Source organism: Stutzerimonas stutzeri (assembly GCF_002890915.1).
Taxonomy (GTDB): domain Bacteria; phylum Pseudomonadota; class Gammaproteobacteria; order Pseudomonadales; family Pseudomonadaceae; genus Stutzerimonas; species Stutzerimonas stutzeri_AF.
In genome coordinates this window covers 280493-503719 of the sequence record NZ_POUT01000001.1, presented here as the reverse complement: position 1 = coordinate 503719, position 223227 = coordinate 280493, and the positions used below count along the sequence as shown (strand labels likewise).

Annotated in this window: 210 protein-coding genes and 2 tRNA genes (2 of these 212 only partly in view); 117 read left to right on the top strand and 95 right to left on the bottom strand. The window is 67.4% G+C overall.

Annotated features, from left to right (window positions below):
- The 3 genes in view from CXK94_RS02390 to CXK94_RS02380 are tightly spaced (at most 13 nt apart) and all read right to left on the bottom strand, a layout consistent with a single transcriptional unit that may run on beyond the window.
- A protein-coding gene (locus tag CXK94_RS02390; RefSeq protein WP_102893145.1) for an NAD(P)(+) transhydrogenase (Re/Si-specific) subunit beta crosses the window boundary here: on the bottom strand, positions 1-457 show its 5' end (the start). Its footprint begins 980 nt before the window's first position; 457 of the gene's 1437 nt are visible here — the first part of the coding sequence; its start codon is at positions 455-457; the stop codon falls past the left edge of the window.
- A gap of 3 nt (positions 458-460) precedes the next feature.
- Positions 461-778: an NAD(P) transhydrogenase subunit alpha gene (locus CXK94_RS02385; RefSeq protein WP_037044213.1), complete on the bottom strand. Its 318-nt coding sequence runs from the start codon at positions 776-778 to the stop codon at positions 461-463.
- Positions 779-791: 13 nt separating this feature from the next.
- Entirely contained in the window at positions 792-1913 is a 1122-nt protein-coding gene (locus CXK94_RS02380) for a Re/Si-specific NAD(P)(+) transhydrogenase subunit alpha (RefSeq protein WP_102893144.1), read from the bottom strand.
- Between CXK94_RS02380 and CXK94_RS22200 the strand changes: the two genes are divergently transcribed.
- The 10 genes from CXK94_RS22200 to CXK94_RS02335 all read left to right on the top strand — a co-directional run bounded on the left by CXK94_RS22200 (position 1906) and on the right by CXK94_RS02335 (position 10186).
- Positions 1906-2238 (top strand): hypothetical protein, encoded by a 333-nt coding sequence (locus CXK94_RS22200; protein WP_128576409.1) that lies wholly within the window; start codon positions 1906-1908, stop codon positions 2236-2238. The genes CXK94_RS02380 and CXK94_RS22200 overlap by 8 nt on opposite strands.
- A gap of 199 nt (positions 2239-2437) precedes the next feature.
- On the top strand, positions 2438-3952 hold the full coding sequence (gene gspE / locus CXK94_RS02375; protein WP_102893143.1) for a type II secretion system ATPase GspE: 1515 nt from the start codon (positions 2438-2440) through the stop codon (positions 3950-3952).
- A 276-nt stretch (positions 3953-4228) separates the two neighbouring features.
- Positions 4229-5443 (top strand): GspF family T2SS innner membrane protein variant XcpS, encoded by a 1215-nt coding sequence (gene xcpS, locus CXK94_RS02370; RefSeq protein ID WP_102893142.1) that lies wholly within the window; start codon positions 4229-4231, stop codon positions 5441-5443.
- Positions 5444-5448: 5 nt separating this feature from the next.
- On the top strand, positions 5449-5889 hold the full coding sequence (gene gspG / locus CXK94_RS02365; protein WP_102893141.1) for a type II secretion system major pseudopilin GspG: 441 nt from the start codon (positions 5449-5451) through the stop codon (positions 5887-5889).
- 3 nt (positions 5890-5892) lie between these two features.
- Positions 5893-6462 (top strand): type II secretion system minor pseudopilin GspH, encoded by a 570-nt coding sequence (gene gspH / locus CXK94_RS02360; RefSeq protein ID WP_102893140.1) that lies wholly within the window; start codon positions 5893-5895, stop codon positions 6460-6462.
- Positions 6459-6860, top strand: a complete 402-nt coding sequence (gene gspI, locus CXK94_RS02355; RefSeq protein WP_102893139.1) for a type II secretion system minor pseudopilin GspI — start codon at positions 6459-6461, stop codon at positions 6858-6860. Before gspH ends, gspI begins: the two co-directional genes overlap by 4 nt.
- Positions 6860-7573: a type II secretion system minor pseudopilin GspJ gene (gene gspJ / locus CXK94_RS02350; protein ID WP_102893138.1), complete on the top strand. Its 714-nt coding sequence runs from the start codon at positions 6860-6862 to the stop codon at positions 7571-7573. Before gspI ends, gspJ begins: the two co-directional genes overlap by 1 nt.
- Complete coding sequence (gspK, locus tag CXK94_RS02345; RefSeq protein WP_102893137.1) at positions 7570-8538, top strand: type II secretion system minor pseudopilin GspK; 969 nt, start codon at positions 7570-7572, stop codon at positions 8536-8538. The genes gspJ and gspK overlap by 4 nt, the downstream gene beginning before the upstream one ends.
- A gap of 2 nt (positions 8539-8540) precedes the next feature.
- Positions 8541-9671 carry a type II secretion system protein GspL gene (gspL, locus tag CXK94_RS02340; protein WP_102893136.1) on the top strand — a complete coding sequence of 377 codons (1131 nt, stop codon included), beginning with the start codon at positions 8541-8543 and terminating at the stop codon, positions 9669-9671.
- Between the two features lie 2 nt (positions 9672-9673).
- The gene (locus CXK94_RS02335) at positions 9674-10186 is read left to right on the top strand and encodes a type II secretion system protein M (RefSeq protein WP_102893135.1); all 513 of its coding nucleotides are present in this window, start codon (positions 9674-9676) and stop codon (positions 10184-10186) included.
- 180 nt (positions 10187-10366) lie between these two features.
- Here CXK94_RS02335 and CXK94_RS02330 read toward each other — a convergent pair whose 3' ends face one another.
- The 3 genes from CXK94_RS02330 to CXK94_RS02320 form a co-directional block, all read right to left on the bottom strand.
- Positions 10367-11770: an aminoacyl-tRNA deacylase and HDOD domain-containing protein gene (locus tag CXK94_RS02330; RefSeq protein ID WP_037044657.1), complete on the bottom strand. Its 1404-nt coding sequence runs from the start codon at positions 11768-11770 to the stop codon at positions 10367-10369.
- Between the two features lie 75 nt (positions 11771-11845).
- The gene (gene recG, locus CXK94_RS02325; RefSeq protein WP_102893134.1) at positions 11846-13918 is read right to left on the bottom strand and encodes an ATP-dependent DNA helicase RecG; all 2073 of its coding nucleotides are present in this window, start codon (positions 13916-13918) and stop codon (positions 11846-11848) included.
- Between the two features lie 4 nt (positions 13919-13922).
- A complete protein-coding gene (locus CXK94_RS02320; protein ID WP_102893133.1) occupies positions 13923-14843 on the bottom strand; it encodes a hydrogen peroxide-inducible genes activator in 921 nt (306 codons plus the stop codon).
- 140 nt (positions 14844-14983) lie between these two features.
- Here CXK94_RS02320 and CXK94_RS02315 point away from each other — a divergent pair, with 140 nt between their 5' ends.
- The 4 genes from CXK94_RS02315 to CXK94_RS02300 all read left to right on the top strand — a co-directional run bounded on the left by CXK94_RS02315 (position 14984) and on the right by CXK94_RS02300 (position 18948).
- Positions 14984-15841 carry an NAD-dependent epimerase/dehydratase family protein gene (locus CXK94_RS02315; protein WP_102893132.1) on the top strand — a complete coding sequence of 286 codons (858 nt, stop codon included), beginning with the start codon at positions 14984-14986 and terminating at the stop codon, positions 15839-15841.
- 328 nt (positions 15842-16169) lie between these two features.
- The gene (locus tag CXK94_RS02310; protein ID WP_102893131.1) at positions 16170-17342 is read left to right on the top strand and encodes a zinc-dependent alcohol dehydrogenase; all 1173 of its coding nucleotides are present in this window, start codon (positions 16170-16172) and stop codon (positions 17340-17342) included.
- 33 nt (positions 17343-17375) lie between these two features.
- Positions 17376-17894 (top strand): transcriptional regulator, encoded by a 519-nt coding sequence (locus tag CXK94_RS02305; protein ID WP_102893130.1) that lies wholly within the window; start codon positions 17376-17378, stop codon positions 17892-17894.
- Between the two features lie 121 nt (positions 17895-18015).
- Positions 18016-18948, top strand: coding sequence for an AEC family transporter (locus CXK94_RS02300; RefSeq protein ID WP_102893129.1), 933 nt, complete (start codon positions 18016-18018; stop codon positions 18946-18948).
- Between the two features lie 113 nt (positions 18949-19061).
- On the opposite strand, the gene CXK94_RS02295 is transcribed toward CXK94_RS02300, so the two are convergent.
- Positions 19062-20009 carry a methyltransferase gene (locus tag CXK94_RS02295; RefSeq protein WP_102893128.1) on the bottom strand — a complete coding sequence of 316 codons (948 nt, stop codon included), beginning with the start codon at positions 20007-20009 and terminating at the stop codon, positions 19062-19064.
- 25 nt (positions 20010-20034) lie between these two features.
- On the bottom strand, positions 20035-21444 hold the full coding sequence (locus tag CXK94_RS02290; RefSeq protein ID WP_037042941.1) for an iron-containing redox enzyme family protein: 1410 nt from the start codon (positions 21442-21444) through the stop codon (positions 20035-20037).
- Positions 21445-21631: 187 nt separating this feature from the next.
- Here CXK94_RS02290 and CXK94_RS02285 point away from each other — a divergent pair, with 187 nt between their 5' ends.
- Complete coding sequence (locus CXK94_RS02285; protein ID WP_037042943.1) at positions 21632-21859, top strand: hypothetical protein; 228 nt, start codon at positions 21632-21634, stop codon at positions 21857-21859.
- 132 nt (positions 21860-21991) lie between these two features.
- Positions 21992-22333: a PilZ domain-containing protein gene (locus CXK94_RS02280; RefSeq protein ID WP_037042945.1), complete on the top strand. Its 342-nt coding sequence runs from the start codon at positions 21992-21994 to the stop codon at positions 22331-22333.
- 21 nt (positions 22334-22354) lie between these two features.
- Here the strand turns inward: CXK94_RS02280 and flhA are convergent, their stop codons facing one another.
- The 7 genes from flhA to CXK94_RS02240 all read right to left on the bottom strand — a co-directional run bounded on the left by flhA (position 22355) and on the right by CXK94_RS02240 (position 29584).
- Positions 22355-24451 carry a flagellar biosynthesis protein FlhA gene (flhA, locus tag CXK94_RS02275; protein ID WP_037042947.1) on the bottom strand — a complete coding sequence of 699 codons (2097 nt, stop codon included), beginning with the start codon at positions 24449-24451 and terminating at the stop codon, positions 22355-22357.
- The gene (gene flhB, locus CXK94_RS02270; protein WP_102893127.1) at positions 24448-25590 is read right to left on the bottom strand and encodes a flagellar type III secretion system protein FlhB; all 1143 of its coding nucleotides are present in this window, start codon (positions 25588-25590) and stop codon (positions 24448-24450) included. The genes flhA and flhB overlap by 4 nt, the downstream gene beginning before the upstream one ends.
- Positions 25583-26362, bottom strand: a complete 780-nt coding sequence (gene fliR, locus CXK94_RS02265; RefSeq protein ID WP_102893126.1) for a flagellar biosynthetic protein FliR — start codon at positions 26360-26362, stop codon at positions 25583-25585. The genes flhB and fliR overlap by 8 nt, the downstream gene beginning before the upstream one ends.
- A gap of 21 nt (positions 26363-26383) precedes the next feature.
- Positions 26384-26656 (bottom strand): flagellar biosynthetic protein FliQ, encoded by a 273-nt coding sequence (locus CXK94_RS02260; RefSeq protein WP_014595416.1) that lies wholly within the window; start codon positions 26654-26656, stop codon positions 26384-26386.
- Between the two features lie 968 nt (positions 26657-27624).
- A complete protein-coding gene (gene fliP / locus CXK94_RS02250; protein ID WP_084902914.1) occupies positions 27625-28380 on the bottom strand; it encodes a flagellar type III secretion system pore protein FliP in 756 nt (251 codons plus the stop codon).
- Entirely contained in the window at positions 28377-28748 is a 372-nt protein-coding gene (gene fliN / locus CXK94_RS02245) for a flagellar motor switch protein FliN (RefSeq protein WP_014595418.1), read from the bottom strand. The genes fliP and fliN overlap by 4 nt, the downstream gene beginning before the upstream one ends.
- Positions 28745-29584, bottom strand: a complete 840-nt coding sequence (locus CXK94_RS02240) for a FliM/FliN family flagellar motor C-terminal domain-containing protein (RefSeq protein ID WP_102893124.1) — start codon at positions 29582-29584, stop codon at positions 28745-28747. The genes fliN and CXK94_RS02240 overlap by 4 nt, the downstream gene beginning before the upstream one ends.
- A 439-nt stretch (positions 29585-30023) precedes the next feature.
- On the opposite strand from CXK94_RS02240, the gene CXK94_RS02235 reads away from it, so the two are divergent.
- From CXK94_RS02235 to CXK94_RS02155, 17 genes are all read left to right on the top strand, one after another.
- Positions 30024-31406 (top strand): sigma-54 dependent transcriptional regulator, encoded by a 1383-nt coding sequence (locus CXK94_RS02235; protein ID WP_102893123.1) that lies wholly within the window; start codon positions 30024-30026, stop codon positions 31404-31406.
- A gap of 20 nt (positions 31407-31426) precedes the next feature.
- Positions 31427-31747, top strand: a complete 321-nt coding sequence (fliE, locus tag CXK94_RS02230) for a flagellar hook-basal body complex protein FliE (protein WP_102893122.1) — start codon at positions 31427-31429, stop codon at positions 31745-31747.
- A 20-nt stretch (positions 31748-31767) separates the two neighbouring features.
- Positions 31768-33447: a flagellar basal-body MS-ring/collar protein FliF gene (gene fliF, locus CXK94_RS02225; protein WP_102893121.1), complete on the top strand. Its 1680-nt coding sequence runs from the start codon at positions 31768-31770 to the stop codon at positions 33445-33447.
- Positions 33419-34486, top strand: a complete 1068-nt coding sequence (locus CXK94_RS02220) for a FliG C-terminal domain-containing protein (protein WP_102893120.1) — start codon at positions 33419-33421, stop codon at positions 34484-34486. The genes fliF and CXK94_RS02220 overlap by 29 nt, the downstream gene beginning before the upstream one ends.
- A 1-nt stretch (position 34487) precedes the next feature.
- Positions 34488-35186: a flagellar assembly protein FliH gene (gene fliH / locus CXK94_RS02215; RefSeq protein WP_102893119.1), complete on the top strand. Its 699-nt coding sequence runs from the start codon at positions 34488-34490 to the stop codon at positions 35184-35186.
- 3 nt (positions 35187-35189) lie between these two features.
- Positions 35190-36524, top strand: a complete 1335-nt coding sequence (gene fliI / locus CXK94_RS02210) for a flagellar protein export ATPase FliI (RefSeq protein ID WP_102893118.1) — start codon at positions 35190-35192, stop codon at positions 36522-36524.
- Positions 36521-36943 (top strand): flagellar FliJ family protein, encoded by a 423-nt coding sequence (locus CXK94_RS02205; RefSeq protein WP_102893117.1) that lies wholly within the window; start codon positions 36521-36523, stop codon positions 36941-36943. The genes fliI and CXK94_RS02205 overlap by 4 nt, the downstream gene beginning before the upstream one ends.
- Before the next feature lie 414 nt (positions 36944-37357).
- Positions 37358-37633, top strand: coding sequence for a flagellar biosynthesis anti-sigma factor FlgM (flgM, locus tag CXK94_RS02200; protein WP_102893116.1), 276 nt, complete (start codon positions 37358-37360; stop codon positions 37631-37633).
- Positions 37630-38070 (top strand): flagellar protein FlgN, encoded by a 441-nt coding sequence (gene flgN, locus CXK94_RS02195; RefSeq protein WP_102893115.1) that lies wholly within the window; start codon positions 37630-37632, stop codon positions 38068-38070. The genes flgM and flgN overlap by 4 nt, the downstream gene beginning before the upstream one ends.
- A gap of 342 nt (positions 38071-38412) precedes the next feature.
- A complete protein-coding gene (fliD, locus tag CXK94_RS02190; RefSeq protein ID WP_102893114.1) occupies positions 38413-39684 on the top strand; it encodes a flagellar filament capping protein FliD in 1272 nt (423 codons plus the stop codon).
- Positions 39681-40076 carry a flagellar export chaperone FliS gene (gene fliS, locus CXK94_RS02185; RefSeq protein ID WP_037042961.1) on the top strand — a complete coding sequence of 132 codons (396 nt, stop codon included), beginning with the start codon at positions 39681-39683 and terminating at the stop codon, positions 40074-40076. The genes fliD and fliS overlap by 4 nt, the downstream gene beginning before the upstream one ends.
- Positions 40060-40383, top strand: coding sequence for a hypothetical protein (locus CXK94_RS02180; RefSeq protein ID WP_037042962.1), 324 nt, complete (start codon positions 40060-40062; stop codon positions 40381-40383). Before fliS ends, CXK94_RS02180 begins: the two co-directional genes overlap by 17 nt.
- On the top strand, positions 40380-41537 hold the full coding sequence (locus tag CXK94_RS02175; protein WP_102893113.1) for a flagellar hook-length control protein FliK: 1158 nt from the start codon (positions 40380-40382) through the stop codon (positions 41535-41537). Before CXK94_RS02180 ends, CXK94_RS02175 begins: the two co-directional genes overlap by 4 nt.
- A gap of 36 nt (positions 41538-41573) precedes the next feature.
- Positions 41574-42035, top strand: coding sequence for a flagellar basal body-associated FliL family protein (locus tag CXK94_RS02170; protein ID WP_102893112.1), 462 nt, complete (start codon positions 41574-41576; stop codon positions 42033-42035).
- An 11-nt stretch (positions 42036-42046) separates the two neighbouring features.
- Positions 42047-42781: a FliA/WhiG family RNA polymerase sigma factor gene (locus tag CXK94_RS02165; protein WP_037042968.1), complete on the top strand. Its 735-nt coding sequence runs from the start codon at positions 42047-42049 to the stop codon at positions 42779-42781.
- 21 nt (positions 42782-42802) lie between these two features.
- Positions 42803-43675, top strand: coding sequence for a flagellar motor stator protein MotA (motA, locus tag CXK94_RS02160; RefSeq protein WP_037042970.1), 873 nt, complete (start codon positions 42803-42805; stop codon positions 43673-43675).
- A complete protein-coding gene (locus CXK94_RS02155; RefSeq protein ID WP_037042972.1) occupies positions 43672-44595 on the top strand; it encodes an OmpA family protein in 924 nt (307 codons plus the stop codon). The genes motA and CXK94_RS02155 overlap by 4 nt, the downstream gene beginning before the upstream one ends.
- A 106-nt stretch (positions 44596-44701) precedes the next feature.
- Here CXK94_RS02155 and CXK94_RS02150 read toward each other — a convergent pair whose 3' ends face one another.
- From CXK94_RS02150 to flgA, 4 genes are all read right to left on the bottom strand, one after another.
- Complete coding sequence (locus tag CXK94_RS02150) at positions 44702-45184, bottom strand: hypothetical protein (protein WP_037042103.1); 483 nt, start codon at positions 45182-45184, stop codon at positions 44702-44704.
- Positions 45181-46005: a winged helix-turn-helix domain-containing protein gene (locus tag CXK94_RS02145; RefSeq protein WP_102893111.1), complete on the bottom strand. Its 825-nt coding sequence runs from the start codon at positions 46003-46005 to the stop codon at positions 45181-45183. The genes CXK94_RS02150 and CXK94_RS02145 overlap by 4 nt, the downstream gene beginning before the upstream one ends.
- 522 nt (positions 46006-46527) lie before the next feature.
- Entirely contained in the window at positions 46528-47376 is an 849-nt protein-coding gene (gene lafA / locus CXK94_RS02140) for a lateral flagellin LafA (protein WP_102893110.1), read from the bottom strand.
- A 481-nt stretch (positions 47377-47857) separates the two neighbouring features.
- Complete coding sequence (flgA, locus tag CXK94_RS02135; protein WP_102893109.1) at positions 47858-48649, bottom strand: flagellar basal body P-ring formation chaperone FlgA; 792 nt, start codon at positions 48647-48649, stop codon at positions 47858-47860.
- Positions 48650-48749: 100 nt separating this feature from the next.
- On the opposite strand from flgA, the gene flgB reads away from it, so the two are divergent.
- Genes flgB through CXK94_RS02075 form a run of 12 tightly spaced genes read left to right on the top strand, consistent with a single transcriptional unit; the run spans position 48750 to position 59158 of the window.
- Positions 48750-49115, top strand: a complete 366-nt coding sequence (gene flgB, locus CXK94_RS02130) for a flagellar basal body rod protein FlgB (RefSeq protein WP_102893108.1) — start codon at positions 48750-48752, stop codon at positions 49113-49115.
- Positions 49115-49543: a flagellar basal body rod protein FlgC gene (gene flgC, locus CXK94_RS02125; RefSeq protein ID WP_014595442.1), complete on the top strand. Its 429-nt coding sequence runs from the start codon at positions 49115-49117 to the stop codon at positions 49541-49543. The genes flgB and flgC overlap by 1 nt, the downstream gene beginning before the upstream one ends.
- Entirely contained in the window at positions 49543-50208 is a 666-nt protein-coding gene (locus CXK94_RS02120) for a flagellar hook capping FlgD N-terminal domain-containing protein (protein ID WP_102893107.1), read from the top strand. The genes flgC and CXK94_RS02120 overlap by 1 nt, the downstream gene beginning before the upstream one ends.
- Positions 50209-50258: 50 nt before the next feature.
- Positions 50259-51449 (top strand): flagellar hook protein FlgE, encoded by a 1191-nt coding sequence (flgE, locus tag CXK94_RS02115; RefSeq protein ID WP_102893106.1) that lies wholly within the window; start codon positions 50259-50261, stop codon positions 51447-51449.
- Positions 51450-51458: 9 nt separating this feature from the next.
- Positions 51459-52187 (top strand): flagellar basal body rod protein FlgF, encoded by a 729-nt coding sequence (locus CXK94_RS02110; protein ID WP_102839273.1) that lies wholly within the window; start codon positions 51459-51461, stop codon positions 52185-52187.
- Between the two features lie 14 nt (positions 52188-52201).
- On the top strand, positions 52202-52987 hold the full coding sequence (flgG, locus tag CXK94_RS02105; protein ID WP_102839274.1) for a flagellar basal-body rod protein FlgG: 786 nt from the start codon (positions 52202-52204) through the stop codon (positions 52985-52987).
- The gene (gene flgH, locus CXK94_RS02100) at positions 52987-53655 is read left to right on the top strand and encodes a flagellar basal body L-ring protein FlgH (protein WP_102893105.1); all 669 of its coding nucleotides are present in this window, start codon (positions 52987-52989) and stop codon (positions 53653-53655) included. Before flgG ends, flgH begins: the two co-directional genes overlap by 1 nt.
- 15 nt (positions 53656-53670) lie before the next feature.
- Complete coding sequence (locus tag CXK94_RS02095; protein ID WP_102893104.1) at positions 53671-54768, top strand: flagellar basal body P-ring protein FlgI; 1098 nt, start codon at positions 53671-53673, stop codon at positions 54766-54768.
- Positions 54769-54776: 8 nt separating this feature from the next.
- The gene (locus tag CXK94_RS02090; protein ID WP_102893103.1) at positions 54777-55796 is read left to right on the top strand and encodes a transglycosylase SLT domain-containing protein; all 1020 of its coding nucleotides are present in this window, start codon (positions 54777-54779) and stop codon (positions 55794-55796) included.
- Entirely contained in the window at positions 55793-57172 is a 1380-nt protein-coding gene (gene flgK / locus CXK94_RS02085) for a flagellar hook-associated protein FlgK (RefSeq protein WP_037042125.1), read from the top strand. Before CXK94_RS02090 ends, flgK begins: the two co-directional genes overlap by 4 nt.
- Positions 57173-57193: 21 nt before the next feature.
- Positions 57194-58102: a flagellar hook-associated protein FlgL gene (flgL, locus tag CXK94_RS02080; RefSeq protein ID WP_102893102.1), complete on the top strand. Its 909-nt coding sequence runs from the start codon at positions 57194-57196 to the stop codon at positions 58100-58102.
- Positions 58103-58117: 15 nt separating this feature from the next.
- Positions 58118-59158: a hypothetical protein gene (locus CXK94_RS02075; RefSeq protein WP_102893101.1), complete on the top strand. Its 1041-nt coding sequence runs from the start codon at positions 58118-58120 to the stop codon at positions 59156-59158.
- Positions 59159-59581: 423 nt separating this feature from the next.
- Here CXK94_RS02075 and CXK94_RS02070 read toward each other — a convergent pair whose 3' ends face one another.
- Genes CXK94_RS02070 through CXK94_RS02055 form a run of 4 tightly spaced genes read right to left on the bottom strand, consistent with a single transcriptional unit; the run spans position 59582 to position 64349 of the window.
- Positions 59582-60739 (bottom strand): lactonase family protein, encoded by a 1158-nt coding sequence (locus tag CXK94_RS02070; RefSeq protein ID WP_102893100.1) that lies wholly within the window; start codon positions 60737-60739, stop codon positions 59582-59584.
- A 27-nt stretch (positions 60740-60766) separates the two neighbouring features.
- Positions 60767-60982, bottom strand: coding sequence for a hypothetical protein (locus tag CXK94_RS02065; RefSeq protein ID WP_102893099.1), 216 nt, complete (start codon positions 60980-60982; stop codon positions 60767-60769).
- Positions 60979-62106: a PepSY-associated TM helix domain-containing protein gene (locus tag CXK94_RS02060; RefSeq protein ID WP_102893098.1), complete on the bottom strand. Its 1128-nt coding sequence runs from the start codon at positions 62104-62106 to the stop codon at positions 60979-60981. The genes CXK94_RS02065 and CXK94_RS02060 overlap by 4 nt, the downstream gene beginning before the upstream one ends.
- The gene (locus CXK94_RS02055; RefSeq protein ID WP_102893097.1) at positions 62106-64349 is read right to left on the bottom strand and encodes a TonB-dependent receptor; all 2244 of its coding nucleotides are present in this window, start codon (positions 64347-64349) and stop codon (positions 62106-62108) included. Before CXK94_RS02055 ends, CXK94_RS02060 begins: the two co-directional genes overlap by 1 nt.
- A gap of 285 nt (positions 64350-64634) precedes the next feature.
- On the opposite strand from CXK94_RS02055, the gene CXK94_RS02050 reads away from it, so the two are divergent.
- The 3 genes from CXK94_RS02050 to CXK94_RS02040 all read left to right on the top strand — a co-directional run bounded on the left by CXK94_RS02050 (position 64635) and on the right by CXK94_RS02040 (position 66774).
- Positions 64635-65099 carry a YybH family protein gene (locus tag CXK94_RS02050; protein ID WP_102893096.1) on the top strand — a complete coding sequence of 155 codons (465 nt, stop codon included), beginning with the start codon at positions 64635-64637 and terminating at the stop codon, positions 65097-65099.
- Between the two features lie 78 nt (positions 65100-65177).
- Positions 65178-65534, top strand: coding sequence for a YciI family protein (locus tag CXK94_RS02045; RefSeq protein WP_037042136.1), 357 nt, complete (start codon positions 65178-65180; stop codon positions 65532-65534).
- 1 nt (position 65535) lies between these two features.
- Entirely contained in the window at positions 65536-66774 is a 1239-nt protein-coding gene (locus tag CXK94_RS02040; protein WP_102893095.1) for an RNA polymerase sigma factor, read from the top strand.
- Positions 66775-67005: 231 nt separating this feature from the next.
- On the opposite strand, the gene CXK94_RS02035 is transcribed toward CXK94_RS02040, so the two are convergent.
- Positions 67006-68349: a sigma-54-dependent transcriptional regulator gene (locus CXK94_RS02035; protein ID WP_102893094.1), complete on the bottom strand. Its 1344-nt coding sequence runs from the start codon at positions 68347-68349 to the stop codon at positions 67006-67008.
- Between the two features lie 34 nt (positions 68350-68383).
- Positions 68384-70138, bottom strand: coding sequence for a sensor histidine kinase (locus CXK94_RS02030; protein ID WP_102893093.1), 1755 nt, complete (start codon positions 70136-70138; stop codon positions 68384-68386).
- Positions 70139-70359: 221 nt separating this feature from the next.
- On the opposite strand from CXK94_RS02030, the gene CXK94_RS02025 reads away from it, so the two are divergent.
- The 3 genes from CXK94_RS02025 to CXK94_RS02015 all read left to right on the top strand — a co-directional run bounded on the left by CXK94_RS02025 (position 70360) and on the right by CXK94_RS02015 (position 74213).
- A complete protein-coding gene (locus CXK94_RS02025) occupies positions 70360-71565 on the top strand; it encodes an HD-GYP domain-containing protein (RefSeq protein WP_102893092.1) in 1206 nt (401 codons plus the stop codon).
- Positions 71566-71860: 295 nt separating this feature from the next.
- On the top strand, positions 71861-73348 hold the full coding sequence (locus tag CXK94_RS02020) for a SulP family inorganic anion transporter (RefSeq protein WP_102893091.1): 1488 nt from the start codon (positions 71861-71863) through the stop codon (positions 73346-73348).
- A gap of 13 nt (positions 73349-73361) precedes the next feature.
- A complete protein-coding gene (locus CXK94_RS02015; protein WP_102893090.1) occupies positions 73362-74213 on the top strand; it encodes a universal stress protein in 852 nt (283 codons plus the stop codon).
- A 35-nt stretch (positions 74214-74248) separates the two neighbouring features.
- On the opposite strand, the gene cfaB is transcribed toward CXK94_RS02015, so the two are convergent.
- Positions 74249-75430 (bottom strand): C17 cyclopropane fatty acid synthase CfaB, encoded by a 1182-nt coding sequence (gene cfaB / locus CXK94_RS02010; protein ID WP_102893089.1) that lies wholly within the window; start codon positions 75428-75430, stop codon positions 74249-74251.
- Between the two features lie 147 nt (positions 75431-75577).
- On the opposite strand from cfaB, the gene CXK94_RS02005 reads away from it, so the two are divergent.
- The gene (locus tag CXK94_RS02005) at positions 75578-75952 is read left to right on the top strand and encodes a DsrE family protein (protein ID WP_102893088.1); all 375 of its coding nucleotides are present in this window, start codon (positions 75578-75580) and stop codon (positions 75950-75952) included.
- Positions 75949-76413 (top strand): glycine cleavage system protein H, encoded by a 465-nt coding sequence (locus CXK94_RS02000; protein WP_102893087.1) that lies wholly within the window; start codon positions 75949-75951, stop codon positions 76411-76413. Before CXK94_RS02005 ends, CXK94_RS02000 begins: the two co-directional genes overlap by 4 nt.
- Positions 76414-76419: 6 nt before the next feature.
- Here CXK94_RS02000 and CXK94_RS01995 read toward each other — a convergent pair.
- Positions 76420-76515: transfer RNA gene (locus CXK94_RS01995), tRNA-Sec, on the bottom strand.
- Between the two features lie 231 nt (positions 76516-76746).
- On the opposite strand from CXK94_RS01995, the gene CXK94_RS01990 reads away from it, so the two are divergent.
- The gene (locus CXK94_RS01990) at positions 76747-77055 is read left to right on the top strand and encodes a hypothetical protein (RefSeq protein WP_102893086.1); all 309 of its coding nucleotides are present in this window, start codon (positions 76747-76749) and stop codon (positions 77053-77055) included.
- 152 nt (positions 77056-77207) lie between these two features.
- Here CXK94_RS01990 and selB read toward each other — a convergent pair whose 3' ends face one another.
- The 7 genes from selB to CXK94_RS01950 all read right to left on the bottom strand — a co-directional run bounded on the left by selB (position 77208) and on the right by CXK94_RS01950 (position 87255).
- Entirely contained in the window at positions 77208-79124 is a 1917-nt protein-coding gene (gene selB, locus CXK94_RS01985; protein WP_102893085.1) for a selenocysteine-specific translation elongation factor, read from the bottom strand.
- Entirely contained in the window at positions 79121-80530 is a 1410-nt protein-coding gene (gene selA, locus CXK94_RS01980; protein WP_102893084.1) for an L-seryl-tRNA(Sec) selenium transferase, read from the bottom strand. Before selA ends, selB begins: the two co-directional genes overlap by 4 nt.
- On the bottom strand, positions 80527-81444 hold the full coding sequence (gene fdhE, locus CXK94_RS01975) for a formate dehydrogenase accessory protein FdhE (protein WP_102893083.1): 918 nt from the start codon (positions 81442-81444) through the stop codon (positions 80527-80529). The genes selA and fdhE overlap by 4 nt, the downstream gene beginning before the upstream one ends.
- Before the next feature lie 121 nt (positions 81445-81565).
- Positions 81566-82192, bottom strand: a complete 627-nt coding sequence (locus tag CXK94_RS01970; RefSeq protein ID WP_102893082.1) for a formate dehydrogenase subunit gamma — start codon at positions 82190-82192, stop codon at positions 81566-81568.
- A gap of 60 nt (positions 82193-82252) precedes the next feature.
- Complete coding sequence (gene fdxH / locus CXK94_RS01965; protein WP_102893081.1) at positions 82253-83188, bottom strand: formate dehydrogenase subunit beta; 936 nt, start codon at positions 83186-83188, stop codon at positions 82253-82255.
- A complete protein-coding gene (gene fdnG / locus CXK94_RS01960; protein ID WP_146032293.1) occupies positions 83188-86262 on the bottom strand; it encodes a formate dehydrogenase-N subunit alpha in 3075 nt (1024 codons plus the stop codon). Before fdnG ends, fdxH begins: the two co-directional genes overlap by 1 nt.
- Before the next feature lie 156 nt (positions 86263-86418).
- Positions 86419-87255 carry an AraC family transcriptional regulator gene (locus tag CXK94_RS01950; protein WP_102893079.1) on the bottom strand — a complete coding sequence of 279 codons (837 nt, stop codon included), beginning with the start codon at positions 87253-87255 and terminating at the stop codon, positions 86419-86421.
- A gap of 118 nt (positions 87256-87373) precedes the next feature.
- On the opposite strand from CXK94_RS01950, the gene CXK94_RS01945 reads away from it, so the two are divergent.
- Together CXK94_RS01945 and CXK94_RS01940 are read left to right on the top strand one after the other, a co-directional pair.
- Positions 87374-87802: an organic hydroperoxide resistance protein gene (locus CXK94_RS01945; RefSeq protein ID WP_102893078.1), complete on the top strand. Its 429-nt coding sequence runs from the start codon at positions 87374-87376 to the stop codon at positions 87800-87802.
- Between the two features lie 38 nt (positions 87803-87840).
- Positions 87841-88791, top strand: coding sequence for an alpha/beta fold hydrolase (locus tag CXK94_RS01940; protein WP_102893077.1), 951 nt, complete (start codon positions 87841-87843; stop codon positions 88789-88791).
- A 160-nt stretch (positions 88792-88951) separates the two neighbouring features.
- Here the strand turns inward: CXK94_RS01940 and CXK94_RS01935 are convergent, their stop codons facing one another.
- The 6 genes from CXK94_RS01935 to CXK94_RS01910 form a co-directional block, all read right to left on the bottom strand.
- The gene (locus CXK94_RS01935; RefSeq protein ID WP_102893076.1) at positions 88952-89788 is read right to left on the bottom strand and encodes a Tim44 domain-containing protein; all 837 of its coding nucleotides are present in this window, start codon (positions 89786-89788) and stop codon (positions 88952-88954) included.
- A gap of 185 nt (positions 89789-89973) precedes the next feature.
- Positions 89974-91077 carry a TRAP transporter substrate-binding protein gene (locus CXK94_RS01930; protein ID WP_102893075.1) on the bottom strand — a complete coding sequence of 368 codons (1104 nt, stop codon included), beginning with the start codon at positions 91075-91077 and terminating at the stop codon, positions 89974-89976.
- Between the two features lie 59 nt (positions 91078-91136).
- Positions 91137-93326: a DNA helicase II gene (gene uvrD, locus CXK94_RS01925; RefSeq protein ID WP_102893074.1), complete on the bottom strand. Its 2190-nt coding sequence runs from the start codon at positions 93324-93326 to the stop codon at positions 91137-91139.
- 89 nt (positions 93327-93415) lie between these two features.
- Entirely contained in the window at positions 93416-94123 is a 708-nt protein-coding gene (locus CXK94_RS01920; protein ID WP_102893073.1) for a fumarylacetoacetate hydrolase family protein, read from the bottom strand.
- 68 nt (positions 94124-94191) lie between these two features.
- Positions 94192-95901, bottom strand: a complete 1710-nt coding sequence (locus CXK94_RS01915) for an IlvD/Edd family dehydratase (RefSeq protein WP_102893337.1) — start codon at positions 95899-95901, stop codon at positions 94192-94194.
- 99 nt (positions 95902-96000) lie between these two features.
- A complete protein-coding gene (locus tag CXK94_RS01910; protein WP_102893336.1) occupies positions 96001-97035 on the bottom strand; it encodes a LacI family DNA-binding transcriptional regulator in 1035 nt (344 codons plus the stop codon).
- A 253-nt stretch (positions 97036-97288) separates the two neighbouring features.
- Here CXK94_RS01910 and CXK94_RS01905 point away from each other — a divergent pair, with 253 nt between their 5' ends.
- The 8 genes from CXK94_RS01905 (at position 97289) to CXK94_RS01870 (ending at position 107823) form a co-directional block, all read left to right on the top strand.
- Entirely contained in the window at positions 97289-98443 is a 1155-nt protein-coding gene (locus CXK94_RS01905) for a mandelate racemase/muconate lactonizing enzyme family protein (RefSeq protein WP_102893072.1), read from the top strand.
- Between the two features lie 138 nt (positions 98444-98581).
- Positions 98582-99550, top strand: coding sequence for a Bug family tripartite tricarboxylate transporter substrate binding protein (locus CXK94_RS01900; protein WP_219726478.1), 969 nt, complete (start codon positions 98582-98584; stop codon positions 99548-99550).
- Positions 99551-99584: 34 nt separating this feature from the next.
- The gene (locus CXK94_RS01895) at positions 99585-100034 is read left to right on the top strand and encodes a tripartite tricarboxylate transporter TctB family protein (protein WP_102893070.1); all 450 of its coding nucleotides are present in this window, start codon (positions 99585-99587) and stop codon (positions 100032-100034) included.
- A 34-nt stretch (positions 100035-100068) separates the two neighbouring features.
- Positions 100069-101577 (top strand): tripartite tricarboxylate transporter permease, encoded by a 1509-nt coding sequence (locus tag CXK94_RS01890; protein ID WP_180984373.1) that lies wholly within the window; start codon positions 100069-100071, stop codon positions 101575-101577.
- Positions 101578-101618: 41 nt separating this feature from the next.
- Positions 101619-102539, top strand: a complete 921-nt coding sequence (locus tag CXK94_RS01885; protein ID WP_102893069.1) for a dihydrodipicolinate synthase family protein — start codon at positions 101619-101621, stop codon at positions 102537-102539.
- Positions 102540-102553: 14 nt separating this feature from the next.
- A complete protein-coding gene (locus CXK94_RS01880; RefSeq protein ID WP_102893068.1) occupies positions 102554-103543 on the top strand; it encodes a 2-hydroxyacid dehydrogenase in 990 nt (329 codons plus the stop codon).
- Positions 103544-103556: 13 nt separating this feature from the next.
- Entirely contained in the window at positions 103557-104726 is a 1170-nt protein-coding gene (locus tag CXK94_RS01875; RefSeq protein ID WP_102893067.1) for an alpha-hydroxy acid oxidase, read from the top strand.
- A gap of 304 nt (positions 104727-105030) precedes the next feature.
- The gene (locus tag CXK94_RS01870) at positions 105031-107823 is read left to right on the top strand and encodes an EAL domain-containing protein (RefSeq protein WP_256046085.1); all 2793 of its coding nucleotides are present in this window, start codon (positions 105031-105033) and stop codon (positions 107821-107823) included.
- A 206-nt stretch (positions 107824-108029) separates the two neighbouring features.
- On the opposite strand, the gene yegQ is transcribed toward CXK94_RS01870, so the two are convergent.
- The 7 genes from yegQ to zwf form a co-directional block, all read right to left on the bottom strand.
- Positions 108030-109388, bottom strand: coding sequence for a tRNA 5-hydroxyuridine modification protein YegQ (gene yegQ / locus CXK94_RS01865; protein ID WP_102893065.1), 1359 nt, complete (start codon positions 109386-109388; stop codon positions 108030-108032).
- A gap of 125 nt (positions 109389-109513) precedes the next feature.
- Positions 109514-110944, bottom strand: a complete 1431-nt coding sequence (locus tag CXK94_RS01860; protein ID WP_102893064.1) for an aspartate kinase — start codon at positions 110942-110944, stop codon at positions 109514-109516.
- A 155-nt stretch (positions 110945-111099) separates the two neighbouring features.
- Positions 111100-112017, bottom strand: a complete 918-nt coding sequence (gene thpD / locus CXK94_RS01855; protein ID WP_256046083.1) for an ectoine hydroxylase — start codon at positions 112015-112017, stop codon at positions 111100-111102.
- A 152-nt stretch (positions 112018-112169) separates the two neighbouring features.
- Positions 112170-112574, bottom strand: coding sequence for an ectoine synthase (locus CXK94_RS01850; RefSeq protein WP_102893063.1), 405 nt, complete (start codon positions 112572-112574; stop codon positions 112170-112172).
- A gap of 11 nt (positions 112575-112585) precedes the next feature.
- On the bottom strand, positions 112586-113866 hold the full coding sequence (gene ectB / locus CXK94_RS01845) for a diaminobutyrate--2-oxoglutarate transaminase (RefSeq protein WP_102893062.1): 1281 nt from the start codon (positions 113864-113866) through the stop codon (positions 112586-112588).
- The gene (gene ectA / locus CXK94_RS01840) at positions 113863-114411 is read right to left on the bottom strand and encodes a diaminobutyrate acetyltransferase (RefSeq protein ID WP_102893061.1); all 549 of its coding nucleotides are present in this window, start codon (positions 114409-114411) and stop codon (positions 113863-113865) included. Before ectA ends, ectB begins: the two co-directional genes overlap by 4 nt.
- Before the next feature lie 590 nt (positions 114412-115001).
- Complete coding sequence (gene zwf / locus CXK94_RS01835; RefSeq protein WP_102893060.1) at positions 115002-116444, bottom strand: glucose-6-phosphate dehydrogenase; 1443 nt, start codon at positions 116442-116444, stop codon at positions 115002-115004.
- 156 nt (positions 116445-116600) lie between these two features.
- Here zwf and hexR point away from each other — a divergent pair, with 156 nt between their 5' ends.
- Both hexR and CXK94_RS01825 read left to right on the top strand, forming a co-directional pair.
- Positions 116601-117467, top strand: coding sequence for a transcriptional regulator HexR (gene hexR / locus CXK94_RS01830; protein WP_037041304.1), 867 nt, complete (start codon positions 116601-116603; stop codon positions 117465-117467).
- Positions 117468-117570: 103 nt separating this feature from the next.
- Positions 117571-117774 (top strand): PA3496 family putative envelope integrity protein, encoded by a 204-nt coding sequence (locus CXK94_RS01825; protein WP_102893059.1) that lies wholly within the window; start codon positions 117571-117573, stop codon positions 117772-117774.
- A 175-nt stretch (positions 117775-117949) separates the two neighbouring features.
- On the opposite strand, the gene cadR is transcribed toward CXK94_RS01825, so the two are convergent.
- Positions 117950-118444, bottom strand: coding sequence for a Cd(II)/Pb(II)-responsive transcriptional regulator (gene cadR, locus CXK94_RS01820; RefSeq protein WP_102893058.1), 495 nt, complete (start codon positions 118442-118444; stop codon positions 117950-117952).
- A gap of 82 nt (positions 118445-118526) precedes the next feature.
- Between cadR and CXK94_RS01815 the strand changes: the two genes are divergently transcribed.
- Positions 118527-120722 carry a heavy metal translocating P-type ATPase gene (locus CXK94_RS01815; protein WP_102893057.1) on the top strand — a complete coding sequence of 732 codons (2196 nt, stop codon included), beginning with the start codon at positions 118527-118529 and terminating at the stop codon, positions 120720-120722.
- Between the two features lie 285 nt (positions 120723-121007).
- On the opposite strand, the gene CXK94_RS01810 is transcribed toward CXK94_RS01815, so the two are convergent.
- Positions 121008-121949, bottom strand: a complete 942-nt coding sequence (locus CXK94_RS01810) for a LysR family transcriptional regulator (protein WP_102893056.1) — start codon at positions 121947-121949, stop codon at positions 121008-121010.
- Positions 121950-122191: 242 nt separating this feature from the next.
- Here CXK94_RS01810 and CXK94_RS01805 point away from each other — a divergent pair, with 242 nt between their 5' ends.
- From CXK94_RS01805 to CXK94_RS01780, 6 genes are all read left to right on the top strand, one after another.
- Positions 122192-123607: an acetyl-CoA carboxylase biotin carboxylase subunit gene (locus CXK94_RS01805; protein WP_102893333.1), complete on the top strand. Its 1416-nt coding sequence runs from the start codon at positions 122192-122194 to the stop codon at positions 123605-123607.
- Positions 123608-123617: 10 nt separating this feature from the next.
- Positions 123618-125423: a sodium-extruding oxaloacetate decarboxylase subunit alpha gene (oadA, locus tag CXK94_RS01800; RefSeq protein WP_102893055.1), complete on the top strand. Its 1806-nt coding sequence runs from the start codon at positions 123618-123620 to the stop codon at positions 125421-125423.
- Between the two features lie 171 nt (positions 125424-125594).
- Complete coding sequence (locus tag CXK94_RS01795) at positions 125595-126536, top strand: sodium-dependent bicarbonate transport family permease (RefSeq protein WP_102893054.1); 942 nt, start codon at positions 125595-125597, stop codon at positions 126534-126536.
- 1 nt (position 126537) lies between these two features.
- Positions 126538-126840 (top strand): P-II family nitrogen regulator, encoded by a 303-nt coding sequence (locus CXK94_RS01790; protein WP_037041411.1) that lies wholly within the window; start codon positions 126538-126540, stop codon positions 126838-126840.
- A 64-nt stretch (positions 126841-126904) separates the two neighbouring features.
- Positions 126905-127813 carry a glutaminase B gene (gene glsB, locus CXK94_RS01785; RefSeq protein ID WP_102893053.1) on the top strand — a complete coding sequence of 303 codons (909 nt, stop codon included), beginning with the start codon at positions 126905-126907 and terminating at the stop codon, positions 127811-127813.
- 42 nt (positions 127814-127855) lie between these two features.
- Positions 127856-128554 carry a carbonic anhydrase gene (locus CXK94_RS01780; protein ID WP_102893052.1) on the top strand — a complete coding sequence of 233 codons (699 nt, stop codon included), beginning with the start codon at positions 127856-127858 and terminating at the stop codon, positions 128552-128554.
- 38 nt (positions 128555-128592) lie between these two features.
- On the opposite strand, the gene CXK94_RS01775 is transcribed toward CXK94_RS01780, so the two are convergent.
- On the bottom strand, positions 128593-129402 hold the full coding sequence (locus CXK94_RS01775) for a substrate-binding periplasmic protein (protein ID WP_102893051.1): 810 nt from the start codon (positions 129400-129402) through the stop codon (positions 128593-128595).
- A 211-nt stretch (positions 129403-129613) separates the two neighbouring features.
- Here CXK94_RS01775 and CXK94_RS01770 point away from each other — a divergent pair, with 211 nt between their 5' ends.
- Complete coding sequence (locus tag CXK94_RS01770; RefSeq protein ID WP_102893050.1) at positions 129614-132109, top strand: sensor histidine kinase; 2496 nt, start codon at positions 129614-129616, stop codon at positions 132107-132109.
- Positions 132110-132116: 7 nt separating this feature from the next.
- On the opposite strand, the gene CXK94_RS01765 is transcribed toward CXK94_RS01770, so the two are convergent.
- Both CXK94_RS01765 and CXK94_RS01760 read right to left on the bottom strand, forming a co-directional pair.
- The gene (locus CXK94_RS01765; RefSeq protein ID WP_037041404.1) at positions 132117-133109 is read right to left on the bottom strand and encodes an asparaginase; all 993 of its coding nucleotides are present in this window, start codon (positions 133107-133109) and stop codon (positions 132117-132119) included.
- A 76-nt stretch (positions 133110-133185) separates the two neighbouring features.
- Entirely contained in the window at positions 133186-134601 is a 1416-nt protein-coding gene (locus tag CXK94_RS01760; RefSeq protein ID WP_102893332.1) for an alanine/glycine:cation symporter family protein, read from the bottom strand.
- Between the two features lie 172 nt (positions 134602-134773).
- Here CXK94_RS01760 and CXK94_RS01755 point away from each other — a divergent pair, with 172 nt between their 5' ends.
- Entirely contained in the window at positions 134774-135592 is an 819-nt protein-coding gene (locus CXK94_RS01755; protein WP_102893049.1) for a helix-turn-helix domain-containing protein, read from the top strand.
- 83 nt (positions 135593-135675) lie between these two features.
- Here the strand turns inward: CXK94_RS01755 and CXK94_RS01750 are convergent, their stop codons facing one another.
- Both CXK94_RS01750 and CXK94_RS01745 read right to left on the bottom strand, forming a co-directional pair.
- Positions 135676-136935: a dicarboxylate/amino acid:cation symporter gene (locus tag CXK94_RS01750; RefSeq protein ID WP_102893048.1), complete on the bottom strand. Its 1260-nt coding sequence runs from the start codon at positions 136933-136935 to the stop codon at positions 135676-135678.
- 88 nt (positions 136936-137023) lie between these two features.
- Positions 137024-138448: an aspartate ammonia-lyase gene (locus CXK94_RS01745; protein WP_102893047.1), complete on the bottom strand. Its 1425-nt coding sequence runs from the start codon at positions 138446-138448 to the stop codon at positions 137024-137026.
- Between the two features lie 177 nt (positions 138449-138625).
- On the opposite strand from CXK94_RS01745, the gene CXK94_RS01740 reads away from it, so the two are divergent.
- Positions 138626-139552, top strand: a complete 927-nt coding sequence (locus tag CXK94_RS01740) for a LysR substrate-binding domain-containing protein (protein ID WP_102893046.1) — start codon at positions 138626-138628, stop codon at positions 139550-139552.
- 21 nt (positions 139553-139573) lie between these two features.
- On the opposite strand, the gene adhP is transcribed toward CXK94_RS01740, so the two are convergent.
- Positions 139574-140602 (bottom strand): alcohol dehydrogenase AdhP, encoded by a 1029-nt coding sequence (gene adhP, locus CXK94_RS01735; RefSeq protein ID WP_102893045.1) that lies wholly within the window; start codon positions 140600-140602, stop codon positions 139574-139576.
- 252 nt (positions 140603-140854) lie between these two features.
- Between adhP and purE the strand changes: the two genes are divergently transcribed.
- The 5 genes from purE to CXK94_RS01710 all read left to right on the top strand — a co-directional run bounded on the left by purE (position 140855) and on the right by CXK94_RS01710 (position 144233).
- Positions 140855-141343, top strand: coding sequence for a 5-(carboxyamino)imidazole ribonucleotide mutase (purE, locus tag CXK94_RS01730; protein WP_037041396.1), 489 nt, complete (start codon positions 140855-140857; stop codon positions 141341-141343).
- A gap of 60 nt (positions 141344-141403) precedes the next feature.
- Entirely contained in the window at positions 141404-142489 is a 1086-nt protein-coding gene (locus CXK94_RS01725) for a 5-(carboxyamino)imidazole ribonucleotide synthase (protein ID WP_102893044.1), read from the top strand.
- Between the two features lie 82 nt (positions 142490-142571).
- A complete protein-coding gene (locus CXK94_RS01720) occupies positions 142572-142823 on the top strand; it encodes a GlsB/YeaQ/YmgE family stress response membrane protein (RefSeq protein ID WP_037041392.1) in 252 nt (83 codons plus the stop codon).
- Between the two features lie 49 nt (positions 142824-142872).
- Complete coding sequence (locus tag CXK94_RS01715; protein ID WP_102893043.1) at positions 142873-143409, top strand: DUF3299 domain-containing protein; 537 nt, start codon at positions 142873-142875, stop codon at positions 143407-143409.
- A 152-nt stretch (positions 143410-143561) separates the two neighbouring features.
- On the top strand, positions 143562-144233 hold the full coding sequence (locus tag CXK94_RS01710; RefSeq protein ID WP_102893042.1) for a uracil-DNA glycosylase family protein: 672 nt from the start codon (positions 143562-143564) through the stop codon (positions 144231-144233).
- On the opposite strand, the gene CXK94_RS01705 is transcribed toward CXK94_RS01710, so the two are convergent.
- Complete coding sequence (locus CXK94_RS01705) at positions 144230-145219, bottom strand: 2-hydroxyacid dehydrogenase (protein ID WP_102893041.1); 990 nt, start codon at positions 145217-145219, stop codon at positions 144230-144232. The two genes, CXK94_RS01710 and CXK94_RS01705, sit on opposite strands and share 4 nt — an antisense overlap.
- A 287-nt stretch (positions 145220-145506) precedes the next feature.
- The gene (locus CXK94_RS01700) at positions 145507-145866 is read right to left on the bottom strand and encodes an antibiotic biosynthesis monooxygenase family protein (RefSeq protein ID WP_102893040.1); all 360 of its coding nucleotides are present in this window, start codon (positions 145864-145866) and stop codon (positions 145507-145509) included.
- Between the two features lie 97 nt (positions 145867-145963).
- Here CXK94_RS01700 and CXK94_RS01695 point away from each other — a divergent pair, with 97 nt between their 5' ends.
- Positions 145964-146665 (top strand): ArsR/SmtB family transcription factor, encoded by a 702-nt coding sequence (locus CXK94_RS01695; RefSeq protein ID WP_102893039.1) that lies wholly within the window; start codon positions 145964-145966, stop codon positions 146663-146665.
- 24 nt (positions 146666-146689) lie between these two features.
- Here the strand turns inward: CXK94_RS01695 and CXK94_RS01690 are convergent, their stop codons facing one another.
- The 5 genes from CXK94_RS01690 to oscA all read right to left on the bottom strand — a co-directional run bounded on the left by CXK94_RS01690 (position 146690) and on the right by oscA (position 150787).
- Positions 146690-147658: a sulfate/molybdate ABC transporter ATP-binding protein gene (locus CXK94_RS01690; RefSeq protein ID WP_102893038.1), complete on the bottom strand. Its 969-nt coding sequence runs from the start codon at positions 147656-147658 to the stop codon at positions 146690-146692.
- Between the two features lie 3 nt (positions 147659-147661).
- A complete protein-coding gene (cysW, locus tag CXK94_RS01685; RefSeq protein WP_102893037.1) occupies positions 147662-148531 on the bottom strand; it encodes a sulfate ABC transporter permease subunit CysW in 870 nt (289 codons plus the stop codon).
- A gap of 10 nt (positions 148532-148541) precedes the next feature.
- Positions 148542-149360 (bottom strand): sulfate ABC transporter permease subunit CysT, encoded by an 819-nt coding sequence (cysT, locus tag CXK94_RS01680; RefSeq protein WP_102893036.1) that lies wholly within the window; start codon positions 149358-149360, stop codon positions 148542-148544.
- Between the two features lie 85 nt (positions 149361-149445).
- Complete coding sequence (locus tag CXK94_RS01675; protein ID WP_102893035.1) at positions 149446-150444, bottom strand: sulfate ABC transporter substrate-binding protein; 999 nt, start codon at positions 150442-150444, stop codon at positions 149446-149448.
- A gap of 163 nt (positions 150445-150607) precedes the next feature.
- Positions 150608-150787 (bottom strand): sulfur starvation response protein OscA, encoded by a 180-nt coding sequence (gene oscA, locus CXK94_RS01670; protein ID WP_102893331.1) that lies wholly within the window; start codon positions 150785-150787, stop codon positions 150608-150610.
- A gap of 248 nt (positions 150788-151035) precedes the next feature.
- Between oscA and CXK94_RS01665 the strand changes: the two genes are divergently transcribed.
- The 8 genes from CXK94_RS01665 to CXK94_RS01630 all read left to right on the top strand — a co-directional run bounded on the left by CXK94_RS01665 (position 151036) and on the right by CXK94_RS01630 (position 157470).
- Positions 151036-151617, top strand: coding sequence for an alpha/beta hydrolase (locus tag CXK94_RS01665; RefSeq protein WP_102893034.1), 582 nt, complete (start codon positions 151036-151038; stop codon positions 151615-151617).
- Positions 151618-151846: 229 nt separating this feature from the next.
- Positions 151847-152485, top strand: coding sequence for a peroxiredoxin (locus CXK94_RS01660; protein ID WP_102893033.1), 639 nt, complete (start codon positions 151847-151849; stop codon positions 152483-152485).
- 16 nt (positions 152486-152501) lie between these two features.
- On the top strand, positions 152502-153095 hold the full coding sequence (ssuE, locus tag CXK94_RS01655) for an NADPH-dependent FMN reductase (protein ID WP_017244243.1): 594 nt from the start codon (positions 152502-152504) through the stop codon (positions 153093-153095).
- A 97-nt stretch (positions 153096-153192) separates the two neighbouring features.
- Positions 153193-154158 (top strand): sulfonate ABC transporter substrate-binding protein, encoded by a 966-nt coding sequence (locus tag CXK94_RS01650; RefSeq protein ID WP_102893032.1) that lies wholly within the window; start codon positions 153193-153195, stop codon positions 154156-154158.
- Between the two features lie 67 nt (positions 154159-154225).
- Complete coding sequence (gene ssuD / locus CXK94_RS01645) at positions 154226-155374, top strand: FMNH2-dependent alkanesulfonate monooxygenase (protein WP_102893031.1); 1149 nt, start codon at positions 154226-154228, stop codon at positions 155372-155374.
- Between the two features lie 271 nt (positions 155375-155645).
- A complete protein-coding gene (gene ssuC, locus CXK94_RS01640) occupies positions 155646-156425 on the top strand; it encodes an aliphatic sulfonate ABC transporter permease SsuC (RefSeq protein WP_102893030.1) in 780 nt (259 codons plus the stop codon).
- Positions 156422-157222, top strand: a complete 801-nt coding sequence (gene ssuB, locus CXK94_RS01635; protein ID WP_102893029.1) for an aliphatic sulfonates ABC transporter ATP-binding protein — start codon at positions 156422-156424, stop codon at positions 157220-157222. The genes ssuC and ssuB overlap by 4 nt, the downstream gene beginning before the upstream one ends.
- A gap of 32 nt (positions 157223-157254) precedes the next feature.
- A complete protein-coding gene (locus CXK94_RS01630) occupies positions 157255-157470 on the top strand; it encodes a TOBE domain-containing protein (RefSeq protein WP_037043407.1) in 216 nt (71 codons plus the stop codon).
- Positions 157471-157538: 68 nt separating this feature from the next.
- On the opposite strand, the gene CXK94_RS01625 is transcribed toward CXK94_RS01630, so the two are convergent.
- A tRNA-Thr gene (locus CXK94_RS01625) sits at positions 157539-157614 on the bottom strand.
- 314 nt (positions 157615-157928) lie between these two features.
- Between CXK94_RS01625 and CXK94_RS01620 the strand changes: the two genes are divergently transcribed.
- The gene (locus CXK94_RS01620; protein WP_102893028.1) at positions 157929-158618 is read left to right on the top strand and encodes a DUF3313 domain-containing protein; all 690 of its coding nucleotides are present in this window, start codon (positions 157929-157931) and stop codon (positions 158616-158618) included.
- 63 nt (positions 158619-158681) lie between these two features.
- Here CXK94_RS01620 and CXK94_RS01615 read toward each other — a convergent pair whose 3' ends face one another.
- The 3 genes from CXK94_RS01615 to CXK94_RS01605 form a co-directional block, all read right to left on the bottom strand.
- Positions 158682-159896 (bottom strand): methyltransferase, encoded by a 1215-nt coding sequence (locus CXK94_RS01615; protein ID WP_102893027.1) that lies wholly within the window; start codon positions 159894-159896, stop codon positions 158682-158684.
- Positions 159897-159988: 92 nt separating this feature from the next.
- Positions 159989-161365, bottom strand: coding sequence for a TRAP transporter large permease (locus CXK94_RS01610; RefSeq protein ID WP_102893026.1), 1377 nt, complete (start codon positions 161363-161365; stop codon positions 159989-159991).
- The gene (locus tag CXK94_RS01605) at positions 161358-161903 is read right to left on the bottom strand and encodes a TRAP transporter small permease subunit (RefSeq protein WP_102893025.1); all 546 of its coding nucleotides are present in this window, start codon (positions 161901-161903) and stop codon (positions 161358-161360) included. Before CXK94_RS01605 ends, CXK94_RS01610 begins: the two co-directional genes overlap by 8 nt.
- A gap of 292 nt (positions 161904-162195) precedes the next feature.
- Between CXK94_RS01605 and CXK94_RS01600 the strand changes: the two genes are divergently transcribed.
- Positions 162196-163302 carry a TRAP transporter substrate-binding protein gene (locus tag CXK94_RS01600; protein WP_037043416.1) on the top strand — a complete coding sequence of 369 codons (1107 nt, stop codon included), beginning with the start codon at positions 162196-162198 and terminating at the stop codon, positions 163300-163302.
- Positions 163303-164319: 1017 nt separating this feature from the next.
- On the opposite strand, the gene CXK94_RS01595 is transcribed toward CXK94_RS01600, so the two are convergent.
- The 4 genes from CXK94_RS01595 to CXK94_RS01580 all read right to left on the bottom strand — a co-directional run bounded on the left by CXK94_RS01595 (position 164320) and on the right by CXK94_RS01580 (position 171623).
- Positions 164320-164745, bottom strand: a complete 426-nt coding sequence (locus CXK94_RS01595; protein WP_037044994.1) for an OsmC family protein — start codon at positions 164743-164745, stop codon at positions 164320-164322.
- 50 nt (positions 164746-164795) lie between these two features.
- The gene (locus CXK94_RS01590) at positions 164796-165104 is read right to left on the bottom strand and encodes a DUF2388 domain-containing protein (protein WP_102893024.1); all 309 of its coding nucleotides are present in this window, start codon (positions 165102-165104) and stop codon (positions 164796-164798) included.
- 66 nt (positions 165105-165170) lie between these two features.
- Positions 165171-169868, bottom strand: coding sequence for a PAS domain S-box protein (locus tag CXK94_RS01585; RefSeq protein ID WP_102893023.1), 4698 nt, complete (start codon positions 169866-169868; stop codon positions 165171-165173).
- Positions 169869-170039: 171 nt separating this feature from the next.
- The gene (locus CXK94_RS01580; protein ID WP_102893022.1) at positions 170040-171623 is read right to left on the bottom strand and encodes a L,D-transpeptidase family protein; all 1584 of its coding nucleotides are present in this window, start codon (positions 171621-171623) and stop codon (positions 170040-170042) included.
- A 229-nt stretch (positions 171624-171852) separates the two neighbouring features.
- Between CXK94_RS01580 and CXK94_RS01575 the strand changes: the two genes are divergently transcribed.
- On the top strand, positions 171853-172563 hold the full coding sequence (locus tag CXK94_RS01575) for a murein L,D-transpeptidase catalytic domain family protein (protein WP_037041960.1): 711 nt from the start codon (positions 171853-171855) through the stop codon (positions 172561-172563).
- A 219-nt stretch (positions 172564-172782) separates the two neighbouring features.
- Here the strand turns inward: CXK94_RS01575 and CXK94_RS01570 are convergent, their stop codons facing one another.
- On the bottom strand, positions 172783-174567 hold the full coding sequence (locus CXK94_RS01570) for a GspE/PulE family protein (RefSeq protein ID WP_102893021.1): 1785 nt from the start codon (positions 174565-174567) through the stop codon (positions 172783-172785).
- 204 nt (positions 174568-174771) lie between these two features.
- Positions 174772-176136, bottom strand: coding sequence for an inorganic triphosphatase (locus tag CXK94_RS01565; protein WP_102893020.1), 1365 nt, complete (start codon positions 176134-176136; stop codon positions 174772-174774).
- Positions 176137-176249: 113 nt separating this feature from the next.
- Between CXK94_RS01565 and CXK94_RS01560 the strand changes: the two genes are divergently transcribed.
- The 4 genes from CXK94_RS01560 to argA all read left to right on the top strand — a co-directional run bounded on the left by CXK94_RS01560 (position 176250) and on the right by argA (position 180859).
- Positions 176250-176927 (top strand): TIGR00153 family protein, encoded by a 678-nt coding sequence (locus CXK94_RS01560; RefSeq protein ID WP_102893019.1) that lies wholly within the window; start codon positions 176250-176252, stop codon positions 176925-176927.
- A 38-nt stretch (positions 176928-176965) separates the two neighbouring features.
- Positions 176966-178231, top strand: a complete 1266-nt coding sequence (locus tag CXK94_RS01555) for an inorganic phosphate transporter (RefSeq protein ID WP_037041945.1) — start codon at positions 176966-176968, stop codon at positions 178229-178231.
- Between the two features lie 132 nt (positions 178232-178363).
- Positions 178364-179521 (top strand): acetylornithine deacetylase, encoded by a 1158-nt coding sequence (gene argE, locus CXK94_RS01550; RefSeq protein ID WP_102893018.1) that lies wholly within the window; start codon positions 178364-178366, stop codon positions 179519-179521.
- Positions 179522-179560: 39 nt separating this feature from the next.
- Positions 179561-180859, top strand: coding sequence for an amino-acid N-acetyltransferase (argA, locus tag CXK94_RS01545; protein ID WP_102893017.1), 1299 nt, complete (start codon positions 179561-179563; stop codon positions 180857-180859).
- A gap of 177 nt (positions 180860-181036) precedes the next feature.
- Here argA and gshA read toward each other — a convergent pair whose 3' ends face one another.
- From gshA to CXK94_RS01530, 3 genes are all read right to left on the bottom strand, one after another.
- Entirely contained in the window at positions 181037-182623 is a 1587-nt protein-coding gene (gene gshA, locus CXK94_RS01540) for a glutamate--cysteine ligase (RefSeq protein ID WP_102893016.1), read from the bottom strand.
- A 79-nt stretch (positions 182624-182702) separates the two neighbouring features.
- Complete coding sequence (locus CXK94_RS01535; RefSeq protein WP_014595543.1) at positions 182703-183092, bottom strand: PaaI family thioesterase; 390 nt, start codon at positions 183090-183092, stop codon at positions 182703-182705.
- A gap of 2 nt (positions 183093-183094) precedes the next feature.
- Entirely contained in the window at positions 183095-185407 is a 2313-nt protein-coding gene (locus CXK94_RS01530; protein WP_102893015.1) for a Tex family protein, read from the bottom strand.
- Positions 185408-185633: 226 nt separating this feature from the next.
- Between CXK94_RS01530 and ompR the strand changes: the two genes are divergently transcribed.
- Together ompR and CXK94_RS01520 are read left to right on the top strand one after the other, a co-directional pair.
- On the top strand, positions 185634-186368 hold the full coding sequence (gene ompR / locus CXK94_RS01525) for a two-component system response regulator OmpR (protein ID WP_102893014.1): 735 nt from the start codon (positions 185634-185636) through the stop codon (positions 186366-186368).
- A gap of 151 nt (positions 186369-186519) precedes the next feature.
- A complete protein-coding gene (locus tag CXK94_RS01520; protein WP_102893013.1) occupies positions 186520-187839 on the top strand; it encodes an ATP-binding protein in 1320 nt (439 codons plus the stop codon).
- Between the two features lie 62 nt (positions 187840-187901).
- Here the strand turns inward: CXK94_RS01520 and rimK are convergent, their stop codons facing one another.
- Both rimK and CXK94_RS01510 read right to left on the bottom strand, forming a co-directional pair.
- Complete coding sequence (gene rimK / locus CXK94_RS01515; protein ID WP_014821965.1) at positions 187902-188807, bottom strand: 30S ribosomal protein S6--L-glutamate ligase; 906 nt, start codon at positions 188805-188807, stop codon at positions 187902-187904.
- Complete coding sequence (locus tag CXK94_RS01510) at positions 188804-189271, bottom strand: ATP-dependent zinc protease (protein ID WP_102893012.1); 468 nt, start codon at positions 189269-189271, stop codon at positions 188804-188806. Before CXK94_RS01510 ends, rimK begins: the two co-directional genes overlap by 4 nt.
- Positions 189272-189371: 100 nt before the next feature.
- On the opposite strand from CXK94_RS01510, the gene CXK94_RS01505 reads away from it, so the two are divergent.
- Positions 189372-189770 (top strand): RNA-binding S4 domain-containing protein, encoded by a 399-nt coding sequence (locus CXK94_RS01505; protein WP_037041931.1) that lies wholly within the window; start codon positions 189372-189374, stop codon positions 189768-189770.
- Here CXK94_RS01505 and CXK94_RS01500 read toward each other — a convergent pair.
- Positions 189767-190558, bottom strand: coding sequence for a phosphatase PAP2 family protein (locus CXK94_RS01500; protein WP_102893011.1), 792 nt, complete (start codon positions 190556-190558; stop codon positions 189767-189769). The genes CXK94_RS01505 and CXK94_RS01500 overlap by 4 nt on opposite strands.
- A gap of 194 nt (positions 190559-190752) precedes the next feature.
- Here CXK94_RS01500 and hslO point away from each other — a divergent pair, with 194 nt between their 5' ends.
- The 3 genes from hslO (at position 190753) to CXK94_RS01485 (ending at position 194299) form a co-directional block, all read left to right on the top strand.
- Positions 190753-191640 (top strand): Hsp33 family molecular chaperone HslO, encoded by an 888-nt coding sequence (gene hslO, locus CXK94_RS01495; RefSeq protein WP_102893010.1) that lies wholly within the window; start codon positions 190753-190755, stop codon positions 191638-191640.
- 207 nt (positions 191641-191847) lie between these two features.
- The gene (locus CXK94_RS01490; protein ID WP_102893009.1) at positions 191848-193392 is read left to right on the top strand and encodes a phosphoenolpyruvate carboxykinase; all 1545 of its coding nucleotides are present in this window, start codon (positions 191848-191850) and stop codon (positions 193390-193392) included.
- Between the two features lie 304 nt (positions 193393-193696).
- On the top strand, positions 193697-194299 hold the full coding sequence (locus CXK94_RS01485) for a nitroreductase family protein (RefSeq protein ID WP_037041917.1): 603 nt from the start codon (positions 193697-193699) through the stop codon (positions 194297-194299).
- A 55-nt stretch (positions 194300-194354) separates the two neighbouring features.
- Here the strand turns inward: CXK94_RS01485 and CXK94_RS01480 are convergent, their stop codons facing one another.
- Together CXK94_RS01480 and CXK94_RS01475 are read right to left on the bottom strand one after the other, a co-directional pair.
- A complete protein-coding gene (locus tag CXK94_RS01480; RefSeq protein ID WP_102893008.1) occupies positions 194355-196376 on the bottom strand; it encodes a methyl-accepting chemotaxis protein in 2022 nt (673 codons plus the stop codon).
- A gap of 207 nt (positions 196377-196583) precedes the next feature.
- Complete coding sequence (locus CXK94_RS01475) at positions 196584-196769, bottom strand: hypothetical protein (RefSeq protein ID WP_102893007.1); 186 nt, start codon at positions 196767-196769, stop codon at positions 196584-196586.
- A 208-nt stretch (positions 196770-196977) separates the two neighbouring features.
- On the opposite strand from CXK94_RS01475, the gene CXK94_RS01470 reads away from it, so the two are divergent.
- Positions 196978-197898, top strand: coding sequence for an aldo/keto reductase (locus CXK94_RS01470; RefSeq protein ID WP_102893006.1), 921 nt, complete (start codon positions 196978-196980; stop codon positions 197896-197898).
- Positions 197899-197941: 43 nt separating this feature from the next.
- Positions 197942-199237: an NTP/NDP exchange transporter gene (locus CXK94_RS01465; RefSeq protein ID WP_102893005.1), complete on the top strand. Its 1296-nt coding sequence runs from the start codon at positions 197942-197944 to the stop codon at positions 199235-199237.
- A 277-nt stretch (positions 199238-199514) separates the two neighbouring features.
- Here the strand turns inward: CXK94_RS01465 and CXK94_RS01460 are convergent, their stop codons facing one another.
- The gene (locus CXK94_RS01460) at positions 199515-200414 is read right to left on the bottom strand and encodes a LysR family transcriptional regulator (RefSeq protein WP_102893004.1); all 900 of its coding nucleotides are present in this window, start codon (positions 200412-200414) and stop codon (positions 199515-199517) included.
- A gap of 104 nt (positions 200415-200518) precedes the next feature.
- On the opposite strand from CXK94_RS01460, the gene CXK94_RS01455 reads away from it, so the two are divergent.
- The 4 genes from CXK94_RS01455 to CXK94_RS01440 all read left to right on the top strand — a co-directional run bounded on the left by CXK94_RS01455 (position 200519) and on the right by CXK94_RS01440 (position 205334).
- The gene (locus tag CXK94_RS01455) at positions 200519-201757 is read left to right on the top strand and encodes a 3-hydroxyacyl-CoA dehydrogenase (RefSeq protein WP_102893003.1); all 1239 of its coding nucleotides are present in this window, start codon (positions 200519-200521) and stop codon (positions 201755-201757) included.
- 2 nt (positions 201758-201759) lie between these two features.
- Positions 201760-203550 carry an acyl-CoA dehydrogenase C-terminal domain-containing protein gene (locus CXK94_RS01450; protein WP_102893002.1) on the top strand — a complete coding sequence of 597 codons (1791 nt, stop codon included), beginning with the start codon at positions 201760-201762 and terminating at the stop codon, positions 203548-203550.
- A 141-nt stretch (positions 203551-203691) separates the two neighbouring features.
- Positions 203692-204855, top strand: coding sequence for an iron-containing alcohol dehydrogenase (locus tag CXK94_RS01445; RefSeq protein WP_102893001.1), 1164 nt, complete (start codon positions 203692-203694; stop codon positions 204853-204855).
- Positions 204856-204902: 47 nt separating this feature from the next.
- Positions 204903-205334: an acyl-CoA thioesterase gene (locus CXK94_RS01440; protein WP_102893000.1), complete on the top strand. Its 432-nt coding sequence runs from the start codon at positions 204903-204905 to the stop codon at positions 205332-205334.
- A gap of 36 nt (positions 205335-205370) precedes the next feature.
- Here the strand turns inward: CXK94_RS01440 and CXK94_RS01435 are convergent, their stop codons facing one another.
- The 3 genes from CXK94_RS01435 to yrfG all read right to left on the bottom strand — a co-directional run bounded on the left by CXK94_RS01435 (position 205371) and on the right by yrfG (position 209425).
- A complete protein-coding gene (locus CXK94_RS01435) occupies positions 205371-205826 on the bottom strand; it encodes a hypothetical protein (protein ID WP_102892999.1) in 456 nt (151 codons plus the stop codon).
- A gap of 188 nt (positions 205827-206014) precedes the next feature.
- Positions 206015-208570: a hybrid sensor histidine kinase/response regulator gene (locus tag CXK94_RS01430; protein ID WP_102892998.1), complete on the bottom strand. Its 2556-nt coding sequence runs from the start codon at positions 208568-208570 to the stop codon at positions 206015-206017.
- Between the two features lie 174 nt (positions 208571-208744).
- Positions 208745-209425, bottom strand: coding sequence for a GMP/IMP nucleotidase (yrfG, locus tag CXK94_RS01425; RefSeq protein ID WP_037043932.1), 681 nt, complete (start codon positions 209423-209425; stop codon positions 208745-208747).
- Positions 209426-209548: 123 nt separating this feature from the next.
- Here yrfG and nudE point away from each other — a divergent pair, with 123 nt between their 5' ends.
- Both nudE and cysQ read left to right on the top strand, forming a co-directional pair.
- Complete coding sequence (gene nudE / locus CXK94_RS01420) at positions 209549-210115, top strand: ADP compounds hydrolase NudE (protein WP_102892997.1); 567 nt, start codon at positions 209549-209551, stop codon at positions 210113-210115.
- Positions 210112-210954, top strand: a complete 843-nt coding sequence (gene cysQ, locus CXK94_RS01415; protein WP_102892996.1) for a 3'(2'),5'-bisphosphate nucleotidase CysQ — start codon at positions 210112-210114, stop codon at positions 210952-210954. Before nudE ends, cysQ begins: the two co-directional genes overlap by 4 nt.
- Before the next feature lie 126 nt (positions 210955-211080).
- On the opposite strand, the gene CXK94_RS01410 is transcribed toward cysQ, so the two are convergent.
- Both CXK94_RS01410 and CXK94_RS01405 read right to left on the bottom strand, forming a co-directional pair.
- Positions 211081-211533 (bottom strand): thioesterase domain-containing protein, encoded by a 453-nt coding sequence (locus CXK94_RS01410; RefSeq protein WP_037043924.1) that lies wholly within the window; start codon positions 211531-211533, stop codon positions 211081-211083.
- A 173-nt stretch (positions 211534-211706) separates the two neighbouring features.
- Positions 211707-212144: a YkgJ family cysteine cluster protein gene (locus tag CXK94_RS01405; protein WP_256046109.1), complete on the bottom strand. Its 438-nt coding sequence runs from the start codon at positions 212142-212144 to the stop codon at positions 211707-211709.
- A 170-nt stretch (positions 212145-212314) separates the two neighbouring features.
- On the opposite strand from CXK94_RS01405, the gene CXK94_RS01400 reads away from it, so the two are divergent.
- The 4 genes from CXK94_RS01400 (at position 212315) to bamE (ending at position 216857) form a co-directional block, all read left to right on the top strand.
- Positions 212315-214765 carry a glycogen/starch/alpha-glucan phosphorylase gene (locus tag CXK94_RS01400; protein ID WP_102892995.1) on the top strand — a complete coding sequence of 817 codons (2451 nt, stop codon included), beginning with the start codon at positions 212315-212317 and terminating at the stop codon, positions 214763-214765.
- A gap of 172 nt (positions 214766-214937) precedes the next feature.
- Positions 214938-215948 (top strand): class 1 fructose-bisphosphatase, encoded by a 1011-nt coding sequence (locus CXK94_RS01395; RefSeq protein ID WP_102892994.1) that lies wholly within the window; start codon positions 214938-214940, stop codon positions 215946-215948.
- 3 nt (positions 215949-215951) lie between these two features.
- Positions 215952-216554: a DUF924 family protein gene (locus CXK94_RS01390; protein ID WP_102893329.1), complete on the top strand. Its 603-nt coding sequence runs from the start codon at positions 215952-215954 to the stop codon at positions 216552-216554.
- A 48-nt stretch (positions 216555-216602) separates the two neighbouring features.
- Positions 216603-216857 (top strand): outer membrane protein assembly factor BamE domain-containing protein, encoded by a 255-nt coding sequence (gene bamE, locus CXK94_RS01385; RefSeq protein WP_037043918.1) that lies wholly within the window; start codon positions 216603-216605, stop codon positions 216855-216857.
- 9 nt (positions 216858-216866) lie between these two features.
- Here the strand turns inward: bamE and CXK94_RS01380 are convergent, their stop codons facing one another.
- On the bottom strand, positions 216867-217301 hold the full coding sequence (locus CXK94_RS01380; protein ID WP_102892993.1) for a hypothetical protein: 435 nt from the start codon (positions 217299-217301) through the stop codon (positions 216867-216869).
- 78 nt (positions 217302-217379) lie between these two features.
- Between CXK94_RS01380 and pip the strand changes: the two genes are divergently transcribed.
- Together pip and dtd are read left to right on the top strand one after the other, a co-directional pair.
- Positions 217380-218351 (top strand): prolyl aminopeptidase, encoded by a 972-nt coding sequence (gene pip, locus CXK94_RS01375; protein WP_102892992.1) that lies wholly within the window; start codon positions 217380-217382, stop codon positions 218349-218351.
- 13 nt (positions 218352-218364) lie between these two features.
- Complete coding sequence (gene dtd, locus CXK94_RS01370) at positions 218365-218802, top strand: D-aminoacyl-tRNA deacylase (RefSeq protein ID WP_102892991.1); 438 nt, start codon at positions 218365-218367, stop codon at positions 218800-218802.
- Between the two features lie 20 nt (positions 218803-218822).
- On the opposite strand, the gene CXK94_RS01365 is transcribed toward dtd, so the two are convergent.
- The 8 genes from CXK94_RS01365 to ubiB all read right to left on the bottom strand — a co-directional run.
- Positions 218823-219242, bottom strand: a complete 420-nt coding sequence (locus CXK94_RS01365; RefSeq protein WP_102892990.1) for a UPF0158 family protein — start codon at positions 219240-219242, stop codon at positions 218823-218825.
- Between the two features lie 122 nt (positions 219243-219364).
- The gene (locus CXK94_RS01360) at positions 219365-220072 is read right to left on the bottom strand and encodes a 16S rRNA (uracil(1498)-N(3))-methyltransferase (protein WP_102892989.1); all 708 of its coding nucleotides are present in this window, start codon (positions 220070-220072) and stop codon (positions 219365-219367) included.
- On the bottom strand, positions 220069-220872 hold the full coding sequence (gene tatC, locus CXK94_RS01355; RefSeq protein WP_102892988.1) for a twin-arginine translocase subunit TatC: 804 nt from the start codon (positions 220870-220872) through the stop codon (positions 220069-220071). The genes CXK94_RS01360 and tatC overlap by 4 nt, the downstream gene beginning before the upstream one ends.
- On the bottom strand, positions 220869-221255 hold the full coding sequence (tatB, locus tag CXK94_RS01350; protein WP_102892987.1) for a Sec-independent protein translocase protein TatB: 387 nt from the start codon (positions 221253-221255) through the stop codon (positions 220869-220871). Before tatB ends, tatC begins: the two co-directional genes overlap by 4 nt.
- Before the next feature lie 93 nt (positions 221256-221348).
- A complete protein-coding gene (tatA, locus tag CXK94_RS01345) occupies positions 221349-221579 on the bottom strand; it encodes a twin-arginine translocase TatA/TatE family subunit (protein ID WP_037043902.1) in 231 nt (76 codons plus the stop codon).
- 19 nt (positions 221580-221598) lie between these two features.
- Entirely contained in the window at positions 221599-221931 is a 333-nt protein-coding gene (locus tag CXK94_RS01340) for a phosphoribosyl-ATP diphosphatase (protein WP_102892986.1), read from the bottom strand.
- A complete protein-coding gene (hisI, locus tag CXK94_RS01335) occupies positions 221924-222319 on the bottom strand; it encodes a phosphoribosyl-AMP cyclohydrolase (RefSeq protein ID WP_037043899.1) in 396 nt (131 codons plus the stop codon). Before hisI ends, CXK94_RS01340 begins: the two co-directional genes overlap by 8 nt.
- Before the next feature lie 49 nt (positions 222320-222368).
- Positions 222369-223227 carry the 3' portion of a ubiquinone biosynthesis regulatory protein kinase UbiB gene (gene ubiB / locus CXK94_RS01330; protein ID WP_102892985.1) on the bottom strand. 752 nt of this gene lie beyond the right edge of the window, so 859 of the gene's 1611 nt are visible here — the last part of the coding sequence; the start codon falls outside the window, past its right edge; it ends in the stop codon at positions 222369-222371.

Genomic DNA, 223227 nt, shown 5'->3' with positions numbered 1-223227 from the left:
TCACCGAACCGGAGAAGGTGATGGCACCGATGGCCGCGCCGAGGAACAGCTCCAGGCGGTTGCCGGTGGGAATCGCGTAGCCCATGTGCTCGACGATGCCCAACGACTGCGGCTCGACGACTGCGGCGATGGCGATGAACACCGCCGCCAGGCCGATCATGCTGTGCATGAAGGCGACCAGCTCGGGCATCTTGGTCATTTCCACGCGCTTGGCCATGACGGTGCCGACGCTGCCGCCGAGCAGCAGGCCGACGATCACGTAGCCGATGCCGGTGCCGGCCAGTTCGCTGCCGAGCTTGAAGATCAGGCCGACCGTGGTCAGCACGGCGATGGCCATGCCGAGCATGCCGAAGACGTTGCCGCGCCGCGAGCTGGTCGGGTGCGACAGGCCCTTGAGCGCCTGGATGAAGCACACCGAGGCGACGAGGTAGAGCAGGGTGATCAGGTTCATGCTCATGGCTTACTTGGCCTCCGCCTTGGCCGCGCTGCGGTCCTTCTTCTTGAACATTTCCAGCATCCGCCGGGTGACCAGGAAGCCACCGAACACGTTGACCGCCGCCAGCGCCACGGCCAGGGTGCCCATGGCCTTGCCCAGCGGGGTGACGGTGAGCGCGGCGGCCAGCATGGCGCCGACGATGACGATCGCCGAGATCGCGTTGGTGACCGCCATCAGCGGCGTGTGCAGCGCCGGGGTGACGTTCCAGACCACGTGGTAGCCGACGTAGATCGCCAGCACGAAGATGATCAGGTTGTAGATGCCGTCGGAAATCAGGTCCATGGTCGCGTCTCCCTTAAGCGTTGCTGCGCACGACCTGGCCGTCGCGGCACATCAGGCACGCGCGGACGATGTCGTCTTCGAGGTTGAGCTGGAACTGGCCGTCCTTGTCGATGACCAGCTTGAGGAAATCCAGCAGGTTGCGGGCGTAGAGCGCCGAGGCATCGGCCGGCACCCAGGTCGCCAGGTTGCTGTAGCCGACCAGGGTCACGCCGTGGTCGACCACTACCTGGTCGACCACCGACAGCGGGCAGTTGCCGCCATGCGAGGCGGCCATGTCGATCACCACCGAGCCCGGTTTCATCTGTCGCACCGTCTCCTCCTGCAGCAGCACCGGCGCCTTGCGGCCCGGGATCAGCGCGGTGGTGATGACGATGTCGGCCTGCAGCGCGCGCTGGTGCACCGCCTGCGCCTGGCGCGCCATCCACGAGGCCGGCATCGGCCGCGCGTAACCGCCGACGCCCTCGGCGCACTCGCGTTCCTCGTCGGTCTCGTAGGGCACGTCGATGAACTTCGCGCCGAGCGACTCGATCTGTTCCTTCACCGCCGGGCGCACGTCCGAGGCTTCGATCACCGCGCCCAGGCGCTTGGCCGTGGCGATGGCCTGCAGCCCGGCGACACCGGCACCGAGGATCAGCACGCGGGCGGCCTTCACCGTACCGGCGGCGGTCATCAGCATCGGCATGAAGCGCGGATAGTGATGGGCGGCGAGCAGCACCGCCTTGTAGCCGGCGATGTTGGCCTGCGAGGAGAGCACGTCCAGGCTCTGCGCACGGGAGGTGCGCGGCGCCGCCTCGAGGGCGAAGGCGGTGATGCCGCGTGCGGCCATGCGTGCGATGCCGGCATCGTCGAACGGCTCGAGCATGCCGAGCAGCACCGCGCCGGGCTGCATCTGCGCCAGCTCGGCCTCGTTCGGCGCGTTGACCTTGAGCACCACCTCGGCGGCCAGCGCTGCGGCGGCGTCGCCGATGGCCGCGCCGACGGCTTCATAGGCGCTGTCCGGCACGCTGGACAGCAAGCCGGCGCCGCTTTGCAGCGTCACCCGATGCCCTTGGCCGATCAGTTTCTTGACGGTTTCCGGGGTCGCGGCAACCCGCGTTTCCCTGGCCTGGGTTTCGAGAGGAACACCGATGTGCATTGTTGTTGTTCTCCTGCATGATCTTGACCAGAGCACGCTGATCCGCGGCTCTGACGAGCGTTTTTCACCCGCGCGCTACTCTGGCGGGCGGGGTTCGAAACGGCGAAGCGACCTTCTTGTAGTGCCGAAAGAAACCGACTACAGCGCGGCATTCTGCAAGCCCGGAAAAAATCAAACAACTGTTTCAATCAAACGATTGTATTTGGTTCGATGGTCGGCGCATGACCACCTGGTTCGCGCATGGCTCTGCAGCCGGCGCATACCTTGGGCTCGCGCCGAGCGAATGGCTTTCGGCAAGTCGTTCATCCGCATGGATCATGAATGACCTGCCATCGATGCGGTATTCGTCAGCGGTGCCGGCCATGTTCGACCTTGGTGCCGGGTGGCCGTGCGCTTGCGCAGAAAAGCGCAACCGTTGAAATGTCATTCAATCCTTGTAGTCCAACTGGGTTGGATATGCCTGTCCGGAGTGTTTCGAGCGTGGTGGCGTCGGGTCGCTGCGCATCGCCCGCTGGAGCTGCACCATGCCCGAGCTTGACGTGAACGAGATGACCGCGCTGCTGGAGCCGCCGGCCCAGCGTCGCCTGCCGTTCGCCTTCGCCCGCCGCCACGGCGTGATCCTGCTGGAGCGCGGCGGCGAGTTGCGCCTGGCCCTGCGCGAGGGCGCGGCACTGACCGCACTGCAGGAAGCCCAGCGCCTCGCCGGCACGTCGCTGCCGTTGCAGTGGCTGCCCCCGGACGAGTTCGACCAGGCGCTCGGCGCGGCCTACCAGCACGACTCGTCGGCGGCGATGCTGATGGTCGAGGGGCTGGGCAACGAGCTGGACCTGGCCAGCCTCGCCGAGCAGATCCAGGAGACCGAGGATCTGCTGGAGCAGGAGGACGACGCGCCGATCATCCGCCTGATCAACGCCATCCTCGGCGAAGCGATCGCCGAGAACGCCTCGGACATCCATATCGAGACCTTCGAGAAGCGCCTGGTGATCCGCTTCCGCGTCGACGGCATCCTCCGCGAGGTGGTGCAGCCCAAGCGCGAGCTGGCGGCGCTCTTGGTGTCGCGGATCAAGGTCATGGCGCGGCTGGACATCGCCGAGAAGCGCGTCCCGCAGGATGGCCGCATCTCGCTGCGGGTCGGCGGGCGCGAGGTGGACATCCGCGTCTCCACCCTGCCTTCGGCCAACGGCGAGCGCGTGGTGCTGCGCCTGCTCGACAAGCAGGCCGGGCGCCTGACCCTGCGCCACCTGGGCATGAGCGAGCACGACCGGCGGCAGCTGGAGCAGGCGGTGAAGAAGCCCCACGGCATCATCCTGGTCACCGGCCCCACCGGCTCGGGCAAGACCACCACGCTCTATGCCGCGCTGACCACCCTCAACGACCGCACGCGCAACATCCTCACCGTCGAGGACCCCATCGAGTATCACCTCGAAGGCATCGGCCAGACCCAGGTCAACACCAAGGTCGACATGACCTTCGCCCGCGGCCTGCGCGCCATCCTGCGCCAGGACCCGGACGTGGTGATGGTCGGCGAGATCCGCGATCAGGAGACCGCCGACATGGCGGTGCAGGCCTCGCTGACCGGCCACCTGGTGCTCTCTACCCTGCACACCAACAGCGCCATCGGCGCGGTCACGCGACTGGTGGACATGGGCGTCGAGCCGTTCCTGATCTCCTCGTCGCTGCTCGGCGTGCTGGCCCAGCGCCTGGTGCGGGTGCTGTGCCACGACTGCAAGCGGGCCTACGTCGCCGACGCCGCCGAATGCGCGTTGTTCGGCGTCAGCCCGGCCGAGGCGCCGACGCTGTACCACGCCGAAGGCTGCGAGCAGTGTCGCGGCCTCGGCTATCGCGGGCGCACCGGCATCTACGAACTGGTGATCTTCGACGACGCCCTGCGCAGCATGGTCCACACCCGCGCCAGCGAGCAGGACATGCTGCGCCATGCCCGCCTGCTCGGCCCGAGCATCCGCGACGACGGCCTGCGCAAGGTCCGCGAGGGCGTGACCACCATCGAGGAAGTGCTGCGGGTGACCCGTGAGGAATGAACTGCGCGGCGGCGGGGCCTGGCACGATGCGCTCGCGCCTGCCTCTCCTCGGCACTGTTGGGCTTCGCCGCAAGCGGCTCAACCCAACCTACCGGCTACCCCGACCATTCATCGCGCCGGCGAGCGCGTAGGGCGGGTGCAACCCGCCGGCTATGCGGGATGCCGGCTCCGTATCGGCGGGTTGCAACCCGCCCTACGACGGCACGGACCCTGTAGGAGCGGCGTTGGCCGCGATCGGGCCACGAGACGTCCATCCCGTGGTGGGGAGCGTGCCTGATGGCCGCCTTCGAATACATCGCCCTCGATCCGCGCGGGCGCCAGCAGAAGGGCCTGATCGAGGCCGACAGCCCGCGCCAGGCGCGCCAGCTGCTGCGCGACCGGCAATGGGCGCCGCTGGAGGTGAAGCAGGCCAAGTCCAAGGAGGATGCCGGCCACGGCGGTTTCGGCTTCGGCCGTGGCCTCTCGGCGCGCGACCTGGCGCTGGTCACCCGGCAGCTGGCGACCCTGGTGCAGGCCGCGCTGCCCATCGAGGAAGCCCTGCGCGCCGCGGCGGCCCAATCCACCTCGGCGAAGATCAAGTCGATGCTGCTGGCGGTGCGCGCACGGGTGATGGAGGGCCACAGCCTGGCGGCGGCGCTGCGCGAGTATCCGTCGGCGTTTCCCGAGCTGTACCGCGCTACCGTGGCGGCCGGCGAGCACGCCGGCCATCTCGGGCTGGTGCTCGACCAGCTCGCCGACTACACCGACCAGCGCCAGCAGTCGCGGCAGAAGATCCAGCTGGCGCTGCTCTATCCGGTGATCCTGCTGGTCGCCTCGCTGGCCATCGTCGTGCTGCTGCTCGGCTACGTGGTGCCCGACGTGGTCAAGGTATTCGTCAACACCGGCCAGGAGCTGCCGGTGCTGACCCGCGGGCTGATCGCCAGCAGCGACCTGGTCAAGGACTGGGGCTGGCTGATCCTGCTCGGCGGCATCGGTGCCGCACTGGCGATGCGCGCAGCGCTGCGCGACGAGACGCTGCGCCTGCGCTGGCATGCCTTCATCCTGCGCCTGCCGCTGATCGGCCGGCTGAGCCGGGCGACCAACACCGCGCGCTTCGCCTCGACCCTGGCGATCCTCACCAAGAGCGGCGTGCCGCTGGTGGAGGCACTGTCCATCGCCGCCGCGGTGATCGCCAACCGACGCATCCGCGAGCGAGTGGTCGAGGCCGCGCAGAAGGTGCGCGAGGGCAGCAGCCTGACCCGTGCGCTGGAGGCCACCGGCGAATTCCCGCCGATGATGCTGCACATGATCGCCAGCGGGGAGAAGTCCGGTGAACTGGATCAGATGCTGGCGCGTACTGCGCGCAACCAGGAGAACGACCTCGCCGCCCAGGTGTCTCTGCTGGTCGGCCTGTTCGAACCGTTCATGCTGGTGTTCATGGGGGCGGTGGTGCTGGTCATCGTGCTGGCGATCCTGATGCCGATCCTCTCTCTCAATCAACTGGTGGGTTAACGACCATGACAACAAGACTGCAACGCCGCACCCAGGGCGGCTTCACCCTTATCGAGATCATGGTGGTGGTGGTCATCCTCGGCATCCTCGCCGCGCTGGTGGTGCCGCAGGTGATGAGCCGCCCGGAGCAGGCCAAGGTCACCGTGGCCAAGGGCGACATCAAGGCCATCGCCGCCGCGCTGGACATGTACAAGCTGGACAATTTCGCCTATCCGAGCACCCAGCAGGGGCTGGATGCGCTGGTCAAGAAGCCCTCCGGCACCCCGCAGCCGAAGAACTGGAACCGCGACGGCTACCTCAAGCGCCTGCCCCAGGACCCCTGGGGCAACGACTACCAGTACCTGTCGCCGGGCACCCAGGGCCAGTTCGACCTGTATTCCTTCGGCGCCGACGGCAAGCCCGGCGGCAGCGAGTTGAACGCGGACATCGGCAACTGGGACCTCTGACCGATGCGGCGCCGCGCCCGCGCCTTCACCCTCATCGAGCTGCTGGTGGTCATCGTCCTGCTGGGCATCCTGGTCAGCGTGGCGGTGCTCAGCGTCGGCGGCTCCAGCACTTCGCGCGAACTACGTGACGAAGCCCGGCGCCTCGCCGCGCTGATCGGCGTGCTCAGCGATGAGGCGGTGCTCGACAGCCACGAATACGGCCTGCTGGTCGACAGCCAAGGCTATCGCGTGCTGCGCTACGACGAGGCTGCGGCGCGCTGGCGGGAGAGCGAGCGGCGCGAGGCGCGCGAGCTGCCGGCGTGGATGCGCCTGGAGCTGGCACTGGACGGTACGCCACTGGTGCTGCTGGCGCCGCCGAAGCGCGCGGACGACCGCGCCGGGCTGTCCGACGACGACGCACGGGCGAAGCGCAGGGGGCCGCGGCTGGAGCCGCAACTGCTGATCCTTTCCAGTGGCGAGCTGTCGCCGTTCAGCCTGCGCCTGTCCGAACGCAAGCCGGGCGGCAGCGTCTGGCTGATCGCCAGCGACGGCTTCCGCCTGCCCGAGGCCGAGCCGCTCGGAGAGCGGCGATGAAAGCACCTATGGCCAGGGCCGACCGCGGCTTCACCCTGCTCGAAGTGCTGGTGGCGCTGGCGATCTTCGCCACCGTGGCGGCGGTGGTGCTCACCGCCGCCGGACGCAGCCTGAGCAATGCCGCGCGGCTGGAGGAACTGACCCTGGCCGGCTGGATCGCCGACAACCGCATCAGCGAACTGCAGCTGCAGCAGGTTACCCCGGCGGTCGGCCGCGAAACGCTGGAACTCGACTATGCCGGCCGCCAGTGGCAGGTGCTCAGCGAGATCGCGGCCAGCGCCGACCCCGCCCTGCTGCGCGTCACCGTCCGGGTCGCGCTGCCGGCGCCGCGCGGGCGCAACGTGCCGCTGCAGGAGCGCGCGGTCATCCAGCTCAGCGGCTTCGTCGGGGTGCGCTGATGGCCTTACGCATGCGCGCCGCCGCCGGCTTCACCCTGCTCGAACTGCTGATCGCCATCGCCCTGTTCGCCCTGCTCGGCCTGGGCACCTACCGCATGCTCGAAGCGGTGCTGCGCAGCGACGAGGCGGTGCGCGCCCAGGAGCTGCAGCTGCGCGAGCTGAGCCGGGCGCTGTGGGCGTTCGAGCGCGACCTGCAACAGGTCATCGGCCGGCCGATCCGCGACGGCTTCGGCGACGAACGCAACGCCTTCATCGGCCAGTTGGGCGGCGAGGATGGCGCACCGCTGCTGGAGCTGACCCGCGCCGGCTGGCGCAACCCCACCGGCCTGCGCCGCGCCAACCTGCAGCGAGTGCGCTGGCGGCTGGCCGGGAGCAATCTCGAACGGGTCTACTGGGTGGTGCTGGACCGCGACGTCGACAGCGAGCCGCGGGTGCAGCGGGTACTGGAGAACGTGCAGGGCCTGCAACTGCGCTACCTGGACGAGGACGCCGTGTGGCACGAGGAATGGCCGCCGTTCGATTTCGCTCGCGGCGGCCAGGCGGAGGCGGCCGAGCGGCTGCCCGCCGCGCTGGAGCTGAGCCTGGAACACCCGCGCTACGGCCGTATCACACGCCTGCTGCGCCTGCCCGATCCGGCGCCGCAGGACGCCCGGCAGGCGCTGCCCGGTGCCGAGGGCGTGCCCGAGCCGTTCGAAGGGGAGCTGCCGCAATGAGTCGCCAGCGCGGGGTGGCGCTGATCACCGTGCTGCTGGTGGTGGCCATCGTCACCGTGGTCAGCGCGGCGATGGTGGCGCGCCAGCAGCTGGCGATCCGCGCCAGCGCCAACCAGCTGCAGGCGCGCCAGGCCTGGCACTACGCCCTCGGCGGCGAGGCGCTGGCCCAGGCCATGCTCGCCCGCGACCTGCAGGACGGCGGCGAACCGGGTGGCGGCATCGACCATCTGCAGGAAGCCTGGGCGCGACCGCTGCCAGCCTTCGAGATCGACCAGGGCGAGATCATCGTGCGCATCGAAGACCTGGCCGGGCGCTTCAACCTCAATTCCCTGCTGCGCGACCAGCAGCCCAACCCCGCGGCCGTCGAGCAGTTTCGCCGCCTGCTGCTGCGCCTGCAGATCGATGCGCCCTATCCGGAGCGCCTGCTGGACTGGCTCGACGCCGACCAGCAGCCGGGCGACGAGCTGGGCGCCGAGGATAATGCCTACCTCGGCCTCGACCCGCCCTATCGCAGCGCCGGGCGCCGGCTGTACGACCTGTCCGAGCTGCGGTTGCTGCTGGACATGCGCGAGGAGGATTTCCAGCGCCTGGCGCCTTATGTCACCGCGCTGCCGGCGGACGTGCCGCTGAACGTCAACACGGCCAGCGCCCTGCTGCTGTCGAGCCTGGGCGACAACCTCAGCCTGGGCGCTGCCGAGTCGCTGGTCGCGCTGCGCCACCGCGCGCCGTTTCGCAACAGCGCGGCCTTCCTCGCGCAGCCGGCCATGGCCGGTACTACGCTGCAAGGCACTGCGCTGGCGGTTGGCAGTCAATTCTTCCAGGCCACCAGCGAAGTGCGCCTGGGCGATCGCCGGCTGGCGCTGGTCAGCCTGCTGCAGCGCGAGCAGGACGGCAGCGTCCGCGTGCTGGCGCGCAATCTCGGCCAGCCTGCCCGGCTGGCCTCACCGAACGGGAGCCGACCCTGACCATGGATTGCCTTTTCCTGCCCGCCGACTGCCCGGCCCGGCTCATTGCCGAGACCCGCGTCTACTGGTTGCCCAAGGACGAACCCGGACGCTGGCAGGCGCTGGGCGAGTGCAGTGCTGCCGGCGCGATCAGCCTGGTGCTGCCGGCCGAGGTCTGCAGCTTCTTCGCGGTCAACCTGCCGACCCGCAAGGCGCGCTGGATGCAGCAGGCGCTGGCCTATGCCGCCGAGGAACTGCTGGCCGAGAACGTCGACGAGCTGCACCTGGCGCTCGGCGAGGTGCTGGCGGACGGTCGCCAGCGGGTCGTCGCCATCGGCCGCCAGCGGCTGGGCGACTGGCTGGCGCAGTTGCGCGAGCTGGGGTTGCCGGTCGTCGCCATCCACGTCGATGCCGACCTGCTGCCGCGCAAGGCGACCCAGCTGCTGTTCCTCGGCGAGCGCGGCCTGCTCGGCGGCGCCGGGGAAACCCGGCTGGTGTTCGCCAGCCGCGACTGGCCGGCGCTGGCCGGGCACTGCCCGCCACCCTGGCATGCCCAGGGCAGCGAGGCCGAGCCGCCGGTGCCGCTGGAGGATTACCGGCAACTGGACGAGCCCTACGCCTTCCTCGCCGGCCATCGCGCCGCCGCGGTCAACCTGGCCCAGGGCGACTTCGCCGTGGCGGTCGGCAACACCGGCCTCGGCTACTGGAAGCCGCTGTTCGCCGTCGCCGGGCTGATCCTGCTGCTGCAGCTGGGCTTCAACCTCGGCCAGGCCTGGTATTTCCAGCGTCAGGGCGACGCCTATGCCGAGGCCAGCCTGGCGCTGTATCGCGAGCTGTTTCCCGAGGACCTGCGCATCGTCAACCTGCGCGCCCAGTTCGACGATCACCTGGCCCAGCGCAGCGGCGGCCAGGCCGGCCTGCTGCGTCTGCTCGAACATACCGCCGGCGCGCTGGAGGACGGCATCCCGGTGAACGTCGATCAGCTCGACTACAACCAGGATCGCGGCGACCTCGCCCTGCAGGTACGGGCGATGGACTTCGCCACCCTGGAAACGCTGCGCCGGCGTCTGGGCGAAACCGGGCAGAGCGTGCAGCTGGGCTCGGCCAGCCGCGAAGGCGACGGCGTGAGTGCCCGGGTAGTGATCGGAGGCTGACGATGAATCTCAAGCAACAACTGGCCGTGCGCCTCGCCGACTCGCCGCTATGGCAGCGCTGGCAACGCCTGGCGCCGCGCGAGCGCCTGGCGCTGAGCCTGCTCGGCGTCTTTCTCGTCGCGGTGTCGTTCTCTCTCGGCCTGTGGCTGCCGGCGCAGCGCCAGGCGGCCGAGGCCCGGCTCTACTACCAGCAGCAGCGCGAGCTCCATGCCCATCTGGTGCAGAACACCGAACTGGCGCGGCAGATGGCGCGCAGCAATCGCGTCGAGCTGGTGCCGGAGCAGCTGCAGGGCGTGGTCACGCAGAGTGCGCAGCAGGGCAACCTGCTGATCGAAAGCTTCGACAACGGCAGCGACGGCAGCCTGCAGGTCAGCCTGCCCGGCGCGTCCTACGCACTGCTGCTGCGCTGGTTCGACGAGCTGCAGGGCCAGGGCGTGAGCATCGCCGAGGCCAGCCTGGAGCGCGCCGGCGAGGGGCTGGTGAATGCCCGGGTGAGTTTTCGCGCGGGGATCTAGTGGGCGTTGGGGGCGCGGAGCGCACCTTGCACAAGCGTCTCGTGGCAACGCGCTGCGTGCGGCAGCGTAGGACGGGCGGGGACGCCGAGTTCATGCCCGCGCAGCGGACACTGTAAAAGCTTCGCGGGCAAGCCCGCTCCTACAGGACTCCGGTGTGCGCACTGGTCCGGCGAAACGCCGTCAGTGCGGCGTATTGAACTGCAGCGCCAGCGCGCGCAGGGCGGCTTCGGCGGCCAGCACCTTGGTCACCGCTTCGTCGGCCTTCTCGCGGCTGATGCCGAGGCGCTCGAACAGCTGTTGGGGAATCTCGCAGCCCGGCCCGCTGCCGATGCCGCGGTTGTGCAGCAGGCGTACCGCCAGGCAGACCAGATTCGGGTAGGCGAAGTCCTCGCCATCGTAGTTCGGGTCGCTCTGGAAGCGCAGGGCGGCGGCGAGCTCCTCGGGCATGCCCCACAAGCGCATCAGCCAGGCGCCGATCTGTTCGCGGGTGATGCCCAGCAGGTGCTGCTCGATATGGCTGTGGCCCAGGTGCGGGTTGGCTTCCAGGTGCCGGCAGAGCAGCGAGAAATGCGGCGGAAAGACGTGCGCCAGGACCAGGTAGCCGAAGCTGTGCAGCAGTCCGGCCAGGTAGCTCAGGCCCGGCTCGGGGCGCCGTTCGCGGGGAATCGCGCGGGTCAGGCCTTCGATCACCGCGGCGGTGTAGATCGCCTGCTGCCAGTAGGGTGTGGCGTCCTGCGGCTTGTCCTTGGGCAGGCTCAGGGTCTTGCCCAGGGCCAGGCCGAGGGCGAGGTTGATCACCAGGTCGAAGCCCAGCACGCGGACGATGGCGTCCTCCACCGAGCGGATGCGCCCCGGCGCGGCGTAGTAGGGCGAGGCGGCCCAGCTGATCACCTGGGCGGCCAGCGCCGGGTCGGTTTCCACCACGCCGGTGATGTCGTCCACGGTGGCATCGGGGTTGACCCGCAGCTTGATGATCTTCTGCGCGGTATGCGACAGCGGCGGGATCTCGATGGTCTCTTCCAGGCGCTGCTGGATGCGCCGCGCGGTGAAGCTCTGCACCGCCTGGCTGATTTCCGCACGGTCGTCGTCCGGGCGGTCCAGGTTCGGCCGGATGCCGCTCAGCGGCACGGCGAACTGGCCGGCGCTGGCCTTGCTCAGCATGCGCTTGAAGTCGCCGCTGGCGACTTCCACCAGCAGGCCCGGCTGGCCGGATTCGAGCAGCAGCCGTGGCTGCTCCAGCAGGCGCTCTTCGTACAGGCAGGGCGAGCTGGTCACCGCGGGCAGGCCCGGCAGAACGCTCAGGGCGTGATTGCCGAGCATGCGCGCCAGGCGCTCCGGCTTGACCGCCGCCAGCGTGCGGCCGGTCAGTTCGGTGAGGCGGGCGAGGTCGAGCAGGTGGTCCTGGGGAAACAGCACCAGCATCGCGCCGATGCTGTCGTCCAGCAGCACCGCCTGCACGCGCTGGGCGACCGGAAAACCGGGGCGGTTGCGCTGGATCTGGTAGCTCACGCCGAGGTCTTTCAACAGTTTGGTGATCAGGAGCGGCAGTTCGGAGCAGCTCTCGGTGTCGACAGCAGAATTCATGAGCGGGTCCGTCGTGGTGACCTGCCGGAGTATAGCCAAGGCCTCAAGCCTGGGGCTTCCGGCGACGAGTGGTTGTCATACCTGGCCATACTCCTGGCCATGGCGCAGCCAGCGTTCGAGCAGCGGGCTGACGTGCTGCGGCCAGTGTGCCAGCAGTTGCTGTGCCGCGTCGCGTACTGCCGGCAAGAGATCGGCATCGCGCATCAGATCGGCGACCTTGAACTGCAGCAGGCCGGTCTGGCGGGTGCCGAGCATTTCGCCGGGGCCGCGCAGTTCCAGATCCTTCTCGGCGATCAGGAAGCCGTCGCAGGTCTCGCGCATGATCGCCAGGCGCTCACGGCCCAGCTGCGACAGCGGCGCATGGTAGAGCAGCACGCAATGGCTGGCCGTGCTGCCGCGGCCGACCCGCCCGCGCAGCTGGTGCAGTTGGGCCAGGCCCAGGCGTTCGGGGTTCTCGATGATCATCAGGCTGGCGTTGGGCACGTCGACACCCACCTCGATCACCGTGGTGGCGACCAGCAGCTGCAGTTCGCCGCGCTTGAAGCGCTCCATCACCTCGGCCTTCTCGGCCGGTTTCATGCGTCCGTGGATCAGGCCGACGCGCAGGCCGGCCAGCGCCGCCGAAAGGTCGTCGAAGGTGGTCTCGGCGGCCTGGCAGGTGAGCTCCTCGGATTCCTCGATCAGCGTGCACACCCAGTAGGCCTGGCGTCCCTCGTTGCAGGCGATGCGCACCCGCTCGATGACTTCCAGGCGGCGGCTGTCGGCGATCACCAGGGTGTTCACCGGGGTGCGCCCGGGCGGCAGTTCGTCGAGGATCGAGGTGTCGAGGTCGGCATAGGCGCTCATCGCCAGGGTGCGCGGGATCGGCGTGGCGGTCATGATCAGCTGGTGCGGGCAGAGCCGGCCGTCGATGCCTTTCTGGCGCAGGGCCAGGCGCTGCTGCACGCCGAAGCGGTGCTGCTCGTCGATGATCACCAGGGCGAGGTTGCGAAATTGCACCTCGTCCTGGAACAGCGCATGGGTGCCGACCACCATCGGGCAGCCGCCGGCGATGCGTTCCAGCGCCGCGGCGCGGGCCTTGCCCTTGAGCTTGCCGGCCAGCCAGGCGACCTCGATGCCGAGCGGTTCGAGCCACTTGCCGAAGTTGAGGAAGTGCTGCTCGGCAAGGATCTCGGTGGGCGCCATCAGCGCCACCTGGTAACCGGCCTCCAGCGCCTGCAGCGCGGCGAGCGCGGCGACCACCGTCTTGCCGGCGCCGACGTCGCCCTGCACCAGGCGCAGCATCGGCTCGTCCTGGGCCAGGTCGTAGGCGATCTCGGCGCCGACCCGCTGCTGCGCGCCGGTGGGGGCGAAGCCGAGGTTGGCGAGAAAGCGCTGCGGCAACTGCCGCGCCGGCGGCAACTGCGGTGCCTGCTGGGCGCGCACCTGCTCGCGCAGGCGCTGCAGCGACAGCTGGTGGGTCAGCAGCTCCTCGAAGGCCAGGCGGTGCTGCGCCCAGTGGCGGCCCTCGGCGAGTTCTTCCAGGTCGGCGTCGGCCGGCGGTCGGTGCAGGTAGCGGATCGCCTGGTCCAGCGGCCCGAGCCGATAGTCGCGGGCCAGTTCGGCGGGCAGCCAGTCCGGCAGGCTGTGCGGGCCGAGGCGGCTCAGTGCCTGCTGGCTGAGGCTGCGCAGGCGCTGCTGGGTCAGGCCCTCGGTGGTCGGGTAGATCGGCGTCAGGGTCTGCTCCACCGGCGGTGGTTCGCCGCTCAGCGCGCGGTATTCCGGATGGTAGATCTCCAGCCCCGAGGCGCCGGGGCGCGCCTCGCCGTAGCAGCGCAGCTGGGTGCCGCGCTTGAGGGCGTCCTTCTGCGCCTGGCTGAAATGGTAGAAGCGCAGGCTGAGTGTGCCGCTGCCGTCCTGCAGGCGTACCAGCAGGCTGCGCCGGCGGCCCATGACCACGTCGGCGCCGACCACCACGCCCTCGATGACCGCGTCCTGGCCGGGGCGCAGCGCACCGATGGGCACCACGCGGGTGCGGTCCTGATAGCGCAGCGGCAGATGGAACAGCACGTCCTGCAGGGTTTCCAGGCCGACCCTGGCGAGCTTTTCGGCCAGGGCCGCACCGACGCCCTTGAGTGCGGTGACCGGAATGCTCGCCAGCTCGCTCATGGCCTCAGGCGCTGACCGATGGCGGCTTGCCCACCGAGCACAGGCGGACGGAGTCGGCCAGCACCTCGATGGCCTTGGGCCGCGGGAAGCTGGCACGCCAGGCGATGGCCACGGTGCGGAACGGCACCGGCGGGGTCATCGGGCGGATTTCCAGCACCCCCGGGGCGTAGTGATGGCTCTCCACTGCCGACAGCGGCAGGATCGACACGCCCAGGCCCGAGGCGACCATGTGGCGGATGGTTTCCAGCGAGCTGGACTCGACCGTGGTGTGGCTCGGCGCCTCGCCCTTGCGGGTGGTCGGGCAGGCTTCGAGCACCTGGTCGCGGAAGCAGTGGCCTTCGCCGAGCAGCAGCAGGCTCTTGTCGTTGAGCATCTCGGCGTCGATGGTCTTCTTCGCGGTCCAGGGATGCTCGGCCGGCATCAGCACGTAGAACGGCTCGTCGTAGAGCGGCTTGGTCAGCACGTCGGCTTCCTGGAACGGCAGCGCGATGATGATCGCGTCCAGCTCGCCGGTGCGCAGCTTGTCGCGCAGGATGTGGGTGAAGTTCTCTTCGATGTACAGCGGCATGTCCGGCGCTACGCGGTGCAGCTGCGGGATCAGGTGCGGGAACATGTAGGGCCCGACGGTGTAGATGGCGCCGACCTTCAGCGGCGCGGCCAGCTGGTTCTTGCCGACCTGGGCCAGCTCGCGGATGCTCTGCGCCTGCTCCAGCACCTTCTGCGCCTGGGTGACGATGCCCTCGCCCACCGGCGTCAGGCGCACGGCGCTCTTGGTGCGCTCGAAGATCAGTACACCGAGCTCGTCCTCGAGCTTCTTCACGCCGACCGAGAGGGTCGGCTGGCTGACGTGGCAGCGTTCGGCGGCGCGGCCGAAATGCTGTTCCTGGGCAAGGGTGACGATGTAGCGCAGTTCGGTCAGGGTCATAGTCAGCATCCATCAAGATACCGGCAAGCATAGCCTTTTGCGCAGCGCAGAACCAAGCGGCCAGGCATGCGCCGAAAGTCGCTACACTCGGCTCCAGGGAGCCCGCGCAGGCGGGCGCAATTTAGGGATGGAACGTGAAAATGCGCAGACACCTGTCCGTGTTGATCGCCGGTTGTGGCGATGTCGGCAGCCGCCTCGGCCTGCAGCTGAGCTGCGCCGGTTGGACGGTCTACGGGCTGCGGCGGCAGGCGGCGGACCTGCCGGTGCCGATCCTGCCGGTGGATGGCGATCTGGCCGACCCGATCTGCCCGCGCACCTGGCCCAACGGTGCGCTGGATTACCTGGTCTATGCCGCGGCCGCCACGCAGCACGACGAGGCGGGCTATCGCCAGGCCTATGTCGAAGGGCTGCGCAACGTGCTCGGCTGGTTGCAGCAGCATGGGCAGCGGCCGCGGCGCCTGCTGTTCGTCTCCAGCACTGGCGTCTACGCCCAGTGCGCCGGCGAATGGCTCGACGAGAATGCTCCCACCGAACCCGGCGGTTTCACCGGCCAGGTGATGCTCGAGGCCGAGCGCCTGGCGCTGGGCTGCGGCATGCCGGCGACGCGGGTACGCATGGGCGGCCTCTACGATCCGACCCGGCCCTGGCTGCAGAACCAGGTACGCGCCGGCCTGCGCGTCGATCGCGAGCCGCCGCAGTACAGCAACCGCATCCACCGCGACGATGCCGCCGGCCTGCTGGCCTTCCTGCTGCAGGCCGATGCCCGCGGCGAGGCGCTGGCCGACTGCTACCTCGGCGTCGACGACGACCCGGCGCCGCTGCACGAGGTGGTCGACTGGCTGCGTGAGCGGTTGGGCGTGAGCCACTGGGCCGAGCAAGCGGTGACCCGCCGGGCCGGCAGCAAGCGCTGCAGCAACGCGCGGGCGCGGGCGCTGGGCTGGGTGCCGAAGTATCCCAGCTATCGCGACGGCTATGCCGCGGTCGGGCGGGATCGCTGAGCGCCTGCTCTCACGGCAGTCTGGGGGACACACCGCGTCCTTGCTGGCGCTTTACCGGGTCGCGATCTGCCGGGCATGAACGCGGATTGTTCTTTCGCCCCAGCGCGGTGTGCTTCTCGGACTGCACCCTGTTTGCTGCGCGACAGCGCGGCGTCGAAGGCGCGCAGGCGCCTCCTGCGGATATGCAGTCCGTCGGCCGCCGGGCAACTCTGCGCGGGCGCTGCTTACTAAAAATCTGACAGCGCACGCCCTATGGAGGAGCGACAGCGAAGCCGTAAGGGAGAAGTACCGGGGCGGCGTTTCCGGACACCCGACCAGGAGATATCCCATGAGAGCGCTCCGCTGGCACGGCAAGCACGATATCCGCTGCGACGACCACGTTCCCGACCCACGCATCGAGGACCCGCGCGACGCCATCGTCAAGGTCAGTTCGTGCGCCATCTGCGGCTCCGACTTGCACCTGTACGACGGCTTCATGCCCGGCATGCAGCACGGCGACATCATGGGCCACGAGTTCATGGGCGAGGTGATGGAGGTCGGTTCGGCGAACAACAAGCTCAGGGTCGGCGACCGCGTGGTGGTGCCGTTCACCATCGTCTGCGGCGAATGCGACCAGTGCCGGCGCGGCAATTTCTCGGTATGCGAGCGCAGCAACCGCAACCGGGACATCGCCGACAAGGTCTTCGGCCACACCACCGCCGGGCTCTACGGCTACACCCATCTCACCGGCGGCTACCCCGGTGGCCAGGCCGAATACGTCCGCGTGCCCTATGCCGACGTCGGCCCGGTGGTGATTCCCGAGGGACTGAGCGACGAGCAGGTGTTGTTCCTCGGCGACATCCTGCCCACCGGCTGGCAGGCCGCGGCGCAGTGCGACATCCAGCCCACCGACACCGTGGCGGTCTGGGGCGCAGGTCCGGTCGGCCAGTTCGCCGTGCGCAGCGCGGTGATGATGGGCGCCGAGCAGGTGATCTGCATCGACAACGTGCCCGAAAGGCTGTCCATGGCCCGCGCCAGCGGCGCCGTGACCATCGATTTCGACGACGAGAGCGTGGTCGAGCGCCTCGCCGAGCTGACCCAGGGCCGCGGTCCGGAAAAATGCATCGACTCGGTGGGCATGGAGGCGCACGCGGCGCGTTCGCTCGATTCGCTGTACGACCGCGCCAAGCAGGCGCTGATGCTGGAGACCGACCGTCCGCACGTGCTGCGCGAGATGATCTACGTCTGCCGCCCGGCCGGGATCATCTCGATTCCGGGCGTCTATGGCGGGCTGATCGACAAGATTCCGTTCGGCGCGGCGATGAACAAGGGGCTGACCTTCCGCATGGGCCAGACCCACGTCAACCGCTGGACCGACGACCTGCTCAGGCGCATCCAGGAAGGCCAGATCGATCCCAGTTTCGTCATCACCCACAGCGTCGGTCTGGAGCAGGGCCCGGCGATGTACAAGACCTTTCGCGACAAGCACGACGGTTGCATCAAGGTCGTGCTCAAGCCCTGATATCGGCCGGCCTGCGCCGAGCGAGGAGATTCCATGAGCATCCCACGTCAAGTCACCCATCCCAACCATCCGGCCCGTGCACTGGCGCGCGGGCTCGGCTGGTTCAGCGTCGGCCTGGGGCTGGCGCAATTATTGGCGCCGCAGCAGGTCGCGCGGTTCATCGGCATGCCGGGCAGCGAGGGCGCCGTGCGCGCCTGCGGCCTGCGCGAGATCGTCACCGGCGTCGGCCTGCTGTTGGCGGACGAGCCCCGGCCCTGGGTCTATGGCCGCATCGGCGGCGATGCGCTGGATCTGGCCGGCCTCGGCTGGAGCATCGAGCACGGCCAGGCACCGGCCAATGCGGCCATCGCCGCGGGCGCGGTAGCCGGTGTCACCCTGCTGGATCTGGGGTGTGCCAAGGCCCTGGATGCCGAGCGGATACCGACCACCGAATGGGACTATGGCGATCGCAGCGGCTTTCCCGCGGCGGCGCAGGCCATGCGCGGTCGCGTAGAAACCGAGTTCGCCGCCGCCCGCGCCGAGCCCAACGGCTATCCGCAGCCATTGCATTGAGTGCTTGCGGGGCATGGCCTGGCTCTCGAATGGCGGGAATTTTTGCTAAGGTGGCCGGCCGTTCCGGTCGTTCGCCCCTCCATCGGGCTCAGCGACGATCATGCCTTGCAGATGAGAGCCCATGTCCTCGGTCGTCAACGTCGTCCTGCCCGTCTTCGCCCTGATTCTTCTCGGTTACCTGTGCCGCCGCACGGGTCGCATGGGGCCGACCGGCGCCTCCGAACTGAACCGCTTCGTCGTCTGGCTGGGGCTGCCGGCGCTGCTGTTCAACGTGGTCGCGACCTCGACCTGGGCACAGCTGTGGCAGCCGGGCTTCATTGCCGCCTTCTCCGTCGGCTGCCTCGGCGTGTTCGGCTTCACCCTCGGCTATCGGCTACTGCAGAAGCAACCGCTGGTCGACGCCAGCCTCGACGCGCTCGGCGCGTCCTACGCCAATACCGGCTATATCGGCATTCCGTTGTGCATGCTGGTGCTCGGTGATGAGGCGCTGCAGCCGGCGATGGTGGCATCGATCGTGGTGGTCTGCGTGCTCTTCGCCATCGCCCTGGCTTGCGTCGAGACCGGCCTGCACGCCGGTCAGGGCTGCGCCCGCACGCTGGGCAAGGTCAGCGGCGCCCTGCTGCGCAACCCGCTGGTGGTGGCGCCGCTGCTCGGTGGGGTCTGGGCGGCCAGCGGCGCGAGCCTGCCGGTGCCGCTGGCGACGCTGCTCAAGCTGCTCGGCGCGGCGGCGGCACCCTGCGCGCTGGTCTCGCTGGGGCTGTTCCTCGCCCAGCCGCAGCCGGCCGGTCGGGTGCAGGGCGTGTGGCCGCTGGTGGGGCTGAAGCTGCTGGTACAGCCGCTGATCACCTGGTACCTGGCCTTCGAGGTGTTCGAGCTGCCGACCCTCTGGGCCTATTCCGCGCTGCTGCTCAGCGCGCTGCCGACCGGCACCGGGCCGTACATGCTCGCCGAGTTCTACGGCCGCGAGGGCTCGCGGGTGTCGCGGGTGGTGCTGTACTCGACGCTCGGTTCGCTGATCACGTTGTCGGTCTGTCTCTATCTGTTACCCACATAAAGGTCCTGGTACGCGTGGATAAGCCTTCGGCGTTATCCACCCTACGCCGGACCTGCCGTAGGGTGGATGGCCACCCCGTGGAAAACCGCGAAGCGTTTTCCACGCGGTAACGGTCAGCTCGTCGGTCGCGTCACTTCCAATACCACGGCGGCGATGCGGTCGCATTTGACGTAGGCGCCGCCGAGCAGCTCCTCGCCGAACACGTCCGGGTCGACTTCGCGATAGGTCCAGCCGAAGGCACTGCCTTCCAGGCGCTGCTGCACCTCGGCCAGGAACGGGTCCTGGTTGTCGAGCATGGCCACGCCGGTATACAGCAGCAGCGTGCCGCCGGGCGCCAGGCGTTCGAGCGCACCGTCGAGGATCGCCAGCGACAGGCCGGCGCCCAGCGGCCCGCCGCCGTGGCGATAGGCGCGCTGGTCGGGGTCGACCAGATAGGGCGGGTTGGCCAGGATCAGGTCGAAGTCGCCGTCGATCGCGCCGAGCAGGTCGCTGTGCGCGGTGCGCAGGTTGTCGGCACCGGCCAGCGCCGCGTTGATCCGCGCCAGGCGCAGCGCTTCGGGGTTGATGTCCAGCGCCAGCACTTCGGCCTGCGGCCGCGCCAGCGCCGTGAGGATCGCTCCCGCGCCGGAGCCGCAGCCGATATCCACCGCGCGGCGCAGCTCGCCGGTATGGCGGTTCAGATGACACTGGATGGCGCTGGCGAAGCGGTAGGTGTCCGGGCCGAAGAACACCGCATCCGGCGCCTCGGTGGGGAACGCCGAGTGCAGGAACAGCTGGCCGTCCAGGCTCGACAGGCGCACCCTGCTGCGCCAGCGCGTGCCGCAGGGTTCGAGCACCTGGGCCTGGTCCATCAGGCTGAACAGCGGCGGCGGCAGCAGTTCGTGCTGGAACGGCCGGCTCCAGCCGAATACGCCGGGCAGGTCTTCGGCGAGGGCGTTCTCCGGGCGCTGGTTGACCCGCTCGTGGGTCAGCGGGGTGGGTGTGATGAAGTGATAGCCGCGATCGCGTATGGCTTGCGCCAGATGCAGCAGTGCGCGGTCCTGCGCGGTTTCCTGGGTCATTCGTGGGGTCCTTGGCGTTTGCCTTTCAGTTGAACAGTTGGCTGAATCGCCGTGTGGCCAGCAGGCCGGCGGCGCTGTGGTGGCGCTGGGGCGCGAGCAGCGGCAGCAGCAGGCGCATGCGTGCTTCGCGGGTCGGCTGCCGCGCCAGCTGGCGTTCGAGCAGCTGCAGCTCGGCGTCGAAATCGTTGCCGGCGGCGTGCTCGCCGGACGACGGTTGCGTCCGCTGTTGCTGGTGCTGCGTGGCGAACGGCATGCCGCGCGGGCTGCGCCTGCCCTCGGGCTGCCAGTCGGCGGCGATCCAGTCATGGATCAGTTGCTGCTCGTGCGCACTGAAAACCCCGAACATGGGCGCCTGTTCGCCGACGATCAGCTGCCAGAAACGGCTTTCCCGCGGGTCCTGGCCATGCCTGATCCAGCCGCGCTGCTCCAGCACGGCGAGGAACGACGCGACGCGTTCCGGCTCGGCCAGCCACTGGTTGACCGTGCGGCCCTCGAAGCGGCAGTAGTCGGAATGGACGAACTGGCCGACGCCAGCCTTCTTCTCGAAGATGCGCAGCACCTCGCGCTGCAGATCGAAGTCGCCGATCACCGAGACGGTGCTGGCGCCCAGTTCGTTGAGGCGATAGCCGGCGCGCACCCGCCGGTAGAACTCGGCGCCGTCGGCGACCTGCGGCCAGGCGTCCAGCAGGCTCTGCACGGCCTTCTTCGCATGGCCGCTGTCGGCGTTGTCGACAGTGACGTGCAGGGTGAAGTAGTAGGGATCGATGCCCAGTTCGGTCAGTTCGTAGGCGGTGATCGGCAGGTGCAGCGGCAACTGCTCGTAGCCGAGGTTGAAGCCGATGATCTCCGGCAGGAAGCGTTCGGCATGCTCGGCCAGCGCCAGTTGGATCGCGCCCTGGACGAAGTGCTCGTCGTCCAGCTGCTGCCAGTCGTCGCAGCCCTGGCTGGCCAGCAGCTTGCGGTAGAGCACCACGTGGTTCTTTTCCGGGCGGCCTTCGCCGAGTTCCTCCAGGTAGGTCTGGATCAGCAGGGTGAAGCGCGGGTCGTCCCAGCGCTGCAGCAGGCCGTAGAGCCAGGCGCCGTCGACCAGCTTGGTCGGCGCTACGCCGCGCAGGAAATGCAGCGCGTGGGCCTTGCCGGAGAAGTAGCGGCGCGGCGCGCCGGCCCGCCGCTGCTGCAGATAGGCCTGGTACTGCCGGCCGACCCTGGCGGTGCGCTGTTCGAGCCACGACTGCAGGTCGCGTGGGTCTTGCGGCAGGTCGCAGGGCAGCGCGGCGGCGGCTTCGAGCTGGCTACGCAGGTAATCCGCGGCAGCCATGCGGGCCTCGTCGTCGACATCGCGGAAGAGGGCGAAATACAGCTCCCGCGACGGTTGCGTCGCCATCTGCGGGACGCTGGCTGGCATGCTCGGCAGGCTTCGAGTGGTGAGTTGCATGGTTCCGCTCTGTGTCGGTTTTCGTGGCATTTGGGCCGCGTCGCGCCGGGAATAGTTCAGCCGCGCCGCCGAGCGGCCATTGGTCCGCAAGGGGGCCGTGACCGTGCAACTTCCCCGCGTCGGGACCTCCCTAAAGCCAAGGGGCCTCGGATCGTCCGGGGCCAGCGCAGCGCGAGGAGGCGTGGTGATGAGCCAGAGCGAACAGGGCCGCGAGAGCATCGAGTCGATCGACCCGAGCGGCGATGCCCACGAGCAGGACCCGGAAACCACCTCGACCCATGGCGAGGTGTCCGGCGGCGACGAGGCCGACGTGCCCGGCGGCGCCTACAACGTGCCACCGGGTATGGCCGAGGAGGTCAGCGACGAGGAGGCGCTGCACGAGGAACCGCACGAGCGGACGCCATCGTCGCCGTGAGGCAGGTGACGGCGATCACAATCGCACGTGGCGCCGGGGGCCGACACTTAAGTGTCCGCTGGCTTCGGTCGCCTGTTGGCTTGAGACACCGCCAGCCGCCGCGGCGATGATTCCCCTGCCCGAGCCATGGATATGCGCCAACACAGCCGCCTCAGTTTCCGTCATATCAGCAGCATCCAGGTCAGCAACCGCCTCAACGGCGAGCCCATGGGCTATGTCGCCGACCTGTCCCTGGGCGGCTTGCGGCTGGTCGCCAGCCAGCCGCTGGCGATCGGCGGCTGCTACGAGATGGTGTTGCACGTGCCGGAGCACGGCGAACGGGTGCGGCAGATCGAGGTGGTGGTGATCTGCCAGTGGGCGCGCAAGGATTCGCGGCGGAACAGCTTCGAGATGGGCTTCGCCCTGGACCGGCCGTCGGAGGCGTTCACCGCGATGGTGGCCGGCCAGATGCCGCGGCGCCGGCGGCCGTACTGAAGCCCAGATCCTGGCGGGCGCTCAGCCGAGGCTGCCGAGGATATTCACGCCGACGCGGTCGGGAATCTCGTTCTGCGACAGCACGTGGAGTCCCGGGCTGAACACCCGTGCATAGCGCGCCAAAAGCGGGCGCAGCTGCGGCATTACGGTGAGGATCGGCGGATGGCCATCCTTGCGCAGCTTTTCTTTCACCACCGGCATGCTGTTCTGCAGCTGATTGAGCAGGCTGGGCTCCACCGGGATGTTGTCCAGGCTTACCGGCCCGGCCTGCTGGGCGATGGCCAGGGCATTGAGCAAGGTGTTCTCCAACGCGTTCTCCAGCACGAACACGCCCAGCTCACGGCGGTCGCCAGCGACCATCGAAACGATGCTGCGGCGCAATGCGAAGCGCACGTCGGCGGCCAGCAGCACCGGGTCCTTGGTGGTCTCGCTGCATTCGAGCAGGGTGCTGGCGATGGTCTCGATGTCGCGCAGCGGCACCTCTTCCTGCAGCAGCTGGCGGTACACACGCATCTGCTGGGTGTAGCTCAGGGCGCTCTTCAGGCTCTCGGCGAGTTTCGGCGCCTGCACGGTCAGGCGCTGCATCAGGTGCTCGACGTCGTCGTGCTTGAACAGGTCCGGCAGGTGCTCGCGGATCACCTTGTTCAGGTGGGTGGCGATGACGCTGGCGCAATCGATCACCTGATAGCCGAGGTTCAGCGCGCGGGACTTGTCGCCCGGCTGAATCCACACCACCTGCATGCGATAGGCCGGGTCGGTGCCGAGGATGCCGTCGATCTCGCCGTACAGCTCCGGCGACGGGATCGCCATCAGGCGGTCGGCGTGCAGCTCGGCGCCATCGATCTTTTCGCCGTTGATGTAGATGTCGTACTGCGAGGCCTTGAGCCGCAGGCTGTCGCGGATCTGCACTTCCGGCAGCAGAAAGCCGAGGTGCTCGGACAGCGTCTGGCGCACGCCGCGCACCCGCGCCGGCAGCGGCGCACCGGACGCCTCGTTGACCAGCCCGACCAGCTTGTAGCCGAGCGACACCGACAGCCGCTCGACCAGCGGAATGTCTTCCCAGGCCAGCGACTGGGCCTTTTCCTTGTCCATCGCCTGGCCGAGCTGCTGGATCTCCTTGAGATCGGCACCCTCGGCCGGTGGCTGCTGCAGCGAGACGCGCCAGCCGATGAAGCCGATCAGTGCGGCGAAGCCGATGAAGGCCAAGTGCGGCATGCCCGGCACCAGGCCGAGCACGAAGAGGATGCCGGCCACGGTGTACAGCGAAGCCGGATTGGCCAGCAGCTGGCGCTGCACCTGGCTGGTGATATCGCTGGATTCGTTGATGCGGGTGACGATGATCGCCGCCGCGGTGGACAGCAGCAGCGCCGGAATCTGCGCCACCAGGCCGTCACCGATGGTGAGCAGGGCGTACTGCTTGAAGGCATCGCCGGCGCCCAGGTCATGGACGAACACGCCGATGGCGAAACCGCCGAACAGGTTGATCAGGAGGATCAGGATGCCGGCGATGGCGTCGCCGCGGACGAACTTCGAGGCGCCATCCATGGCCCCGTAGAAGTCCGCTTCCTTGGCCACTTCCTGGCGCCGCGCCTTGGCTTCTTCCTGGGTGACGAGGCCGGTGTTGAGGTCGGCATCGATGGCCATCTGCTTGCCCGGCAGGGCGTCGAGGGTGAAGCGCGCGGTGACCTCGGAGATGCGCTCGCCGCCTTTGGTGATGACGATGAAGTTGATGATCATCAGGATCACGAACACCACCAGGCCGACGATGAAGTTGCCGCCGATCACCACCTCGCCGAAGGCCTCGATCACCTTGCCCGCCGCGCCGGTGCCGCTGTGGCCCTCGAGCAGCACCACCCGCGTCGAGGCGACGTTGAGGGTCAGGCGCATCAGCGTGGTGACCAGGATCACCGTGGGGAACAGCGAGAAATCCAGGGGGCTCTTCGACGACACGCTGACCAGCAGCACCAGCACCGCCATGGCGATGTTGAAGGTGAACAGGATGTCCAGCAGCTGCGGTGGCAGCGGCAGGATGATCATCGCCAGGATCGACAGGATCAGCACCGGAATGCCGATCCGGCCGCTGCTGAAGGTGGGCGTGAGTTTCTGCATCAGGCTCATGAGCGTGCTCGGTTGAACAGTTCTTCGGGGATGTGGAGGTTGCTGGCCAGCGCCGGCTTGCCCTGGCGACGGCCCTGTCTCCAGGCCTTGAGCTGGAGGATGTAGGTCAGCACGTGGGCCACCGCGGTATACAGCGGTGCCGGGATCTGCTGGTTGACCTGGGTGCTGTAGTAGATCGCCCGCGCCAGTGGCGGCAGCTCGACCACCTCACGCGCGTTGGCCTGGGCCATCTTGCGGATGTACAACGCCATCTCGTCGACGCCGCGGGCGATGACGAAGGGCGTCTCGGCCTTCTTCGGGTCGTACTTGAGCGCCACGGCATAGTGGGTCGGGTTGACGATCACCACGTCGGCATCCTTGATCACCTTGGCGATCTGCCGCTGCGCCAGCGCACGTTGCAGCTGCTTGATGCGCGCCTTCACCTCGGGGCGGCCTTCCTGGTTCTTGTGCTCTTCCTTGCGCTCCTGCTTGGTCATGCGCATTTTCTTCAGGAAGAAGAAGCGCTGCAGCGGGATGTCGATGAAGGAGAACAGCACGAACACCAGCAGCAGTGAGAGCGCCAGGTCGAAGGTCAGCGAGAAGGCACCGCCGATGGCGCTGAAGATGTCGGTGCGCTGCAGCGTGATCAGGCGTGGTGCGGCGTAATACAGCTGCCAGGCGGCGATGCCGAGCAGCGCGGAGATCTTCAGCAGCGACTTGGCCAGCTCGCTCCAGTTCTGCGCGCCGACCATCCGTCCCAGCCCGCTGATGGGGTTGAGCTTGCTGAACTTCGGCGCGAAGTTCTTCGAGGCGAACACCCAGCCGCCCGGCACCAGGGCGAAGGCGATCACCAGGATCGGCGTCAACAGCAGCGGCAGCAGCACGCCGATGAACACCAGCAGGTTATGGGTGAGGATCAGCTGCAGGTCGTCGACGCCGATCTCGCTTTGACGGAAATCGATGTACGAATAGCTGAACGCTTGCTGCATGCCATCGAAGAAGAAGCCGATGCTGAACTTCAACACCAGCAGCGTGGCGAGCAGCGACACCGTGGTGGCGACGTCCTTGGAGCGGGTGACCTGGCCGTCCTGGCGACTCTTCCTGAGTTTCTGCTCGGAGGCCTCTTCGGTCTTTTCCTGGCTGCTGTTCTGCTCAGACATGGCCGCCGCTCCTGAGCAGGATGCCGATCTTGTCCAGCAGATCGCGGGTCAGGTGCAGGTAGGCCTCGGCCAGGTTCGGCAGGGTCAGGTAGATCAGCGACAGCCCGGCCAGGATCGCCATGGGAAAACCGAGCGAGAACAGGTTCATCGCCGGCGAGATGCGGTTGAGCAGGCCGAAGCAGAACTGCACCAGGGTCATGCAGAAGACGATCGGCAGGGCGATCAGCAAGGCTGCCGAGAGCACCCAGGCCATCGACCAGGCGATGGTCTGCAGGCCGTCGTAGAACAGCCCGCTGCCGATCGGCCAGTAGACGAAGCTCTGGTAGATGATACTCACCGTGACCAGATGGCCGTCGATGGCGAAGTACAGCAACGCCAGCAGGATGAAATACAGCTGGTAGATGATCGAGGCCGAGGACACGCCGTTCATGGGGTCGTTGAACACCGCCATGGACAGCCCGAGCTGGGTCGAGACCACGTCGCCGATCAGGGTGAACACGGTGAATACCAGGAGCAGCGCCAGGCCCAGCAACAGGCCCATGGCGATCTGCTCGATGGCCGCGAGGATGCCGGCCAGCGACAGCGGATCGAGAATGGGTGGCGTCGGCAAGGCGGCACCCAGCACCAGGGTCAGCGCCAGCGCTAGGAGGATTCGCACACGCACGCTGATCGCCTTGTGGTTGAACATCGGCGCCAGGCTGAACACGGCCATGATCCGGCAGAACGGCCACCAGTAGGCGAGCAGCGATTGCAGGTAGTGGCCGGCGTGCATCAGGGGATCGTTGGGCATGATTCAGCCGACCAGGCGACCGGCCTGCTGGAAGGTTTCGATGAACAGATCGCTCAGCGTGCGCAGGATCCAGTGCCCGGCGAACACCAGCATGCCGAGGGTGATCAGCAGGCGCGGGAGGAAGCTCAGCATCTGTTCGTTGATCTGGGTGGCGGCCTGGAAAATGCTGATCAAGAGGCCGCCGAGCAGGCTCGGGACGATCAGCACGCAGACCACCAGGACGATCACGTGAATGGCGTTGGAGACGATATGGACGGCGGTGTCGGGGGTTAGCATTGGGGCACCATCACGCGGGGCGTTTTGTAAGAGCCGTTTTGGCTCGGCCGCAGATATGGGGGCGTGACGCTTTCCTCGGCGCCACCTACAGGTTGCGCCTTGCACGGCGCGTCACTTTTTCTTGTGTGGCCAAGAAAAAGTAACCAAAAAGAAGGCCACCCCTGCATCCGGGTTTTGCTTCGCAAAACTCCCCTCGCTCCGGCATTGCTCCGGGGGTCGTCGCGAAGGGACATCCATGTCCCATCGCTCCTCTCTCGGCATCCATGCCTCGAGCCCCCCTGCGCAACGCCTGTGCTCGGCCTCCTGAAGGGGAATCCGGACCGAGTTGCCTGGAGTTTTTCAAGCAGCGATAGATCCAAAGCGTTTCGCTGGTAACTACGCGCAGGCCTTTCGGAACGTAGGGTGGGTAACGCGAAGCTTACCCACCGATTTTTGCGCGCAACGTTCGAGACCAATCGCTGCGTCGATTGCGGTGGAAAATGCTTCGCAGTTTTCCACCCTACGAATTCTCCACGGCCATTGGTCAATTGACCTTGGCTCGACGCCGTTTCCCGCTTTTCCATTGCAGGGCCTGCCAGACGACGCCGAACGCCCCTTTCAGAAGGCCGAATGGAATCGCTGCGCAGAGGGGCGAGCGGCATGGATGCCGCGCGAGGACTGAGCGTCCCCGCGATAAAGGGCCATGGATGGCCCTTGTACGCCGGCCCCCGGAGCGGGGATGGAATGAGGGAAGTCTCGCGAAGCGAGACCCGGATGGAGGGGCAAGACTTTTTGGTTTCTTTTGGGGGGCCGGCCATCCGGGCGACTGCCAAAAGGAACTCGCCCAGCAGGGCGAAACCAATGCGTCGGCCAACTGCGCCAATGGGTTGTACTCGGAGAGCCCCAAGCCCAAACACTTCGCGGCAAAGGTGGCCAGCCTCCCCATTCTCCAAGCCCCACCGCACGGCCAACGCCTTCATCCCCATCACCTAAAACGGCTGAATACTGGTGGTCAACGTCCCCATCAACAGCGCCCAGCCATCGACCAGCACAAACACCATCAGCTTGAACGGCAACGAAATCATCATCGGCGAGAGCATCATCATGCCCATCGCCATCAGCACGCTGGCCACCACCAGGTCGATCACCAGAAACGGCACGAAGATCATGAAGCCCAGCTGGAACGCGGTCTTCAGCTCGCTCAGCACGAACGCCGGCAGCAGCAGCGAGAAATCCAGCTCGTCGAGGTCCTCCGGCAGCTGTTCGCCGGCCAGCGCCACCATGGTTTCCAGGGAGTTCTTGTTGGTCTGCGCCAGCATGAAACCGGCCAGGCTGCCCTTGGCCGAGTCCAGCGCCTGTTCGAGGGTGATCTCGTCGTTCTGGAACGGCTCGTAGGCCTGGCTGTGGATTTCCTGCCAGACCGGGCGCATCACTAGCAGGGTGACGATCAGCGCGATGCCGATCAGCACCTGGTTCGGCGGGCTCTGCTGCAGGCCGATGGCCTGGCGTAGGATGGCCAGCACGATGATGAAGCGGGTAAAGCAGGTCATCATCATCAGCATCGCCGGCAGGAAGCCGAGCAGGGTCATGAGGATGAGGATCTGCAGCTTTACCGAGAACTCCTGGCCGTTCTCGGTATCGTTCAGGTTGAACAGGGTGATCTCGCCGCCGGCGGCCTGGGCTGCCAAGGGCATCAGCCCGATCAGCAGCAGGCCGAGCAGGCTCAGGCCGCGACGCAGGTTCATGGGGCGAAGGCGTCCAGGCTGGTGCCGGACAGTTCGACGATGCGCAGGCCGTAGTTGCCGTTCATCACCACCACCTCGGCCTTGGCGAACAGGGTGCCGTTGACCTTCACGTCCAGCGGTTCGCCGGCCAGCTTGTCGAGCACGATCACGCTGCTGGTGTCGCACTCCATCAGCTCCTTGAGGGAAATTTCCGCGGAGGCGACTTCCAGGGTGACGTTCACCGGAATCTTGCCGAAGAAGCTCAGGTCCTGGCGTGGCGCTGGCGCGGCCGCCGGGGCCGGTACAGCCGGCTCGTCGACCGCATCCAGGCTCAGGTCGCCTTCGTTGATGAGGTTCTCGAATTCGTTGTCGGAAAGATGGCCGTTCATTGGGGGTTCACGCTTTCAAGTGAAGTGAGGAACAGGGCGCCATCCTCTTCGAAGATGGTGCCGCGAAAGAGCTTCTGCTGGTTGATGCGCACTTCGTAACGGTCCAGCGGACGCAGCATGAGGATGTCGTCGAGCTGCAGCGCGAGCACCTGGGCCAGTGGCATCTGTGCCGCGGCCACCACGCAATCGAGGCGTACCGGCAGGTGCTTGATGTGATCGAGGGGGTTGCCGGGCTGGCGCGGCGCGGGCGGGCCGGCCAGGCGGCTGGTCAGTTCATCGACCAGCTCGGTATCCAGATAGATGTAGATCGAGGAGCGGCTGCCGGTGATATGGCTGACGTACTCGTACTCGGCCACATACTCCCAGCTGGTCTCTTCATAGTCGTTGCGGTAACTGTCGAGTTTGCCGAACGTCTCGCCGGACAATATCGAGCGGGCGAATATATCGGTGATATCCATGCCCAACCGATTGCGCATGCGCTGTTCCGAGGTGCTGATCGGCGGCGTATCCTGGCTGGCAATGACGGTGCCGCCGTAATAGCACTCAAGTGCCTCGGTCAATAATGCACGGTCGATGGAAAAACCCACTTTGCCCATGGCCGAGCGATAGATGCAGTCCGGCTCTTCGCTGCGCTCTTCCTGAACATCAATGCGGTTCAGTTCGAGATTGATGCGGTAGTTGCGCAGGAAATAATCACCGATCAGTCGCGGATTCTTGTTGGTACTTTCCTTGATGTACTGCGGAATCTTGTGGTGATGCCGTCCCAGCTTCTGCGGTTTCAATACAGTCAGGCTTTGGGCGGGCACGCCATGGTGGACTTTTGCATTGCCAGTCATGTTGTGAACTGTATGTCCTGAGGTCGGTGAACACGGCGACGATTGCCGCTGGCCATTGGTGCAGACAAGTGGGCTGGCTGGCGCGGGTGTTTTTCCGGGCACGGCTCTAGCGTGCCGCCATCCTAGGCATGGGCGCGTGAGAGGGTTAAATCAAGAGATATCAAATGACCTCTTTTGAGCTCATCTGGCATCGGTTGATTTCAATTAAGCAGAACTGATTGGGCGACGGTGCTGGCGCGCTGATAGCGTGCGCGCACTTGTTCGGGAAGTACCTTTGCGAGCGTGCTGGTTCGATTGCGAGTCAGTGGGCAAAGACGGCAAAGACTTCCGAAAAATTAAATCGATTTTTTATCTTCCCGCATCTCCGCCGATTCGTTGCGCACGAGCGCGGCGCCTCCCGGAGGGCAAGGTGGTCACATTGAAAAGTGTCAGTCAGGCAATGAACTACGCATGCGACGAGCTATTCGATGAATTGCCGGCGAAGAAAGTCGCCATTATCGGAAGTGCCCAGGCCGAAGCCTGCGAATTTCTGCAGGCCGGTTTGCGCAGGCAGGGTTGCGAAGTTGCGCGTTTCAATGATTTCGCCGAACTCGACAAGGCTCGGCTCGATCGCCTGGCATTGATCTTCGTGGTGGTTGCAAGTTTGCCGGCGCGCTCCTTGTATGCGCAGGTGGAAAGTCTTGTGCGGCGTGCAGGCAGCGTCTGCCTGATTCCGGTAGTCGAGTACGCCGACCAGGAAAAGGCCGCCACGCTGCTGGAACTGGGTTGCGTCGACTACCTGCTGTCACCGTTCAGCGAGACCCAGCTGGGTGCGTTGCTGCGCCGCCAGGTCTGTGCCGAGACCGCCCAGGAAAGCTTCGTTTCCTGCTCCCAGGCCGGTCGCCGCCTGCTGGCCATGGCCCAGCGCGTGTCCCTGACCCGCGCGCCGATCCTGATCACTGGCGAGACCGGCACCGGCAAGGAGCTGATGGCGCGCTACATCCATCGCTTTTCCGCCAGCCCGGACGCACCCTTCGTCGCGGTGAACTGCGCGGCGATCCCCGAGCAGATGCTCGAATCCATTCTCTTCGGCCACGAGAAGGGCGCCTTCACCGGCGCGGTGAGCGCCCAGCCCGGCAAGTTCGAGTTGGCCAACGGCGGCACCCTGCTGCTCGACGAGATCGGCGAACTGCCGCTGGGGCTGCAGGCCAAGCTGTTGCGCGTGCTGCAGGAGCAGCGCGTGGAGCGCCTCGGCGGGCGCCGCGAGATCGAGCTGAACGTGCGCATCATCGCCGCGACCAACCGCGACCTGCAGCAGGAGGTGGCCGAGGGCCGCTTCCGCGCCGACCTGATGTTCCGCCTCGACGTGCTGCCGCTGCATATCAGCCCGCTGCGCGAGCGCAAGGAAGACGTTTTGCCGCTGGCGCGCCGCTTCATCAGCAAGTACGCGCCGCAGGAAGCCCACGACGAGCTGCTCACCGAGGACGCCTGCCGCGCGCTGCTGCAGCACGACTGGCCGGGCAACGCCCGCGAACTGGAGAACACCGTACAGCGCGCGCTGGTGCTGCGCAACGGGCTGTTCATCCAGCCGCAGGATCTCGGCCTGGCCGCGCCGGCACAGGTGGAAACCCGGTTGGACAAGCCGCTGGCGCTGGCCGCCGAGAACGGCAAGGCGGCGCTGCGCGCCAGCGGCAAGTGGGCCGAATACCAGCACGTGATCGACACCATCCGCCGCTTCGACGGCCACAAGGCCAAGGCTGCCGCCAGCCTGGGCATGACCTCGCGCGCCTTGCGCTACCGCCTCAACGCCATGCGCGAGCAGGGCATCGAACTGGATTTCTGAACCATCGGGGAAGCACGAGCATGAGTTCCATCAATCAGGTGCAGCAGGATCTGCTGGGCCGCATGCAGCAACTGGCCAGCGTTGCCGAGGGCCAGTCGATCCGTCCGTCGAGCATGGCGGCCAACGCCATCAGCGGATCGTTCGAAGCCGCCCTGCGTTCGGTAGACGCCGAGCAGCACAAGGCCAGCGCGGCGATGGCCGCGGTGGACAGCGGCAAGAGCGACGATCTGGTCGGCGCGATGATCGACAGCCAGAAGGCCAGCGTGTCGTTCTCGGCGCTGCTGCAGGTGCGCAACAAACTGACCACGGCGTTCGACGACGTCATGCGAATGCCGCTTTGATCGGCCCAGAGAGCTAAGACGTGCTGCAGAAACTCAAATCCCGGTTGCCCGAAGGTGGGCTGCAACTCGATCCGCGCGTGACGCTGGCCGGCATGGCGGTGATCGCCGCCGCGCTGGCGGTGGCCGTGGCCTTCTACCTGTGGCGTGACAACGGTTCGTTCCGCCCGCTGCATGGCGCCGGTGAATCGTTCCCCGCCGCCGAAGTGATGCAGGTGCTCGACGGCGAGGCGCTGCAGTACCGCATCCATCCGCAGAGCGGGCAGATCCTGGTGCGCGAGGACCAGCTGGCGCGGGCGCGGCTGCTGCTCAACGCCAAGGGCGTGAAGGTCGCGCAGCCAGCCGGCTACGAGCTGTTCGACAAGGAAGAGCCGCTGGGCACCAGCCAGTTCGTTCAGGACGTGCGCCTCAAGCGCAGCCTGGAAGGCGAACTGGCGCGCACGGTGATGGCGCTCAAGGGCGTGCAGCAGGCGCGGGTACACCTGGCGCAGGAGGAGAACAGCTCCTTCGTGGTCAGCAAGCGCGCGCCGAGCAAGGCGTCGGTGATGTTGCAGCTGGAGTCCGGCTACACGCTGAGCAGCGACCAGGTCGGTGCCATCGTCAATCTGGTCGCCAACAGCGTGCCCAATCTGAAGCCGGAAGATGTCGGCGTGGTCGACCAGTACGGCGCGTTGCTCTCGCGCGGGCTCAACGTCGGTGGCGGGCCGGCGCAGAACTGGCAGGCCGTGGAGGATTACCAGCAGAAGGCCGCGGCCAATATCGAGCAGGTACTGGCGCCGGTGCTGGGCCTGGGCAACTTCCGCATCAGCGTGGCGGCGGATATCGACTTCAGCCAGAAGGAAGAAACCTTCCAGTCCTACGGCGACACGCCGCGCCTGCGCAACGAGGTGCTGCGCAACGAGAGCGCGCTGGATCGCCTGGCGCTGGGCGTGCCCGGTTCGCTGAGCAACCGGCCGCTGCCGCCGGCGCCGGAGGGCGAGGAAGCGCCACCGCCGGCGACCACCGAGAACAAGGGTGCCACCTCGCTGCGCGAGGAATCGACCCGCCAGCTCGACTATGACCAGAGCGTGGTACACGTCAAACACGCCGGCTTCGCCCTGCGTCAGCAGAGCGTGGCGGTGGTGCTCAATGCCGCGGCGGCGCCGGAAGGCGGCTGGAGCGACGCGGCGCGCGCCGAACTGGAGGCCATGGTGCGCAGCGCGGTCGGCTTCAAGTCCGAGCGTGGCGATCTCTTGAGCCTCAGCGTGCTGCCGTTCGCCGCCGTCGAGCAGATCGAGCAGGTCGTGCCCTGGTGGGAGAACAGCCAGGTCCATGCGCTGGCCAAGGTCGGTGTGGCCGGGCTGATCGCCCTGCTGTTGCTGCTGATCGTGGTGCGCCCGGCGGTCCGCAACCTGACCCAGCGCAACGTCGCATCCCTGCCGCAGGGCGACGGCCTGGAGGGCAGTCTGGTCGAGCCAAGCGCGCCGGCCGCGCTGGAAGGCGACAGCCGCCCGGCCCTGGCCAGCCCGCGCGAACCCGGCGGGCCGCACATCTTCGGTGAGCTCAACCCGCTTTCGGAGATCCGCCTGCCGGCGCCGGGCTCGGGCCTCGAGCTGCAGATCGAGCACCTGCAGATGCTCGCCAAGAACGATCCCGAGCGGGTCTCGGAAGTCATCAAGCATTGGATAGGGCGCAATGAAAGAGACCTCAACCCAGCCGGCTGAAGACGGCAAGGCATCGTCCCGCGAGATCAAGCCACGCCCGTTGCAGCTGCGCTCGGTCAGCTCGCTGGACCAGGCGGCGATCCTCATGCTGAGCATGGGCGACGAGATTTCCGCCGGCATCCTGCGCAACTTCTCGCGCGAGGAGATCATCAGCATCAGCCAGGCCATGGCGCGGCTGTCCAACGTCAAGCAGCCGATGGTTTCCGATGTGATCAGCCGCTTCTTCGACGACTACAAGGAGCAGAGCAGCATCAAGGGGGCCTCGCGCTCCTACCTGGCCGGCATGCTCTCCAAGGCGCTGGGCGGCGACATCACCCGCTCGCTGCTCGATTCCATCTACGGCGAGGAGATCCGCGCCAAGATGGCCAAGATGGAGTGGCTCGATCCCAAGCAGTTCGCCGCGCTGATCGCCAAGGAGCACGCGCAGATGCAGGCGGTGTTCCTCGCCTTCCTGCCGCCGGGCATGGCCACCGAGGTGCTTGAGTGCATGCCGGCCGAGCGCCAGGACGAGCTGCTCTACCGCATCGCCAACCTCTCGGAGGTCAACAGCGACGTCATCGCCGAGCTGGAGCAGCTGATCGATCGCAGCCTCAAGGTGCTCAGCACCCAGGGCTCGCAGGTGCGCGGGGTGAAGCAGGCGGCGGACATCATGAACCGCTTCAAGGGCAACCGCGACCAGATGTTCGAGCTGCTGCGCGCGCATAACGAGGAGCTGGTGAGCAAGATCGAAGACGAGATGTACGACTTCTTCATCCTCTCGCGGCAGAACCAGGACGTGCTGCAGACGCTGCTGGAAGTCATCCCGCTGGACGAGTGGGTGGTCGCGCTCAAGGGCGCCGAGCCGGAGCTGGTCAAGGCGATCCAGGGCGCCATGCCCAAGCGCCAGGCGCAGCAGATGGAGTCGATCAACCGGCGCCAGGGCCCGGTGCCGCTGAGCCGCGTCGAGCAGGTGCGCAAGGACATCATGGCCGTGGTGCGCGAGATGTCCGCCGATGGCGAGCTGCAGGTGCAGCTGTTCCGCGAACAGACGGTGGAGTGAGATGACGGTCAAGGTGATCAAGGGTGCCGACCGCAGCTGGCGGCCGTTCCGCTTTCCGCCTCGGGTGAAGCCGCAGGGCCAGACGGCAGAGGGCCTGACTGGCGATCCGGCGGCGCTGCAACGGGCGGTCGCCGATGGCTTCCAGGAAGGCCTCGACAAGGGCTATCGCGAAGGCCTGGAACAGGGCCGCGAGGCGGGCCACCGCGAGGGCTTCCAGCGTGGTGTCGAGGACGGCAAGGCGCTGGGCCTGGAGGATGGCCGGCTGCAGGGGCGGCGCGCATTCGACGAGGCTGGCCGGCCGCTGGAGCGGCTGATCGAGTCCTTCGAGCGCTTCCGCGCCGAGTACGAACAGGCGCGTCGCGAGGAACTGCTGGAGCTGGTGCAGAAGGTGGCGCGCCAGGTGATCCGTTGCGAACTGACGCTGCATCCCACCCAGCTGCTGACCCTCGCCGAGGAGGCGCTGACCGCCATGCCCGGCGACCAGGACGAGGTGCGCATCCATCTCAACCCCGAGGAATGCGCGCGCATCCGCGAACTGGCGCCGGAGCGCGCCGCCGCCTGGCGCCTGGTGCCGGACGAGAAGCTCGCGCTCGGCGAATGCCGCGTGCTCACCGCCCAGGCCGAGGCCGACATCGGCTGCCAGCAGCGGCTGGATGCGTGCATGGAAACCCTCGCCGAACACATCGTGGCGCAGGACTGAGGCATGGCCCTGCGCGACAGCTTCCGCCTCGACGAGGCGCTGCGCTCGCTGGATGGCGTGCAGCTGGCCAAGGTCAGCGGGCGGCTGGTGCGGGTCTCCGGCATGCTGCTGGAAAGCCTCGGCTGCCAGCGCATGACCGGCCAGCGCTGCTACGTCGAGCAGGGCGACGGCAGCATGCTGGAGGCGCAGGTGGTCGGCTTCAACCGCGACATCACCTACCTGATGCCGTTCAAGAAGCCGGTCGGCCTGACCGCCGGCTCGCGGGTATTCCCGGCGCCGGACGAGGCCAAGCTGCATATCGACGAATCCTGGCTCGGCCGCGTGCTCAACGGCCTCGGCGAGCCGCTGGACGAGCTGGGCAAGCTCGGCGGGCGCGATCCGTTGCCCACCGAGCTGCCGACGGTCAACCCGCTCAAGCGCAAGCCGGTCAGCCAGCCGCTGGACGTCGGCGTGCGTGCCATCAACGCCACCCTGACCCTCGGCAAGGGCCAGCGCGTCGGCCTGTTCGCCGGCTCCGGCGTGGGCAAGAGCGTGCTGCTGGGCATGATCACCCGGCAGACCAAGGCCGATGTGGTGGTGGTCGGGCTGATCGGCGAGCGTGGCCGCGAGGTGCAGGAATTCCTCCTGCATTCGCTGGGCGAGGAGGGCCTGAAGAAGGCCGTGGTGGTGGTCGCACCGGCCAACGAGTCGCCGCTGATGCGCCTCAAGGCCACCGAGCTCTGTCACAGCATCGCCGCCTACTTCCGCGACCAGGGCCATGACGTGCTGCTGCTGGTGGATTCGCTGACCCGCTATGCCATGGCCCAGCGCGAGATCGCCCTGGCGCTCGGCGAGCCGCCGGCGACCAAGGGCTACCCGCCGTCGGTGTTCGGCATGCTGCCGGAGCTGGTGGAAAGCGCCGGCAATGGCGCCAGCGACGACGGCAGCCTGAGCGCCATCTACACGGTGCTGGCCGAAGGCGACGACCAGCAGGACCCCATCGTCGACTGCGCGCGGGCGATCCTCGACGGCCATATCGTGCTGTCGCGGCGCCTGGCCGATGCCGGGCACTACCCGGCCATCGACGTCTGCGCCTCGGTCAGCCGCTGCATGAGCCAGGTCGGCCAGCCGCCGCACCTGGGCGCGGCGCGCCAGCTCAAGGCGTTCTACAGCGCCTTCGAGAAGATCAAGGAGCTGATCCCGCTCGGCGGCTATACGCCCGGCGCGGACAGCCAGACCGACCGCGCGGTGCAACTGGCGCCGACCATCGAACGCTTCCTGCGCCAGGACGTCGGCGAAGCCGCGGAACTGGAAACCAGCGTCGCCACCTTGCAGAACATCCTCGGGAAGGCACGATGAAACAGCAGCTCGAAACCCTCGGCCGCCTGGCCAGCCTGCGTGGCAACCGCGTACGCAAGATGCTCGGGCAGGTGCAGTACCAGCAGAACCTCTGCCAGCGCTACCGCAACAACATCACCGGCCTGAGCCGCCTGTGCGGCTTCAGCGTGCCGATGAGCACGCCGCTGCAGCGTGACAACCAGCAGCGCTACAAGGCCACGCTGCACAAGATGGTGGAACTGCAGCGCCGCGAGCTGGCGGTCGCCGAGCAGGCGCTGGAGCGCATCCGGCGCGAGCTGCTGCAGGCCATGCGCAGCGAGAAGGTGGTCGAGCATGTGATCGAGGGCAAGTTGCAGCAATGGCAGCAGCTGCTCGCCCAGCAGGAGCAGAAAATCCAGGACGGGCTGGCCGCCCAGGCCCACTGGCGTGCCGCCCATTGAGCGCGTTCCATCGGCTCGTCGTAGCGGCCGTGGAGCCATACGCTGGCGCTCGGTAGACTAGGGTCTGTTGCCGTTTCATCGCGAGCCGCGTTGCTGCGAGAAATGGCCCCCGGTTAGGCGCAGGACGCAGGTAATGGTCATTCCCTTGCCAAGTCCTGCAACGACAGCGGGGGCTATTTCCCGCGCAACCCGAAGGGCCGGGCCTGTTTTACCGCGATGCGGCGTTACTCGATGGCTCATTTAGGCGACTAAACTTCGCCTCTCGTGCCTTGCCTCGCGGTAAAACAGGCTCCGGCGCGGCCGCGAATGAAACGGCAACAGACCCTAGCCGCGCCCGGCATCGTGAACAGGCATTTAAGTTTCGTGCCCGGGCGGTCGCCTGTTTGGCTGTAACCACCGAGTTGGAAAGAAATCATGGAAATCAGCCGGCACTTCAAGCCCGCCCTGACACCGGCCACCGAGGCCAGCTCCACCCGCCAGCCCGTCGCGCGCCCGGCGCCGGAAACCGCCGCGCGCCAGCCGGAAAGCCTGCCGCTGGAGCAGATGCACGAGGCCCTGCGCGCCATGCCGGAAGTCGACCTGGAGCGCGTCGCGGCGCTCAAGCAGGCGCTGCAGCGCGGTGAGATCAGCAGCGATCCCGCCGAGCTGGCCGGCAGCATGCTCGCCTATCACCGCGGAAGCGATGCGTGAACCAGCGCGACAAGCTGCTCGCGATCGTCGCTAACGACCTCGAGCAGGACTGCGACGATTACCGGGCCCTGCGCGACCTGATGCAGGCGCTCTATGCCTTCCTGCTCGAACGCGACAGCCTGGAGATCGACCGGCTCAACCTGCAGATCACCACGCGCGCCGAAACCATCGGCGCGCGCGCCCAGCGCCGCGCCAAGGTGCTGGGCGCCTTCCGCCTGCCGCAGGATGCGGACGGCATGCAGCGGTTGCTCGCCGGCTACCCCGAGGAGCAGGCCGCGCGTGTACGCCAGCTCTGGCAGCAACTGGGCGCGCTGGCCACGCAGTGCCAGCAGATCAACGAGCGCAACGGCAAGCTGCTGGCGATGCACCACGAGATTCTCGAGCAATTGCTTGCCGGCAGCCACGATGCCCGGCTTTACCAGCCGCAGGGCTACTAAATCCGCCGCGCATCGGGACTGCCGCTCGGCGTCTTGGTGGTGGGCCCTTCCGGTTCGGATGTGGCCGGCCGCTTCCCTTCCTCGCTCCGTTGCCCCCCGGCGCCGGCCTGCGGCTCGCGCACGATAATTCGCGATACGCCTTAAGCGCTCCCCCCTCCACCGTCGCCTTGATACAGGGATGTTCCGCCGCCTCGCCAGGCGGAAACGGCGTTTCCCCGTTTCCCTGTCCGGCGCCCGAGCGGAAGCGGTTTTTCTCCATGGTTGCCGTGAAAAGCCCATTGAATCAATGAGTTGTGACTTGGCACCCAATTTGCTCAACAGGTTTCAGGAAGGGGATCGGTAATGGCGATAGATTCAGATTACGTAAAACAGATGTCGACGCAGCTGGCGACCTATGAAGTTCAGTCTTCGCTGGACCGGCTCAATCGCAACGAGAGCAACTACCAGGCCCAGCGCGATGCGCTGAGCAAGTTGCGCACGTCGCTGACGACCTTCAAATCCGCCGTTGCCGGCCTGAAGACCGGCAAGGCGACGATGCTGGTCAACAGCGCCTCGTTCAGCCAGGAGGGCTACGCCACGGCCACGCTCGGCAGCACGGCGCAGCCGGGCAGCTACCAGTTCTATGTCGAACAGCTGGCCAGCAAGCAGCAGGTCGCCGTGCAGGGGCTGGTCGATGGCAGCCTGAGCGGAACCCTGACCCTCAAGGGTCAGGATTTCGACCTCGGCGGCTATGCCACCCTCGACGAGGCGGCCAAGGCCATCAATGCGGCCGAGCTGGGCGTGCAGGCGACGCTGGTGCGCAGCAACGGCGAGGTCAGCCTGGTACTGACCAGCGCCGAAAGCGGCGTGGCCAACGCCTTCAGCCTGGCCCTGAGCGGCAATGCCAGCGCCAGCACGACCACCCTTTCCGAGGCCGCGGATGCGCGAATTCGCATGGGCGGCAGCTACGGCGCCGGCGGCATCGAGCTGACCAGTTCCAGCAACACCTTCGCCAACGTCATCGACGGCGTCAGCCTGTCGGTCAGCAAGCTCCACAGCGCCGGTGACGCGCCCCTGACGCTCACCATCGGCCAGGACCAGAGCGCGACCAAGGCCAAGGCGCAGAGCTTCGTCGATGCGTTCAACGCGCTGATGACCAGCTTCGACTCGCTGACTGCCAGCGGCACGGAAAGCAGCGCGCGCGGCACCCTGGCCGGCGACGCCAGCGTGCGCAGCATCGAGAGCCGGCTGAATGCGCTGCTGCGTACCGATTTCGGCGGCACCAACCTGATCAACTTCGGCATCAGCGCCGATCGCAACGGCAAGCTGACCATCGACAGCGCCCGTTTCGAGGCGGCGGTGGCCAACGATCCGGAAGGGTTCGAGGCGCTGTTCACCGGCAAGGACAACCTGCTCGACAGCCTCGACAAGACCGTCGCCGGTTACACCAGCAGCACCAACGGCACGCTGAAGAGCCGCCTGGACACGCTGGACATGAACCTGCGGCGCGTCGACGAGCAGTTCGAGAACCTGCAGCAGCAGTACGACACCTACTACGCCCGCTATCTCAAGCAGTTCACCTCCATGATGCAGACCATGCAGAGCATGGAGCAGACCTACGGATTGTTCGGATGACCTACCTGCCCAACGACAGTTACGACAGCTACCGCGCGGTGGACCTGGAAGCCCGCGCGGCGTCCGCATCCCCCTACGAGCTGGTGCTGGTGCTGATGGATGGCCTGCTCGACGAGCTGTCCCGCGCCCGTGGCCATATCGAGCACAAGCGCTATCAGCAGAAGGGCGCTTCGCTGGAGAAGTGCATGAACATCCTCAACGGCCTCAACGGCGCGCTCGACGAAGAGGCCGGCGGCGAGGTCGTGCAGGGGCTGGCGCGGCTCTACGAATACTGCATCTACCGGCTCTCCGATGTCAGCGTGACGCTGTCGCTGGAGGGCCTGGACGAAGTGGTCAACCTGCTCGGCGTGCTGCGTGAGGGCTGGGAGGGCGTCAGTGCCGCGCGCAAGTGATGCCGGGCGCCTGCAGGCGCTGCATGCCGGCCTGCAACGGGCGCTGCAGGCCGGCGACTGGCGGGCTGTCGGCGAGGTCGACCGGGCCATTCGGGCCTGCCTGGAGGCCCTGCCGGCGAGCGCGGCGCTGGATGAGCCGGCGCAGGCCGCCAGGCAGCGGCTCAAGCGTCTGCACGGCGAAGCCCTGAAGGCCTGTGGCGAGGAGTGCGAGCGCTTGCGCCTGCTGCTGGTGAACCATCTCGATTACGCCGAAGGGCGGGCGGCCTACCAGCGGACCGAGATGCTCCAGATGGGGGATCCGGCATGATCCGTTCTATTGCGGCCATGGGCGGCAACGCCGCCGTGGAAGCTTCCGGCCAGCCGGCCGTGGTGCGCCCCGCCGCGCTGGACGGACGGCTGGCAGGCGAGCGCAGCGCCAGTGCCGGGTTGCCGGTGGGGTTCCGCGAGCGCCTGCTGCGGGTGGGTGGCGAGCTCGACATAGCGCCGGTGGCGTTACAATCGGCGATGCCCCTGGAGCCGTTGCCGTCCGTGCAGGCGAACGCCCAGCCGGCTGCCGAGCGCTCCTCCGGGCAGGACGAAAGCGCGCAGGAGCTGACTGCCGAGCAGTGGCTATTCGGCATGCTCGATCAGCAACAGGCGGTGGTGCAGGCGCGCGACCTGGCCGCGGCGCAGCCGGGGCAGGTTGCGCAAGCGGCATCGCCGAGCCCGTCGGGCGAAGTCTTCGTCGATCGGCAGCAAAGGGCGCTGGCGACGCTGGAAACCCTCCTGGCCGGCCAGCGCGGCGAGAGGCCGCCGCTGGCGGGCGATTCCGGCGTCATCGCGGCGTCCCGCTCGTCGACGCCCGATATGCCCGGCGCACTGCCGGTCCCGACCGAGGCACTGGCCGGTGCCCTGGGCCCAGCCGGCGAAACGTCATCCGCCGCACAGGCGGAGCGCCTGCTCGCCGCGCTCGATCCGAACGCGGATCCCGAGCCCCTGGCCATGAGCGGTGAGCGCACGGTGCCGCCGCAGGGAATGGAGCACTCGCTCAAGCTGCACGCCCCGCAAGCCAAGTGGGGCGAGCAGATGCTGCAGGCACTGCGCGAGCACGTCGAGCTGCAGCTGCAGCAGCGGCAGCAGAGCGCCAGTATCCGCTTGGACCCGCCGGAGCTGGGCAGTCTGGAAATCCACCTCAGCCACGAGTCCGGGCGCCTCACCGTGCAGCTCAGCGCCGCCCACGCCGACGTCGCGCGCCTGCTGCAGCAGACCAGCGACCGCCTGCGCCAGGAGCTGGTGGGGCAGCACTTCGTACAGGTCAACGTGCAGGTGGCCGCCGACGGGCAATCGGGCCAGCAAGGCCAGGCGCGCCAGCGGATGCCGGCCGGCGAGGAGCCGGTGGCGGCCAACGGGCCGGCGGAAGACACCGCACAGGATACCGAGCGCTCCGGCAGTCGCGCCCGCGACGTGCTGGTCACGGTTTGATCGGATCAACGCTAATTACTGGATTGTGAATTTGCCATGTCGACGTCTCGTCTCGTTCTCCTGATGCTGCTGCTCAATGTGGTCACCGTCGCCGGTGGCGTCGGTGTCAGTTACTGGCTGCTCAAGCCCGGGCTGGAACAGGCCGCGGGGGCGGGCCAGGCAACGGCCGAGCCGCTGGCGCCGGTGGAATACGAGTTCTATCCGGTGCCGAAGGTCATCGTCAGCCTGCGCGGCGAAGGTCGCGAGCACTACTTCGTGCTGGACCTGGCGCTGCAGGCCGAAGCTTCGGACGAGCCGAAGAACTTCGCCCAGGCCGAACCGCTGGTGCGCAATTCGGTGGTCAGCTACCTCTCCGGACTCAGCTTCGACGAGCTGCGCTCGCTGCCGATCGGCGACCTGCAGGCACGCCTGGAAACCGCGCTGTTCGCCGACTTCGCCAGCAAGAATGCGCTCGCGCCGTTCAAGCACGTGCTGGTCAGCAAGCTGATCGTTCAGTAAGGCCAGCCGCCATGAGCGCCACCTGCCCCATCGACTGCTACGGCGCCACCCCGGCCGGCCATGCGCTGTTCGCGCCGGGCGCCGAGCAGCGCTGGCTGATGCAGTACCTGCCGCTGGTCAAGCGCATCGTCCGCCAGCTGTCGCTGCAGACGAACCAGGTGCTCGACCGCGAGGACATGGAGCAGATCGGCATGATCGGCCTGCTCGAGGGCCTGCGCCGCTATGGCGAGCCGGACGAGCAGTTCGGCCGCTTCGCCGCGCTGCGCATCCGCGGCGCCATTCTCGACGAGCTGCGCCGCCAGGATTGGCGCCCGCGGCAGGTGCGCCAGCAGGTGCACAAGGTGCGCGACGCCATTCGCGAGCTGTCGCGGCGGCTGGGCCATGCGCCCAGCGACGAGGAGATCAAGGCCTTCACCGGCCTCGACGAGAAGGATTACCAGGCCTTCCTCTGGGCCGATTCGTCCGAGGCCATCGAGAGCCTCGACGAACTGCTGCAGAGCGGCCATGAGCAGTTCCCGGATGCGGCCGAGCTGTTCGAGGAGCGCCTGCTCAAGGAGCGGCTCCTGGAACAGGCGCTGGCCCGGCTGGACGAGCGCGAGCGGCTGGTGCTGACGCTCTACTACCAGCACGAGTTGAGCCTCAAGGAAATCGCCCTGGTGCTGGAGGTCAGCGATGCCAGGGTCTGTCAGTTGAGCAAACAGGCGATCGGCAAGGCCTGTCGCTTTCTGGGGTCGGTAGATCCTTAACCGAGAGAAGCCAGTAACGTCATGCAGAAAGTATTAGGTGCATTCATCATCATCGGCTGCGTGCTGGGCGGCTACGCCATGGCCAACGGCAACATGCGGGTGCTCTGGCAGCCGGCCGAAGTGGTGGTCATCCTGGGCGCCGCGATCGGCAGCCTGGTGGTCGGCAACCCCAAGGAAGTGCTGGTGGAGATGCTCTCGCAGATCCGCGGCGTGTTCATCTACCAGCGCCGTGGCGAGGAATTCCAGCGCCAGTTGCTGATGCTGCTCTACGAGCTGCTGGAGATGGTCGATGTAGGCGGCCTCAAGGTGCTCGATTCGCACATCGAGGAGCCGGAGCAAAGCGACCTGTTCGCGCGCTACCCGCTGATCCTCACGGAGAAGAACCTGATGGCGTTCATCGCCGACAACTTCCGCCTGATGGCCATGGGCAAGATCAGCGCCCATGAACTCGAGGGCTTCCTCGAACAGGAGCTGGAGGCCATGGAGCACGCGCTGCTGCAACCGTCGCGCTCGCTGTTCAAGATCGGCGAGGCGATGCCGGGCTTCGGCATCCTCGCGGCGATCATGGGCATCATCATCACCATGGGCAGCATCGGCGGCAGCGTCGCCGAGATCGGCGCCCACGTCGCCGCGGCGCTGGTCGGCACCTTCCTCGGCATCTTCTTCTGCTACTGCCTGATGGAGCCGCTGTCCAACGCCATGGGCCAGCGGGTCAAGACCGAGCTGTCGGCGCTGGAATGCGTGCGCACCACGCTGGTCGCGCACCTGGCCGGCAAGCCGACGCTGCTGGCGGTCGACGCCGGCCGCAAGCTGATCGAACAGGACGTCAAGCCCGCCTTCCGCCAGCTCGAGGTCTGGGTCAACCAGTACGAGGAAGAAAGGGACGCGGCATGAGGAGCCGGGGCAAGGGTAAAGGCGGCGAAGAGCACGAGATCATCGTCCGGCGCCGCTCCAAGAAAGGCCATGAGGACGAGCACGGCGGCGCCTGGAAAGTGGCGTTCGCCGACTTCACCCTGGCGATGATGGCGCTGTTCATGGTGCTGTGGATCATCCAGCCGCAGATGAACCTGACTAACCCGGCCTTCGGCGAGCAGGAGAGCAACCCGCTGGTCGACGGCGGCGCCGGCATCTTCGACGGCACCAGCACCTCGCCGCTGGAGCTGGACGGCGTGCCGGTCCGCCCGCCGCAGGCCGATCCGCAGCCACGCGAGCGGGCCGACCGGGAGCCGGCCGATGGCAGCCGCCATTACGGTTCCAGCGCCGAGCTGCAGGCGCTGGCCGAGCTGATGAAGGAAGTGGCCAGCGAGGTCGATGCCCTGGCCAATGTCGAGGTGGACGTGGTGCCCCAGGGGCTGCGCATCCTGATCAAGGACGACCAGCAACGCTTCATGTTCCAGCGTGGCAGCGCGATCCTCAATCCGCACTTCGAGCGCCTGCTCGGTGTGCTCGCCGGCGTGCTGAGCAAGGTCGAGAACAAGCTGATCATCAGCGGCCATACCGACGCCACGCCCTACCGGCTGCAGGCCGGCTACAACAACTGGAACCTGTCTGGCGACCGTGCCCTGCGTGCGCGCAACGTGCTGGTGGAGGCCGGGCTGCCCGCGCGCTCGGTGCTGCAGGTGACCGCCCAGGCCGACGTCATGCCGCTGCGGCCGGACGATCCCGAGAACGGCGCCAACCGGCGCGTGGAAATCCTGCTGCTGACCGATACGGCCCAACAGCTGTATCAGGAGCTGTTCGGCGACAGCTACGGCAAGGTGCGCTTTTCCGAGAGCGGTGCGCAGTACAGCGAGCCGGGCAAGGCGGGAATTTGAGGCGCGCCAGGGAGCGCGTCCGTCGTAGGAGCCGGCTTGCTGGCGATGCTTCTGCTGCGGCTACGGATCGCCAGCCAACTGGCGCCGGCAAAACCTTCTCGAGATCCTAGAGGGTTTCGCTGTGCTGCTCGGCGCAGTAGACCTGCTGGGTCTCCACCCCGTAAAGGCAGGCGCCGACCTGCTCCAGGGTGATGCGTGCGCCCTTGTGCTTGCCGTAGAACAGGTTGAAGATCAGCTCGTCGTCGAGGTCGCTCGCCGCGGCGAGGCCGCTGATCTCGCCATCCTCCACCACCAGCCGGGCACGGCCGAGGAAATCGCTTTCCACCCTTCCGGAGGCCTCGACGATGGCCGGCGCGTTGCGGGTCATCGAGTAGAAGCGACCGTCGCTGAACACCAGGCTCTGGTTGACCTGCACCAACTGGCCATTGCTTAGCAGCACCTGGCCGCTGGAGGCATAGCGGCCATCGAGCTGGGTCGAGAAGTTGCTGGTCGTGCCCATGGCGACGAATGCCCAAAGCGTCAGCGCCGAGGGCACCATCACCCGCAGCAGACGCTTGCTGGCAGCTCCGGTTTCGGTATGGATACTCATTGCAGGCACCCTTGCAGTGTTTCGTTGGGAATGGCGTTCAACTGGCTCTTGTGCACCTTCAGCCAGTTGATCCGGCCGTCTTTGTGCAGGCACCTTATTTCATAGAATCCAGGTGACATATTGACGATCAGCCGGCCCGGACGCTTGCTCAGGCCGGCGATGCTGGCCATCAGCAGGCGGGTTTCCATCATCATGCGGTCGAGCATCCGCTGGCTCTTCTCGACATACAGCACTTCCAGCTGGCCGATCGTCTGGGTATGCGTCAGCGAGCCCTTGGGGGCGTAGAGGAAGCGGTAGCCCAGGGTCGCCACGGCCAGCAGGAGCATCATGGTCGTACCGAGCAGCAGCGGCGACAGCCAGGGCGAGCGGGGCGTTGCCGCAGCTACAGGTGCTGTGCTAGCCGGTTCGTCGCGCGGCGGCGCGAGCGGGGCGGTATCCGGGACACTGGGCGTGGCGAGGTAATGCGGGTTGAACAGGTAGCCGCGCCGCGGCAGCGTCTGGATGATCTGGTTGGCATCGTCGAACAGCACCTGGCGCAGGGTGTAGATCTGCTGGTTGAGGCTGCCCTGGCTGACGACCCGGTTTTCCCAGGCATGACGCAGCAGTTCCTCGCGCGATACCACCTCGCCGGGGGTCTGCAACAGGCGCTCCAGCACCCGGATACCGGAAAAACCCAGGTCGATCTGCTCTTCGCCGGTACCGGAGCACAGCAGTAGCTGGTAGAGGCGCGGGTCGAAGCGTGCGAGACACGCTTCACGCCCGGTCTTCAGGGTCGTGCAGACGTTGGCATCGGTGGCCTTCCTGGTCAGAGATGTGGTCATGGCGCCCTGAAAGCGTGAAGAGTGTGAACTGGGACAAAGGTTTACCGTGAACTGGTCGGCGGTATATTGGCGCCGTTTTTTTGAACTTACAAGGAACCAAACGAAGAATTGGTTGTCGCCAATGATGGCTATATGACATCATTGGCGATCCCGATGAAGCCCTCCGGTTTGCCCGTATTCCCCTGCAGGGCCCGGAAAGTCTGCGCTTGGGCATATGCTGTAATGGCAAAAGGCCCCTACGCAATGGGTGGCAGCCATTGGTCGGATGGACAAGCCTGCCGAGCATGCAAACGAAAAAGCTGTGCCCTGATTAATCCGTTGCAATGGCAACGGGCCAAAAAACGGCCTGTAGGAGCCGGCTTGCCGGCGATGCTTTGCCTGTGAGGAGGATCGCCAGCAAGCTGGCTCCTACTAAGCGTTTCAGTGCCACGCATAGCAAACGAAAACGCCCCGAACCAGTCGGGGCGTTTTCGTTCGTACAGCACTGGATCGGCCATGCGCAGGCCGATCCGGCGTGGGGCATCAGCCCAGCAGGGACATGACCATGCCCGGCATCTGGCCGGCTTGCTTGAGCATGGAGATGCCGGACTGCAGCAGCATGCTGTTCTTGGTCATGGTGGCGCTTTCCGCAGCGAAGTCGGCATCCATGATGCGACCCTTGGCCATCTCGGTGTTGTCCTTCATGTTGGCCAGGTTGTTGTTGGTGTGGTTCAGGCGGTTGATGTTGGCGCCGAACTGCGCGCGCAGAGCGCCCACGTCATCGAGAATGCCTTCGATCGAAGTCATCGCCGCCGCTGCGTTCGCCGCGGTATCCAGACCCGCCAGGCCAGGGATGGTGGTACCGATGGCGGTAGAAAGCGCTCCGACTTCAGTGGCGACATCCAGCGTCAGTTGTTCGGCGGCGCTGGAGCCGATCTGCAGGACCACGTCAGCAACGAACTTCCCATCAGTGTCCTTGAACAGCTCTTCGCCGGCGTATTTGGTGTTGTCGAAAATGTTCGACAGTTCGGCGGTCAGCTCATCGAATTCGGATTTCAGCGCAGTGCGGTCGTCGGCGCTATTGGTATCGTTCGCTGCCTGAGTCGCGAGATCCTTCATGCGCTGCAGGATGTCGGTCATTTCGTTCAGCGCGCCTTCCGCGGTCTGCAGCAGGGAAACGCCGTCATTCACGTTGCGCATGGCCACGCCCATGCCGCGGCTCTGGGCATTCAGGCGGGTGGCGATCTGCAGGCCGGCGGCGTCGTCGGCGGCGCTGTTGATGCGCAGGCCGGTGCCCAGGCGCTGCTGGTTGGTGCCCAGGGCGTTGTTGGTCTTGCTCAGGTTGGTCTGGGTAACCAGCGAGGAGTAGTTGGTATGAATGGACAGGGCCATGATGGATTCCTTCGTGCTAAGTGGGCTGTAGGAGCTGGCTTGACTGCCTGCTGAAGGGGTAAGGCGACAGCCCTGTTCGAAGGATTAAATCCTGGCGTCAAAATTTTTGGCTCTGCCCAATAGCGTGTTGCTCGAAGTGTCGAGGTGTTCTGAGCGTCCGTAGGAGCGGGCCGTGCCCGCGAATATTCCGGCGCGCAAAGCTTCGCGGGCATGGCCCGCTCCTACAGGGGTGCGTCTATCCGCAACGGCCCACTCGGACAGATCCAATTTTTTGGTGATTGATCGGAGCTGGAAGCTGCGGTTGTTTCAGCCCTCACCCATACAGAATCCGTGACCTCGCGCCTGGCGGCTCTTGTAGGCGCGCCCTCGCGGCGATGCGGGCCGCAGGCTCGCCTGACGGGCTTAAAAAACTCGCGCCGAGGGCGGCCCTCCCACAAAGGCAAAAGCAAAGCCGGCCAGGGGTACCCGTGCACCGGGCATGCTAGAAGGTGCTGGTCACCACCCCTTCCTCTACTACCTGGGCATCGATCACCTTGCCGCTGCGCACGTTGCGCACGCGGATCACCTCGCCCGGCTGGCCGTCGGCCAGCGCCTCGCCGGAGGTGGAGGCTTCGATACCGTCCTGGCTGGCGACGATCTTCACCGGCTGGCCGCGGCGGACCGCCAAAGGTTGCGCCAGCAGCGACGGCGTCAGCGTCTGCCCGGCACGGATGCGCCGCTTGGCAGCCATGCCCTGCACGTCTTCCAGGCGATGGAAATAGCCGCGCTGGGCCTTGCCGATATTGATCGGTTCGAGCCTGAGGTCGTCGCGCCCGAGCGTCTGCCCGCGTTCGATGATGCCCTGGGCATGCACCGCCGGTAGCCAGACGCTGGCCTGGCTGGTCAGTTCCAGCGTCCAGCCGTTGGCCTGCGGGCAGCTGATCGTCAGCCGCTGGCGATCGAGCAGCGACGGGCTGCCGCCCATATCACGAACCTGCAGCGGCTGGTCGCAGCGGGGCAATCGCGTGGCGCTGGCCGGCAGGCTGGTGTCGTGGCTCAGGCGTGCGTCCTGCCAACCCTGGCGTTTCGCTTCGCGCTGCAGCGCCGCATTCAGGTGTCGCTCTACGGCTTGATGTATCTGCCGGTCGGCGCCGCCCTGCGCCCAGGCCAGCGCCGGCAGCAACAACAGGGTGGTCGCCCAGGCGGAAGTGCGTTTTCCGCTTCGTTCGCCATGTCGCCCGCAATGCGGAAGCAGAGCGTTGTGAAGGCATCGCTGCCTTGCTTTTTTATTCAATGAAAACAATAGGTTACCTATGTTTTGGCGGGCCGGCACGAATGCTGCAGAAGCGAACTTCGGTTTGATCACACCGCTTATGCTTCAAGGGTATCGGCGAATGAGTATACGGATTGAAGACGCACTCGGCGTTCACGAACGCGCGCTGGGCTTGCGCATGCAGCGCAGCGAGATCCTCGCGGCGAACCTGGCCAACGAAGACACCCCGGGCTTCCAGGCCCGCGACATCGACTTCGGCGCCGAGATGCAGCGCCTGGACGATGGCGCCTCGTCGCGCCTGAGCATCGCCGGCAGCGATCCGCGCATGCTCTATCGCGTACCGACCCAGGCTTCGCAGGACGGCAACACCGTCGAGCTGTCGGTCGAGCAGGCCCAGTTCTCGCGCAACTCCATGGATTTCCAGACCAGCCTGACCTTCCTGACCATGAAATTCCGTGGCCTGAAGCAGGCCATCGAGGGCCGCTGATGTCATTCGATTCCATCTACCGCATCGCCGGTTCGTCGATGAACGCGCAAACCGTGCGGCTGAACACCGTGGCCAGCAACCTGGCCAACACCGACTCGGCGGCGGCCAACCCGGCGGACGTCTACCAGGCGCGCAAACCGATGTTCGCCGCGGTGTACGAGAACAACTCGCTGACCCGCGGCGTCGGTCTGGGCGGCGCCCATGTGCAGGTGCTCGACGTGGTCACCTCCGGGGCGGAACCCAAGCGCCGCTACGAGCCGGGCAATCCGCTGGCCGACGGCGAGGGCTACGTCTACTACCCCGACATCAACGAGATCGAGGAGATGACCGACATGATGTCGGCCACCCGCAGCTTCGAGACCGGTGTCGAGGTGCTCAACCGCGTCAAGAGCATGCAGCAGAGCCTGCTGCGCCTGGGAGAAGTCTGATGAGTAGCGTCAATTCCGCGCTGGACAGCAGCCTGGCCGGCAACTCCATCGATCAGGTCACGCGCGCCGTCAACGTCAGCGACGCCACCACCATGGAGAACAACTTCATCGAGTTGATGGTCGCGCAGATCAAGTATCAGGACCCGACCAAGCCGGTCGACAGCACCGAGTTCCTCAACCAGTTCTCGGCGATGTCCCAGGTCAAGAGCATGGAGAACATGACCAGCCTGGCGCAGAACAACCTGGTGCTGATGGACAACCTGCAGACGCTGACCGCCGCCGGCCTGGTCGGCCAGCAGGTGCGGGTGGCGGTGGACAGCCTGCAGCTGGGCAAGCAGCCGCTGCAGGGACAGTTCAATCTGGAGCACGCCTCCAACCGTACCGCGGTGGTATTGACCGATTCCAACGGCCTGAAGACCACCCTCGAACTCGGCGCCCGTGCGCCCGGCCAGGTGGCGTTCGACATCGATCCAGAGCAGCTGGGTCTGCCGGCCGGCCAGTACAGCGTGGTGATCGAGTCGGACAACGGCGAGTACCCGCAGGTGGAAGTCGCCGGTCTGGTCGGCAACGTGCGCGTCAGCGCCGAAGGCCCGGTGCTGCAGATCGACGGCGTCGGCTCGGTGCCGTTCTACAACATTCTCGAGTTCGGTGCCGGCCGCGCCTGAGTGCCGCAGCCAGCCACCGAGCCTCCATCCAGCAGAGTCGAGACGCAACCATGAGCTTCAATATCGCCCTGACCGGCCTGTCCGCCGTCAACGAGCAACTCAACACCATCGGCAACAACATCGCCAACTCCGGCACGGTGGGCTTCAAGTCCTCGCGCACCGATTTCGGCAGCCTCTACGCCGAGACCCAGGCCATGGGCGTGGAAGTGATCGGCACCACCCAAAGCATCAGCCAGGGCGGCGCGCTGACCACCACCAACCGCACCCTGGACCTGGCCATTTCCGGCGGCGGCTTCTTCGTCACCCGCGCCAGCAACGGCGACGTCGGCTATACCCGTGCCGGCATCTTCGGCACCGACAAGGACAGCTACATCACCAACAGCCTCGGCCAGCGCCTGCAGGGCTACCCGGCCGATGCCACCGGCAACCTGCAGACCGGCACCGTCGGTGACCTGCAGCTGCGTTCCGGCGGCATCCCGGCCCGCGCCACCGACGCGCTGAGCTTCGTCGCCAACCTGGACGCCAACCAGGAAGTCCCGACCGTGGCCTTCGACCCGCAGGCGGCGGACAGCTACAACTCCACCTACACCACCAAGCTGTACGACTCCCAGGGCAAGGAACACACCCTGACCCAGTACTTCGTCAAGACCGGCGACAACAGCTGGAATGCGCATTACTACGTCGACGGTACCGCCCTCGCTGGCGCCCCGCAGGCACTCACGTTCGACAGCGCCGGCGTGCTCGCCGCGCCGATCGGCAGCGTCGCCCTGGCCGCTCCGCTGGCCGGTGGCGTGGCACCCCTGGCCATCCAGCTCGACTATAGCGGCACCAGCCAGTACGGCTCCGAATTCAGCGTCACCAACAACCGCGCCACCGGCTACGCGGCGGGCGAGCAGACCGGCATGAGCGTGGAGAAGGACGGCAAGGTCTACGCCACCTACTCCAATGGCGAACGCATGCTCCAGGGGCAGGTGGTGCTGGCCAGCTTCGTCAACGCCGAAGGCCTGAAGAACATCAGCGGTACTGCCTGGACCGAAACCGCTGCCTCCGGCGCGGCGATGCTCGGCGCCCCGGGCGTCGGCCAGTACGGCACCCTGGCTTCCGGCGCGCTGGAGAGCTCCAACGTCGACCTCACGCAGCAGCTGGTAGGCCTGATGGAAGGCCAGCGTAACTACCAGGCCAACACCCAGGTCATTTCCACCAACAAGGACCTGACCCAGGCCCTGTTCAACGCTATCTGAGGCTGACCCATGGACCGCTTGGGATACACCGCGATGACGGCCGCCAGCCGTACGATGATGTCGCTGCAGGTGCGCTCGAACAACCTGGCCAACGTCAACACGCCCGGCTTTCGCGCCGACCTCGAACGCGCCCAGGCCGTGGCGGTGGAAGGCTACGGTTACGACAGCCGGCACATGGCGCTGATCGAGAACAACGGCGTCAGCCTGGCTGCCGGACCGATGGTGGCCACCGGTCGCGAGCTGGACTTCGCGGTCAAGGGCAACGGCCTGATCGTGCTGCAGGACGGCGAGGGCGAGGCCTACACCCGCCAGGGCAGCATGCAGGTGGACGCCGAAGGCCGCCTGACACTCAACGGTCGTGCGGTCCTCGGCGAGGGTGGCCCCATCGTCCTGCCCGAGTACGACCGCATGGAGATCGGCAACGACGGCACCGTGTCGATCATGGCGCCCGGCGACTGGATGATGGCTGAGGTCGATCGCATCCGTCTGGTGGACGTGCCGGCGGCCAATCTGATGAAGAACCAGGCCGGCCTGCTGGTGACCCGCGACGGCGAGCCGGCGCAGCCCAGCGAGGACGTGCGGCTGGCCAGCGGCTTCCTCGAGTCGAGCAACGTCTCGGCGATCGACGAGCTGGCCTCGACCATGAGCCTGAACCGCCTGTTCGAAACCCAGGTGAAGATGATGAAAGCCGCCGAGGACCTCTCCGACGCCGGCAACCGAATGATCCGCGGCAGCTGATCGGGAGATAACGCATGAATTCCGCACTTTGGGTCAGCAAGACTGGCCTGGCCGCCCAGGACAAGGCCATGTCCACCGTCGCCAACAACCTGGCCAACGTCAACACCAACGGCTTCAAGAGCGACCGCGCGGTGTTCGAGGACCTGTTCTACGTCATCGAGAAGCAGCCGGGCGCCCAGGCCGACGAGATCAACACCGTGCCGTCCGGCATCCAGCTGGGCAGCGGCGTGCGTGTCGCCGGCACGCAGAAGGTGTTCACCGAGGGCAGCATCCAGACCACTGGCCAGCCGATGGATCTGGCCATCGTCGGCCGCGGCTTCTTCCAGGTCGAGGCGCCCAACGGCGACATCTTCTACACCGAGAACGGCCAGTTCCAGCTCAACGCCGAAGGCATGATGGTCAACGCCCAGGGCCTGCCGCTGAATCCCGCCATCGAAGTGCCCGAAGGCAGCACCGGCTTTACCGTCGGCAGCGACGGCATCGTCACCGCCGTGCTGGCCGGCGATACCCTGCCGTCCGAGCTGGGGCAGATCACCCTGGTCAACTTCACCAACCCCGGCGGGCTGGAAGCGCTGGGCGGCAACCTGTACCGCGAAACCGTCGCCAGCGGCGAGCCGGTGGAAGGCGTGCCGGGCGAGGAAGGCCTCGGCCAGCTCAAGCAGGGCGTGCTGGAAGGCTCCAACGTGCAGGTGGTGGAAGCCATGGTGGCGATGATCGCCATCCAGCGCGCCTACGAGGCCAACGCCAAGGTCCTCGACGCTGCCAGCGGCATGCAGCAGTTCCTCAACCAGACCGTGTGATGCCGATGAAGCCGATCGCCCTCCTGCTCGCCGCGCTACTGCTCGGTGGCTGCGCCAGCTTCGACGAGCTGCTGCCGGACGAGGATTCCAGCGAGTACGAGCCGCTGGAGCTCGACTACAGCCTGCCGCCGACCACCGGCGGCGGCCTGTTCCGCTCCGGCTACGGCGGCTCGCTGGTGAGCGACAAGCGCGCGGTGCGGGTCGGCGACATCCTCACCATCGTGCTGGACGAATCGACCCAGTCGAGCAAGAGCGCCGGCACCAGCTTCGGCAAGCAGTCCAGCATCGGCGTCGGCGTGCCCACCGTGCTCGGCAAGACCTACCCGGACGTCGAAACCGCGGCTTCGGCGGAGCGCGACTTCAGCGGCTCGGCCAAGAGTTCGCAGCAGAACACCCTGCGCGGCTCGATCGCCGTCACCGTGCACCGCGTGTTGCCCAACGGCACGCTGCTGGTCAAGGGCGAGAAGGCGCTGCGGCTGAACCAGGGCGACGAGTACATCCGCCTCGCCGGCCTGGTGCGCATGGACGACATCAACCGCTTCAACCAGGTGTCGTCGCAGAACGTCGCCAACGCACGCATCTCCTACGCCGGCCGCGGCGTGCTCAACGACAGCAACTCGGCCGGCTGGCTGACGCGCTTCTTCGCCCACCCGCTGTTCCCCCTTTAAGTGGAAGTTTTTCCGATGCGTGTGAAGCTGTTTCTCGCCGCCGTCGCGCTGTGCTGGCAACTGCCGGCGCAGGCCGTGCCGCTGATGGATCTGGTGGATATCGAGGGCATCCGCGGCAACCAGCTGATCGGTTATGGCCTGGTGGTCGGACTCGATGGCACCGGTGACAAGAACCAGGTGAAGTTCACCAGCCACTCGGTGGCCAACATGATCAAGCAGTTCGGCATCAACCTGCCGCCGAACGTCGACCCGAAGCTGAAGAACGTCGCCGCAGTGACCGTCACCGCCACGGTGCCGCCGTCCTACAGTCCGGGGCAGAGCGTCGACGTCACCGTGTCCTCGCTGGGCGACGCCAAGAGCCTGCGCGGCGGCCAGCTGCTGATGACCCCGCTGCAGGGTGTCGACGGCGAGGTCTATGCCGTGGCCCAGGGCGCGCTGGTGGTCGGCGGGGTGAATGCCGAGGGCGCCAGCGGTTCCAAGGTGGCGATCAACACCTCCAACAGCGGGCTGATCCCCAATGGCGCGACGGTGGAGCGGATGATTCCCACCGACTTCAGCGAGCGCCCGGAGGTGATGCTCAACGTCCGGCAGCCGAGCTTCCAGACCGTCACCCGCGTGGTCGATGCGGTCGATGGCTACTTCGGCAAGGGCACCGCCACCGCGCTCAATGCCACCAAGGTGTCGATTCGCGCGCCGGTCACCAGCACCCAGCGCATGAGCTTCATGGCGATGCTCGAACGTCTGGACGTGGAAGAAGGTCGCGTGCGGCCGAAGGTGGTGTTCAACAGCCGCACCGGTACCGTGGTGGTCGGCGAGGGCGTGCGCGTGAAGGCGGCCGCGGTGGCCCATGGCTCGCTCACCGTGACCATCAGCGAGCGGCCCCAGGTCAGCCAGCCCGGCCCCTTCTCCCAGGGTCAGACCGCCGTGGTGCCGCAATCGGACGTGTCGGTCGAACAGGATCGCAAGGCCATGTTCAAGTGGCCGGAAGGCGCCAGCCTGGAAAGCATCATCAACACCATCAACAGCCTGGGCGCGACTCCGGATGACGTGATGAGCATCCTCCAGTCGCTGGAACGTGCCGGCGCACTGAACGCCGAACTGATCGTGATGTAAGGCCGCCCATGAGCATCGTTTCCCTACCGCACCACCTCAATGCCATGCGCGCGCGCCACGATGGTCCGAGCGCCGCGCGCCGTGAGCAGCTGGAGATGGTTTCCGAGCAGTTCGAGGCCATGTTCCTGCAGCAGATCCTCAAGCAGATGCGCAAGGCCGGCGACGTGCTGTCGGCCGGCAACCCGATGCGCAGCCGTGAGCTGGACACCATGCGCGACTTCTATGACGAAGTGCTGGCCGAAACCCTGGCCGGCAAGCGCCAGACCGGCATCGCCGACATGCTGGTGCAGCAGCTCTCCGGCGGCCTTGACGGCACGGCGCCGGCGCCTGCCGCGCTCGGTCTGGCCAGTGTCGGGCAGGGCGGCCAGCATGCGCTGCGCGGCACCTGGCAGCGTGGCGTCGAAGCGCTGGACAGCGCCTGGGCGGCGGGCAAGGCGGGCTTTCGCGCACTGGTAGACAGCGTCATCAAACACGAGTCCAGCGGCAACATTGCCGCCGTCTCGCCCAAGGGTGCCCGCGGGCTGATGCAGCTGATGCCCGGCACTGCCCGCGACATGGCCGCCGAGCTTGGTCTGCCCTTCGACGAAGCGCGGCTGACCAGCGATGCCGAGTACAACAAGCGTCTGGGCAGCGCCTACCTGAGCAAGATGCTCGAGCGCTACGACGGTCACCAGGCGCTGGCGCTGGCGGCCTACAACGCCGGCCCCGGCAAGGTCGACGAGTGGCTGAAGAACCATGGCGACCCGCGCCGCGGCGAGATCGATGCGGCCAGCTGGGTCCAGAAGATTCCCTACCAGGAGACCCGCGACTACACGCGCAATATTCTCGACGATCTGCAGGCCAGCGCGCCGCTGCACGATACCGAGGGGCGCGTGCTGCCGGGGCATCCGCGCTGGTCGCAGGCGGCGCCGCTTAACCGCGCGGGCGATCCGGTCGCCTTGCATGGAAATACAGCGGTTGCCGGCCGCCATCTTTCGCTGGCGTTCGCCCAACCGATCCGCATCGAATCGAAGGAAGTCCTGTCGTGAGTGTCTTGAGTCAGATTGGCTACAGCGGCGTACGCGCTTCGCAGATCGCCCTTACGGCGACCGGACAGAACATCGCCAACGTCAACACCCCCGGCTTCAGCCGCCTCGCCCCGGAGCTGCATTCGCTCGGCGGGCAGAGCGCCACCAGCATCGGCGGCGGCGTCCAGGTCAGCGGCATTCGCCGGCTGTCCAACGATTTCCAGAACCAGCAGCTGTGGCGCGCCAGCACCGAGAAGAACTACTACGGCACCAGCCAGCAGTACCTGACCGCGCTGGAAGGCCTGATCCACAGCGAAGGCTCCAGTGTCAGCGTCGGCCTCGACAACTTCTTCGCCGCGCTCAGCGAAGCCAGCTCGACGCCCGAATCCATCGCCCTGCGCCAGCAGATCATCGGCGAGGCCAAGCAGCTGGCGCAGCGCTTCAACGGCCTGAACACCAATATCGGCACTCAGCTCAACGCCCTGCAGGGCCAGCGGGTGGCGATGGTCAGCGAGATCAACGGGCTGTCCGGCAACATCGCCGAGCTGAACGCGGAAATCCTGCGGATGGAGTCGGCCGGGCAGGATACCGCCACGCTGCGCGACTACCGCGAGAACCTGATCAAGGACCTCAGCCAGTACGCCGGCATCCGCGTGCAGGAAGTGGCCGACGGCACGCTCACCGTGTCCCTGGCCAACGGCCAGCCGCTGGTGGCGGGCACCACGGCCGGCCAGTTGCGGGTGGAGCAGAACCTGGCCGGCGAGCAGGAGCTGAGCCTGGTGTTCGCCAAGACCACCTTCCCGCTGGTGCAGGACGGCCTCGGCGGTTCGCTCGGTGCCCTTTACGACATGGAATACGATGCGCTGCGCCCGGCCCAGGCCGACCTGCACGACATGGCCGCTGCGCTGGCGCAGAGGGTCAACGACACCCTCGCCGGCGGCTTCGACCTCAATGGCAATCCGGGCCAGCCGCTGTTCGTCTACACCCCCGGCAGCACCAGCGGCATGCTCGCGGTAACCGCGCTGACCCCGGAACAGCTGGCCTTCTCCTCCGCCGGGCAGAGCGGCACCGGCGAAGTCGGCAACAACGAGAACCTGCTGGCGCTGCTGGAGCTCAAGTCGGCCAGTATCGACGTCGCCGGCAGCCAGGTGCCGCTCAACGATGCCTATGCCGGGCTGGTCGGCCGCGTCGGTAGTGCCAGCCGGCAGAACCAGGCCGACCTGGCCGCCGCGACCACCGTCGCCGAGCAGGCCCAGGCCCAGCGCGACAGCGTCAGCGCGGTGAACCTGGACGAGGAAGCGGTCAACCTGATGGCCTACGAGCAGGCCTACCAGGCCAACATGAAGGTCATCAGCACCTCCAACGATCTGTTCAACGCCGTACTGGCAATGTTCTGAGCCGACTGACGAGAAGACACCATGCGCATTTCCAACGCCCAGATCACCGCCATGATGCACGGCTCGCTGAACAACAGCTCCGAGAAGCTCGGCAAGCTGATGCAGCAGATGGCCAGCGGCGAGCGCATGCTGCTGCCGTCCGACGACCCGATCTCGGCGGTCCGCGTGCTGCGCATCCAGCGCGAGGAAGCCAGCCTGACGCAGTACCGTACCAACATCGCCAGCGTCTCCGGCAACCTGTCCAAGCAGGAAGCCAATCTCAAGGCGGCCTCCGACAGCATGCTGAGCATCCGCGACCTGCTGCTGTGGGCGGCCAACGGCAGCAATACCGACGAGGACCTGTCGGCCATCGCCAACGAGCTGGAGTCGCTGGAAAACACCGTGCTCAGCTTCGCCAACGTGCGTGACGAGGAAGGCCGCTACCTGTTCTCCGGCACCCGTTCCAACCAGCCGGCGATCGCCCTGGTCGGCGGTGCCTACGTGCTGCAGGGCAATGACCAGCATCGCCAGGCGGCGGTGGCCAACGGCGTGCTGGTGGAAGAGAACGTCACCGCGGCGCAGATCTTCGGTGCTGGGGTGGGCATGCTCAACGACCTACATGCGCTGGTGCAGACGCTCAAGGACCCGGCGCTGGATTCCAGCGACCCGGCCGTGCGCGCGCAGATCACCGCGACCATGGACAACCTCGACGCCACCCATGGCCGGCTGCTCGGCGCAGTCACCGATCTTGGCGGTCGGCAGAACACCCTGACGCTGCTCAGCAGCAGCAACGAGGACGTCTCGCTGGTGAACCAGAAGATCGAGGGCGAACTGTCGCGACTGGACTACGCCGGTGCCAGCATCGACCTGAACAACTACCAGCTGTCGCTGCAGGCGACCCAGAAGACCTATCTGAAAATCAACGGCCTGACCCTGTTCGGGATGCTCTGAGGCGAGGATGCGTGAATGAAGATTGGCAAGCAGCTACCCGCTGTTTCCGCAATCAGCCCTCAGGAGCGCCGGCAGGCGCTGGTGCCCGATGCTCCTGCGGCCGACGCCCGGCGTGCCGTCGTGCCGGGCGATACCGCGCTCGCCGAGGCCGGCCACAAGAAGAGCACCAGCTTCAGCCTGCAGCTCAACCAGCAGCTGTCCTCGATGCAGTCCGCCGAGAGCTACCTGAACGATCTGCACGGGCGTCTTTCGCAGCTCAAGCTCAGCCTCAGCCGCGAGCTCGGCTCGCCCAGCCAGGCCGCTGGCCAGGAAGCCATCCGGCATGCCGTGCAGCAGGTCGGCGAACTGCTCAAGGAGCGTGGCACGCGCTCCGCCCATTCCCTGGATGCCAACCTCAAACTGCGCTTGAGCGAACCGGTGCGCAGCCGCTTCAGCCTGCAGGGGCTGGATTCGCTGGAGGCCATCCGCCAGTCCGGGCGCGAGACGCTGCTGTTCAGCGGCGGCCGCCAGCTGGCCGAGCCGGTGGCGGTGGTGCTCGATGACGAGCTCGGCGACGAGCAGATCCTCCGGCGCTTCAATGCCACCCTCGGCCAGGCCGGTATCCGCGCCGAACTCGACGACCATGGCCGGCTCAGGTTCTCCGCGCGCGAGAGCGACTGGCAGCAGCTCAAGGGCCAGCTGGCGGTGCAGGGCGAGGGCAAGCTGTTCGCCAAGGGTGGCTTCCAGCGGCTGCAGAGCCAGGAAGAGCAGCTGCTGGCCTTCCCCGAAGAGCTGCAGCTCGATTCGTTCCGCGAGCTGCGCCGCCTGCTCGACTCGGTGGTCGCCGGGCTGGAGAAGGTCACCGCGCTACGCGAGCAGCTCGGCCAGCGCCAGCGCGAGATTCGCGAGTTCCTCGCCCGCCAGGCCGATGCCGACGAGCGCCAATGGGCCCAGGATTTCTCCCGCTCGGTGTTCGACCTCATGCAGCGCAGCCCCTCCAGCTACGCCGCGGTGACCCAGACGGTGGTCGCCCAGGCCAACATCAGCCGCTTCGCAGTGGTCAGCCTGCTGTCCTGAACGCCAGCCTGCTCTTAACACGGCCGATCAGTTGTGCATCATGGCTGTGTAGAAGCCACGCCCCGCGGCGATGCGGGCCGCAGGCCTGCCCGAAGCCAAAAGCTCGCGCCGAGGTCGGCCTCCCACACAAAGCGGAAGCAGGTCGTGCACAGGTCCATCCTCCGCGCACCATTGTTGTAGGAGCCGCGCCCTCGCGGCGATGCGGGCCGTAGGCCTGCCCGAAGCTAAAAGCTCGCGCCGAGGTCGGCCCTCCCACACAAAGCGGAAGCAGGCCGTGCACAGGTCCATCCTCCGCGCACCATTGTTGTAGGAGCCGCACCCCCCGCGGCGATGCGGGCCGCAGGCCTGCCCGAAGCCAAAAGCTCGCGCCGGGGTCGGCCCTCCCACAAGAGCAAAAGCAGCCCTGTCATCCCGCGGTGTCGATCACTCGATGAACTTGATGTCCGACGGCCGCCCGACGGGCAGGGTCTGCAGCGTCTCGCCCAGCAGGCCGCTGTCCGGGTCGCGGCGCAGCAGCACCAGGCTGTCGCTGAGCTGGTTGGCCACCAGCAGGAAGCGCCCGTCCGGCGTGATGGCGAACTCCCGCGGCGCGCGACCTTCGCTGGCGCGGCGCTGGATCTCGCGCAGCGCGCCGTCGGCCTCGATGGCGAAGACGATGATGTGGTTGTAGTCGCCGCGGTCGCTGACGTAGAGAAAGCGCCCGTCGGCCGAGGTGTGGATGGCGCCCGGCGAATGGGTTTCGCCCGTGCCGGGCTCCGCGAGGTCGATCAACTGGCGCCGGATCAGCTGGCCATCGACGTGCGCGAAGCGCGCCACCTGGGCGCTGAGTTCCAGCGTGAGGTAGGCGCTCCTGCCATCCGGGGCGAATACCAGGTGTCGCGGCCCGCTGCCGGGCGGCAGCGCGATACTGGCCGGCTCGGCCGGTTGCAGCGGCCGTTCGGCATTGGCCGGATCGTAGCGGTAGACGAACACCCGGTCGGCGCCCAGGTCGCTGACGAACAGTCGCCGGCCGTCGGGCGCCGGCACCGCCGAATGCACGTGGGCCGAGCGCTGGCGTTCGGGGTGCACGCCGCTGGGCTGGTGCGCGGCGAGTTGCGTCACCGGCTGCGGCCGGCCCTGCGTATCGAGCGGGAGCACCGCCAGGCTGCCGCCGGGATTCTCCCGCGAGCCGTAGTTGCTTACGAACAGGTAGCGGCCATCGATGCTCAGGCTGGCGTGGGTCGGCTCGTCGCCGAGCGTGCTGGCCTGGCCCAGCGGCCGCAGCTCGCCGTCGTCGCCGATGGCGAAGGCGCTGACCCGACCGACCGGGTCGGGATGCCCGGGGCCGTTCTCGTTGGTGGCGTAGAGCCGGCGGCGCTGCTGGTCCAGCACCAGCCAGGACGGGTTGTGGCTGGCGACGGTCTGCAGCGGCTGCAGCTGGCCGTGCTCGGCATCGAAGCGCAGGCGGTGGATGCCGGGGCTGTCGCTGTCATGGGTGTAGCTGCCGATCAGGACGTGGGACATGGATGCTGCGATTCCCGGGGTGCTCAGGGCCAGGGTCGCGGCGAGCGCCATGCGATATGGCAGGCGGCGTGGGCGCATGCGGAGTCTCCGCGACGGTCGTGCAGACTAAGACCGCGCCTGCTGCTTTGCGATCCCGGCGGCGGCGCCTCGTTCTGGCTTCGAGGCACGGCCACGTACCAGGCCATGGCAGCCGATCACCACCGGCACGCCGAGCGAGGCCCAGCTCAGCCAGTCGCCCAGGCCCTCTGAGACCAGCCCGGCGACCAGGCCGAGGACCGACAGCAGGGCGACGATGATCGGCCATGCCCAGATGCGCATCATGCCTGCACCTGCGCGGGGCCGCGCTTGAGCCAGAGGTACAGGCCGCTGCCCAGTACGACGATGGTGAGGATGTCCAGCAGCGCCCACAGCAGCTTCAGCGGCAGGCCGCCGTAGTCGCCGAAATGCAGCGGCTCGGACAACTGCAGGGCGGTGACGTACCACGGGCGGGCGCCGGCTTCGAGCACTTCGCCGCTGGCCGGGTCCACCAGTAGCGCCTGGGTCAGCCGCGAGGTCAGCGGCGTGTCGCCGCTGAGGATCACCGCCACGTGTTCGGGCGTCGCGCGCAGGGTGCCGGGGTAGGCGATCATCGCCACCGCCATGCCCGGCGCGGCCGCCAGTACGCGGTCCACCGCCGCCTGCAGCGAGCCGTCGACGGCCGGCGCGCCGCTGGCATCGGCTGCGAGTAGCACCCGCGTCTCACCGGCCTGCAGCGCACCCACCTGGTCGGCCTGCCAGCTCTTGAAGATCAGGTCCGCCCAGGTGTTGATCACCCCGGTGAAGCCCACCGCCAGCGCCCAGACCAGCGTGACGATGCCGAGCAGGTTGTGCAGGTCCAGCCAGCGCGTGCGCGGCGCCCGTTCACGGCGCACCTCGGCGAAACGCAGCTTGCGCATGAAGGGCGCGTAGAGCACCACGCCGGAGACGATCGCCACCACCAGCAAGAGGCCCATGAAGCCGAGGAACAGCTTGCCCGGCAGCCCGGCGTAGAGGTCGACGTGCAGGCGGTACATCACGCTCATGAAGCCTTCGTCGAACGCCGGCGCGCCGAGCACCTCGGCACTGCGGGCGTCGGCCATGATCAGTGTCGATGCGCTTTCATCGGTGTCGACCCGGGTGTCGAGCTTGACGTACCAGAGATCCGGCGCGTCCTCCTCGGCGAAGAAGTACAGCGGCACCAGCCCCGGATAGGCACGCACCGCCGCCGCGGCGATCTGGTCGAGCGGGGCGCGCGGCGTGCCTTCCGGCATCGGCGGCGCCTCGATCTCGGCGCCGCTCAGGTGGTCGATCTCGTGGGAGAAGATCAGCGGCAGGCCGGTCAGGCACAGCAGCAGGACGAACAGCGTGCAGACGAGGCTGGACCACTTGTGGACCCAGCCCCAGCGACGCAGAGCGGCTGCCCGCATCAGAAGTCGACCGTGGCGCTGAGCGAGAGGGTGCGTGGGGCGCCGAGGACGAGGTAGTTGGCATTCGGATAGCCACCCACCGAGGCCCAGTAATCGCGGCCGGTCACGTTGTCCAGGCGGGCGCGCAGGGTTACGTCACGGTCATCTACGACCATGCGGTAGCGTGCGCCGAGGTCCAGGCGGGTCCAGGAAGGTGCTTCCATATCGTTGGCCGTGTCGGCGTACTGGCTGCTGGTGTAGACGACCCGGCTGGTCAGGGTCAGGCCATTGGTGCCGGGTACGTCCCATTCGCCACCGATGTTCGCCTGGGTGCGCGGCACGCCGATGGCGCGGTTGCCCTCGTCGAGGCCGTCCTGGGTGCTGGTCAGCTCCGCATCGAGCAGGGTCAGGCCGCCCAGCAGGCGTACGCCGTAGGTCGGCTCACCGAACACCGACAGCTCGAGGCCGCGGTTGCGCTGCTCGCCACCATCGCTGAACACGCCGTTTTCCACGGTGCTGAACGGGCGCTCGGTGGTGAACAGCGCCAGGCTGCCGCCGAGGTTGCCGCCATCGTACTTGATGCCCACCTCGGTCTGTTCCGAAACGTAGGGTTCCAGCGCTTCGCCGGCATTGATGATGGCGACCCCGCCGCTGGTGGCTGGCGCGATATCGCCTTTGACCAAGCCTTCGATGTAGTTGGCGTAGAGCGAAACCTCGTCGGTCAGTTGATACACCACGCCAGCGACCGGGCTGTTCTTGTAGCGGTTGTAGGAGGACAGGCGATCACCGCTGTTGTAGTCGTAGCTCTTGGCTTCGATACCCTGGCGACGTGCGCCGAGGGTGACCAGCAGGCGGTCATCCATGAAGCCCAGGGTATCGGCGATGGCCAGGCTCTGGGTGTGGGTACGCTCGGTGACGTTGGGGGCGGACATCGAACCGCCAACCCAGACGGTATCCGGCATCGCGGCGGCGAACGGATGGTAGAGATCCGCTGCATAGTTGCCCGACATGCCGTAGGCGTTGCGCGCTTCCAGGTCGAACATGGCCGCCGACATCACCCATTCGTGGGAGACGTCGCCAGTCTGGCCGCGGGCGCGCAGGCCCACTTCGCTGGTGAATACCTCCTCCTCACGCACGTTGTCGAAGCGGTAGAAGGTGCCGGCGCCCGAACTGCCTGCGGTCATGCTGGCCAAGCGGTTCTTCTCCTCGCCCTCACGCACGCCGGCGGCGAGCCAGCCGGTCACGGCGTCGGAGAAGTCGTATTCGGCGCGGAAGGTGCCGAAGGTCTGCTTCTCCTTCGAGTAGGTCCAGGGCTGGGCGAAGTTGTCCTCGGCGTCCGGCGCGCTGGGAATGCCGCCGCTGGGGGTGACGCTCGGCCGCGGATTGTCGATGAAGTGGTACTGGTGACCGATGTCGCCGGAGAGGCGGAAGTTGTCGCCCTGGTAGTCGAGGCCGAGAGCGAACATGTCGAGGGTGCGCTCCTCGTCCTCGACGGTGGTCTCGCCGGCGCGCTTGGCCGCGTTCAGGCGCACGCCGAAGCGCTCCTCGTCGCCGAAGCGACGGGCGATATCGGCATGGGTCATGGCTTGGCCACCGTTTTCGGCACCGACGGTCAGGCGCGTCAGCGGCTCGTTCGGCGCGCGCTTGGGCAGGATGTTGATCGCCCCGCCGATGCCGCTGCCACCCGGCGCCGCACCGTTGAGGAAGGTGTTGGCGCCGCGGAACACTTCCACACGCTCGATGAACTCGGCGGCCACGTACTGGCGCGGCAGCAGGCCATAGAGGCCGTTGTAGGAAATGTCGTCGGAGTAGACCGGGAAGCCGCGCACCACGTACAGCTCCTGGAAGTTACCGAAGCCGCGGGCGACGCGTACCGAGGGGTCGTTCTGCAGCACGTCGGAGACGCTGCGCGCCTGCTGGTCCTGGATCAGCTGCGAGGTGTAGGACGTCGAGGTGAACGGCGTCTCCATGTAATCGCGGTTGCCCAGGATGCCCACCCGCCCGCCGCGGGCGACCTGTTCGCCGGCGTAGGGCTGGGTCAGGCCGTCGGCCGAGGCGTCGGCGCTGGCGACCACTTGGGTTTCCGGCAGCTCGAGCGGCTCGCTGCGCGGGCTGGCCTGGCCTTCGGCCGTTTGCACCTCGTCCGAGGGCGGGGTGGCGGATTGCTGCGCCATGGCCGGAGCACCGGCGAAGCTGGCGGCAAGGCAGACGGGCAGCAGGGCGGAGACGGCACCTGTTCTACGAGGGAGGCGAAGGCTGGACATGGTGAGGCCTGACTGGGCGTGTGAAGTGTGCGGGAGGTATGCCGCCGACGGGGCGAGCGACATGGGTAGTCGCCTAGGATAATCGAATGATAATAATTCGCAACAGTGTTCAGATTGAGAATGCCCATTTGCCGGCTGGGGAATACCGGGCGCACCGCTCGCAGGCGCTGCACGCTCGGCCTGGTTCAAGCGCCGTGCGATTGAAAAAAATCCAGCGGGCCTGTCGATTCGGGTGAACGCCGCTCGACCAGTCAATGACCCCTAACCACGAGACAGGAGATGGACATGACACACGACATCCGCCAGGACGAAAGCCGCATCCGCCAGCTCCACGAGGCGTTCGAGCGCGACACCAAGGCCAAGGACCTGGAGCGGATCATGGCCCAGTACGCCGACGACCTGGTCGCCTTCGACGCGGTCGGGGCGCTGCAATTCAAGGGCGTGGACGAGTACCGCGCGCACTGGCAGCGCTGCTTCGAGTTCTGCCAGGGCGAGGGCTTTTTCGAGTCCCACGAGCTGCACGTGACGGTGGGCGGCGACCTGGCCTACAGCCGCATGCTCAACCATTGCGGCGGGCCCAACGCCGAGGGCGAAATGCAGACCGGCTGGATGCGCGGCACCCGGGTCTGGGCCCGGCGCGGCGGCGACTGGAAGGTCATCCACGAGCATTTCTCGATGCCCTTCGATATGGAAACCGGCCAGGTCTGCATGTCGCAAGAGTCGTCGTCCGGCCAGCAACGGGCGGGTTGAGCGGTATTCGTCGCCCGCCGACGCGCATCCGGCTGCCGGCTGCTAGCTTTTCTCCGTGCCCGGCAGACGGAGAGCGTCATGAAATACCTGTGCCTGATCTATTACGACGAGCAGCGTGTCGACGAGATGAGCGACGAACAGTGGCAGGCGCTGGTCGCGCGCTGCCTGGCCTGTGGCGAGGCGCTGCGCGCCAGCGGCCACATGCTCGCCGGCGAGCCGCTGCAGGCGGTGCGCACGGCGCGCACGGTGAGGGTCCGCGACGGCGTCGCCACGGTGGTCGATGGACCGTTCGCCGAAACCCGCGAGCAATTGGCCGGCTTCTACCTGATCGAGGCGGTCGATCAGGCCGAGGCCGAGGCCATCGCCGCGAAGATCCCACCGGCGACGCTCGGCTGCGTCGAGGTGCGCCCGCTGCGCCAGTTGCCGCAGCGCTGACATGCGCGGCAGCGGACAAGCCGCGACGGCGGTGGTCGAGGCGATCTACCGCGCCGAGTCGCGCCGGGTGCTGGCGACCCTGATCCGCCTGCTGGGCGACTTCGATCGCGCCGAGGAGGCCTTGCACGATGCCTTCGCCGCGGCACTGCAGCAGTGGCCACGCGACGGCGTGCCGGACAGCCCGCGTGCCTGGCTGGTGTCCGCCGGGCGCTTCAAGGCCATCGACGCCCTGCGCCGGCGCGCGCGGTTCGACGCCTCGCTGCGGCTGCTGGCCGAGCAACTGGAGGACGAGGCGCATGAAGCGGAGCTCGACGAGGTGGAAGACGATCGTCTGCGGCTGATCTTCACCTGCTGCCACCCGGCGCTGCCGGCCGATGCGCGCGTGGCGCTGACCCTGCGCGAAGTCTGCGACCTGACCACCGAGGAGATCGCGCGGGCCTTCCTCGCCGCACCCGCCACCATCGCCCAGCGCATCGTGCGCGCCAAGGCGCGGATCCGCGACGCGCAGATCCCCTATCGCGTGCCGGAGCGCGAGGAACTGCCGGCGCGGCTCGACAGCGTGCTGCGGGTGATCTACCTGGTGTTCAACGAGGGCTATTCGGCCTCGGCGGGAGCGTCGCTGACCCGTGCCGACCTGTGCGCGGAAGCCATCCGCCTCGGCCGGTTGCTGCTGGAGCTGCTGCCCGATGCCGAGGTGATGGGCCTGCTGGCGCTGATGCTGCTGCACGAGGCACGCCGCGCCGCGCGTACCGATGCGGCCGGCGAACTGGTGCGGCTGGAGGAGCAGGACCGCAGCGCCTGGGATCGGCGGCTGATCGCCGAGGGTTCGTTGCTGGTGCGCCGCGCCCTGGCCAGCGGCGACTCCGGGCCCTATGCGCTGCAGGCGGCAATCGTCGCCGTGCATGCCGAGGCGCCGAGCGCGGCGCAGACCGACTGGGCGCAGATCGTCCGGCTCTACGACGTGCTGCTCGGCCTGGCCCAGTCGCCGGTGGTGGAACTGAACCGCGCGGTGGCCGTGGCGATGCGCGACGGCCCGGCGGCCGGGCTGCGCCTGGTGGACGCGCTGCTGGCGCGCGGCGACCTGCGCGACTACCACCTGAGCCACGCCGCCCGTGCTGACCTGCTGCGGCGATTGATGCGTATCGAGGAGGCCCGCGAAGCCTACCGTACGGCCTTGCAACTGGTGCGGCTGGAACCGGAACGGCGCTTCCTGCAGCAGCGGCTGGATGAGTTGGCGTAGCTGCGTCAGGCCGAGGGCTCCCACGCTCCAGCGTGGGAGCCCTGCTGTGGATGCTCTGCGCCCAGCGACACGGAGCATGGGAGCGATCAGCATGCGCACCGGCTTTTCGGAACTGCTTCTCGTAGGAGCCGGCTTGCCGGCGATGAGGCGTATCGATCACCTTCCAAGCGCCGAGTGGGCACGGATCGCCGGCAAGCCGGCTCCTACCTATAGGTCGGGGCTAGCGGCGGATCAGTTGTCCGTGCTGCCGGCCGGCAGGTAATCACCGCGGCTCAGGCCATGGCGCTGCATCTTCTCGTTGAGGGTGCGCCGCGGCAGCTGCAGCAGGGCCATGACCTCGGCGATGTTGCCCTTGCATTGCTGCAGGGCGCTGTGCAGGCACTGCGCCTCGAAGGCTTCCATCTGCTCGGCCAGCGACTGGCCGCCGCTGCCGGCCGGTGCCGGGGCGCTGAGGCCGAGGGCGTGGCGTTCGGCGGCATTGATCAGCTCGCGCACGTTGCCCGGCCAGTCATGGGCGAGCAGCTGCGTCAGCTCGGCGGGGGGCACCGGCGGCGCCTCGCGGCCATGGCGCTGGGCGGCCTGCTGGACGAAGTGCTCGAACAGCAGCGGAATGTCCTCGCGGCGCTCGCGCAACGGCGGGATGTGCAGCTCGGCGACGTTCAGCCGGTACAGCAGGTCCTCGCGGAAACGCCCGCCGCGCACTTCCTCGAGCAGGTCCGGCTTGGCCGCGCTGATCACCCGCAGGTCGACCGCGATGCTGCGGTTGGAGCCCAGCCGTTCCAGGCTCTTTTCCTGCAGCACGCGCAGCAGCTTGACCTGTTGCGCCAGTGGCATGCTCTCGATCTCGTCGAGGAACAGCGTACCGCCGGCGGCGTGCTCGATACGGCCGATGCGCTTGCCCTGGGCGCCGGTGAAGGCGCCGCTCTCGTGGCCGAACAGTTCGCTCTCGAAGATGGTTTCCGGGATCGCCGCGCAGTTGAGCGCGACGAAGGGGCCGCCGGCGCGCGGGCTGAAGTCGTGCAGGCAGCGCGCGACCTGTTCCTTGCCGCTGCCGGTCTCGCCGCGGATCAGCACGTTGACGTCGGTGCCGGCCAATTCCAGCACCTGCCGGCGCAGGGTTTCCATGGCCCGCGAGACGCCGAGCAGCTGCGATTCGATGCGCCCCTTGCGGGCGAACTGCTCGCGCAGCTGGCGGTTCTCGCAGACCAGCCGGCGCTTGTCCATGGCGCGGCGCACGCTGTCGAGCAGGCGCTCGGGGGTGAAGGGTTTCTCGATGAAGTCGTAGGCGCCCTGGCGCAGCGCCTGCACCGCCATGGGCACGTCGCCGTGGCCGGTGACCATGATCACTGGCAGGTCGGCATCCAGCGCCACCAGCTGTTCCAGCAGGCCGAGGCCGTCGAGGTCGGGCATGCGCACGTCGCTGATCAGTACGCCGGGGAAGTCGCGGCCGAGCGCCGCCAGCCCGTCGCGGGCGCGGGCGAAGGTGCGCACGCTGAAGCCGGACAGCTCCAGCCATTGCTGCACCGCCTGGCGGATCGCCGCCTCGTCGTCGATGAAGATTACCTGCCCGCCCATTGTCGATCCTCGCTCGGCCGCTCGCCGCGGCAGTTTACCCGGCGGCGTGCAGCTCGACAGCCGGCAATGTCAGGGTGAACACCGCACCCTGGTCGTCGTTGTGCGCCTCGAGGCTGCCGCCGAGATCGCGGACGATGCCGTAGGACACCGCCAGGCCCAGGCCCAGGCCCTGGCCCACCGGCTTGGTGGTGAAGAAGGGCTCGAACACCTGCTCCAGGTGCTCGCCGGCGATGCCGCCGCCATTGTCGGCGACGCTGAGCCGCCAAGCGTCGCCGACGCGCTGGCAGAGGATGCGCAGGCGCCGCTGCGGGCGTCCGGCCATGGCGTCCAGGGCGTTGTGCAGCAGGTTGATCAGCACCTGCTCGAGGCGGATGGCATCGCCGCTGACCCAGGCCTCGGCCGGTACCTGGCGGAACACCTCGACCTGCTCGCTGCGGATGCGCGGTGCCAGCAACTGCAGCGCCTGCTCCAGCACCTCGGCCAGGCTCAGGCGCTGGGGCAGCCCAGCCGGGCTCTTGCGGGCGAAGGTCTTCAGGTGGCCGGTCAGCGCGGCCATGCGTTCGAGTAGCCCCTCGACGTGGCCCAGGCCTTCGCGCACCTCGGTGTCGCGGCCGCTGTCGAGCAGCAGGCGCAGGCTGGCCAGCTGCATGCGCAGGGCGGTCAGCGGCTGGTTGATCTCGTGGGCCAGCGCCGCGGACATCTGCCCCAGCGCGGCCATGCGCGCGGCGTGCACCAGCTCGTCCTGGGCGGTGCGCAGCTCACGGGTGCGCTCGTGCACCAGCCGTTCCAGTTCGCTGCGGCTGCGCTGCTCGACGCGGCGGGTCTTGCGCCGCTGGGCCAGGTAGAGCAGCAGGAAGGCCAGGGTCATCCACACGCCGGCGGCGGCCAGTCGATAGCTGCGCACGCTGGCGACCACCGACTGCGGTTCCTGCAGCAGGTGCAGGGTCCAGTCCTCTTCCGGCAACTGCAGGCTTTGCCAGAGATAGTCGCGCCGCCCGTCGGGACCGTCCACCTGGCGCCGCTCGCTGCCTTCGCCGAGCGCTTGCAGGCGCGTGCTCTGCAACGGCTGCAGGGTCTGCTCGGCGTAGCGGCGGGCAGCCACCAGGCGGCTGCGTACCTCGTCGCTGAGCGGGCGCAGGTGGCGGAAGCGCCAGGCGGGGCGGTTGGTGAGGATGACGATGTCCAGCGAATCGGCGATCAGCAGGATGCCCGACTGGCCGGCCCAGCTGCGCTGCATGTCTTCCAGTTCGAGCTTGACCACCAGCACGCCGATCACCTCGCCGGCGGCATTCTTCACCGAACTGGAGAGGAAGTAGCCGGGGATGCCGGTGGTCACGCCGACGGCGAAGTAGCGGCCGCTGTCGTTCGCCAGCGCATCGCGGAAATACGGGCGGAAGGCGTAGTTGTAGCCGACGAAGCTGCTCCAGTCGCGCCAGTTGCTGGCAGCGATGGTTTCGCCTTGGCGGTCGAGCAAATACAGCACCGAGGAACCGGCCGCATGGTTCTGCTGCTCCAGGCGCCGATTGAGCCGTTTGCGCAGCTGCTGGTCGTTAGGCGCGGCGAGCAGGGCCTGGATGTCGCTGTCCAGTGCCAGCAACGCCGGCACCGAGCGGAAGCGTTCGACCTGGGTATGGATCGCCTGGGCATAGAGCTCCAGCTGCCCGCGTGCTTCCTGGCCGCGCTCGGCCCAGGCGCGCTCCTCGGCGAGGCGGCCGGCCCAGTACATGCTGAGCAGCAGGCCGACGAGGATCAGCGCAACGATCAGGATGACACGCAGACGGCTGGACATTGCAGGCCTGTGGCGCTCGCGGAAGGAGGCGACGATGTTAAGCGAAAGCCGGGCCCTGTGCAGGTCTGAAGGTAGCGGTCCGCACAAGACCTTTGGTTTCGTGTGGACACTGTTTGATATCAAAATGATATCATCGATATACTCTGGCGATTCGTATCGTGTCGAGCAGGGATTGCTTGTACGGGTCGGCCTGGGCCGCCCGCAGCTAGTCGAGGTCCGCTTTGCTCAGGAAGATTCTTGTCAGCCAGCTCCGCTTCGGGATGTACGTTCATGCGCTCGAGGGGAGCTGGTTCGATCACCCGTTCTGGCGCAGCAAATTCTTGCTGAGCGATCCGGCGGATCTGCAGGCCTTGCGCGGCAGTGGCGTCAAGGCTGTCTGGATCGACGTGAAAAAAGGCCTGGATGTCGTTTTCGCGCCTGCCGCGCCGGAGGAGGTGCTGGCAGCGGTGACGGAGGAGCAGCCCAGTGCACCGCGTGGGCAACCGCAGCGCTGTAGCGTCAGGGATGAACTTCAACGTGCAAGGCTATTGCTCAAACGTTCCCGGGAGCAGGTGACTTCGTTGTTCAACGAGGCGCGCCTGGGGCAGGCGGTCGATCCGCAGCAGTGCCTGCCGCTGGTCGAACAGATTTCCGATTCTTTGGTGCGCAATAGCTCGGCCCTGCTGGGCTTGGCGCGGTTGAAGACCCGGGACGAATACACCTATATGCATTCGGTGGCGGTCTGTGTGCTGATGGTGGCGCTGGCACGGCAACTGGGCATGAGCGAGGACGAGGTCCAGGAAGCGGGAATGGCTGGCTTGCTGCACGATATCGGCAAGATGGCCATGCCGCTCGACGTGCTGAACAAGCCCGGCAAGCTGAGCGATGACGAGTACGCGATCATGCGCAGCCACCCCGAGCGCGGGCATGCCATGCTGCTTACCGCGGAAACGGCCGTTTCCGCGGCGGTATTGGACGTCTGCCTGCATCACCATGAAAAGGTCGATGGCAGCGGCTATCCACATGGGCTGGCGGGTGAGCAGATCAGCCAACTGGCGCGGATGGGTGCCATCTGCGATGTCTACGACGCGATCACCTCCAACCGTCCCTACAAGGCCGCGTGGGACGCGTCGGGCTCGCTGGCCCGGATGGCGCAGTGGAAGGGGCATTTCGACACGCACCTGTTGCACGCGTTCGTGCGCACGGTCGGCATCTATCCGCTGGGCTCACTGGTGCGCTTGCAATCGGGCCGGCTCGGTGTCGTCATCGAGCACAATCCCGAGCAACTGACCGCGCCGCGGCTGAAGCTGTTCTTTTCCTCCCGCACCCGGGCGGCGATACCGCAAGAGGAGCTGGATCTGTCCAGCAGACACTGCAGCGACCGCATCGTCGGCCGGGAAGATCCGGCTGCCTGGGGCTTCACTGACCTGGATGACTTCTGGTCCTAGAGGGCCCTGGCGGTCGTCAAGGCGGGGCCATTGCGAATAGAATGCCGGCCCCTGGCACGATTCTTCCGCTAAATAGCCCCGACGAGAGCCCGTATCGCCCATGACCTGGCTGCCCAGTCCGCCATAGCGCTCCGCCCCCGCGTCACCCTGCGACTGCCTGTCATGGAGGCGGTCGTACGCTGCTGTCCGTCCCATGCATGGACAGCTGATCGAATTCCGAACTGAAAACTCGCCTTGTATCGCTGCCGGCCATTCCCGTGGTCTGCAAGTCGGTGCTTTTGCTCTGGATATACCGATGCTGCATACACTCAAACAGAACTGGTTCTCCAACGTCCGTGGCGACCTGCTGTCCGGGCTCGTCGTGGCCCTGGCGCTGATTCCCGAGGCCATCGCCTTTTCCATCATTGCCGGGGTCGACCCGCGGGTCGGCCTGTACGCGTCGTTCTGCATCGCGGTGGTGATCGCGTTCGTCGGCGGCCGCCCGGGCATGATTTCGGCCGCCACCGGTGCCATGGCGCTGCTGATGGTGACGCTGGTGCGCGAGCACGGCCTGCAGTACCTGCTGGCGGCGACTCTGTTGTGCGGTGTGCTGCAGATCGGCGCCGGCTACCTGCGGCTCGGTTCGCTGATGCGCTTCGTCTCGCGCTCGGTGGTCACCGGCTTCGTCAACGCCCTGGCGATCCTGATCTTCATGGCCCAGCTGCCGGAACTGACCAACGTCACCTGGCACGTCTACGCGATGACGGCGGGGGGCCTGGGCATCATCTACCTGTTCCCCCGTGTGCCGAAGCTCGGCAAGGTCATTCCTTCGCCGCTGGTGTGCATCCTTTCGATGACCGCGGTGGCGATCTACCTGGGCCTGGATATCCGCACCGTCGGCGACATGGGCGAGCTGCCCGATACCCTGCCGGTCTTCCTCTGGCCGCAGGTGCCGCTGACCTTCGAGACCCTGGCGATCATCTTCCCGTATTCCGCCGCGCTGGCAGTGGTCGGCCTGCTGGAGTCGCTGATGACCGCGACCATCGTCGACGAGCTGACCGACACCGGCAGCGACAAGAACCGCGAGTGCAAGGGCCAGGGCATCGCCAACATCGCCTCCGGCCTGTTCGGCGGCATGGCCGGCTGCGCGATGATCGGCCAATCGGTGATCAACGTGAAATCCGGTGGCCGCACGCGCCTGTCGACACTGGTCGCCGGGGTGGTGCTGTTGCTGCTGGTGGTGTTCTTCAGCGACTGGGTCAGCCGGATTCCCATGGCGGCGCTGGTGGCGGTGATGATCATGGTATCCATCGGCACCTTCAGCTGGGATTCGCTGCGCAACCTCAAGCGCTACCCGCTCTCGACTAATATCGTCATGGTGGTCACCGTGGTCGTCGTGGTGTTCACCCACAACCTGGCCTACGGTGTATTCGCCGGTGTGCTGCTGGCGGCGATGTTCTTCGCCAACAAGGTGGGTCACTACCTGGCCATCGACTCCGAACCGGACGCCGCCGGCAATCAGCGTAGCTACCGGGTGGTGGGGCAGGTGTTCTTCAGCTCCTCGGACAAGTTCACTGCGGCGTTCGATTTCAAGGAGGCGCTGGGCAAGGTGACCATCGACCTGTCCCGCGCGCATTTCTGGGACATCACTGCGGTATCCGCGCTGGACAAGGTGGTGCTCAAGTTCCGTCGCGAGGGCACCGAGGTCGAGGTGCTGGGCCTGAACGAGGCCAGCGCGACCATCGTCGACCGCTTTGGGGTGCATGACAAACCCGATGCCATCGACAAGCTCATGAGTCACTGACCAGGAGGACGAAATGACCCACGTAATGGCGTGTATCGACGGTTCCCCACAGGCTGCGGCGGTCGGCGACTGCGCGGTCTGGGCCAGCCAGCGCCTGGGGGCGCCGCTGACTCTGCTGCATGTGCTGGACCGGCAGCAATATCCGGTGTCGGGCGACCTCAGCGGCATCATCGGCCTGGGCAGCCGGGAATTCCTCCTGCACGAGCTGGCGACGCTGGACGAGAAGCGCGCCAAGCTGGCGCTGGAAGAAGGCCGGCTGCTACTGGATGCGGCGCGACAGCGGGCGATCGCGGCCGGCAGCGCGCAACCGGAGTGCCGGCAGCGGCACGGCGATCTGGTCGAGACGCTGTACGAACTGCAGGACGAGACCCGCCTGCTGGTGATCGGCCGCCAGGGCGAGGACAGTGGCGATGCCATCCGGCACATCGGCAGCCAGCTGGAAAACGTGATCCGCGCGCTGCATCGCCCGATCCTGGTCACGCCCGGCAGTTTCGAGGTGCCGCGCAGCGTGATGCTGGCCTTCGACGGCAGCGCCACCAGCCACAAGGGCGTCGAGATGCTGGCCGCCAGCCCGTTATTCAGCGGTTTGCCGATTCACCTGGTGATGGTCGGCGCCGAGACCGACGACGCCCGTGCCCAGTTGGAGGCCGCACGCGACAGGTTGAGTGCCAGCGGTTTCGAGGCGCATGTCGCCATGCGCAACGGGGAGGTGGAGCCGGCGCTGCATGCCTATCAGGCCGAGCACGGCATCGATCTGCTGGTGATGGGCGCCTACGGCCATTCGCGGATCCGCCAGTTCTTCGTCGGCAGTACCACCACCGGCATGATCCGCACGACCAATACCCCGCTGCTGTTGCTGCGCTGACCGCCGGGCCCGCATCGGCGCGGGCCCGGCAGGGGTCAGCCGTACAGGTCGGCGCGGGTCCAGGGCAACTCGTGGGAGCCGTCCGGCAGCGGCTTGCTGGCGAGGATCTGGTGCAGGTCGATCCAGTCGCGGCGAAAGCCATAGGCACAGCCGGCCAGGTACACCCGCCAGATCCGCAAGGCGCGCTCGGGAACCAGCTGCTGGGCCTGTTGCAGATGCGTCTCGAGACGCTGGCTCCACAGCTGCAACGTGCGCGCGTAATGCAGGCGCAGGCTTTCCACGTCGACGATCTCCAGTCCCGACTCGCTGATGCAGCTGCTGATCTTCACCAGATGCGGCAGTTCCCCGTGGGGAAAGACGTAGCGGTCGATGAACTCGCCGGCCCCGTGACCGACCGGCCGCCCGTCCAGATGCCGCGAGGTGATGCCATGGTTGAGCACCAGCCCGCCCGGGCGCACTGCGCCGAACAGCCGCTGGCAGTACAGCGGCAGGTTGGCATGGCCGACGTGCTCGAACATGCCGACACTGACCGCCTTGTCGAAGCGGCCATCCTGGGGCAGGTCGCGATAGTCCATCAGCTCCAGCGTCACCCGGTCCTGCAGGCCCTCGGCGGCGACCCGCTCACGGGCCAGCGTGAGCTGTTCGCGGCTCAAGGTGATGCCGAACACCTCGGCGCCGAACTCGCGGGCGGCGAAGCGTGCCAGCCCGCCCCAGCCGCAGCCGACATCGAGCAGGCGGTCGCCGGGCTTGAGCCGCAGCTTGCGGCAGAGCAGGCGCAGCTTGGCCTGCTGCGCCTGGTCGAGATCCTCCTGGCCGGTTTCGAAATAGGCACAGGAGTAGACCATGTCCCGGTCCAGCCAGAGCCGGTAGAAATCGTTGGACAGGTCGTAGTGGTAGGAGATCGCCTCGGCATCGGTGGCCTTGTCATGCGCCTCGCGAGCAGGCAGGGGGAAATCGTCCTCGCCCAGCGCGCGGCTCATCTCGTCGCCGATGCGGATGACCTCTTCGAGAGGCCCCAGCAGGTCTATCTGTCCCTCGACATAGGCGGCACCGAGTAGATCCAGGCTGGGATGTGCCAGTTGCGTGATCAGGTTGGAATCCCGGATAACCAGGGTGACGCTTGGGGACGGCCCGAGGTCGATCTCCTTGCCATCCCACAGCCTCAACTTCAGCGGCAAGGCGAGTTCTTTAAGGGCCGGTAGCAATGTTGCCAGCATGCTCGATCTCCTTTTATTGCATCGTAGGAATCCTAGACCATGAATTTGCAAACTGTAGGCTATTGTGATGATAGTTTCCGGCTATGAGCCGAACTGAAGCGACTTTGCCTGCAACCCAGCGGCGCTGGACCTTTCAAGGAGAGACCTGTGGCAGAAGCACCCTCACAGCGAGTACTGATCCTGGTCGCGAGCGGGCCCGGCACCCCGGCGCGCTGCGCCGCGCCTTTTCACATCGCCACCCTGCTGGCCTGCATGGATGCCGAGGTCACGCTCTACCTCACCGGCGAAGGCACGCAGCTGGCGCGCCGGGAGGTGGCCGAATCGCTCCGCGCAGTGGAAAACGGCGAGCCGCTGCTGCATTTCATCCGCAGTGCCAAGCAGGCCGGTGCGCGCCTGTTGATGTGCCGCCAGCCCGGCGTGAGCCTCGAGGCCGGCACGCTGATCGCCGAGCTGGACGAGATTTCCAGCGGCGGCGAGTTGGCACAGATGATTCTCGAATACGAGCGAGTGCTGAGCCTATGAACCTGTACGGCCTGGAATTCCCCGACGCACTGCGCTACGCGCCGGAGCATGGCCTGTGGCTGCGCGAGGAGCGCGACGGCAGCATCACCCTCGGCCTGAGCGCCTACGGTTGCGCGCTGTACGGGCAGATCTTCGCCTTCACCCCCAAGCGCGTCGGCACCCGCATTGGCCGCGAGCGCAGCTTCGGCGTGGTGGAATTCGCCAAGGCCGCCTCCTCGGCCCGCAGCCCGCTCGCCGGCGAGCTGCTGGCGGTGAATGAAGCGCTGCTCGAGCATCCTGCCCTGATCAACCAGGACTGCTACGGCGAAGGCTGGATGGTGCGCCTGCAGCCGGAAGACTGGAACGCCGTGCGCGACACATTCCCGCAAGGCGAAGCGGCCCTGGCGGCGATCAGCGAACGCATGCGGCTGGATAACTTCGACCCCGCGAACGCGCATGTGCAGGCGTTGCGATGGAAGTAGGGGAAATGGCGGAAGGCAGTGAGAGTCGAACTCACCCGGGAACGGCTGCCGTCCCCAACCGGGTTTGAAGCCCGGCCGCACCACCGGGTGCGATTGCCTTCCTTGTTGATTTACAAGGGATGTTTCTCGCGCTCGTGGCGCTTGGGCGCAGTGAGTGTCGAAACGCTGGCTGCCCGGACGTCAAGGTATCCTGCAAACGATGCGGCGCCAAGGGTGTGCGTAGGTGTCGCTGCGTCTGCTGATGACTGATGTCATTTTGCTATCGATTATTAGGATGAGCTGCGTCACAATTCACGTTTTTCTTTCCAGGGATGGGAGAGTGTCGTGAGTGATATGCCCAAGGACCGCCGTGTCTGCCACGCGCTGCGTGACCATATCGACTGCCTGATAGCAGAGGGTGCTTCGCTGACCGGGCGGGATCCGGTCCAGCTCAGTTTCAAGGGGCGGACGCTTACCGTGCAGCATGGCATGCTCATCTGCGACGATGGCCACCAGGATCTGATCGAAACGCTGGCCGAGCTGGAGTGGAGCAGCAAGCGTACCCGGGACATGGCCATCGAGATCTGCCTGAAGCAACTGCAGCAGGCGATCGGTAGCGACGACTATCCGGATTTCCCCGATTCGCAGCCGAAAAAGAGTTGAGCAAAAAAAAGCCCGCAAGAGGCGGGCCGGGAAACCACGGCGGCGGTCATGGGGGAAGCGGGACCGCCGGTAGTGGCTATATGATGCCATTTATGTGAGATGCGTCACATATTTCTTTGCGGCGGAAACATTCCTTCCTTGCCCCATGACGGCTATTCGGGCCTTGCCTCGGTTGCCAGCGCGCTGTCGTGGCGGACCTTGCGTTCGTTGCCGAAGCGGCGGGTGAAGCCGATGCGGTCGAAGTGTTCCAGCAATTGGATGCTGCGCTTGCGGCCGAGCTGGATGCGGTCGCGGAAGGTGGCGGCGCGGATCACGCCGCTTTGTGCTTCCAGCTGCAGGACGTGCCCGGCGAGCTGGCGAATGGTGAACTCGGGATAGAACAGATCTTTAACCACCTGTTGCAGCAGGCCGAGACGGGCGAGCTTGCGTAGCAGGTTGCGCATTTGCGTTTCGTCGACGCCGAGGTCGCGGGCCAGGTCGCGGACCCAGGGTGGGTCGAAGTGGCCGGCTTCGAGCAGTGGCCACAGGCGCGCTTTCAAACCTTCTTCCACATCGCTCAGGCGCACCCGGTGATCGGGGCGGTGCAGCCACGGGCCGCTGGTTTCGATGCGGCCGGCGGCCAGTGCCTGTTCCAGCAGGGCGATGAACACCGGCCGCTCCAGCTGCGGCAGGGCGTAGCGACGCAGGCGGTCGCGGTCGGGGCCAAGTTCGTCGGGTTGTTCTTCGTGAAAACGCTGGAGTGAGTCGAGCAGCGCGGTTTCGAGTTCGCGCCAGCGGGCCTGGTCGAACAGCCGTGGGCCCAGCCGTGTGCTGATCTCCAATACGCCGTGCGGGAGCTGCCAGTCTTCGCGGGGGCGGTTGAACTGGCGTTCCAGGCCTTGCGGGTCGATGCCATTGGTGGCGCTGGCGAGCAGTGGCGGCAATGCCTGCTCCAGGCTCGGCTGGTCAAGGGCGCGAAGTTGCTCCAGCCGCGCGGCACGACGGCGATTGCGTGGCGGTGCAAAGGGGTCGAGCACACGGCCGCCGCCAAGGGTGCGCTGGGCGGACTGGTCGCGCAGAACGATACGGTCACCATGCACCACATGGGCCGGCGCATTGAGCAGCAACTGGGCGAACATGCGTTCGCCCGGGGCCAGGCTTTCGCCTTCGAGCAGGGCGACGCGCGCGGTGACATCCTGGGCGCCGAGGTGCACGTGCAGCGGCGTCCAGTGCTTGAGCTCGTGGGCTTCGCCGGGCAACAGCTGGAGTTCGACGTCGATGCGCCGGGTCGGGGCGTGCAGCAGCGGCTGCAGCAGCCAGTCGCCGCGGTGGATTTGCTCCACCGTCAGGCGTTCGCCGGCCAGGTTCAGTGCCACGCGCTGGCCGGCATGGGCCTGGCCGGCCGCGCGGTTCTGCGCATGCAGGCCGCGCACCCGCACGCTTTTCCCGCTCGGGCTGAGCAGCAGTTCGTCGCCGACCCGCACACGGCCGGCGAAGGCGGTGCCGGTGACCACCACGCCGGCGCCGGTGACGCTGAAGGCGCGGTCGATGGCCAGGCGGAAGTGACCGTCGTCGCTGCGCGCCTGGACCCTGGCCGCTTCGTCGACCAGTGCCGAGCGCAGTACAGCGACGCCCTCGCCGCTGACGCTGGATACCGGAAAGATCGGTGCCCCGGCCAGCGGCCCAGGAGCGAGCAGGTTGTCGATCTGCTGGCGAACTTCTTCGATTCTTTGCGGTTCGGCGCGGTCGATCTTGGTCAGCGCGACGAGGGCCCGGCGAATGCCCAGCAGTTCGACGATGGCCAGGTGTTCGCGGGTCTGCGGCATCACGCCGTCGTCGGCGGCGACCACCAGCAGCATGCAATCGATGCCGCTGGCGCCGGCCAGCATGTTGTGGACGAAGCGCTCGTGGCCCGGTACGTCGATAAAGCCGGTAAGCGCCCCTTCGCCGAGATCGGCATAGGCATAGCCGAGGTCAATGGTGATGCCGCGTTCGCGTTCCTCGCGGCGACGGTCGCCCTGTTGGCCGGTCAGTGCGTGCAGCAGGGCGGTCTTGCCGTGGTCGATATGGCCGGCGGTCCCGACGATCAAGTCGCCAGCTCCTCTTGCAGTTTGGGTAACTGGGCGAGGAAGGCCGGTTCGTCGTCGAGCTGGCGCAGGTCGAGCCAGAGGGCGTCATCGTCGATGCGCCCGAGCACCGGGAGCGGCAGGCAGCGCAGGGCTTCCTCGAGCTGGCGCAGGCTGCGGCCGCGCAGGCGCTTGGGTTGCTGCGGGCGGATGCACAGCGCGGCGCTGGGCAGGCGCGCCACCGGCTGCGCGCCGCTGCCGATCATGCCCAGGGCGTCGCTGACCGCGATCTGCCAGGTTTCGCCGAGCACGGTGGCCAGTGCCGGGGCGATGCGTTCGGCCTGGGCGCGGATGTCCGCCTGCGGGCGGCTGAGCAGGCGCAGGCTGGTCAGGCGTTCGGCCAGGCGGTCGGGGTCGCGGTAGAGGTTGAGCACCGCTTCCAGCGCGGCGAGGGTGAGCTTGTCGACGCGCAGGGCGCGCTTGAGCGGGTTCTTCTTGATCTTCTGGATCAGTGCCTTGCTGCCGACGATCAGCCCGGCCTGCGGGCCGCCGAGCAGCTTGTCGCCGCTGAAGGTGACGATGTCGGCGCCGTCGCGCAGCGCTTCCTGCACCGTCGGCTCCTTGGGCAGGCCCCAGCGCGAGAGGTCGAGCAGGCTGCCGCTGCCCAGATCTTCCAGCAACGGCAGGTCGTGGGCATGGGCGATGCGAGCCAGCTCGGCGGTGGCGACGCTGGCGGTGAAACCCTGCACGCTGTAGTTGCTGGTGTGCACGCGCATCAACAGGCCCGAGCGCGGGTTGATGGCCGCTTGGTAATCCCTGGCGTGGGTGCGGTTGGTGGTGCCCACTTCATGCAGCTTCACCCCGGCGCGGGCCATGATGTCGGGGATGCGGAAGGCGCCGCCGATCTCGATCAGCTCGCCGCGGGAGATGATGCCTTCCTTGCGGGCGCCGAGGCTGTTCAAGGCCAGCAGCACGGCGGCGGCGTTGTTGTTGACCACGGTGACGGCCTCGGCGCCGGTCAGTTCGCGGATCAGCCCTTCGATGAGGTCGTCGCGGTCGCCGCGCTTGCCGCTGGCCAGGTCGAATTCCAGGTTGAGCGGGTAGCGCGCCGCCAGGGTGATCGCCTCGATAGCCTCGTCCGGCAGCAGGGCGCGGCCGAGGTTGGTGTGCAGCACCGTGCCGGTGAGGTTGAACACCCGGCGCACGCGGCTTTTGTGCTGGCTGGCCAGGCGTTCGCCGGCACGTCCGGCGAGCACCGCTTCGGACAGTTCCAGCGCGGCGAGTTGGCCATGGCGGGCCGGTTCGCGCAGTTCGTCGAGCAGGTCGCGCAGGGTATCGAGCAGTGCCTGGCGGCCGTAGCGCTGCTGCAGCGGCTGGCAGGCCGGAGCGCGCAGCAGCCTGTCGACCGAGGGCAGGTGACTGCTGCTCATGCCTCGCCTCCCGGCGCCAGCAGCAGGTTCGGCGCCTGCCGGTTGTAGCCCTGGTCGGCCAGCAGCAGGTCCAGGTCCAGTGTGGCCAGGTCGGCGGAGAGGCTTTCGCCGTCCGGCGCCAGCTCCAGGTAGAGCTGCTTGAGGTAGCCGTTGCACTCCGGGCAGACCTCGGCCTTGACGCCCTGCGGCGAGCCTTCGAAATGCAGGTAGTCGAGCTTCTTGGTACTGCGGCAATGGCTGCATTTGAGCCGCACGTAGTGCCATTCGCAGGCGCACAACGAGCAGACCAGGTAGCGCAGGCCATTGAGCGGACCGCGATGGCGAATCACCCCGGCCATCGGCGGTGCGCCGCAACAGGGGCAGTGGGTCTGGTCTTCGCGCTCGCGCAGGGCCGAGAGGTCGAGCTGCAGCAGCCAGTGGCTCCAGGCCAGTTGCAGCGCCGCGCCGAGGAAGGGCGCCAGCGCCGGCGGCAGGCTGTCGTACTGGCCGCTGACCAGCGCCACGGCCCAGGCCTTGCGCTGGCCGCTGTCGGCGCGGCGCAGCTGGTCGATAGCGGCGGCTACGGCAGGGTTATCCGGCATCACGAAGGCGTCCAGCCAGGCATCCAGCAGCGGCTGCCAGGCGTCGTCGCGCACCAGCGTGTCGGCGGCCAGCGGCGGCAGGTCGTGCCTGAGGCTTTCGCGGGTGCGGTGCGGGTCCGGTGGCGTCGTTTGCGGTGGGTTGTCCAGCACCTGCTGCTGTGCCGTGCAGACGGCGGCGAGCAGGCGCAGGTAGTCGGCGAGCGGGTGGCCATCGGCGAGCCGGGCCAGGCGCTCGCTGCGCAAGGCGAACAGGTCGCGTGGTGGCAGGTTGATGAAGGGTGGTTTGCTGGCAGCGGCTTCGATCTGCCCGGGCTCGAGAATGGTGCCTGCCACGCAGGACTCCTTTTCTTGTGGTTGTGCCGCACAGCATAGCCTGCCGCGTGGCTTTCGATGGATACGTGCAGCCGGAGCTTCCCGCGGTACGGGGAGGCTCCGGCTGGACGAGGGGTGCCGCTTACTTGCGCTCGCTGATCTCCCGGTACCAGGCCGGATGGTGCTTGCGCGCCCAGGCGCGGCTGACCGTGCCATGGAGCATGGCGCCCATCGAGCCCTTGAGCCAGATCGCCGCGTAGATGTGCACGATGATGCTGACGATCAGCACGAAGGCCGCCGCCGCATGCAGCAGGCTTGCCCAGCGCAGCGAGACGATGCCGAAGTAGCCGCTGAAGTATTCGCGCCAGATGACGATGCCGCTGGCGAGCAGCACCAGCATGCAGAGGATCAGCACCCAGAACAGCAGTTTTTGCCCGCCGTTGTAGCGGCCGACTTCGGGCAGCCGGTCTTCGCGGTTGTGCACTACGTCGTTGATCTGGCTGAGCCACTGGCGGTCTCGCGCTTCGATGCGGTTATGCCCGGCGAAACGGATCGCCAGCACCAGGAAGAACACGAACATCGCGACCCCGATGAAGGGATGCAGGATGCGCGTCCAGGTGCCGCCGCCGAACAGCCCGGAAAGGCCGAACAGGGCCGGGTGGAACAGCGCCAGGCCCGATAGCGCGGCGAGGACGAAGAGAATGGCAACGATCCAGTGATTGGTCCGTTGCGACGGGTTGTAGCGTTCGATGTCGTCGTTGTTGTTCATCGTTGGCTCCTTGAGCGATCGGCGGCCCCGAGAGCGGCCCTCCGTGGAGGGCCGCCGGTTTCAGGGTCTCGGCTCCTTGGGGTCGACCACATGCACCGAGGGGTCGACCTGGTGCACCACGGGCTCGCTGAGTTCGGCGTTCTCGTCTTCCTCGACACGGGCCGGGCCGACCCGCGTGTAGTGGAAGAAGCCGGCCAGCACCGCCGCGCCCATGCCCAGCAGGGCCAGGGGCTTGGTCACGCCCTTCCACAGGCTGACCAGCGGACTGATGGTCGGCTCGTTCGGCAGGCCGCTGTACAGCGACGGCTGGTCGGCGTGGTGCAGCACGTACATCACGTGCGTGCCGCCGACGCCGTCCGGGTCGTACAGGCCGGCCTGGTCGAAACCGCGTTCCCTGAGGTCGGTGATGCGCCCGGCGGCATGCTCCTTCATGTCCTCCTTGCTGCCGAAGACGATCGCCCCGGTGGGGCAGGTCTTCACGCAGGCCGGCTCCAGCCCGACCGACACGCGGTCGGAGCACAGCGTGCACTTGTAGGCCTTCTTGTCCTTTTCGGAGATGCGCGGAATGTCGAACGGGCAGCCGGTGATGCAGTAGCCGCAGCCGATGCAGTGGTCCTGGTTGAAGTCGACGATGCCGTTGGCGTATTTCACGATCGCCCCGGGTGACGGGCAGGCCTTGAGGCAGCCCGGGTCGGCGCAGTGCATGCAGCCGTCCTTGCGGATCAGCCACTCGAGGTTGCCGCTGCCGGGGTTCTCGTACTCGGCGAACTTCATCACCGTCCAGGATTCGGCGGTGAGGTCGATCGGGTTGTCGTAGGTTCCGGCGCTGGTGCCGACTTCGTCGCGCAGTTCGTTCCATTCCGAACAGGCGACCTGGCAGGCCTTGCAGCCGATGCACTTGGAGGTGTCGATCAGCTTCGCCACTTCGCCGAGTTCGCGGATCGACGGCCGCTCGGTGGTCGTGGCGGAGCGGGCAATCACGTCTTGAGTAGCCATCATGCCTTCTCCACGTTGACCAGGAACGACTTGAACTCAGGCGTCTGGGTGTTGGCGTCACCGACGAACGGCGTCAGCGTGTTGGTCAGGTAGCCGTTGCGTGCCACCCCGGCGAAGCCCCAGTGCAGCGGGATGCCGACCTGGTGCACGGTCTTGCCGTCGACCGTCAGCGGCTTGATGCGCTTGGTCACCACCGCCACTGCCTTGATGTAGCCGCGGTTGGACGACACCTTGACCCGCTCGCCGGCGGCGATGCCGAGCTCCTTGGCCAGCGCCTCGCCGATCTCGACGAACTGCTCGGGTTGGGTGATCGCGTTGAGCCGGCAATGCTTGGTCCAGAAGTGGAAATGCTCGGTGAGCCGGTAGGTGGTCGCCGCGTAGGGGAACTCGTCGGCGCTGCCGAACAGTTCCATGTCGTTCTTGAACACCCGCGCGGCCGGGTTGCTGGTGGCCTGCGGGTTGTCCGGGTGCAACGGATTGCGCCCGATCGGCGTCTCGAACGGTTCGTAGTGCTCGGGGAACGGGCCCTCGTTCATCTTGTCGATGGCGAACAGCCGGGCCACCCCCTCGGGGTTCATGATGAAGGGGTTCATGCCGTCCGCCGGCGGCGAGTCGACCTTGAAGTCCGGCACGTCGGTGCCGCCCCATTTGCCGCCGTCCCACCACACCAGGCGCTTCTTCTGCGGATTCCAGGGGTTGCCGGCAGGGTCGGCCGAGGCGCGGTTGTAGAGGATGCGCCGGTTGGCCGGCCAGGCCCAGGCCCAGCCAAGGGTCTGGCCCATGCCATAGGGGTCGGCATTGTCGCGCCGCGCCATCTGGTTGCCGGCCTGGGTCCAGGCGCCGCTGAAGATCCAGCAGCCGCACGCGGTGCTGCCGTCGGCGCGCAGCAGGCCGAAACCGGACAGCTGCTCGCCGGCCTTGGCCAGCTGGGTTCCGGTTTGCGGATCGAACACGCTGCCCAGCGCCTTGCCGTTGTACTCCTGGGCGATCTCCTCCGGCGTCGGCTCTTCCGGCTGGCGGTAGGCCCACTCGATGTTGAGCAGCGGCTCGGCGTAGGCGCCGCCTTCCTTGCGGTACAGCTCGCGCAGGCGATGGAACAGCCCGCCCATGATCACCACGTCGGTCTGTGCCTGGCCCGGCGGCTCGGCGGCCTTCCAGTGCCACTGCAGCCAGCGCCCGCTGTTGACCAGCGAGCCGTCCTCCTCGGCGAAGCAGGTGGTCGGCAGGCGGAACACCGTGGTCTGGATGCTGGCGGTGTCGACGTCGTTGTACTCGCCGGCGTTGCGCCAGAACTCCGAGGTCTCGGTGGCCAGCGGGTCCATGATCACCAGGTACTTGAGCTTGGCCAGCGCCGCGCTGACCTTGGCCTTGTTGGGGAACGAGGCGATCGGGTTGAAGCCCTGGCAGAAATAGCCGTTGACCTGCCCCTGGTACATCATGTCGAACACCTTGAGCACGTCGTAGCCGGGGATGTCCAGCTTCGGCAGCCAGTCGTAGCCCCAGTTGTTCTCCGCCGTGGCGTTCTTGCCGTACCAGGCCTTCATCAGGCTGACGTGGAACTTCTCGTAGTGCTGCCAGTAGGACAGCTGACCCGGGCGCAGTGGCTTGGCGGTGCGCTTGGCGATGTAGGCGGTGTAGTCCTGCTCGGCCTCCAGCGGCAGGGTCAGGTAGCCCGGCAGCAGGTTCGAGAGCAGGCCCAGGTCGGTCAGGCCCTGGATGTTGGAGTGGCCGCGCAGGGCGTTCATGCCGCCGCCGGGCATGCCGATGTTGCCGAGTAGCAGCTGCACCATGGCGCCGGTGCGGATCATCTGCGAACCGGTCGAGTGCTGGGTCCAGCCCAGGGCATACATGACGGTCATGGTCTTGCCCGGCGCCGAGGTTTCGGCGATGGCCTCCCAGACCTGCAGCATCTTGTCCTGCGGGGTGCCGCAGATGTTGCTGACCACCTCCGGCGTATAGCGGCTGTAGTGCTGCTTGAGCAGGTTGTAGACGCAGCGCGGGTGGGTGAGGCTCTTGTCGACGCGGGCGAAGCCGTCCTCGTCCAGTTCGTAGCCCCAGGCCGACTTGTCCGGGTAGCTGCGCCTGTCGGCGTCGTAGCCGTTGTACAGGCCGTTCTCGAAGCCGAAGCCTTCCTTCACGATGAACGCCACATCGGTGTAGTTGACCACGTACTCATGCTGGATCTTGTCGTTCTCCAGCAGGTAGTTGATCAGCCCGCCGAGGAAGGCGATGTCGGTACCGGTACGGATCGGCGCATAGATATCGGCCACCGATGCCGAACGGGTGAAGCGTGGATCGACCACCACCAGTCGCGCCTTGTTGTGCGCCTTGGCTTCGGTGACCCATTTGAACCCGCACGGGTGCGCTTCGGCGGCGTTGCCGCCCATGATCAGGACCAGATCGGCATTCTGGATGTCGCTCCAGTGATTGGTCATGGCGCCGCGGCCAAACGTCGGGGCAAGACTTGCCACCGTCGGGCCGTGTCAGACACGTGCCTGGTTGTCGAATCCTAGTATGCCGAGCGAGCGCACCACCTTGTGGGTGATGTAGCCGGCCTCGTTGGACGATGCCGAGGCGGCGAGGAAACCGGTGCTCAGCCAGCGGTTGACCGTCTGGCCCTTGTCGTTGCGCTCGATGAAATTGGCGTCGCGGTCGTCCTTCATCAGCCGGGCGATGCGGTCGAGGGCCTCGCTCCACTCGATGCGCTTCCACTCGTTGCTGCCGGCTTCGCGGACCTCCGGATGGGTCAGGCGGTTGGGGCTGTGGACGAAGTCCAGCAGGCCCGCACCCTTCGGACAGAGCGTGCCGCGGTTGACCGGGTGGTCGGAGTCACCCTCGATATGGATGATCTCCTGGGCGACGTTCTTGCCGCCGCTGCCCTGGCTGTAGAGGATCAACCCGCAGCCGACCGAGCAGTAGGGGCAGGTATTGCGGGTCTCTCGCGTGTTGGTCAGTTTGAAATGCCGGATCGATTCGGCATACGCCGTCGGCGGGGCCATGCCCAATGCCGCCATGCTCGACGCCCCAAGGCCCACACCGCAGACCTTGAAGAACTGTCGACGGTTCATGTCCATCGGTGTTCTCCTTTTTATCAGGCTTGAACGCCGATGCATTGCCGGCGTCTGGTAAGCAGCTTAGTCAAACCTGCGAAAAGTGGAGGACGAATTAAGGCCTATGGCCACTCTCCATCTGCCTGATGCCAGGCCGTCAGCGGCGTTTTGCCGAAGCGCTCAGGCGCCGGTCGGGCCGGCGAGCTGGTTTTTCCATTCCCGCGGCGATTGCCCGGAATGCGCCTTGAAGGCCCGTGACAGCGCCGCTTCGCTGCCGTAGCCGATCTCGGTGGCGATCACCTTCAGCGGTCGCCCACGCTGCAGTGCCTTCTGCGCCAGGCGCACGCGCCAGCCCTGCAGATACTGGCCGGGCGTCACCCCGAGCGTTTCGCGAAAGGCCGTGGCGAACGCGCTGCGTGACATCCCGGCGGCGCCGGCGAGGTCTTCCAGCGTCCAGTCCTGTGCCGGCGCCTCGTGCATCGCCACCAGCGCGTTGCGCAGCCGTGGATGGGCCAGGCCCGAGAGCAGCCCGCCACTGACCGCGTTGCTTTCCATCAGCTGACGCAGGATCTGGATCATCACCACCTCCACCAGCCGCTCGACCAGCGCCATGCGCCCGCAGCGCTGTTCGAAGGCTTCCTCGAACAGCAGCGAGAGCACCGGCTCGGCGCCCCACACGCCATCCAGCGGCAGGCAGACCAGATCGGCCAGCGCCGAGGCGATCGGGTTGGCGGCGCCACCCTCGAACGCCAGGTTCGCGCAGACCATGTCCACCTCGCAGCCCGGCGCGGTGATGAAGCGGTGCGTCAACGGCCGCGGGAACAGCAGCAGGCTCGGTTGCGTGACGTGCAGCGTCTCCCGGCCGTAGCGGACCTCCACCGCACCGCGGCGAATCAGGTGCAGCTGCCCGTGCACGCCATCGCTCTGCAATGTGTTGATGCCACACAGCGGCCCGGTATTGAACACCTGGGCCCGCATCGGGAAGTGCGTCATCAGCGCGGCGAGGCGGTCGGCCATTTTCGTACTCCTGATCAACTTTTCCGGATTTTACATCACCAATAGTTTTTCGTGCTGAGGAGAATAGCGCTTACCGGGCAACACCGCTCCGGCAACTTCAGGAACAGGAGTCACCGTCATGTCCATCGAGAAGATCCTCTACACCGCTACTGCCACTGCCACCGGCGGCCGCGAAGGCCGCGCCAGCTCCTCCGACCAGGCGCTCGACGTGCAGCTGTCCACGCCGCGCGAACTGGGCGGCGCCGGTGGTGCCGGGACCAATCCCGAACAGCTGTTCGCCGCCGGTTACTCGGCCTGCTTTCTCGGCGCGCTGAAGTTCGTCGCCGGCAAACAGAAGGTCGCCCTGCCGGCAGACACCCGCATCACCGGCAAGGTCGGCATCGGCCAGATCCCCACCGGCTTCGGCATCGAGGCCGAACTGACCATCAGCGCCCCTGGCGTCGCCCGCGACGTGCTGCAGAGCCTGGTCGAGCAGGCTCACGTGGTCTGCCCCTATTCCAACGCCACCCGCGGAAACATCGACGTCACGCTGATCATCGCCGACTGAGCCCGGCCAACCACCCATTCGCACAGGAGACCCATGCCATGAACCTCATCAGCCGCACCTTCGCCATTCCGCTGCTGGCCATCGCGCTGCAACCCGCCTTCGCCGCCCAGGCCGCGCAACCGGCGAAGCCCGCCAGCGCCGCCGTCGCCGCGCAGACCGCCAGCACCATCACCACCGCCGATGGCGTGCAGCTCTACTACAAGGACTGGGGCCCGAAGGACGGCCCGGTGGTGACCTTCAGCCACGGCTGGCCGCTGAGTTCCGACAGCTGGGAATCGCAGATGCTGTTCCTCGCCTCGCAGGGCTATCGCGTGGTCGCCCATGACCGGCGCGGCCACGGCCGTTCCAGCCAGCCTTGGGAGGGCAATGACATGGATCACTACGCCGACGACCTGGCGGCGGTGATCGACGCGCTCGACCTGCAGGACGTGACCCTGGTGGGCTTCTCCACCGGTGGTGGCGAGGTGGCGCGCTACATCGGCCGCCACGGCACCGGGCGGGTGAAGAAGGCCGTGCTGGTCAGCGCCGTGCCGCCGATGATGCTGCGCACCGAGGACAACCCCGACGGCGTGCCGCTGGAAGCGTTCGACGGCATCCGCAAGGCCTCGCTGGAGGACCGTGCGCAGCTCTACCTGGACCTCGCCTCCGGCCCGTTCTACGGCTTCAACCGGCCGGGCGCCAAGGTTTCCCAGGGGCTGATCGACAACTGGCGGGCGCAGGGCATGCAGGCCGGGCACAAGAACACCTACGACTCCATCGCCGCCTTCTCGGCCACCGACTTCCGCGAGGACCTGAAGAAGTTCGACGTGCCGACCCTGGTGATCCATGGCGACGACGACCAGATCGTGCCGCTGGACATCTCCGGCAAGGCCTCCGCAGCGCAGATCAAGGATGCGAAGCTGATCGTCTACCCCGGCGCGCCGCACGGCCTGACCGACACACACAAGGCGCGCTTCAATCAGGACCTGCTGGACTTCCTCAGGAAATGACCGGGTGCGTCGCTGCGCCGGCCGCGGTTAGCTCCGCGGCCGGTTTTTTTGCCCAGCAAAAGGTCGCAGGAGGGCGTGGCAGAAACGAAAAACCCCGCCGGGGCGGGGTCTTCGTGGCCTGTCCGGAGGCAGGCCGGTGTGGATTGCGAAACGGTGCCGATCAGGCGTTCTGGCGGATACCGGCCACCAGCCACGGCTGGTTCTCGCCCTGGGCACGTTCCATGCGCCAGCTTTCGCTGAACGGCTCGCCCTGGTCGAAGCGCGAGGTCTTGGCGACGCCGCTGAAGGTCAGCGTTGCGGTGGTCTTCTCGGCATCGTCGTCGACGCCGTCGAGCTGGATCTGCAGGTCGTCGATATAGGTCGACTGGTAGGCATCACCGATCTCGGCGCGCTCCTGCTGGAGGAAACCCAGCAGCTGCGGGGTGACGAACTCGGCGATCTTGTCCATCTCGTTGGCGTCCCAGTGCTGCTGCAGCGCCATGAAATGCTCGCGGGCCGCGGCGACGAAGTTCTGCTCGTTGAACCAGGCCGGGGCGTTGATCACCGGGGCGGCTGCCGGTGCCGCGCTACCACCGAAGATCGAGCTCGGCTGCTGCGGCATCTCGCGCTGCATCGGCGCATGACCGGCCATGGCCGGCTGCTGCTGGCGCCGGCGGGCGGCGAGGAAGCGGAACAGCAGGAAGGCGATCGCGCCGAAAATCAGGATATCCATGAACTGGATGCCCTCGAAGCCGTCGCCCATGAACATCGAGGCGAGCAGGCCACCGGCGGCCAGGCCGGCCAGTGGGCCGAGCCAGCGCGAGGCGCCGCTGGGCGCGGCGGTCGCCTGCCGGCCGGCCTGGGACGACGAGGCCTGGGTCTGCTGGGGCGCCTGGCGGGTCTGGTGGCTCGGTGCCGAGCCGAAGCTCTTGCCGCCGCCGAAGCGCTTGGCGTGGGCGTCCAACGCGAAGGTCAGGCTGATACACAGCGCCATGAAAATGCTAAGCACACGTTGCATTGAGTGTTCCCGCTTTATTGGATAGAGGTACGCGCGCCATCCTGCCGAGCCGGGCAGGGGTTGGCGAGGGGCAGTATGTTACGAGCTTTTGCTTGCGACCGTTGGTCGCGTCCGGCGGCGCCGGCAAACGCTTCCGCTGGTCCTGGAAGGCGAACGGAGCCCGGTGGCTCCGCTCGTCAGGGCGCTCAACGCCAGTTGTACAGCTCCTTCTCGGAGATCTCGTGCATCGGCTTGACCTGCTCCTGGAAGGCCTTCATCGAGGCCCAGATACGGCCGTTCAGCTCGCTCTGCGCGGCCAGCTCGCCGAGTACCAGCTCCGACTGCTCCTGCATGGCGGCCAGCACCTCGTCGGGGAAGCGCTTGAGTTCCACACCCTGCTGCTTGAGCTGGTCCAGCGCCAGGGCGTTGTTGTAGACATAGTCGTCGAGCATGTCGCGGCTGGCGGCGCGGGTCGCTTCGCTGAGGATCGCCTGCAGGTCCTGCGGCAGGCTGTCGAAGGCCTTCTGGTTGACCAGCAGTTCGAGCACCGCCTGCGGCTCCTGCCAGCCGGGGTAATAGTAGTAGCGGGCCGCTTTGTGCAGGCCGAAGGCCAGGTCGTTGTACGGGCTGACCCAGTCGGTGGCGTCGATGGCGCCGGTCTGCAGCGCGGTGAACACCTCGCCGCCGGGCAGGTTGACGGTGGTCGCGCCGAGGCGCGCCAGCACTTCGCCGCCCAGGCCGGGCATGCGAATCTTCAGGCCGCGCAGGTCGGCCAGGGCATTGATTTCCTTGTTGTACCAGCCGCCCATCTGCATGCCGGTATTGCCCACCACCATGGGCTTCACGCCGAACGGCGCATAGGCCTCGTCCCAGAACTTCTGGCCGTCGCCCTTGCTCAGCCAGGCATTCATCTCGATGGCGGACAGGCCGAACGGCACCGAGGTGAAGAACTGCGCGGTGGGCACCTTGCCCTTCCAGTAGTAGGCGGCGCCGTGGCCGAGCTCGGCGGTGCCGCGCGAGACGGCGTCGAACACTTCCATCGCCGGCACCAGTTCACCGGCGGCATAGACCTTGATGGTCAGGCGCCCGGCGCTCATGGTGTTGACGCGTTCGGCCAGGCGTTCGGCGGCGGTGCCCAGGCCCGGGTAATTCTTCGGCCAGGCGGTGACCATCTTCCAAGTGTAGGTCCTGGCCGGTTCACTGGCGGCCTGCTGGCCGGCGGTTTCGACTTTCTTGTCGTCATTGCAACCGGCGAGGCCGAGGGTAGCGAGCAAGGCAGCGGCAGCACCGAACAGATGGCGGCGTTTCATGGGGCGGGTTTCCTTGGTGGCTTTCTTGTTGGTATGAGACGTTGACGTTAGCGTCAAGCTCATAGGGCTTCAAGTTTCGCGTAGCTGAGCATCAGCCATTTGCTGCCTTCGTCCTCGAAATTCACCTGGACCCGCGCCTGCGCGCCGGCGCCTTCGAAGTTGAGGATGGTGCCCTCGCCGAACAGCGCATGGCGCACGCGCTGGCCGAGGCTGAACGGCGTTTCCGGCACGCCGGCGCCAGCGAACAGCGAGCCGCCGCCCATGCTCTTGCCGCTGAACGAGCGCGTCACCGTGTTGCTCAGCCGCACTTCCTGCACCAGCGCCGGCGGGATCTCGCGGACGAAGCGCGAGACCTTGTTGTAGGTCTCGCTGCCGTACAGCCGGCGGGTCTCGGCGTAGGTGATGACCAGCTGCTGCATGGCGCGGGTGATGCCGACGTAGGCCAGGCGGCGTTCCTCTTCCAGGCGGCCGGACTCCTCCAGGCTCATCTTGTGCGGGAACAGGCCTTCCTCCATGCCGATCAGGAACACCAGCGGGAACTCCAGGCCCTTGGCGCTGTGCAGGGTCATCAGCTGCACGCTGTCCTCATGGTCGCCGGCCTGCTGTTCGCCGGCCTCCAGCGAAGCGTGGTCGAGGAAGGCAGCCAGCGGCGACTGGATGTCGTCGTCCTCTTCGCTGTAGTTGTCGAAGGCGCGTGCGGCGGAGACCAGTTCCTCGAGGTTCTCCACCCGCGCCTGGGCCTTCTCGCCCTTCTCGTCGCGGTGGTAGGCGAGCAGGCCGGAGTCCTCGATGACCACCTGCGCCATGCTGTGCAGCGGCAGTTTCTCGACCTTCAGCGCCAGGCTGTCGACCAGCTCGACGAAGCCGTTCAGCGCGCTGGCGGCGCGACCGGAGACGAGCTTGGTGCCGACCGCCTGGTGCAGCGCCGCCCACAGCGAGATCTCGTCCTGGCGCGCCAGCTGGCGCAAGGTCTCGACGGTCTTCTCGCCGATGCCGCGCGCCGGCAGGTTGATCACCCGCTCCAGCGCCGCGTCGTTGTGGCGGGTCTGGATCAGGCGCAGGTAGGCCATGGCGTTCTTGATCTCGGCGCGCTCGAAGAAGCGCTGGCCGCCGTAGATGCGGTAGGGGATCTTCTCGCGCAGCAGCGCCTCTTCCAGCACCCGCGACTGGGCGTTGGAGCGGTAGAGGATGGCGATCTCGCTGCGGCTGGTGCCGTCCTTGATCGCCTTCTCGATGCTCTCGACCACGTAGCGCGCCTCGTCGTGCTCGTTGAAGGCGGCATACAGGCTGATCGGCTCGCCCTCGCAGCCTTCGGTCCACAGCTCCTTGCCCAGGCGGCCCTGGTTGTTGGCGATCAGCGCATTGGCGGCCTTGAGGATGCAGGCGGTGGAGCGGTAGTTCTGCTCCAGGCGGATGGTTTCGGCATCCGGGAAATCGGCGCTGAACTGGTGCAGGTTCTCGATCCGCGCGCCGCGCCAGCCGTAGATCGACTGGTCGTCGTCGCCGACCACCATCAGGCTCTCGCCGCCCTTGGCGAGCAGGCGCAGCCAGGCGTACTGCACGGCGTTGGTGTCCTGGAACTCGTCGACCAGCACGTGGCGGAAGCGCCGCTGGTAGTGCTCCAGCAGGCCTGGATGGTTGCGCCACAGGTCCAGCGCGCGCAGCAGCAGCTCGGAGAAGTCGATCACCCCGGCGCGCGCGCAGGCCTGCTCGTAGGCCTCGTAGATCTTCAACTGGGTGGCGAGGAACAGGTCGCCGCCGGCCTGGATGTTCTGCGGGCGCAGGCCCTCGTCCTTCTGCGCGTTGATCCACCACTGCGCCTGGCGCGCCGGCCAGCGCTGCTCGTCGAGGCCGAGCTCGCGGATCACCCGCTTGACCAGGCGCTGCTGGTCGTCGGAGTCGAGGATCTGGAAATTCTGGTCCAGCTTCGCTTCCTGCCAGTGGGCGCGCAGCAGGCGGTGTGCCAGGCCGTGGAAGGTGCCGACCCACATGCCCTGCGGGTTGACGTGCAGCAGCTGCTCGATGCGCTGGCGCATCTCGGCGGCGGCCTTGTTGGTAAAGGTCACCGAGAGGATCGAATGCAGCGAGGCGCGTTCGACCTGGTGCAGCCAGGCGATACGGTGCACCAGCACCCGGGTCTTGCCCGAGCCGGCGCCGGCCAGCACCAGTTGACGGCCCAGCGGCGCGGCCACGGCCTGGCGCTGGGCATCGTTGAGGGAGTTCAGGAGGAGGGAGAGATCGTCATGCATCGCGGCATTCTATCAGGGCGCCGCGACGGACGGTGCAGCCGTTCGCCGATGACGCCCGTTTCAACGCCGGGCGGCGTGCTCCCCCGCCGTCACCGGTCGCCGACGACGATCTCGAGCCGGCCGATGCCCTGCACGCCGCCGCTCAGGCGGTCGCCGGGTTCGACCGGGCCGACGCCGGCCGGGGTGCCGGTCATGACCAGGTCGCCCGGCTCGAGCACAAACAGCCGCGAAAGGTGCGCGATCACCTCCGCCACGCTCCAGATCTGCGCGGCCAGGTCGCCGTCCTGGCGGGTCTCGCCGTTGATGTCGAGCCAGATGCGGCCCTCGCCGGGGTGACCGATCTCGGCCGCCGGCACCAGCGCCGAGCAGGGGGCGGCGTGGTCGAAGGCCTTGGCCACGGCCCAGGGCCGGCCCATCTTCTTCGCCTCGGCCTGCAGGTCGCGGCGGGTCATGTCCAGCCCCACGGCATAGCCGTAGACGTGTTCGAGGGCCTGCGCGACCGGGATGTCGGCACCGCCGCGGCCGATCGCCACCACCAGCTCGATCTCGTGGTGCACGTCGCGGGTGCCCGGCGGGTAGGGAAAGACGCCACCGTCCGGCAGCAGGCCGTCGGGGTGCTTGGTGAAGAAGAACGGCGGTTCGCGGTCCGGGTCGTGGCCCATCTCGCGGGCGTGCTCGGCATAGTTGCGGCCGACGCAGTAGACGCGCCGCACCGGGAAGCGCCGGTCGCTGCCGGCCACGGCCAGGCTGGGGATGACGGGGTCGAACAGGTACTGCGTGGGTTCGGTCGAATTCATTCGGGACTCCGGATCGGGGTTCGAGGTGTGGCAGGGGAATCGCCCCGCGCACGGGGCGACGGGTCGGTTCAGCGCGGCTGCGGCACGCTGGCGCGCGCGGCGCGGCTGCGCAGGAAGTCGAAGTCGCAACCGGCATCGGCCTGGGTGACGCTGTCGAGGAACAGCTTGCGGTAGCCGCGCTCGTCGCCTTCGCGGGGCTCGGGCAGCCTGGCCTGCTGGCGCCGCCGGGCCAGTTCCTCATCGCTCACCAGCAGCTGCAGCGAGCGTTCCTTGACGCTCAGGCGCAGCCGGTCGCCGCTCTGTACCAGCGCCAGCGGCCCGCCCTCGGCGGCCTCCGGGGTGACGTGGAGGACGATGGTGCCGGCCGCGGTGCCGCTCATGCGGCCGTCGGAAATGCGCACCATGTCCTTCACCCCGGCGCGCGCCAGCTTGCGCGGGATCGGGATGTAGCCGGCCTCCGGCATGCCCGGGGCGCCCTTCGGACCGATGTTCTTGAGCACCAGCACGTCGTCGGCGTTGACGTCCAGGTCCGGGGCGTCGATGCGCCGGGCGAGGTCCTCCAGGCCGTCGAACACCACCACGCGGCCCTCGTGCTCCATCAACTCGGCGCTGGCCGCCGACTGCTTGATGATGGCGCCGGCCGGGGCGATGTTGCCGCGCAGCAGGGCGATGCCGCCCTGCGGGTAGATCGGCTTGTCCAGCGGCCGCACCACCTCCTGCGCAAAGGCGGCGACGGCGTCGAGTTCCTCACCGAGGCTGCGCCCGGTGACGGTCAGCGCGTCCAGGTGCAGGAACGGCCGCAGTTCGCGCAGCACCGGCGCCAGGCCGCCGGCCTTGTGCAGGTCTTCCATGTAGTGGCTGCCGGAGGGCTTGAGGTTGACCAGCACGGGAATGTCGCGGCCCAGCTCGTCGAAGCGGTCGAGATCGATCTGGATGCCGCAGCGCCCGGCGATCGCCGCCAGGTGGACGATGCCGTTGGTCGAGCCGCCGATGGCCAGCAGCACCATCAGCGCGTTCTCGAAGGCCTTCTCGGTGAGGATGCGCTCGGGGGTGATGCCGGCCTCGATCATCGCCACCGCCTGCGCGCCGGTGCGCTCGGCGATGCGCAGGCGGTCGGCGGTGACCGCCGGCGGCGTGGCCCCGCCCGGCAGCATGATGCCCAGCGCCTCGGCGATGCAGGCCATGGTGCTGGCGGTGCCCATCACCGAGCAGGTGCCGACGCTGGCGACCAACTGGTCGTTGACCTCGGCGATCTCCCTTTCGTCGATCTCCTCGCCACGGTAGAGGCCCCAGAAGCGCCGGCAGTCGGTGCAGGCGCCGACGCGCACGCCGCGGTGCGAGCCGGTGAGCATCGAGCCGGTGACCAGCTGGATGGCCGGCACGCCGGCGCTGGCGGCGCCCATCAGCTGCGCCGGCACGGTCTTGTCGCAGCCGCCGACGAGCACCACCGAGTCGATCGGCAGGGCGCGGATCATCTCCTCGGTGTCCATCGACATCAGGTTGCGCAGGAACATGCTGTTGGGGTGGGCGAAGCTCTCGTGGATCGAGATGGTGGGGAAGTCCACCGGCAGCCCGCCGGCGAGCATCACCCCGCGCTTGACCGCCTCGATCAGCTGCGGCGCGTTGCCGTGGCAGGGGTTGAAGCCGCTGCCGGTGTTGGTGATGCCGACGATCGGCCGCTCCAGTGCATCGTCCGAATAGCCGGCGCCCTTGATGAAGGCCTTGCGCAGGAACAGCGAGAATTCCGCATCGCCGTAGTTGGTCAGGCCCTTGCGCATGCCGCGCGCCGGGTCGTGGGTCTTGCTGCCGGAGTCGTTGTTGTTGTTCACGGGGCAATTACCTCTCGGTCTGTCGATGGTAGGCGGGGTGATGGGCTCTCAGCCGGGCGGTTGCGGGGCCGGGCCGGAGCTGCCGCGCACGATCAGTTCGGTGGCGGTCTCAATCGGTCCCGGCCGCGGTTTGCCGGCCAGTGCGTCGAGCAGGTAGGTGCCGGCGCTGGCGCCGATCTGCTCGAGCTCCACGCGGAAGGTGGTCAGCGGCGGCGACATGTGGCGGGCGTAGTCGAAGTCGTTGAAGCCGACCACCGAGACATCCTCGGGCACCCGCACGCCGAGGCTTCTGGCCGCCAGCAGCGCGCCGAAGGCCAGCAGGTCGTTGGCGCAGATGACCGCGGTGGGGCGGGTCGGCCCTTGCAGCAGCTGGCGCATGGCGGCGATGCCGTCTTCCAGCGTCAGGTTGGTCTCCAGGCGCCAGTGCGGCGGCAATTCCAGGCCCACTTCGGCCAGCCGCGCCTGGGTACCGATGATGCGGTCGCCGACCCGGTCGTTGAACGAGGGTTCGCCGACCAGCATGGCGAAGCGGCGGTGGCCGAAGGCGAGCAGGTGGTCGACCATCTGCCGCGCGACGGCGACGTTGTCGAAGCCGACGCTGGGGTGCTGGCTGTCCTGCGCCCAGGCCTGCACGCAGGGGATGCGCTTGCTCTCGATCAACTGCCACATCTTCGGGTCGTGGGTGCGGCCGACCACCATCAGCGCGTCGACGCCGTGTTCGAGCATGGTCTGCACTTCCTTCAGCTCGACCTGGGCGTCGAAGCCGAAGCTGGCCACCAGCAGGGTATAGCCGGCCCGGTGCACGGTCTGCTGGAAGGCGGCGAGCGGGCGCGAGAAGGTCTCGGTGGCCAGGGTCGGCACGACCGCGCCGATGGTCATGCTGCGCCGCGAGGACAGCGTGCGCGCGGCGGCGTTGAGCACGTAGCCGAGTTCGTCGCAGGCGCGCTGCACGGCGCGGCGCTTGTCGTCACGCACGGCCGCGCTGCCGTTGAGCACGCGCGAGACGGTAGCGGTCGACACGCCGGCGCGGCGGGCGACGTCGCGCAGGCCGGCGCGCGACAGCAGGGCAGGGGGTTGGGGCATGGAGTTTCCCATTGCAGTTCGTCGAAAAAAATCACCGTGAGCGAACGGTGGTTGACATCAGGAAAAACCGATTCTAGCTTTTTGTAAACGGTTACATCGCCTCAGTGAGCAAATGTAAGCGGTTACAAGCGTCTGTCAATAGCCTTCGCAACCGCAGCGCCACAGCCTTCCGGGGCGCTTCGCCGCTGAAATGAAACCGGTTACATCGGGCCTCGCCCGTCGTTCCATCGCCGATAACAAGGAAAACAATGCAATGGCCATCATCACCTCGATTTCCGTCTGCGCGGCCCGGGTGCCGCTGGATCGGGTCACCTCCTTCTCCAACCGCACCGTGCATGCCCGCGACTACGGCCTGGTCAAGGTGACCTCCGCGGACGGCGTGACCGGCATCGGCTTCTGCTACGTCGGCAGCGCCGGCGGCGAGCTGCTGCCGGTCGCCGTGGAAAAGCTGCTGGCGCCGGTGCTGCTCGGCCGCGATTCGCTGGACGTCGAGGCGCTGTGGCGCGAGATGTACCAGGAAGCCCTGCTGCAGGGTCGCGCCGGGGTGGTCATGCGCGCCATCAGCATCCTCGACACCGCGCTCTGGGACCTCAACGCGCGCAGCGCCGGCCTGCCGCTGCACCGCTACCTCGGTGCGGCCAGCGCCGAGCGCGTGCTGGCCTACGCCAGCGGCGGCTACTACCTCGACGGCAAGACCCCCGAGCTGCTCGGCGAGGAGCTGGCGCACTACGTGTCGCTCGGCTTCAAGGCGGTGAAGATGAAGACCGGCCGCCTCTCGCCGAAGGAGGAGGAGGCGCGGGTGGCGGCGGCGCGCGAGGCCATCGGCCCCGATGTGGCGCTGATGCTCGACGTCAACAACGGCTGGAGCGACGTCACCGAGGCGCTGCAGTACGTGCGCCGCTTCGAGCGCTACGACCCGGCCTTCGTCGAGGAGCCGTTCCTGGTCGACGACATCGACAGCCACGCGCGCCTGGCGCGGGCCACCTCGATCCCGGTGGCCACCGGCGAGGTGGAGGTCGGCCGCTGGCGGCACAAGGAACTGCTCGACAAGGGCGGCGCGGCCATCCTGCAGACCGACGCGGTGGTCTGCGGCGGCATCACCGAATGGCGTCGCATCGCCGCCATGGCCGCCGGCTACGGCGTGCCGATGTACCCGCACTGGTTCCACGACGTGCACGCGCCGCTGGTGGCCGCCACGCCGAACGCGCGCTACGTGGAGTTCTTCTGGGACGACCAGATGCTCAACTTCCGCCGCCTGATTGACCGCCAGCTGGAGCAGGAAGGCGGCTACATCAAGCTGCACCAGGGGGCCGGACTGGGCTTCGATTTCGCCGAGCAGGCCGTCGCGCAGTACGCGCTTCGCACGCCCGGCGGCGCGCCCTGGCTGACATTGGAACATCACCGCTGAAAGGAGGAGTCATCCATAACCGCTGAAGGGACGCCGCGAAGGCCTTGCGCCACGGCTCGACGAAGCGCCAACAGACCTGGGTTCGATTCGCGCCAGACAACATAAATCCAAGAATAGTGTGGAGTTAGCGAGATGAAGATGAGCAAGAAACTGTCCACCGTAGTCCTGTGCGCCGCAACGCTGGTTGCGGCGCCCTTCACCGTCCAGGCGGAATACGTCGCCGGCGACGAGGTCCGGGTGTTGCAGGGCTTCAAGCCGGGCGGCGGCAGCGATGTGCTGGCGCAACTGGTGCAGCCCTACCTCAGCAAGCAGCTGGGGGTCAATTTCATCAACGAGTACATCCCCGGCGCCACCGGCGCGATCGCCTGGACGCGGCTGACCAAGCAGTCGAAGAAGGACGGTTCGATCATCAGCATCACCAACACCCCCATGCTGATGACCAACTACATCATGAACGATGCGATCACCTACAACATCCGGGAGCTGACGCCGATCGCCAACGTGGTCACCGATCCGGGCATCGCCGTGGTGGGCAAGGACAGCCCGTTCAACAGCATCGAGGACCTGCTGGCCGCCGCCAAGGCCAAGCCGGGGGTCGTCACCGTCGGCAATTCCGGCATGGGCGGCGACGATTTCTTCACCACCCTGCTGATCGAGAAGGCCACCGGCCTGTCGTTCAAGAAGGTCCCGTTCCAGGGTGACGGGCCTTCGGCCACGGCGGCCCTGGGCAACAAGATCGACGTCAGCTTCAACAACGTCGGCACCGTCTACAGCCAGGTGCAGAGCGGCAACCTGAAAGCGCTCGCGGTGTTTTCCGAGAAGCGCATCGACAGCCTGCCCGGCGTGCCGACCCTGAAGGAGAAGGGCATCGACGTGGTCGCCGGCTCTTCGCGCGGCTACAGCGCCCCGGCGGACATTCCCGAGGATGCGCGCACGCAGCTGATCGCTGCCTTCGAGGCGCTGCGCAACGACCAGGCGTTTCTCGCGGATGCCCGGAAGCGGGCGCTGAACATCGACATCGTCACCGGCGAGGACTACGCCAGGATGTTCGAACTCATGGAGACGGAATTCCAGGGTATCTGGCAGGAAGTGGGTAGCAAGCAGTGAAGCGCGCCTGCGAACGCCCCGGGAGGAGGTTCCGATGAACAAGCACAGAGTATTGCTCGGGCTCTTCGGCATCGCCCTGGCCGGGTTGTTTTTCGTCAATGCGCTGAACTACCCGGCGGCAGCGGCCGAGATGCCGCTGATCTACTCGGTGACCGTGGCGTTGCTGTCGCTGGCCATGGTGCTTGCGGAACTGCTGCGCCGGGCTCCGGCCGGCAGTGGCGAGGCGAGTGAAGAACGTCCGCGCCCGCGTCATGCGGCGGCCTTCGCCGTCTTCGCCCTGGCCATCGCCTACGTCGCGGCCATCGATACGCTCGGCTACCTGCTGTCGACCGTGGCGTTCATGGCCGTGGCGCTGCTGGTGATCCGTACGGTGTCGGTGCGTTTCGCGCTCTTCGGGACGGTGGCGCTGGTGGCCGTGGTGTGCCTGGTGTTCATCCATTTCCTCGGGCTCCCCGTTCCGCTGCTTCCTCCGGCGATCTCCTGATCGCCGCTCTTCCACCTTCGGCGAGGCCTTATTCGTGGAAACTTCGATCGTCCTGACCGGGTTGGCCAATGTGCTGACCCTGTCCAATATCGCTGCGATACTCGGCGGCACCCTGTTGGGGCTGTTCGTCGGCGCCATGCCGGGGCTGTCCGCCACCATGGCGCTGGCCCTGCTGCTGCCGCTGACCTTCAGCATGGATACCGCCACCGGCCTGAGCATGCTCGCCTCGCTCTACGTCGGCGCGTCCTATGGCGGCTCGATCGCCGCGATCCTGCTGCGCACGCCGGGTACGCCTTCGGCCGCCGCCACCGTGCTCGACGGCTTCCCGATGTCGCAACAGGGCCAGGCGGGCAAGGCGCTGGGCATCTCGCTGTTCGCGTCCTTCATCGGCGGCCTGCTGAGCGGGGTCGCGCTGCTCATGGCGGCACCGTTGCTCGGCGGCCTGGTGGTGCAGTTCGGGCCGATCGAGCTGTTCGCCATCGCCGTGCTCGGCATCACCATCATCGGTTCGCTGGCCCAGGGCTCGGTGATCAACGGGCTGTTCTCCGGCGCGGTCGGGCTGCTGGTGAGCACGGTGGGCATGGACCTGACCACCGGCACGCCGCGCATGACCTTCGGCAATATCAACCTGTTTTCCGGGATCAGCTTCACCGTGGCCCTGATCGGCCTGTTCTCGATCCCCCAGGCGCTGTCGCTGATCGAGCACTCCAATGCCGCCGCCAAGGTCGCCAGCCGCATCACCGACCGCCTGATTCCCCGGCTCGCCGAGCTGAAGGCGCTGATGCCCAACATCCTGCGTTCGAGCGGGATCGGCATCGTCGTCGGGCTGATCCCCGGCACCGGCGGCGACACCGCCAGCTGGTTCGCCTACAACGAGGCCAAGCGTTTCGCCAGGGACAAGACCGGCTTCGGCCAGGGCGCCCCGGCCGGCGTCGCGGCGCCCGAGGCGGCGAACAACGCGGTGGTCGGCGGTGCGCTGATCCCCACCATCGCCCTCGGCATCCCCGGCAGCTCGGCCACCGCCATCCTGCTCGGCGCCCTGATGGTGCAGGGCATCCTGCCGGGGCCGAACCTGCTCACCGACTACGGCGATGTCACCTACACGCTGATCTGGGCGGTGATCTTCGCCAATCTCGGGCTGCTGGGCGTCGGCCTGATGTTCACCAAGGCCAGCGTGATGGTCACGCGCATCCCGGATGGCTTCATCGCCTGCGCCATCATCGCGCTCTGCGTCATCGGCGCCTACGCCATCAACAACAGCCTGTTCGAGGTGGGGCTGATGCTCGGTTTCGGCCTGTTCGGCTACTGGCTGTCGAAGGCTGGGGTGTCGCCGGCGCCGATGGTCATCGGGCTGATCCTCGGGCCGGTGATGGAGAACGGCTTCCACCAGTCGATGCTCATCGGCAACGGCGACTACGGCATCTTCCTGTCCAGCCCGATCGCCGTGGTGCTGCTGTGCATGGCGGCGTTCTCGATCCTGCAGGCCACCCCGCTGTTCCGCTGGCTGATCGCCTCGCTCCGGCGGCGCGCACAGCTGGCCTGAACCCACCGACCCAGCAGAACAAGACATATGAGGAAAGCATCATGAGTCATGCCATGGGGCGCGTCTGGTCGCCGGTGATCACACCGTTCGGCCCGGACCTCACGCCGGATATGGAACGTTTCATCGCGCATTGCCGCTGGCTGCTGGCCGCCGATGTCGGGCTGGCCGTGTTCGGCACCAATTCCGAGGCCAACTCGCTCTCGGTCGAGGAGAAGATCCGCCTGCTGGACGCCCTGATCGAGGCCGGCATCCCCGCCGCCCGGCTGATGCCGGGGACCGGCGCCTGCGCGCTGTCCGACACCGTCGCGCAGACCCGCCATGCGGTCGGCAAGGGAGTCGAGGGAGTGCTGATGCTGCCGCCGTTCTACTACAAGGGCGTCTCCGACGAAGGGCTGTTCCGCTACTTCAGCGAAGTGATCGAGCGGGTCGCCGACGACGCGCTGCGCATCTACCTCTACCACATCCCGCCGGTGTCGCAGGTGCCGCTGTCGCTGGCGCTGATCGAGCGCCTGCGCATGGCCTATCCGCGGCAGGTGGTCGGCGTGAAGGACAGCTCCGGCGACTGGGCCAACACCCGCGCGATGATCGACCGGTTCGCCGCCGACGGCTTCCAGGTCTATGCCGGCAGCGAGCCTTTCCTGCTGCAGACCCTGCGCGCCGGCGGCGCCGGCTGCATCAGCGCCACGGCGAACGTCAACCCGGCGCCGATCGCCCGGCTGGCGAAGACCTGGCAGGCGGACGACGCCGACACGCAGCAGGCCGCGCTGGTGCGGACCCGCAAGCTGTTCGAACGCTTCCCGATGATTCCCGCGCTCAAGGCGGTCACCGCGCGCTGCAGCGGCCTCGGCCAATGGGCGCGGCTGCGCCCGCCGCTGGTGGAGCTCGACGAGGTGCAGCGCCGGGAGCTGTTCGCCACGCTCGACGAGATCGGCTTCGACATGCCGGGACTGCAGTACAGCTGAGGGGAGATCACCGCATGGACAGGAAACGCATCGTGGCCCTGCGCCGCCTGAAACCGGCGCACCTGCAACGCCTGCGCGAGGCGTTCGAGGTCACCTACTTCGAAGAACCGCAGCACCAGCCCGAGGCGGTCGGCGCCGCGCTGTGCCGGGCGCACGGGCTGATCGGCGGCAAGCTGCAGCTGAGCCCGGCGATGCTCGACGAGGCGCCGCAGCTGGAAGTCGTCTCGACCATCTCGGTGGGCTACGACAACCTGCCCGTCGCCGAGCTGAGCCGCCGCGGCATCCTGCTGACCAACACCCCGGACGTGCTCACCGAGACCACCGCCGACACCGGCTTCATGCTGATCATGGCCAGCGCCCGGCGGCTGGTGGAGCTGGCCAACATGGTGCGCGAGGGGCGCTGGACGCAGCACGTCGGCGAAGCGCAGTTCGGCCACGACGTGCACGGCAAGACGCTCGGCCTGGTCGGGCTGGGGCGCATTGGCCAGGCCGTCGCCCGCCGCGCGCGGGGCTTCGACATGCGCGTGCTCTACAGCAACGCCTCGCCCAAGCCCGCGCTCGAAGCCGAATGGGGCATCGAGCGGCGCAGCTTCGAGCAGCTGCTGGCCGAATCCGACTTCGTCTGCCTCACCGTGCCGCTGACCGAACAGACCGAGCACCTGCTCGGCTACCAGCAGTGCCAGGCGATGAAACGCTCGGCCTTCCTGGTCAACATCGCCCGCGGCAAGGTGGTCGACGAAGCCGGGCTGATCCGCGCCCTGCAGGAGGGCCTGATCGCCGGCGCCGGGCTCGACGTGTTCGAGCAGGAGCCGGTCGCTTGCGACTCGCCGCTGCTGCACATGGACAACGTGGTGACCCTGCCGCACATCGGTTCGGCGACCTGGGAAACCCGCGAGGCGATGGCCAGCTGCGCGATCGACAACCTCTGCCAGGCCCTGCGCGGCGAGCGCCCGCGCGATCTGGTCAACCCCGAGGCCTGGGCGCTGCGCCATCCACATCAGTAGGGAACACCACGACATGCCGGGTAAGCCATCACGACGCTTGGCGTCGATTCTCAACCTGCACGATCTCGAGCGCGCCGCGAAACGCCACCTGCCGCGGCCGATCTACGGCTACATCGCCAACGCGGCGGAGGACGGACGCACCTTCAGCGCCAACCACAGCGCCTTCGACGATTACTCCTTCATACCGCGGGCGCTGGTCGACGTCTCGCAAATCTCGCTGGAGACCGCGCTGTTCGGCCAGCGCTATGCGCTGCCGATCGGCATCGCGCCGATGGGCATCAGCGCGCTGTCGGCCTACCGCGGCGACCTGGTACAGGCGCGGGCGGCGGCCCGCGCCGGCATTCCGATGATCCTCAGCGGCAGTTCGCTGATCCGCATGGAGGAGGTGCTGGCGAACGGCAACACCGACTGGTTCCAGGCCTACCTGCCCGGCGACCGGGCCGGGATCGAGGCGCTGATCGAGCGGGTGCGCAGCGCCGGCTTCGACAAGCTGGTGATCACCGTCGACTACCCGGTGCCGCCCAACTCCGACAACAACAGCCGCGCCGGCTTCTGCTCGCCGCTGCGCCCCAGCCTGCGCCTGGCCCTCGACGGGTTGGCGCGGCCGCGCTGGCTGTTCGGCACGTTCCTGCGCACCCTGCTCGAGCATGGCATGCCGCACTTCGAGAACAACTACGCCACGCGCGGCGTCGCCGTGGTCTCGCGCAACGTCAAGCGCGACTTCTCCGGGCGTAGCCACCTGAACTGGAGCTACCTCGAGCTGGTGCGGCGCCTCTGGCCGGGCAAGCTGGTGGTCAAGGGCATCCTGCATCCGGACGATGCGTGCAAGGCCCGCGATGCCGGCGCCGACGCGCTGATCGTCTCCAACCACGGCGGCCGCCAGCTGGACGGCACCATCGCGGCGCTGCGCGCGCTGCCGGCGGTAGTGGCGGCGGTCGGCGAACTGCCGGTGATGGTCGATAGCGGTTTTCGCCGCGGTACCGACGTGCTCAAGGCGCTGGCGCTGGGCGCGCGTCTGGTGTTCATCGGCCGGCCGTTCAACTACGCGGCGGCCTATGCCGGCGAGGCGGGCGTCAGCCATGCCATCGAGCTCTTGGCGGCGGAACTGCAGCGGGACATGGCCATGCTCGGCGCGACCCGCATCGAGGAACTCAGCGCGCAGTGCCTGATCCGCAATCGCTGAGCCCAGGCGGAGCCCGCGCGGCGGCCGCTGGTCCAGGTCGGGCGCGGGGCGGCATCCCAAACAGGCGGCGTAGAGCCATTGACGGGTCATGCGACTGAACGGTGCTTGCTCTCGCCGCGCCAATGGGCTTTCATTTGGCCCCTGACGCTGTCCACATGCCACTACGCGGTAGCCGCTTCACCGCTCGCATGCGCTCCGGATTCGACGTGGACCGGCAGCATTCCTGACAACAACGATGAGCCACATGACAGAACCGGCCCCCGTTTCTCCGGCCCGTTCGGGCACGCTCGGCGAGCAGCCGGGCATGTCCCTCGAACTGGACGCAGACCGCCTGCAGCTCCTGCTCATGGGCGCCAGGCTACCGGCGCTGCTGACGCTGTGCACCGGCCTGGCCTGCGTCGTGCTGCTCTGGCAGCGGCAGCCGCTGCTGCACCTGCTGTTCTGGCTGCTGTGGGCCGCCGTGCCGGCCGTCTGGCTGCTGCAGCAGACCTGGCTGCTCGAACGCACCCCGGCCGAACGCCGGGTCGCGCCCCACTGGCGGCGTTATTTCATGCTCGGCAACGCCATCTCGGCGCTGGCCCTGGCCTATGCCATCGTCCAACTGGTGCCGGCGGACGATTTCCTGCGACAGGTCCTCATCTACGGGCTCATCGGCTCGATCGTGCTGGCGGTGAGCATCATGTACGCGGTCAGCCTGCCGGCCTTCTTCAGCTTCGTGGCGCCCTGCCTGCTGCCGGCCGGCGTCGGGCTGATCGCCAGCGGCGAGCCGATCCTGCGGGGCTGGGGCGTCCTGGCGTTCGTCCTGTTGCTGACCCTCAGCCTGATCGCCTGGCAGCTCAACCGGATGGTCCGCGACGGCCTGGAACAGCGGCTGCACAAGGCGCGGCTGATCGAGAGCCTGAAAAAGGCCGGGTGCGACGCCGAGCGGCTCAACACCCGCCTGGCATCGGAGATCGAGCAGCGCCGGCACGCCGAACAGCAGTTGCGTAGCGCCTATGACAGCCTCGAACAACGGGTCGCCGAGCGGACCGCGCAGATGGCCAAGGTGGCCGACGAACTCGGCGAAAGCGAGGCGCGCCTGAGCCTGGCCCTCGAAGCCAGCGGCCTCGGCCTGTGGGACTGGGACCTGCAGCACAACACCGTGCATCATTCCCGCCTCGAGGTGGTGTTCGGCATTGGCCAACCACGGCGTTTCGACGACGAAGGCGCCGCCTTGCCGGATGTCCATCCCGACGACCTGCCGGTGGTGCGCGACACGCTGGTCGCCCACCTGAAGGGCGAAACCGAACTCTACGTCGTCGAATACCGCGCTTCGCGGCCCGACGGCGGCTTCATCTGGCTGGAAGACCGCGGCCGGGTGATCCAGCGCGACGATGCCGGGCGTGCGCTGCGCATGATCGGCACCCGCCGCGACGTCAGCGCGCTGCGCCAGCAGGCCGAGCAGCAACGGCTGGCCGCCACCGTGTTCGAGGCCGCCGGCGAAGGCATGGTGATCATGGATGCGCGCTACCGCATCCTCGCCATCAACGACGCCTGCTGCGCGCTGTCCGGCTATTGCCGCGAGGAACTGCTGGGGCGCAGCGTCGCGCGGCTGGCCAGCTCGGCCGAGTCGCAGCGCCAGTACGCGCTGATGCGCCAGTCGCTGGAGCGCGACGGCAGCTGGCAGGGCGAATTGCTGGAGGTGCGCAAGAACGGCGAGGTCTACCCGCAGTGGGTCCAGTTGCGCGAGGTGCGCGACGCCCAGGGCGGCGTCAGCCATGTGGTGGGCTTCGTCTCCGACATGACCGTGCGGCGCCAGGCCGAGGAGCGCCTGCGCTACCTGACGCACTACGACGACCTCACCGGCCTGGCCAACCGCGGCCTGCTCAAGGAGCGCCTGCATGAGGCCTGCCAGCGGGGCCGTCGCAGCGGCTGCAACATGGCGGTGCTGTACATCGACCTCGATCGCTTCAAGATCCTCAACGAAAGCCTCGGCCACGAGGCGGCCGACCAGTTGCTGCGCGAGGTGTCGCGCCGGCTGAGCCAGACGCTCGCCGAGGCCGATACCATCGCCCGGCTGTCCGGCGACGAGTTCGTGGTGCTGCTCGATGGCTACGGCAGCCTGGCCACCCTCGCGCACGTGGGCAGCCGGCTGCTGGCGCGCATCCGCAAGCCGATCGTCATCGGCGAGCAGGAGCTGGTGATCAGCGCCTCCATCGGCGTCAGCCTGCTGCCGGACAACAGCCGCGACGCGGCGACGCTGCTGCGCCAGGCCAACATGGCGATGCAGCAGGCCAAGCACCTGGGCGGCAATACCCTGCAGTTCTTCACCGACCGTCCGCAGGCCTCGAGCATGGAGTACCTGCAGCTGGAGAACCAGCTGCGCAAGGCGCTGGAGGTCGGCCAGCTGGAGGTGTTCTACCAGCCGCGCCTGAGCCTGGCCGACGACTCCCTGGAGGCGGCCGAGGCGCTGGTGCGCTGGCGCCATCCGGAGCTGGGGCTGGTCGCCCCCGGGCAGTTCATCCCGTTGGCCGAGGAGACCGGGCTGATCATCCCGCTGGGCGAGTTCGTCCTGCGCCAGGCCTGCCATCAGGCGCGCCAGTGGCAGCAGCAGGGCCGGGCGGAGATTCGCATCTCGGTGAACCTGTCGGTCAAGCAGTTGCGCCAGGGCAATTTCGTCAGCCTGGTCCGGCAGGTGCTGGAGGAGAGCGGGCTGCCGCCGCAGATGCTCGAACTGGAGCTGACCGAAAGCCAGCTGCTGGACGATATCGACAGCGCCATCGGCATCAGCCAGCAGCTGCGCGCGCTGGGGGTGAAGCTGGCGATCGACGATTTCGGCACCGGTTATTCGTCGCTGAGCTACCTCAAGCGCTTCCCGGTGGATTACGTGAAGATCGACCGCTCATTCATTTCCGGGCTGGAGCATTCCAGCGAGGACGCCGCGATTACCCGGGCGATCATCGCCATGGTGCACAGCCTGGAGCGCAAGGTGGTGGCCGAGGGCGTGGAAACCCAGGCGCAGATGGATTTCCTCAAGGCCAATCGCTGCGACGAGATCCAGGGCTACCTGCTCAGCGCGCCGGTGCCGGTGGAACAGTTCGTCGAGTTGCTGGGATAGGCGCACGGCCCCGTAGATACAAGGGTGCGCTTCGCGTACCGCATGCACCGAGGCCCTGAAAGCATCGCCCCGAGGTCGGGCCTCCCACGAAAGCAGCCTGTGCACACCGCACCCTTGTGGGCGCGCCCTCGTGGCGATGCAGGCCGCAGGCCTGCCGGAGTCCTGAAACCGTAGGCGCATTCGGTAGTTCGCGGCTCAAGCCGCTTCTATCCCCGTGTCGTGCCGCCGTCCAGTTCGCGCATCAGCAGCGCGTAGTGCAGGTCCACGTCTTCCGGCACCGCCAGGTAGACGGTGTGGCCGTCGCCCGGCGCCACCTCGATGGCTTCGCCGCGGCTGTTCTCCAGCGCTTCCAGGCGCAGGTTGAGGTTGCCCTGCGGGGTCATCAGCTCCAGCCTGTCGCCGACGGCGAAGCGGTTCTTCACCCTGACCTCGGCCAGGCCGTTGCGCCGCCCGCCGGTCAGCTCGCCGACGAACTGCTGGCGCTCGGAGAGCGAGAAGCCGCGCTCGTAGTTCTGGTACTCGTCGTGCACGTGGCGGCGCAGGAAGCCCTCGGTGTAGCCGCGGTGGGCGAGGGATTCGAGGGTGTCCATCAGCGACCTGTCGAACGGCCGGCCGGCCACCGCATCGTCGATGGCCTTGCGGTACACCTGCGCGGTGCGCGCCACGTAGTAGTGGCTCTTGGTGCGGCCCTCGATCTTCAGTGAGTGCACGCCCATCTGCACCAGCCGCTCGACATGCTGCACGGCGCGCAGGTCCTTGGAGTTCATGATGTAGGTGCCGTGCTCGTCCTCGCTGACCTCCATGAGCTCGCCGGGGCGGCTGATGTCTTCGAGCAGGAACAGCTCGTCGGTCGGCGCGCCGACGCCCAGGGTCGGCTCGGCGGGCTGCACGGCGATGGGCTGGTAGCGCTGCACGGCGTTGCCCAGCTCGTCTTCCTTGGCCTCGTGGGTCTTGTATTCCCAGCGGCAGGCGTTGGTGCAGGTGCCCTGGTTGGGGTCGCGCTTGTTGATGTAGCCCGACAACAGGCAGCGTCCGGAATAGGCCATGCACAGCGCGCCGTGGACGAACACCTCCAGCTCCATGCCCGGCACCTGCTCGCGGATCTCGCCGATCTCCTCCAGCGACAGCTCGCGCGAGAGGATCACCCGGGAGACGCCCTGGGCGTGCCAGAACTTCACCGTCGCCCAGTTCACCGCGTTGGCCTGCACCGAGAGGTGGATGGTCATCTCGGGGAAATGCTGGCGCACCAGCATGATCAGCCCGGGGTCGGACATGATCAGCGCGTCCGGGCCCATCGCCACCACCGGCTCCAGGTCCTTGATGAAGGTCTTCAGCTTGGCGTTGTGCGGGGCGATGTTGACCACCACGTAGAACTGCTTGCCCAGCGCATGCGCCTCGTCGATGCCGAGCTTGAGGTGGGCGTGGTCGAACTCGTTGTTGCGCACGCGCAGGCTGTAGCGCGGCTGCCCGGCATACACCGCGTCGGCGCCGTAGGCGAAGGCGTAGCGCATGGATTTCAGGGTGCCGGCGGGCGACAGCAGCTCGGGGCGGAAGGGGCGACTCATGGCGGGTGACTCTGGGGTTGCCGAAAAAGAGCGGCGATTCTACGCCGATTGGCGCGGGCTGTGGTCTGGACGGCACACCGCCGGGCGCATCGGCGACGGGCCCGGCGGCGTGGTACGGATGACGGTCAGGCCGCGGCGATCACGTCGCCGTGGTTCTCCGGCTCGATCAGCGCGCGGTGCAGCGCGGCGATGGCGGCGTCGTAGTCGTCCTCGTTGACCACGCACTGCATCTCCACCTGGCGGATCGACTGGTGGATCGCCTGGATGCTGATGCCGGCCTCGGCCAGCGCCGCCACGGTCTTGGCCAGGATGCCCTTGACCTTGAGGTCCGAGCCGATCGCCGAGACGATGGCCAGGTTGTGCACGGTGACCTCGGCGGCCGGGTACTGCTCCTCGATCAGCCGCGCGGCGCGGTTGATCAGCTTGCGCGAGCCGCAGGCGTACCAGGTGATGCTGTTGGCGTCGGAATCCTTGTTCACCACGTAGAGCTTGAGCTGCTTGAGCAGCTTGCTGATCTCCATGTCGTGGCCGATGTCGCCGAGCATGTCCTGGTCGAACACCTCGATGCCGAAGACGTCCTTGCGCCCGGCGATGATCTCCACGCAGGGCTTCTCGGACTTGTAGTCCTGGCTGATCAGGGTGCCGGCGTGGTGCGGCTCGAAGGCGTTCTTGATGCGCAGCTCGACGCCGGCGCGGCGCAGGGTCTTGGCCGCGCGGGGGTGGATGGCCTCCATGCCGAGGTTCGACAGCTGGTCGGCGACGTCGTAGTTGGTGCGGCCGATGGTCACCACCTTGTCGGCGCCGACCAGGTTCGGGTCGGCGGAAGAGAGGTGGAATTCCTTGTGGATGATCGCCTCGCGGGCACCGGTGGCGGCGGCGATCTGGGCGAAGGTGATCTCGCTGTAGCCGCGGTCGTAGGTGTTCATCAGGCCTTCGGCGCAGTGGGTGTAGCCGGTGGCGACCACCAGTTCGCGGCCGAAATCGAAATCGGCGAAGTGGCTGGCGATCATCTCGTCGAACGGCAGTGGCGCCTCCTGCTGCCAGCCGGTGAGGTCGGCCAGGCGCGCATTGACGCCGCGCTGCTTGAGCGCCAGCACCGAGTTGAAGGCGCTGTGCGCCTCGCCGAGGGAGGCGAGCATCTCGCGCACCTTCATCAGGTGCTCGGAGAGCTGGAAGTGGCCGTAGGCGCAGAGCTTCTGCAGGCTGTGCATGCACTCGCTGGCATCGTCGATGCGCGAGTTGATGAACTGGTTGGCGGCGTGCAGCTCGTATTCACTGGCGAACAGCTCGGCGTTCTTCGCCAGCATGCGCTGGCGCACGGTCTCCAGCGCCTCGCGCCAGGCTTCCTCGTTCTGCGCATCGGCGAAGCGCTGGTAGACGCCCGGCTCGCCGGTCTTCTTGTGCTCCAGCAGCAGGTTGGTCATGCCGCTGTAGGCCGAGACGACGAAGATCCGCTGGTACAGCGCCGGGCCTTCGCGGTGGCCGATGAAGATAGTGTCGAGAACTTCCTCGAAGCGGCTCATCGACGTGCCGCCGATCTTTTCTACGGTATGCATCTTTATATTGCGTCCGATTCTGGCAGGCCGTTGAACGGCCGGGCGCGGCGGGTGCGCACCTCGATCAACGAGCTGGAAAATGAATTCGTCTCCGGGCCGACACGCTCCGACCGGATACGGCGTTCGGGCCCGTCGGTGAGACGCGCCCGGACGCTTCAGAGATACTGTTGCGGCTGGATTTCGAGCGGCTCGAAACGTTCGCGCTCGGCCACGAACGGCGGGCGCGGCTGCTGCGCGCAGAAGGGCGCCTGCACGGCATTGTCCACGTGGTTGTAGACGTAGAACAGGTTGCTCCGTGCGCTGGGCGTGATGTTGCCGTTGGAACCGTGCATGGTGTTGCAGTCGAAGAACACCACGCTGCCGGCCGGGCCGGTGGCGCAGTCGATGCCGAAGCGCTCGGCCAGCTCGCTGAGGCTGTGCTCGTCCGGTACGCCGATCTCCTGCTTGCGCAGGGACTTTTCATAATGGTTTTCCGGGGTGGCGCCGACGCAGCGCACGTAGTGCTTGTGCGAGCCGGGCATCAGCATCAGCGGGCCGTTGTACGGCTGGTTGTCGGTCAACAGGATCGAGCAGGACAGGCAGCGCATGCGCGGCATGCCATCCTCGACGTGCCAGGTCTCGAAGTCCGAGTGCCAGTAGAACTCCTTGCCGCTGAAGCCGGGCTTGAAGTTCATCCGCGACTGGTGCACGTAGACGTCGCCGCCGAGGATGTAGCGGGCGATGCCGGCGATGCGCTGGTCGCTGGCCACGCGGGCGAACAGCGGGTTGTCGCGATGGATGGCGAACACCGAGCGGATCGCGCCGCTGTCGGGCTCCTGGATGGTCTTGCCGGAGCCGGCGACCGCCGGGTCATCGCGCAGGCGCTCGAGTTCGGCACGGAATACCGCCACTTCCTCGGCGCTGAACAGGTTGGGGATGACCAGGTAGCCGTCGCGCTCGAAGCGTTCGACCAGCTCTGCCGCGATCGGCGCATTCTCCAGGTCGCTGCGGTAGACCACTGGGTCGATGCGCGCCTGCCAGCTGGGCTGGTCGTCCTGGCGCGAGGGGTAAAGGTCGATATCTTGCGTCGTCACTCCTGTGTCCTCCGTCCGGTCCGTTGCCGGCTTGTCCGATGGACGCCGGTTTCTCCTCGGTTTGTCGGGCCTGAACGCTGTTGGGCTTCGCAGGCTCAACCCAACCTACCGCGTGCGGTGCGTAGGTTGGATTGAGCGAAGCCCAACAGCGTTCAGGCGATCGCCTCCGCCTCCAGCGGATAGACGCCGCTCGCGTCATGCACTTCGCGCCCGTTGAGCGGCGGGTTGAACACGCAGGCCAGCTTCATGTCCTCGCTGCCGCCGCGCAGCAGGTGCTCGTCATGCTTGTCCAGCACGTACAACGTGCCCGGCTCGATCTTGTAGAGCCTGCCGTCGGCGAGGGTTTCGATCTCGCCATTGCCGCTGATGCAGTACACCGACTCGAAGTGGTTCTGGTAGTGGATGTGCGTCTCGCTACCGGCGTAGATGGTGGTGATGTGGAAGGAGAAGCCCACGTTGTCTTCCTTGAGCAGCATGCGCGTGCTGTCCCAGGTGCCGGTCTGGCTGTGGACCTTGCGGTCGGTCTGCTCGCACTCGGCGAGGGTACGTACGATCATTTTTCGACTCCTCAGGAAGCGGCTTGGTTGGTGTCCTGTTCGGACATCACGGCGGCGAAGGCCTTGTCGAGAATGCCCAGCGCGGTATCGATCTGCGCGTCGCTGATCACCAGCGGGCAGAGGCACTTGACCACTTCGCTGTGGGCGCCGCTGGTCTCGATCACCAGGCCGTTTTCGAAGGCGTGGCGGCACACTGCGGCGGCGATCTCGCCGTCCGGGCAGCTGATGCCGAGCATCATTCCGCGGCCCTTGACGAACAGCGAGTCCGGGCCGTGGCGGCGGACGATGCGCTGCATGCCGTCGGCGATGCGCTTGCCCTTGGCGCGCACGCTGGCGGCGAATTCGTCATCCTGCCAGAAGTGCTCGAGCGCCGCGGCGGCGGTGACGAAGGCGTGGTTGTTGCCGCGGAAGGTGCCGTTGTGCTCGCCCGGCTTCCACTGGTCCAGCTCCTCGCGCAGCAACACCATGGCAAACGGCAGGCCGTAGCCGGACAGCGATTTGGACAGGGTGACGATGTCCGGCCGGATGCCCATCTCCTCGAAGCTGAAGAAGCTGCCGGTGCGGCCACAGCCGGCCTGGATGTCGTCGACGATCAGCAGCATCTCGTGCTTGCGGCAGAGTTTTTCCAGCTTGCGCATCCATTCGGCCGAGGCGGTGTTCAGGCCGCCCTCGCCCTGTACCACCTCGACGATCACCGCGGCCGGCTTGTCGATACCGCTGCTCGGGTCTTCCAGCAGCTTGTCCATCATGCCGATGGTGTTGGCCTTGTCGCCGAAGTAGTTGGCGTAGGGCATGCGGCTGACGTCGGTCAGGCCGATGCCCGAGCCGCCGCGGTGGTGCTGGTTGCCGGTGGCGGCCAGCGCGCCGATGCTGCAGCCGTGGAAGCCGTTGGTGAAGCTGATGATGTTGCGGCGCCCGGTGACCTTGCGCGCCAGCTTCATCGCCGCCTCGACCGCGTTGGTGCCGGTCGGGCCGGTGAACTGCATGCGGTAGTTGCCCATGCCGCGCGGTTCGAGGATCAGCCGGTTGAAGGTGTCGAGGAAGCGCTCCTTGGCCGCGGTGTACATGTCCAGGCCATGGGTGATGCCGTCCTGGGCGATGTAGTCGAGCAGCGCCTGCTTGAGCAGCGGGTGGTTGTGCCCGTAGTTGAGCGTGCCGGCGCCGGCGAGAAAGTCGATGTAGTGCGTGCCGTCGCGGGTGACCAGCTCGGCCCCGCGGGCCTGGGTGAAGACCACGGGGAAGGATCGGCAGTAGCTGCGAACCTTGGATTCGTTCAGTTCAAACGTTTTCATGCGTGCTCCTTGAGTTCTTCTTCTCGGTGGGAGGCATCCAGCTCGGGGATGGCGAAGGGGCCGGCGCGATAGAGCACCTCGTCTTCGTGCTGCCCGGCGAAATGCGCGGCGCGGGAGAACCGCGTGCGGGTGCTGCAGGCGGCGTCCAGCCGGGCGAACGCCCGCTTGAACAGCGCCTGGGACGCCGCGTTGTCCGGCGAGATGGTGGTCTCCATGAAGCGCACGCCGTGCTCGCGGGCCGCCCGTGCGGCCAGTGCCAGCAGCATGCGCAGGGCCAGGCCCTGGCCGCGCATGGCGTCGTCGACGGCGACCTGCCAGACGAACAGCGTGTCCGGCCGCGACGGCGGGCGATAGCCGGAGATGAAGCCGACCAGGCGGCCCTGGGCATCTTCGGCGGCGATGGCGGTATCGGCGAAATCGGAACACTGCAGCAGGTTGCAGTAGACCGAGTTGGTATCGAGGGGCTGGCAGCGGGCTACCAGCTGATGAAGGGAATAACCGTCGCCGTCGGTTGGACGACGGAGCGTTACGGTAGCAAAACTCAAAACAAATCCTTTGGGGTTGTTGATTCAATCCTTTTTCAGGGTAAACACATCGGGAAAGTTTTCTCAACCCGCCATCCGCATATGTGGTATCGCCCTGCGCTGCATATGTCCGGGAAACTGGCGAAGTTTCAGATAGTTCAGGACGTATATTTCAAGTCGTTTCAACACTGTGAAATTGGCGTTACGTCGATAGTTCATCGGGCGATATGTTGCCGGGATTTCGCTGCGTCGCGGAAGTTCGCATCGGGCGGCCATTCAGGGTGCTGAAGGCCGCGTATTATCTGGGCTTCAGGCCGGACGGCAGGGGGCGCTCGAAGCGCCTGGAGTGGTGCGGATGGTGCAGGTGATGCTCGGCGCTATCGCTCGCGATGAACTAGGCGAGACGCAGTGGATATGCGTGCGTTGCGCTGGGGGGCGATCACGAAATATGTTTCAGTCGTGTGGCGGTAAGTTTGCCGTGGATAATTCTCCGGTCAGCGTGGAAGTTGTATCGGCTGATCCAGGGGTTCGAACTAAGCCGCAACGAAAGTGTCGCGATCCGCTCTGTCTCGCACTATACGGCGGCTGCGGCGAAGTTACCGGGCGGCGCCTCAGTGCCACCATTGGCGCCCCTGGCGTTCGATGAACTGGTGCGCCTGTTCGGGGCCATCCTGGCCGGCCGGGTAGGGCCGCGGTTTGCGGTAGTAGCCGTGCCAGCCGCGCAGGATCGGATCGACCCAGCGCCAGGCCGCTTCCACCTCGTCGCGGCGCATGAACAGCGTCGAGTCGCCTTCGATCACGTCCAGCAGCAGGCGCTCGTAGGCGTCCCAGCGGCGGGTGCTGCTGAAGGCGTGGGCGAGGTTGAGGTCCAGTTCCACCGGTTCCAGCTGCATGCCCTTGCCGGGGGCCTTGGCCATCAGCTGCAGGCTGATGCTCTCTTCCGGCTGCAGGCGGATCACCAGGCGGTTGGTCTCGCCCTTCTTGAACAGCAGGTGCGGCACCGGCTTGAAGGTGATGACGATCTCCGAGCGCTTCTTCGCCATGCGCTTGCCGGTGCGCAGGTAGAAGGGCACGCCGGCCCAGCGCCAGTTGTCGATTTCCGCCTGCACGGCGACGAAGGTCTCGGTGTCGCTGTCGTTGTCGATGGCGTGCTCGAAGTAGTAGGCCGGCACGTCGTGCCCGCCGATCTGCCCGGCGCCGTACTGGCCGCGCACGGTCTTGTCCATCACGTCCATGCCGGTGATCGGCTTGAGCGCCTCGAGCACCTTGACCTTCTCGTTGCGCACCGCCTCGGCGTCGAAGCGCACCGGGGCCTCCATCGCCACCAGGCAGAGCAGCTGCAGCAGGTGGTTCTGCAGCATGTCGCGCATGGCGCCGGCGCGGTCGTAGTAGCTGCCGCGGTTCTCCACGCCGAGGGTCTCGGCCACGGTGATCTGCACATGGTCGATGTGCCCGGCACGCCAGATCGGCTCGAACAGCGCGTTGGCGAAACGCAGGGCCATGAGGTTCTGCACGGTTTCCTTGCCCAGGTAGTGGTCGATCCGGTAGATGCGCGGTTCGGCGAACACCGTGCCGATCGCCGCGTTGATCGCCAGTGCCGAGTCGAGCGAATGACCGATGGGTTTTTCCAGCACGATGCGTGCCTCGGCGCCGGCCAGCCCGGCGCTTTCCAGGTGGTCGGCGATGGGCTCGAACAGGTCCGGCGCGGTGGCCAGGTAGTAGACCCGCACGCGGCCGTCGGCCTGGCCGATGTGGTGGGCCAGGCGGACGAATTCACCGCGCTGGGTGGCATCCATGGCGAAGTAGTCGAGGCGTTCGGCGAAGGCTTGCCAGGCGGCGGGGCTGAAGTCGCTGCGTGCCACCTGCGCCCGGCAGTGGCGTTCGGCCAGGGCCAGGTAGCCGTCGCGGTCGAACTTCTTGCGCGCCAGCGCGAGAATCCGCACGTCGGCATGCAGGCGACCGTCGCGGTGCAGGTGGTAGAGCGCCGGCAGCAGCTTGTGCAGGGTCAGGTCGCCGGTGCCGCCGAACACGAGCATGTCACAGGAAATCGACACGGCATCACTCCTCGTAGCTTAAAACGGGTCAATTGTTGGGCGATCGAACGAGCCATGTAGTATAACTACCGACCCACTACAACCCGCTGACGGCCAATGCGGCGCTCCAGGTGCCCCCATAACCGCCCTCAGACGTGATCATAGCGAGTCCGGACCGTGAATCTGTTGCAACACATCGCCCAATCGAGAAGCCTGCTACGGAAGTCGGAGCTGAAGGTGGCCGACCATGTCCTGCTCGACCCGGCCTCGGTGATGCACAGCTCCATGGCCGACCTGGCGCATGCGGTGGGGGTCAGCGAGCCGACCATCGTGCGCTTCTGCCGGGCCATCGGTTGCCTGGGCTTCCAGGACCTCAAGCTGAAGCTGGCGCAGAGCCTGGCCGCCGGTGCCAGCTTCGGCCAGTTCGCCATCAGCGAGAACGACTCGGTGATGGACGTCAGCCTGAAGATCTTCGACACCACCCTGCACACCCTGATGGAGGTGCGCGAGCGCCTCGACCCGCAGGCGCTGGAACGCGCCATCGCCGCCTGCGCCCAGGCCGAACGGGTCGAGTTCTACGGCTTCGGCGCCTCCGGCGCGGTGGCCACCGATGCCCAGCACAAGTTCTTCCGCCTGCTGCTCAGCGCCGCGGCCTATTCCGACCCGCACATGCAGGCGATGTCGGCGGTGACCCTCAAGCCCAGCGACGTGGCGATCTGCATCTCGCAGTCGGGGCGTTCCAAGGACCTGCTGATCACCGCCAACGTGGTGCGCGAGTCCGGCGCGACGCTGATCACCCTCTGCCCGAGCCAGACCCCGCTGGCCGAGCTGGCGACCATCAACCTGGCCATCGACGTGCAGGAAGACACCGAGATCTATACGCCCCTCACGTCGCGTATCGCCCACCTGGTGGTGATCGACGTGCTGGCGATGGGCGTGGCCATGGCCCGTGGGCCGAGCCTGGTCAACCACCTGAAAAGCGTCAAGCGCAGCCTGCGCAGCCTGCGGTTGTCGCCGAAGACGATCAAGTCGCACGAGGAATGACGGCCGCTCGATCGCCTTCATCGACGCGTCATCGCCCTGACTTCAGGGTGTCATCCGCACTGCGGATGCTGGTCTCCCCTCACCCTGTTCTGGGAGACCGCCGATGCATCGCTACAACGACGCCACCGCCAATCTCGACAGCAAGACCCGCCGCAAGCAACAGGACGAGCGGCGCATGCGTTTTCGCCGCGCCATCGAGTCCTATGCCGAGCAACGCCAGCTGCAGCAGGAGCTGGTCGATTTCCCCGAACCGATGGTCGCCAGCTACCTGCGCAACGAGGGAGCGCCGGCACAGGCGGTGCGCTAGCGATGACCTGGCGCCTGCAGGCGCGGGGCCATGCCCGCGGATAGCGGGCACAGCCCCCTAGCAGGCTGTTAAAAAACGTAGGCGAGGCAGCCAGCGCAAGGCAAAAACAGGCGAAAAAGCGCAGCTTACGAGTGGTAAATGAGCATTTTGATCGGACTCGCGCACGAGCCTGTTTTCAACGCCGCGATGGCAACGCAGGTAGTTTTTCAACAGCCTGATAGTGCCCATGGCTCCTGCCGACGTGTGACGGGTGTTCCTGCTCCGGCAGGCTGACCGCGCCACTGAGGTTCAACTGCTGGAGGATGCCGCACGGCAGGCCGTCGTCCGCCGCCGCGCAGCAGCGGCGCAGTTCCAGCAGTTGCTCGCGCAGGGCCTGCAAGCTGGCGATGCGTGCCTGCACGTGGCTGATGTGGGCGTCGACCAGGTCGTTGACGCCGCCGCAGTTCTCCTCGGGCCGGTCGCGCAGGCGCAGCAGGGCGCGGATTTCCTCCAGGGTCATGTCGAGCAGGCGGCAATTGCGGATGAAGGTCAGTCGCTCGACGTGACGCTCGCCATAGATACGGTAGTTGCCCTCGCTGCGGGCCGGGCTCTCCAGCAGGCCTTCGCGCTCGTAGTAGCGAATGGTTTCCACCGGGCAGGCGGTCAGCCGGGCCAGTTCGCCGATTTTCATCTTCACCTCCGCACGGGTGCTTGACCCTATAGTGGCTTCAGGGTGCCTACTCCGCAACAGGGATGCAGGAGAGGCACACACCATGAATCAATGCTGCGGTCATGACCAGCCCAACCCGCAACGGCGCCACGAGGAGGGCCAGGCGTCCGCTGCCAGCCGAAGCGGGCGCGGCAGTGGCGAGCGCACCCGGCTGCGCATCGAACAGATGGATTGTCCCACCGAGGAACGCCTGATCCGCGAGCGACTCGGCGGCATGCCGGGCATCGGGGCGCTGGAATTCAACCTGATCGACCGCGTGCTGACCGTCGAGCACGCCGCGGATGCGCTGCCGGCGGCCCTGGCCGCCATCGGCGAGCTGGGCTTCAGCGCCGAGCCCCAGGGCACGGCGGGTGGCGCCGCACCGCCGCCGGCCATCGCCCCGGTCCGGCGCTGGTGGACCCTGGCGCTGGCCGGGGCGGCCGCGCTGGCGGCCGAGCTCGTGCATTTCAGTGGCCAGGAGGGTAGCTGGCCGGTCTTCGTCCTGGCGCTGCTGGCCATCGGCCTGTGCGGGCTGGGGACCTACCGCAAGGGCTGGATCGCCCTGAAGAACCGCAACCTCAACATCAACGCGCTGATGAGCATCGCGGTGACCGGCGCGCTGCTGATCGGCCAGTGGCCGGAAGCGGCCATGGTCATGGTGCTGTTCACCGTCGCCGAGCTGATCGAGGCCAGATCGCTGGACCGCGCGCGCGATGCCATCCGCAGCTTGATGACACTGGCCCCGGAGCAGGCCAGCGTGCAGCAGGCCGACGGCAGCTGGATCGCCTTGCCGCTGGCCGAGGTGCCGCTGGGGGCGCGGGTGCGGGTGCGCCCCGGTGAGCGCATCGGCCTGGATGGCGAGGTGCTCGCCGGCCGCTCGACGGTCGACCAGGCGCCGATCACCGGCGAGAGCCTGCCGCTGGACAAGGGGCCGGGCGACCCGCTGTTCGCCGGCACCCTCAACGGCGCCGGCGAACTGGAGTACCGCAGCACTGCGCTGGCCGGCGACACCACCCTGGCGCGCATCATCCATGCGGTGGAGCAGGCCCAGGCGTCGCGGGCGCCGACCCAGCGCTTCGTCGACCGCTTCGCGCAGGTCTACACCCCGGCGGTGGTGCTCTTCGCCCTGGCCGTCGCCGCGCTGCCACCGCTGCTGATGGGCGGCGCCTGGTTCGACTGGATCTACCGCGCCCTGGTGCTGCTGGTGGTGGCCTGCCCCTGTGCGCTGGTGATCTCGACCCCGGTGACCATCGTCAGCGGTCTGGCGACGGCGGCGCGCAAGGGCATCTTGGTCAAGGGCGGGGTCTACCTGGAAAGCGGCCGGCATCTGGCCCGCCTGGCGCTGGACAAGACCGGCACCGTCACCCACGGCCAGCCGCGGCAGACCGACCATCAGGCGCTGGTGGCGGATGTGGAGGGTAGCTTCCGGGCCGTGGCCGCCAGCCTGGCGGCGCGCTCCGACCATCCGGTGTCCCTGGCGCTGGCCAGCCGGGCGCGGGAGGAGGGCATCGAGCCGCTGGCGGTCGAGGACCTGCAGGCCCTGGCCGGGCGCGGCGTGCGTGGCCGGGTGGCGGGGCAGGATTACCAGCTCGGCAATCACCGCCTGGTGGAGGAGCTGGGCCTGTGCAGCACCGAGCTGGAAGCGCGCCTGGACAGCCTGGAGCGCCAGGGCAAGAGCGTGGTGGTGCTGTGCGATTCGGTGCGCCCGCTGGCGCTGTTCGCCGTGGCCGACACGGTGAAGCAGAGCAGCCGTGTGGCCATCGCCGAATTGCACAAACTGGGAATCAAGACCGCCATGCTCAGCGGCGACAACCCGCACACGGTACAGGCCATCGCGGCCCAGGTGGGCATCGACGAAGCCTTCGGCAACCTGCTGCCGGCCGACAAGCTCGACGCCATCGCGCGCCTGCAGGCCGATGGCCGGCCGGTGGGCATGGTCGGCGACGGCATCAACGATGCGCCGGCCTTGGCCAGGGCCGAGATCGGCTTCGCCATGGGCGCCGCCGGCACCGACACCGCCATCGAAACCGCCGACGTGGCGCTGCTGGACGACGACCTGCGCAAGATCCCCGCCTTCGTCCGCCTGTCGCGCGCCACCGCCGCCATCCTGCGGCAGAACATCGCCCTGGCCCTGGTGATCAAGGCGCTGTTCCTGGGCTTCGCCCTGGCTGGCCAGGCGACCATGTGGATGGCGGTGTTCGCCGACATGGGCGTCAGCCTGCTGGTGGTGTTCAACGGCCTGCGCCTGCTGCGGGCCTGAGTGGGGAATGGCGGGTCAGCGCAGCCTGGCGCGCGCGTGGCATGGGCACCGTGCGCCGTGATTGGGTGCCGACTGATGATCCGCCATGTTGGGCTTCGCTTCGCTCAACCCAACCTACGGGCGCCACGCTGGCCTGGAGGGTGGCCGCCCGACCGTAGGCTGGGTCGGGGCGCGCAACCTGAGCCGCGTAGCGGCGAAGCCCAACGGGTTCGCGCCAATGCCCCGTTGGGCTTCGCTTCGCTCAGCGCCAACCTACCCGCGAACGCTCGGGCATCGGCAGTTGCTTCAGCCGGCCGCGTCGAAGCGCCTGGCCAGCCCGGCGATCAGTTCGCGTTCGCTGCGGATGAAACCGAGGAACGCCTGGGCCACCGGCGACAGGCGGCGGCCGCGGAGGTTGACCGCGCACCAGCTGCGAAACAGCGGCAGCTCCGCCACCGGCAGTTCGCACAGCAGGCCCTGGGCCAGCTCCTGGTACACCGCGTGGCGCGGCAGCAGCGCCAGGCCGAGGCCGGCGATCACCGCCTCGCGTTGGGCATCCAGCGAGCCGATCTCCAGGGTCTGGGCGAAATGCGCGCGCTTCTGGTGGCAGTATTCCTCGCAGGCCTTGCGCGTGCCCGAGCCGCTTTCGCGCACCAGCAGTGGGTAGGCGGTGAGGTCCTGCAGTTGCAGCTCGCCGCGCGCGCGCAGTGGATGCTCCGGCGGCGCCACCGCGACGATGGGGTTGTTGAGGAAGGGCAGGAAGTCCAGCGGCATGTCCGCGGGTACCTGGCTCATGATCAGCAGGTCGTCGCGGCTGAGGTTCAGACGGCGCACCGCCTGGGCGTGGTTGACCACCACCAGCTGCAGGCTGACCTCCGGGTGCAGGCGCCTGAACGCGGCGAACAGGTGCGGCGTGATGTACTTGGCGCTGGATTCCACCGCCAGGTTCAGTTGCCCCTGCAGCGAGCCCTGCAGGTCGGACAGCTGCATGTCGAGGCTGTCCAGGCGGCCGAAGATATCGGTGCTGGCACGCTGCAGCGCTTCGGCGGCGTCGGTGAGGTAGAGCTTCTTGCCGACATATTCGAACAGCGGCTGGCCGACCAGCTCTTCCAGCTGGCGGATCTGCAGGCTCACCGCCGGCTGGGTCAGCGCCATTTCTTCCGCGGCGCGGCTGTAGGAGCGGCTCTCGCAAACCGCACGAAACACCTGCAACTGGCGCAAAGTCATGCGCATCAGCGATTTTCGCATCCTGTTCTCCGCTATTCATCGAAGGATGGCTGTATCGGCTCATGCCCGACGTAACCTTGACCATCCGGCCAAGATTACGCCAAATAGCCGTTATATATAAGTTTTTACTTATGCTCAATCAAACAATTATTCATTTTAAGTAATCGCCCCAGCGGGCGTAGGGTGAAAAAACTCGCTGCCATAGGCGAGTGATCATCGGCCCGGCATCGGGTCGCCTGCTCAACGATCCGAGGGAAGACAGCGTGATCAAGAAGCTGCTGATCGCCAACCGCGGGGAAATCGCGGTGCGCATCGTCCGCGCCTGCGCCGAAATGGGCGTGCGCTCGGTGGCGATATTTTCCGAGGCCGACCGCCATGCGCTGCACGTCAAGCGCGCCGACGAGGCCTACTTCATCGGTGAGGACCCGCTGGCCGGCTACCTGAACCCGCGCAAGCTGGTCAACCTGGCGGTGGAAACCGGCTGCGATGCGCTGCATCCCGGCTACGGCTTCCTCTCCGAGAATGCCGACCTGGCGGACATCTGCGCCGAACGCGGGATCAGGTTCGTCGGCCCTTCGGCCGAGGTGATTCGCCGCATGGGCGACAAGACCGAGGCGCGGCGCAGCATGATCAAGGCCGGCGTGCCGGTCACGCCGGGTACCGAGGGCAATGTCGCCGATCTCGCCGAGGCGCTGCGCGAGGCCGAGCGTATCGACTATCCGGTGATGCTCAAGGCCACCTCCGGCGGCGGCGGGCGCGGCATCCGCCGCTGCAACTCGCGGGCGGAGCTGGAGGCGGCCTACCCGCGGGTGATCTCCGAAGCGACCAAGGCCTTCGGCAGCGCCGAGGTGTTCCTGGAAAAGTGCATCGTCGAGCCCAAGCACATCGAGGCCCAGGTGCTGGCCGACAGCTTCGGCAACACCGTGCACCTGTTCGAGCGCGACTGCTCGATCCAGCGCCGCAACCAGAAGCTCATCGAGATCGCGCCGAGCCCGCAGCTGACCCCCGAGCAGCGTGCCTACATCGGTGACCTGGCCGTGCGCGCGGCCAAGGCGGTGGGCTACGAGAACGCCGGTACCGTGGAGTTCCTGCTCGCCGACGGGCAGGTCTACTTCATGGAGATGAACACCCGGGTGCAGGTGGAGCACACCATCACCGAGGAAATCACCGGCATCGACATCGTTCGCGAGCAGATCCGCATCGCCAGCGGCCTGCCGCTGTCGGTCAAGCAGGAGGACATCCAGCATCGCGGTTTCTCCCTGCAGTTCCGCATCAACGCCGAGGACCCGCGCAACAACTTCCTGCCCTGCTTCGGCAAGATCACTCGCTACTACGCCCCCGGCGGCCCGGGCGTACGCACCGACACGGCGATCTACACCGGCTACACCATCCCGCCGTATTACGACTCCATGTGCCTGAAGCTGGTGGTCTGGGCGCTGACCTGGGAAGAGGCGCTGGCGCGCGGCTCGCGCGCGCTGGACGACATGCGCGTGCAGGGCGTGAAGACCACCGCCACCTACTACCAGCAGATTCTCGCCAACCCGGACTTCCGCAGCGGCCAGTTCAACACCAGCTTCGTCGACAACCATCCGGAACTGCTGAACTACTCGATCAAACGCAAGCCGGGCGAGCTGGCCCTGGCCATCGCCGCCGCCATCGCCGCCCACGCAGGCCTGTGAGGAACACACCATGAGCAAGAAGATTACGGTCACCGACACCATCCTGCGCGACGCCCACCAGTCGCTGCTGGCGACCCGCATGCGCACCGAGGACATGCTGCCGATCTGCGACAAGCTCGACCGCGTCGGCTACTGGTCGCTGGAAGTCTGGGGCGGCGCGACCTTCGATGCCTGCGTGCGCTTCCTCAAGGAAGACCCCTGGGAGCGCCTGCGCCAGCTCAAGGCGGCGCTGCCCAACACCCGCCTGCAGATGCTCCTGCGCGGGCAGAACCTGCTCGGCTACCGCCACTACAGCGACGACGTGGTCGAAGCCTTCGTCGCCAAGGCGGCGGAGAACGGCATCGACGTGTTCCGCATCTTCGACGCGATGAACGACGTACGGAACCTGGAAACCGCCATCCGCGCGGTGAAGAAGAGCGGCAAGCACGCCCAGGGCACCATCGCCTACACCACCAGCCCGGTGCACACCGTCGAGGCCTTCGTCGAGCAGGCGCGGCAGATGGCGGCCATGGGCATCGACTCCATCGCCATCAAGGACATGGCCGGGCTGCTCACCCCTTACGCCACCGGCGAGCTGGTCAAGGCGCTGAAGCAGGCGTTGCCGGAGCTGGACGTGGTGATCCACTCCCACGACACTGCCGGCGTGGCCAGCATGTGCCAGCTCAAGGCCATCGAGAGCGGCGCCGACCGCATCGATACCGCCATCTCCAGCATGGCCTGGGGCACCAGCCATCCGGGCACCGAGTCGATGGTCGCTGCGCTCAAGGGCACGCCGTACGACACCGGCCTGGATCTGGAACTACTGCAGGAGATCGGCCTGTACTTCTATGCCGTGCGCAAGAAGTACCACCAGTTCGAGAGCGAATTCACCGGCGTCGACACCCGCGTGCAGGTCAACCAGGTCCCCGGCGGGATGATTTCCAACCTCGCCAACCAGCTCAAGGAGCAGGGCGCGCTGCACCGCATGGACGAAGTGCTGGCCGAGATTCCCAAGGTACGCAAGGACCTCGGCTACCCGCCGCTGGTCACCCCGACCTCGCAGATCGTCGGCACCCAGGCGTTCTTCAACGTGCTCGCCGGCGAGCGCTACAAGACCATCACCACCGAGGTGAAGTACTACCTGCAGGGCCGCTACGGCAAGGCGCCGGCGCCGGTCAACGAGCACCTGCGCTTCCAGGCCATCGGCAGCGAGGAGGTCATCGAGGGCCGCCCGGCCGACCTGCTGCTGCCCGAGCTGGACAAGCTGCGCAAGGACATCGGCGCCTTGGCCAGGAGCGAGGAGGACGTGCTGACCTACGCCATGTTCCCCGACATCGGCCGCAAGTTCCTCGAGGAGCGCGAGGCCGGCACCCTGCAGCCCGAGGCGCTGCTGCCGATTCCCGGTACCGCGGGCGTCGCCGGCCAGGAAGGCGTGCCGACCGAGTTCGTCATCGACGTGCACGGCGAGAGCTACCGCGTCGACATCACCGGGGTCGGCGTCAAGGCCGAGGGCAAGCGCCACTTCTACCTGTCCATCGACGGCATGCCGGAGGAAGTGGTGTTCGAGCCGCTCAACGACTTCGTCGGCGCCGGCGGCAGCAAGCGCAAGCAGGCCAGCGCGCCGGGCGACGTCAGCACCACCATGCCGGGCAACGTGGTCGACGTGCTGGTCAAGGAAGGCGATGCGGTCAAGGCCGGCCAGGCCGTGCTGGTCAGCGAGGCGATGAAGATGGAAACCGAGATCCAGGCGCCGATCGCCGGCACCGTCAAGGCCGTGCACGTCGGCAAAGGTGACCGGGTGAATCCGGGAGAAGTCTTGATCGAGATCGAGGGCTGAGTGAAGGCTGGCGCGGCGATCCGCTTGCGCCAGGCCAGCGTCGTCCTGTCTCGCCGGGTCGGGCTGCGCAACGGACAGCGGAACGCGCGGCGCTGGCAACGCGTCCCCTTTGGGAGCCCATGCGGCTCCTTTTTTTCGGGCAGCTCAATTTCCGAGCCGTGGAGAATCTAGATGGGCATCGACCCGGTAGTGCTGTTCTTCGTCTTCGGCCTGTTCGCCGGGCTGGTGAAGAGCGAGTTGAAATTACCGCCAGCGCTCTACGAGACGCTGTCGATCGTACTGCTGCTGGCGATCGGTCTGCATGGCGGGGTGGAGCTGGCCGAGCAGGCCAGTGCGGCGTTGCTCGGCCAGTCGCTGTTGGTGCTGGCGCTGGGCGTGCTGCTGCCGATCCTGGCGTTCGGTTTGCTGCGCGGCCTGCGCTTCGACCGGGTCAACGCCGCGGCGGTGGCGGCGCACTATGGTTCGGTGAGCGCCGGTACCTTCGCCGTGGTGGTGGCGTACCTGGCGGCGCGCGAGATGTTCTTCGAAAGCTACATGCCGCTGTTCGTGGCGATCCTCGAGATTCCGGCGATCCTGGTGGGCATCCTGCTGGCCAAGGGCGTCTCGCGCGATACCGACTGGAAGGAGCTGGGCCGCGAGATCTTCCTCGGCAAGAGCATCATGCTGCTGCTCGGCGGCCTGCTGATCGGGGCGATCGCCGGCAAGGAGGCGATCAAGCCGCTGGAGCCGCTGTACACCAGCATGTTCAAACCGGTGCTGGCGTTCTTCCTGCTGGAGATGGGCCTGATCGCCTCCGGCCAGCTCGGCTCGCTCAAGCGCTACGGGGTCAAGCTCGCCGCCTTCGCCCTGGCGATGCCGCTGATCGGTGCGCTGATCGGTGCGCTGCTGGCGCGCTTCATGGGGCTCTCGTTGGGTGGCACGGCGATGCTCGCCACGCTGGCGGCGAGTGCGTCCTACATCGCGGTACCGGCGGCGATGCGTCTGGCGGTGCCGGAGGCCAATCCGTCGCTGTCGCTGACCGCGTCGCTGGGCATCACCTTTCCGTTCAACATCCTGATCGGCATTCCGCTCTACCTGGCCCTGGCCGAGCGGCTGATCGCCTGGGGGTTCTGAGATGAACGCGCACAATCGAACACTGCTGACCGTGATCTGCGAGGCGGCGCTGGAGCACAAGTTGGAGGCCGACCTGAAAACCCTCGGCGCCCCCGGTTGGACCCTGTCCGACGCCCGCGGCAGCGGCAGCCGCGGCGTGCGCAGCGCCGGCTGGGACAGCGACGGCAACATCCGCCTGGAAGTGATCTGCAACCGCGAACTGGCCGAGCGCATCGCCGAGCACCTGCAGGCGCGCTACTACGCCAATTTCGCCATGGTCTGCTACCTGGCCGAGGTGGAAGTGCTGCGCCCGGAGAAGTTCTGAGCCGCGCTGTGATGCCGTGGCCCGCGCGGGCGTCCATCCTCCACCAGGACCGATGGAGCTGACGATGCACGCGCTGTTGCAGGAGATTCTCGACGAGGTGCGCCCGCTGCTCGGGCAGGGCCGTGTGGCCAGCTACATCCCGGCCTTGGCCGACGTGGCGCCCGATCAGCTGGGCATCGCCGTGTGCAGCGCCGACGGCGAGCTGTTCCACGCCGGCGACGCGCAGACGCCCTTCTCGATCCAGAGCATTTCCAAGGTGTTCAGCCTGGTGCAGGCCATCGGTCATCGCGGCGAATCGCTATGGGAGCGCCTCGGCCACGAACCCTCCGGGCAACCGTTCAATTCGCTGGTGCAGCTGGAATTCGAACGCGGCCGGCCGCGCAATCCGTTCATCAACGCCGGTGCGCTGGTGATCTGCGACGTCAACCAGTCGCGCTTCGCCACGCCAGAACTGTCAATGCGCGACTTCGTCCGCCACCTGTCCGGCAACCCGCTGATCGTCTCGGATACCCGCGTCGCCGAGTCCGAGTACCAGCACCGCGCGCGCAACGCCGCCATGGCCTATCTGATGCAGTCGTTCGGCAACTTCCACAACGACGTCGAGGCGGTGCTGCGCAGCTATTTCCACCACTGCGCGCTGCGCATGAGCTGCGTCGACCTGGCCCGTGCGTTCGGCTTCCTCGCCCGCGACGGCGTCTGCCCGCAGAGCGGCGAGGCCGTGCTGGCGCCGCGTCAGGCCAAGCAGGTCAACGCCATCATGGCTACCAGCGGCCTCTACGACGAGGCCGGCAACTTCGCCTATCGGGTCGGGCTGCCCGGCAAGAGCGGCGTCGGCGGCGGCATCGCCGCGGTGGTACCCGGCCGCTTCACCGTCTGCGTCTGGTCGCCGGAGCTCAACGCCGCCGGCAACTCGCTGATCGGCATGGCCGCGCTGGAGGCGCTGTCGCAGCGCATCGGCTGGTCCGTATTCTGACGCGCCGTGATGGCGCCTACCTTTGCAACTGGAGAACTGAACATGAGCGACGGCAAGACGAGCGAAACCGCCCAGGAGGCCCTCGAACACATCGTCTCAGGCGTCAAGCGCTTCCGCGAGGAGGTCTACCCGCAGCAGCGCGAACTGTTCAAGAAGCTCGCCTACGAGCAGACGCCGCGGGCGATGTTCATCACCTGCGCCGACTCGCGGATCATTCCGGAGCTGATCACCCAGAGCTCGCCCGGCGACCTGTTCGTCACCCGCAACGTGGGCAACGTGGTGCCGCCGTACGGGCAGATGAACGGTGGCGTTTCCACTGCGATCGAGTTCGCCGTGATGGCCCTCGGCGTGCAGCACATCGTCGTCTGCGGTCATTCCGACTGCGGTGCGATGAAGGCGGTGCTCAACCCCGCCGAACTCGAACGCATGCCGACGGTGAAGGCCTGGCTGCGGCATGCCGAGGTGGCGAAGATCGTCGTCGAGCAGAACTGCGGCTGCGCCAACCACGACACCCTGGGCATCCTCACCGAGGAGAACGTCGTCGCCCAGCTCGACCACCTGCGCACCCACCCCTCGGTGGCGGCACGCCTGGCCAGCGGGCAGCTGTTCATCCATGGCTGGCTGTACGACATCGAGACCAGCGAAATCCGCGCCTACGACGCCGAGCAGGGCAGGTTCCGCCTGATCGGCGACGGCCCGCTGCCGATGGCCACGCCCAAGCCGCGCTACCTGCAGGGCTGAAGCCTGGCCACGAGCTGCGGCGCGTCCCCTGGGCGCGCTCAGCGGCTGCCGGCGAGCACCTTGCCGCGATCGCGGATCAGGTAGCAGAGATCGGGGGTCTTGCTGCAGCCGGCGTAGCCTTCGCCGATGACCGCGTCGAGTGCCTGCTGCAGGCGCTCGACCACCTCGTCCGGCGTGTCGCGGCTCAGCGCCAGGTAGAGCGGCTCGCTGCGAAAGTTCAGCACCACCTGCAACTGCCGTTCCTCCACGCCCTGCTGGCGCGCGTAGTAGCGCCACACCGGGTCGGCGACGGCCCAGAGGTCGATCCGCCCGCCGAGCAGCTTGCGCAGGTTTTCCGGGTCGCTGAGGCTGTCGCCCGGCGCCAGGCCCTGGCTCTCGAGGTAGAGGTTCACGCTGCCGTTCTTGTAGCCGCCGATCCGATAGCTGCCGGCCTGGGCCAGGCTTTGCAGCTTCAGGCCGCGCTCGGGCAGTGCCAGCAGCACGCTGTCGTGGTGCGCCAGCGGGCCGACCCACTTGAACAGCCCGGTGTTCTGCGTGGTCCGGGCGACCGAGAACAGGCCGTGGTCGGCGTCCTGCAGGGTCTGTTCGTAGAGCCTGCTCCAGGGCCCGCGCAGGGCCAGGCTGTAGGCGATGCCGGCGCGCTTGAAGATGTCCCGCACGGTGTCGGCGCCGATCCCTTGCACTTCGTCGCCGCGGGCGAAGTTCTTCAGGTTGGGCGCCATGTTGAACGGCGGGAAGTTGTCGGTCTGCAGGATGACGCGGTAGTTGTCCGGCAACTCGGCATGGACGCCGGCGGCGCCCGTCAGCAGCAGGGCGAACAGCGCGCAGGCGGTGCTGGATCTGGCCATGACATCGGCTCCTTGATGCGATTTGTTTTTATTGTTGGCGCGGGCAAGGGTAGCGGGCCTCTGCCCGCCTCGCCACTGGCGCGAGTCCCGGACGGTCGGGCATGGCCGCTCAACGGGCGGGAATGGGTTTTTCCGAGCTTGATGCTATGATCCGGCGCTGCCGCCAGTCCTCTCACTTAGCGCCCCGCCCGCGGTTCGCTGGAGCCCAGTCGTGCCCACGAGACGTCCCATCGGGCTGCGCCAGTGGATCTGGCGTGCCTTCGTTCGCAGTGCCCTGATTCCGCTGATCCTGGTGGAAACGGCACTCATCGCCGTCTACCTGCTGACCAACAGCGCCATTCGCGACGCGCAGATCGAGCACCTGCGCCAGACCGCGCTGACCGACCTGCAGGCTTCGGTCAACCTGGAATCGCGGTTGATCAACGAGCAACTGAGCCAGATCGCCGCGCTGACCGAGCTGTACCGCAACCTCACCGCCGACGCCCTGCTCGCCGGCGAACCGGCGCTGCCGCCGGCGCTGGCATTGAGCCCCGGCGGGGTGCGCTACAGCCCGGCCGACGACGGTGGCGCGGCGGTCTTCTATTCCAGCGCCACCCCGGCCGGGCGGCAGGATCTGGACAAGATCGCCCGGCTGCGCCGTCTCGAGCCGCTGATGAGGGAGCTGAAGGCGCGCCATCCGCTGGTGGCCAGCCTGTACTTCAACAGCTGGGACAGCCTCAACCACATCTACCCCTGGTTCTTCACCCTCGACCAGTACCCGGCGGACATGGATATCCCCGCCTACAACTTCTATTACCTGGCCGATGCCGCGCACAACCCGGCGCATGGCGTGGTCTGGACCGAGGTCTACCTCGACCCCGCCGGGCACGGCTGGATGATGTCGGCCATCGCCCCGGTGTACCGCGGCGATTTCCTCGAAGGGGTGGTGGGTATCGACATCACCGTCAGCGGCATCCTCGAGCAGATCGGCCAGCTGCGGGTGCCCTGGAGCGGCTACGCCCTGCTGGTCGACGACGACCTGTCGATCATGGCGCTGCCCGAGCCCGGCGAGAAGGATTTCGGCCTCGCCGAGTTGACCGATCACTCCTACCTGGAGGCGATCCGCCGGGAGATGTTCAAGCCCGAGGACTTCCGCCTCGACCGGCGCGGCGAGACCGCCGAGCTGGCCGCGGCCATCGCCGGGCGTATCCGCGGGGTGCAGCAGGTCAGGCTTGGTGGCCGGCCGCAGCTGGTGGCCTGGACCACCGTGGCGCAGACCGGCTGGCATTTGCTGGCGGTGGTCGACGAGGCCGAGGTGTTCCGCCAGACCCACACCCTGGCCAGCCGCTACCAGCATCTCGGCTACCTGCTGATCGCCGGCCTGGTGCTGTTCTACATCGGCTTCTTCGCCTTCATGTGGTGGCGTGCACGCCGGCTCAGCCAGGCGCTGCTGAGGCCGATCGCCGGTATCTCGCGGGCGATGGGCGAGATCGGCCTGGGCCGCTGGCGCCCGCAACCGGTGCAGGCGCAGATTCGCGAGCTGGACGAGATGGCCCGGCACACCCTGGCCATCGGCCAACAGCTGGAGCATAGCGAGACGCAGCGCTCGCATACCCAGAGCCGCCTGGAGCTGGTGCTGGAGAGCGCCACCGAAAGCCTCTGGGAGTACGACCTGCGCGACGGCATGCTGCAGCTGCGCGGCAACATGGTCGGCCGCTTCGGGCTACCGTCCGGGCGGCTCAACGGCGAGCGCTTCCGCGAGCGCATTCACCCCGACGACCTGCCGGCGGCGCTGGCGCAAGTGCAGCGAATCCAGCAGGGGCTGCAGCAGCGCTACGAGGCCGAGTACCGCTTCGCCGACGCCACGGGCCGCTACCATTGGCTGCTGACCCGCGGGCGGGTGCTCGAATGCGACCCACAGACCGGCCTGGCCTGGGTCCTGGCCGGCACCCATGTGGATATCGATGCGCTCAAGCGTGGCGAGGAAGAGCTGCGCGCGGCGACGTTGCAGGCGCAGGCCGCCAGCGAGGCGAAGAGCCACCTGCTGTCGGGCATCAGCCATGAACTGCGCACCCCGCTCAATGCGATCCTCGGCTTCGCCCAGCTGATGCGCATGGATTGCGACGACGAGAGCCAGGCCGAGGCCGCCGAATACCTGGACGAAATCCTCCTCGCCAGTCGCCACCTCAACCAGCTGCTGGCGGAGATCCTCGAGTGGTCGAGCCTGCAGACGGAGCGGCCGCGGCTCGAACTGCAGGCGGTCGAGGTGCGCGACCTGGTCCGCGAGTGTGCCGAGATGATCACCCTGGAAATCCAGCAGCGCGGCCTGGAGCTGGACCTGCAGCTGCCGGAGGCGCGGCTGCGGGTGTTCGCCGAGCCGCTGCGCCTGCGCCAAGTGCTGCTGAACCTGCTGTCCAACGCGATGAAGTACAACGTCCCGCAGGGGCGCATCGGCCTGCGCGTGGAAGCCAGCAGCGCCTGCGTGCGCATCCTGGTGGAGGACACCGGCCTGGGCATCGACCCGCAGCAGCAGGGGCAGGTCTTCGAACCCTTCCAGCGCCTGGGTCGGGAGAACAGCGTGATCCAGGGCACCGGCATCGGCCTGTCGCTGTGCCTGGAGTTCGCCCGGCTGATGAATGGCCAGATGGGCCTGCACAGCGAGCCGGGCGTCGGCAGCCGTTTCTGGATCGAACTGGCGCGTGCGCCCGACGGGGACGGCGAAGGCTGAGGATTGCTCAGTCGGCGCGCTCGCCGCACAGGTCCAGGGCGAACCAGTGCGCCACCTCGGCCGGCGCCAGCCCGGCGCCGAGCAGGGCGAACAGCTTGCCCAGCGCCGCCTCGCGGGTCATTCCGCCGCCGCTCAACAGCCCGCAGGCGGCCAGCTTGCTGCCGGCGGCATACAGGCCGAACTCGACGTGCCCCTGCGGGCACTGGCTGATCGCGACGACCACCACGCCGTTCGCCTGTGCCTCCTGCAGCGCGGCCAGCAGCTCGGCATCGTCCGTCGGCCCGGTGCCGCTGCCGTAGCATTCCAGCACCAGCCCTTGCACGCCGCTGGCCAGCAGCGCCCGTAGCTGGGCGGCCTGCACGCCGGGAAACAGCGGCAGCACGGCGAGATCGACCGGCCGGCGCGGGGTGCGGTAATCGAGGCTGGACGGAATGGCCGCGGCGCGCTGGCCGCGGCGCTGGCGTGGCGGCTCGGCGAAGGCGTCGAGAGTCGCCGTGCCCAGCTTGCTGGCGCGTGCGCCATGCAACAGGGCACCGTGGAAGTACAGGTGCACGCCGGGCGCCACCCCAAGCTGCAGCGCCTGCATGGCGCCGAACAGGTTGTCCCAGGCATCGCTGCCCGGCACGCCGGCCGGCAGCATGGAGCCGGTCAGCACGACCGGCAGCCCCAGCCCCAGCAACAGGAAGCTCAGCGCCGCGGCACTGTAGGCCAGGGTGTCGGTACCGTGCAGCACCAGCACGGCGTCGCAACCGTCCGCTTCGACGCCGCGGCGGATGGCCGCGACCATGGCCAGCCAGTTGTGCGGGTTCATGTTGGCGCTGTCGATCGGCGGCAGCAGTTCGCGGAACTGCCACTCCGGCAGCTGCCGTTCCGGGTGCAAGGCCTGCTGGGCGCGCAGTCGCTCGGCGAAGCCGGAGGCGGGCATCAGCCCGTCGGCGCTCTGCTGCATGCCGATGGTGCCGCCGGTGTACAGCACCAGGAGTTTTCTGGAAGCCGGCATGGGATCTCCTCGAAGGGTGGGAGTTGATGCGGTCCCTGTAAGAGCCTGGGCGTCCCCCGGGCTCCTACAAAAAGCCTCAGGAACGAGCGGCGGCGTCGTCCCCGGCCTTGGCCGGCCAGGCGGCAGGGTCGAGATCGAGATCGGCGAACTGCGCGGGATCGAACACCGGCGACTCTACACCGGCCTTGCGCTGGTTGTCGTAGTCGCGCATCAGGCGCAGGCCGACCTTGAACAGCAGTGCCAGGGCGATCAGGTTGCAGATCGCGAGCAGGCCCATGGTGACGTCGGCGAAGGCGAATACGGTGCCCAGGTCCTGCACCGAACCCCAGAGCACGAGGATGATCACCAGCACGCGATAGATCACCACCGGGGTGCGCTTCTCGGTGAAGAAGCCCAGCGCGTTCTCGCCCAGGTAGTAGTTGTAGATCAGCGTGGTGAACACGAACAGCAGCAGCGCGATGCTGACGAATACCCGGCCCCACTCGCCAACGACGGCGGCGACGGCGGTCTGGGTCAGCACCACGCCGGCCTGGTCCATGCCCGGCTCGTAGGCGCCGGAGAGCAGGATGATCAGCGCGGTGCAGCTGCACAGGATGATGGTGTCGATGAACACCGACAGCGACTGCACGATGCCCTGTGCCACCGGGTGCTTGACCTCGGCCACGGCGGCGACGTTCGGCGCGCTGCCCAGGCCCGCCTCGTTGGAGAACAGGCCGCGCTTGACGCCCATCAGGATGGCTGCGCCGATGCCGCCGGCGAAGGCCTGCTCAAGGCCGAAGGCGCTACGGAAGATCAGGCCGAAGGTTTCCGGTACCGCGCTGGTGTTGCTGCCGATGACGAACAGCGCCATGCCCAGGTAGGAGAAGGCCATGACCGGCACCAGCACGTCGGCCCACTTGGCGATGCGGCGGATGCCACCGAAGATGATGCCGCCGATTACCAGGGTCAGGGCGATGCCGCTGGCCACGGTGGGTACGCCGAAGGTGTCGTGCAGCGAGCTGGCGACGGTGAACGACTGCACGGCATTGAAGCCGAAGCCGAAGGTCATCAGCAGCAGGATCGACACGACGATGCCCAGCCAGCGCTGGCCCAGACCGTGCTGGATGTAGAACGCCGGGCCGCCGCGGTAGGTTCCGTCCGGTTCGCGGCGCTTGTACAGCTGCGCCAGCGAGCACTCGAAGTAGCTGGTGGCCATGCCCACCAGGGCCACCACCCACATCCAGAAGATTGCGCCGGGGCCGCCGAGCATGATCGCCACCGAGACCCCGGCGATGTTGCCCGCGCCGACCCGGCCGGCCACCGAGAGCATCAGCGCCTGGAAGGAGGAGAGCTGCCCCGGCTGCCGCTCGAAGGCGTGGCCGAAGATCGTGAACATGTTGCCGAAATAGCGGAACTGGACGAAGCCGGAGCGGATGGTGAAGAGCAAGCCCAGGCCGATCAGCATGACGATCAGCAGTTTGCTCCAGATAAGGTCGTTGAGAAGGTCGAGCATGGCGATGTTCACCTTGTTGTCGTTGTTAGGGCGTCCGGCGCGCGCCGCTGCGCCGTGCAAGCCGGGGATGTTTCAACAGCAGGGGTACGCGGAGCAATTTCGCGGCTGGCCGCGATATGACGCGACCTGATGCTAGAATGGCGACACTCGCGTCAGATCAGGGCCAACGCTTGTGACCTCCCACCTCGCCGAAAATCTCAAGCTGCTGTGCAGCCATTACCGCTCCATCGCCGAGGTGTGCCGCAAGCTCGCCATCAATCGCGCCCAGTTCAACAAGTACCTGGGCGGGCAGAGCCGGCCGACGCCGTTCAACCTCAAGCGCATCGGCGACTTCTTCGGGGTGGAAGGCTACGAGCTGGAGATGCCGCCGGAGCAGTTCGCCCGGCTGGTCGGTGCGCGCCACCCGGAGGCCCAGGCCGGGCCGCGGGACGATCCGTTGCTGACGCTGCTGCAGCCGCTGCGTGAGCAGGCCACGAGCCTGTCGCGCTACTGCGGCTACTACTTCGAATACGCCAACTGCCTGTCGGTGCCGGGCAGCGTGCTGATCTCCCTGGTGCACCTGCGCGAGGAGAACGGCCTGTACCTGTTCGAGCGCCAGGAGCGCCAGGAACGCGCCAGCCCGACGCTCGGCCAGGCCGAGGACTGGGTTCGCTGTCGCTACCTGGGCGCTGCGTTCGGCCTGCAGGACCGCCTGTTCCTGATCGACTACGAGTCGCTGACGCTCAACGAGATGAGCCAGACCATCCTCATTCCCAGCTTCAAGAGCCGCATCACCCGCCTCAACGGGCTGAAGACCGGCGTCTCCTCGGGCGATCGGCGTACGCCGGCCTGCACCCGCGTGGTCTGGGAATTCCTGGGCAAGGAGATCAACCGCGTCAGCGCCTATCGCCAGGTGATGCTCTACAGCCCGGACGACCCGCGCATCGACCCGGAGATCCGCGAGCGTCTGGCGACCTCGCACGTGGAGAACGGGCTGTTCGGTATCGACTGAGGCATTCCCTGCGCTAACGGCTACGGCCCGAGCGCTCGGCGATTCCTGCTTGAAGCAAGGCGCGCTGGCAAGCTGCGGGGCGCTCACTCCTTGTTGCCGCTGTCGTAGATCGCGCGATCCAACTCCTGCTCGCTGCGCCCGACCAGGGTGGTGGTCATCAGGTCGCCAGCGACGTTCACCGTGGTGCGCGCCATGTCGAGGATGCGGTCGATCCCGGCGATCAGCGCCACGCCTTCCAGGGGCAGGCCGGCGGCGGTGAGCACCAGGCCGAGCATGATCAGCCCGGCGCCGGGGATGCCGGCGGTGCCGATGGAGGCCAGCGTCGCGGTGAGGATGATCATCGCGTACTGCCCGGCGCCCAGGTCGATGCCGAAGGCTTGGGCGATGAACAGCGCCAGCACGCCCTGGTAGATCGCCGTGCCGTCCATGTTGATGGTGGCGCCCACCGGCAGCACGAAACCGGCCACACCCTCGGACACACCGAGGTTCTTGCGTGCGCATTCGATCGACACCGGCAACGTGCCTGAGCTGCTGGACGTACTGAAGGCCACTGCCAGCGCCGGGGCGATACCCTGGAAGAAGCGCAGCGGATTGAGCCGCCCCAGCAGGCCGAGCAGCCCCCCGTAGACCAGCAGCACATGGGCGATGCTGGCCAGGTAGATCACGCCGATCACGCCCGCCAGCGGCAGCAGCACTTCGGCGCCATGGCTGCCGACCACGCCGGCGGTCAGGGCGAAGACGCCGATCGGCGCGACGCGCATCACCAGGTCGGTGAGCTTGTAGAAGGTCTCGGCCAGCGCATCGAACAGGCGCACCGCCGGCGCGCCGCGCTCGCCGATCAGGTTGATGCTCACGCCCAGGGCGATGGCGAAGACGATGATCTGCAGGATGTTGCCTTCGGCAAAGGCGGTGACCGGGTTGGCCGGCACCAGGCCGACCAGGATCGACACCAGCGAGGGCGCCTGCTTGGCCTCCTGGCTGCCGCTGGCGACCATGTGCATCCCTTCGCCGGGGCTGAACAGCGCGCCGAACAACAGGCCGATGCTGACCGCGAAGGCGGTGGTGAGCAGGTAGATGAGGATGGTCTTGAGGCTGATGCGGCCGAGCTTGGCGCTGTCGTGCATCGAGGTGATGCCGGCCACCAGCGAGACGAACACCAGCGGCACGATGAGCATCTTGATCGCGTTGAGGAACAGCGTGCCGACGGGGGCCAGCAGCTGCGCATCCGCGCCGAAGGCCATGCCGGCGGCGACGCCGAGGGCCAGGCCGATGAGAATCTGCTGCCAGAGCGGCAGGCGGACGAGCAGGCGCAGAGGGGCGGAGAGGGTCGTACTCTGGGTCATGGAATTTCCTGTTGTTGTTATTGTGCGGACGGGCCGCGGCGGGCGGCCCGCAGCGAGGCCCGGCCATGTGACCGGGCCGGCGGGGTGATCAGGCCTTCAGCGGCACCAGGCGCGGCGCGATCATGTTTTCCGGGCGCAGGATGTCGGCCAGGGTGGCTTCGTCCAGCAGCCGCTCCTCGCGCACCAGCTCCAGCACGCCGCGCCCGCTGAGCAGTGCCTGGCCGGCGATGCGCGTGGCGTTCTCGTAGCCGATGTAGGGGTTGAGTGCGGTGATCAGGCCGATGGAGTTCTCCATCAGCTGGCGGCAGTGCGCCTCGTTGGCGCTGATGCCGTTGACGCAGTGCTCGCGCAGCATGTCCATGGCGCGCTGCAGCAGGCGGATCGAGTCGAACAGCTTGTAGGCGATCAGCGGCTCCATGACGTTGAGCTGCAGCTGCCCGGCCTCGGCCGCCAGGGTCAGCGCCAGGTCGTTGCCGATCACCTCGAACGCCACCTGGTTGACCGCCTCGGGGATCACCGGGTTGACCTTGCCCGGCATGATCGAGCTGCCCGGCTGGCGCGGCGGCAGGTTGATCTCGTTGATGCCGGTGCGCGGACCGCTGGAGAGCAGGCGCAGGTCGTTGCAGATCTTCGACAGCTTCACCGCCAGGCGCTTGAGCATGCTGGAGAAGGTGACGAAGGCGCCCATGTCGGAGGTGGCCTCGATCAGGTCGGCGGCGGGTTTCAGCGGCTGCCCGCTGATGGTGGCCAGGCGTTGCACGGCCAGCGCCTGATAGCTGGGGTCGGCGTTGATGCCGGTGCCGATGGCGGTGCCGCCGAGGTTGACCTCGACCAGCAGCTGCGGGGCGATCGACCGCAGGTGTTCGAGGTCCTCGCCGAGGGTGGTGGCGAAGGCGCGGAATTCCTGGCCGAGGGTCATCGGCACCGCATCCTGCAGCTGGGTGCGGCCCATCTTGAGGATGTGCGCGAATTCGGCCGACTTGCCGGCGAAGGCCTGCACCAGGCTGTCGAGGCTGGCCAGCAGGGTGTCATGGCCGAGCAGCAGGCCGAGGCGGATGGCGGTGGGGTAGGCGTCGTTGGTCGACTGCGCCATGTTCACGTCGTTGTTCGGGTGCAGGTGGCGGTACTCGCCCTTGGCGTGGCCCATGTGCTCCAGCGCCAGGTTGGCGATTACCTCGTTGGCGTTCATGTTGGTCGAGGTGCCGGCGCCGCCCTGGATCATGTCGACCACGAACTGCTCGTGGTACTCGCCGCGGATCAGCCGCGCGCAGGCCTGGCTGATCGCCTGGTGCTTGGCCTCGGCGAGATGCCCCAGCTCGCGGTTGGCGTCGGCGGCGGCCTGCTTGACCATGGCCAGGGCGACCACCAGCTTGGGAAAGTGCGACAGCGGCACGCCGGAGAGGCGGAAGTTGTTCAGCGCGCGCAGGGTCTGGATGCCGTAATAGGCATCGGCGGGTACTTCGAGCGGGCCAAGCAGGTCTTTTTCGAGGCGAAAGGATGCAGCACAGGACATGATGACTCTTATCCAGGGGGAAAGCGGCAGTGGCCGCGACAGGCGCTAACATAAGGGTTACGGCCGCCAGGCGGCCAATGCCGTTATCCGCTGCCCCATGCATGATCGGCATAATGATGCTGTGACGCCGTTCGGTCGACGAGCGTTATTGTGCACAGGCAGCGCCGGGAGGGCCGCATGAACATCGAGACCAAATGGCTGGAAGATCTCGTCGCGCTGGCGGCGACGCGCAGCTTTTCCCAGGCGGCGGAGCGCCGCTTCGTCACCCAGCCGGCGTTCAGCCGGCGCATCCGCAGCCTGGAGAACACCCTAGGGCTGACCCTGGTGAACCGTACGCGCACACCGGTGGAGCTGACCGAGGCCGGCCAGCTGTTCCTGGTCACGGCGCGCAACATGGTCGAGCAGGTCGGCGAGGTGGTGCGCTACCTGCACAACCTGGAGGGCCAGCGTGGCGAGGTGCTGCAGATCGCCGCGGCGCATTCGCTGGCGCTGGGCTTCTTCCCCGAATGGCTGGCGCAGCTGCGCCGCGACGGCGTGCCGGTCAACAGCCGGCTGGTGGCGACCAACGTCGGCGAGGCGGTGCACTCGCTGCGCGAAGGCGCCTGCGACCTGATCCTCGCCTACCACGATCCGGAGGCGACCCTGCAGATGGACCCCGAGCTGTTCCCCTCGCTGGCGCTGGGGCGCACCGAGATCGTTCCGGTATCCGCGGTGGACGAGGCCGGCGCGCCGCTGTTCGATCCCGACGGCGGGCAGAGCGTGCCGCTGCTGGCCTACAGCGCCGGCGCCTCGCTGGGCCGTTCGGTGAACGCGCTGCTGCGCCAGCGCGGGCTGCGCTCGACCACGGTCTACGAGACGGCCATGGCCGACAGCCTGAAGAGCATGGCGATGCAGAAGCTCGGCCTGGCCTGGGTGCCGCGCCTGAGCGTGAGCGCCGAACTGGCGCGGGGCGAATTGGTGGTCAGCGGCGGGGCGCACTGGCGGGTGCCGCTGGAGATCCGCCTGTACCGCTGTGCGCTGGTGCGCAAGGCGCCGGTGCGGCTGCTCTGGCGCAAGCTGGAAAGCGGCGCCGGCCAGCCGGCCGCCGCGCCGCTCGAACGCTAGGGCCCGTTATCGCGAAAAGCGCTACGAGGCCATGTTCAGCACGATGCGGCCCTCGATCGTGCCGGCGCGCATCTGGTCGAAGATCTGGTTGATGTCGTCCAGTTGGCCGGCATGGATGGTGGCCTTGACCAGGCCCTCGGCGGCGAAGTCCAGCGCTTCCTGCAGGTCGGCGCGGGTGCCGACGATCGAGCCGGTGATGCTGATGGCCTTGAGCACCACGTCGAAGATCGGCGTGGGGAAGTCGCCCGGTGGCAGCCCCACCAGCGCCACCGTGCCACGCCGGCGCGCCATGCCGATGGCCTGGCCGAAGGCGCTGTTGGAGACCGCGGTGACCAGCACGCCGTGGGCGCCGCCGATCTCGTGCTGGATGACCGCCACCGGGTCCTCGCTGCGGGCATTGACGGTCAGGCTGGCGCCGAGTTTCTTCGCCAGCTCCAGCTTGGCGTCGTCGACGTCCACCGCCGCCACGTGCAGCCCCATCGCCCGTGCGTACTGCACCGCGACGTGGCCCAACCCGCCGACGCCGGAAATCACGACCCACTGGCCGGGACGGGCCTCGGTCATCTTCAGGCCCTTGTACACCGTGACCCCGGCGCAGAGGATCGGCGCGATCTCGTCGAACGCCACCGCCTTGGGCAGCAGGCCGACGTAGTCGGGGTCGGCCAGCACGTACTCGGCGTAGCCGCCATTGACCGAATAGCCGGTGTTCTGCTGCGCGGCGCAGAGGGTTTCCCAGCCAGTCAGGCAATGTTCGCAGCAGCCGCAGGCGCTATACAGCCAGGGCACGCCGACGCGGTCGCCCTCCTTGACGCGCGTCACGCCGCTGCCGACCGCGGCGACGTAGCCGACGCCCTCGTGGCCGGGAATGAACGGCAGGCTGGGGCGCACCGGCCAGTCGCCTTCCACCGCGTGCAGGTCGGTATGGCAGACGCCGCAGGCCTCGATCTTCACCAGGATCTGCCCGGGGCCGGGCAGCGGGACCTTCACTTCCTCGATCCGCAGCGGTTCGCCGAAGGCATGTGCCACGGCGGCTTTCATGGTCTGGGTCATGGGGGAGTCTCCTGTGCATAGGAACGCCCAGTCTGCGCTCCTGAAAGGCATCGCAATTGACTTCGGGCAACTCTAGCGCCTATTCAGAACTTTGCCGCGCGCATGGTCGCGGGTGCCGGCGGGCCGGGGCTTGCGCTATACTGCGCGGCCCTCGGTCGGACCGGTTCCGGCCATGTTTCCTGCACGGCCGCGCTGGCTTCAGCGCGGCCGTTGTTCCTGATGCGCCCGCAGGCGCCGAAGAGAGGCACGACGATGACCGCACTGGTAGGCGTGATCATGGGCTCCAAGTCCGACTGGTCCACCCTCAGCCACACCGCCGATATGCTGGAAAAACTGGGCATTCCCCACGAAGTGACGGTGGTCTCCGCCCACCGCACCCCGGACCTGCTCTTCCAGTACGCCGAACAGGCCGAAGCCCGCGGGTTGCGCGTGATCATCGCCGGTGCCGGCGGCGCCGCGCATCTGCCGGGCATGTGCGCGGCCAAGACCCACCTGCCGGTGCTCGGCGTGCCGGTGCAGTCGTCGATGCTCTCCGGCGTCGATTCGCTGCTGTCGATCGTGCAGATGCCCGCCGGCGTGCCGGTCGCGACCCTGGCCATCGGCAAGGCCGGGGCGGTCAATGCGGCGCTGCTTTCGGCGAGCATCCTCGGCCACGAATTCCCCGAGTACCACGCCGCGCTGAAGACATTCCGCGACGAGCAGACCCAGACCGTGCTGGACAACCCGGACCCGCGCGGCTGAGCGGGTTCTACACTTGCCATCGGCGCGCGCGGATGGCCGCCTAACGAAGGGCCGTGAGTTATGAAAATTGGTGTGATCGGTGGCGGCCAGCTGGGCCGCATGCTGGCCCTGGCGGGCACTCCGCTGGGCATGAGCTTCGCTTTCCTCGACCCGGCGCCGGACGCCTGCGCCCAGGCCCTCGGCGAGCACATCCGCGCCGACTACGACGACAAGGAACATCTGCGCCGGCTGGCCGACGAGGTGGACCTGGTGACCTTCGAGTTCGAGAGCGTGCCGGCCGAGACCGTGGCCTTCCTTTCGCAGTTCGTGCCGGTCTACCCGAGTGCCGAAGCGCTGCGCATCGCCCGCGACCGCTGGTTCGAAAAATCCATGTTCAAGGACCTCGGCATCCCCACCCCGGAATTCGCCGACATCCAGTCGCAGGACGACCTCGATGCCGCAGTGGCCGCCATCGGCCTGCCGGCGGTGCTCAAGACCCGCACCCTGGGCTACGACGGCAAGGGCCAGAAGCTGCTGCGCAAGCCCGTCGACGTCGCCGGTGCCTTCGCCGAGCTGGGCAGCGTGCCGTGCATCCTCGAAGGCTTCGTGCCGTTCACCGGCGAGGTCTCGCTGATCGCCGTGCGCGGCCGCGACGGCGAAACCTGCTTCTACCCGCTGGTGCACAACACCCACGAGAGCGGCATCCTGCGCCTGTCGGTGGCCAGCAGCAACCACCCGCTGCAGGCGCTGGCCGAGGACTACGTCGGCCGCGTGCTCGAGCAGCTGGACTACGTCGGCGTGCTGGCCTTCGAGTTCTTCGAGGTGGACGGCGGCCTGAAGGCCAACGAGATCGCCCCGCGCGTGCACAACTCCGGGCACTGGACCATCGAAGGCGCCGAGTGCAGCCAGTTCGAGAACCACCTGCGCGCGGTGGCCGGCCTGCCGCTGGGCTCGACCGCCAAGCTGGGCGAGAGCGCCATGCTCAACTTCATCGGCGAGGTGCCGGAGGTGGCCCGGGTCGTCGCCATCGAGGACTGCCACCTGCACCACTACGGCAAGGCCTTCAAGGCCGGACGCAAGGTCGGCCACGCGACGCTGCGCTGCCCCGACCGCGCCACCCTGGACCGGCAGATCACCGCCGTGGAGACGCTGATCCCCCACCCGTGACCGCCCGGCCGTCCGGCTGCGGCGAACGGTGCCAGAGCCCTCGGGTCCATTGGTTACCCTTTCGGACCTGAGGAGCATATTCATGGGCATCATCGGCACCATCATCATCGGCCTGATCGTCGGCCTCGTCGCGCGTTTCCTCAAACCCGGCGACGACAGCATGGGCTGGATCATGACCATCCTGCTGGGCATCGGCGGCTCGCTGCTGGCCACCTACGGCGGCCAGGCGCTCGGCCTGTACCAGGCCGGCGAGGGCGCGGGCTTTATCGGCGCCGTGGTCGGTGCGATCATCCTGCTGGTGATCTACGGCGTGGTGACCAGCCGCAAGCACTGACTCGCCGCGGGGCCGTTCCGCGGCCCCGTTCATTTTCCACGTAGCCGCCATGCGCCCATTCATCGTTTCGCTGCTCTGCTGCCTCGTACTCGCTTCCACCACCCACGCCGCGTTGCCGGAACTCGACTGGCTCGAACTGATGCCGCCCGAGGATCGCCAGGCACTGGAGGAAATGCCCGAGATCGACCACGCGACCCCCGAGGCCTTGGGCTTCAGCGACCAGGGCGGGCTCAGGCAGGAGGCCGGGCTGCCGGCGGTGATGTACTCGGCCAAGACCGTGGCGGCACTGGACGGCCGCGAGGTTCGCCTCGGCGGCTACCCGGTGCCGCTGGAAAGCGATGCCCGCGGGCGCAGCACCGAGTTCTTCCTGGTGCCCTATCCCGGCGCCTGCATCCACGTACCGCCGCCACCGCCGAACCAGATCGTGCTGGTGCGCTACCCCAAGGGCATCGCCCTGGAAGACATCTACGCGCCGCTGTGGGTCGACGGCCGGCTGCAGGTCGAACCGGTCAGCAACGACCTGGCCGACGCGGCCTACGCACTCGACGCCGACGCCGTCGAACTGGTCGACGAAGATGATCTCTGAGGCGTCGTAGGTTGGCTCGGGGCGCGTAGCCTGAGGAGCGTAGCGACGAAGCTCAACAGGTGCATGCCGATCCCTGTTGGGCTTCGCTGCGCTCAGCGCCAACCTACGAGTGCGCCCGATCGCCCGCCCAGACAGTTTCCAAGGAGCCCCGAATGCCGCTGGATAGCGAACAACGCCAGGCCTTCCGCGCCCTCGCCGAGGATACCGCGGGGATCGACGAGCAGGTCTACCGCACCTTCGAGCGCGACCCGCTGGAGCCGATCATCGGCCTGGGCGACGCCGACGCGCCGATCTGCTTCTTCGGCCGTGACCCGGGCCGCGAGGAGGTGCGCCATGGCGAGCCGTTCATCGGCTCCGGCGGGCAGATCGTGCGGCGCGTGCTCTACCGCCACCTGCATGGCGAGCAGATGCCGGATTTCGAGGCGGGGCGGTCCCTTGGCCGGCACTATTTCTGGATCAACACCGTGCCGTACAAGCCGCTCGGCAACAAGGCCTGGTCGATGGCGGTCAAGCGCCGCTTCCATCCGCGGATGCGCCAGCTGCTGGTGGATAGCTGGCATGGCCGGCACATCGTCACCCTCGGCCGCGAGGCGTTCCTCTGGTTCGGCATCGACCAGCCGCGCGAGCAGCGCCAACGCCTGGACGACTTCTGGTCGCGCGAAGACCGCTTCACGGCCGACCTCGAGGTGCAGCTGCAGGACCCGCAGGGCCATGCCCGCGCGTTCGTCCTGCACCCGCTGCCGCACCCGTCGCCGCTGAACCAGACCTGGTTCAAGCGCTTCCCGGCGTTGCTCGAGGCGCGTCTGCGCCAGCTCGAGCGTTAATCGCTGACCTGATTGCGCATCGCCCCGGCCCGCCAGGCGGCGACGTTGTCCAGCGTGGTGGCCGCGATGGCTGCCAGCGCCTCCTCGGTGAGAAAGGCCTGGTGCGCGGTGACGATCACGTTGGGGAACGACAGCAGGCGGGCCAGCACGTCGTCCTGCAGCGGCAGGCCGGAATGGTCCTCGAAGAACAGCCCGGCCTCCTCCTCGTAGACGTCCAGGCCCAGGTAGCCCAACTGGCCGCTCTTCAGCGCGCCGATCAGCGCCGGGGTGTCGATCAGTGCGCCGCGGCCGGTGTTGATCAGCATGCCGCCGCGCTTCATGCTGGCCAGGCTGTCCTGGTCGATCAGGTGCCGGGTCTGCGCGGTGAGCGGGCAGTGCAGGCTGACGATGTCGCTGCTGGCCAGCAGCTCGTCGAGCGCCACGTAGCGCATGCCCAGCTGTTCCAGTTCGGGGTTGGGGAAGGGATCGTACAACTGCACCTGGCAGCCGAAGCCCTGCATGATGCGTGCGAACACCGTGCCGATCTGCCCGCTGCCGACCACGCCGACGCGCTTGCCCATGAGGTCGAAGCCGGTCAGGCCCTGCAGCGAGAAATTGCCTTCACGGGTGCGGTTGTAGGCGCGCGGCAGGCGCCGGTTGAGCGCCAGGATCAGCGCCACGGTGTGTTCGGCTACCGCGTGCGGCGAGTAGGCCGGCACCCGCACCACCGGCAGGCCGAGGCGCTGGGCGCAGGCCAGGTCGACATGGTTGTAGCCGGCCGAACGCAGCGCGATCAGCCGCGTGCCGCCGGCCGCGAGCTTCTCCAGCACCGGTGCCGACAGCACGTCGTTGACGAACGGGCAGACCACCTCCGCCCCCGCCGCCAATGTGGCGGTGTCCGGATCGAGGCGGGCTTCGAGGAAATGCAACTCGAAGCCATGCGGCCGGTTGGCGGCGAGAAAGCTGTCGCGGTCGTAGGTTTTGCTGCTGAACAGGGTGATGCGCATGCGGAGCCTCTGTGGACATGAGTGGCCTGGCCCGTTTTATCGCAGGCCATGCTGTCACTTAAGCAGAAAAGTTCAAGAGCATCGCCTGGGAGCGGGCGCGGCCTCTCACAAAACCAACCAGCCCACGCTGGACCCTGTGGGAGGCGCCTCTCGCGGCGATAGCAGGCCTGCCAGAAGTTTAAAAGCATCGCCCCGAGGTCGGGCCTCCCACAAACAGCGGGTGCACACCGGACCCCGTGGAGGTGCGTCCCGCGGCGATTGCAGGCGCAGGGCGGGTCGTATCCGCCCTACGATGCCCGGACGGTCCCATGATGCCGCTGGCTATCGACCGGCGCCTGCTCGCGGTCGTGCATGCCGTAGTCGCGCTGCACCGCGGCCACGCGCAGCCGGTAGTCGGCGAAGATCGTTCCGCGCCCGGCGGCCTGGGCATGCCGGTGCGCTTCCTGGCGGCGCCAGGCGGCGATGGCCGCCTCGTCGCGCCAGAACGACAGCGAGAGGGTCTTGCCCGGCGTGCTCAGGCTTTCGAAGCGTTCGACGGAGATCAGGCCGTCGCGCTCTGTCAGCAGCGAGCGTAGTTCGGCGGCGAGGTCGAGGTAGTCCTGGCGGCGGTCGGGGTGGGCCTGGGCTTCGAATATCACGGCGATCATGGCGTGGCTCCTGTTCGTCGGCGCCGGCTGGCGCGTTGCGGGTTTCGGGGCCAGTATCCTTGTCTCGTGCATGGGATGTTTCGTCGTGAGGTGAACCATGGATTACACACCGGGCATCAGCCAGATCGCCGGGCTGCTCGCCGATCCGGGGCGGGCGACGATGATCTGGGCGCTGATGGACGGCAGCGCGCGGCCGGCCGGCGAACTGGCGCTGCTGGCCGGCCTGTCGCCGTCCTCCACCAGCGCTCATCTGGCCAAGCTGACCGAAGGCGGCCTGCTGGTGCTGGAAAGCTACGGGCGCAACCGTTACTACCGGCTCGCCGGGCCCGAAGTGGGCCAGGTGGTGGAAGCCCTGGCCAGCGCGGCGCTGGCTGCGCAGCCGCGCAAGCCGCGACCGCTTCCCGTCGCGCGAGGCACGCCGCTGGCCCTGCGCGAGGCGCGCACCTGCTACGACCATCTGGCCGGCGAGCTGGCGGTGGGACTGTTCGAGCGCATGGCCGGGGCCGGCTGGCTGGTGCCGGACGGCAGGCAGGTAACGGTTACCGATCGCGGTCATGCGGGGCTGGGCGCCCTGGGTATCGACCTCGCGGCCCTGGGGCGGCGCCGCCGGCAACTGGCCTGTGCCTGTCCCGACTGGAGCGAGCGCAAGCCGCACCTGGGCGGCGCGCTCGGTGCAGCGTTGCTGGATACCTGCAGGCAGGCCGGCTGGCTGCGTCCTGCCCAGGGGTCGCGGGCGCTGCACGTGTCGCCGGAAGGCCGCCGGGCCATCGGCCGGATCGCGGCGCAGCTCGGTGCGTAGGCGCCACTGGGCCCTGGGTGAGTGTCAGGGCTTCGGCCGGAAGTACAGCGTCTCGCCGCGGATCAGGCCGGCCAGGCTGGCGTGATCGTTGGTCACTTCGGCCTCGATCGGTTCGTCCTGGCTGGCCACCTTCAGCGTCACCCGGGTGATGGCGCCGAGCGGGCGGATGTCGCGCACTTCGCCGGCCTGGTAGTCGGCCGTGGCGATCCGGCTCAGCGAGACTTCGTGGGGGCGGAAGAGGAGCTGCCGCTCCGCGTCGAGCTGCAGGCGGTTGGCGTCGCCGAGGAAGTGGTAGACGAAGTCGTTGGCCGGCTGCTGGTAGACCTCCGCCGGCGAGCCGATCTGCTCGACCACGCCCTTGTTCATCACCACGATGCGGTCGGCCACTTCCATGGCCTCTTCCTGGTCGTGGGTGACGAACACGCTGGTCAGGTGCACGTCCTCGTGCAGGCGCGCCAGCCAGCGGCGCAGTTCCTTGCGCACCTTGGCGTCGAGGGCGCCGAACGGCTCGTCGAGCAGCAGCACCTTGGGTTCCACCGCCAGGGCGCGGGCCAGGGCGATGCGCTGGCGCTGGCCGCCGGACAGCTGTTCCGGGTAGCGGTCGGCGAGCCAGTCGAGCTGCACCAGGTCGAGCAGTTCGTGCACCTTCTGCTTGATGATCGTTTCGTTCGGCCGCGCGCCCCTGGGCTTCATGCGCAGGCCGAAGGCGACGTTGTCGAACACCGTCATGTGGCGGAACAGCGCGTAGTGCTGGAAGACGAAGCCGACCTTGCGATCGCGCACGTCGTGCCGGGACACGTCCTCGCCGTGGAACACGATGCTGCCGCTGTCCGGGGTTTCCAGGCCGGCGATGATCCGCAGCAGGGTGGTCTTGCCGCAACCGGACGGGCCGAGCAGGGCGACCAGTTCGCCGCTCTGGATGTTCAGGTTGATGTTGTCGAGCGCCTTGAAGGCGTTGAAGTTCTTGCTGACATTCGACACTTCGATGGACATGACTCATTCCTCGCCGGCGCTGGCTTTCAGGCGGTTGATTCGGGATTCGCTCCACTGCTTGAGCAGCAGGATGAACAGGGCCATCAGCAACAGCAGGCTGGCGACGCTGAAGGCGGCGATGTGGTTGTACTCGTTGTGCAGGATTTCCACGTGCAGCGGCAGGGTGTTGGTGTAGCCGCGGATATGCCCGGACACCACCGAGACCGCGCCGAATTCACCCATGGCCCGCGCGGTGCAGAGCACCACGCCGTAGATCAGGCCCCACTTGATGTTGGGCAGGGTGACGTGCCAGAACATCTGCCAGCCGTTGGCGCCCAGCAGGCGCGCGGCTTCCTCCTCGGTGGTGCCCTGCTCCTGCATCAGCGGGATCAGTTCGCGGGCGACGAAGGGCACGGTGACGAACAGGGTGGCGAGGACGATGCCCGGCACGGCGAAGATGATCTGGATGTCGTGTTCGCGCAGCCAGGGGCCGAAGAAGCCCTGGGCGCCGAACAGCAGCACGTAGACCAGGCCGGCGATCACCGGGGAAACCGAGAACGGCAGGTCGATCAGCGTGACCAGGATGCTCTTGCCACGGAATTCGTACTTGCTCACGCACCAGGCGGCGGCCACGCCGAACACCAGGTTGAGCGGCACCGAGATGCCCACGGCGAGCAGCGTCAGGCGCAGCGCGGCCAGGGCGTCGGGCTCGACGATGGCGGCGAAGAAGGGTGCGAAGCCCTTCTGCAGCGCCTGGCTGACCACGATCAGCAGCGGCAGCAGGAGGAACAGGACGAACACCAGCCAGGCGCCGCCGATCAGCAGCCGCCGGCCCCAGGCGTTGCCGCGGCGGGCGGCGTTGCTGGCGGAGGCGGTTAACGTTGCAGAAGTCATGACGGCCTCCTCAGGCACGCGTGATGCGGCGTTGCAGCATGTTGATGAGCAGCAGCAGGACGAACGACACCACCAGCATCAGCACGCCGATGGCGGTAGCGCCGGCGTAGTTGTACTGGTCCAGCTGCACCATGATCAGCAGCGGCAGGATCTCGGTCTTCATCGGCATGTTGCCAGCGATGAAGATGACCGAGCCGTATTCGCCGACGCCCCGCGCGAAGGCCAGGGCGAAGCCGGTCAGCCAGGCGGGCAGCAGCGCCGGCAGCAGCACGTAGCGGAACACCTGCAGCGGCCTGGCGCCCAGGCAGGCGGCGGCCTCCTCGACTTCCCGCGGGATGTCGGCCAGTACCGGCTGCAGGGTGCGCACCACGAAGGGCAGGGTGACGAAGGTCAGCGCCAGGGTGATCCCCAGCGGGGTGTAGGCGATCTTGAAACCCAGCGCGGTGGCGAACTGGCCGATCGGGCCAGCGGGCGCGTACAGCGCGGTGAGGGCGATGCCGGCCACCGCGGTGGGCAGGGCGAAGGGCAGGTCGATCATCGCCTCGATGATCTTGCGGCCGGGAAAGGTGTAGCGCACCAGCGACCAGGCCAGCAGGGTGCCGATCGCGCCGTTGAGCAGGGCGGCGAGCAAGGCGGTGCCGAAGCTGAGTTTCAGCGCGGCCAGTACCCGGGCGGAGGAAATGATCGCCCAGAATTCAGCCCAGCTGAGCTGCGCGGCGGAGATGAACAGGGCACCCAGGGGGATCAGTACCAACAGGCTGAGGTACACCAGGGTGTAGCCCAGCGTCAGCCCGAAGCCGGGTATGACGGGGGAAGTACGGCGGGACATAGGACCTCAGCGGCAAGCTTAAGCGACAGGTAGGTGCCCCAAGCGACGGCCCGCTTGCGGGCTTGTCGCTTGGGGCTGCGCGCGATCAGTGCGCCTTGTAGATCTGGTCGAAGATGCCGCCGTCGTTGAAGAAACGCGGTTGGGCTTCTTTCCAGCCGTGGAAGTAACCGTCGATGGTCACCAGTTCGATGTCGGAGAACTGCTCGCTGAACTCCTTGGCGATCTCCGGGTTGCGCGGGCGGTAGAAGTGCTTGGCCGCCAGGCGCTGGCCTTCATCGCTGTACAGGTACTCGAGGTAGGCCTCGGCGACCTTGCGGGTGCCCTTGCGATCGACGTTGGCGTCGACCACGGTGACCGGCGGCTCGGCGAGGATCGACAGCGACGGCGCGACGATTTCCAGGGCGTCACCGCCTTCTTCCTTGAGCGCCAGGAAGGCCTCGTTCTCCCAGGCCAGCAGCACGTCGCCGATCTTGTTGTTGACGAAGGTAATGGTCGAACCGCGGGCACCGGTGTCCAGTACCGGCACGTTGCGGTAGAGCTTCTCGACGAAATCCTTGGCCTGCTCTTCGCCGCCGTATTCCTTCTCGGCGTAGGCCCAGGCGGCGAGGAAATTCCAGCGTGCGCCGCCGGAGGTCTTCGGGTTCGGCGTGATCACCTCGACGCCCGGCTTGACCAGGTCGTCCCAGTCCTGGATGCCCTTCGGGTTGCCCTTGCGCACCAGGAACACGATGCTCGAGGTGTACGGCGTGCTGGCGTCCGGCAGGCGTTCCTGCCAGTTCTCGGGGATCAGCTTGCCGATCCGGTGCAGCTCGTCGATGTCGCCGGCCAGGGCCAGGGTCACGACGTCGGCGCGCAGACCGTCGATCACCGAGCGGGCCTGCTTGCCGGAGCCGCCATGGGACTGCTGGATGGTCACGGGCTCGTTGCCCTGGGCCTGCCAGTGCCTGGCGAAGGCCTGGTTGAATTCGACATAGAGCTCACGGGTCGGATCGTAGGACACGTTGAGCAGGGTCTGGGCGGCACTGGCGGGCCCAGCGACCAGGGCGCCGGCCAAGGCGGCGAGCGCGAAGAAACGAATGGACATGGATGCAGCTCCTGAAGAAACGGATTCGGTTGTTGGCTGTTTTTCTGTTCGGGGCGTGGGCGATCAACACCGCATTCGCGGGTGACGGCTGCAATGCCGGTGTGTGTGCATGGTGGCTCTTCTCATGGTCACACCCTCCGGTTGTCCAGTCGGGCTGTTAGGGTCAGGCGTTCTTGCCGTTCGACTGCAGGCGGAATTTTTCCTTGCGCTCGATCTGCACGACCTGGCCGTTGTGCACGGTGATTTCCACCGAGCCGAACTTGAGGCCGTTCAGGGCGTTCTGGATTTCGCGCAGGATGCTGGCTTCGTCCTGACCTTCAAGGTTGCGAAGGGTCGCGCTCATCTTCATCTCTCCGTGGCGAAGCCTCCGTGACGGCCGGTATGACCGTAGCCAGGGAGGCATGGATGAGGATGGTAGGCAATACTGAAATATTCTTAAAAATATTGTTTAAGAACATTTATAGATTTAAATCGAATAAGTCGATGCACCACTGATTTTCCTTACATGGAATAAGCAAATAATTTCTTATTCTTTTTGTAGCAGAAAAGGCCTGCTTAGACTGGTGCCCGGAATATCCAGGAGGCGCCGTGATGCGCAGTGAATCGATCCGCTATCTAATAGTGCCGGGCTGGCAGGGCTCGCCCGATGACCATTGGCAAAGCCATTGGCAGCAGGTGTTGCCCAACAGCGCACGGGTGGAACAGGCCGACTGGATGACGCCGCGCCGGGAGGACTGGGTCGGTGAGCTGGAGCGCTGTATCGCCAGCAGCCCGCAGCCGGCGATCCTGGTGGCGCACAGCCTGGGTTGCATCACCGTGGCGCATTGGGCGGCGCAGGCATCGCCGGAACTGTTGCGGCGGGTGCGCGGGGCGCTGTTGGTGGCTCCGGCCGACGTGCAGCGCGACAACTGCCCCGAGGCGCTGCACAACTTCGCGCCGATTCCCCGCCAGGGCCTGCCTTTCGCCAGCCAGCTGGTCGGCTCCGACAACGACAGCGCGGCCAGCGCCGCGCGCGCGATCGAGCTGGGCCGCGACTGGGGCAGCGAAATCGCGATTCTCGGCGGCGCCGGGCATATCAATGTGAAGTCCGGCCATCACCGCTGGGAACAGGGGTTCGCCTACCTGTATCGCCTGCAGAGCCGCATCGAACAGCTGGCCCGCAGGACCGCCTGAAGACGGCGCCCTGCCGGCCACCTACCTGATCTACTGACAGCAGGCGGCCGCGCGGCGGTCCGCCTGGCGGGAGCTTTTTCATGAGCCACAGCCGTTTCACCAGCCAGGCACTGCTGACCTTTCCCGATGCGAAAAAATGGTTATAAATAAATTTTTATTTATTCTTTTTCATCTGTTCGAACAGCGAACATAGTGTGCCGACCAGACGACCCCCCAAGGAGCAGCACCCATGAGTATCCGCCTCGGCGACATCGCCCCCGATTTCGAACAGGATTCCAGCGAAGGCCGCATCCGCTTCCACGAGTGGCTGGATGACAGCTGGGGTGTGCTGTTCTCGCACCCGGCCGACTTCACCCCGGTGTGCACCACCGAACTGGGCTTCACCGCCAAGCTGAAGGACGAGTTCGCCAAGCGCAACGTCAAGGCCATCGCCTTGTCCGTGGACCCGGTGGACTCGCACATCAAGTGGATCGACGACATCAACGAGACGCAGAACACCCGCGTCAACTTCCCGATCCTGGCTGATGCCGACCGCAAGGTCTCCGGGCTGTACGACCTGATCCACCCCAATGCCAGCGATACCCTGACGGTGCGCTCGCTGTTCGTCATCGACCCGAACAAGAAGGTGCGCCTGACCATCACCTACCCGGCCAGTACCGGGCGCAACTTCCACGAGATCCTGCGGGTGATCGATTCGCTGCAGCTCACCGACAACCACAAGGTCGCGACCCCGGCCAACTGGCAGGACGGCGACGAGGTGGTGATCGTGCCCTCGCTCAAGGACGAGGAGGAGATCAAGCAGCGCTTTCCCAAGGGCTATCGCGCGGTCAAGCCGTACCTGCGCCTGACGCCGCAACCTAACCGCTGAGCGAGGACGATCACCGATGATGGTCGTTTCCCTGGCCGGCAGCCCCAGCCAGCGCTCGCGCTCCGGCGTGCTGCTGGATGCGGCGGGTGACTGGCTGCAGCGCCACGGCGTGGAGGTGGTGCGCTACGCCGTACGCGATTTCGAGCCGGCCGACCTGATCCACGCCCGCTTCGACAGCCCGGTGGTGCAGCGTTTTGCCGAGCACGTCGAGCAGGCCGATGGTCTACTGGTGGCCACGCCGGTGTACAAGGCGTCGTTCGCCGGTGCGCTCAAGACGCTGCTGGACCTGCTGCCGGAGCGGGCGCTGGCGAACAAGGCGGTGCTGCCGCTGGCCAGCGGTGGTAGCGCGGCGCACATGCTGGCGCTGGACTACGCGCTCAAGCCCGTGCTGGCGGCGCTCAAGGCACAGGAGATCCTGCACGGCGTGTACGCCGTGGACCGGCAGATCGCCTATGCCGAGGGCAACCAGCCGGCGCGACTGGATGACGAGCTGCGTGAGCGCCTCGAAGCCGCCGCGTCGCAACTGCTCGCGGCGCTGGCGCGATGTCCGCGGCCACTCGATCCGCACCTGTTGAACGACCGGCTGGCCAACGCCCGCTGGAGTATCTGAAAACCCGGGCTCCGGCCCCTGACGCTTCACCCCGCCTTACTCCCCCGCCAACGGGTGAGCAGGTCGCTTCCCAATTCGATCGCAGAGGAGCGTGCCCATGAGCACTCGCAACCTGCGTCGAGGACTGGTCGCCCTGCTTGCCGCGACCCTGTCCATCGGCGCTTTCCATGTCCAGGCCGAAACCCTACGGATCGGCTACCAGAAATACGGCACCCTGGTGCTGCTCAAGGCCCGCGGCACGCTGGAGAAGCGCCTGGCCGGGCAGGGCTTTACCGTGCAGTGGACCGAGTTCCCCGGTGGCCCGCAGTTGCTCGAGGGGCTCAACGTCGGCTCCATCGACTTCGGCGTGACCGGCGAAACCCCGCCGGTGTTCGCCCAGGCGGCCGGCGCCGACCTGCTCTACGTCGCCCACGAGCCGCCGGCACCCAGCGGCGAGGCGATCCTGCTGCCCAAGGACTCGCCGATCCGCTCGCTGGCCGAGCTCAAGGGCAAGAAGATCGCGCTGAACAAGGGCTCCAATGTGCACTACCTGCTGGTCCGCGCACTGGAATCGGCGGGGCTGCAGTACCGCGACATCCAGCCGGTGTACCTGCCGCCAGCCGATGCCCGCGCCGCCTTCGAGCGCGGCAGCGTCGATGCCTGGGTGATCTGGGATCCCTTCCAGGCCGCCGCCGAGGCGCAGCTGCAGGCGCGCACCCTGCGCGACGGCCAGGGGCTGGTCAGCAACCATCAGTTCTACCTCGCGGCGCGCCCGTTCGCCGAGCGCAATCCCGCGGTCATCAGCACCCTGATCGGCGAAATCCGAGATATCGGCCGCTGGGTCGAGGCCAATCCGGACCAGGCCACCGAGCAGGTGGCGCCGCTGCTCGGCCTGTCCCGCGAAATCACCCGCAAGGCGGTGATCCGCCAGGGCTATGGTGCCCGGCCGATCGATCCGGCCGTGGTGCGCGCGCAGCAGGCCATCGCCGACACCTTCACCGAACTCAGGCTGATTCCGAAAAAACTGGCCATCGCCGACGTCGTCTGGACGCCGCCGAAGGGTATCGCCCAGCACGCCGAATGACGGCTGCGCCCACCGTTCCCGGCGCGGCGCCCGGCGGCGCGCCATACCGACCGATACGGAGCATCATATGAGTCTGAATATCTTCTGGTTCCTGCCCACCCACGGCGATGGCCATTACCTGGGCACCGCCGCAGGCGCCCGCGCCGTCGACCATGGTTACCTCGGCCAGGTCGCCCAGGCGGCCGACCGTCTTGGCTACGGCGGCGTACTGATTCCCACCGGGCGCTCCTGCGAGGACTCCTGGCTGGTCGCCGCCTCGCTGATTCCGCTGACGCAGCGGCTGAAATTCCTCATCGCCCTGCGCCCGGGCATCATCTCGCCGACCGTGGCGGCGCGCCAGGCGGCGACCCTGGACCGGCTCTCGGGCGGCCGCGCGCTGTTCAACCTGGTCACCGGCGGCGATCCGGACGAGCTGGCCGGCGACGGCCTGCACCTGTCGCATGCCGAGCGCTACGAGGCCTCCGTCGAATTTACCCGCATCTGGCGCCGCGTGCTGGAAGGCGAGACGGTCGACTACGCCGGCAAGCACATCCAGGTCAAGGGTGCCAAGCTGCTCTATCCGCCGATCCAGCAGCCGCGTCCGCCGCTGTACTTCGGCGGCTCTTCCGAGGCGGCCCACGAGCTGGCCGCCGAACAGGTGGAACTGTACCTGACCTGGGGCGAGCCGCTGGAAGCGGTGGCCGAGAAGATCGCCGACGTGCGCGCCCGCGCCGCCAGGCAGGGTCGCACGGTGCGTTTCGGCATTCGTCTGCACGTGATCGTGCGCGAAACCAACGAAGAGGCCTGGGCCGCCGCCGAGCGGCTGATCAGCCACCTCGACGACGACACCATTGCCCGTGCCCAGGCTTCCCTGGCGCGCTTCGACTCGGTGGGCCAGCAACGCATGGCCGCGTTGCACGGCGGCCGCCGTGATCGATTGGTGGTCGCACCGAACCTCTGGGCCGGGGTCGGCCTGGTGCGCGGTGGCGCCGGCACAGCGCTGGTCGGCGATGGCCCGACCGTGGCCGCGCGGGTCAGGGAGTACGCCGACCTGGGCATCGATACCTTCGTCTTCTCCGGCTATCCGCATCTGGAAGAGAGCTACCGCGTCGCCGAACTGCTGTTCCCGCACCTGGACATCGCCCAGCCGCAACGTCCGGAAAGCCGCGGTTACGTCAGCCCGTTCGGCGAAATGATCTCCAGCGACATCCTGCCGAAGGCAGCGGTCGCCGGCTGACGCTCCACGTGGCATATCCGGCCAGACGTAGGGTGGATGGCCGAATTCATCCACGCGGAGGAAGCGCCGGGACTGACACGGAGCCGATGCCCAGTACCCGTGGAAAATCGCTGCGCGAGTTTTCCACCCTACGGACCTGGAAGGTCGGGTTGCGCATGGCGCGCGTAAACGCAGGAGCGCTCGGGGCTGCAGGGATGCGGCCGCTTATCGAGGAAGGCAGGCACCGCCTGGCGCCTGCCCGGCAGGCAAAACGATGATTTCGAGGCAAGGCATGCACATCACCATCAAACACCTGGCGCCCTGGGCACTGCCCGCCACGCTGCTGGCGGCCTGGCAGGGGGCGGTGGTCTTCGGGCTGCTGTCCACGCGTATCCTGCCGGCGCCCAGCGCCGTGCTCGGTGCCGGCTGGGAATTGCTGGCCAGCGGCGAGATCTGGACGCACCTGGCCATCAGCGGCTGGCGCGCCGGCGTTGGCTTCGCCATCGGCGGTGGCCTCGGCCTGTTGCTGGGCTTCATCACCGGCCTGTCGACATGGGGCGAGCGCTTGCTCGACAGTTCGGTGCAGATGATCCGCAACGTGCCGCACCTGGCGCTGATCCCGCTGGTGATCCTCTGGTTCGGCATCGACGAGAGCGCGAAGGTCTTCCTGGTCGCCCTCGGCACGCTGTTCCCGATCTACCTGAACACCTATCACGGCATCCGCAACGTCGACCCGGCGCTGGTGGAGATGGCGCGCAGTTACGGCTTGTCCGGCTTCGCCCTGTTCCGCCAGGTGATCCTGCCCGGCGCGCTGCCGTCGATCCTGGTCGGCGTGCGCTTCGCCCTCGGCTTCATGTGGCTGACGCTGATCGTCGCCGAGACCATTTCCGCCAGCTCCGGCATCGGCTACCTGGCGATGAACGCCCGCGAGTTCCTGCAGACCGACGTCGTGGTGCTGGCGATCCTGCTCTACGCCGTGCTCGGCAAGCTGGCCGACGTCGCCGCCCGCGGACTGGAGCGTGTCTGGCTGCGCTGGCACCCTGCCTACCAGATCCGGGGAGGTGCGCAATGACCGCGCTGCACAGCATTCGCCAGGGCATCCCGCTGAACATCGAAGGCATCGGCAAGGCCTTCGGCGAGCGCGAAGTGCTCCGGGGCATCGACCTGCACATCCCGGCCGGCCAGTTCGTCGCCGTGGTCGGCCGCAGCGGCTGCGGCAAGAGCACCCTGCTGCGCTTGCTGGCCGGCCTCGACCAGCCGAGCCGGGGCGCCTTGCTGGCCGGCAACGCTCCGCTGCCCGCCGCCCGCGACGACACCCGGCTGATGTTCCAGGACGCCCGCCTGCTGCCTTGGAAGCGGGTGATCGACAACGTCGGCCTGGGCCTTGCCGGCGACTGGCGGCCCAAGGCGCGCGAGGCGTTGGCCGCGGTCGGCCTGGCCGACCGCGCCAACGAATGGCCGGCGGCCTTGTCCGGCGGGCAGAAACAGCGCGTGGCGCTGGCCCGCGCGCTGATCCACCAGCCGCGCCTGTTGCTGCTCGACGAACCGCTCGGCGCGCTGGATGCGCTGACCCGCATCGAGATGCAGCAACTGATCGAGCGGCTCTGGCAGCAGCATGGCTTCACCGTGCTGCTGGTGACCCACGACGTGGCCGAGGCGGTGGCGGTGGCCGACCGGGTGATCCTCATCGAGGACGGCCGCATCGGCCTCGACCTGCCGACCGAGCTGGCCCGCCCGCGGCACCGCGGCTCGGCGCAGCTGGCCGCGCTGGAGGCCGAAGTGCTCGACCGCGTCCTGCAACGCCCGGCGTTGCCGGCACAAGCGGATCCCGTATCACCGTTGCCCACGCAGTTGCGTTGGGCGCTTTAAAAGCAGCTAATTTCGACCCTAGGAGAAATACCATGACCATCAAAGCCATCAACGTGCGCAACCAGTTCAAGGGCACCATCGAGGGCATCGTCATCGGCGACGTGTTGTCGGAAATCGACGTGCAGACCGCCGCCGGCATCGTCACGTCGGTGATCACCACACGCTCGGTGAAAGAGCTGGAACTGGGCGTCGGCAGCGAAGTGATTGCCTTCGTCAAATCCACCGAGGTCTCGATCGCCAAGCTCTAGGCGGGCGTTCGATATGGCCGAAAACGACAAAGGCCCGCTGTGAGCGGGCCTTTGTCGTTTGTATTGGATGGTGCCGGCACCAGGAGTCGAACCCGGGACCTACTGATTACAAGTCAGTTGCTCTACCAGCTGAGCTATACCGGCATAAGAGGGGCGCCATTATAACGATTGGCCTAGCCCTGTAAACCGGTGGATGTACCGCTTCAGCTGCCGCCTTCCGCCCACCCCCCGCTGCTGCTGCGCATGACGGCAAGACCGACCGTTGATGCCGCCGCCACTTCGTGTCGTGAACCGATTGGGATGCGGGCATCGGGCGCGGGTATCGGCCGTGGGTGTGGACTATAAAAAAGAGGGGTTCGAATTCGACGTTGTGCAAAAAGGCCCGATGGCGGGCTTGGCGATTCGTTTCTAGAAAGCCCGCCCGATCTCAGGATTCTCTCCTAGCAAGGAACAGAACAATGAATACCAAAAAAACACTGCATACGGCTCTGCTTTGTCTGTCGGCGACGCTTCTGGCGTCGGCCTGTTCGACATCGACGCCTTCCACGGGGTCGGGCTTCCTGCCGGACTACTCGCAGCTGAAGCAGGAATCCACTGCGGATGGCGGCTCCCGTCAAGTGTACGTGAATCCGGCGTTCACGCCTGCCAGGTACGATGCGGTGTGGCTCGATCCGGTCGTGTTCTATCCCGATCCCAAGCCGACCGACGATGTCTCGATGCAAACGCTGACGCAGATCCGCAATGCGGTTGACCAGTCGTTGCGCAGCAAGATCGGGCAGCAGGTTCAGCTGGTCGATCGCGCGGGGCCGGGCGTCGCCCGTATGCGTGTCGCCATCACCGCAGTCGGGGCCGAGTCCGAAGCGCTCAAGGCCTACCAATACATTCCCATTGCCCTGGTCCTGACTGGCGCCAAGGCGGCACTGGACGGCGGCAGGCCGCGTGAGGCAGCGGTTGCCGTAGAAACGCACGTCATGGACAGCCAGTCGGGGAATCTTCTGTACGCGGCCGTGCGCGGCGGAACCGGCGAACGGATCTCGAAGGCGGATGACGGTCAGGGCGGCGTCCAGCTGTCGCAGCTTCGCCCCTTGGTCGATGCATGGACGACTGGTGCCTCCGAGGATGTGCGCAAATACGTCCGCAGGAAGTGAATCACAGGGCTGCCGTTCCGCACCGGCGCGTGCGGGCACTTGCGCTTGCTTGCTGGGGCCGCTTCACATTTTTGCCGGAATGCCGCGCTCGGCCAGCAGCAACAGGTTGCGCGGCGTCAGCTCGCTCGGGCAGAAGCTGCCGAGGCGGACTTGGTAGCCGTGTTCTTCCAGCAGCAGGGCGCGGTCGAGCAGCAGCCAGAGTTCCAGCGGGCGGCGGAACAGGCCGCGCAGCAGCTCCAGGTTGCGCACTTCGGCCAGGCGCTGCCAGCCGGCGCGTTCCAGTTGTGGCCAGTCTTCGTTGCCGGGAGGTGGCAGCTGCTTCAGGTTGGCCAGGTCGCGGCAGTAGCGCTCGAAGTCTTTCTTCAGCCAGGCGCTGGGCAGCGAGGGCGTCGGCAGGTAGTCGTCCTGCCCGCGCAGGCGGCGCTGGAGGATATCGAAGCCCAGGCGCCAGGCCATCGACTGGTCGCGGTTGCGCCGGTCACGGGCCCCGGCGGTGACGGTTTCGCTCAGCGGCAGGCCCAGGTCGTCGCGTGACAGCACCAGCGACGAGGCCTTCGCCGCGCGCGACAGCGGCGTGTAGCGCGCGGCGCGGGTACGGTTGTAGCAGCAGGGGGCCACGGCGAGTTGCCGGCATTGCTTGTCGATGGCCAGCTGCAACAGCCGTACATGGAGATCGCCGCAGGCATGCAGTGCGACGGGGGTGTGGCCTGCCTGCACGCACTGCGCGGCATCTTCGGCGAGCACGTCCTGGCATCGATGGCTGGCGGCGATGCCGAGCCGCGCGCTCAACCGGGCGCCGTCCTTGACCAGCGCGCGATCCCATTCCAGACAGGTCAGCGCCGCGCCGTCGCGGGCCAGCTGACGGCCGAGATGCCCCTTGCCGGCGCACCAGTCCAGCCAGTGACGGGGCTTCTGGTGAAATTGCAGGCGGGCGGCGAAGGCCTGGATCTGCAGCCATTTGCGCCCGGGCACATCGACGCTTTGGCGGCTGTCGGCGGCCGCTCGTTCATGGGCGGGCAGCGCTTCGATATGGCTCAGGCGGCTGGCGCTCTCGGCCAGCTGCGGGAACGGTGCCGGCGCCGCCAGCATGGCCGGGCGGGTGTGCGCGGCTTCGGCATCGGCCAGCGAGCGCTGGCGCAGCCAGGCCGCGAGTTGCGCATGGTCGTTTTCCCAGGGCAGCACGTGGCTGACGAACGGGCGCGGGCGCCAGAGCGACTGGTGTTCGACGAGGAAGCGGTCCAGTGCGTGGAAGCGCTCGAGCAGGGTAGAGGCGGACATGGCGCGAGTGAACGTGCGGACGGGAGCCGATTGTAGCGGGATGTGCGATGCAGGAAGCACGACGCCCGTCGTGGACGGGCGTCGGTGCGCGGTTACTTGCCGTATACCTGCTCCGGCAGCCAGGTGACGATGTCGGGCCAGATGTACGCGACCACCAGCATGCCGATCTGGATCAGGATGAATGGCAGCACGCCTTTGTACATGACGCTGGTCGGTACGCTGCGGGGCGTCACGCCGCGCAGGTAGAACAGCGAGAAGCCGAAGGGTGGCGTGAGGAAGGAGGTTTGCAGGTTGATGGCGAACATCACGCCGAGCCAGATCGGGTCCAGCCCCATGGCCAGCAGGATCGGGCCGACGATCGGGACCACCACGAAGATGATCTCGATGAAGTCGAGGATGAAGCCGAGCAGGAAGATGACCAGCATCACCACCAGGAAGGCGCCGAGCACCCCGCCAGGCAACGAATGCAGGGCGTCTTCGATCAGTATTTCACCGCCGAAGCCCCGGAATACCAGGGAGAACAGCGAGGCGCCGATGAGGATCAGGAACACCATCGAGGTGATCTCGGTGGTCCCGAAGGCCGCCTCCTTGAGTTGGGTGAAGCTCAGCTGGCGCTTGGCGATCGACAGCACGGTGGCACCCAGCGCGCCGATGGCCGCGGCCTCGGTGGGCGTGGCGTAGCCGGCGAGAATCGAGCCGAGCACCGCTGCGATGAGCACCAGCGGCGGGATCAGTGCGCCGAACAGCTTGCCCCATTCGATCGGGCCCAGCTCTTCCTGCGGCAGGGCCGGCAGTTTTTTCGGCTGGAAAATCGCGATCACGATCAGGTAGAGGATGTACAGGCCGACCAGCACCAGGCCGGGAACCAGCGCGCCGACGAACAGGTCGCCGACCGAGACGGTCTTCGGCGAGAAGATGCCCATTCTCAGCTGCGCCTGCTGGAAGGCGCTGGACATCACGTCGCCGAGCAGGACCAGGATGATCGATGGCGGGATGATCTGGCCGAGGGTGCCGGTGGCGGCCAGGGTGCCGGTGGCGATGGCCGGATCGTAGCCGCGGCGCAGCATGGTCGGCAGCGCCAGCAGGCCCATGGTGACCACGGTGGCGCCGACGATGCCGGTGCTGGCGGCGAGCAGCGCGCCGACCACGCAGACCGAGATCGCCAGGCCGCCGCGCAGGGTGCCGAACAGCCGTGACATGGATTCCAGCAGGTCTTCGGCGACCCGGGATTTCTCCAGCATCACGCCCATGAAGACGAACAGCGGCACCGCCAGCATCGTCTGGTTGTTCATGATGCCGAAGATGCGGTTGGGCAGCGCGTGCAGGAAGCCGACGTCGAAGGTCCCGGTGACCACGCCGATGCCGGCGAACAGCAGCGCCATGCCGCCCAGGGTGAAGGCCACCGGGTAGCCCGACATCAGGGCGAAGCAGATGCTGACGAACAGCGCGATAGCCATCATTTCAGCCATGCTTCACCTCCGCTTCCGGCAGACGGCCGGCGAGGCGGTAGCCGGTCTTGATCAGGTCGGAAAGCGCCTGCAGGGCCAGGCTGCCTACCAGCAGCAGGATGATGCTCTTCTGCAGGAAGACGAACTTGAGCCCGCCGGATTCGTTGGAGCCTTCGCGGGTGGCCCAGGAGCTGCTCACGTAATCCCAGCTGTTCCACGCGATGAACAGGCAGACCGGGATCAGGAACAGCAGATGCCCGAGGCCGTCGATGGTCGCCTGCCGGCGAGGGCTGAACTTCTGATAGAAGATATCGACACGGACATGGCCGTTGCGCTGCAGGGTCCAGGCGGCGGCGCCCATGAACACCAGGGCGTGGCCGTACATGACCGCCTCCTGCAAGGCGATGGCGCCGATGCCGAAGCCGTAGCGCAGTATCACCACGATGGCGGTGCCGATGACGAGAAACAGGGTGATCCAGGCACACAGCTGGCCGAGGCGCATGTTGAGCGCATCGATGAGGCCGGCCACGCGCAGCAGGGGCGGGGGGCTCTGGGACATTTATTAGTCCTTCTTGTAGACGCAAGGTTGGCGGGAGACAGCGATTCTTGCAGCACTGGCGCGTCGCAGCAATCGGCCTACGACTTTTAGCGCATGGTCTAGGCTTGAGGCGCTGGAGCTTCTAATGTTACATGAGCCCGGAAATGCACGCGCATCCCGGGATATGTTTCGCCGGCAAGCCTGTGCAATCGCTTCCGCCCGCAGGCTTCATTCGGAACGAAAGTGCATCGACCCCCGGCAAAGCGTAGCCTTGCCGTCGCGTAATAAAAAAACAAACAACAAGGAGTACCGCATGAAACGTCGTGACATTCTCACCGCCGCTGGTGTAGGCCTGGCCGCTACCGCGCTGGCCGGCTGCAACGACAAGAGCGAGAAGTCGGCCGCAGGCGAAAGCAAGCAGGCCAGCGAACAGCAAACGTTCAACTGGAAGATGGTCACCTCCTGGCCGAAGAACTTCCCGGGCGTCGGCGTCGGAGCCGAGCGCTTCGCCAGTCTGGTCAACGAAATGAGTGGCGGCCGGCTGAAGGTCAAGGTCTATGCGGCCGGCGAACTGGTTCCGGCGCTCGAAGTGTTCGATGCGGTCTCGCGCGGTACGGCGGAAATGGGCCATGGCGCGCCCTATTACTGGAAGGGCAAGGTGCCGGCGGCGCAATTCTTCTGCGCCCTGCCGTTCGGCCCCAACGCCCAGGAAATGAATGCCTGGCTGCACCGTGGTGGCGGCATGCAGCTGTGGGAAGAGGTCTACAAGCCCTACGGCGTGCTGCCGATGGCCTGCGGCGCTACCGGTGTGCAGACCGCCGGCTGGTTCAACAAGGAAATCAACTCGGTCGACGACTTCCGGGGCCTGAAGATGCGCACCCCGGGCCTGGGCGGTGAGGTGCTGACCAAGATGGGCGGCACCGTGGTCAACATGCCGGCCGGCGAGATCTTTACCGCCCTGCAGACCGGCGCCATCGACGCCACCGAGTGGATCGGGCCGTACAACGACCTGGCCCTGGGACTGCACAAGGCATCCAAGTACTACTACACCCCGGGCTGGCAGGAGCCGAACGTCACCTTCGAGCTGGACGTCAACCTCAAGGCCTGGGAAACCCTGCCCGATGACCTCAAGGCCATCGTTCGCGCCGCGGCCCGCGACGTCAACGGCGACATGCTCGACGACTACAACGCCAAGAACATGGAGGCGCTGGAGCAGCTGCGCGAGCAGGGTGTCGAGGTACGCCGGCTGCCCGATGAAGTGCTGGCGCGGCTGAAGGAAGTGGCGGCCGAAGTGGTCGATGCCTCGGCCAAGGCCGATCCGGTGGCGTCCAAGGTCTGGGAGCAGCAGAGTGCCTATCTCAAGCGGCTGTACGAGTACGCCGAACTGAACGAGAAGGACATCTACAACATCCGCGGCTGATAACCGGTCCGGATGACGAACGCCACCCCGGAAACGCGGTGGCGTTTTTTTTGTGGTTCATCGCGCTTTCTTGGGGAAGCAAGGATTGACACCGGACTGGCAAGTTTGGGTATGTTGAATGAAAGTTTTGCTTTCATGGGGCGTTTAGCGAGTTGCTTGAGAGATTGGTTTCGCCCTGCTGGGCGACTCACTTTTTTCAGTCGCGAAAAAAGTAAGCAAAAACGCTTGCCCCTGCATCCGGCCCTGCGCTTCGCTCCGGGTTCGTTCGCTCCATCGCCGCTCCAGGGGCACGCCGCGAAGGGACGTCCCTGTCCCTTCGCGCCTCTCGCGGCGTCCATGCCGCTCAACCCCCTACGCAACGATTCCGCTCACCCTTCTGAAGGGGCGTTGGGCGTCGCCTGATAGTTCGTGCATTGAGCAAAAAGCAACGATCTTCCAGGCGACTCGGACCCCGTTCCCGTCAGGAGGCTCGCGCAGGGGGAGGCAAGGCATGGACGCCGAGCGAGGAACGAAGGACGGGGCCGCCGAGGTAGGGACGTCCCATCGTGACGGCCTCGGAGCGGCACAGGACGGAGGGAAGCCTGACCGCGCAGCGGCCAGACCCGGATGCCGGACGTAATGCTGTTCAGATAAGCACGGAGAGTACTTTGTAGGAGCGCGCCATGCGCGCGAATCGCGGGCGTGGCCCGCTCCTACAGATCCAACATCCAGCTTGAGTCGTTAAGTGAACAGCATTACGGATGCCGGGCGCGCTTTCTCTTTGATTGCTTTCTCGGCGAGCAACGAGATACAGAGCGTAGCGGAGTAACAGCCGCAGGCTGGCCCGAAGGGCGAGCGAAGCGAGTCAAGTGACTCGGCCGGGGGGCCGAAACCAGAAGTGTCAGCACACTCGGTAAGCGCCCTGATCACCAAGGCGCAAGCCCAAACCAAATGGCAGCAACACCCAAACTTGCCAGTCCGGTGTCAAGCAGCCTGTCCCCATGAATGCGAAGAACTTTTTTGTGGCCCTTTTCCGGGTCAGGCGTCCAGCGTGGCGTTCAGGCTGATCTGCGCGTTGAGCACCTTGGATACCGGGCAGCCGGCCTTCGCCTGGTTGGCGATCTGCTGGAACTGCGCTTCGTTGGCGCCGGGCACCCTCGCTTTGAGGGTCAGCTCGACGGCGGTGATGCTGAAGCCTTCGCCATCCTTGTCGAGAGTCACCTCGGCATGGGTCTCGATGCGTTCGGCGGTCAGCCCGGCCTGGCCGAGCATCATCGACAGCGCCATGGAAAAGCAGCCGGCGTGGGCCGCGCCGATCAGCTCTTCGGGGTTGCTGCCGGGAACGTCCTCGAAGCGGGTATTGAAGCCATAGGGAATGTCCTTCAGCGCGCCGCTCTGGGTGCTGATGCTGCCCTTGCCGTCCTTCAGGCCGCCTTGCCAGACGGCGGATGCGCTCTTCTTCATGACGGAACCTCGTGCAAATGGAGTGGGGCGGCGGCCGTGGCCGCGCGGGTCTAGTGCGGCTGCTCGGCGGCGAGGATCGCGCTGGCCAGTTCCATGTCGCTGGCCTGCAGTTGCGGTTGCTCGCTGCGCAGGCTCTGCAGCATGGCCTCCAGGTACGGGCCGCGGATTTCGCCGTTGCTGGCGACGAAGCTGCCGGCATCCTCGCGCGCCGCAACCACCAGCTTGTCGTCCTTGAAGGTCAGGTAGGTGGAGGCCGTGGTGGCGCCCGAGGAAAGGATGTCGCGCACCAGGCCATCGGCCACGGCAGCGCCGAGCGGCGCCAGCGTCAGGGTGATCACAGCGAATAGCGTCTTGCGCATGGTCGGCACCTCCTGAGAGTCGTTCTTTTCAGAGTGCGCCGTCGCGCCAGGAGTTCCGGCGGGCGATCAGCCGGGGCCGTCGAGCAGCTGGCGAATGCGCGTGGCGAGCATGTCGATGCTGAAGGGTTTGGCCAGCATGTCGGTTCCCGGCCCGAGGAAGTCGCTGCGCGCCTCGTTGTCCGGCACGTAGCCGGTGATGAACAGCACCTTCAGCCCGGGGCGCTGCTGGTGTGCGGCTTCCATCAGTTGGCGACCGTTGAGGCCCGGCAGGCCGAAATCGCTGACCAGTAGGTCGAGGCGCTCGCTGCCGTGCAGGTAGGGCAGCGCACTGCCGGCGTCGGCGGCTTCGAGCACCTGGTAGCCGAGCTCCTGTAGCACCTCCACCACCAGCATGCGCACCGCGGCTTCGTCCTCGACCACCAGCACCGTCTCGCCAGCGTGCGCCCGCGGCACTTCGGTGGTCTCTTGCGCCGCGGCGTGTTCCTCTTCCTGCGCCTGGTTGCGCGGCAGGTAGAGGGTGATACGGGTGCCCCGACCGAGGCTGCTGTCGATGCTGGCGTGGCCGCCGGTCTGCTTGGCGAAGCCGTAGACCATCGACAGGCCGAGGCCGGTGCCCTGGCCGATGGGCTTGGTGGTGAAGAACGGATCGAATGCCTTGGCGATGGTCTGCGCCGACATGCCAGCACCGTTGTCGGTGACGCTGAGCACGACATAGTCGCCGGGCTCCGGGACATCGGGCTGGCGCTCGTCGATCTGCAGGTTGTGCGTGCGGATATCCAGCTGGCCGCCGTCGGGCATGGCATCGCGGGCGTTGATCACCAGGTTGAGCAGGGCGTTTTCCAACTGGTGCGCATCGGTGTAGGCCAGCCAGGTGTCGGCCTGCAGTTCGATCTGCAAACGGATGTGCTCGCCGATGGTGCGTCGCAGCATGTCTTCCATGGAAACCACCAGCAGGTTGACGTCCACCGGCCTGGGCGCCAGCGACTGCCGGCGGGCGAATGCCAGCAGGCGGTGGGTCAGCGCGGCGGCGCGGTTGGCCGAGGTGGTGGCGGCGTCGAGGTAGCGGCCGAGGTCGGCGCTGTTGCCGCTGGCGATCCGGTGCTGGATCAGGTCGAGCGCGCCGAGCACGCCGGTGAGCATGTTGTTGAAGTCATGGGCCAGCCCGCCGGTGAGCTGGCCGATGGCTTCCATCTTCTGCGCATGGCGCAGCGCTTCCTCGGCGCGTTCGCGCTCGGCCATCTCGATGTGCAGGCGGCTGTTGATCGCCGCCAGCTCGCGGGTGCGCTCGGCGACCCGCCGCTCCAGGTTGTCGTTGAGTTCGCGTAGCGCCTCCTCGGCGGCGACCTGGGCGGTGACGTCGGTATTGGTGCCGAACCAGTGGGTAACCTGGCCGAAGTCGTCGCGAATCGGCAGTGCGCGCGAGAGGAACCAGCGGTACTTGCCGTCCTTGCCGCGCAGCGGGAAGGTCTCCTCCCAGATCGAGCCGATGGCGAAGGCACGCTTCATCGAGGCACTGACCCGCTCGTGATGGTCAGGGTGGTTGACCGCTCGCCAGCCGAGGGCGCGCATGGCCTCGCAGGTGGTGCCGGTGTAGTCGTACCAGCGCTTGTTGTACCAATAGATGTGCCCGCTGGGCTCGGCCATCCAGGCGAACTGGCTCATGTTGTCGGCGAGGGTGCGGAATTGTTCTTCGCTCTCGCGCAGTGCCCGCTCGGCGCGCATGCGCTCGTCGGCGCTCCAGGCACGGTCGGCGACCTCGCGGATGAACGAGATGTCGTCGTCGAGCCAGGCGCGCGGCTGCTCTTCCAGCAGCATCAGGACCGCGGCGATGCGCCCCTGCTCGAACAGCGGTACGCAGACGATGCTGCGGATGCGGCTTTCGCCGAAGCGTTCGGCATGGCTGGCGGTGCGCGCATCGTGCAGCACGTCCTCGATGACCACCAGTTCGTTCTCCTGCAGGTCGTAGAAGAAGTCCCCGTAGTCGGCGAAATGCACCACCTCGTTGCTGCTGTCGGAGCTGCCGTCGCTCCAGTAGCGTTCGATGGTGGCGCTCTGGCTGGCGGCATCGACGCTGGCGAACAGCACGCGGGCAACGCCGATGGTGCGGCCGATCACGCTCACCGCGGCATGGGCGATGGTCTGGCTGTCGTGCTGTTCGCGCAGCAGGTCGCCCAGTTCGATCAGCGCCGTCTGGCGCTGCTCGGCCTGGCGCCGCTCCCTGATCTGCTGCTCGAGCATGGCGTTCATGCGCTGCATGCGCTCGGCGGCGTTGCGCTCGGCGGTGATGTTGCGCGCCGTGCCGAGAATGCGCACTTCGCCGTTGGGGTCGACCAGGCGACGGCCACAGTTGGCCATCCAGACGAACTGGTTGATGCGGGTGTCGAGGATCCGGTAATCGAGCTGGAACTCGCCTTCGGCTTCACCGGCCAGGGCGTTGCTCAGTGCCTTGATCAACGTGCCGCGGTCGTCCGGGTGCACGCGCGCCAGGACCTCGTGCACGCTCAGCGCCGGCTGCTCCGGTGTCAGCCCGGCCATGGCCTTGAGCTGGCTATCCCAGTGCAGCGAGTGCTGATTGTCGTGGTATTCCCAGACGCCGATGGAGGCGATCTCGTTGGCCAGGCTGATGCGCTGTTCCGCCTCGCGCAGGGCCTGGCTCGCCTGGGCGCGCTCGGCCGCCGCGCGGATGCGTTCGAGCACTTCGCGAACCAGGGTAATGTCGTCCGTGTTCCAGCGCTCCGGCAGGTTGCGGGCAAACAGCAGCACGCCACGCTGCGGCGTGGCCCGCTCTCCCGGCAGTTCGGCCAGCAGCAGGTCGGAGCTGGCCAGGCTGCGGGACAGCTCGTTGCCTGCGCCATGCTTGTCGAGCACGAGGATGCCGTCGCGCCGCAGTTGCGTGGCGACGGTGCCGCCCAGGGCGTGGCGGCCGAGCCGGCTCGGCCGGCCGGGGGCGAGCCATTGCTGCTGGATGACCAGCGCGCCGTCCTCCAGGTTGCCCCAGGCGACGCATTCGCTGCGGGTCAGGTGGGCCAGGCGCTCGTTGAGCACGCAGCGGATGTCGACGCGCTCGCTGTTTTCCTGCAGGCAGTCGCTGAGGTCCAGCAGGAAGGCCTGCCAGGCCTGGCGTCGGGTGCGCTCGCTGATGTCGCTGAAGGTGCAGATCGCGCCCTGCAGCTCGCCGTCGCGGTAGATCGGCGCGACGCGGTATTCCACCGGCAGGCTGCTGCCATCGACGCGGAAGAACAGTTCGTGCTCGACATGCCGCGGCTCGCCGGTGACGGCGGTGTGCTGGATCGGGCAATCGTGCACCGGGTAGGGGCGGCCGTCCGGATGGCTGTGGTGGATCACCTGGTGCAGTTGCCTGCCGAGCACTTCGTCGCGGCTGGCGAAGCCGAGCAGCTTGAGGAAGGCATCGTTGCACAGGGTCACCGCGCCGCTGCGGTCGATGGAATAGAAACCCTCGTTGGCCGAGTCGAGCAGCAGGCGGGTGAAGGCTTCGCTCTCGCGTCGCTCGAGCTCCAGGCGGCGCCGGCTGTCGATGTCCTGGGCGATGCAGATCCAGCGCAGCAGTTGCCCGTCGGCGTCGTAGATCGGCGCGGCGCTGGCCTGGAACCAGCGCAGGTTGCCATCGACGTCGCGCAGTGGCAGTTCGAGGGTGAAGGGCAGTTCCCGGCCCAGGGCCTGCCGCCATTGTTCGGCGATGCGCTGGCGATCGTTCGCGGCGATCGCCGCGAGCCAGCCGCTGCCGCACGAGGCCTCGGCGCCGAGCCCGGTGAACTCGCACCAGTAGCTGTTGCAGAAGCTCAGGCCGCCATCCGCTTCGCACTGCCAGACCACCTGCGGGCTGAGGTCGACCAGGGCGCGGTAGCGCTGCTCGGCATCGCGGATCGCGGCCTGCTGCAGGCGCGCCTCGGTGAGGTCGCGCAGGATCTTGACGAAGCCCCGCGCCTGGCCCTGGCTCTGCAGTGGCGTGAGTACGCCGCTGGCCCAGAAGCGCGAGCCGTCCTTGCGCTGGTGCCAGCGCTCGTCCAGCGCCGAGCCGCGCTGCAGGGCGGTGCGCATTTCCCGTTCAGGGGCGCCCTGCGCGCGATCCTCTTCGCTGAAGATGCAGCCGACATGACGCCCGATCGCTTCTGCGGCCGACCAGCCGAGCTGCCTTTGCGCACCGCTGTTCCAGCTGGTGATCATGCCCTGCGGATCGGTGGAGAGGATGGCGTAATCCTGGGCGCTGTCGATGATCTGGCGGCTGCGCTCTTCCTCGGCGCGGACCCTGCGCAGTGCCAGCAGCGCCATGATCTGGCGCGCCACGGCCTGCAGGTGCGCAGCCTGGCGCGGGGTGAGTTCGCGCGGCTGACGGTCGACGACGCACAGCGTGCCCAGCGGCAGCCCGGCGTCATCGCGCAGGAGCGCGGCGGCATAGAAGCATGCGCTGCTGCCATCGGCCAGGCGCGGCATCGCCAGCGGGGCGCTCAGTTCGTCGGCGCGGTGAACGACCAGTGGGCCGGGTTGCAGGATGGCCTGTGCCGACAGCGAGTGTTCGCGCGCGACGCTCTGCCGGTCCAGGGCGAACGCGGCCAGGCAATGTTGCCGTTCGCTGTCGATGAAATGGATCGCTGCCGCAGGGCAGGCGCAGAGCTCCGCGGCCATGGCGGCGAGTGCGTCGAAATCCGCTTCGGTCGAGGCATCCGCAATGGCATGGCGAGCCAATGCTGTCAGCCGGTCAGCTTCATTCCAGGTCGCTGAGGGGGCGCTGTATTCGACGTTCAAAGTGTCCTGCTCGGCTATCCATTGCGCTGGGTAATCCAAACAAACGGGCCGCGTGTGAGCACCGGCAACGTGGGTTGCCGAGTGCTCAGCAAAAGACTACGCCGAGGTGGCTTGGTTCAGGCCGTGTGCGACAAAAACGCCGACGAACGGAGCATTTTCGCCGCCGAGGTGTCAGCGGCGCTGGGCGGCGTTCAGGGCCTGCAGCAACCGGGCATCCCGGTTGTAGATGTCCGGACGGTAGCGCGGCTGGCCCGTCTCGTCGGCATCCGCGGTCCAGTAGGCCATCAGGATCGCTATCGGTCTGGCCAGGCGGTACTCGTGCGTCTTGCCGCTGGCCAGCAGGGTAGCGACCGTGTCCCGTTCGTCGGGCATGAGCAGCAAGTCGACCAGTTGCAGCGCCGACTCGACGCGCACGCAGCCGGAGCTGAGCGCGCGGGCGGCGCGGGCGAACTGCGGCTGGCTCGGCGTGTCGTGCAGGTAGACCGCGAACGGGTTGGCGAAACGGATCGCCACCTGCCCGAGCGGGTTGGCCGGGCCGGCATCCTGGCGCAGGAAGATGCCGCGTGGGTTGTCCCAGTCGACGCCGTGCGGGTCCAGCGGGTTGCCTTGGGCGTCGAGCACGCGCATCTGGTTGCGCGCCAGGTAGCCGATGTCCTCGCGGATTCGCGGCAGCTTGTCCTGGCGCAGGATGGTCGGCGGCACGGTCCAGGTGGGGTTCAGCGTCAGGCGGGTGACGCGCGATTTCAGCGGGGGGGTCTGGCGCCCCTCGCTACCGACCTGGGTGCGCGTCTGCCAGTGCACGCAACGGTCCTGGAAATAGAACAGCCGCGCGCCGGCGATATCCACCAGCAGCGATTGTGCTTCGAGATCGCGGGAAACCCAGCGCAAGCGTTCGAGATTGATGCGCAACTGGTCGAGACGGCCCGCCGGGCTGACGTTCAGCGCCGCCCGCGTGGCGCTGCCGAGCACGCCGTCGTTCTCGAGCCCGTGCTGCAGCTGGAAGCCCTTGAGTGCTTCGACCAGCTCCGGCGAATAGCGCGTATCGCTGATGCCGGCATCGCCCAGCAGGCGCTGGCGCAGCAGCGGGATACGCGCATCGTTCATTCCCGGGCGCAGCGCCGGCCCCGCGGGGATCGCCTGCCAGCCCGGTAGCGGCGCGGCGCGCAGGCGGGCGTAGGCGCCGCGCAGGTCGCGATACAGCTCCAGCGACGGGCGCGCCTGGTCGAAGGCGGCGGCCGGATCGTCGAGGCCGTCGAGGGCGATCTGCAGCAGGCGCTGGCGATCGTCGGGTTCGGCCGCTTCCGGGCTGCGCCAGATCGGCTCGACCCGCGCCTGCTGCAGGCGGCCGTGGGCCAGGTGCTGCAGCGCCTCGAGATAGACGTGGCTGGCATGCAGGTCGCTGCACTCGCGATGCAACGGCTCGGCCGTGGCGGTCTGCAATTGCTGGCGGACGCGGTCGGGCTGGTACTGCGCGGGATCGAGGCCGTCGTCGGCCAGTTGCGCGAGCTGCTGCAACAGGGCATCGAGCTGCGGGTAGCTGGCCCAGGCGAGCTGGAAGTCGCGTGCCCGGTAGAACGCCGTGAGCCGCTGCAGGGCCTGCGCTTCGAGCGGCGCCGGCAATTGCGGACAGGCGCCTGGCAGCGCCGCGAGGGCCGATTCGATCGGCGCAACGGGCGCCGGGAGCGCCTCGGCCAGGGTGGCGGCGGGAACGCAGCAGAGCCAGACGGCCAGACGGAATGCATGTTTTTTGAACAACGTTTCGCTCCAGACTATCGCCCCGACTGCTAGACTGCGCCGCTCAAGGGCTGCGGCTCCTGGGTTCGGCCAGGGTCCATTTCAGACCATCAGAACATATCGCGCCGGCTGTTTGGGGCTCGCTCGTCTCCCGCCGGCTTTGTCGCGCCGCTGCGCCTGATCGGCGGCGAGTATGAGGCGCCGGCCAGGCAGGAAGCCGCAAGGCCGTGCCCGATGAGGTTGCTCGTTCATGACGTCCATGTTCCGACGTGCCTGCCTGGCGGCAGGTCTTTTCGTTCTCGCGCTGCCCGTATGGGCAGCCCCCGCCAGCTACCAGCCGATGGTCGACGGCCTGGCGCGGCTGGCGCCGACGCTCGATCGCCAGGTACTCACCCACGCCGTCGCGGCCATGCAGTGCGCGGTGAACAACGGCGCCAGCCCGGCCCAGCGACTGGCGGTGATCGACTTCTCGCGGCCCTCCAGCGAGCGCCGCCTATGGATCTTCGACCTGGACAAGGAAGAATTGCTCCTCGAAGACCTGGTCGCCCACGGCCAGAAGTCCGGCGACAACCTGGCGACGCGCTTCTCCAATCTGGTCGGCAGCCACCAGTCGAGCATCGGCCTGTTCCGCACCGCCGAGAGCTACAGCGGCAAGCACGGCTATTCGCTGCGCATGGATGGCCTGGAACCAGGCATCAACGACCGCGCCCGCGAGCGGGCCATCGTCATCCATCCCGCGGCCTACGTCGATCCGTCGTGGATCGTGACCCAGGGCCGCATCGGCCGCAGCCAGGGCTGCCCGGCGGTGCGCCCGGAAGTCGCGCGGATGGTGGTCGACAGCCTCAAGGGCGGGCAGTTCATGTTTTCCTGGTATCCCGACCAGCAGTGGCTGCAGTCCTCCGCCTACCTCAATTGCGAGCCTGCGCGCGTGGCGGGGATACTGGCGGCGCGACAGGGATAAGTCCCTAACTCAACAGCCTGCTAAAAGCGCTGGAGGCTGGAGGGGCTGAACGAAAAGGTGCTCCGAGTAGTCGGATTACGCCTGCGGCTAATCCAGGCTGCGGGCTGGCGTAGGGTGGATCACGCTTCACCGATCCTCCGGGTGGCGATCCACCGGGGCGGGGTCTTGGTGGATGTAAAAAAGCGACATCCACCCCTGCAACCGCCTCCAGCCTCCAGCTTATTTCTGCTCGCTCTGCGGCGTCACCCGCAACACTTCCTCGACGGTGGTCAGGCCGGCGGCGATCTTCTGCGCGCCGGACAGGCGCAGGCTGCGCATGCCGTCCTTGAAGGCGGCGCGGCGCAGGGCGACGATGTCGGTATCGGCGGTGATCAGCGGCTTGATCGCGTCGTTGAGCAGCATGATCTCGTAGACGCCGGCGCGACCGCGATAACCGGTGTCGCGGCATTCCAGGCAACCCACCGCCTGTTGCGCGCTGCTCGGTAGCGGCGCGTTCCACGGTCGGGTCAGCGCCGCCCAGTCGTCGCCATCCAGTTGCAGCGGTGCCTTGCAGTGCGGGCACAGCGTGCGCACCAGGCGCTGGGCCATGACGCCGAGCAGGGTGGCCTTGAGCAGGTAATGCGGCACGCCCAGTTCCAGCAGGCGGGTGATCGCGCTGGGCGCGTCGTTGGTGTGCAGGGTGGACAGCACCAGGTGTCCGGTGAGCGCCGCCTGGATCGCCATCTCGGCGGTCTCCAGGTCGCGAATCTCGCCGATCATGATGATGTCCGGGTCCTGGCGCATCAGCGCGCGCACGCCGCTGGCGAAGGTCAGCTCGATGTTGTGCTGCACCTGCATCTGGTTGAAGGCGCCCTCGATCATCTCGATCGGGTCCTCGATGGTGCAGACGTTCACCTCCGGCGTCGCCAGCTGCTTGAGCGTGGTGTACAGCGTGGTGGTCTTGCCCGAGCCGGTCGGCCCGGTGACCAGGATGATGCCGTTGGGCTGGCAGGTCATGCTCTGCCAGCGGCGCAGGTCGTCGGCGGAGAAGCCCAGCTGGTCGAAGCCCTTGAGCAGCACCTCGGGGTCGAAGATGCGCATCACCATCTTCTCGCCGAAGGCGGTCGGCAGCGTCGACAGGCGCAGCTCCACCTCGCCGCCGTCCGGGGTCTTGGTCTTGACCCGGCCGTCCTGCGGCTTGCGCTTCTCGGCGACGTTCATCCGGCCGAGGCTCTTCAGCCGGCTGACCACCGCCATGGTCACCTGCGGCGGGAACTGGTAGACGTTGTGCAGCACGCCGTCGATGCGAAAGCGCACCGTGCCCTGCTCGCGGCGCGGCTCGATGTGGATGTCGCTGGCGCGCTGCTGGAAGGCGTACTGGAACAGCCAGTCGACGATGTTGACGATGTGCGAATCGTTGGCGTCCGGCTCCTGGTCGCTGGCGCCGAGGTTGAGCAGTTGCTCGAAGTTGCCGACGCCGCTGATCTTCTGCTCGGTGCCGCTGGCGCCGCTGACCGACTTGGCCAGGCGGTAGAACTCGACGGTGAAGCGCTGGATGTCCGCCGGATTGGCCACCACGCGCTTGATCGGGCGCTTGAGCACGTGGGTCAGGTTGGTTTCCCAGCCGTGCACGAACGGCTGGCAGCTGGCGATGGTGACGGCGCTGCTGTCGACCGCCACGGCGAGAATCCCGTGGCGCTGGGCGAAGGCGTAGGACATCAGCGGGGTGATCGCGGCGACGTCGATTTTCAGCGGGTCGATACGCAGGTAGGGCTGGCCGGCGTGTTCGGCCAGCCAGGTGGTCAGGCTTTCCAGGTCGAGCTTCTTGCCCGGGCGTTGCAGGTCGTCGAGCTGCTGCGCGGCGAGGAATTCCAGTGGGTGCTGGCGGTTGTTCACCGCGCTGCGGCGCACCGCCAGGCACTGTTCGGCGCCGTCCTGGTCGACGCGCCCCTGGGCGACCAGCTCGCGCAGCAGGTCGTTGAGATCGAGGAAACGGTCGGCAACGGACGGGGCGAAGGCGGACATCGAGGACTCCATGGGGGGCGGCAAGCTTCAAGCCGCAAGCTGCAAAGTAGACGCGCAAGTAGGGTGGATGTCGCTTTTTACATCCACCATAGCCCCGCTCGCTGGGACCGCCACCCGGTGGACCGCCACCCGGTGGATCGCCACCCGGTGGATCGGTGAAGCGTGATCCACCCTACGCCGGCTTGCGGCTGCTTTTCCCGCAGCTTACTTGGTCAGCGCTTTCCAGGCCTTGAGCGTCCACACAGTATGGGCCTGCTCGACGCGCAACTGACGTGTCTGCTCGTCCAGCGGCTGGCGGGCCAGTGCGTAGAGCTTGGCCAGCTCGCCGTACAGGCGGTCGACTTCCGGCAACTCCAGCACGCCGCGGGCCAGGTGCAGCCAGGCCAGCAGGCGCTCCATGCGCGGGCTCTGTTCGGCGAGGTCTTCGGGTTGCTGCCGGTAGCGCGGCAGTTGCAGCGCCTTGGCTTCTTCAGCCAGCAGATGCAGCAGCCACTTGCCCAGCTCGGCCGCGCCCTGGCGATCGCCGCGGGCGTTGCGCCCGGCGGTCCAGTTGCGTTGCAGCAGCCACAGCGAGGCTTTCAGCGAGAACAGGCCCCAGCGGGTCTGGCCGAGCTCGGCGGCGAATTGTGCGGGGGCCGCCTGGCGTACGCTTTCGTCGGTCTGGCCGGCTTCGACGCGCGGGCGCCAGTCCTGGATCAGCGCATCGAGCCGTTCGCGCAGTTCGCGGCTGCTGGCGCGCGGCGCGGCCTGGCCGAGGCTGCCGAGCAGGGCGCGCAGCTCGATGAGCTGTTGCAGCCAGTCGTCCAGCAGCTTCCAGTGGCCGTTGAAGCGATACTGCTCGGCCAGCCGCTGGCTGTTGCCGAGCAGCTGCCAGCCGAGGGCGGCCACCGCGTCGTCCAGTGCCATCGTCGCCTCCAGCGCGGGCGCCGGCAGGTTCAGGGCGTAGCCATCGGCGTCGTGCAGGCGGTAGCCGCGTTCGGCCTTGCTGATGTCGCAGGGCATCAGCGGCAGGTCGGCGGCCAGTTCGGCGGCCAGCTCCAGCAGCGCTTCGGGCTCGCCCTGGCGTAGTTCCAGCTCCAGTTCGCAGAGCTCTTCGGCCTGCTGGCCGGCGACCACTCGGCCCAGGTCCAGCGCCGCCTCGATCACCACCCGGGCCTTGCCGCGGCCCCAGGCGAGTTCGGCCTTTTCGCGGACGAAATCGGTGTTGAAGATCGGCTTCAGGGTCTTCTTGTCGAGCCCGGCGAGGCTGGCCGGCCAGCAGTCGTCGGTGAGCTTCTTCGTATCCAGCCTGGCCTTGTCCAGGTACCAGTCCCATTCGTTGCGCTCGGACAGCCCGGCGACGCTCTGGCCGCGGCTCTTGAGGGTCTGGATGAACTGCTCTCCGTCACGCCGCAGGCGCAGCGCGACCTTGGCCCCGGCCAGCGCGCGGTCGGCGGTGTCGTAGTACTGGTTGGACAGCTCGTGGCGCGACCAGCCGCTCTTGTTGCGCTTGTTCAGCAGCGGGTGTTCGCGCAGGGCGAGCAGGGTCTCGCGGCTGGCGCGTAGCTTGATTTCGGTTTCTTTCTGCATGGTGCCGACGGGGTGCCTATGATGTGTGGATGTTGCAGCCTGATGACGCACGGTAGCAGGCATGATGGCCTGTCCGTATACTTGCCGCCTCTTTCAAGCCGGGGCCATACCCTATGCCAGTCAATCCTTTCGTCAGCTTGTTCGGACGCTCGCCAATCGGCCCGATGCAGCAGCACATGGCCAAGTCGCATGAGTGCGCCGCGAACCTGGTGCCACTGTTCCAGGCGGTGATGGCCGAAGACTGGGAAATGGTCGAACAGATTCAGCAGCAGATGGCCCAGTTGGAAAACGAGGCCGACAAGCTGAAGAAGAGCGTTCGCCAGCACCTGCCCAAGAGCCTGTTCCTGCCGGTGCCGCGCTCCGATCTGCTGGACCTGCTGAGTGTACAGGACAAGATCGCCAACCGCGCCAAGGACATCGCCGGCCTGATGCTGGGCCGCTGCATGACCATCCCGCAGCCGTTGCAGCCGCAGATGCTGGCCTACGTGCAGCGCAGCGTCGATGCCAGCGCCCAGGCGCTCAAGGCGCTCAAGGAACTGGACTCGCTGCTGGAGACCGGCTTCAGCGGCCGTGAAGCCACGCTCGTCGAGAAGATGGTCGAGGAACTCGAGGAGATCGAGCGCGAAACCGACCGCATGCAGATCACGGTGCGCCGTGCGCTGTTCAACCTGGAAAAGGACCTGCCAGCTGTCGACGTGATCTTCCTCTACAAGATCATCGAATGGATCGGTGACGTGGCCGACCGCGCCGAGCGCGTCGGCAACCGTCTGGAACAATTGCTGGCGCGTTGAGCGCCAGCGTCCTTTCTGGGTTCTACAGGTAATTTTTTATGTCCTTTATCGCGGATTACGGCTTCGTACTCCTGGTGCTCGCCTGCGTGTTCGGTTTCTTCATGGCCTGGGGCGTGGGCGCCAACGACGTGGCCAACGCCATGGGCACCTCGGTGGGCTCCCGCGCCCTGACCATCAAGCAGGCGATCGTCGTCGCCATGGTCTTCGAATTCTGCGGCGCCTATCTGGCTGGTGGCCAGGTGACCGAGACGATCAAGAGCGGCATCGTCGACGCCGAGATGATCACGCCCGACCTGATGGTGCTGGGGATGATGTCCGCCCTGCTGGCCGCCGGTACCTGGCTGCTGGTGGCCTCGATGAAGGGTTGGCCGGTGTCCACCACGCACTCGATCGTCGGTGCGGTGATCGGTTTCGCCGCGGTGGGCATCTCGGTGGATGCGGTGCACTGGAGCGGCGTCGGCCCCATCGTCGCCAGCTGGATCATCTCGCCGATGCTCTCCGGCACCATCGCCTTCGGCGTGTTCATGAGCGTGCAGAAGCTGATCATCGATACCGACGACCCCTTCCACAACGCCAAGCGCTTCGTGCCGCTGTACATGTTCCTCACCGGCTTCATGGTGGCGCTGATGACCCTGTCCAAGGGCCTCAAGCACATCGGTCTGCACCTGAGCGGCGGCGAGAGCTTCCTGCTCGCCGTGGGCGTTGGCGTGCTGGTGATGTTGATCGGCGTCGCCCTGCTGACGCGCATCAAGGTCGACGTGGAGGCGGACAAGGCCTTCCACTTCTCCAGCGTGGAAAAGGTCTTCGCCGTGCTGATGATCTTCACCGCCTGCTCGATGGCCTTCGCCCATGGCTCCAACGACGTCGCCAACGCGGTCGGCCCGCTGGCGGCGGTGGTCGGTGTGCTGCAGTCCGAGGGCGCCGCGGCGATCAGCGCCAAATCGGCGGTGCCGGGCTGGGTGCTGCTGCTGGGGGCGGTCGGTATCGTCATCGGTCTGGCCACCTACGGCTACAAGGTGATCGCCACCATCGGCAAGCAGATCACCGAGCTGACCCCGAGCCGTGGCTTCGCCGCCGAGCTGGCCACCGCCAGCACCGTGGTCGGCGCCTCGGCCATCGGCCTGCCGGTATCCACCACCCACACCCTGGTCGGCGCGGTACTCGGCGTGGGCATCGCCCGCGGCATCGGTGCGCTCAACCTGGGCGTGATCGGCAAGATCTTCATGTCCTGGCTGGTCACCCTGCCGGTGGGCGCGGGCCTGGCCATCGTGTTCTTCCTGGTCCTGCGCGGCATCTTCACCTGATCGCCCGGGCGGCCCGTCGCGGTTGCCGATACGCCCCGTCGAGCTGACGGGGCGTATTCGTTTGCGGGTCCCGCCATGGCGCGTTTCGTGCTTCACTGGAGACTCTGTCCGCTCGCGCCACGGAGGTAACCGGTGCCCATTCCCTCGCTCAAGGAACAGTTCGCCGCGCTCGTTGCCGCACCCTCGGTCAGTTGCACGCAACCCGGCTGGGACCAGAGCAATCGCCCGGTGATCGAACTGCTGGCCGCCTGGCTCGGCGAGCTGGGCTTCGCCTGCGAAACCCCGGAAGTCGCCCCCGGCAAGTTCAACCTGCTGGCCAGCTACGGCAGCGGTCCGGGCGGGCTGGTGCTGGCCGGGCACAGCGATACCGTGCCGTTCGACGCCGCGCTGTGGGCCGCCGACCCGCTGAAGCTGCGCGAAGCCGACGACCGCTGGTACGGTCTCGGCAGTTGCGACATGAAGGGCTTCTTCGCCCTGGTCATCGAAGCGGTCCGCCCGTTGCTGGACCAGCCGTTCCGCCAGCCGCTGCTGATTCTCGCCACCTGTGACGAAGAGAGTTCGATGTCCGGCGCCCGCGCGCTGGCCGCTGCCGGCCAGCCGCTCGGGCGCGCCGCGCTGATCGGCGAACCCACCGGCCTGCATCCGGTGCGCCTGCACAAGGGCATCATGATGGAGCGCATCGACATCCTCGGGCAGAGCGGCCATTCGTCCAATCCGGCCTACGGCCACAGCGCGCTGGAGGCCATGCACGGGGTGCTGGGCGAGCTGCTGACGCTGCGTCGCCAGTGGCAGGGCGAATACCGCAACCCGTTGTTCGACGTGCCGCAGCCGACCCTCAACCTCGGCTGCATCCATGGCGGCGACAACCCCAACCGCATCTGCGGCCAGTGCGCGCTGGAGTTCGACCTGCGCCCGCTACCGGGGATGGACCCGCAGCAGTTGCGGGCGATCATCCGCCAGCGCCTGCAGCCACTGGCCGAGCGCCATCAGGTGCAGATCGAACTGGCGCCGCTGTTCCCCGCGGTGCCGCCCTTCGAGCAGGCGGCCGACAGCGAGCTGGTGCGCCTCGCCGAGCGCCTGACCGGACACCGCGCCGAGGCAGTGGCGTTCGCCACCGAAGCGCCTTATCTTCAGCAGCTTGGCTGCGAGACGCTGGTGCTCGGCCCCGGCGACATCGCCTGCGCGCACCAGCCCGACGAATACCTGCAGCTCGAACGCATCGAGCCGACACTGCAGCTGCTGCGCCGGCTGATCGGGCACTACTGCCTGCAGCCGGCCGTCCAGCCCTAGCGCTGGTACCGAACGAGACCCGCCACCAAAGGCTCCTACATGCACGACTACGTCACCTGGCTCCGCGATTCCTCCCCCTACATCAATTCGCACCGTGACCGCACCTTCGTGGTCATGCTGCCGGGCGACGGCCTGGCCCATGCCAACTTCGCCAACATCGTCCACGACCTGGTGCTGCTGCACAGCCTCGGCGTGCGCCTGGTGCTGGCGTTCGGCTCGCGCCCACAGATCGAGGCGCGCCTCGCCGCCCGCGGGCTGGCGCCGCGCTTTCATCGCGACCTGCGGATCACCGACGCGCCGACCCTGGAATGCGTGATCGACGCCGTCGGCCAGCTGCGCATCGCCCTCGAGGCGCGGCTGTCGATGGACATGGCCGCCTCGCCGATGCAGGGCGCGCGGCTGCGCGTGGCCAGCGGCAATTTCGTCACCGCGCGACCGATCGGCGTGCTCGACGGCGTCGACTACCACCACACCGGCGAGGTGCGGCGTATCGACCGCAAGGGTATCGGCCGCCTGCTCGACGAGCGCACCATCGTACTGCTGCCGCCGCTGGGCTATTCGCCCACCGGGGAAATCTTCAACCTCGCCTGCGAGGACGTCGCCACCCGCGCGGCGATCGACCTGCAGGCCGACAAGCTGGTGCTCTACGGCGCCGAGACCGGCCTGCTCGATGAGAGTGGCAAGCTGGTACGCGAGTTGCGCCCGCAGCAGATCCCAGCCTACGTCGAGCGCCTCGGCAGCCACTACCAGGCCGAGCTGCTGGACGCCGCGGCACAGGCCTGCCGCGGCGGCGTGCGGCGCAGCCACGTGGTCAGCTATGTCGACAACGGGGCGCTGCTCAACGAGCTGTTCACCCGCGACGGCGCCGGCACCCTGGTGACCCAGGAGCAGTTCGAGCAACTGCGCGAGGCGACCATCGAGGACGTCGGCGGGCTGATCGACCTGATCACCCCGCTGGAGGAGCAGGGCATCCTGGTGCGGCGCTCGCGCGAGGTGCTGGAGCGCGAGGTCGAGCAGTTCAGCATCGTCGAGCGCGACGGGCTGATAATCGCTTGCGCGGCGCTGTATCCGATCGCCGAGTCGGATGCCGGCGAACTGGCCTGCCTGGCGGTCAATCCGGAGTACCGCCATGGCGGCCGTGGCGACGAGCTGCTCGAACGCATCGAGCAGCGCGCGCGGCAGTTGGGGTTGAAGAAGCTGATCGTGCTCACCACCCGTACCGCCCATTGGTTCCGCGAGCGTGGCTTCGAACCGATCGGCGTCGAGCGCCTGCCGGCGGCGCGGGCATCGCTGTACAACTTCCAGCGCAATTCGAAGATTTTCGAGAAGCCGCTGTAGGGCGGGTGAAACCCGCGCGGACGGAGCCCAAGCCAACGCCGAAGCGGCGGGTTGCAACCCGCCCTACACCTGCGGCCTGCATCGCCCCGAGGGCGCGCCCACAGGATTCGGTGGAGTCTGCTGCTCTTGTGGGAGGCCCGCCCTCGGGGCGATGCTTTTGAGCTTGCAGCTGCTCTTTCAGACCCCGATGCTCAACAGGCTCGCCTGGTAGGCGGCGACGAACTGGTCGAAATCGGTTTCCTGCTGGGCTTCCAGTGCGGCCTGTTCGGCCAGCGATTGGCGTGATAGGGCCTCGAATTCGGCCAGCTCGGCCGCGCCCGGCGGCTGGCTGCGGAAGTAGTCGGCATGGGCCAGGGTCTGGCGCATGGCGAACTGGCTGAAGCTCTCGCCATGGCGCCGCAGTTCGTCGAGCACGCGCGCCGACGGCGTCAGGCTGCTGTCGGCGACCTTGGCCCGCTGCACGGCCAGGGCCTCGGCATGGCGTCGATCGCCATGGCTGCGATCGAGCAGGTCGGCGACCCGGCCGATTTCGTCCAGCAGTTCGTCGGCCCAGGTCGCCAGCGGCAGGCTCTCGCCGCAGCGGCGCAGCTGCAGGCCCGGGCGCCGGCCTTCCTTGACCACCTTGAGGAAGTTGTCGGTGGCGGCGCCACATTCGCCCTCGACCAGGCAAGGGCTGTCCTGCAGCGCGCAGAACAGCAGGAAGGCGTCGAGGAAGCGCGCCCCGCTGGCGTCGATGCCCAGCGGCAGGAACGGATCGATGTCCAGGCAGCGCACTTCGACGTACTGGATGCCGCGCGCGCGCAAGGCGTGCAGCGGGCGTTCGCCGCTGGCGGTGACGCGCTTGGGGCGGATGTTCGAGTAGTACTCGTTCTCGATCTGCAGGATGTTGGTGTTGAGCTGTTGCCAGTTGCCGGCGGCGTCCTTGGTGCCCAGCTCCACGTAGGGCGGGTAGGGCGTGGAGACCGCGCCGTAGAGGCTTTCGATATAGCTCGGCAGGTCGTCGTAGCAGGGCGTGAGGCCGGCCTGGGCATTGTTCTGGTAGCCCAGGTCGCTCATCCGCAGGCTGGTCGCCCAGGGCAGGTAGAGCGTGTCGGCGTCGAGCGTTTCGAGCTGGTGCGCGCGGCCGCGCAGGAAGCCGGCATCCAGCGCCGGCGAGGCGCCGAACAGGTACATCAGCAGCCAGCTGTAGCGGCGGAAGTTGCGGATCAGGCCGATGTAGCGCGTCGAGCGGTAGTCCTGTGCCGAGCGCGGATCGCCATCGTCGGCCTGCAGGATCGGCCACAGTGCTTCGGGCAGCGAGAAGTTGTAGTGGATGCCGGCGATGCACTGCATGGTCTTGCCGTAGCGCAGCGCCAGCCCCTGGCGGTAGACGTGCTTGAGCCGGCCGATGTGGGAGCTGCCGTATTCGGCGATCGGGATGTCCGCCTCGTCCGGCAGCGGGCAGGGCATCGACGGGCTCCAGAGGTATTCATTGCCGAGCTTGGCGTAGGTGAAACGATGGATGGCCTCGAGCTCGGCCAGGGTATTGCGTGGGTCGCTGTCGGTGCCGGTGATGAACTCCAGCAGCGCCTCGGAATAGTCGGTGGTGATCTTCGGGTGGGTCAGTGCCGAGCCCAGTGCCGCCGGATGCGGGGTCAGGGCCAGGTGACCCTGAGAGTCGACGCGCAGGCACTCGCGCTCGATCCCGTGCAGGCATTGAGTGAGCAGCGAACGCTGTGGGTGCTCGGCCAGCAATGCCAGACGATGGGAGAGGAGATCGCTCAACTTGTGGGTTCCTTCACGCGACGGTCGGCCCAATATGGGGGGGAGAGCGGCAAGCTTCAAGCCACAAGCTGCTTCTAAGTTAGAGGCAGGCGAAGGTCGCTTGCGCCTTGGCGATCAGCTTGTCGCCCTGGTGCACCTCGGCTTCGAGCACCTGGGTGCGCCGCCCGCCGTGCACAACCCAGGCGCGGCAGCGCAGTTCGCCATCGGTCACCGGACGAATGTAGTTGACCTTGCACTCCAGCGTCACGCTGTTCGGCGAGCCATCGCCCAGGCTGTGGCTGGCCTGGCCCATGGCGGTGTCGATCAGCGAGAACAGCGCGCCGCCATGCAGCTTGCCGTGCAGGTTGCGCAGGCCGTCGTGCATGGTCAGGCCGAGCACGGCCTCGCCATTGCCGACCTGGTGGATCTCCAGGCCGAGCAGACGGCCGAAGGCGCTGGAGTTGCCCACCGCCTCGACTTGGATGCTCATGCTTATTTCCTCAGCTGCTTGGCGTTGGCGAACAGCGCGGCCATGCCGGGGTTGGCCGGGGCCGGCTTGTCCTGCTTCGAATGGCGCTCGCTGCGCGGGGCGTTGCCGCGTGGCTTGCCGCCGCGCGGGCCGTCGGTCTTCTCGCCGGGGGTGTCGCTCATGCGCATGGACAGGCCGACGCGGTTGCGCGGGATGTCCACTTCCATGACCTTGACCTTGACGATGTCGCCGGCCTTGACCACCTCGTAGGGGTCCTTGACGAACTTCTCCGACAGCGCGCTGATGTGCACCAGGCCGTCCTGGTGCACGCCGATGTCGACGAAGGCGCCGAAGTTGGTCACGTTGGTCACCACGCCCTCGAGCACCATGCCCGGCTCCAGGTCGCTGAGCTTTTCCACGCCGTCCTGGAATTCGGCGGTCTTGAACTCCGGGCGTGGGTCGCGGCCGGGCTTGTCCAGCTCGCCGAGGATGTCGGTGACGGTGGGCAGGCCGAAGGTCTCGTCGGTGAATTTCTTCGGGTCGAGGCGCTTGAGGAAGGCCGAGTCGCCGATCAGCGAGCGGATGTCGCGGCCGGTATCGGCGGCGATGCGCGTGACCAGCGGATAGGTTTCCGGGTGCACGGCGGAGGCGTCCAGCGGGTTGTCGCCGTTCATCACGCGCAGGAAGCCGGCGGCCTGTTCGAAGGTCTTCTCGCCCAGGCGCGGAACCTTTTTCAGCTCGCTGCGGGACTTGAACGCACCGTTGGCATCGCGGAACTGCACGATGTTGCTGGCCAGCGTCGCGTTGAGCCCGGAGATGCGCGCCAGCAGCGCGGCGGAGGCGGTGTTGACGTCGACGCCGACGGCGTTCACGCAGTCCTCGACCACCGCGTCCAGCGAGCGCGCCAGCTTGAGCTGGGAGACGTCGTGCTGGTACTGGCCGACGCCGATGGATTTCGGGTCGATCTTCACCAGCTCGGCCAGCGGGTCCTGCAGGCGGCGGGCAATGGACACCGCGCCGCGCAGCGATACGTCCAGTTCGGGGAATTCGCGGGCGGCGAGCTCCGAGGCCGAATACACCGAGGCGCCCGCTTCGCTGACCATGATCTTGGTCAGCTTGAGGCCCGGCACCTTCTTGATCAGCTCGCCGGCCAGCTTGTCGGTCTCACGGCTGGCGGTGCCGTTGCCGATGGCGATCAGGTCCACCGCGTGCTTGGCGCACAGCTTGGCGAGGATCGCCAGGGTACCGTCCCAGTCGTTGCGCGGCGCGTGCGGATAGACAGTGGCGGTGTCCAGCAGCTTGCCGGTGGCATCCACCACCGCCACCTTGCAGCCGGTGCGCAGGCCCGGGTCCAGCGCCAGGGTCGCGCGCGGGCCGGCCGGGGCGGCCAGCAGCAGGTCGTGCAGGTTGCGGGCGAACACCGAGATGGCCTCGTCCTCGGCCTTGTCGCGCAGCTCGCCGAGCAGGTCGGTTTCCAGGTGGGTGTAGAGCTTGACCTTCCAGGTCCAGCGCACCACCTCGGCCAGCCACTTGTCGGCGGCGCGCCCGCGGTTGGCGATGCCGAAGCGCTCGCCGATCATCGTCTCGCCCGGGTGCATGCTGCCCGGCGTCTCCTCGCCGACCTTGAGGCTGACGCCGAGAATGCCTTCGTTGCGCCCGCGGAAGATTGCCAGGGCGCGGTGCGAGGGTACGCCCTTGAGCGGTTCGTCGTGCTCGAAGTAGTCGCTGAACTTGGCGCCTTCGCTTTCCTTGCCGGGCACCACGCGGGCGCTGAGGGTGGCGTTGTGCTTGAGGAACTCGCGCAGCCTGGCCAGCAGGTCGGCGTCCTCGGCGAAGCGCTCCATGAGGATGTACTTGGCGCCCTCGAGCACGGCCTTGACGTCGGCGAAGCCCTTCTCGGCGTCGACGAAGCGCTCGGCTTCGGTTTCCGGGGCCAGCTGCGGATCGGCGAACAGCGCATCGGCCAGCTCGCCCAAGCCGGCTTCCAGGGCGATCTGGCCCTTGGTGCGGCGCTTCTGCTTGTAGGGCAGGTAGAGGTCTTCGAGGCGGGTCTTGGTGTCGGCCAGGTCGATCTCGCGCTTGAGCTCGGGGGTCAGCTTGCCCTGCTCCTCGATGCTGGCGAGGATCGAGACGCGGCGCTCGTCCAGTTCGCGCAGGTAGCGCAGGCGCTCCTCCAGGGTGCGCAGCTGGGTATCGTCGAGGCTGCCGGTGACTTCCTTGCGGTAACGGGCGATGAAGGGCACGGTGGAACCTTCGTCGAGCAGCGCCACGGCGGCGGCGACCTGTTGCGGGCGCACGCCCAGCTCGTTGGCGATGCGGGAATTGATGCTGTCCATGTACCTACCTGGGTCAGTCAAACCATGCAGGCCGGGCCTGCGCGAAGCCGGCGATTATAGGGGAAGTGCGACGTCCGGCCTCAAGCGATTGCCGGCAGGCGGTCGTCTGCCGCACGGGCCCGGCGCTTCGACACCTGTCGCGGCGGGAAAAATCTGCTAACAATGGCTGCCAGTTGCGGCATTCAACACTGCGCCATAATGCGCCGTCGAACATCCGGGAGTCTCCATGAGCAGCATTGCGCCCGCCAGCGAAGGCGAAAAGATCCTCATCGTCGATGACGATGCCCGTCTGCGGCGTCTGCTCGAGCGCTTCCTCGACGAGCAGGGCTATCGCGTCCGCACCGTGGAAAACACCGAGCAGATGGACCGCCTGCTCAGCCGCGAGCTGTTCCAGCTGGTGGTGCTCGACCTGATGATGCCGGGCGAGGACGGCCTGTCCGCCTGCCGCCGGCTGCGCCAGGGCAACAACCAGATCCCGATCATCATGCTCACCGCCAAGGGCGACGAGACCAGCCGCATCCAGGGCCTGGAGCAGGGCGCCGACGACTACCTGGCCAAGCCGTTCAACCCCCGCGAGCTGCTTGCGCGCATCCGCGCGGTGCTGCGCCGGCAGGCGCCGCAGGTGCCCGGCGCACCGGCCAGCGAGGACGAGATCGTCACCTTCGGCGACTACCAGCTGTCGCTGGCCACCCGCGAGCTGACCCGGGGCGACCAGATTCACATGCTCACCACCGGCGAATTCGCCGTGCTCAAGGCGCTGGTGCAGCATGCCCGCGAGCCGCTGACCCGCGACAAGCTGATGAACCTTGCCCGCGGCCGCGAGTGGGACGCGTTGGAGCGCTCCATCGACGTGCAGATCTCCCGCCTGCGCCGGCTGATCGAGCCCGACCCGTCCAAGCCGCGCTATATCCAGACGGTATGGGGCGTGGGCTATGTGTTCGTGCCCGATGGCAACAAATGAAGCGGCAAGCCGTAGGTTGGGTTGAGCGCAGCGAAGCCCAACATGAGCGGATGGCCCGGCATGGCAAGACTTGGCGGCCGCCGCATGCCACCACGTTGGGCTTCGCCGCTACGCGACTCAACCCAACCTACGAACGTGCAGCTGCTTTTCTATGAAAACCCCGCTGTGGTTCCCGCAGAGTTTCTTCGCCCGCACCCTGTGGATGGTGCTGATCGTGGTGCTGTTCTCCAAGGTCCTCACGCTGGTCTACCTGATGGCCAACGAGGACGTGCTGGTGGACCGCCAGTACAGCCACGGTGCGGCGCTGAGCCTGCGCGCCTACTGGGCGGCCAGCGCCGAGGACCGCGAGCGCATCGGGCGCGCCGCCGGCCTGCAGCCGATAGCCGAGCAGAACGTGCCGCGCGGCGAGTACCACTGGCCCTACACCGAGATCTTCCAGCGGCAGATGCGTGACGAACTGGGCGACGATACCGAGGTGCGCGTCCGTATCCAGCCGTCCACCGCCATCTGGGTCCGCGCGCCGAGCCTCGGCCCGGACTGGGTACGGGTGCCGTTGTACGCCTACCCGCTGCGCGGCCAGCGCATCTGGAGCGTGCTCGGCTGGTTCCTCGGCATCGGCCTGCTGTCCACCGGTGCGGCCTGGATCTTCGTCAGCCAGCTCAACCTGCCGCTCAAGCGCCTGGTCTACGCCGCCCGGCAGATCGGCAAGGGCCGCCGCGTGCGCCTGCCGATCAGCGACACGCCGAGCGAGATGACCGAGGTCTACCGGGCCTTCAACCAGATGGCCGAGGACGTCGAGCAGGCCGGTCGCGAGCGCGAGCTGATGCTCGCCGGCGTGTCCCATGACCTGCGCACGCCGCTGACGCGCCTGCGCCTGTCGCTGGAGCTGATGGCCAGCGAAGACGAGCTGACCGAGGACATGATCCGCGACGTCGAGGACATGAACGCCATCCTCGACCAGTTCCTCGCCTTCGTCCGCGACGGCAGCGACGAGCCGGTGGAAACCACCGACCTCGGCGTGCTGATCCGCGAGGTGGTCGCGCCCTACAACCAGCAGCAGGAGACCGTGCACCTGCGCGTCGAGCCGATGCCGCCGTTCGCCCTGCGCCGGGTGTCGATCAAGCGGCTGCTGGTCAACCTCATCGAGAATGCCCTGCGCTACGGTGGCAGCGGGGTGGAAGTGGCGGCCTATGTCTCGGGCGACCAGCATGCACCCTACGTGGTGCTCAGCGTGCTCGACCGCGGCCCGGGCATCGATCCGGGCGAGCTGGAGGGCATCTTCAATCCGTTCATCCGCGGCGACCGCGCCCGCGGCGGGCAGGGCGCCGGGCTGGGCCTGGCGATCGTCAAGCGCATCGCCTCGCAGCACGGCGGCATCGTCGAGCTGCGCAACCGCGAAGGCGGCGGCCTCGAAGCCCGCGTCAGCCTGCCCCTCGGCCTGCTGCTGCCGAGGGATGCGATAAAGGCGTAAAAGCAGCTCAGAGCTCGAAGCTTGAAGCTTGAAGCTTGAAGCTTGAAGCTTGAAGCTTCCGGCTATCCCTTGCCCTTGGTACGGGTCAGGTGCGGGCCGCCGTTCTTCTCCAGGTACTGGATGATCAGCCCGGCGACGTCCTTGCCGGTGGTTTCCTCGATGCCGGCCAGGCCCGGCGAGGAGTTCACCTCCATCACCAGCGGGCCATGGTTGGAGCGCAGGATGTCCACCCCGGCGACGTTCAGGCCCATCACCTTGGCCGCGCGGATGGCGGTCATGCGCTCCTCCGGGGTGATCTTGATCAGGCTGGCCGAGCCGCCGCGGTGCAGGTTGGAGCGGAATTCGCCGGGCTTGGCCTGGCGCTTCATCGCCGCGATGACCTTGTCGCCGACCACGAAGCAGCGGATGTCGGCGCCGCCGGCTTCCTTGATGTACTCCTGCACCATGATGTCCTGCTTGAGGCCCATGAACGCCTCGATCACCGACTCGGCGGCCTTCTCGGTCTCGCAGAGCACCACGCCGATGCCCTGGGTGCCTTCCAGCACCTTGATCACCAGCGGCGCGCCGTTGACCATCTGGATCAGGTCGGGGATGTCGTCCGGCGAGTGGGCGAAGCCGGTCACCGGCAGGCCGACGCCGCGCCGCGACAGCAGCTGCAGCGCGCGCAGCTTGTCGCGCGAGCGGGCGATGGCCACCGACTCGTTGAGCGGGAACACCCCCTGCATCTCGAACTGGCGCAGCACCGCGCAGCCGTAGAAGGTCACCGAGGCGCCGATGCGCGGGATCACCGCATCGAAGCCTTCCAGCGGCTTGCCGCGGTAGTGGATCTGCGGCTTGTGGCTGGCGATGTTCATGTAGGCGCGCAGGGTGTCGATCACCACCACCTCATGGCCCCGCTGCTCGCCGGCTTCGACCAGGCGACGGGTGGAATACAGGCGCGGGTTGCGCGACAGCACGGCAATTTTCATTGAGCACCGGAAGAAGTGAGGATCTGGGGTTTGTCTTGGACGTAGGTTCGTGACGGATCGATCAGCCATTGCCCCTCGACCAGCGCCTTGGAGCCGAGCAGCAGGCGGTAGCGCATGGTCTTGCGGCAGGTCAGGGTGAACTCCACCGGCCACGCGTGGCTACCGAGGGCAAGCAGGGTACGCACCACGTAGCGGGTCTGCACCTGGCCATTGGAGCTCTTGATGGTCTTGCGGGTCACCAGCGGCGCCTCGCAGCGATGCCGGCGCTGCACCAGCGTGCCCAGGTGCGCGGTGAAGCGCACCCAGCGCTGGCCATCGCGCTCGAATTCGCTGATGTCGGTGGCGTGCAGGGCCGAGGTGCTGGCCCCGGTGTCGACCTTCGCGCGCAGGCCCACCACGCCCAGATCCGGCAGGGCGATCCATTCACGCAGACCGATGACGGTATGGGGGTCGAGTTTCTTCAATGGGAGTGTCCGAAGAATTTGCCGGCATTCTAGTCGGCGTGCATGACAACTGCATCCGTCTGTAACACCCTGAACGACCGATAGGAGACCGAGCTGGACGATGGCTGAAAAAGACGACGACAAGGTCCGCCTGGACAAGTGGCTGTGGGCCGCACGCTTCTTCAAGACCCGCGCGCTGGCCAAGGCGGCCATCGAAGGCGGCAAGGTGCATTGCCGCGGCGAGCGCTGCAAGCCGAGCAAGGAGCCCAAGGTGGGCGATGAGCTGGTGATCCGCAGCGGCTTCGACGAGCGCACGGTGGTCATCCGCGCGCTGTCGGCGGTGCGCCGCGGCGCGCCCGAGGCGCAGCTGCTCTACGAGGAGACCGCGCAGAGCCTGGCGGCGCGCGAAGAAGCCGCGGCGCTACGCAAGGCCGGTGCCCTCGGCCTGCAGACCGACGGCCGGCCGAGCAAGAAGCAGCGCCGGCAGATCGAACTGCTGCGCGCCTTCAAGCCCGACTAGTCGCGCAGCACCGCCAACTGGCGCAGCAGCGGCAGCCTGGCGGCCAGCTGCATGGGCGCACGTGCCAGCCCCTGCAGCAGCGCGGCGATATGCGCGCCCAGCGGCGTGCAATAGCCCCAGCCGATGGCCAGCAGGGCGATCAGCAGCCCGCCGACGAAATCATCGCTGAACCAGTGGGCGCCGGCCACCAGCCGCGGCAGCATGAACGCCAGGGTGATGCCGGATACCAGCGCGCAACGCCCGCCACGGGCGAACAGTGCCATGAACAGCCCCCAGAGCAGCAGCACCGAGGCGTGATCGCCGGGGAAGCTGCGGCTGGAACGGTCCTTGAGCTCGAATACCCGTTCCAGCAGCGGAAAATGATCGCTCAGCTGGTAGGCGCCGGCGATCGCGACCGACGGGCTGGCGTGCTGCCAGCCGAAGTGGACGGCCAGCTTGGTCACCAGCACGCGGATCACCAGCAGCACCAGCAGCAGGGCGACGAAGGTGAACAGCGCCGGGCGCAGCTGGTGCTGCGCGAACAGCCAGTCGCGCCGGATCAGCAGGGTCAGCAGCAGGGCGCCGACGAGGATGTCGAACACACGAACGCTGGCCAGTGCCCACAGCCAGTCCCACCAGGCCTGGTGACCCAGCGAGCCGTTGAGCAGATGGAAGGTCGCCTGATCGATTGCGTCCCAGAAGGTACGACTGGTCGGCCAGAGCCAGCTGAGCAGCAACAATCCGGCGAACAGGTGGGTGATGAGCCAAGGCAGTGGGCGCCAGCGCGCCTGGGGTGTAGTCACGGGCATGAGGGCGTCCCTGGGGTTGCGATGGCGCGCGATGCTAGAGCCTGCCCTTGCGCCTGTCCCGACTACCTGCGAGCCGTTCAGCCCGCGTTCAGCTTGGCCCTGTCCGGCGCATCCGTCCGGCGGCCGCCCTTGGTCCGAACCGGCTTTGCGCCTAAAATTGCCGCTTCCTCCGCCGTACCTGCGAGCTCCCGGCAATGCCCGATCAAACCCAGCGTTTTCTCTTCGATGATTCCGATGTGCGCGGCGAGATCGCCACGCTCGAGGAAAGCTACCAGCACGTGCTGGCCAAGCACGATTACCCCGAGCCGGTGGCACAACTGCTCGGCGAACTGCTGGCCGCCGCCGCGCTGCTGGTCGGCACGCTCAAGTTCGATGGGCTGTTGATCCTCCAGGCCCGCTCCAGCGGCGCGGTGCCGCTGCTGATGGTCGAGTGCTCCAGCGAGCGCGAGGTGCGCGGCATCGCCCGCTACCACGCCGAGCAGATCGCGCCGGGCGCGAGCCTCGCCGAGCTGATGCCCGAAGGCATGCTGGCGATCACCATCGACCCGGCCAGCGGCCAGCGCTACCAGGGCATCGTCGGCCTCGAGGGGGTCAACCTCGCCGCCTGCCTGACCGATTACTTCGCCGCCTCCGAGCAGCTGCCGACACGCTTCTGGCTCAACGCCGACAGCCGCCGGGCCTGTGGCCTGCTGCTGCAGCAGCTGCCGGCCGACCGCATCAAGGATGCCGAGGAACGTGACGCCAGCTGGGAGCACCTGCGCACCCTGGCCGACACGCTGACCGCCGAGGAGCTGCTGGGGCTGGACAGCGAGACCCTGCTGCATCGCCTTTACCACCAGGAGCAGCTGCGCCTGTTCGATGCGCGCCCGATCCAGTTCCGCTGCAGCTGCTCGCGCGAGCGCTCGGCCCGCGCGCTGGTCAGCCTGGGCCGGCACGATGCCGAGCAACTGGTTGCCGAACAGGGCGGTACGGTCAGCATCGATTGCCAGTTCTGCAACCAGCAGTACACCTACGACGCGGCGGACATCGCCCAGCTGTTCGCCGGTGGCGGCAGCGACGCGCCTTCGGATACCCGCCACTGACGCGCCGGGGCGCCGGCGCGTGCGATACCCGGCCGGGCGCGGTGGACGAAACGCCCGCCGCGCCCGGTGAACCTTTTGGCCATCACAGGCTCATACCCAGCGCGACGCATTTTCTGGCATAATCGCGCGCACTTTTTTCGATGTAGTTCACCGTCCGGTGGGCTACAACAGCATGGAGGAATCGGCCCAGGGCCGACGGGGACACTCATGACGCAAGCCACCAACGCCGTGTACACCGACATCAGCACCGCTCAATTGATCGAAGAAGCCGTCAGGCGCGGCGAGGGCGAGCTGTCCGCCGATGGCTCTCTGGTGGTGAAGACCGGGCATCGCACGGGCCGTTCCCCGGCTGACCGCTACATCGTCGAAGAGCCCAGCACCCAGCACAAGATCGCCTGGGGCCCGATCAACCGGCCGTTCCCGGCGGGCAACTTCGAGGCCCTGTGGAACCGCGTCGAAGCCTACCTGGGCGAGCGTGACAGCTTCGTGTCGCACGTGCACGTCGGTGCCGACCCCGAGCACTACCTCCCCGTCAAGATGGCCACCGAAACGGCCTGGCACAACCTGTTCGGCCGTTGCCTGTTCATCACCCCGGAGCGTTTCAACCCGGCCGGCCTGGGCGAATGGCGCATCCTCAACGCGCCGTTCTTCCAGTGCGTGCCCGAGCGCGACGGCACCAATTCCGATGGCTGCGTGATCCTCAACTTCGCCGAGAAGAAGGTGCTGATCGCCGGCATGCGCTACGCCGGTGAAATGAAGAAGGCCATGTTCTCCGTGCAGAACTTCCTGCTGCCGGACGTCGACGTGCTGCCGATGCACTGCGCCGCCAACATCGGCGAAGACGGCGACACCACCCTGTTCTTCGGCCTGTCCGGCACCGGCAAGACCACCCTGTCGGCCGACGAGAGTCGCTACCTGATCGGCGACGACGAGCACGGCTGGGGCGTCGGTCGCGTGTTCAATATCGAGGGCGGCTGCTACGCCAAGTGCATCGACCTGTCCGAGAAGAACGAGCCGGTGATCTGGAAGGCCATCAAGTTCGGCGCCGTGCTGGAGAACGTGGTGCTCGACGCGCGCACCCGCCTGCCCGACTACGCCGACGCCAGCCTGACCCAGAACAGCCGCGCCGCCTATCCGCTGGAGCACGTCGAGAAGCGTAGCGAGAAGAACCTCGGCGGCGAGCCGAACGCGGTGATCTTCCTCACCTGCGACCTGACCGGCGTGCTGCCGCCGGTGTCGATCCTCAACAACGAGCAGGCCGCCTACCACTTCCTCTCCGGCTACACCGCGCTGGTCGGCTCCACCGAGATGGGTTCGGGCAGCGGCATCAAGTCGACCTTCTCCACCTGCTTCGGCGCGCCGTTCTTCCCGCGTCCGGCCGGCGAATACGCCGAGCTGCTGATCAAGCGCATCAACGGCTTCGGCTCCAAGGTCTACCTGGTCAACACCGGCTGGACCGGCGGCGGCTACGGCGTCGGCAAGCGCTTCAACATCCCCACCACCCGCGCGGTGATCGCGGCGATCCAGAGCGGCGCGCTGGTCGGTGCCGAGACCGAGCACCTGCCGATCATCAACCTGGACGTGCCGAAGGCTGTCGCTGGCGTCGAGACCCAGCTGCTCAACCCGCGCAACACCTGGGCCGACAAGGGCGCCTACGACCAGGCGGCCAAGGAACTGGCGGCCAAGTTCATCGAGAACTTCAAGAAGTTCGATGTCTCCGATGCGATCAGGAGCGCCGGCCCGCAGCTCTGAGCCGCACCGTTCGCATCCGCGTCAAGGCCGCCTCCGGGCGGCTTTTTCGTTTGCGCATAGACATACTCCTGTAGGAGCGGGCCATGCCCCGCGAATATTCCAGCGCGCAAAGCTTGGCGGGCAGGGCCCGCTCCTACGGACGTTCAGAACACCTCGATACTTCGAGCAACATGCAATCGGGCAGAGCCTTTTCGTTGCGCGCAACAAGCATCGAAACAATCGATGATCAACATCAGTCGGCTCGCGTGGATTCGATCGATCGTCGCCCTTAGCATTACCCGTTACATTCGCCCGAGGAGTCGTCATGAACACCGAAGAAGCCATTCGCAGCCGCCGCGCCGTCAAAGCCTATGATCCGGCGTTCCAGCTCAGCCGCGAGGAAAAGGACGAACTGCTGCGGCTGGCGCTGTTCGCGCCGTCGGCCTTCAACCTGCAGCATGTCCGGCTGGTCGAGGTGAGCGACCCGGCCCTGCGCGCGCAGATCCGCGAGGCGGGCTGGAACCAGGCACAGATGACCGACGCCTCGATGCTGGTGGTGGTCTGCGCCCAGCTCGACAGCTGGTCGCAGAATGTTCGCCGCGTCTGGGAGGGGGCGCCTGCCGAGGTGCAGGACTACATGGCCGCTGCCATCGATGCCTACTACCGCGACAAGCCGCAGGTGCAGCGCGACGAAACCATGCGCAGCTGCGGGCTGATGGCGCAGACGCTGATGCTGGCGGCGCGCGCCAGGGGCCTGGAGTCCTGCCCGATGGATGGCTTCGACTTCGCCGCGGTGGCCAAGCTGATCAACCTGCCGGAAAACCACGTGATCGCCCTGATGGTCGCGGTGGGCAAGGGAACGGTCGAGCCCAAGCCACGGGTCGGCAAGCTGCCGTTCGACGAGGTGGTGATCCGCGACCGCTTCTGAGGCGTCGCTTCATGAAACGCCCGCGCGGGCCCGTCTCGCGCGGGCGTCGTTGTTTTCAGTGGATGAGGCCCAGTAGCGTATCGGCGACGCCCTTGGTGCGCCCGGACATGCTCGCGGTATGCCGGCTGGTCGCTTCCAGCGTGTCGAGCAGATCGGTCAGCGCGCCGACGTCGGCCGACTGCGCTTCGATGTGCTCGGCGACCTGGCGGATCTCGGCGGCCAGGCGGCCGATGTCCGTGCTGATTTCCTCGGCATTCTGCCCGGTCTTCTCGGCGAGTTTGCGGACCTCGTCGGCGACCACCGCGAAGCCGCGCCCCAGATCGCCGGCGCGGGCGGCCTCGATGGCGGCGTTGAGCGCCAGCAGGTTGGTCTGCCCGGCGATCTGCTGGATCACCTGGACCACGGACTGGATGCGCTGGCTGGACTGCGCCAGGTCGCGCGTGCTGGAGACCACCGCGTCGGCCTGGCCGACCATCTGCTTGATGGAGTCGCCGGCGCGGTCGATCACCGCGGCCTGCTGGCCGATGTTCAGGCCCAGCGTGTCCATCGAGCCATGCAGCTCGGTGGCGCACAGGCGCAACTGCTCGGCCAGCGCCTGGCGCTGCGCTTCGGCCTGCGCCAGTACCTGCCCGAGGTCGGCCAGGCCGCGGAACACCGGGCGGATGTGCTCGTCCAGGCCGTCGATGTCCAGGCTGCTACTGAAATCCTGGCGCTTGAACTGCTCGATCTGCTTGACCACCACCTGGCTCAGGCCGGCGAGCTTCTTCACCTGTCGGCGCAGGAAGAACGCCTTGAACTCGCCGTGGTAGGCGATGAAGCGGTCGGTGTAGTCGTCGCCAAAGGCCGCTCCGGCCGGTACCCGGAAGAAGAACACGGCCGTCAGCGTCTGGTTCAGGTTCAACCCGAGGATCTCACCGAAGGTCGAGTATCCCAGCACCGGCACGCCGGCGAAGACGTTGCCCATCTCGGCCAGTGTCGATGGGTTGTTCAGGCGCCGGAGGATGCAGTCGTTGAGAATGCCGACCAGCGGCTTGCCCGGCTTGTCCCGCATGAAGCGCTGGAAGTCGCGGCGAGTCGCCTCCGGCAGTGGCGTGCGGCGCACCATCACCAGTTCCTCGCCGGGCGCGACGTCGCAGAACAGGTGGACGCGCTGGTTCGCTGGATCGATGCGCGAGATCGAACGCACGAAGTATTCCTCGCCCACGCGAATGGCGAACGAGTAGTCGGCCAGCCGCGCGTCCAGGGCCTGCTCGCTGCAGTCCAGGGCCTGGCAGAGGGCGGCGACCATCGTGCGGATGTTGCCTTGGGCGTCGACCACCTGGCTGATGTAGCGTTCTTCCAGCGAGGCACTGAGGACGCTCAGGCGCACGGGGGTCGGCTCGAAGTTCTGGCTCTTGAAGACGCCGAAGCGCACCTGCCGGGCGCACTTGAGAAAGACGATCAGGGCGTGGTTCTCATAGCTGCGCGTGCCGTCGTGCAGGCGGGTGTGCTGGAAATCCAGCGTACCGCCGGCCGAGCCACCGACGAACAGGCAGGGGAAACGGCCCGACTCGTAGAGCGCCTCCATGAAGAACGACTCGGATGCCGACAGGCCATCGAAGAAGGCCATGGCGAGGGTGTCGCGGTGATCGATCGGCAGGCCGACCTGCAGCCGGCGGATCGAGTCGACGAGCCGGGCGATGCGTTCGGCCATGCCCAGCTGCGGGCCGCCACCGCGAATGTCGCGACATTCCAGCGGCACGTGGACGATCTCTGCCTGGGCGATGACGCTGGCGTCGAACAGTTGCAGCACCACCCGGTCCCAGCGCTCGCCGGTGGCGCAGTACAGCCGGCCCTGGTCGCTGCACAGCTCGCCGGCGGTGGTGCACAGGCTCAGCACCGCCTGCGGGAAGCGCTGGCGGATCTGCCGGGCCACGGCGTCCAGATCCAGATGGGGCGAGACGAAGCCGGCGATGTAGGTCGGCGTGAAGCGCAGCGCCGCCAGTTGCGGGGCAAGCTCGGCGGCGGAGCTGAGCAGGCTCAGCACACCGTCGGCGGCAGCGCCCTGGCCGGACGCGAGGCGGGAGAAGGAAAACATGCGGACTCTCACAGGCAGGGACGTGGTGCCGCCTGCCGGTGCGGCGAGAGCGCCCACCGGCGGCCAGCCGGACGCCTTGACCCTAGCGACAACGCCCGCAGTGGCCAATGACACCTTGGTACTGCGCCTGAAGTCGTAGCCGTGCCGAACGGCCTGCCGGTCCACGAGCCGGCTCCGGCGCGGCCGTGAACGAAACGGCAACAGCCCCTAGCCGCCCGCCGCCAGGCGCAGCAGTCGGCCCACGCCGGTGTCGTCCGGTAGCAGCAGCAGGCTGAGGCCGAAGATCGCCACCAGCCCGGCCAGGTAGGCGAGCGATACGAGAAGGTGTCCGACCCGTCGGCGCCAGGGCAGGCGACGAACGACAGGGTGGCGAAGGGAGCGGCGCGACGGCATGGGTGCCTCGACGGAGCGGAGAACGGAGCGGAGAACGGAGCGGAGAACGGAGCGGCGGCGCGCAAGGGTAAACCGAATAAAGGCATTTTGCCATTATTGTGGATTGCACCGACGATCCGTCCTGCGTGCGCAGGGTGCGGCCGTAGATGGCGGGCGTGTTCTACACTGAATCGCTCCATCGCCAGCCCCGCTTTCCGGGAGAGCCCGCATGCCGACGCGCCGAACCTTTCTCCAGCACACCGCCGCGCTCACCGCCCTGGCGGCCCTGTCCCCCGGCTTGCCGGTCTTCGCCGCCGACACCGCGCAACTGATGCAGCGCCCGATTCCGGCGAGCGGCGAGGCGTTGCCGGTGATCGGCCTGGGGACTTCGCGAACGTTCCACGTCGGCCTCGACGACGCCTCTCTCGAGCCCCTGCTGGAGGTGATGCGCACCTTCGTCGCGGGTGGCGCCCGGCTGATCGACACCGCGCCCAGCTACGGCGCGGCCGAAGCGGTCACCGGCGAGCTGGTCGCGCGGCTGGAGGCGCGGCAGAAGGTGTTCCTCGCCACCAAAGTGTCCTCCAGCGGCCGCGAAGCGGGCCAGCGGCAGCTCGAGGCGAGCTTCCGGGCCCTGCAGAGCGACACGCTCGACCTGGTGCAGGTGCACAATCTGCAAGACACCGCGACCCAGCTGCAATTGCTGCGCGAGCTGAAGGAGCAGGGCCGGGTGCGCTACATCGGCATCACCCATTACGTCGAGTCGGCGCATGACGACCTGCTGACGGTGCTGCGCAAGGAACGGGGCATCGACTTCGTGCAGCTCAATTATTCGGTGGGCGAGCGCAATGCCGAACGTCGATTGCTGCCGTACTGCGCCGACAACGGCATCGCCACCCTGATCAACCGACCCTTCACCCGCGGCAACCTGCTGTCCAGGGTCAGGGACAAGCCGTTGCCGGACTGGGCCGCCGAGATCGAGGCCAGCTCCTGGGCGCAGTTGCTGCTCAAGTTCATCCTCGCCGAGCCGGGGGTGACGACGGTGATCCCGGCGACCTCGAATCCGCGCTACATGGCCGACAACCTGCTGGCGGGCCAGGGCCGCCTGCCCGATGCGCGCCAGCGCGAGCGGATCGTCCAGGCGTTCGGCTGAGTGGCGCGGCAGCGCCGCCTGATGCCGCGGGAGGCCTGAGCGCATGCCCGGAGCCCTTGCCCGACGCCTGTCGCGCCTGATCGACGCCGGCCCCGGCGAGCTGCCGGCGGCGCTGGCCGGCTTCGGTCTGTTCTTCTGCCTGTTCAGCGGCTACTTCATGCTGCGGCCGATCCGCGAGTCCATGGGCATCCAGGGCGGCGTCGACAACCTGCAGTGGCTGTTCACCGCGACCTTCTTCAGCATGTTGCTGGCGGTGCCGTTGTTCGCCTGGCTCAACTCGCGGGTGGCGCGGATTCACTACATCGACTGGGTGTATGGCTTCTTCTGCGCCAATCTGCTGCTGTTCGCCGCGCTGTTCTTCCTGCTGCGCGACAGCGTCTGGCTGGCGCGGGTGTTCTACGTGTGGATCTCGGTCTACAACCTGTTCGTGGTGTCGGTGGCCTGGAGCCTCATGGCCGATGTCTTCGATGCGCCGCAGGCGCGCCGGCTGTTCGCCTTCATCGCCGCCGGCGCCAGTGTCGGTGGGCTGGTCGGGCCGGCGATGAGCGCGCTGCTGGTGGGGCTGCTCGGCCAGTTCGGGCTGATGCTGCTGGCGGCGCTGCTGCTGGCGCTGGCCGTGGCGATCAAGCATTACCTGATGGCCTGGCGCGAGGTGCTGGGCGCCGGGCGGCCCGGCGCCCAGCAGGCGGAAAACCCGCGCCGGCCGGTGGCCGGCAACCCGTTCAGCGGCCTGACCCGGGTGCTCGGTTCGGGCTACCTGCTGGGCATCGCGGTGTTCGTGCTGTTGCTGACCACCGCCAGCACCTTCCTCTATTTCGAGCAGGCGCGGCTGGTCGCCCAGTTGTTCCCGGAGCGGGCCGGGCAGGTACGGGTGTTCGGCGCGATCGATTTCGTGGTGCAGACCGGCGCGTTGCTGTCGCAGCTGTTCATCACCGGGCGCATCGCCCAGCGGCTTGGCGTGCGCGTGCTGCTGACGGCCGTGCCGGCGCTGGTCTGCCTGGGGTTTATCGGCCTGGCGCTGGCGCCGACCTTCGCCGTGCTCGCCAGTGTGATGATCGCCCGTCGCATCGGCGAGTACGCCTTCGTTCGGCCCGGCCGGGAAATGCTCTTCGCGCCGCTGGATGCCGAAAGCAAGTACAAGGCGAAGAACTTCATCGACACCGTCGTCTATCGCGGCGGCGACGCGCTCAGCGGCTGGGCCAAGAGCCTGCTCGACAGCCTCGGCCAGGGCGTGCTGCTGGTGGCGCTGGTGGGCGCCTTCTGCGCGGCGGTGTGGGGCGGCGTGGGCTGGTTCCTCGGCGGCCGCGCCGATCGCGCCAGCACGACACGCAACGACTGAACTGCCGTCTCGCCCATGTTTTCCAACGGCCCGCTATGGCAAAAGGCTTACAAGGCGCAGCGCTGATTTCCGCTTCAACGGCCCGCCGCGAGTCATTAATCTACGCCCCACTGAAGCGCAGGAAGCCTTCAGGATCAGGAAGACCGACCAGCGCCAGGACGGCACACGAAGGGATCTCGAACCGGTCAGAGAAAACCCGCCTCGGCGAAAACCCGCCTCGGCGGGTTTTTGCTTTTATGCGTGCCTGGCGCCCGGATGCCAGGCACTGCGGCAGCCGTCAGTGGCGGGCGATGGCGACGATCTGCTCGATCAGCCACTGCAGCGCCGCATCGTTCTGCCGCTGCGCCACGCTGACGATATCCAGCGCGAAGCTGCCGAGCTCGAACGGCAGGTCGTACAGCTGCAACGGCAGCAGCGCGGCGAAGTGGCGTGCCAGCTGGGTTGGCAGCACCGCGGCCAGGTCGCTGCTGGCGACGATATGCGCGGCCTGCAGGTAGTTCGGCGTGGTGTAGACCACCTCGCGCTCGAGTCCCCGTTCCTCCAGCCATTGATCGACCATGCCGCGCGTCTGGCCGCCGTGCACCCAGAGATGGCGCAGGCGCAGAAAGCCGTCCAGTTCCCGCGCCTCTTCGGCCCGCGGATGCCCGCGGCGCATGGCCAGCTGCAGCGTCTCGCGGGTCCAGGGGCGGACGTGGAAGCGCGCCGGCACCTCGAGAAAGCGGCCGAGCGCCAGATCGATCTCGCCATTGTCCAGCGCCTCGGCCGGCAGCGTCGGGGCCAGGTGCTGGATGGCCAGGCGGATGCCGGGCGCCTGTTCGGCGAGGCGACGCATCAGCGCCGGCATGCAGAGCAGTTCGACGTAATCGGTGACGGCGATGCGAAAGCGCTGGCGGCTGTGGGCCGGGTCGAAGCTTTCGCCGGCGCTCAGGCTGTGCTCGATCTGCTGCAGCGCATTGCGGATCGGCGCCTCCAGCGCCAGGGCGCGCGGGGTCGGCTGCATGGCGCGGCCGACGCGCACCAGCAGCGGGTCGTCGAGCAGCTCGCGCAAGCGGTTCAGCGCATTGCTGACGGCGGGCTGGCTGAGCGACAGGCGCTCGGCAGCGCGGGAGACGTTGCGTTCGCGCAGCAGCGCGTCGAGTACCCGCAGCAGATTGAGGTCGAAGTTGTAGATATTCATTCAGTGAATCTGAAATATCACAAGACTAAATTTCAAAAATAGTAGCGTCTTCGTCTATGGTTGGTCTCCCGCTTTCTTCCAGCCTTGCGAGGAGGACACCCGCAATGAGCCAATCCCGCTTCGATATCCAGACCGCTGCCGTGATCGGCGCCGGCACCATGGGCCGCGGCATCGTCATCAGCCTGGCCAACGCCGGGATCGAGGTGCTCTGGCTGGACAGTGACCCCGCGATGCTCGCGCAGGCCCTGCGCATGGTCGAGGACACCTACGCGCACAACGTGCGCCAAGGCCGCATCGACCAGGCCGAGGCAGCCGCGCGCCGTGGGCGCATCGGCACGGCGGCGGGCTATCAGGCGCTGGCGGACGTCGACCTGGTGATCGAGGCGGTCTACGAGAACCTCGAGCTGAAGCAGCGCATCTTCCGCGAACTGGACGGCGTCGTGAAAGCCGGCGGCATCCTCGCCAGCAACACCTCGGCGCTGGATATCGACGCCATCGCCGCCGCCACCCGGCGCCCGGAGCAGGTCGTGGGGCTGCACTTCTTCAGCCCGGCGCACATCATGAAGCTGCTGGAGATCGTCCGTGGTGCGAAGACCTCGCCAGCGGTGCTGGACGCCGCCCGCGAACTCGGCCGGCGCATGGGCAAGGTCGGCGTGATCGCCGGCAATTGCCCGGGCTTCATCGGCAACCGCATGCTCGCCACTTACGTGCGCGAGGCGCGGGCGATGCTGCTCGAAGGCGCCTATCCGTATCAGGTCGACGGCGCGCTGCAGGGCTTCGGCTTCGCCATGGGGCCGTTCCGCATGTACGACGTGGTTGGCATCGACCTGGAATGGCGCGCCCGCGAACTGGCCGGCGAAGGCCAGGACCAGCCCGAGGTACAGGTCGACAACCGCCTCTGCGAGCTGGGCCGCTTCGGCCAGAAAGCGCGCATGGGCTACTACCGCTACGCCGAGGGTAGCCGCCAGGCCGAGCACGACCCCGAGGTGGATGCGCTGGTGCAGCGCGAGTCCGAGCGGCTGGGTTTCCAGCGCCGCGCGATCGGCGCGGAGGAAATCCGCGAACGCTGCCTGCTGGCGCTGGTCAACGAGGGCGCGAAGATCCTCCAGGAAGGCATGGCCGAATCCAGCAGCGATATCGATAGCGTCTACCTCAACGGCTACGGCTTCCCGGCGGAAGTCGGCGGGCCGATGACCTGGGCCGACCGCCAGGGCCTGCCGGCGATCCGCGAGCGGCTGAACGCCCTGGCCGCGCGCCATGGCGAGCACTGGCGGCCGGCCGAACTGATTGACAGCCTGGCCACCCTCGGTGGACGTTTCGTCGACTACAAGAAGGAGGCCTGAGCATGGAATACACCGCTCCCCTGCGCGACATGCGCTTTGTCCTGCACGAACTGTTCGATGCCAGCGGCCACTGCGCGCTGCTGGGCAACGGCCTCGATCGCGAGCTGATCGACGGCGTGCTGGAGGAGGCGGCGCGCTACACCGGCGGCGAGATCGCGCCACTCAACCGCAACAGCGACGAGGAAGGCGTGACCCTGGAGAACGGCGAGGTCAGGACGCCGCAGGGCTTCGTCGAGGCCTACCGGCAGTACGTCGACAATGGCTGGGCGAGCATGACCGGCCCCGCCGAGTACGGCGGCCAGGGCTTCCCGCAACTGGTGGCGTGCGCCTTCCACGAGATGCTGATGGCCGCCTCGCTGTCGTTCCGCGTCTATTCCGGGCTCACCGAGGGCGCGGTGCTGGCGCTGTACAAGCACGGCAGCGAGGAGCTGAAGAGCGCCTATCTGGAGAAGCTGGTCAGCGGCCGCTGGACTGGCACCATGTGCCTTACCGAGCCGCAGGCCGGCACCGACCTGGCGCTGCTGCGCACCCGTGCCGCGCCGCAGGCGGATGGCAGCTACCGGGTCAGCGGCAGCAAGATCTTCATCTCCGGCGGCGAACACGACATGAGCGAGAACATCGTGCACCTGGTGCTGGCGCGGCTGCCGGATGCGCCGCCCGGGGTGAAGGGCATCAGCCTGCTGCTGGTGCCGAAGTTCATCGCCAACGCCGACGGTACGCTGGGCGCGCGCAACGCGCTGAGCTGCGGTGCCCTCGAGCACAAGATGGGCATCAAGGGTGCGGCCACCTGCGTGATGAACTTCGACGGGGCCACTGGCTGGGTCGTCGGCGCGCCGAACCAGGGCCTGGCCTGCATGTTCACCATGATGAACGATGCGCGCTTCCAGGTCGGCCTGCAGGGGCTCGGCCTGGCCGAGCAGGCCTGGCAGGGTGCGTTGGCCTATGCCCGCGAGCGCCTGCAGTCACGCGGGCTGGCCGGCGCGCAGTATCCGGACAAGCCGGCCGACCCGATCATCGTCCATCCCGACGTGCGGCGCATGCTGCTGACGCAGAAGACCCTGGTCGAGGGCGGGCGCATGCTGGCCATGTACTGTGCGCGCCAGCTCGACCTGGAGCATGGCCACCCCGCGCCGGAGCTGCGCCAGGCTGCCGGCCGCCGCGCGGCGCTGCTGATCCCGATCGTCAAGGCCTTCCTCACCGACATGGGCCAGGAAGTCACCAGCCTCGGCGTGCAGGTCTACGGCGGCCATGGCTACATCCGCGAATGGGGCATGGAGCAGCTGATGCGCGACAGCCGCATCACCCAGCTCTACGAGGGCACCAACGGTATCCAGGCGCTGGACTACATCCGCCGCAAGCTGCTCGGCGACGGCGGCGCGGAACTGTCGGCGCTGCAGGCCGAGTTCAGCGAGCTGTGCGACCGCCAGGTCGAGCACCCGGCGCTGCGCGAGCTGGCCGCTACCGTGCAGGCGCGTCTCGGCGAATGGCGTGAGCTGACGGCCGAGGTGATCGCCGCGACCCAGCGTGATCCGCAGGAGATCGGCGCCGTGTCGGTGGATTTTCTCCACTATTCGGCCTACGTGCTGCTGGCCGGCTTCTGGCTGCAGGCCGCAGCGCGGGCGCAGGAGGCGCTGCAGGAGGGCGGCGGCGAGGAGGCGTTCTACCGGGCCAAGCTGGCCAGCGCCGATTTCTACCTGCGCCGCGTACTGCCGCGCGCCAGTGGCCACCGCGAGGCGATCCGCGGCGGCGCCGCCTGCCTGATGGCGCTGGCGGCGGACAGCTTCGCCTTCTGAATCACCTATACCTGTAGGAGCCGCCGTCGCTGGCGATGAATCGTTGGCAGTAAAAAAACATCGCCCGCAAGGACTGGGCGCCCCCTGGCTCCTACCGAGGGTAGCGAGCCGCCCAAGGCATCCATGACAAGAGGAGCCGCCATGCATCCGTTCAGCTTCGCCACCACCGCCCAACTGATCTGCGAAAGCGGCTCGGCCCGGCGCCTCGCCAGCCTCTGCAAGGAGCGCGGCGCGCGTTCGGTGCTGATCGTCAGCGACCCGGGCATCACCCGCCTCGGCCTGCTCGCCGAGGTGCTGCCGGTTTTTTCCAGCGAAGGGCTGCGGGTCGCGGTCTACGACCAGGTGCTGGCCGACCCGCCGGAACACGTCGTGCTGGCCGCGGTGGAACAGGCCCGCGCGCAGCGCGCCGAGCTGATCGTCGGTTTCGGCGGCGGCAGCTCGATGGACGTGGCCAAGCTGGTCGCCCTGCTGGCGCACGGCGAATGCACGCAGTCGCTCGCCGAGGTCTATGGCGTCGGCAACGCCCGCGGTCGGCGGTTGCCGCTGATCCAGGTACCGACCACCGCCGGCACCGGCTCGGAGGTCACCCCGATCGCCATCGTCACCACCGGCGAAACCACCAAGATGGGCGTGGTCTCGCCGCTGCTGCTGCCGGATCTCGCCGTGCTGGACGCCGAGCTGACCCTTGGCCTGCCGCCGGCGGTGACCGCCGCCACCGGCATCGACGCCATGGTGCATGCCATCGAGGCCTACACCAGCGCGCTGAAGAAGAACCCGCTGTCCGACCTGCTGGCGCGCGAGGCCCTGCGCCTGCTGGCTGGCAATCTGGAGGAGGCGGTGCGCAACGGCGGCAACCGCGAGGCGCGCCAGGCCATGCTGCTCGGCGCCTGCCTCGCCGGCCAGGCCTTCGCCAACGCACCGGTGGCGGCGGTGCATGCGCTGGCCTATCCGCTGGGCGGGCACTTCCACATCCCCCACGGTCTGTCCAACGCGCTGGTGCTGCCGCATGTGCTGCGCTTCAACGTCGACGCGGCGGCGACCCACTACGGCGAGCTGGCGCCCATCGTGCTGGGTGCGCGGCTGCGCCAGGGCGACCCGGCGACCTACGCCGAGCAGCTGATCGAGGAGTTCGGCCAGCTCAGCGCCCGTGTCGGCCTGCCCACCCGCCTGCGCGATGCCGGCGTGCCCGAGCACATGCTGGCGCAACTGGCGAAGGAGGCCATGCTGCAGCAGCGCCTGCTGGTGAACAATCCGCGTGAAGTCAGCGAGGCCGACGCGCTGGCGATCTACCAGGCCGCGTACTGACCCCTACCGGTACCATCGTCCCACCTGTGCATCCGCGGAGAACGGCAATGCCCGAGCAACCCAAGCACCTGCGTAGCGACTACAAGCACTTCCAGCCGATCACCACGCGCTGGCACGACAACGACATCTACGGCCACGTCAACAACGTCGCCTATTACGGTTTCTTCGATACCGCGGTGAACCACTACCTGATCCACCAGGGCGGGCTGAACATCCACGGTGGCGAGGTCGTGGGCTTCGTGGTCAGTTCGTCGTGCGACTATTTCGCCTCGATCGCCTTCCCCGACGCCATCGAGGTGGGCTTGCGGGTGGCCAGGCTCGGCAGCTCCTCGGTGCAGTACGAGCTGGCGATCTTCCGCGACGGTGAGCGGGAGGCCTGTGCCGCGGGCCGGTTCGTGCATGTGTTCGTCGAGCGGGCGAACAACCGGCCCACCGCGATCCCGCCCCGCTTGCGCGCCGCCCTGGAGGCGCTGACCTGAGGCGACGGGCCGCCGACCGGGCCCGTCGCGGTGCCATCAGTGATGCTTGTGGTGATGCTTGTGGTGGCCCTTGGCCTTGCCTGGATGACCATGGTAGTGGCCGTCACGGTGGCGGCGGTCGCCCCGGTCATGATCGTCGTCACCGTAGGCGTTGCCCAGCGCCCCGCCCGCACCGCCGCCAACCGCGGCGCCGATCAGTCCGCCGGTGCTGCCGCCGACGCGCTGGCCGATGACATTGCCTCCGGCCGCGCCGAGGCCGCCGCCGATGGCCGCCTCGGTGCGGTTGCGCTTGTCCGCCCCTACCGCGCCCCCGGCCGCACCCCCGACGCCGGCGCCGATCGCGGCACCGGTCGATCCGCCCAGGTGCTCGCCCACCACCGAACCCAGGGCCCCGCCCAGGGCGCCGCCAACGGCGGCCTCGGTGTTGCTGCCGGCGACCGCCGCGCCACTGAGCAAGCTGGCGGACAACAGGAAAATCGAGGCGTACTTCATGGTGTTATCCCGAATATGGAATGGCCGCGCGATCCTCACGTGCCGTTGCGCTTGCCGCAAGGCTTTCCCGACGAAATGAGTGACGCCGTTCTTGTTTCGTAATTATTTGATTTTCAATAGGAACTTTGGCTTGGTGAGGCGGTCGGGGCCTCGCAGGCGTCAGCCCCTTCACGGGGGCGTCCTGGGCGTCAGCGCCGGTCGGCGGCGATGAGCATGTCGCGCACGCGCTTGGCCAGCTCGTCGAGGTTGAACGGCTTGCTGATCATGTCCATGCCGGGGTCGAGGAAGCCGCTGCTGGCGGCCTGCTCGGCATAGCCGGTCATGAACAGCACCAGCAGGTCGGGACGGCGCTGGCGGGCGATGTCGGCCAGTTGCCGGCCATTCATTCCCGGCAGGCCGACATCGGTGATCAGCAGGTCGATGTGCTCGTCGGTTCCCAGCACTTCCACCGCGCGGTTGCCGTCGGCCGCTTCCAGGGCGCGGTAGCCGAGCATTTCCAGCACATCGAGGACCAGCAGGCGGACCGCCGGATCATCCTCGACCACCAGTACGGTTTCGCCCTGCTGCGCCTGCAGCGCGCCGCCGGCTTCGCCAGCGACGGCAGCCGTTTGCGGTTGTTGCTGGTGGGCCGGCAGGTAGAGGCGCACCTCGGTACCTTCGCCGGGGGTGCTGGTGATCTGCACGTGGCCCCCGGCCTGGCGGGTGAAGCCGTAGATCATCGACAGGCCGAGGCCGGTTCCCTGGCCGATGGGCTTGGTGGTGAAGAAGGGCTCGAAGACGCTGGCCAGCACCTTGGCGGTCATGCCGCAGCCGCTGTCGGCGACGCTGAGGGTGACATAGCGTCCGGCGGCCAGCTCGCCGATCTCGCCCTGGCGCTGCAACTGCACGTTGGCGGTGGCGATGCGCAGGGTGCCGCCGTCGGGCATGGCGTCGCGCGCATTGATCACCAGGTTGAGCAGGGCGCTTTCCAGCTGGTTCTCGTCGCTGTTGGCGGCCCATAGTCCGGCCTGCAGGTCGCTCTCGATGCGGATATGGCTGCCCAGCGTGCGGCTCAGCAGGTCGCGCATCGAATCGATCAGCTCGTTCAGCTCGACCCGCTTGAGGTTCAGCGGCTGGCGGCGGGCGAAGGCCAGCAGGCGGTGGGTCAGCGCCGCGGCGCGATTGGCCGAGGTGGCCGCGGCCTCGATGAAGCGCTGGGTCTCGGCGTGGCGGCCGGACTGGATGTAGCGCTGGATCAGGTCGAGCCCGCCGATGATGCCGGTGAGCATGTTGTTGAAGTCGTGGGCGATGCCGCCGGTGAGCTGGCCGACCGCCTCCATCTTCTGCGCCTGGCGCAGCGCGGCCTGGGTCTGCTCGCGGGTGGCCATTTCCTTGAGCAGGCGCTCGTAGACTTCCGCCAGCGCCTCGGTACGCTCCTGGACGCGGCTCTCCAGCGTCTCGTTGAGTTCGCGCAGCGCCTGCTCGGCCTGGCGCCGTTCGCTGACGTCGAGGGCGAGGACGAAGAAGCCCTGTACCACCTCGTGCTCGTCGTGCCGCGGCAGGTACTGTACCAGCAGGTGGCGTGACGTGCCGTCGCCCTGGTGGCTGGCCTCGAAGGCGACCCGCTGCCCGCTCAGCGCGGCACGGATGTTCCCCGTGCGGCTGGCATAGACCTGCTCGCCGAGCACCTCCTGCAAGGTCCGCCCGACCAGCCGGGACTGGCCGAGCCATTCGCGGCAGGAGCGGTTGTGGAAGCGGAAGCGCTCCTGGTCGTCGATGTAGGCGATCAGCACGGGCAGGGCGTCGGTGATGATCTTCAGCTCGGCTTCGCTGTTGCGCAGGGCCTCTTCGCTGAGGTGTTGCCGGGTGATGTCCATCACCGCGCCGGTAAAGCGCAGTGCCCGGCCGGTGTCGTCGTAGTGGCAGCGCCCGCGGGCGAAGGCCCAGCGCGTTTCGCCGCCGTCGCTGTGCAGGCGATAGCGCTCGGCCAGTTCGCCTCCGCTGGCGATGCACTGCTCCAGCGCGGCGCGCACGCGGCCATGGTCATCGCCATGGATGTGCTCGAAGAACGCCTCGAGCGAGAGTCCCTGGCTGCCGCCGGGCAGTTCGAGCTGGTGGACGCGTGACAGCTCGGCCCCGGCGGGCGCGCTGCCGGGGCCGATGTCCCAGTCCCAGATGCCGATCAGGTCGCTGGCCTCCAGCGCCAGCTGCAGGCGGTGTTCGCTGAGCCGGTGGGCTTCGGCGCTGAGCTTGTAGCGCAGCGCGGCCTGCGACAGGCGGGCCTCGGTGCGCACGCGGTCGCTGGTTTCGCAGAGGCACAGCAGCAGCCCGCCGATGCCCTGCCGGTCGTCGCGGATCGGGCTGAGGGCGAGGTTGAACCAGGCCTCGACGAGCTCGCCGTCGCGTTCGAGCTTCAGGTGCTGGTTGTACAACACGCGGGCCTCGCCGCGGCGGGCGGTGTCGCAGGCCGGCGCGAGCAGTTCCCAGGTCGCGCCCCAGCGGCTGCAGGCGGGCTGGCCGAGTTCGGCGGGGTGGCGGCTGCCGATCAGCGCGGCATGGGCGTCGTTGTACAGTTGCAGCGCCTGCTCGCCCCAGAGGATGCACATCGGCAGCGGGGCCTCGAGGATGGTATCGAGCAGTACGCGCAGGGCCGCCGGCCAGCACCGGGGTGGCCCGAGCTTCGTCGCGCTCCAGTCGTGCCGGCGGATCTGCCGCCCCATCTCGCTGTTGCTGTGCGGCCAGAGGTCGGCCCCTGCTGCTGGCATGTCGTGTCCTATCGATCAATCCGTGGCTGAACTGCGGAACCGAGACAGGTAGCGGGCGTTTCGGTTCCGTCGTTTCGATGCTTGTCGCCCCCCCGTTCGTCCTGGAACCGGGTGCTGTCGGCGACAGCGCGGCCAAGTGTAAGGCCTGCGCGGCCAGGGGCGCAGCGTTTCCCGTCAGGCCCGGTGGCCTTGCAGGCTGCGCACCAGGTCGAGGTAATCCTCGACCGCGGCGAACTCCTCGGTGTCCTTCGGCGCGCGGCGGCTGTCCGGTTCGCGAACCGCGAGCAGGTGGGCCACGCCGAAGCGCCGGGCGCTACGCAGGATCGGCAGGCTGTCGTCGATGAACAGCGCGCGCGCCGGGTCGAATGCCAGGTCCTGCCTGAGCGCATGCCAGAACTGCGCCTCTTCCTTGGGGAAGCCATAGTCGTGGGAGCTGATCAGGCGATCGAACCAGGGCGCCAGTTCGACCTTCTCCAGTTTCAGCGACAGCGAGTCGCGATGCGCATTGGTGATCAATACCACGCGCTTGCCCGCCGCGCGCAGGGCGCCGAGGAATTCGTCGGCGGCCGGGCGCAGGGCGATCAGCTCGGCCACCTCGCGCTTCATCTCGCGGATCGGCAGGTCGAGCTCACGGCTCCAGTAGTCCAGGCAGTACCAGGTGAGCTTGCCGACGTGTTCGTTGAACAGCGGCGCCAGCTCCAGTTCGGCCATCGCGCGGCTGATGGCGTGGCGTTCGGCGTAGCGCTGCGGCAGCAGTTCGAGCCAGAAGTGGTTGTCGAAATGCAGGTCCAGCAGGGTGCCGTCCATGTCGAGCAGGACGGTGTCGATTTCGGACCAGGGCAGGGACGCGATCATGGGGCAGGCTCTTCGTGCGGCGATGGGTTGAAAGGGGCGTCGGTGGTCGGCTGGTTGCAAAGCGCTCACGGTCATCGCAAAAAGCCGGGTTATGATAGCCGCTCGCGTTTCCAGGAGTTGCCCATGCGCCAGAAACCCACCGTGCTCGCTCGTGAGATCGTCGCTAGCAGCCGCCTGTTCCGTGTCGAGGAATTGCAGCTGCGCTTTTCCAACGGCGTGGAGCGCACCTACGAGCGCCTGGTCGGCAAGGGCAGCGGCTACGGCGCGGTGATGATCGTGGCGTTGGTCGACGGCGAGAACGCCCTGCTGATCGAGGAATACTGCGGCGGCACCGACAGCTACGAGCTGTCCCTGCCCAAGGGCCTGATCGAACCCGGCGAGGATGTGCTGGAGGCCGCCAACCGCGAACTCAAGGAAGAGGCCGGTTTCGGCGCCCGGCGCCTGGAGCTGCTGACCGAGCTGTCGCTGTCGCCGGGCTACATGAGCCAGAAGATCCAGGTGGTGCTGGCGCGCGACCTGTATCCCGAGCACCTCCCCGGAGACGAGCCGGAGCCGATGCGTATCGAGCAGGTCAGCCTGCGCGAGCTGTCGAGCCTGATCCAGCATCCGCAGTTCAGCGAGGGGCGCGCCCTGGCGGCGCTCTACCTGGCCCGCGATCTATTGACCCAGCGCGGGGAGTTCACCCCATGAGCCATCCCTATCTGTCGGCGGTGATCGATCTGGTGCGCCAGGCCGGCGAGGCGATCCTGCCGTACTGGCGCAGCGAGCTGGAGGTGCAGGCCAAGGCCGATGCGTCGCCGGTCACGGCTGCGGACCTGGCCGCCCATCACGTGTTGCTGGAGGGCCTGACGGCGCTGGATGCCAGCATCCCGGTGCTTTCGGAAGAGGACTGCGCGGCGCCGCTCGGCGAGCGGGCCGGCTGGACGCGCTGGTGGCTGGTCGATCCGCTGGACGGCACCAAGGAATTCATCGCCGGCAGCGAGGAGTTCACCGTCAACGTGGCTCTGGTCGAGCAGGGCAAGGTGCGCTTCGGCGTGGTCGGGATACCCGCCAGCGGCCGCTGTTATTACGGTGGCGAGGATTTCGGCGCCTGGCGCAGTGAAGCCTCGGGTGATACCCAGCCCTTGCGCGTGCGCCAGCGTTCGCCGCAGGCGTTCACCCTGGTGGCCAGCCGACGCCACAGCAGCCCCGCCCAGGAGCGCCTGCTCGCTGGCCTGCGCCAGCGCTTCGGCGAGCTGGCGCTGGTGAATGTCGGCAGTTCGCTGAAGTTCTGCCTGCTCGCCGAAGGCGCGGCCGATTGCTATCCGCGCCTGGCACCCACCTCGCAGTGGGATACGGCCGCGGCCCAGGGCGTGCTCGAAGGCGCCGGTGGCGAGGTGCTGGATATCAACGGTGCGCCGCTGAGCTATGAGGCGCGGGAGAGCTATCTCAATCCCTCGTTCCTGGCCTTGCCCGGGGGTGTCGCCTGGCGTGACGGGCTGATCGGTATCGCGCGGGGCAGCGAAAGCGGCTTGAAGCCGGAAGCTTGAAGCTGGAAGAAAGCGCCTGGCAGGCGCGCTGATGGGGGCGGCGTAGGGCGGGTTGCAACCCGCCAAACGGAGCTGGCGCCCCGCACATCGGCGGGTTTCACCCGCCCTACGCATCGTTTCCAGCTTTTATTTATGCAAGACGAACTGCCCGGTGAAACGCACGGCATCGCGGCCGTCGGCCGCCAGGATCCGGCTTTGCAGCTCCAGGCGCGAGCGGCCGCGGCGGCGGTAGATGGCCTCGAAGCGTTCCCAGGCGGCTTCGCTCGGTGCCGAGCAGATGGCGATGGCGTCGTCCACCACCGGCAACGGGTATTCGATCTGCCCCTCGTGGATGACGATATGGCCGTCCTCGATGCCCGCCTCGCGCAGGCGCAGGTGCAGCCAGCCCCAGCCGGCCAGTACCGCGGCGCAATACAGGCTGCCGCCGAACATGCTGCTCTTGTGGTTGATGTTCGGCTGCAGCGGTACCTGCAGGCGCAGCTCGTGGTTTTCCCACTGATCGACGCGCAGGCCCAGCGAGCGGGTCAGCGGGATGTCGTGATGGAGGATGGCTTCCAGGTAGCGGCTATCGCGGCTCATGCCGGGGCGGTTCCTAAACGTTACGAAGATACAGACAGACGCCAAGCATGACTCTTGAGTCACGGTTTGGCCAGCCCGTTCGCGACTTTCGCCGGGCGGCCGGCGCGCCTGGCGGCTGGTGTTCCCGAACGGTGCCGGAGATGCCGCCGGGGGTAGCTGGTGGTGCGCCGGCGTCAGCCCGAAGACTTGCTGCGGTAGGCGCAGTAACCCGGTCGCGGGCCGATGCGCGGGTGGTTGCGGCAGGTGTCCGGGCGTTTGGCATAGACGCTGCAGAGGCGGGCCTTGCGGTCCAGATAGAGGCAGTCGCCGTTGGCCAGCCGGGTCAGGGTGAAGATTTCGTGCTTGTGGTTGAAATGCTCGACGATGCCGGCCTTGCCCAGGCGCCTGGCGATGGCCTTTGCCGGCTCGTCGCGCTCGAAGGCGTCGACCAGCTCCAGGCGGATCAGGTCGTCGATGCGCACTTCCACCGGCAGGGTGCAGCAGGTCGCATGGCAGTCGCGGCACAGGCCATTGCTGTAGCGCACCCAGGTTTCCAGGCGATCCGGGTCGGCGGAGGCGATCAGCTTGTTCTTCACGGGCGGGCGTTCGAGCAGGTGGGGCGGCGCGATCATAGCGATCTGCGCGGGAATTGCCAGTGTTTCCACCCCTCGCCATTGCCGGACAGGCGGTAGCGCAGATGTAAGGGAAACCTGCAAACCTTTCAGAATCGTCAACGCCGTAGATGAACGGGCGCGGCTGCCATGAGTCCCTTTTGTGTGTCTTCGCTAACCGAGGTCTGTCCATGACGCAGGAAACCGTTAATCCCACCGCCGATGAGGTCACCGCTTTCCGTGAACGCGTGTTGCGCAAGCTCACCTACGCGGTGGGCAAGGACCCGGAGCATGCCTCGGACCATGACTGGTTCGAGGCCGTCGCCCTGGCCGCGCGCGACAGCACCATCGATCGCTGGATGGACTGCACCCGGCAGACCTACCGCGAGGGCCAGAAGCGGGTCTACTACCTTTCCCTGGAATTCCTCATCGGCCGCCTGCTGGTCGACAGCCTGAGCAACCTCGGCCTGTTCGAGGTGGCGCGCGAAGCGCTGGCGGAGCTGGACGTGGATATCGACCGCATCCGCCTGCTGGAGCCGGATGCGGCGCTGGGTAACGGTGGCCTGGGGCGCCTGGCGGCCTGCTTCATGGAAAGCATGGCGACCCTGGGCGTGGCCTCGCACGGTTACGGCATCCGCTACGACCATGGCCTGTTCCGTCAGGCCATCGTCGATGGCTGGCAGCACGAGCAGACCGAAACCTGGCTGGATTTGGGCAACCCCTGGGAGTTCGAGCGCTCGGAGGTCAGCTACCTGATCGGTTTCGGCGGCAACGTCGCCGCCAGTACCGACGAGCGCGGCGAGGTGCAGCATTTCTGGCATTGGGCCGAAGGCGTGCGGGCGATCGCCTACGACACGCCGATCGTCGGCTGGCGCGGGGCGGGCGTGAACACCCTGCGCCTGTGGCGCGCCCGGCCGGAGGCGGATTTCCATCTGGAGCGCTTCAACGCCGGCGACCATATCGGTGCCGCCGCCGAAGAGGCGCGCGCCGAAAGCATCTCGCGGGTGCTCTACCCGGCCGACAGCACCGAGGCCGGCCAGGAGCTGCGCCTGCGCCAGGAATATTTCTTCGTCGCCGCCTCGTTGCAGGACCTGCTGCGCCGCCACCTCAAGCAGCGCGGCACGCTGGACAACCTACCGGAGTTCGCCGCCATCCAGCTCAACGACACCCACCCGGCGATCGCCGTGGCCGAGCTGATGCGCCTGCTGGTCGACGTGCACGGCTACGAGTGGACGCATGCCTGGCGGTTGACCACCGCGACGCTGTCCTATACCAACCACACGCTGCTGCCCGAGGCGCTGGAAACCTGGCCGGTGGGGCTGATGGAGCGCCTGCTGCCGCGGCACATGCAGATCATCTACCTGATCAACGCCTTCCACCTCGACTGCCTGCGCGAGCGCGGGCTGCACGACGCCGACCTGCTGCGCTCGGTCTCGCTGATCGAGGAGGACCACGGCCGCCGGGTGCGCATGGGCAACCTGGCCTTCCTCGGTTCGCACAGCACCAATGGCGTCTCGGCCCTGCATACCCAGCTGATGCGCAAGACGGTGTTCACCGACCTGCACGGGCTGTATCCGCAGCGGATCAACAACAAGACCAACGGCATCACCTTCCGCCGCTGGCTGTACCAGGCCAACCCGCAGCTCACCCGGCTGCTGGTCGACAACCTCGGCGAGGACCTGCTCGATGCGCCGGAGACGCGCCTGCGCGAGCTCGAGCCCTATGCCGAGCAGGCGCACTTCCGCCAGCGATTCGCCGAGCAGCGGCTGGCCAACAAGCGTCATCTGGCGAATGTGATCCACGAGCGCCTGGGCATCTGCGTCGATCCGCAGGCGCTGTTCGACGTGCACGTCAAGCGCATCCACGAATACAAGCGCCAGTTGCTCAATCTGCTGCACACCGTGGCGTTGTACCACGCCATTCGCGACGATCCGGGCGGCAACTGGGTACCGCGGGTGAAGATCTTCGCCGGCAAGGCGGCGGCCAGCTATCACCAGGCCAAGCTGATCATCAAGCTGAGCAACGACATCGCCAACACCATCAACGCCGACCCCACGGTGCGCGGCCTGCTCAAGGTGGTGTTCCTGCCCAACTACAACGTCAGCCTGGCCGAGGACATCATTCCCGCCGCCGACCTCTCCGAGCAGATCTCCACCGCCGGCCTGGAGGCTTCCGGCACCAGCAACATGAAGTTCGCCCTCAACGGCGCGCTGACCATCGGCACGCTGGACGGCGCCAATGTCGAGATGAGCGAGCAGGTGGGGCTGGAGCACATGTTCATCTTCGGCCTCACCGCGCAGCAGGTGAGCGCGCGCAAGCTCGCCAACGAATACAACGCCGAGGCCACCATCGACGCCACCCCACGGCTCAAGGAGGTGCTGGCGGCGATTCGTGGCGGCGCCTTCTGCTCGGAGGACCCGGCCCGCTACGCCGGCCTGGTGGACGGCCTCAGCTGGCACGACACCTTCATGGTCTGCGCCGACTTCGACGCCTACTGGCAGGCGCAGCTGGATGTCGAGGTGTGCTGGCGCGATCCGGCCCGCTGGTGGCGCTCGGCGGTGCTGAACACCGCGCGGATGGGCTGGTTCTCTTCGGACCGGACCATCCGCGAATATGCCCGCGATATCTGGAAGGTCATGTAGCGCGCCTGCCGGCGAGCCCGCCCGGCAGGCTGTACCGGCGGTGCCACCAGCAATGCCGGCGGCCGCTTGCCGTTTCGCTGAACTCTGCCTGCTGCCTGCCGGTCTGAGGGGAGTTAGTTTCCCCGCGGCCTGCTAAACTGCGCGGGTTTATCCTTCCTCCGGAGCCATTTCCATGTCACGCGTAACCCTCAGTCGCTACCTCATCGAGCAGACTCGCAGCAACAACACCCCGGCGGACCTGCGCTTTCTAATCGAGGTGGTCGCGCGAGCGTGCAAGGAGATCAGCCACGCGGTATCCAAGGGCGCCCTCGGCGGGGTGCTGGGCAGTAACGACAGCGAGAACATCCAGGGCGAGGTGCAGAAGAAGCTCGACGTGCTCTCCAACGAGATCCTGCTGGAGGCCAACGAATGGGGCGGGCACCTGGCCGGCATGGCTTCCGAGGAAATGGACAACGCCTACCAGATTCCCGGCAAGTACCCCAAGGGCGCCTACCTGCTAGTCTTCGATCCGCTGGACGGCTCCAGCAACATCGACGTGAACGTCTCGGTCGGCACCATCTTCTCGGTGCTGCGCTGCCCGGATGCCTGCTTCAGCCAGAACGACGCGCTGGGCGAGGAAGCCTTCCTCCAGCCCGGCACCAAGCAGGTCGCCGCCGGCTACGCCATCTACGGCCCGCAGACCATGCTGGTGCTGACCCTCGGCGATGGCGTCATGGGCTTCACCCTGGACCGCGAGCTGGGCAGCTTCGTACTCACCCACGAGCGTCTGCGAGTGCCGGAAAGCACCGCCGAATTCGCCATCAACATGTCCAACCAGCGCCACTGGGAAGAGCCGGTCAGGCGCTACGTCGGCGAGCTGTTGGCCGGCGAGACCGGGCCGCTGGGCAAGAACTACAACATGCGCTGGATCGCCTCGATGGTCGCCGACGTGCACCGCATCCTCACCCGCGGCGGCCTGTTCATGTACCCGCGCGACGCCCGCGAGCCGGAGAAGCCCGGCAAGCTGCGCCTGATGTACGAGGCCAACCCGATGTCGATGATCATCGAGCAGGCCGGCGGCGCGGCCACCAATGGCCTGCAGCGCATCCTCGATATCCAGCCCGAGTCCCTGCACCAGCGCGTGGCAGTGTTCCTCGGCTCGAAGGAAGAAGTCGAACGCATCACCGGCTACCACCAGGGCTGAGTGATGCCGGCCCCCTGGCAGCAACTACTCGACTGGTGGTTCGGCCAGGGCGCCACGGCGGCTGACATCGCCGCCGAGAAGCATGCGCTGTGGTTCGGCTACAAGCCGGCGCAGGATGCCGAGGCCGGCGAGCGCTTCGGTGCCTGGACGCAGCAGGCGCTCGATGGCGGCCTGCAGGAATGGGCCGGGCAGCCCGAGGGCTGGCTGGCGTTGCTGCTGTTGCTCGACCAGCTGCCGCGGATGATCCATCGCGGCACGCCGCAGGCGTTCGCCGGCGACGCGCGTGCCCAGCAGCTGGTCCGCGCTGGTTTGGCGCACGGTGGCGACATGCTGCTGGCGCCGATCCAGCGGGTATTCGTCTACCTGGTGCTGGAGCACACCGAGAATCTCGCCGTGCAGGAGCTGGCCGTCGCGCACTTCACCGCGCTGCGGGACATCGCCGTGGCCGACGAGCGCAAGCTGTACGACGACTTTCTCGATTATGCCGAGCGCCACCGCGAGGTGATCTCGCGTTTTGGCCGCTTTCCCCATCGCAACGCCATGCTCGGGCGCGAGTCCAGCGACGCCGAGGCGGCCTTTCTGGCACGGCCGGGCTCGGGCTTCTGAGTGCCGGCTGCGATGCAGTGAATCCTATAAAGAAGCAAGGAGCTCGATATGTCGTTGCGTACCCCATTGCTGATCGCCGCCGCGCTGTTGCTCGGCGCCTGCAGCCCGATCACCCAGGAGAACTTCGCCAAGCTCAAGCCCGGCATGGAACGCGCCGAGGTGGAGCGGCTGCTCGGCAAGCCGGCCGAGTGCGCCGGCGCGCTGGGCATGTCCAGCTGCACCTGGGGCGAGAAGAACCGCTTCATCAGCGTGCAGTTCGCCGGCGACAAGGTGATGATGTTTTCCGGCAAGGGCCTCAAGTAGCCGCCCCGCTCAGTCCCAGTCCAGCTGCGCCAGTTGCCAGTCGTTCCCTTCCCGCCGCCACTGCAGCCGGACCTGGTAGTGGCCTGCCCGCTGTGGAATCAGCGCTTCGGCGCCGGTCAGGGCGAGCTGTGCCTCGGTATGGCCTCGGTCGGGATAAGTGGGATCGATCCAGCTTCGCTGGGTCAGCGCGATCACCTTGACGTTGCGATGGCGCAGGAACATCAGCGCTGCGGTACGCCTGGCCCAGTCGCGGTCGTACTGCCGCTGGGCCTGGAAGTCGGCGTGCAGCAGCTCCATCAGCACGCTGGTCTGCTTGCTTTCCAGGCTGGCCTGGAGCCTCTCGGCGGCGGCCTGCAGCGCCGCTTCCGGATCGTCGCGCGCGCAGCTGGCGAGCGACAGTGCACAGAGCAGGGGGATGGCAGCGGCTAATTTCCACGGTGACATGCTCAACGCCTCGAACCTCGTTATGATGCCGCTAACGTCATGCGGGCTGGCCGGCCCGCCGTAGATCGGGAGTGTGCCATGCAGACCTTGTTTCCGGAGATAAAACCCTACGCCCGGCACGAGCTGGCGGTCGAAGAACCGCATGTGCTTTACGTCGACGAGAGCGGTTCGCCGGATGGTCTGCCGGTGGTGTTCGTGCATGGCGGCCCCGGCGGCGGCTGCGACGCCATCAGCCGGCGCTTCTTCGACCCGACCCTGTACCGCATCATCACCTTCGACCAGCGCGGCTGCGGGCGCTCGACGCCGCATGCGAGCCTGGAGGGCAACACCACCGCGCACCTGATCGCCGACATGCAGCGCATCCGCGAACACCTGGGCATCGACAAGTGGGTGCTGTTCGGCGGCTCCTGGGGCTCGACGCTGTCGCTGGCCTACGCCCAGGCCTACCCCGAGCACGTGCACGCACTGATCCTGCGCGGCATCTTCCTCTGCCGGCCGCACGACCTGGCCTGGTTCTACCAGGACGGCGCCAGCCGCCTGTTCCCCGACTACTGGCAGGACTTCATCGCGCCGATCCCGCCGGAGGAGCGCGACGACCTGATGCAGGCGTACTACCGCAGGCTCACCGGCAGCGACCAGATCGCCCAGATGCACGCGGCCAAGGCCTGGTCCTGCTGGGAGGGGCGCACCGCCACCCTGCGGCCGAACAACCACGTGGTCGAGCGCTTCACCGATGCCCATCGCGCGCTGTCGATGGCGCGCATCGAATGCCACTACTTCGTCAACCAGGCCTTCCTCGAGCCGGACCAGTTGCTGCGCGACATGCCGAAGATCGCCCACCTGCCCGGCATCATCGTGCATGGCCGCTACGATGCCATTTGCCCGCTGGACAATGCCTGGGCGCTGCACCAGGCCTGGCCGAACAGCGAGCTGCAGATCATCCGCGACGCCGGCCATTCCGCGGCGGAAAGCGGGATCGCCGATGCGTTGGTGCGCGCCACCGGCGAGATCGCCCATCGCCTGCTCGACCTGCCGCCGGCGGATGCCTGATGGAGACGCTCGGATGAAGGGGCTGATCCAGCGCGTGCGGCATGCACGAGTCGAAGTCGCCGGTGAGGTGGTCGGCGCCATCGACCAGGGCCTGCTGGTACTGGTCGGCGTCGAACGCGAGGACGACCGTGCGCGGGCCGACAAGCTGCTGCACAAGCTGCTCAACTACCGGGTGTTCGGCGATGCCGAGGGGCGGATGAACCGCTCGTTGAAGGACGTCGGCGGCGGCCTGCTGCTGGTGTCGCAGTTCACCCTGGCGGCCGATACCCGCAGTGGCCTGCGCCCGAGCTTTTCCTCCGCCGCGCCACCGGCGCAGGGCGAAGAACTCTACGACTACCTGCTCGCGCAGGCGCGCCAGCAGCACCCGCAGGTGGCCTGCGGGCGTTTCGGCGCCGAGATGCAGGTGCACCTGCTCAACGACGGGCCGGTGACCTTCCTGCTGGAAAGCTGAATCACGGGCCGGCTCGGACCTCAGCGCCCGGCCGGCTCCAGGTCGTTGTCGTGCAGCCAGCTGATGGCATATTCGCGAAGCTGCACGGTCTGGTAGCGCAGCCAGGCCTCGCGAGTCTCGGGAAAATCTTCCAGCTTGAAATCGAAGGTGCGCAGCGGTTTGCGACCGTTCAGCGCATTGCTCAGCACGGCATGCGCGATGGGGTCGTGCTGGGTGAACAGGAAGGCTTCGCGCATGGCGATCGATTGCGCCAGTTCCAGCGGCTCTATGTGCAGATAGCGATCCTGCTGCACGTCGTACTTCTCCATGGCGCCGGGTGCCGGCTCGCCGGGGAAGACCGCGCGAATCTCGCCGTTTTCCAGGTCGAGGTAGTATTCGGCGGTATCGCGCCCGTCCAGTGCGTATTCCAGGCGGTGCAAGTCGATGGTCAGTGGTCGCATGGCAAGGACGGCTCTTTGATTGGGATTCTGTCGGGGGGAAGACCCTAGCTCTCTGACCCTCGTGCACCGGCTGGGTGCGCTACGTTCATCGGGGCCGGCTGTAAACGCCGTCGTCGATTCGCTCAGAACAACCGGGCCAGTAGCGCGCTGACCGCCGTTTCCACGCGCAGGATGCGCTCGCCGAGCTGCACCGGCTGCAGGCCGGCGGCGGCGAGCTTTTCCACCTCGTAGGGAATCCAGCCGCCTTCCGGGCCGATGGCCAGGGTCACCGGCTCGGCCAGCGCACGGGGACAGGCCGGATAGTCGCCCGGATGGCCGAGCAGGCCGCGGGTGCCGGCGGCCAGCTGTGGCAGGCGATCCTCGACGAAGGGCTTGAAGCGCTTTTCGATGCTGACCTCGGGCAGCACGGTATCGCGCGCCTGCTCCAGGCCCAGGACCAGTTGTTCGCGAATGGCCGCGGGTTCGAGGAAGGGCGTCTGCCAGAAGCTCTTTTCCACCCGGTAGCTGTTGAGCAGCACCAGCCGCGGCACGCCCATGGCAGCGACGGTCTGCAGCACCCGGCGCAGCATCTTCGGCCGCGGCAGGGCGAGCAGCAGGGTCACCGGCAGCTTGGCCGGCGGCGGCTGGTCGAGGGTCACTCGCAGTTCGGCCTCGCGGGCATCCAGGCGCAGCAGGCGACCGCTGCCCATGTGGCCGCCGAGCAAGCCGACGCGCAGGGTTTCGCCGGCCTCGGCGCGATGTACCTGCTGCAGGTGCGTGAGGCGCCGGTCGCGCAGCAGCACGCGGTCGTCGGCGACGAAATCGGCCGGTTCCAGCAGCAGCAGGTTCACGGCCGTGGCGCGGGTGGCTGGTCGCCGGGTTCCGAGGCCTCCGGCTCGGCATCGCCACGGAAATGCGCGTCGCGCTTCTTGACCATGCTGCCGCAGATCAGCCCGGCCTCGAACAGCAGCCACATCGGCACGGCCAGCAGTGCCTGCGAGAACACGTCCGGCGGCGTCAGCACCATGCCGACCACGAAACAGCCGACGATCACGTAGGGTCGACTCTTGCGCAGGCTGGCGACATCGACGATACCGACCCAGATCAGCAGGAAGGTCGCCACCGGAATCTCGAACGCCACGCCGAAGGCGAAGAACAGCGTGAGGACGAAATCCAGGTACTGGCCGATATCGGTCATCATCGCCACGCCTTCCGGGGTCACGCTGGCGAAGAAGCCGAACATGATCGGGAACACCACGAAGTAGGCGAAGGCCATGCCGGCATAGAACAGGAAGATGCTCGACACCAGCAGCGGCACGGCGATGCGCTTCTCGTGCTTGTACAGGCCGGGGGCGATGAAGCCCCAGATCTGGTGCAGGATGATCGGCATCGAGAGGAACAGCGCGACCATCAGCGTCAGCTTGAACGGCGTCAGGAACGGCGAGGCGACGCCGGTGGCGATCATCGTCGCGCCTTCCGGCAGATAGGCGCGCAGCGGTGCGGCGACCAGCGCGTAGATCTGCTGGGAGAAGTAGAACAGCCCGCCGAACAGCAGGCCGATGGCGATCACGCAGCGCAGCAGGCGCTTGCGTAGCTCGGTCAGGTGGGCGACCAGCGGCATTTCCTGATCGTCGATGGAAGACTGGCTCATGGTTCGGGCGATCTGTCAGGGCGTGGAGCGGGTTCGGCGGCCTTGGGCGACTCGGCCGGCTGTTCGACGCTGGCCGGTTCGGCCGGGCTGCTGGAGGCGGGTTTGCTGTCGCCCGCGCTCGCGGCGGTGCCGGTCGCCGGCGGCAGGATGCTTTGCTTCATTTCCCGTTCGAGGTCGAGGATGCGCTCGTTGTGCAACTGCCGGCGAATCTCGTCGGCGCCGATCTCGCGCTCGACCTCGGCCTTGATGTTGCTGAAGCTGCGTTTCAGGCGGCCGACCCACAAGCCGGTGGTGCGCACCGCGCCGGGCAGGCGTTCCGGGCCGAGCACCAGCAGCGCCACCAGGCCGACCAGCAGCAGTTCGGTGAAACCGATATCGAACATCAGGACGTGCTCACATCAAAAGGGAGAGCGGCCGCGCAAGGGCGGGCATCCGGCTGGAGGTCCGTCGACGTGCGGTCGCGTCGTGCGTTGGGACTAGTCTTTCTTGGTCGGCTCTTCGACCTTGCGTGCCTGGGCGTCGATGGTCTGCCCCGGCTTCTCTTCCACGCCGGGCTTGTCCTCGTCGGTGCCCATGGATTTGCGGAAGCCCTTGATCGCATCGCCGAGATCGGAGCCCAGGCCCTTGAGGCGCTTGGTGCCGAACAGCATGATGACGATGAGCAGGATGATCAGGAGTTGCCAGATGCTGATGCCGCCAAAACCCATGGTGATATCTCCGATGTAATCAGGTTTGCGGGCGCGCGGCTTTTTCCGCGTGCCCGGAGAGACCGAAGCGCCGGTCCAGCTCGTCCAGTACCGCCTGCGGGTGCTGGCCGAGGGCGGCGAGCATGACCAGGCTGTGGAACCAGAGATCGGCGGTTTCGTAGATCAGGTCGCTGCAGTCGCCGCTGATGGCGGCGTCCTTGGCGGCGAGGATGGTCTCCACCGATTCCTCGCCGACCTTTTCGAGAATCTTGTTCAGCCCCTTGTGATACAGGCTGGCCACGTAGGAGCTGTCCGGCGCCGCATCCTTGCGGGCTTCCAGCACCTCGGCCAGGCGGGCGAAGGTGTCACTCATGCTTGTGCTCCGCATAGATGGCGCCGGGGTCCTTGAGGACCGGTTCGACGGTTTTCCAGGCGCCGTTTTCGTAGACGCGGTAGAAGCAGCTTTCGCGGCCGGTATGGCAGGCGATACCGCCGATCTGCTCGACCATGAGGATGATCACGTCCGCGTCGCAGTCCAGGCGCAGTTCGTGCAGCCGCTGCACGTGGCCGGACTCCTCGCCCTTGCGCCACAACTTGCCGCGCGAGCGCGACCAGTAGATGGCGCGGTTCTCCTGCGCGGTCAGCGCCAGGGCCTCGCGGTTCATCCAGGCCATCATCAGCACGCGGCCCGTCTTGTGGTCCTGCGCGATCGCCGGGACCAGGCCGTCGGCGTTCCAGTTGATCTCGTCCAGCCAGTTCATCGAATTCTCCGCTCAATGCGCCAAGTGTGCCAGCCCGAATCGGCGCTGGCTATCGGCGCACCACGATGAGGATGCCCGCCGCCAGCATGAGCCAGGCCGGCCAGGCGGCCAGCGCGGTGAAGCTGGCGGCGTTGCTCGCCAGGGTCGCGCCGCCGCCCAGCAGCACGGCGCCAGTCAGGCGCAGCGACCAGCCGCGATGGCGCTCGTGCCAGGGCGGCGGCGGGTTGTCGGCATGCGGATTGGACATGCGCTCGAGCAGCTCGCGGGTCATGTGCGCCAGGTGCGGGACCTGCTCGATCTGCGCCTGCACGTTCCTGAGCAGTTGCCGCGGGCTCATGCGCTCGCGCATCCAGCGCTCCAGGTAGGGCTGGCCGGTGCTCCACAGGTCAAGGTCCGGGTACAGCTCGCGGCCCAGGCCCTCGATGTTGAGCAGGGTTTTCTGCAGCAGCACCAGCTGCGGCTGGACCTCCATGTTGAAGCGCCGCGCCACCTGGAACAGGCGCACCAGCAACTGGCCGAAGGAGATGTCCTTCAGCGGCTTCTCGAAGATCGGCTCGCAGACGGTACGGATCGCCGCCTCGAATTCGTTGACCTTGGTTTCCGCCGGCACCCAGCCCGAGTCGATGTGCAGCTGCGCGACCTTGCGGTAGTCGCGCTTGAAGAAGGCCATCAGGTTGCGCGCCAGGTAGTCCTGGTCCTCCGGCGTCAGGCTGCCGACGATGCCGAAGTCCACCGCAATGTACTGCGGGCTCCAGGGCTGGTGGGTGCTGACGAAGATGTTGCCGGGATGCATGTCGGCATGGAAGAAGCTGTCGCGGAACACCTGGGTGAAGAAGATTTCCACGCCGCGCTCGGCGAGCTGGCGCATGTCGGTATTCTGCCGCGCCAGCGCAGCCATGTCGGTGACC

Bases quoted from the DNA above. Each gene is read 5' to 3' on its own strand.
- CXK94_RS02040 (WP_102893095.1), top strand. From the start codon at position 65,536: ATGCGCGGCAGCGGACAAGCCGCGACGGCGGTGGTCGAGGCGATCTAC.
- fliP (WP_084902914.1), bottom strand. From the start codon at position 28,380: ATGAACCTGCGTCGCGGCCTGAGCCTGCTCGGCCTGCTGCTGATCGGG.
- CXK94_RS01950 (WP_102893079.1), bottom strand. From the start codon at position 87,255: ATGGCCGACCGCCTCGCCGCGCTGATGACGCACTTCCCGATGCGGGCC.
- CXK94_RS02120 (WP_102893107.1), top strand. From the start codon at position 49,543: ATGAGTAGCGTCAATTCCGCGCTGGACAGCAGCCTGGCCGGCAACTCC.
- CXK94_RS02050 (WP_102893096.1), top strand. From the start codon at position 64,635: ATGACACACGACATCCGCCAGGACGAAAGCCGCATCCGCCAGCTCCAC.
- CXK94_RS01880 (WP_102893068.1), top strand. From the start codon at position 102,554: ATGGACAGGAAACGCATCGTGGCCCTGCGCCGCCTGAAACCGGCGCAC.
- CXK94_RS01675 (WP_102893035.1), bottom strand. From the start codon at position 150,444: ATGTCCATTCGTTTCTTCGCGCTCGCCGCCTTGGCCGGCGCCCTGGTC.
- CXK94_RS01430 (WP_102892998.1), bottom strand. From the start codon at position 208,570: ATGCCAGCAGCAGGGGCCGACCTCTGGCCGCACAGCAACAGCGAGATG.
- CXK94_RS01775 (WP_102893051.1), bottom strand. From the start codon at position 129,402: ATGGCCAGATCCAGCACCGCCTGCGCGCTGTTCGCCCTGCTGCTGACG.
- CXK94_RS01465 (WP_102893005.1), top strand. From the start codon at position 197,942: ATGCCCGGAGCCCTTGCCCGACGCCTGTCGCGCCTGATCGACGCCGGC.
- CXK94_RS01470 (WP_102893006.1), top strand. From the start codon at position 196,978: ATGCCGACGCGCCGAACCTTTCTCCAGCACACCGCCGCGCTCACCGCC.
- CXK94_RS01930 (WP_102893075.1), bottom strand. From the start codon at position 91,077: ATGAAACGCCGCCATCTGTTCGGTGCTGCCGCTGCCTTGCTCGCTACC.
- cfaB (WP_102893089.1), bottom strand. From the start codon at position 75,430: ATGCTGGCAACATTGCTACCGGCCCTTAAAGAACTCGCCTTGCCGCTG.
- CXK94_RS01825 (WP_102893059.1), top strand. From the start codon at position 117,571: ATGCATCGCTACAACGACGCCACCGCCAATCTCGACAGCAAGACCCGC.
- flgM (WP_102893116.1), top strand. From the start codon at position 37,358: ATGGAAATCAGCCGGCACTTCAAGCCCGCCCTGACACCGGCCACCGAG.
- CXK94_RS01990 (WP_102893086.1), top strand. From the start codon at position 76,747: ATGCCCAAGGACCGCCGTGTCTGCCACGCGCTGCGTGACCATATCGAC.
- fliN (WP_014595418.1), bottom strand. From the start codon at position 28,748: ATGAACGGCCATCTTTCCGACAACGAATTCGAGAACCTCATCAACGAA.
- CXK94_RS01505 (WP_037041931.1), top strand. From the start codon at position 189,372: ATGGCTGAAAAAGACGACGACAAGGTCCGCCTGGACAAGTGGCTGTGG.
- CXK94_RS02260 (WP_014595416.1), bottom strand. From the start codon at position 26,656: ATGCTAACCCCCGACACCGCCGTCCATATCGTCTCCAACGCCATTCAC.
- CXK94_RS01740 (WP_102893046.1), top strand. From the start codon at position 138,626: ATGAACATCGAGACCAAATGGCTGGAAGATCTCGTCGCGCTGGCGGCG.
- CXK94_RS01810 (WP_102893056.1), bottom strand. From the start codon at position 121,949: ATGCGAAAATCGCTGATGCGCATGACTTTGCGCCAGTTGCAGGTGTTT.
- CXK94_RS01750 (WP_102893048.1), bottom strand. From the start codon at position 136,935: ATGACCCAGAGTACGACCCTCTCCGCCCCTCTGCGCCTGCTCGTCCGC.
- CXK94_RS01935 (WP_102893076.1), bottom strand. From the start codon at position 89,788: ATGCAACGTGTGCTTAGCATTTTCATGGCGCTGTGTATCAGCCTGACC.
- xcpS (WP_102893142.1), top strand. From the start codon at position 4,229: ATGGCCGCCTTCGAATACATCGCCCTCGATCCGCGCGGGCGCCAGCAG.
- CXK94_RS01410 (WP_037043924.1), bottom strand. From the start codon at position 211,533: ATGAGCCGCGATAGCCGCTACCTGGAAGCCATCCTCCATCACGACATC.
- fliE (WP_102893122.1), top strand. From the start codon at position 31,427: ATGAGTTCCATCAATCAGGTGCAGCAGGATCTGCTGGGCCGCATGCAG.
- CXK94_RS01560 (WP_102893019.1), top strand. From the start codon at position 176,250: ATGCCAGTCAATCCTTTCGTCAGCTTGTTCGGACGCTCGCCAATCGGC.
- CXK94_RS01920 (WP_102893073.1), bottom strand. From the start codon at position 94,123: ATGAATTCGACCGAACCCACGCAGTACCTGTTCGACCCCGTCATCCCC.
- CXK94_RS02310 (WP_102893131.1), top strand. From the start codon at position 16,170: ATGAGAGCGCTCCGCTGGCACGGCAAGCACGATATCCGCTGCGACGAC.
- flgL (WP_102893102.1), top strand. From the start codon at position 57,194: ATGCGCATTTCCAACGCCCAGATCACCGCCATGATGCACGGCTCGCTG.
- CXK94_RS01600 (WP_037043416.1), top strand. From the start codon at position 162,196: ATGAAACGTCGTGACATTCTCACCGCCGCTGGTGTAGGCCTGGCCGCT.
- CXK94_RS01500 (WP_102893011.1), bottom strand. From the start codon at position 190,558: ATGCCCGTGACTACACCCCAGGCGCGCTGGCGCCCACTGCCTTGGCTC.
- fliH (WP_102893119.1), top strand. From the start codon at position 34,488: ATGACGGTCAAGGTGATCAAGGGTGCCGACCGCAGCTGGCGGCCGTTC.
- CXK94_RS01725 (WP_102893044.1), top strand. From the start codon at position 141,404: ATGAAAATTGGTGTGATCGGTGGCGGCCAGCTGGGCCGCATGCTGGCC.
- yrfG (WP_037043932.1), bottom strand. From the start codon at position 209,425: ATGATCGCGTCCCTGCCCTGGTCCGAAATCGACACCGTCCTGCTCGAC.
- CXK94_RS01565 (WP_102893020.1), bottom strand. From the start codon at position 176,136: ATGCAGAAAGAAACCGAAATCAAGCTACGCGCCAGCCGCGAGACCCTG.
- cysT (WP_102893036.1), bottom strand. From the start codon at position 149,360: ATGTCCCGCCGTACTTCCCCCGTCATACCCGGCTTCGGGCTGACGCTG.
- CXK94_RS01815 (WP_102893057.1), top strand. From the start codon at position 118,527: ATGAATCAATGCTGCGGTCATGACCAGCCCAACCCGCAACGGCGCCAC.
- uvrD (WP_102893074.1), bottom strand. From the start codon at position 93,326: ATGCATGACGATCTCTCCCTCCTCCTGAACTCCCTCAACGATGCCCAG.
- CXK94_RS02235 (WP_102893123.1), top strand. From the start codon at position 30,024: ATGAACTACGCATGCGACGAGCTATTCGATGAATTGCCGGCGAAGAAA.
- CXK94_RS01910 (WP_102893336.1), bottom strand. From the start codon at position 97,035: ATGCCCCAACCCCCTGCCCTGCTGTCGCGCGCCGGCCTGCGCGACGTC.
- fliR (WP_102893126.1), bottom strand. From the start codon at position 26,362: ATGCACGCCGGCCACTACCTGCAATCGCTGCTCGCCTACTGGTGGCCG.
- CXK94_RS02095 (WP_102893104.1), top strand. From the start codon at position 53,671: ATGCGTGTGAAGCTGTTTCTCGCCGCCGTCGCGCTGTGCTGGCAACTG.
- CXK94_RS01690 (WP_102893038.1), bottom strand. From the start codon at position 147,658: ATGTCCATCGAAGTGTCGAATGTCAGCAAGAACTTCAACGCCTTCAAG.
- CXK94_RS01940 (WP_102893077.1), top strand. From the start codon at position 87,841: ATGAACCTCATCAGCCGCACCTTCGCCATTCCGCTGCTGGCCATCGCG.
- fliD (WP_102893114.1), top strand. From the start codon at position 38,413: ATGGCGATAGATTCAGATTACGTAAAACAGATGTCGACGCAGCTGGCG.
- tatA (WP_037043902.1), bottom strand. From the start codon at position 221,579: ATGGGTTTTGGCGGCATCAGCATCTGGCAACTCCTGATCATCCTGCTC.
- CXK94_RS01405 (WP_256046109.1), bottom strand. From the start codon at position 212,144: ATGATCGCGCCGCCCCACCTGCTCGAACGCCCGCCCGTGAAGAACAAG.
- bamE (WP_037043918.1), top strand. From the start codon at position 216,603: ATGTCGTTGCGTACCCCATTGCTGATCGCCGCCGCGCTGTTGCTCGGC.
- CXK94_RS02285 (WP_037042943.1), top strand. From the start codon at position 21,632: ATGAGCCAGAGCGAACAGGGCCGCGAGAGCATCGAGTCGATCGACCCG.
- CXK94_RS01530 (WP_102893015.1), bottom strand. From the start codon at position 185,407: ATGGACAGCATCAATTCCCGCATCGCCAACGAGCTGGGCGTGCGCCCG.
- CXK94_RS02075 (WP_102893101.1), top strand. From the start codon at position 58,118: ATGAAGATTGGCAAGCAGCTACCCGCTGTTTCCGCAATCAGCCCTCAG.
- CXK94_RS02335 (WP_102893135.1), top strand. From the start codon at position 9,674: ATGAATCTCAAGCAACAACTGGCCGTGCGCCTCGCCGACTCGCCGCTA.
- CXK94_RS01895 (WP_102893070.1), top strand. From the start codon at position 99,585: ATGAACAAGCACAGAGTATTGCTCGGGCTCTTCGGCATCGCCCTGGCC.
- CXK94_RS02065 (WP_102893099.1), bottom strand. From the start codon at position 60,982: ATGATGCGCATCTGGGCATGGCCGATCATCGTCGCCCTGCTGTCGGTC.
- CXK94_RS02240 (WP_102893124.1), bottom strand. From the start codon at position 29,584: ATGACTGGCAATGCAAAAGTCCACCATGGCGTGCCCGCCCAAAGCCTG.
- CXK94_RS02090 (WP_102893103.1), top strand. From the start codon at position 54,777: ATGAGCATCGTTTCCCTACCGCACCACCTCAATGCCATGCGCGCGCGC.
- CXK94_RS01660 (WP_102893033.1), top strand. From the start codon at position 151,847: ATGAGTATCCGCCTCGGCGACATCGCCCCCGATTTCGAACAGGATTCC.
- CXK94_RS01915 (WP_102893337.1), bottom strand. From the start codon at position 95,901: ATGCGCAAGGGCCTGACCAACTACGGCGATGCGGAATTCTCGCTGTTC.
- CXK94_RS02380 (WP_102893144.1), bottom strand. From the start codon at position 1,913: ATGCACATCGGTGTTCCTCTCGAAACCCAGGCCAGGGAAACGCGGGTT.
- cysW (WP_102893037.1), bottom strand. From the start codon at position 148,531: ATGACTTCTGCAACGTTAACCGCCTCCGCCAGCAACGCCGCCCGCCGC.
- CXK94_RS01380 (WP_102892993.1), bottom strand. From the start codon at position 217,301: ATGTCACCGTGGAAATTAGCCGCTGCCATCCCCCTGCTCTGTGCACTG.
- CXK94_RS01460 (WP_102893004.1), bottom strand. From the start codon at position 200,414: ATGAATATCTACAACTTCGACCTCAATCTGCTGCGGGTACTCGACGCG.
- CXK94_RS01435 (WP_102892999.1), bottom strand. From the start codon at position 205,826: ATGAAGTACGCCTCGATTTTCCTGTTGTCCGCCAGCTTGCTCAGTGGC.
- gspG (WP_102893141.1), top strand. From the start codon at position 5,449: ATGACAACAAGACTGCAACGCCGCACCCAGGGCGGCTTCACCCTTATC.
- gspJ (WP_102893138.1), top strand. From the start codon at position 6,860: ATGGCCTTACGCATGCGCGCCGCCGCCGGCTTCACCCTGCTCGAACTG.
- CXK94_RS02155 (WP_037042972.1), top strand. From the start codon at position 43,672: ATGAGGAGCCGGGGCAAGGGTAAAGGCGGCGAAGAGCACGAGATCATC.
- CXK94_RS01395 (WP_102892994.1), top strand. From the start codon at position 214,938: ATGTCACGCGTAACCCTCAGTCGCTACCTCATCGAGCAGACTCGCAGC.
- CXK94_RS02305 (WP_102893130.1), top strand. From the start codon at position 17,376: ATGAGCATCCCACGTCAAGTCACCCATCCCAACCATCCGGCCCGTGCA.
- CXK94_RS01720 (WP_037041392.1), top strand. From the start codon at position 142,572: ATGGGCATCATCGGCACCATCATCATCGGCCTGATCGTCGGCCTCGTC.
- CXK94_RS02165 (WP_037042968.1), top strand. From the start codon at position 42,047: ATGAGCGCCACCTGCCCCATCGACTGCTACGGCGCCACCCCGGCCGGC.
- CXK94_RS01665 (WP_102893034.1), top strand. From the start codon at position 151,036: ATGCGCAGTGAATCGATCCGCTATCTAATAGTGCCGGGCTGGCAGGGC.
- CXK94_RS01765 (WP_037041404.1), bottom strand. From the start codon at position 133,109: ATGCCGGCTTCCAGAAAACTCCTGGTGCTGTACACCGGCGGCACCATC.
- glsB (WP_102893053.1), top strand. From the start codon at position 126,905: ATGCACGCGCTGTTGCAGGAGATTCTCGACGAGGTGCGCCCGCTGCTC.
- CXK94_RS01610 (WP_102893026.1), bottom strand. From the start codon at position 161,365: ATGGCTGAAATGATGGCTATCGCGCTGTTCGTCAGCATCTGCTTCGCC.
- flhA (WP_037042947.1), bottom strand. From the start codon at position 24,451: ATGAGCCTGATGCAGAAACTCACGCCCACCTTCAGCAGCGGCCGGATC.
- oscA (WP_102893331.1), bottom strand. From the start codon at position 150,787: ATGAGCGCGACCCTTCGCAACCTTGAAGGTCAGGACGAAGCCAGCATC.
- CXK94_RS01870 (WP_256046085.1), top strand. From the start codon at position 105,031: ATGTCCCTCGAACTGGACGCAGACCGCCTGCAGCTCCTGCTCATGGGC.
- gspK (WP_102893137.1), top strand. From the start codon at position 7,570: ATGAGTCGCCAGCGCGGGGTGGCGCTGATCACCGTGCTGCTGGTGGTG.
- CXK94_RS02170 (WP_102893112.1), top strand. From the start codon at position 41,574: ATGTCGACGTCTCGTCTCGTTCTCCTGATGCTGCTGCTCAATGTGGTC.
- CXK94_RS01615 (WP_102893027.1), bottom strand. From the start codon at position 159,896: ATGTCCGCCTCTACCCTGCTCGAGCGCTTCCACGCACTGGACCGCTTC.
- CXK94_RS01780 (WP_102893052.1), top strand. From the start codon at position 127,856: ATGAGCGACGGCAAGACGAGCGAAACCGCCCAGGAGGCCCTCGAACAC.
- CXK94_RS02295 (WP_102893128.1), bottom strand. From the start codon at position 20,009: ATGACCCAGGAAACCGCGCAGGACCGCGCACTGCTGCATCTGGCGCAA.
- CXK94_RS01590 (WP_102893024.1), bottom strand. From the start codon at position 165,104: ATGCGCAAGACGCTATTCGCTGTGATCACCCTGACGCTGGCGCCGCTC.
- CXK94_RS01570 (WP_102893021.1), bottom strand. From the start codon at position 174,567: ATGTCCGCCTTCGCCCCGTCCGTTGCCGACCGTTTCCTCGATCTCAAC.
- lafA (WP_102893110.1), bottom strand. From the start codon at position 47,376: ATGGCCCTGTCCATTCATACCAACTACTCCTCGCTGGTTACCCAGACC.
- ssuD (WP_102893031.1), top strand. From the start codon at position 154,226: ATGAGTCTGAATATCTTCTGGTTCCTGCCCACCCACGGCGATGGCCAT.
- CXK94_RS01340 (WP_102892986.1), bottom strand. From the start codon at position 221,931: ATGAGTGACACCTTCGCCCGCCTGGCCGAGGTGCTGGAAGCCCGCAAG.
- CXK94_RS01715 (WP_102893043.1), top strand. From the start codon at position 142,873: ATGCGCCCATTCATCGTTTCGCTGCTCTGCTGCCTCGTACTCGCTTCC.
- CXK94_RS02030 (WP_102893093.1), bottom strand. From the start codon at position 70,138: ATGTCCAGCCGTCTGCGTGTCATCCTGATCGTTGCGCTGATCCTCGTC.
- CXK94_RS01790 (WP_037041411.1), top strand. From the start codon at position 126,538: ATGAACGCGCACAATCGAACACTGCTGACCGTGATCTGCGAGGCGGCG.
- CXK94_RS01970 (WP_102893082.1), bottom strand. From the start codon at position 82,192: ATGAACAACAACGACGACATCGAACGCTACAACCCGTCGCAACGGACC.
- CXK94_RS02150 (WP_037042103.1), bottom strand. From the start codon at position 45,184: ATGAGTATCCATACCGAAACCGGAGCTGCCAGCAAGCGTCTGCTGCGG.
- dtd (WP_102892991.1), top strand. From the start codon at position 218,365: ATGAAGGGGCTGATCCAGCGCGTGCGGCATGCACGAGTCGAAGTCGCC.
- CXK94_RS01535 (WP_014595543.1), bottom strand. From the start codon at position 183,092: ATGAGCATCCAAGTCGAGGCGGTGGGCAACTCCAGCGCCTTCGGCCGT.
- flgH (WP_102893105.1), top strand. From the start codon at position 52,987: ATGCCGATGAAGCCGATCGCCCTCCTGCTCGCCGCGCTACTGCTCGGT.
- argA (WP_102893017.1), top strand. From the start codon at position 179,561: ATGCACGACTACGTCACCTGGCTCCGCGATTCCTCCCCCTACATCAAT.
- CXK94_RS02320 (WP_102893133.1), bottom strand. From the start codon at position 14,843: ATGACCCTGACCGAACTGCGCTACATCGTCACCCTTGCCCAGGAACAG.
- flgG (WP_102839274.1), top strand. From the start codon at position 52,202: ATGAATTCCGCACTTTGGGTCAGCAAGACTGGCCTGGCCGCCCAGGAC.
- CXK94_RS02070 (WP_102893100.1), bottom strand. From the start codon at position 60,739: ATGCGCCCACGCCGCCTGCCATATCGCATGGCGCTCGCCGCGACCCTG.
- fdxH (WP_102893081.1), bottom strand. From the start codon at position 83,188: ATGGCTACTCAAGACGTGATTGCCCGCTCCGCCACGACCACCGAGCGG.
- hisI (WP_037043899.1), bottom strand. From the start codon at position 222,319: ATGAACTGGCTGGACGAGATCAACTGGAACGCCGACGGCCTGGTCCCG.
- CXK94_RS01485 (WP_037041917.1), top strand. From the start codon at position 193,697: ATGAACACCGAAGAAGCCATTCGCAGCCGCCGCGCCGTCAAAGCCTAT.
- CXK94_RS01480 (WP_102893008.1), bottom strand. From the start codon at position 196,376: ATGTTTTCCTTCTCCCGCCTCGCGTCCGGCCAGGGCGCTGCCGCCGAC.
- CXK94_RS02205 (WP_102893117.1), top strand. From the start codon at position 36,521: ATGAAACAGCAGCTCGAAACCCTCGGCCGCCTGGCCAGCCTGCGTGGC.
- CXK94_RS22200 (WP_128576409.1), top strand. From the start codon at position 1,906: ATGTGCATTGTTGTTGTTCTCCTGCATGATCTTGACCAGAGCACGCTG.
- gspL (WP_102893136.1), top strand. From the start codon at position 8,541: ATGGATTGCCTTTTCCTGCCCGCCGACTGCCCGGCCCGGCTCATTGCC.
- CXK94_RS02110 (WP_102839273.1), top strand. From the start codon at position 51,459: ATGGACCGCTTGGGATACACCGCGATGACGGCCGCCAGCCGTACGATG.
- ompR (WP_102893014.1), top strand. From the start codon at position 185,634: ATGAGCAGCATTGCGCCCGCCAGCGAAGGCGAAAAGATCCTCATCGTC.
- ectB (WP_102893062.1), bottom strand. From the start codon at position 113,866: ATGAAAACGTTTGAACTGAACGAATCCAAGGTTCGCAGCTACTGCCGA.
- CXK94_RS01650 (WP_102893032.1), top strand. From the start codon at position 153,193: ATGAGCACTCGCAACCTGCGTCGAGGACTGGTCGCCCTGCTTGCCGCG.
- CXK94_RS01875 (WP_102893067.1), top strand. From the start codon at position 103,557: ATGCCGGGTAAGCCATCACGACGCTTGGCGTCGATTCTCAACCTGCAC.
- CXK94_RS01440 (WP_102893000.1), top strand. From the start codon at position 204,903: ATGCCCGAGCAACCCAAGCACCTGCGTAGCGACTACAAGCACTTCCAG.
- CXK94_RS01455 (WP_102893003.1), top strand. From the start codon at position 200,519: ATGAGCCAATCCCGCTTCGATATCCAGACCGCTGCCGTGATCGGCGCC.
- gspE (WP_102893143.1), top strand. From the start codon at position 2,438: ATGCCCGAGCTTGACGTGAACGAGATGACCGCGCTGCTGGAGCCGCCG.
- oadA (WP_102893055.1), top strand. From the start codon at position 123,618: ATGAGCAAGAAGATTACGGTCACCGACACCATCCTGCGCGACGCCCAC.
- purE (WP_037041396.1), top strand. From the start codon at position 140,855: ATGACCGCACTGGTAGGCGTGATCATGGGCTCCAAGTCCGACTGGTCC.
- fliS (WP_037042961.1), top strand. From the start codon at position 39,681: ATGACCTACCTGCCCAACGACAGTTACGACAGCTACCGCGCGGTGGAC.
- CXK94_RS01445 (WP_102893001.1), top strand. From the start codon at position 203,692: ATGCATCCGTTCAGCTTCGCCACCACCGCCCAACTGATCTGCGAAAGC.
- CXK94_RS02280 (WP_037042945.1), top strand. From the start codon at position 21,992: ATGCGCCAACACAGCCGCCTCAGTTTCCGTCATATCAGCAGCATCCAG.
- rimK (WP_014821965.1), bottom strand. From the start codon at position 188,807: ATGAAAATTGCCGTGCTGTCGCGCAACCCGCGCCTGTATTCCACCCGT.
- CXK94_RS02290 (WP_037042941.1), bottom strand. From the start codon at position 21,444: ATGCAACTCACCACTCGAAGCCTGCCGAGCATGCCAGCCAGCGTCCCG.
- CXK94_RS02145 (WP_102893111.1), bottom strand. From the start codon at position 46,005: ATGACCACATCTCTGACCAGGAAGGCCACCGATGCCAACGTCTGCACG.
- CXK94_RS02015 (WP_102893090.1), top strand. From the start codon at position 73,362: ATGACCCACGTAATGGCGTGTATCGACGGTTCCCCACAGGCTGCGGCG.
- flgB (WP_102893108.1), top strand. From the start codon at position 48,750: ATGAGTATACGGATTGAAGACGCACTCGGCGTTCACGAACGCGCGCTG.
- CXK94_RS01700 (WP_102893040.1), bottom strand. From the start codon at position 145,866: ATGATCGCCGTGATATTCGAAGCCCAGGCCCACCCCGACCGCCGCCAG.
- CXK94_RS01575 (WP_037041960.1), top strand. From the start codon at position 171,853: ATGACGTCCATGTTCCGACGTGCCTGCCTGGCGGCAGGTCTTTTCGTT.
- CXK94_RS01710 (WP_102893042.1), top strand. From the start codon at position 143,562: ATGCCGCTGGATAGCGAACAACGCCAGGCCTTCCGCGCCCTCGCCGAG.
- CXK94_RS02020 (WP_102893091.1), top strand. From the start codon at position 71,861: ATGCTGCATACACTCAAACAGAACTGGTTCTCCAACGTCCGTGGCGAC.
- CXK94_RS01630 (WP_037043407.1), top strand. From the start codon at position 157,255: ATGACCATCAAAGCCATCAACGTGCGCAACCAGTTCAAGGGCACCATC.
- CXK94_RS02175 (WP_102893113.1), top strand. From the start codon at position 40,380: ATGATCCGTTCTATTGCGGCCATGGGCGGCAACGCCGCCGTGGAAGCT.
- nudE (WP_102892997.1), top strand. From the start codon at position 209,549: ATGCGCCAGAAACCCACCGTGCTCGCTCGTGAGATCGTCGCTAGCAGC.
- CXK94_RS01905 (WP_102893072.1), top strand. From the start codon at position 97,289: ATGGCCATCATCACCTCGATTTCCGTCTGCGCGGCCCGGGTGCCGCTG.
- CXK94_RS02300 (WP_102893129.1), top strand. From the start codon at position 18,016: ATGTCCTCGGTCGTCAACGTCGTCCTGCCCGTCTTCGCCCTGATTCTT.
- CXK94_RS01795 (WP_102893054.1), top strand. From the start codon at position 125,595: ATGGGCATCGACCCGGTAGTGCTGTTCTTCGTCTTCGGCCTGTTCGCC.
- motA (WP_037042970.1), top strand. From the start codon at position 42,803: ATGCAGAAAGTATTAGGTGCATTCATCATCATCGGCTGCGTGCTGGGC.
- fliI (WP_102893118.1), top strand. From the start codon at position 35,190: ATGGCCCTGCGCGACAGCTTCCGCCTCGACGAGGCGCTGCGCTCGCTG.
- CXK94_RS01400 (WP_102892995.1), top strand. From the start codon at position 212,315: ATGACGCAGGAAACCGTTAATCCCACCGCCGATGAGGTCACCGCTTTC.
- CXK94_RS01450 (WP_102893002.1), top strand. From the start codon at position 201,760: ATGGAATACACCGCTCCCCTGCGCGACATGCGCTTTGTCCTGCACGAA.
- CXK94_RS01695 (WP_102893039.1), top strand. From the start codon at position 145,964: ATGGATTACACACCGGGCATCAGCCAGATCGCCGGGCTGCTCGCCGAT.
- CXK94_RS02000 (WP_102893087.1), top strand. From the start codon at position 75,949: ATGAACCTGTACGGCCTGGAATTCCCCGACGCACTGCGCTACGCGCCG.
- hslO (WP_102893010.1), top strand. From the start codon at position 190,753: ATGCCCGATCAAACCCAGCGTTTTCTCTTCGATGATTCCGATGTGCGC.
- CXK94_RS02385 (WP_037044213.1), bottom strand. From the start codon at position 778: ATGGACCTGATTTCCGACGGCATCTACAACCTGATCATCTTCGTGCTG.
- tatC (WP_102892988.1), bottom strand. From the start codon at position 220,872: ATGAGCCAGTCTTCCATCGACGATCAGGAAATGCCGCTGGTCGCCCAC.
- gspH (WP_102893140.1), top strand. From the start codon at position 5,893: ATGCGGCGCCGCGCCCGCGCCTTCACCCTCATCGAGCTGCTGGTGGTC.
- CXK94_RS01850 (WP_102893063.1), bottom strand. From the start codon at position 112,574: ATGATCGTACGTACCCTCGCCGAGTGCGAGCAGACCGACCGCAAGGTC.
- CXK94_RS01490 (WP_102893009.1), top strand. From the start codon at position 191,848: ATGACGCAAGCCACCAACGCCGTGTACACCGACATCAGCACCGCTCAA.
- cysQ (WP_102892996.1), top strand. From the start codon at position 210,112: ATGAGCCATCCCTATCTGTCGGCGGTGATCGATCTGGTGCGCCAGGCC.
- CXK94_RS02220 (WP_102893120.1), top strand. From the start codon at position 33,419: ATGAAAGAGACCTCAACCCAGCCGGCTGAAGACGGCAAGGCATCGTCC.
- CXK94_RS01885 (WP_102893069.1), top strand. From the start codon at position 101,619: ATGAGTCATGCCATGGGGCGCGTCTGGTCGCCGGTGATCACACCGTTC.
- flgC (WP_014595442.1), top strand. From the start codon at position 49,115: ATGTCATTCGATTCCATCTACCGCATCGCCGGTTCGTCGATGAACGCG.
- CXK94_RS01390 (WP_102893329.1), top strand. From the start codon at position 215,952: ATGCCGGCCCCCTGGCAGCAACTACTCGACTGGTGGTTCGGCCAGGGC.
- CXK94_RS01860 (WP_102893064.1), bottom strand. From the start codon at position 110,944: ATGCATACCGTAGAAAAGATCGGCGGCACGTCGATGAGCCGCTTCGAG.
- CXK94_RS01945 (WP_102893078.1), top strand. From the start codon at position 87,374: ATGTCCATCGAGAAGATCCTCTACACCGCTACTGCCACTGCCACCGGC.
- CXK94_RS02315 (WP_102893132.1), top strand. From the start codon at position 14,984: ATGCGCAGACACCTGTCCGTGTTGATCGCCGGTTGTGGCGATGTCGGC.
- pip (WP_102892992.1), top strand. From the start codon at position 217,380: ATGCAGACCTTGTTTCCGGAGATAAAACCCTACGCCCGGCACGAGCTG.
- CXK94_RS01555 (WP_037041945.1), top strand. From the start codon at position 176,966: ATGTCCTTTATCGCGGATTACGGCTTCGTACTCCTGGTGCTCGCCTGC.
- CXK94_RS02330 (WP_037044657.1), bottom strand. From the start codon at position 11,770: ATGAATTCTGCTGTCGACACCGAGAGCTGCTCCGAACTGCCGCTCCTG.
- CXK94_RS02060 (WP_102893098.1), bottom strand. From the start codon at position 62,106: ATGCGGGCAGCCGCTCTGCGTCGCTGGGGCTGGGTCCACAAGTGGTCC.
- CXK94_RS01365 (WP_102892990.1), bottom strand. From the start codon at position 219,242: ATGCGACCACTGACCATCGACTTGCACCGCCTGGAATACGCACTGGAC.
- flgE (WP_102893106.1), top strand. From the start codon at position 50,259: ATGAGCTTCAATATCGCCCTGACCGGCCTGTCCGCCGTCAACGAGCAA.
- CXK94_RS01605 (WP_102893025.1), bottom strand. From the start codon at position 161,903: ATGTCCCAGAGCCCCCCGCCCCTGCTGCGCGTGGCCGGCCTCATCGAT.
- CXK94_RS02035 (WP_102893094.1), bottom strand. From the start codon at position 68,349: ATGGGCGGGCAGGTAATCTTCATCGACGACGAGGCGGCGATCCGCCAG.
- CXK94_RS01760 (WP_102893332.1), bottom strand. From the start codon at position 134,601: ATGCTCGACCTTCTCAACGACCTTATCTGGAGCAAACTGCTGATCGTC.
- adhP (WP_102893045.1), bottom strand. From the start codon at position 140,602: ATGACCCAGACCATGAAAGCCGCCGTGGCACATGCCTTCGGCGAACCG.
- CXK94_RS01745 (WP_102893047.1), bottom strand. From the start codon at position 138,448: ATGTCCTGTGCTGCATCCTTTCGCCTCGAAAAAGACCTGCTTGGCCCG.
- CXK94_RS01705 (WP_102893041.1), bottom strand. From the start codon at position 145,219: ATGCGCATCACCCTGTTCAGCAGCAAAACCTACGACCGCGACAGCTTT.
- selA (WP_102893084.1), bottom strand. From the start codon at position 80,530: ATGAGCAGCAGTCACCTGCCCTCGGTCGACAGGCTGCTGCGCGCTCCG.
- recG (WP_102893134.1), bottom strand. From the start codon at position 13,918: ATGAGCGAGCTGGCGAGCATTCCGGTCACCGCACTCAAGGGCGTCGGT.
- CXK94_RS01520 (WP_102893013.1), top strand. From the start codon at position 186,520: ATGAAAACCCCGCTGTGGTTCCCGCAGAGTTTCTTCGCCCGCACCCTG.
- CXK94_RS01900 (WP_219726478.1), top strand. From the start codon at position 98,582: ATGAGCAAGAAACTGTCCACCGTAGTCCTGTGCGCCGCAACGCTGGTT.
- yegQ (WP_102893065.1), bottom strand. From the start codon at position 109,388: ATGAGTCGCCCCTTCCGCCCCGAGCTGCTGTCGCCCGCCGGCACCCTG.
- CXK94_RS01595 (WP_037044994.1), bottom strand. From the start codon at position 164,745: ATGAAGAAGAGCGCATCCGCCGTCTGGCAAGGCGGCCTGAAGGACGGC.
- ssuE (WP_017244243.1), top strand. From the start codon at position 152,502: ATGATGGTCGTTTCCCTGGCCGGCAGCCCCAGCCAGCGCTCGCGCTCC.
- CXK94_RS02045 (WP_037042136.1), top strand. From the start codon at position 65,178: ATGAAATACCTGTGCCTGATCTATTACGACGAGCAGCGTGTCGACGAG.
- ssuC (WP_102893030.1), top strand. From the start codon at position 155,646: ATGCACATCACCATCAAACACCTGGCGCCCTGGGCACTGCCCGCCACG.
- tatB (WP_102892987.1), bottom strand. From the start codon at position 221,255: ATGTTCGATATCGGTTTCACCGAACTGCTGCTGGTCGGCCTGGTGGCG.
- cadR (WP_102893058.1), bottom strand. From the start codon at position 118,444: ATGAAAATCGGCGAACTGGCCCGGCTGACCGCCTGCCCGGTGGAAACC.
- flhB (WP_102893127.1), bottom strand. From the start codon at position 25,590: ATGTCTGAGCAGAACAGCAGCCAGGAAAAGACCGAAGAGGCCTCCGAG.
- CXK94_RS01620 (WP_102893028.1), top strand. From the start codon at position 157,929: ATGAATACCAAAAAAACACTGCATACGGCTCTGCTTTGTCTGTCGGCG.
- gspI (WP_102893139.1), top strand. From the start codon at position 6,459: ATGAAAGCACCTATGGCCAGGGCCGACCGCGGCTTCACCCTGCTCGAA.
- ssuB (WP_102893029.1), top strand. From the start codon at position 156,422: ATGACCGCGCTGCACAGCATTCGCCAGGGCATCCCGCTGAACATCGAA.
- CXK94_RS01475 (WP_102893007.1), bottom strand. From the start codon at position 196,769: ATGCCGTCGCGCCGCTCCCTTCGCCACCCTGTCGTTCGTCGCCTGCCC.
- CXK94_RS02055 (WP_102893097.1), bottom strand. From the start codon at position 64,349: ATGTCCAGCCTTCGCCTCCCTCGTAGAACAGGTGCCGTCTCCGCCCTG.